The organism is Burkholderia cepacia (assembly GCF_029962485.1).
Taxonomy (GTDB): Bacteria; Pseudomonadota; Gammaproteobacteria; order Burkholderiales; family Burkholderiaceae; genus Burkholderia.
The window spans coordinates 571,116-801,801 of record NZ_CP073637.1; the positions used below are offsets into that span (position 1 = coordinate 571,116).

The following is a 230,686-nucleotide window of genomic DNA, read 5'->3' on the forward strand; positions in this document are numbered from 1 at the left end:
TCACGCGCAAGCTGCGCCAGGCCCAGGAGCAAGCGCAGGCGCGCACCGGCCGCGGCGCGGGTCACGACGGTGCGTCCGGTGCCGGCGGCGCCGGCGCTGCGCGCCCGAACGGCGACGCGCGCTCGCTGCCCGAGCCGATGGTGCGCTGCGCCGAATGCGGCGTGCATGCGCCGAAGGGCGACGCGGTCGCCGCGGGCGGCGAATACTTCTGCAGCGCCGAGCACGCGCAGCGCCACGCCGCGCGTGCAAGCGGTCACGACGCACGATGAGCGACGCGCCGATGTTGTCGGTCGACGCGAACGGCTGGGTGCGCGAAGCGCGCCATGCGCCGTCGCCGAACTTCGAGGTGCGGCCCGCGGGTGCGGTGCCGACGCTCGTGATCGTCCACAACATCAGCCTGCCGCCCGGTGAGTTCGGCGGCGACGCGATCGAGGCGCTGTTCCTGAACCGCCTCGACTGCGATGCGCACCCCTATTACCAGAGCCACCTGCGCGGCGTGCGCGTGTCCGCGCACTTCCTGATCCGTCGCGGCGGCGAGCTCGTGCAGTTCGTGTCGTGCGACGAGCGCGCGTGGCACGCGGGCTCGTCCGAGTTCTTCGGCCGGGTGCGCTGCAACGACTTCTCGATCGGCATCGAGCTCGAAGGCGCGGACGACGTGCCGTTCGACGATGCGCAATACGCGGTCCTGGCCGCGCTCTCCCGCGCGCTCGCCGAGCACTATCCGGTCGACGCATTCGCGGGGCACTCGGACGTCGCGCCGGGCCGCAAGACCGACCCGGGCCCGCACTTCGATTGGCAACGCTTCGCGAGCGATGCCGGTTTTTCCGCCGAATACTTTCCTTTCCGTCAGCACTGATCGCAGGGTTTTTGAGCCGGCGAAAATTTTTTTTCCGACCAATGCCTTGTCACGTCTGCCCCTCCGGGCGGCCGGTGTGATGTCAATACCTTCAGCGCAAATTATCCGTTTTGACCTCCTTCGAATGTCCACTATACTTGGTGCCAGTTGAGTAGTTCTGTACTAGATATAGTGTGTGTCGCAGGGGAAACCCGAGCGGCACCGGCCGGCGGGCAACGCCGGCGGACAGGGTTCTCAGGGCGGCGCGTCAGGCCGGGTGGTCCGGGCGTCGCGATCAGCGCAGCGAACATCGACGGGGCAGGGGATACATGACGAAGCACACGACCGGATCGGTTGTCGCGCATCGACCCAACCGGCTTCCCCGGCGCATCGCTCGCCTCTTACCGCTCGCGCACCACGTTGCGCAGCGTTCGTTTTAATCCGCGGTTCTCTCCGCACCATCCAACACCAGGAGCTTTGCACATGCAAACCACCGACAACGCGACGTCCCAGTACGAGAGCGCCTCGAGCCGTCCGCTCGGCGGGACCGAACAGGGCGCGAAGGCGCTCGCGCCGCAGGCCACGTTCGCCGACTACAAGGTGATCCGCCGCAACGGCAGTGTGGTGTCGTTCGAACCTTCGAAGATCGCGATCGCGGTGACCAAGGCTTTCCTGGCCGTCAACGGCGGGCAGGGCGCGGCATCGGCGCGCGTGCGCGAGCAGGTCGAACAGCTGACGCAGAACGTCGTGCGCGCACTCGTGCGCAGCCGCCCGAACGGCGGTACGTTCCATATCGAAGACATCCAGGACCAGGTCGAACTCGCGCTGATGCGCGGCGGCGAGCACAACGTCGCGCGTGCGTACGTGCTGTATCGCGAGAAGCGTCACCTCGAGCGCCAGCATGCGGGCGAGGAAGCAGCGGCAGCGGGCGGCGAGTCGAGCACCGGCATCAACGTCGTCGACAACGGCGTCACGCGTCCGCTCGACCTGAACGCGCTGCGCGCGCTGATCGTGTCGTCGTGCGAAGGCCTCGGCGCTGCGGTTAACCCTGACCCGATCGTCGCCGAAACGGTGAAGAACCTGTACGACGGCGTGCCGATGAGCCAGGTCTACGACTCGGCGATCCTCGCAGCGCGCACGATGATCGAAAAGGATCCGGCATACAGCCAGGTCACGGCCCGCATCCTGCTGCACACGATCCGTCGCGAGATCCTCGGCGAGGAAGTCGTGCAGGCCGAGATGTCGGCCCGCTACGCGGAATACTTCCCGCAGTTCCTGAAGCGCGGCGTCGACGCCGGCCTGCTCGACGACAAGCTGCTGCAGTTCGACCTGAAGCGCCTCGGTGAAGCGCTCGACGCGAACCGCGACCTGCAGTTCGGCTACCTCGGCCTGCAGACGCTGTACGACCGCTACTTCCTGCACGTCGAAGGCAGCCGCATCGAAATGCCGCAGGCATTCTTCATGCGCGTCGCGATGGGCCTGTCGCTGAACGAGATCGACCGCGAAACGCGCGCGATCGAGTTCTACAACGTGCTGTCCAGCTTCGACTTCATGAGCTCGACGCCGACGCTGTTCAACTCGGGCACGCACCGCTCGCAGCTGTCGTCGTGCTACCTGACGACGGTCGCGGACGATCTCGACGGCATCTATGAAGCGCTGAAGGAAAACGCGCTGCTGTCGAAGTTCGCCGGCGGTCTCGGCAATGACTGGACGCGCGTGCGTGCACTCGGCTCGCATATCAAGGGCACGAACGGCAAGTCGCAAGGCGTGGTCCCGTTCCTGAAGGTCGTGAACGATACGGCCGTCGCGGTGAACCAGGGCGGCAAGCGCAAGGGCGCGGTCTGCGCGTACCTCGAATCGTGGCACCTCGACATCGAGGAGTTCCTCGAGCTGCGCAAGAACACCGGTGACGACCGCCGCCGCACGCACGACATGAACACGGCGAACTGGATTCCCGACCTGTTCATGAAGCGCGTGATGGAAGGCGCCGACTGGACGCTGTTCTCGCCGTCGACCTGCCCGGACCTGCACGACAAGTTCGGCGCCGATTTCGAGAAGGCTTACACGGCTTACGAAGAGAAGGTCGCACGCGGCGAGATCAAGCTGTTCAAGAAGATCCCGGCGGCGCAGCTCTGGCGCAAGATGCTCGGCATGCTGTTCGAGACGGGCCACCCGTGGATCACGTTCAAGGATCCGTGCAACGTGCGCTCGCCGCAGCAGCACGTCGGTGTCGTCCACTCGTCGAACCTGTGCACGGAAATCACGCTGAACACGAGCGACACCGAAATCGCGGTGTGCAACCTCGGCTCGGTGAACCTCGTCGCCCACCTGGTGAAGCAGGCCGACGGCAGCTACGCGCTCGACCACGACAAGCTGAAGCGCACGATCAGCGTCGCGATGCGCATGCTCGACAACGTGATCGACATCAACTACTACGCGGTGCCGAAGGCGCGTAACTCGAACCTGAAGCACCGTCCGGTCGGCATGGGCATCATGGGCTTCCAGGACTGCCTGCACCTGCTGCGCACGCCGTACGCGTCGACCGAAGCGGTCGAGTTCGCCGATCGTTCGATGGAAGCGGTGTGCTACTACGCGTACCACGCGTCGACCGAGCTGGCCGAGGAGCGTGGCCGCTACTCGAGCTACCGCGGCTCGCTGTGGGATCGCGGCATCCTCCCGCAGGACACGCTGAAGCTGCTGGCCGAAGCGCGTGGCGGCTATGTCGAGGTCGACACGTCGGAGTCGCTCGACTGGACGACGCTGCGTTCGCGGATCGCCACGCACGGCATGCGCAACTCGAACTGCGTCGCGATCGCGCCGACGGCGACGATCTCGAACATCATCGGTGTGTCGGCCTGTATCGAACCGACCTTCCAGAACCTGTACGTGAAGTCGAACCTGTCGGGCGAATTCACGGTGGTGAACGAGTACCTGGTGCGTGACCTGAAGGAACGCGGCCTGTGGGACGAAGTGATGGTCGCCGACCTGAAGTACTTCGACGGCATGCTGTCGCGCATCGACCGTATCCCGGCCGACCTGCGCGCGATCTACGCGACCGCGTTCGAAGTCGACCCGACGTGGCTGGTCGAAGCGGCATCGCGTCGCCAGAAGTGGATCGACCAGGCGCAGTCGCTGAACATCTATATGGGCGGCGCGTCGGGCAAGAAGCTCGATGAGGTCTACAAGCTCGCATGGCTGCGCGGCCTGAAGACGACCTACTACCTCCGCACGATGGCGGCGACGCACGTCGAGAAGTCGACGGTCGCACACGGCGCGCTGAACGCGGTGCCGACGAGCGGCGGTTCGAGCAGCGGCGGCGCGCAAGGCGCAGCCGGCGGCTTCGGCGCGGCAGGCGGCGCAGCATCGTCGTCGGGCGCAGTCGACGCGGCACCGGCACTCGCACCGGTCGAGGCCGACGGTCCGGTGTGCACGATGCGTCCGGGTGATCCCGGCTTCGACGAGTGCGAAGCGTGCCAGTAACGCAACGCGCCTGACCTGAAGAAGGTTCGGGCGGCGCACACGACGACCGATCGAGGTTGAAGTGTGCGCCGCTCTCAACTAAAAAAATGATAAGGAATCTGTAACGCGGCACCTGCGTTGCAGGCAGTGACAAGCGATCGAAACATCCCCGACGACGTCGCGTTTCGATCAGCGTTCGATGCGTCGAGCGCACCTCGCGATACACACGCGACTCACGTCGCGCGCTGCATGAACGACGAAGCGTTGCTCAAAGTGTTGTATCGAGGTCGCAAGGCGAATCGAAAAAAGGATTTTTCGTGAGCGAACCCTTTTATCGCTCAGGAAAAGATGGTACAAACCGTTCTAAATTGATGGTGAGAATTTATGCTCAACTGGGATGACGAGAAGACTGCCGTAACCCCCGCGAGCGGAGCGCAGCAAAACGCGATGCGCACCTCCGCCGGGATGGCTGTCGGAATGCAGGCTGCAACGCCTGCCGCCCATCAGGTCCGTGACATTTTCGAAGGCGATCTTGCGGTGCCGCCGCAAGCATCGGCTGTTCCCGCCGGCGGTTCGGAAGCGCGGGTCAATGTCGCCGACAAGCGCATCATCAACGGCCAGACTGACGTGAATCAGCTGGTGCCGTTCAAGTACAAGTGGGCGTGGGAAAAGTATCTGGCCGGTTGCGCGAACCACTGGATGCCGCAGGAAATCAACATGTCCCGCGACATCGCACTGTGGAAGGACCCGAACGGTCTGACTGAGGACGAGCGCCGCATCGTGAAGCGCAACCTCGGTTTCTTCGTGACGGCCGATTCGCTCGCGGCGAACAACATCGTGCTCGGCACGTACCGCCACATCACGGCGCCCGAGTGCCGGCAGTTCCTGCTGCGCCAGGCGTTCGAGGAAGCGATCCACACGCACGCGTACCAATACATTGTCGAATCGCTCGGTCTCGATGAAGGCGAGATCTTCAACGCGTACCACGAGGTCACGTCGATCCGCGCGAAGGACGAATTCCTGATTCCGTTCATCCACACGCTGACGGATCCGGCCTTCAAGACCGGCACGCTCGAAGCGGACCAGAAGCTGCTGAAGTCGCTGATCGTGTTCGCCTGCATCATGGAAGGCCTGTTCTTCTATGTCGGGTTCACGCAGATCCTCGCACTCGGCCGCCAGAACAAGATGACGGGTGCTGCAGAGCAATATCAGTACATCCTGCGCGACGAGTCGATGCACTGCAACTTCGGCATCGACCTGATCAACCAGATCAAGCTCGAGAATCCGCATCTCTGGACCGCGGAATTCCGCGCCGAGATCCGCGAGCTGTTCAAGCAGGCTGTCGAACTCGAATACCGCTACGCCGAAGACACGATGCCGCGCGGCGTGCTGGGTTTGAACGCGTCGATGTTCAAGAGCTATCTGCGCTTCATCAGCAACCGCCGTTGCCAGCAGATCGGCCTCGATCCGCTGTACCCGAACGAGGAAAATCCGTTCCCGTGGATGAGCGAGATGATCGACCTGAAGAAGGAACGCAACTTCTTCGAGACGCGTGTGATCGAGTATCAGACGGGGGGCGCGCTGTCCTGGGAATAACCCGCAGCAGCGAACCCGTCACGTGATGTGAGCAGCCGGTGGCCTCTCGGCCCCGGCCCAAGGTTTAGGAGCAAGAACGCCTGATGCAAAGCATGCCCGGTGCCTCAACGGCCCAACGATACGACCGGCACTTTGCGAACCCTTCAGTGGGATGGGCAAACTTCCCTCCGGATAAAGCGGACGGCCGTGTGGCGGTCCGCTTGATCAAGCGATTAGGGGTAGCGGCGCGAGGTGCGCCGGCTACCGACTTGATTTGGCGCGCGAGGCCGAGTGGTCACGCGCGCCATACCGTATTCATTAGCGTAAGCGCGTGGTATCCGCGTACGCCGATGAATAGCCCGCTTCGAAGCGCACGTCCTGAACAGCGTCCGCGGGAAGCGGGTTTTGACGAAGGGTGTAGTTTGAACTGACTCTCATCTGAACCTGAAGGAGAACAACATGGCTACTGCCAAGAAGAAACCGGCTGCTAAGAAGGTTGCTGCCAAGAAGACCGTTGCGAAGAAGGCTGCTGCTCCGGCGAAGAAGGCCGCTGCAGTGAAGAAGGTCGCAGCGAAGAAAGTCGCAGTGAAGAAGGTTGCTGCGAAGAAGGCAGCACCGGCGAAGAAGGCCGCTGCGAAGAAGGTTGCAGCCAAGAAGGTCGCAACGAAGAAAGTCGCAGTGAAGAAGGTTGCTGCGAAGAAGGCGGCACCGGCGAAGAAGGCCGCTGCGAAGAAGGTTGCAGCCAAGAAAGTCGCAGTGAAGAAGGTTGCTGCGAAGAAGGCAGCACCGGCGAAGAAGGCTGCTGCGAAGAAGGCAGCGCCGGCGAAGAAGGCTGCAGCGAAGAAGGCTGCGCCTGCCAAGAAGGCTGCTGCCAAGAAGGCTGCGCCTGCGAAGAAGGCCGCTGCGAAGAAGGCTGCGCCTGCCAAGAAGGCTGCCCCTGCGAAGGCGGCTGCTGCTCCGGCGAAGAAGGCTGCTGCCCCGAAGAAGGCTGCTGCTCCGAAGAAGGCCGTCGTGAAGAAGGCTGCGCCGGCAACGACCGCGTCGACCGCATCGGTTGCGCCGGCATCGGGCGCGAAGACCGCGCTCAACCCGGCAGCTGCATGGCCGTTCCCGACCGGCAGCCGTCCGTAATCGCGGCTGACCAGCACCACCCGGACACTCACGTGGTGTCCGTGGGTTGAGTAGCGCTACTCAATCAGTCCCGCCATCTGGCTCAGGTGGCGGGATTTTTTTCGTCCGTGTTCGCCGAGGTGCCGGGGGGCGTACGCCGGGAGCCCGTATGCCGGTTGCCCGTACGCCGGGAGCCCGTACGCCGGCTGCGGCGAGTACGGGCGAAAAAAAACGCATGTGCAGCTTCGCACATGCGTTCGACCGCGGCTTGCGCCGCGCGCTGAGGATACCGGTTAGTGCGTGACGCGCGTGACGCCGCCGCTCGACAGCAGTCGCACACGCTCGCCGGCGCGGAACGCTTCGCCGCTTGCCGCCTGCGTGATCGAGCGCAGATCGCCGTTGTCGAGGCGCACGGTGATTTCGACACCGTTCGCCGTGCTGAGGTTTTCGCCGACCGCGTTACCCGCGACCGCGCCGACGAGGCCGCCGGCGATTGCCGTCAGGATCGAGCCTTTGCCGCCGCCGATCGCGCTGCCTGCGACCGCGCCGAGTGCGCCGCCGCCGAGCGTGCCGATCGCGCTGCCGCCGCCGTCGGACTGGATGCGTACCGCGCGGACGCTTTCGACCGTGCCCATGCGGACCGTCTGTTCGCGCTGCGCCTGGCCGACGCTATAGACATCGGCCGAACCGGGTGCCGTGAAGCAGCCGGCGAGCGTCAGCGTGGCCGTCAGCATGGCCGCGAGCGTGAGGGTTTTTTTCATCAACATCTTTGCTCTCCCACAATATTCATTTGAGACTGTAACCGAATGCAGTCTCGAAGCGCGCGTCGATTTCGGCGCGCGTCAGTACGTAAGTCTGGGGCCCCTGGTGGGCGATCTTGAGCGAGCCCATCAGGCTCGCGAGGCGCCCCGTGGTTGCCCAGTCGAGGCCATGCTCGATGCCGTACAGCAGACCGCCCCGGAAGGCATCGCCACAGCCGGTCGGATCGGCGATGCGCTCGGCCGGCACGACAGGAATCTGCTCCGTGCCTTGCTTGTGGCGGATGGTCGCGCCATGTTCGCCACGCGTAATGACGAGAGCGTCGACCCGGCTGGCGATTTCATCTTCGGACCAACCCGTCTTGTCGCTCACCAGCTTGGCCTCGTAGTCGTTGACCGCTACATAGGTCGCAAGTTCAATGCTGCGGCGCAGCGTCGCACCGTCGAACAGCGGCAGACCCTGGCCCGGGTCGAACACGAACGGCACACCGGCCTTGGCGAGCTCTTCCACGTGCTGCACCATCCCGTCGAAGCCGTCCGGACCGACGATCGCGAGCTTGATGTCCGGCGCGTCGCCCGCATGGTTCAGGTGCGACTGCATCATCGCGCCCGGGTGGAACGCCGTGATCTGGTTGTTGTCGAGATCGGTCGTGATCATCGCTTGCGCCGTATACGTATCGGGCAACACACGAACGTGGTCGCGGCGCAGGCCGAGCTGGTCGAGCCGGTCGAGATACGGCTGCGCGTCGAGCGCGCCTATCGTCCCCATCACGCGCGCATCGCCACCCAGCATGTGCAGCGCGTACGCGATGTTGCCCGCGCAGCCGCCGAATTCGCGGCGCATTGTCGGCACGAGGAAGCTCAGGTTGATGAGGTGCACCTGGTCGGGCAGGATGTGCTCGCGGAACCGCCCTTCGAAGGTCATGATGGAGTCGTAGGCGATCGAGCCGCAAATCAGCGTAGCCAAGGTGTGCGTTCCTGTAGAAATGAGGGACCCTGCGCGACAACGCCGCGCGAAGGGCGCGGCGCGGCAGGGGAAAGCGGTAGAAAGCTTACTTCAGTGCGGCGAGCGCTGCGTCGTAGTTCGGCTCGTCCTTGATTTCGCCGACGAGTTCCGCGTGGATCACCTTGTCCTGCGCGTCGAGCACGACGACCGCGCGTGCGGTCAGGCCGTTCAGCGGGCCGCTCGTCACGTCGACGCCGTATGCGTTCGCGAACGCGCGGCCGGTGCGGAACGTCGATGCCGTCACGACATTCTCGAGGCCTTCGGTCGTGCAGAAGCGCGTGGCGGCGAACGGCAGGTCGGCGGACACGACGACCACGACCGTGTTGTCGAGCGACGATGCAGCTTCGTTGAACTTGCGGGTCGACGTCGCGCAGGTCGGCGTGTCGAGGCTCGGCACGATGTTCAGCACCTTGCGCTTGCCGGCGAAGCTGGCGAGCGACAGGTCGGCGAGGTCCTTGCCGACCAGCTTGAAATCGGCGGCTTGGGCGCCGACGGCCGGGAACGTGCCGGCGAGATCGATCGGGTTGCCACCCAGCGTAACTTTGCTCATGTTCGTGCTCCGAAATAGCGCGCCGTTCGAGGCGCGCGGGTTGAGACGGGCGCGCATGCGCGCGCCGCGGCGCGTCACGGATAGAAGATCTGGACGCGGAAATTCGACGCAGGCGTGCCGTTCGTTTCGAGGCGAACGACCATCGTCTGCGTGGTGCCGGGCGGCAGCCCGGCGTCGATCGGCGTGCCCGGGCGCACGTAGTCGCGCGGCGCGAGCACGCGGCGCACGGTCACGTGATTGGTGTCGTCGAGCAACGTGAGTTCGAGCGACGGATACGCGAGCGCAACGCGGAAGCGGTTCGTCAGCGGTACCTTCAATTCGAGTTCGCGCGGCCCGTCGAGCTGGCGCAGGTCGGTTGCGTCGAGCCGCAGGCCGTCGATCGCGCGCGGCGGCGCGACCGTGCAGCCGAGCGGCGCGCAGGCCTGCCGGAACCAGCCCTGCGTGACGGGCCAGTAGATCATCAGCGTTTCACGTTGCCACCACGCGAGCTGCGCGACGAGCAGCACGGCCAGCACCGCGGCGACGAGGCCGCCGAAGAAACCGCCGAGCATCCCGCGCTGCTGCGGCGCGCGCGTCTCGCGCGTGACGGCGAAGTGCGGGCGGTCGTCGTCGGTCAGTGCGGCCGGGAACGGTGCGGCCGGCTCGCCGGCTGCGGGCGCGGTCTTGTCATGCGCGGTGAACGCACCGGGCTCGGATCCGGTTTCGGATTCAGGTTCGGTGACGGCCGGTGCCGGTGTGAACGCAAAACGCGGCTCGCGCGGCGCGCGGTCGTCGTCCGGCACGGTGAAGTGCGCGTGGCCGACGGGTTCGGCGGCATCGGGGGTTGCTTCCGGTTCCGACGGAACATGGGCGACGAAGCGGGGCTCGCGCGGATCGCGCTCGACCGGCGCGCGCGAGGCCGCGATGTCGGGTTCCGTCTGCTGCGAATGCGGTTCGGTCGTTGGCGCGACGTCAGTCGAAGATGCGTCGAGTTCGGTCGGGGACGGGAACGGCGCGGGCGTACCCGACAGGTGAACGACGCCGGCTTCCGTGGACGGGAGTGCGAGCGGCACCAAAGGCTCGGTGCGTACGGTCTCGACGCTGTGCTGCAGCGACGGATCGACGCCTGCGTCGAGCCACGGCGCCCACATGTCCCAGCCTTCCGGCTTGTAGTCGGAGTCGGACGGCGACCCGGCCGGTGCGTCGACGTTGAACAGCCGAGCGGGCGGGGCCGGATGGTGTGCGTCGTCGTCCGGCGCCGCAGCCGTTTCGGTCAGTGCCGGTTCGGGCTGCTGCGCGTGCTCGGGGACGAGCGATTCGGACGCGTTGAAGACTTCGTGGCAATGGCCGCAGCGCACGAACCCTTCATGCAGCGAGAGCTGTTCCTGCTGCAGCCGGAAGACGGTTTCGCAATGAGGGCAGCGCGTCGCAAGAAGCATGTCGAGCCGGGCGGCCTGCTGGCCAGAGTGAAGGACAGCGCTATTCTAATGGCTTTCGCGCCGGGTTCCGGCGAGGCATACCCAACCTTCGTGTTCACGCCAGACCGAGATGTCGACGTAGCGCGCGTAGACGGCCGCGACTTCGTCCGCCTGGCGCGCGAGCACGCCCGACAGCGCGATGCGCCCGCCCGGTTTGACCTTCGATGCGAGCATCGACGCCATCAGCTTCAGCGGGTTCGACAGGATGTTCGCAACCACGATGTCGAATTCTCCGTCCGGGCATGCGTCGGGCAGCCCGTACGTGACTTCCGCACGGTTGCGCTCGCTGTTCTGGCGCGCCGATTCGACGGCTTGCGGATCGATGTCGATGCCGATCACGGGGTTCGCCCCGCATTTCTTCGCGAGGATCGCGAGAATGCCCGAGCCGCAGCCGTAGTCGAGCACCGACTGGCCGGGTTTCACCGACTGTTCGAGCCACTCCATGCACAGGCGGGTAGTGGGGTGGCTGCCGGTGCCGAATGCGAGGCCCGGATCGAGTTCGAGGACGAGCGCATCGGGATCGGGCGCATCGTGCCACGACGGCACGACCCAGATTCGCTCGCCGATCGGGATCGGCTCGAACTGCGATTGCGTGAGCCGCACCCAGTCCTGTTCCTCGACTTCGCGGACGACGAACTTCGGCGTTTCGGCGATGCCGATTTCGTTTGCAGCCGCGGCGAGCAGCACGGCCGGCTCATGGTCGGCCGACAGCAGCGCGACCACGCGCGAGTGCTGCCACGCGGTGCGGTCGGGCACGAGGCCCGGCTCGCCGAAGAGCGGCTGTTCGTCGGGCGTGTCGGCGTCGGCGTCCTCGACGGACACCGACAGCGCGCCGAGGTCGAGCAGCGCGTCGGACAGCGCCTCCGCATGCTCACGGGCCAGTTCGACGACGAGTTCGCGATAGCTCATGCTTACGCTTCTTCCGGTGCGACCTGCTGCTTCTGCGCGAGCCGGTTTTCGAGGTAGTGGATGCTGGTGCCGCCTTCGACGAACTTCGAGTCGATCATCAGCTCGCGGTGCAGCGGGATGTTGGTCTGGATGCCTTCGACGACCATTTCCGACAGCGCGATGCGCATCCGGCGGATCGCCTGTTCGCGCGTCGCGCCGTAGGTGATCAGCTTGCCGATCATCGAATCATAGTTCGGCGGCACGAAATAGCCATTGTAGGCGTGCGAGTCGACGCGTACGCCGGGGCCGCCCGGCGTATGCCACGACGTGATCCGGCCCGGCGACGGCGTGAACTTGAACGGATCTTCGGCGTTGATCCGGCATTCGATCGCATGTCCGCGGAACTGGACGTCGCGCTGGCGCAGCGTGAGCTTCTCGCCGGCCGCGATGCGGATCTGTTCCTGCACGATGTCGACGCCCGTGATCAGCTCCGATACCGGGTGCTCGACCTGCACGCGCGTGTTCATCTCGATGAAGTAGAACTCACCGTTTTCGTACAGGAATTCGAACGTGCCGGCCCCGAGGTAGCCCATCTTCTTGCACGCGTCCGCGCAGCGGTCGCCGATGCGGTCGATCAGGCGGCGCGGAATACCGGGCGCCGGCGCTTCCTCGATCACCTTCTGGTGGCGGCGCTGCATCGAGCAGTCGCGCTCACCCAGCCAGATCGCGTTCTTGTACGCGTCCGACAGCACCTGGATCTCGATGTGGCGCGGGTTCTCGAGGAACTTCTCCATGTACACCTGCGGGTTGCCGAACGCACGGCCGGCTTCCTCGCGGGTCATGTTGACCGCGTTGACGAGCGCGGCCTCGGTGTGTACGACGCGCATCCCGCGCCCGCCACCGCCGCCTGCCGCCTTGATGATGACCGGATAGCCGATCGCGCGCGCAATCTTGACGATCTCCTTCGGATCGTCCGGCAACGCGCCTTCCGAGCCCGGCACGCACGGCACGCCGGTCTTGATCATCGTCTGCTTCGCGGTGACCTTGTCGCCCATCATGCGGATCGTTTCCGGGCGCGGGCCGATGAACGTGAAGCCCGACTGCTCGACGCGTTCCGCGAAATCGGCGTTCTCCGACAGGAAGCCGTAGCCGGGGTGGATCGCTTCGGCGTCGGTGACTTCCGCGGCGCTGATCAGCGCCGGCATGTTCAGGTAGCTCAGGTTCGACGGGGCCGGGCCGATACAGACGGCTTCGTCCGCGAGGCGCACGTACTTGGCTTCCTTGTCGGCTTCCGAGTAGACGACCACCGTCTTGACGCCGAGCTCGCGGCACGCGCGCTGAATGCGCAGCGCGATTTCACCGCGGTTGGCAATGAGGATTTTTTCAAACATAGCGAGTATTCGTCTCTTCGAGGGGCGCGCGAACGGCGCCTGGCGAGCATCGGCGGCGCGCGGCCGACAGGGCCGCGCGGCGGGCTTAGCCGATCACGAAAAGCGGCTGGCCGTATTCGACGGCCTGGCCGTTCTCGACGAGGATTTCCTTGATCACGCCGGCCTTGTCCGACTCGATCTCGTTGAGCAGCTTCATCGCTTCGATGATGCAGATCGTCTGGCCTTCCTTGACCGTGTCGCCGACCTGGACGAACGGGTCCGCGCCCGGCGACGGTGCGCGATAGAACGTGCCGACCATCGGCGACGTCACGATGTGGCCCTGCGGGACGGCCGGTGCGGCAGCGCCGCCCGCGGCCGGCGCGGCAGCGCCTTCGGTCGGCAGCGCGACCGACGGAGCGGGCGCGCTGACTTGCGGGGCATACCCAGCCGTCGGCTGCACGTAGATCGGCGGCGCGTTCTTGACGATGCGCACCTTGCCTTCGCCTTCCGTCACTTCCAGCTCGGAGATGCCGGATTCGGAAACGAGGTCGATCAGAGTTTTCAGCTTACGAAGATCCATCGGGAATTCCCCTTTCAATACGTGAAAGCGCCGGTTAGGGGCCGGCGCTGAATCTAGATCGCGAAATCAGCCGCGCGACGTGCCTTGCAGCTTGTCCAGCGCGTACTCGAGCGCGTACAGATAACCTTTCCAGCCAAGCCCGCAGATGACGCCTTCGGCCTGGTCGGAAAAGTAGGAGTGGTGCCTGAACGCTTCGCGGCGATGGACGTTCGACAAGTGAACCTCGACGAACGGGATGCCAACGCCGGCGATCGCGTCCCGGATCGCGACGCTCGTGTGCGTATACGCGGCCGGATTGATCAGGATGAAATCGGTCTGTTCCTCCCGCGCGGCCTGGATGCGGTCGACCAGCGCACCTTCATGGTTGCTCTGGAACGACGACAGCTCGGCACCGGCTTCCCCGGCGCGCGCGGCAAGCGCCTGATCGATCTGTGCGAGCGTGACGCGGCCGTACACCTCCGGTTCCCGGGTGCCGAGAAGGTTCAGGTTGGGGCCGTGCAGCACCAGCAATCGTGTCATGGTCGCTTCTATTTCTGCGGAATTGCGCGAACTTTAGCGCTATTTAGAGAAATTTGTCTAGTTTTGCCGAACGGCCGGGCGCGCCGGACCTGCAAGAATTACCGGCATGGATGCAAAGTATCGGCGAATTCACGCGAAATTGCGGCGATCGACGGGCAAATCGCCGCCAACTTGCGGGTCGCCGTTCGGGCCGGTTACAGCGCGTCGAGCGTCTTTTTCAGCTCGGCTGGTTGGATTTGTCCCAATTTTGTCTCGCGAATCTTGCCGGTTTCGTCGATCACGACCGTAAACGGCAGCGCGCCGGCAGTATTTCCAAAATTACGGGCCAGATCGGCACCTGCATAACCGCTGACGAAGACCGGATAGTCGACCTTCACCTTTTGCAGGAAGTTCTTCACGTTCTGCTCGGAATCGACGCCGATCCCGATGAAACGGATGCCTTTCTGCTTGTACTGGTGTGACAGCGCGACGAGCTCGGGCATCTCCTCGACGCATGGGCCGCACCACGACGCCCAGAAATTGACGACGACCTTCTGGCCCTTGAAGGTGGCCAGCGTGGCCGGCTTGCCGTCGGTGCCCGTCAGCGACGACGCCCACAACTGCTCGACCGGATTGCCCTGCGCGGCGGGCGCGGCGACGGCGACACCGTCGTCGGCGCTGCCGCGGAACCAATGGCCGGCGGTGAGCCCGCCGGCAACGGCGGCGGCCGCGACGACCGCGAGCGCCAACATGCGTTTCATCATCATCGTTGAATCATTCCGGTTCGGAAGGGGTCTTGCCTGCTTCGACGAGCGCGCGCAGCGCGGCGGCATCCGCGCGGGCGACGCGGCCGCGCGCGTCGGCCTTGACCGCGCCGCGCAGGTCGTCGCTCGCATAGAGCGCGAGGTGGATGCCGATCGCATCCACGTCGCGCCGCGGGCGCCACAGGAAGCTGAGCGTCTCGACGTCGGCGCGGCCCGCGAAGTGCCGCGTCTCGGATACGTCGTACTGGACGTTCTGGTTCAGCAGGTAGATGGCGACGTCCTTCGGGTTGTCGGTGAATGCCTGCAAATGGATATCCGAATGGGCGTTCGCGGTGCCGTTCAGCACGGCGCCCGTCACATAAGGATGGAACTCGGCGAGCCGGCGCATCCAGTCGAGCGCGATCTCGCGCAGGCGGCGCAGTTCGTCCGGCTGCGTGTCGCTCTGGAACAGCGCGAGGTACTCGCGCAGTTCTTCCTCGATCTGGTCGTTATCCGGCAGCCATTCGCCGGCAACGCGCGAATCGCCCAGCAACTGGCGCGCGGCCTTGCGTTTCGCGCCGGCGTAGTCGAGGCCGTCCTCCGCGATCAGGCGGGCGGCGGATTGGGCGATTTCCTCGCGGACACGCCACGGGTCGAGAAGGGATTTGCGAGACATGATCCGGCAATCATACTCGATCGCCGAAGCGCCCGAGCGCGGGTGCGGCGGGCTGCCGCCCGGCACGCGGCCGGCGTTCGCTTGCATCGTTCGGGCCGCCGGGCAGCGCAGGCCGTCAGTTACAATAGCCATCTTTATGTCGCGGCAAAAGTCGTTGGCCAGGCGCCGGTCGCGCGGCTCGTCCGGCGCACCGCACACACATCCTTTCCGAATCGACGGCGCCCGGCGGCGCGAAAGCATTCATCTCTATGCACATCCACATTCTTGGCATCTGCGGCACCTTCATGGGCGGTCTCGCCGTACTCGCGCGCGAGGCGGGCCACACGGTGACGGGTTGCGACGCGGGCGTCTATCCGCCGATGAGCACGCAGCTCGAGGCGCAGGGCATCACGCTGATCGAGGGCTACGGTGCCGAACAGATCGACCTGAAACCGGACTTGTTCGTGATCGGCAACGTCGTCACGCGCGGCAATCCGCTGATGGAGGCGATCCTCGATCGCGGCCTGCCGTACGTGTCGGGCCCGCAGTGGCTCGGCGAGCACGTGCTGGCCGGCAAATGGGTGCTCGCGGTCGCGGGCACGCACGGCAAGACGACCACGTCGTCGATGCTCGCGTGGCTGCTGGAAGACGCGGGCCTGAATCCGGGCTTCCTGATCGGCGGCGTGCCGCTGAACTTCGGCGTGTCGGCGCGGCTCACCGATTCGAGCTTCTTCGTGATCGAGGCCGACGAGTACGACACCGCGTTCTTCGACAAGCGCTCGAAGTTCGTCCACTACCGGCCGCGCACGGCGGTGCTGAACAACCTTGAATTCGATCACGCCGACATCTTCCCCGATCTCGCCGCGATCGAGACGCAATTCCACCATCTCGTGCGTACCGTGCCCGGCGTCGGCCGGATCGTCACGAACGGCCGCTCGGACGCGCTCGAGCGCGTGCTGGCGCGCGGCTGCTGGAGCGAGGTCGAGCGGTTCGGCGTCGACGGCGGCTGGCAGGCGCTGCCGGCCGAGGACGGCGTGCCGGTCGACGAGCGCTTCGCGGTGTACTCGAAGGCCGAGCGCGTCGGCGAAGTCGCATGGCAGGTGCAGGGCGATCACAACCGGATGAATGCGCTCGCGGCGATTGCCGCTGCGCGCCACGTCGGCGTGCCGCCCGCGCAGGCTGCCGAATCGCTCGCGTCGTTCCGCAACGTGAAGCGCCGCATGGAAGTGCGCGGCAGCGTCGACGGCGTGACCGTCTACGACGATTTCGCGCACCATCCGACTGCGATCGAAACCACGATCGCCGGCCTTCGTGCGCGCATCGGCCGCCAGAATGCCCGCATCCTCGCCGTGCTCGAGCCGCGCTCGAACACGATGAAGCTCGGCGTGATGAAGTCGCAGTTGCCGGCCAGCCTCGCCGATGCCGATCTCGTGTTCGGCTACGGCGCCCCGACGGGGCGCGATGCGCTCGGCTGGAATCTCGCCGAAGCGCTGGCGCCGCTCGGCGATCACGCGCGCGCGTTCGACGATCTTCACCTGCTGGTGAAGGCGGTGGTGGAGGCCGCGCGCCCGGGCGACCACGTGCTCGTGATGAGCAACGGCGGCTTCGGCGGCGTGCACCAGAAGCTGCTCGATGCGCTCGGGAGCCGCACGTGATCCTGTATCTGCACGGTTTCCGGTCGTCGCCGGAATCGCAGAAGTCGCGGCAGCTCGCCGCGCGCATGGCCGAACTCGGCCGCACCGACGAGTGGCGGTGCCCGTCGCTGTCGGTGTCGCCGCTCGAGGCGATCGCGGTCGCGGAAGCCGAGGTGGCCGGTGCACGCGATGTCACCGTCGTCGGCAGCTCGCTCGGCGGCTATTACGCGACGTGGCTGGCCGAAAAGCACGGCTGGAAGGCCGTGCTGCTGAATCCGGCCATCGTGCCGCAACGCGATCTCGAGCAGCATCTGGGCGAACAGCCGCTGTATCACGGCGGCGGCACGATCGTCGTCGAACGCCGTCACCTGCATGAGCTCGACGCGCTGCGCGTGCCGGCGATCACGCGCGCCGAACGCTACTATCTGTTCGCGGCGACCGGTGACGAAGTGCTCGATTACCGCGAGATGCTGGCCCATTACCCGGGCGCGAAAACCCGCGTGATCGACGGCAGCGATCACGGGATCAGCGAATTTGCCGACTATGTCGACGACGTTCTCGCCTTTTGCGACGAAAAGACGTCTTGAACCGGCCATGTGCCGATCGAATCCCCATCATCATGCGGCGCCGCCAATGTGGCGCCGGGCAGTCTGAACGAGAGTACTGAGTGAACGTTTTCTTCGAGGAATCGGGCAGTTTCAAGGCGGGCAGCGTGCTGTCGCGCCAGGGCGATGCATTTCAGGTCGAGTTGCCCGGCGGGCGGCGGGCAAAGGTACGCGCGAAAGACGTGCTGATCGAATTCGAGAAGCCGGCCGCGGGCGAGCTGATGCAGGAGGCCGACACGGCCGCGCAGCAGATCGACCTGGATTTTCTGTGGGAATGCGCGCCGGCCGACGAGTTTGCCTATACGGCGCTGGCCGCCGAGTACTTCGGCACGACCTATGGCCCGGTCGAGCGCGCGGCGCTCGTGCTGCGGCTGCATGGCTCGCCCGTCTACTTCCGCCGCAAGGGTCGCGGCCAGTACCAGCGCGCGCCGGAAGAGCAACTCAAGATGGCGCTCGCGTCGCTCGAGCGCAAGCGCCAGCAGGCGCTGGTGCAAGCGCAGTATGAAGAGGAGCTGAAGGCCGGCAAGCTGCCGGAAGCGTTCGCGGGCAAGGTGCTCGGGCTGCTGACGCGGCCGGACAAGAACGCGATCGAATACAAGGCGATGGAAGCGGCGGCCGGCGCGCGTGGCGTGTCGCCGGCGCGTCTGATGCTCGACTGCGGCGGCATCGCGTCGCCGCGTGCGCTGCACGAGGCGCGCTTCCTCGCGGAATTCTTCCCGCACGGCACGGGCTTTCCGCCCGTCACGGTCGGCGCGCTGCCGGACGACCTGCCGCGCGCGAACGTCGAGGCGTTCTCGATCGACGACGTCACGACGACGGAAATCGACGATGCGTTCTCGGTCGAGCATCTGTCGGACGGCCGGGTGCGGATCGGCGTGCACATCGCGGCGCCGGCGCTCGGCATCGTGCGCGGCGACGCGGTCGATGCGATCGCGCGCACGCGCCTGTCGACCGTCTACATGCCGGGCGACAAGATCACGATGCTGCCGGACGACGTCGTCGACGTGTTCACGCTGAAGGAAGGCGATTACCGTCCGGCGCTGTCGCTGTACATCATCGTCAACCGCGAAACGCAGGACATCGTCGCGAACGAGACGCGCGCCGAGCTGGTGTTCGTGAAGAACAACCTGCGCCACAACACGCTCGACGAGCTCGTCAACGAAGAGACGCTCGCGGCAGGCACCGGCGAGTATCCGCACAAGGACGACATCGCCGTGCTGTGGCCGCTCGCACAGGCGCTGTTCGAGAAGCGCCAGGTTGCGCGCGCAGGCTACGGCCTGAAGCGTGAGGTGCAGCGCAACACCGATTACAACTTCTACGTCGAAGGCGAGCAGGTGTCCATCACGCCGCGCCGCCGCGGGTCGCCGCTCGACCTGATCGTGTCGGAGCTTGCGATCCTCGCGAACTCGACCTGGGGCGCGTTCCTGCACGACCACACGGTGCCGGGCATCTACCGCTCGCAGCGCGGCTTCGGCGCACCGGGCCCGAAGCGCACGCGGATGCAGACGACGGCCGCGCCGCACGAAGGCCTCGGCGTGCCGCAGTACGCGTGGAGCACGTCGCCGCTGCGCCGTTACGTCGACCTCGTGAACCAGTGGCAGCTGCTCGCGTGCGTGCAGCATGGCGTCACCGCGAAGCTCGCCGCGCCGTTCAAGCCGAAGGACGCCGACCTGTACGCGGTCGTTCAGGGCTTCGACGACACCTACACGGCCTACGCCGACTACCAGCGCCGGATGGAGTACTTCTGGTGCCTGCGCTGGCTCGCGCAGGAGCAGAAGAAGCACGTCGTCGCGAGCGTCGTGAAGGGCGATCTCGTGCGCCTCGAGGAAATTCCGCTGCTGCTGCATGTGCCGGGCCTCGGCGTGCACGCGCGCGGCACGCGCGTGCTGCTTGACGTGATGTCGCTCGACGAGCTGACGATCGAAGCGTCGGTGCGGCTGCTGAACGTGCTCGACGCGCCGGCCGTGACGAGCGGCGACGCGGCCGAGGAAGAGGATGACGCCGAAGGCGCCGACGACACGCTGGTCGACGCGGAAGACGCGTCGGCGGAAACCGAGGCGGAAGCACTGGCCGAAGCCGGCAGCGCGGACGCAGGTGCCGGCGGCGAAGCCGCGGGCGGCAACGAGAGCGAAGAGGGGCGCGCATCATGAACGCGATTGCGTCGACGAGCGGCGCCGACCGCTATGTCGTGTTCGGCAACCCGGTGGCGCACAGCAAGTCGCCGTTCATCCACGCGCAGTTCGCCGCGCAGACGGGCGAGGCGATCGACTACGCGCACCGGCTCGCGCCGGTCGACGGCTTTGAAGCCGCCGTGCGCGCCTTCGTCGCCGAAGGCGGCCGCGGCGCGAACGTGACGGTACCGTTCAAGCTCGAAGCGCATGCGCTGGCCGATTCGCTGTCGCCGCGTGCGGCGGCGGCAGGCGCGGTGAATACGCTGCGCATCGATGCCGACGGCCGTATCCACGGCGACAACACCGACGGCGTCGGCCTCGTGCGCGACATCGAAGCGAATCTCGGCGTGTCGCTCGCGGGCGCACGCATCCTGCTGCTCGGCGCGGGCGGGGCGGCGCGCGGCGTCGTGCTGCCGCTGCTCGACCGTGCACCGCTGTCGATCACGATCGTGAACCGCACGGCGAGCAAGGCCGAGGCGCTCGTCGGCCAGTTCATGCAGGCCGCGCACGATGCGGGCTGCACGCTCGCGGGCGGCGGTCCCGACGTGGTGCGCGCGGAGCCGTACGACGTGGTGATCAACGCGACGGCCGGCAGCCTCGATGCCGCCCTGCCGGAATGCGACGCGGCCGCGTTCGGCGCGGGCACGCTCGCGTACGACATGATGTACGGCGCGCAGCCCACCGTGTTCATGCAGCATGCGGCGTCGCTCGGCGCGCGCACGGCCGACGGGCTCGGGATGCTCGTCGAACAGGCGGCCGAGTCGTTCTTCATCTGGCGCGGCGTGCGGCCGGACGGCGCGCCTGTGCTGGCCGCGCTGCGCCAGGCGCTCGCGGCGAGCTGACCGGAGCGCGGCACGTGGTGGCGGTGAGCGACACGCAGCGCACGCGACCGGTGAGCCTCGCTCGCTGGATCGTCTATGCGGGATCGGTGTTCGCGGGCGCGTGGCTCGCGACGCAGCTGTTCTATCTCGCGCAGATCGCGTTGTGGTCGTTCGTGAACCCGGGCTCGACCGCGTTCATGCGCACCGACGCGTGGTGGCTGTCGCGCGCCACGCCGCCCGCGCAGATCCAGCATCAGTGGGTGCCGTACGACCAGATCTCGCGCAACCTGAAGCGCGCGCTGATCGCCTCCGAAGACTCGACCTTCGCGACCAACAACGGCTACGACGTCGACGCGATCCTGCAGGCGTGGGAGAAGAACAAGGCGCGCGGCAAGATCGTCGCGGGCGGTTCGACGATCACGCAGCAGCTCGCGCGCAACCTGTTCCTGTCGCGCGAGAAGAGCTACATCCGCAAGGGCCAGGAGCTCATCATCACGTGGATGCTCGAAGCGGTGCTCGACAAGGAGCGCATCTTCGAGATCTACCTGAATTCGATCGAGTGGGGCCGCGGCGTGTACGGCGCCGAGGCGGCCGCACGCTATTACTACAAGGTCCCCGCGAGCCGGCTCGGCGCGTGGCAGTCGGCGCGTCTCGCGGTGATGCTGCCGAAGCCGCGCTGGTTCGACGCGCATCGCGGCTCGGCCTACCAGGCGCAGCGCGCGGCGGTCATCGCGCGCCGCATGGGCGCGGCCGAGTTGCCGCAATCGGAGTGAACGGCGCGAGCGCGCCGTCGCATTGTCCGTTCCGTCGCCCGTGCGCCATTGGTGCGCTGCAGCGCGTTCGTGTCGCACGCATTTCGGGCCACATCCTTTAGACGAATTCGTCTATTTCGCGTTACTGAGCAATGCCCGCGACCGTGTGGTTTTGTTTGCCGATATGGCACGAAATCCGCCTTTTTTTAGTCGCCACGGGTAAACGCGAAAGTCGCTGAAAGCAACGTGAAATGCAACGTTTCACGATTCGAAGCATTCCTGAAAGGTGTGCGCCGCACCCTCCGCCAGCCAAATATTTCAAAATTTTTCAAAGCTGACGGGCTCGCGTATATTGGCCAGCGCCTCGGCTTATCGGCCGCAATCGAGGCGGGGGGCGGCTTATCCGGCTGCTCGACACAAAAAACATCCGAGAGAAGGAAAGCAACGATGCCAGCGAGCAAAGCGAAGCTGTTGTTGGGGGTGGTGTTTTCTTCGCTGATTCTGACGGCCTGCAACGACGACGTGACATCGTCCGCTGCTGCGAGCGCCGACAATTCAGCCGATCCCGCCAGTCAGGTGGACAGGGCGTACAACGATCCCAATAGTTATTCGTCGAGCGCGAACGCGTCGCTCGACGCCTCCGCCGCGGTCGAAAAAGCGGCTGTCACGCATCACCAGATCACACTGAACGGCAAGACGATCCGGTACACGGCCACGGCCGGCCACCTCGTCGCGCGCAATCCGCAGACCGGCGCGCCCGAAGCGTCGTTCTTCTATGTCGCCTACACGGCCGACAACCAGCCGGCGGCGAAGCGGCCCGTCACGTTCCTGTACAACGGCGGCCCGGGCTCGGCATCCGTGTGGCTGCACCTCGGCTCGTTCGGCCCGCGTCGGATCCAGACGGGCGACCCGAACGCGAACACGTCGACGTTCCCGTTCGTCGACAACCAGGAAAGCCTGCTCGACACGACCGACCTCGTGTTCGTCGATGCGATCGGCACCGGCTTCTCCGAAGCGATCGCACCGAACACGAACCAGACATTCTGGGGCGTCGACCAGGACGGCGGCGCGTTCCGCGATTTCGTCACGCGCTACCTCGCCGTGAACCAGCGCAGTGCTTCGCCGAAATACCTGTTCGGCGAATCGTACGGCACGCCGCGCACCGACGTGCTCGCGAACCTGCTGGAGACGGCCGGCGTGAAGCTCGACGGCGTTGTGCTGCAGTCGTCGATCCTGAACTACAACACGAACTGCGACATGGCGAGCGACTACATCGGCAACTCGAACAACGGATCGAGCCCGGTGAGCTGCGCGGGCTTCGTGCCGTCGTACGGGACCGTCGGCGCGTACTACCAGCTCGACAATCCGAACCCGTCGAGCCTGCCGCAGTACGCGGACCAGATGCGCCTGCTGACGGCCGGCAGCTACGCGCCCGCCGTGAACGCGTACCTCGCGAGCCATACGCCGCCGCCGCCGAACCTCGTCACGACGATGGTGAATGCGACCGGCGTGAAGCAGTCGCTGTGGAATGCGAACTTCAACGTGATCCCGACCTTCTTCGACAACAGCTTCCAGCTGTCGCTGGTCCCGGGCACGCTGATCGGCCGCTACGACGCGCGCGTGAACGTGCCCGTGTCGAGCCCGCTCGCGGCGGACGGCGATCCGTCGAGTTCGTTCATCACGAAGCCGTTCACCGACACGATCGGCAGCTATTTGCCGAACGAGCTGAAGTACACCGCGCAGTCGGCCTATTCGGTGAGCAGCAATGCGATCAACACGTGGGACTGGACGCACGACGGGCTCGCGATGCCCGACACGATCCCCGACCTGGCAGCGGCGCTGACGTTGAACCCGCAACTGAAGGTGCTGTCGCTGAACGGGTATCACGACATCGCGACGCCGTTCTACCAGACCGAGCTGGACCTCGCGCGGCTCGGAACCCAACCGAACCTGACGATCAAGGACTATCAGGGCGGACACATGGTCTATCTCGACGATACGTCGCGTCCGCAGGAGAAAGCCGACCTCGTGACCTTCTACAACGCGGCCGCGCACTGATGCTGCGCCGGGCCGGCGACGGGCGCCCGCGGTGGCGCCGTTCGCCGGCCGTCGACGACCTCATTCCAGACTGGAGCCTGATATGAAGAAACGTTTCATCGTCGTTGCCGCGGCGCTCGCATGCGCCGGCGCCGCAGCATCCGTATCCGCGTTCGCGCAGGCGAGCGACGCCGCCGCACCGGCGCGTGCGCGCCAGGCGCAGCTCGGCGATCCGTACGTGCCGCCGGCCGCTCGAAAGGCGACCGCCGGCACGCAGACGACGGGCGCCGCGCTGCATGCGCAGGTGGTGCGCAAGCTCGCGAGCCAGTTCAGCGCGGCCGACACGCAGAACACGGGTGCGATCACCGAATCGCAGGCGCGCGCGGCTGGCCTCGGCTATGTCGCGAACCACTTCCGGCAGATCGACGCGGGCGGCAACGGGCGCGTGTCGTTCGCGGACGTGCAGCGCTACATGCAGGCACGCAGCACGAGCAGCCAGCAGTAAGCGCGGCGTATCGTGGGCAAACGGGGGCGGAACCTGCGACACGGCGGGTTCCGCCCCCGTGTTCATGGTGCGGCTGTTGCGTCGCACCTGCCGCCGGCATTCGCTAAATTCTCATTATCTGGACAACGCATTCAAATATTGGAGACGAGTGCGTGCGCTCCTACAATCCGAAGCACATCGACAGCTTCGGACCCACGCATCGCGCGGCGCCCGTCGCACACGGAGACACCTTCCATGAAGTTCGCCGGGCGCTTTACTCGGTGCATCGACCGCCGCCACGCCGCAGCACGGAACCCTGTTCCGGCGCCGCGCGAGCGGCTTCACCGATTCCGTTGAAGAAGCCCGTTCCATGACCAAGATGCCCGATTCCCTTACCCTCGACGCCCGGCGCGCGACGCCGGACGATGTATCGCTGACCGACAGCATCGGCGCGACCAGCACGCCGCTGGATCTCGCCGCGCAGCAGGCCGGCACGCAGACGCTGCTGCGCGGCCTCGCGATCCTCGAGGCGATCGCGAACGGCGCGCGCGACATGCGTGCGATCGGCGCGGCGCTCGGGACGACGCGCAGCACCACGCACCGTCTCGTCAGCAGCCTCGTGCAGGCGCGCTACCTGCGCCAGGTGCAGGGCGGCTACCTGCTCGGCCCGAAGCTGATCGAGCTCGGCACGATCGCGCTCGAGCAGATGCCGCTCACCGCGGTGGCGCGGCCGCATCTCGAAGCGCTCGCGGAAGCGACGCTCGACACGATCCACCTCGGCGTGCGCGACGGCGACGACGTGCTGTACATCGACAAGATTCCCGGCACGCGCGGCCTCGAGATGCGCTCGCGCGTCGGTCACCGGATGCCGCTCGCGTCGACCGGCATCGGCAAGGCGATGATGCTCGACCTCGATCCGGACCTGTGGCGCTCACTGTTCGAAGCCGCGCGGCGCGCGCTGGCCGGCGTCAATTTCAAGCCCGACAACCGGCCCGAGACGAGCGCGTTCCTGCAGCGCATGGCCCACTACGCGGCCGGCGGCTATACGTTCGACCTCGAGGAAAACGAGGCGTCGATCCGCTGCGTGGCCGCACCGATCCGCGATGCGTCGGGCACGGTCGTGGCGGCCGTGTCGGTCGCAAGCACCATTCCGTACATGCCGCACGACCGGATGGACGAACTGATTCCACTCGTGCAGCGCGAAGCGCGAGCCATTTCCGCGGAACTGGGCTGGAGCCCGCCGCAGGGTACCCGCAGGATCAAACGATGAGCAATTCGACCCGGCCCGTTCCGGATGCCAGCTCCGCCACCCCGTCGCTGATCGCGCTCGACTGGGGCACGACGTCGCTGCGCGCTTACCTGTACGACGCGCACGGTGCGTTGCTCGACACGCGCAGCCGCGCGGCGGGCGTGATGCAGGTGCCGGGCGGCGGCCCGCGTGCGTTCGACGCCGTATTCGAGGAAGCGTGCGGCGACTGGCTCGACCGCACGCCGGGCCTGCCGGTGCTCGCCGCCGGGATGGTCGGCAGCGCGCAAGGCTGGCGCGAGGCGCCGTACGTTGCGGTGCCGGCCGGTGCCGACGCGCTCGTCGCGGGCCTCATCACGGTGACGACGTCGCGTGGCGCGACGGTCTCGATCGTGCCGGGCGTGATTGCGACGGGCGAACTGCCCGACGTGATGCGCGGCGAAGAAACGCAGATATTCGGTGCACTCGCGAGCGATCCGATGCTTGGCGCCGATCGTTCAGGGGTACTGATCGGATTGCCGGGTACGCATGCGAAATGGGCGTGGGTGAAGGACGGGCTGATCGAGCGTTTCCAGACCTTCATGACGGGCGAGCTGTTCGCGGTGTTGCGCGACCACACGATCCTCGGCCGCACGATGCGCGTGGGCGCCTCACCCGACCGCGCTGCGTTCTTGCGCGGCGTGTCGGTTGCACGCGGTGCGCAGCGCACGGGGTTGCTCGCGACGATTTTCAGCACGCGCACGCTCGGGCTGACCGACCGGCTTGCGCCCGATGCGCAGGGCGATTACCTGTCGGGCCTGCTGATCGGCCATGAGCTCAACGCGCTCGATGCGATGCTCGCGGAGCGCGGCGTCGCGCTCGCGGACCAGCCGTTGCTGCTGATCGGCGCCGCCGCTTTGTGTGCGCGCTACGTCGATGCGCTCCAGGTATTCGGCCACACGCACGCGCAGGTCGTCGCGCATGCAACGGAGCGTGGCCTGTGGCGGATCGCGTCGCGCGCCGGGCTCGTGAGCGCGGACGGCGAGCCCGTCTGCGCCAACCCATGAAACGATTGCAGAGGAATCCCTGATGTCGTCCGACCTTACGTTACCCGCGCCGTACGCGCCCCATGCCGCACTGATGCGCGCGTTCGACGCGTGCCCGCTGATCGCGATCATGCGCGGGATCACGCCCGCCGAAGCGGCCGACCACGGCCATGCGCTGTACGAAGCGGGCTTCCGGATCGTCGAGGTGCCGCTCAACTCGCCGGATCCGTTCGACAGCATCGCGGCGCTGCGGCGCGCGCTGCCCGATGACGCAATCGTCGGCGCGGGCACCGTGCTGCGTGCCGAGTACGTTGACCGCGTGCAGGATGCGGGCGGCGCGCTGATCGTGATGCCGCACAGCGACGCGGCCGTGATCCGCCGCGCCCGCGAGCGCGGCCTGGCGAGCGCACCGGGCGTCGCTACGCCGACCGAAGCGTTCGCGGCACTCACGAACGGCGCCGACGTACTGAAGATGTTCCCGGCCGAACAGCTCGGCGTACCGGTCGTGAAGGCATGGCGCGCGGTGATCGACCGTGCGGTGCCGCTGATCCCGGTCGGTGGAATTTCGCCCGACAACATGGCGCCGTTCCTCGACGCCGGTGCGAACGGCTTCGGGCTCGGCTCGGCGCTGTTCCGGCCCGGCCAGTCGGCCGACACGACGGCGGCGAACGCACGCGCGTTCCAGGCCGGCTTGCGCGTCGCGCGCGGCGGAGCCGCATGATGCGCCGCCTCGCGGACAAGGTCGCGATGGTGACGGGCGCGGGCCGGGGCATCGGCGCCGCGATCGCCCGCGCATTCGTTCGCGAGGGCGCGGCCGTCGCGCTCGTCGATCTCGACTTCCCGCAGGCACAGCACACGGCCGCCGCGATTGCGCGCGAATTCGACGGCGCGCGCGTGTTGCCGCTGGAGGCCGACGTCGCGCGACAGGATGCGGTGCGCGATGCGCTCGCGCAGACCGAAGCGGCGTTCGGCCCGCTCGACGTGCTCGTGAACAACGCAGGCATCAACGTGTTCGCCGATCCGCTGACGATGACCGACGACGACTGGCGCCGCTGCTTCGCGGTCGATCTCGACGGCGTGTGGCACGGGTGCCGCGCGGCGCTGGAGGGGATGGTCGAACGCGGTCGCGGCAGCATCGTGAACATCGCGTCGACGCACGCGTTCAGGATCATCCCGGGCTGCTTTCCGTACCCGGTCGCGAAGCACGGCGTGCTCGGTCTCACGCGCGCGCTCGGCATCGAATACGCGGCGCGCAACGTGCGCGTGAACGCGATCGCACCGGGCTACATCGAGACGCAGCTCACGCGCGACTGGTGGGACGCGCAGCCCGATCCGGCTGCCGCGCGCGCCGAGACGCTCGCGCTGCAACCGATGAAGCGCATCGGCCGGCCGGAGGAAGTCGCGATGACGGCCGTGTTCCTGGCGTCCGACGAGGCGCCGTTCATCAATGCCGCATGCATCACCGTCGACGGCGGGCGTGCGGCGCTGTACCACGACTGACGCAACGATTCGAAAGACCGCACGTGCGACGGCCGCGCGCACGCTGCGTCGAAACCAACAAGCGGCTGCATCCTGTTCGATGAAGACAAGGAGACACTGGAGATGAAACGCAGAACGTTCGTAACGCTGGCCGCCGCGGCCGCGGTGGTGATGGGGAGCCCGGTCGTGCACGCGGCCGACCCGGTCAAGATCGGCTTCCTGGTGAAGCAGCCGGAAGAGCCGTGGTTCCAGGACGAGTGGAAGTTCGCCGAGATGGCCGCGAAGCAGAAGGGCTTCACGCTCGTGAAGATCGGCGCGCCGTCCGGCGAGAAAGTGATGAGCGCAATCGACAACCTGTCGGCGCAGAAGGCGCAGGGCTTCATCATCTGCACGCCCGACGTGAAGCTCGGGCCGGGCATCGTCGCGAAGGCGAAGTCGCACAACCTGAAGATGATGACGGTCGACGACCGCCTCGTCGACGGCGCGGGCAAGCCGATCGAGGCCGTGCCGCACATGGGGATCTCCGCGTACAACATCGGCAAGCAAGTCGGCGACGGCATCGCGGCCGAGATCAAGAAGCGCGGCTGGGACATGAAGGACGTCGGCGCGATCGACATCACCTACGAGCAGCTGCCGACCGCGCATGACCGCACGAGCGGCGCGACCGACGCGCTGGTGGCCGCCGGCTTCCCGAAGGCGAACGTGATCGCGGCGCCGCAGGCGAAGACCGACACGGAAAACGCATTCAACGCGGCCAACATCGCGCTCACGAAGAACCCGCAGTTCAAGCACTGGGTGGCGTACGGCCTGAACGACGAGGCCGTGCTCGGCGCGGTACGCGCGGCCGAAGGGCGCGGCTTCAAGGCCGACAACATGATCGGCATCGGCATCGGCGGTTCCGATTCGGCGCTGAACGAGTTCAAGAAGCCGCAGCCGACGGGCTTCTACGGCACCGTGATCATCAGCCCGAAGCGCCACGGCGAGGAAACCTCGGACCTGATGTACACGTGGATCACGCAGGGCAAGGCACCGCCGGCGCTGACGCTGACGACGGGCATGCTCGCGACGCGCGACAACGTGTCGAAGGTACGCGACGAGATGGGGCTCGCGTCGAAGTAAGCGGCCCGCCGGCTGCCGCGGCGAAGCGGCGGCCGGCGGTCGATCGATTCCGGAAGTGGAGAGACGACGTGTCAGCGGCACTGCGTTTTGACAATATCGGCAAGGTGTTTCCCGGCGTGCGCGCACTCGACGGCATTTCGTTCGACGTGCATGCGGGCGAAGTGCATGGCCTGATGGGCGAGAACGGCGCGGGCAAGTCGACGCTGCTGAAGATTCTCGGCGGTGAATACCAGCCCGATGCGGGCAGCGTGCTGGTCGACGGCCAGTCCGTGCAGTTCGCGAATGCGGCCGCGTCGATCGCGGCCGGCATCGCGGTGATTCACCAGGAGCTGCAGTACGTGCCCGACCTGACGGTCGCGGAGAACCTGCTGCTCGGCCGCCTGCCGAACGCGTTCGGCTGGGTGAGGAAGCGCGAGGCGAAGCGCTACGTGCGCGAGCGCCTCGCGGCGATGGGCGTCGATCTCGATCCCGACGCGAAGCTCGGGCGGCTGTCGATCGCGCAGCGGCAGATGGTCGAGATCTGCAAGGCGCTGATGCGCAATGCGCGCGTGATCGCGCTCGACGAACCGACGAGCTCGCTGTCGCATCGCGAGACCGAGGTGCTGTTCAAGCTCGTCGACGACCTGCGCGCGCAGGGCCGTGCGCTGATCTACATCTCGCACCGGATGGACGAGATCTACCGGCTCTGCAATGCGTGCACGATCTTCCGCGACGGGCGCAAGATCGCGTCGCACGAATCGCTCGCCGACGTGCCGCGCGAACGGCTCGTCGCCGAGATGGTCGGGCGCGAGATTTCGGACATCTACCATTACGCGCCGCGCGCGCTGGGCGACGTGCGGTTCTCCGCCGAAGGCGTCGACGGCCATGCCCTGCGCGAACCGGCGAGCTTCTCGGTGCGCGCGGGCGAGATCGTCGGCTTCTTCGGGCTGGTCGGCGCGGGCCGCAGCGAGCTGATGCGGCTCGTGTACGGCGCGGACCACCGGCGCGCGGGCGTGCTGACGCTCGACGGCGCGCGCATCGACGTGAAGCGCACCGGCGACGCGATCCGCCACGGCATCGTGCTGTGCCCCGAGGACCGCAAGGAAGAAGGGATCATCGCGATCGCGTCGGTCGCGGAGAACATCAACATCAGCTGTCGCCGCCATTCGCTGCGCGCGGGGTTGTTCATCAACCGCAAGGCCGAAAGCGAAACGGCCGACCGCTTCATCCAGCGGCTGAAGATCAAGACGCCGAACCGGCGCCAGAAGATCCGCTTCCTGTCGGGCGGCAACCAGCAGAAGGCGATCCTGTCGCGCTGGCTGGCGGAGCCCGACCTGAAGGTCGTGATCCTCGACGAACCGACGCGCGGGATCGACGTCGGTGCGAAGCACGAGATCTACGACGTGATCTACCGGCTCGCGGAGCGCGGCTGCGCGATCGTGATGGTGTCGTCGGAGCTGCCGGAAGTGCTCGGCGTGTCCGACCGCATCGTCGTGATGCGTGAAGGCCGGATCGCCGGCGAGCTGCCGCGCGAGCAGGCGGACGAACACGCGGTGCTGAGCCTTGCGCTGCCGCAGACGAGCGCGGTCGAGGCGGCCTGACGCGATACACGACATTCGAATCGAACACGCGCGGCGCGGGCCGCGCGATGCAGGAGCAGGAGACACCATCATGCAAGTCAACGAAAACCTTGCCAGCGCCGCCGTGAAGCCCACGGCCGACGCGCTGGTTCCGCAGCAGGGCGACCGCCAGAAGTGGTGGCAGCATCTGACCGAATACAGCCTGATCGCGATCTTCGCGGTGATGTTCATCACGATGTCGCTGACCGTCGATCACTTCTTCTCGATCGACAACATGCTCGGCCTCGCGCTGTCGATCTCGCAGATCGGCATGGTCGCGTGCACGATGATGTTCTGTCTCGCGTCGCGCGACTTCGACCTGTCGATCGGCTCGACCGTCGCGTTCTCCGGCGTGTTGTGCGCGATGGTGCTGAACGCGACCGACAACACGTTCGTCGCGATCATCGCGGCGGTCGCGGCCGGCGCCGCGATCGGCTTCGTGAACGGCGCGGTGATCGCGTACCTGCGCATCAACGCGCTGATCACGACGCTCGCGACGATGGAAATCGTGCGCGGGCTCGGCTTCATCGTGTCGAAAGGGCAGGCGGTCGGCGTGTCGTCGGACACCTTCATCGCGCTCGGCGGGTTGTCGATGTTCGGCGTGTCGCTGCCGATCTGGGTCACGCTGCTGTGCTTCATCGCGTTCGGCGTGCTGCTGAACCAGACCGTGTACGGCCGCAACACGCTCGCGATCGGCGGCAATCCCGAGGCATCGCGACTCGCGGGGATCAACGTCGAACGTACGCGCGTGTACATCTTCCTGATCCAGGGCGCGGTGACGGCGCTCGCGGGCGTGATCCTCGCATCGCGCATCACGTCGGGCCAGCCGAACGCCGCGCAGGGCTTCGAGCTGAACGTGATCTCCGCGTGCGTGCTCGGCGGCGTGTCGCTGATGGGCGGCCGCGCGACGATCTCCGGCGTCGTGATCGGCGTGCTGATCATGGGCACCGTCGAGAACGTGATGAACCTGCTGAACATCGACGCGTTCTACCAGTACCTGGTGCGCGGCGCGATCCTGCTCGCGGCCGTGCTGCTCGACCAGCTGAAGAACCGCGGCGTACGCGACTGACCCGACCTGTTTCCACGGAGACGAACCGCATGACCATCGACACTTCCGCGTCCGGCCCGCAGGCAGCGAGCCTCGCGCGCTACGCACGCTACCCGAGCCTCGAGGATCGCGCGGTGCTGATCACGGGCGGCGCGACCGGCATCGGCGCGGCGTTCGTCGAACACTTCGCCGCGCAGGGCGCACGCGTCGCGTTCGTCGACCTCGACGCGGCCGCCGGCGCCGCGCTGGCGGACAGCCTCGCGCACGTGCCGCACGTACGTCACGCGCCGCTGTTCATCCAGTGCGACCTGACCGACATCGATGCGCTGCGCCATGCGATCGACGCGATCCGTGCGCGTATCGGCGCGATCGCGGTGCTCGTGAACAACGCGGCGAACGACACGCGCCATGCGATCGGCGACGTGACGCCCGATTCGTTCGACGCGGGCATCGCGGTGAACCTGCGCCACCAGTTCTTCGCCGCGCAGGCGGTGATCGACGACATGAAGCAGCAGGGCGGCGGCGCGATCATCAATCTCGGCTCGATCAGCTGGATGCTGAAAAACGGCGGCTATCCCGTCTACGTGATGGCGAAGGCGGCCGTGCAGGGCCTGACGCGCGGCCTCGCGCGCGACCTCGGCCCGTTCGGCATCCGCGTGAATTCACTGGTGCCGGGCTGGGTGATGACCGACAAGCAGCGCCAGTTGTGGCTCGACGATGCGGGCCGTGCGGCGATCAAGGCCGGCCAGTGCATCGACGCCGAGTTGCTGCCGGCCGACCTCGCGCGCATGGCGCTGTTTCTCGCGGCCGACGACAGCCGGATGATCACCGCGCAGGACGTGATCGTCGACGGCGGCTGGGCCTGACCGTTCGCACCGAACTGCATCGTTTCTTCGACGAAGGAAAGGAGTTCACCATGACCGCCACGTCCTCGCGCGCATCGTCGTCCACCAGCCAGTCGCGCCGCGCGCGCCTGGCCGCCGCCGCGCAGCCGGTCAGCCCCGGCCCGCAGACGGCCGCGTTCGCGCAGGGCGTCGGCGCCGCGCATGCGGCCGCCGTGACACTGTCGAACGCGTCGCTGCGGCTCGACGTGCTGCCGCACCTTGGCGGCGGCATCGCGCGCTTCGACTGGCGCGGCGACAACGGCGCGCTGATGCCGGTGTTCCGCCGCTGCGAGCACCCGGAGGCGGCGACGGACCCAAACGAACTCGCGTGTTATCCGTTGCTGCCTTACTCGAACCGGATCGGCGACGGGCGTTTCGAGTGCGACGGACGCAAGGTCGCGGTGCCGCGCAATCGCCGCGACGAGCCGCTGCCGATCCACGGCGACGGCTGGCTCGAGCCGTGGCAGGTGGACGATGCGACCGACACGACGCTGCAGTTGTCGCTCGATCGCACCGGCGGTGCGCCGTATGCGTTCCGCGCGATCCAGTCGTTCGAACTCGACGACGCGACGCTGTCGATCGCGCTGACGATCGAGAACGCGGGGCGCGCACGGCTGCCGTTCGGGCTCGGCGTGCATCCGTTCCTCGTGCGCGACGCCGTGACCGAACTGGCCGCGGCGGCTGGCGGGCTGTGGCTGTCGGGCGCCGATTTCCTGCCGGTGCGGCACGTGAGCGTGCCGCCGGCCTGGCAATTTGGCGTCGCGTATCCGTTGCCGGCCGCGCTCGTCAATCACGCGTTCACCGGCTGGGGCGGCCACGCGACGGTGAGCTGGCCGCGCCGCGGGCTGTCGCTGACGGTCGCGGCCGACGCCGACGCGTACGTGCTCTACACGCCGCCGGGCGAGGATTTCTTCTGCTTCGAGCCGGTCGATCATCCGATCAATGCGGTGAACCTGCCGGGCGGCGCGACCGCGCACGGGATGACGCTGCTCGCGCCCGGCGAGCGGCTGACGCGGCGGTTCGCGTTCACCGTCGAGCGTGCCGATGCGCGCAGTAATGCCGCGACACGCGAGGGACGCCGGCGACGCGGGTAAAATACGCGGTCTACCAACGGTTTGCCGCGAGTACCCGCCATGTCTTCCCCGCTTACTTTCATTGAATCGCTGCGCGCCGCGTGGCAGCGCACGAATTCGCTGCTGTGCGTCGGCCTCGATCCCGAGCCGTCGCGTTTCCCCGTGCAGTTCGACGGCCAGCCCGACGCGATCTTCGAATTCTGCCGGCAGATCGTCGACGCGACCGCCCAATACGCGAGCGCGTTCAAGCCGCAGATCGCCTACTTCGCCGCGCATCGCGCGGAAGACCAGCTCGAGCGCCTGATCGCGCACATCCACCTCCAGCATCCGGGTCTGCCCGTGATCCTCGACGCGAAGCGCGGCGACATCGGCAGCACAGCCGAGCAGTACGCGCGCGAAGCGTTCGAGCGCTATCGCGCGGACGCCGTCACGGTGAACCCGTACATGGGCTACGACTCGGTCGAGCCGTACTTCGAGCACGATGGCAAGGGCGTGATCGTGCTGTGCCGCACGTCGAACCCGGGCGGTTCCGATCTCCAGTTCCTCGAAACGGGTGGCCGCCCGCTGTACCAGGTCGTGGCCGACCTCGCGGCGAACAAGTGGAACGCGAAGAACGGCCAGCTCGGCCTCGTGGTCGGCGCGACGTTCCCGAAGGAAATCGAGATCGTCCGCGGGATCGTCGGCGACATGCCGCTTCTGATCCCCGGCATCGGCGCGCAGGGCGGCGACGTGCAGGCGACCGTCAACGCGGGCCGCACGGCCGACGGCACCGGCATGATGGTCAACTCGTCGCGCGCGATCCTGTACGCGAGCAAGGGCGAGGATTTCGCCGAAGCCGCGGCGCTCGCCGCGCAGAAGACGCGCGATACGATCAACGCGCATCGCTGATCGCGGTTGGTGACGGCTGCCCACACGGGCGGCCGGTTCAGGCAGGCCCGCGTTCGCGGGCCGGTGCCGCTTTCTTCGCTTTACCCCCTCCGTTTCCCCGCCGTACTGACGCACACGAGCAACTTCCCGTCGCTTCCGCACTGCATGCCCGCGCGCCAATCGCGCGATGCTCCCGCTTGTCATCGATCTGTAACGAAACTGTCAAGAAAGGGAGTGACGCCATGCCCAAGCTTTCCCGACGTTTTCTGAGCGCGCTTGCCGCATCGCTGTGCATGAGCTTCGCCCATGCGGCGGACCTGTCGCACTGGCCGGCCGACAGCGCGAAGGCGCTGAACGCGATGATCGCCGCACATGCGCACCGCGGCGACTACGCGGTATTCGACGCCGACAACACGACCTACCGCTACGACCTCGAAGAGTCGCTGATGCCGTACCTCGAGAACCGCGGCGTGCTGACGCGCGACACGCTCGACCCGTCGCTGAAGCTGATCCCGTTCAAGGATTCCGCCGACTACAAGGAATCGCTGACGAGTTATTACTACCGGCTCTGCGAGATCGACGATCTCGTCTGCTACCCGTGGATCGCGCAGGCGTTCGCCGGGCAGTCGCTCGCCGACCTGAAGCGCCACGTCGACGCGATGCTCGCCGACGGCAAGCCGATCCCGATCCGCTACTGGCAAGGCGACAAGGTGGTCGACGGCACGGTGAACCCGCCGCGCTTCTTTCGCGGGATGCAGGAGCTGTACAACGCGCTGCGCGAGAACGGCATCGAGGTCTACGTGATGACGGCCGCGCACGAGGAGCTCGCGCGGCTCGTGCTGTCCGACCCGAAGTACGGCTACAACGTGAAGCCGCAGAACGTGATCGGTGTGACGACGCTGCTGCGCAACCAGGCGACCGGCGCGCTGACCACGTCGCGACTGCAGATCAAGGCCGGCAAGTACGACGAGGCGGCGAACCGCAGCCTGGTGATCACGCCGTTCCTGATGAACCCGATGACGTGGTACGAAGGCAAGCTCGGCTCGATCGTCGGCTGGATCGACCAGTGGAAGAAGCCGGTGCTCGTCGCCGGCGACACGCCGACGTCCGACGGCTACATGCTGCTGAATGCGACCGACGTCGCGCGCGGCGGCGTGCGCGTGTGGGTCAACAAGAAGGACAAGCAGATGGCGCAGATCCGCGCGTGGTCGGACGAATCGGCCGCGAAGCAGAAGTCGCTCGGCCTGCCGGTGACGGCGGACAAGAACTGGATCGTCGTGAAGCCCGACGCGATTCAGTAAGCGGGCAAGCGGGGCGCGTCACGCGCCCCGGCCCGATCAGCCTTCGCGTTCGTCGAGCAGCTTCAGCAGCCCGCGCAGCGCATGCGCGGCTGCCTGCGTGCGGATCTGCTCGCGGTCGCCCTTGAACACGAGCGTCTCGACGTCGGTATGCAGCCGGTTGCTCCAGCCGAACGACACGGTGCCGACCGGCTTCTTCTCGCTGCCGCCGGCCGGGCCCGCGATGCCCGTGACGGACAGCGCGACCTGCGCGCGGCTGTTGCGCAGCGCGCCTTCGGCCATCGCGCGCGCGACGGGCTCGCTGACGGCGCCGTACTTGTCGATCAGGTCGGGCGGCACGCCGATCATCTCGATCTTGGCCTGGTTCGAGTACGTGACGAAGCCGCGCTCGAACCACTGGCTGCTGCCGGAGATGTCGGTGATCGCCGCGGCGATCATGCCGCCGGTGCAGGATTCGGCGGTGGCGAGCGTGAGGTGCTCGTCACGCAGCTTGTTGCCTGCGCGGATCGCAAGCTGATGGACGACGGAATCGGTTGGCATGCGCGTCGGGAAACGGGAGTCGGGAAATCGGTCAGCCGACGACGGAGCGCCACAGGGCGATCACGAGCAGCGTCATGAACGCGGCGACCAGGTCGTCGACCATGATGCCGGGCCCGCCTTTCAGGCGGCGGTCGAAATAGCGGATCGGCGGCGGCTTGAGCATGTCGAAGAAGCGGAATGCGACGAACGCCCACAGCTGGCCGATGAAGGTCGCGGGCGTGACGAACAGCATCACGAGCCAGATCGCGACGATCTCGTCCCAGACCACGGCGCCCGGATCGGACGTGCCCATCTTCTTCGCGGTGAAACCGGTGATCCACGTGCCCGCCACGAAGCCGACGGCGATCAGCGCCCACCATTCGGGCACCGTCAGGTAGCGGTTGAGCAGGACGAAACTGAGCCAGCCGAACAGCGAGCCGAACGTGCCGGGCATGATCGGCGCGAGCCCGCTGCCGAAGCCGAGCGACACGATGTGCGCCGGGTGCGACAGCATGAGGCGCGCGGTCGCGCGCTGCGGCGCATCGGGTGCGGCGCCGGTCTCGGCCGCGGCGTGCGCGGGCGTCGGGTCAGTCTGCATGGAAGTGGTCGAAGCCGTGCAACGTGAGAGCGAGGGGCGCGCCGGCGGCGTCGTGCCACGTGATCGCGGGTTGCGCCGACGGCGCGGACAACGCGCGTATTGTACCGATTCGCGTGACCGGCACGCCGGCCGTCGCGCCGGCCGCTTCGACCGCCGCGCGGGCCGCGGCCGGCGCGGTGAAGCACAGTTCGTAGTCGTCGCCGCCCGCCAGCGTGCAGCGGCGCTGCACGTCGGGCGACAGCGTCGCGAGCGCGGCCGAGCGCGGCACCGCGTCGGCGTCGATCTCGGCGCGCACGTTCGAGCGCGTCAGGATGTGCTGCAGGTCGCCGGCGAGACCGTCGGAAAGGTCGAGCGCCGCGTGCGCGACGCCGGCAAGCGCCAGGCCGAGCGCGATGCGCGGTTCGGGCCGCTCGAGCGCGCGCCGGAACGCGTCCGCTTCGTCCGCGCCGGCCGCCCATTCGCCGCGCGCGACGCCGAGGCCCGCGCGTGCATCGCCGAGCGTGCCGGACACCCACACGTCGTCGCCGTCGCGCGCGGCGTCGCGCCGCAGCGCCGCGTCGGGCGCGACTTCGCCGAATACGGTCACGCACAGGTTCAGCGGGCCGCTGGTCGTGTCGCCGCCGATCAGCTCGCAGCCGTAGCGCTCGGCGAGCGCGAACAGCCCGTTGCTGAAGGCCTCGAGCCACGCCGCGTCGGCGCGCGGCAGCGCGCACGCGAGCGTGAATGCGCGCGGCTCGGCGCCCATCGCCGCGAGGTCGGACAGGTTGACCGCGAGCGTCTTGTGGCCGAGCGCGTCGGGCGCGACGTCGGGGAAGAAGTGGCGGCCCTCCACCAGCATGTCCGTCGAAATGGCCAGCAATTTCCCGGATCGGGGCGTGATCAGCGCGCAATCGTCGCCGATGCCGAGCGTCGACGCGCGGGCGCCCTGCGCGGCGCGGCGCGTGAAGAAGCGTTCGATCAGCGAAAACTCGGAAAGGGCGGCTGGCACGGCGGGTAATCCGAAACGATTGAAGGAACGGCATTGTACGAGGCAAGCGGCTGCGTTCCTGCGCCGTTCTGCCCATTTTTGTCGCGGCTGTTGCACCCGAATCGCCGGTCTGGCGGCAGATGATTGGCGCTACAATGCCGTCGAACAGTTATTCTAATCCGCCCGCCACGAGACACATGTCTACTCAAGCCTCCTCCAAAGCCAAGCTCCGCGAAGCCGCGCTCGACTATCACGAATTCCCGACCCCCGGGAAAATCGCGATCGCCCCGACCAAGCAGATGATCAACCAGCGCGACCTCGCGCTCGCGTATTCGCCCGGTGTGGCGTACGCGTGCGAGGAGATCGTCGAGAATCCGCTCAACGCGGCGCGCTTCACCGCGCGCAGCAACCTGGTCGGCGTCGTCACGAACGGCACGGCGGTGCTCGGTCTCGGCAACATCGGCCCGCTCGCGTCGAAGCCGGTGATGGAAGGCAAGGCCGTACTGTTCAAGAAGTTCGCGGGCATCGACGTGTTCGACATCGAGCTGAACGAGTCGGACCCGCACAAGCTCGTCGATGTGATCGCCGCGCTGGAGCCGACCTTCGGCGGGATCAACCTGGAAGACATCAAGGCGCCCGACTGCTTCATCGTCGAGCGCGAGTGCCGCAAGCGGATGAAGATCCCGGTGTTCCACGACGACCAGCACGGCACCGCGATCGTCGTGGCCGCGGCCGTCACGAACGGCCTGAAGGTCGTCAACAAGGACATCAAGAAGGTCAAGCTCGTCGCCTCCGGCGCGGGCGCGGCCGCGCTCGCGTGTCTCGACCTGCTGGTCGACATCGGCCTGCCGCTCGAGAACATCACGGTGACCGACCTGGCCGGCGTGGTCTACAAGGGCCGCACCGAGCTGATGGATCCGGACAAGGAGCGTTTCGCACGCGAAACCGACGCCCGGACGCTGGCCGAAGTGATCGACGGCGCGGACATCTTCCTCGGCCTGTCGGCTGCCGGCGTGCTGAAGCCGGAGATGGTGAAGGGCATGGCCGAGCGCCCGCTGATCCTCGCGCTCGCGAACCCGACGCCGGAAATCCTGCCGGAAGCGGCGCTCGAAGTGCGCCCCGACGCGATTCTCGCGACCGGCCGCACCGATTACCCGAACCAGGTCAACAACGTCCTGTGCTTCCCGTTCATCTTCCGCGGCGCGCTCGACGTTGGCGCGACGACGATCACGCGTGAAATGGAGATCGCGGCCGTCAACGCGATCGCCGAGCTCGCGCAGCACGAGCAGAGCGACATCGTCGCGACCGCATACGGCATCCAGGATCTGTCGTTCGGGCCCGAATACCTGATCCCGAAGCCGTTCGATCCGCGCCTGATCGTGAAGATCGCGCCGGCCGTCGCACAGGCGGCGATGGACGGTGGCGTCGCGACGCGCCCGATCGAGGACATGGAGGCGTACCGCGTCCACCTGCAGCAGTTCGTGTATCACAGCGGCACGACGATGAAGCCGATCTTCCAGATCGCGCGCGCCGCGCAGGAAGAGAAGAAGCGTGTTGTGTTCGCGGAAGGCGAAGAAGAGCGCGTGTTGCGTGCCGTTCAGATCATCGTCGACGAGAAACTGGCCAAGCCGATCCTGATCGGCCGCCCGTCGGTGATCGAGCACCGTATCCAGCGCTACGGCCTGCGCCTGAATCCGGGCGTCGACTTCACGGTCGTCAACACCGAGCACGACGAGCGCTACCGCGATTTCTGGCAGACGTATTACAAGCTGATGGCGCGCAAGGGCATCAGCGAGCAGCTCGCGCGCGTCGAAATGCGCCGCCGCACGACGCTGATCGGCGCGATGCTGGTGAAGAAGGGCGAAGCGGACGGGATGATCTGCGGCACGATCAGCACCACGCACCGTCACCTGCACTTCATCGACCAGGTGATCGGCAAGCGCCCGGGCTGCAGCGTGTACGCGGCGATGAACGGCCTCGTGCTGCCGGGCCGCCAGATTTTCCTCGTCGATACGCACGTGAACGTCGATCCGACCCCGGAGCAACTGGCCGAGATCACGATCATGGCGGCGGAAGAAGTGCGCCGTTTCGGCATCGAGCCGAAGGTCGCGCTGCTGTCGCACTCGAATTTCGGCACGAGCAATGCGCCTTCGGCGAAGAAGATGCGCGATACGCTCGCGATCCTGCAGGAACGCGCGCCGGAGCTGAAGGTCGACGGCGAGATGCACGGCGACGTCGCGCTCGACGCGGCGCTGCGCAAGGAAATCCTGCCGGAATCGACGCTGGAAGGCGAAGCGAACCTGCTGATCCTGCCGAACATCGACGCCGCCAACATCGCGTACAACCTGCTGAAGACGGCCGCCGGCAACAACATCGCGATCGGGCCGATCCTGCTGGGCGCCGCGCAGCCGGTGCACGTGCTGACCGAATCGGCGACCGTTCGCCGCATCGTCAACATGGCGGCGCTGCTGGTGGCCGACGTGAACGCCTCGCGCTGAGCCCAAACGAACGCGCCAGGCCGGTCGAACCGGCGTGGCGCGTCGGGAAAATTGTAAACAAAAGCAAAAAGAGGCGTGCCCGCAATGGGCACGCCGCGGGCAGGGCGCAAACGCGCTTCCCTCAAGGCAACAGCAGCATCTCTCCACTCCTGATAGCGAGCGAGGCAAGGAGGCAGGTCTTGCCATAAGAGAGATGCCGCCTTTATTTTATCCTATGTAAGATAAATGTAGTGTGATTTCGGTAAAAAATGCACAATTCCGGGTATCACGACGCTTTCGATTCCCAAACGGACATTGATTCGCGCGGCCAATAACGCTACGCTAACGCCTTTGTTGGTCGTCAACTACTTGATTTAACAGCGGGAACCCTGGTTCATGGCACGCAAGTGGCTCCGCAACGGCGCGCTCGCGTCCGTCTTCGCGATGTTCGCGATGGGTATCGTCGGCACGCCGACGGGCAGTCTGGTTTCCGCCGCTTACGCACGGGAGGCCGTTCCGGCCGACGTGGCCGCCAGCGGGCTCGATACGATTCCGACTGCCAGTCTTCCGCGCGAGGCCGTGACCACGCTGGGCCTGATCGGCGCGGGCGGCCCCTATCCGTACGAGAAAGACGGCGTCGTATTCGGCAACCGCGAGCGGATCCTGCCGAAGGCGAAGCGCGGCTACTACCATGAGTACACGGTGCCGACGCCGCGTGCCCGCAATCGTGGGGCGCGCCGGATCGTCTGTGGCGGGCCCTTGCGCCGGATCGACAACTGTTATTACACGGGCGACCACTACAACAGTTTTAAACGTATTGTTGAATGACTTCGGGACGAATGGCATGAGCGACTCCATCTACGCGCACGATACGGCGGCGGCGGAACTGTTCGCAGCCGGCGACGGCAATCTGTTTCAGCGCGTGATTCAACTGCACGCGGCGGCACAGGCTGGCGGCACGCCGGAGCAACAGGAAGCCGAGCCCGGGCTTTCATCGAACGAGGAGCCTATGAGCCTTTTCACGACCGTGCGACCCAATCTCGTGCAGTCGATCCGCGCGTTCCGCGTGCAGGATCTCGCCGACGAAGCCACCCGGCTCGGCCAGCACTTCCTGTTCGCGTATTGCGGCGCCGCGCAGTCGAAGCAGGAAGTGATGGAAACGATCGCGACGTCGTTCCTGTTTCCGAAGCATTTCGGGAAGAACTACGACGCGCTGTACGACTGCCTGACCGACCTCGTCGCGAAGGCCGGCGCGCAGCCCGGTTTCGTGATCGTCCTCGAAGGGCTGCCGATCGCGCAGAAATTCGACAAGGAAGGGCGCGAGACGCTGCTCGACGTGTTCCGCGAGGCGGCCGAGTTCTGGGCCGAGCGCAAGGTCGCGTTCCGCGTGTTCTACTCGTTCGCGTAAGCACGCATCGGCCAGCGGCCGATCCGGCAAGAAGCCCGCCTCGAGCGGGCTTTTTTGCGTCTGCGCGACGCGTCCGGGCCGGTGCGCCCGTCGCTTGCCGACATCGGCCTTTCATCTGGCGCCATTTTTCGAGACAATCGCGGTCGGCCCGGCTGCGGCAGCCGCCGCATCGGGTGCGTACAACAAACATCGAGAGAGGGCTGTCTTCCCATGAATATTTCCCGTTCCGCACGCGCCGTCGTGCTGCCCCTGCTGGTCGCGGCCGGCGCCGTGCATGCCGCACCGCTGACACCCGAGCAGACCGTCGACCTTTACATCGGCGCACTCGTCAACGGCGACGTGTCGAAAGCCCGCGAATTCAACGACGCGGTTCGCGCGAGCTACAGCGGCAAGGACGCGCTCGACATCGAGCGGCTGTCGACGATGGGCGAGTCGATGCGCAAGGACATGGCCGACGGGATACTTGAGCCGATGCCGCCGAAGGCGAGTGCCGCGTTGCGTCCGTCGGTCGAGAGCATGGCCGCCGCTTATCAGCGCGCGCTCAATCGCTCGGCATGCAAGACGACCGGGTCGTCGCAGCGACCGAACCCGTACGTCGAGGGCGCGACGATCGCGACGGTCGAATTTGCTTGCCGCGTGGCCGATGCGGGGCCGGGCGCGAAGGCACTGGAGGTGAGGCTGGGGCCGAATCGGCGTGCGAAGAGCGAGGCGGCGCGCATTGCGTCGTTCAAGACGATCTTCTCGGGCATCGCGCAGGTGCTGGACGATGCACCGGTGACGCACCCGGTGACGGGCAAGATCGACATTTACAGCCTCGAGGAAGGCGGCTGGACGACCGGTAGCCCGGGAGACGTGCTCACGCCGGTGGTCGAGGCGTTGTCCGATTCGATGCCGCACGGCGCGTCGAGCGACAAGTAACGTGCGATAAACCGCGGCGTCAGCGTCGCGTGCGAGCGGGGAAGGGCCGTGCCGCGTCGCGGCGGCACACCCTGCTCGTTACCACCCGCCCCAACGCGCGGCCAACGCCGCGAGCACGGCCGCACCGGCCGTCTCGGTGCGCAGTACGCGCGGCCCGAGCGACAACGCGGTGAATCCGCGAGCGCGCGCCGCGTTTTCCTCGTCGGGCGACAGCCCGCCTTCGGGGCCGATCAGCAGCGTCACGGTGGCCGCGGGCGGCGCGTCGGGCAGCGATGCAAACGGGATGCTTGCACGCGGCGACAGCAGCAGCCGCAGCTCGCCGTCGGCCGGCGTGGCAGGCAGCGTGTCGAGCCACGCGTGGAAGCCGGCGACGGGCGCAACCTCGGGTACACGGTTGCGTCCGCACTGTTCGCACGACGCACGCACGACGCCGCGCCAGTGTGCGACGCGCTTGTCCGCGCGTTCGCCGGACAGCTTCACGACGCCGCGCGCCGTCGACAGCGGCACGACCGCCGCGACGCCGAGCTCGACGGCTTTCTCGATCACCCAGTCCATCTTGTCGCCGCCGGCGATGCCTTGCGCGAGCGTCACGCGGTAGGGCGGTTCGGCTTCGGCCGGTTCGAACGTGTCGATCTGTGCGATCGCGCTGCGCTTGTCGATCTCGACCAGCCGCGCGCGGTACTGGCCGCCGCTGCCGTCGAACAGCGCGAGCACGTCGCCGGGCTGCAGGCGCAGCACCTGTGCGTGGCGTGCGACGTCGGCCGGCAATGCGAGCGTGGCGTCGGCGCGCAATGCGGCGTCGACGAAAAAGCGCGGCACGGCCGCGGTGGTGGTGGCTTCGTTCATGCGTGTTGCGGTGTCGGTCATGCGTGGAGACGGTGTCCAAGCGCCCATCGGTAGCCGTCGAGATCCTCGATCTGCGCGAAGCGGTCGCCCCAGAACTGGTCCTGCGGCGCACTCAGCGATTTCGCGCCCGCGTCGAGCGCGCGCTGCCAGGTGGCGTCGACGTCGTCGACATACAGATAGAACGATTGCGGTGCGGTCGTGTTCGCGCTTTTCGGCGTGAGCGCGGTCGAGCCGAACGCGCCTTCGGGTGCGAACATCACGATCAGCTGGCCGCGATAGGTCATCTCGACGTGCATGATCGCGCCGTCCTCGTCGTGCACGTCGCGCAGTTCGAAGCCGAAGGCGGTCTTGAAGAAATCGATGGCCGCGCGTGCGTTGCGCACGGCCAGGTAGGGTGTCAACCAAGGCACGTTGGCCGGACGTGGATCGGTCATGAAAATCTCCTGTGGGACCAGGTGGGCGCGGCATCCGGGTCGCTCCGGTTCCGTGCTTCGCACGGCGAACCATGCAGGACCTCGACGGAAAAACGGAACGATGCGGCCGACCGGACGTTCAGCGGCGAACGCCCAGTGTATCGCGCAGCGCGCACGGCAGGGCAAAGAGGGACGCATGCAGCCGCGCATCGTAGTAGCGCAGGCCGTGGACGCGGCGGGCCGCGAGCCGTTCGTCGATGTCGTGCGCGAACAGCGCGGCCGCGTCGAGCGTGTCGCTCGCGATCACCATCAGCCACTGCGAGCCGTACAGCGGCACGTGCGCGGACAACGGATCGACGACCGCGAAGCTCGCGCGCAGGTCGTCGAGCAGCGCGGTGATGCGCGACGCGTGGAACACCGGCGAACCGAGATGCATCGAGATCGCGCCGCACGGCGTGAGAATGCGCTTGAGCCGCGCGTAGAACGCACGCGTATAGAGGCCGGCCGCCGGCGAATCGGGCGGCGTGAGGTCGAACACGACGAGGTCGAAATGCTCGACGGTCGACTCGACGAAGTGCGCGGCGTCGCCGATCACGACCTCGACACGCGGGTCGTCGAGCGCGCCCTGGTGCACGTCGTCGAGATAGCGGCGCGCCATCCCGACCACTTCGTCGTCGAGCTCGGCGATCACGATCCGCTCGATGCACGCGTGCTTGAGCAACTGGCGTGCCGCGCCGCCGTCGCCGCCGCCGAGCACGAGCGCCTTCCTCGGCGACGGGTGCGCGAGCGCGGCCGGGTGCGTCATGCACTCGTGATAGACGTATTCGTCCCCGACCGACGTCATCGGCCGGCCGTCCAGCGTGAACAGGCGGCCAAGCTGCGGTGTTTCCCAGACTTCGATCTGCTGGTGCGGGGACGCGACGTGCGCGAGCCGCCGGGCATTCGGGAAGCCGTAGGTGGCGTGGGGCGTAGGGTGAAAGAGAAGCGTGGTGCTCACGGGCGGGCCTTTGGGGCAGGCAGTTCCGACGTCTGAATTATAGGAGGCGGGCGGTTTGACGGAAAACCGTGCCGGAACACTACGCGCCGACAAGGGAAATGTCAGCCCATCTGTTAAAATGACGAGCTTTGCAGCCCCGTCCGTAGGCTCCGTCCGCTTCGCGTCCGTCAGGCGCCGCACCGCGCGCCGGGAACGATTGACGCTCGAGCTTCCGGATGCCGCCGTGCCCCCGTTTCCTCGACTCGTTCTCCGGACTCGACATGACGACTTCGTCTCCCGCCTCCACCACCCTGATGGCCAACGCGATCCGTGCGCTCGCGATGGACGCCGTCCAGCAAGCGAACTCCGGCCACCCCGGCATGCCGATGGGCATGGCCGAAATCGGCGTCGCGCTCTGGTCGCGCCATCTGAAGCACAACCCGACGAACCCGCACTGGGCCGACCGTGACCGCTTCGTGCTGTCGAACGGCCATGGCTCGATGCTGCTGTATTCGCTGCTGCACCTGACCGGCTACGACCTGCCGATCGAAGAGCTGAAGAACTTCCGCCAGCTGCACTCGAAGACGCCGGGCCACCCGGAATACGGCATCACGCCGGGTGTCGAGACGACCACCGGCCCGCTCGGCCAGGGCCTCGCGAACGCGGTCGGCATGGCGCTCGGTGAAGCGCTGATGGCCGACGAGTTCAACCGTGACGGCGCGAAGATCGTCGATCACCACACGTACGTGTTCCTCGGCGACGGTTGCCTGATGGAAGGCATCTCGCACGAAGCCTGCTCGCTCGCGGGCACGCTGAAGCTGAACAAGCTGATCGCGCTGTACGACGACAACGGCATCTCGATCGACGGCGACGTCGTGAACTGGTTCCACGACGATACCCCGAAGCGTTTCGAAGCCTACGGCTGGAACGTGATCCCGAACGTGAACGGCCATGACGTCGACGCGGTCGATGCGGCCATCGCGAAGGCGAAGCTGTCGGACAAGCCGACGATGATCTGCTGCAAGACGGTGATCGGCCAGGGCGCGGCCACCAAGGCGGGCGGCCACGACGTGCACGGCGCGGCGCTCGGCGCGGAAGAAATCGCGAAGACGCGCGAAGCGCTCGGCTGGAAGTGGGAGCCGTTCGTGATTCCGCAGGAAGTCTACGCGGCATGGGACGCGAAGGAAGCCGGCAAGCGCGCTGAAACCGAATGGGACGCGACGTTCGCTGCCTATCGCGCCAAGTTCCCGGCAGAAGCCGCCGAATTCGAGCGCCGGATGGCGAACAAGCTGCCGGCCGACTGGGCGCAGAAGGCTGCGGCGATCATCGCCGGCGCGAACGAGCGCGGCGAGACGGTGGCGACCCGCAAGGCGTCGCAGCAGGCGATCGAAGGCCTGGCTGCCGCGCTGCCCGAACTGCTCGGCGGCTCGGCCGACCTGACCGGCTCGAACCTGACCAACTGGAAGGCGTCGAAGGCCGTTCGCGCGAATCCGGAAGGCCCGGGCGTCGTGCTGGGCAACCACATCAACTACGGCGTGCGCGAATTCGGCATGAGCGCCGCGATCAATGGCCTCGCGCTGCACGGCGGCCACAAGCCGTTCGGCGGCACGTTCCTGACGTTCTCCGACTACAGCCGCAACGCGCTGCGCGTGGCCGCGCTGATGAAGGTGCCGTCGATCTTCGTGTTCACGCACGATTCGATCGGCCTCGGCGAAGACGGCCCGACGCACCAGTCCATCGAGCACGTGTCGAGCCTGCGCCTGATCCCGAACCACGACGTGTGGCGCCCGGCCGACACGGTCGAGACGGCCGTCGCGTGGACCCACGCGATCGCAGCCGACCGTCCGTCGAGCCTGATCTTCAGCCGCCAGAACCTCGCATTCAATCCGCGTACCGACTCGCAGATCGCGAACATCGAGAAGGGCGGTTACGTGCTGAAGGACTGGGACGAAGAGATCGTCGCGCGCAAGATCATCCTGATCGCGACGGGCTCGGAAGTCGAACTCGCGATGAAGGCCGTCGAGCCGCTCGCGCAGCAGGGCATCGCGGCCCGCGTCGTGTCGATGCCGTCGACCAACGTGTTCGACCGCCAGGACGCCGAATACCGCGAACGCGTGCTGCCGCACGGCGTGCGCCGCGTCGCGATCGAAGCGGGTGTGACGGCCTTCTGGCACAAGTACGTCGGCCTCGAAGGCGGCGTCGTCGGGATCGACACGTTCGGTGAATCGGCGCCGGCCGGCGTGCTGTTCAAGTACTTTGGTTTCACCGTCGAGCACGTCGTCGAGACCGCCAAGGCCGTGCTGGCCTAAAGACATACGCGACGCGCGCCACCCCTCGCGCGCGTCGCACCGTGAAGCTGCACGAAACGAATTTTTTCAGCCATCAGGAGATAGACCATGACGATTCGCGTCGCAATCAACGGCTACGGCCGTATCGGCCGCAACACGCTGCGCGCGTTTTATGAAAACGGCAAGAAGCACGATCTCGAGATCGTCGCGATCAACGACCTGGGCGATGCGAAGACCAACGCGCACCTGACCCAGTACGACACCGCGCACGGCAAGTTCCCGGGCGAAGTGTCGGTCGACGGCGACTACCTCGTCGTGAACGGCGACAAGATCCGCGTGCTGGCGAACCGCAACCCGGCAGAACTGCCGTGGGGCGAGCTGGGCGTCGACGTCGTGATGGAATGCACGGGCTTCTTCACGACGAAGGAAAAGGCGAGCGCGCACCTGAAGGGCGGCGCGAAGAAGGTGATCATCTCGGCGCCGGGCGGCAAGGACGTCGACGCGACGATCGTCTACGGCGTGAACCACAACGTGCTGAAGGCCGAGCACACGGTCATCTCGAACGCATCGTGCACGACGAACTGCCTCGCGCCGCTCGTCAAGCCGCTGAACGACAAGATCGGCCTCGAAACCGGCCTGATGACGACGATCCACGCGTACACGAACGACCAGGTGCTGACGGACGTCTATCACGAAGACCTGCGCCGCGCGCGTTCGGCCACGCACAGCCAGATCCCGACGAAGACGGGCGCTGCTTCCGCCGTCGGCCTCGTGCTGCCGGAACTGAACGGCAAGCTCGACGGTTACGCGATCCGCGTCCCGACGATCAACGTGTCGATCGTCGACCTGTCGTTCATCGCCAAGCGCGACACGACGGTCGAGGAAGTCAACGCGATCATGAAGGAAGCATCGGAAGGCGCGCTGAAGGGCATCCTCGGCTACAACGAAGCACCGCTGGTGTCGATCGACTTCAACCACAACCCGGCTTCGTCGACGTTCGACGCAACGCTGACCAAGGTGTCGGGCCGCCTCGTGAAGGTGTCGAGCTGGTACGACAACGAGTGGGGTTTCTCGAACCGCATGCTGGATACGGCTGTCGCATTCGCGAACGCGAAGTAATCCCGCACGTTGCGCGGCCGCCGCGAGGCGGCTTGCGCAGCGAACGAGCCCGGCCCGGTTTTCCGGCCGGGCTTTTTTGTTGCCCGCCGTTATTGCATTGACGCTGCCGTCACCTGCTCGAGCGCGGCGACGAACGCGCGCTTCAACGGGCTGTCGAGGTCGGTCCACGCGAGGCCGATGCCGGTACGATGCCCGGCCAGATCGAGCTGCCGCGCGAGCACGTTCGGCGGCAGCGCGCTGGCGGCTTCCGCCGGGATCAGTCCGATCCCCATTCCCGCCGCGACGAGCGCGAGCATCGTCGTGAATTCCCCGAACTCCTGCGCAATCTCGAGCGTCGTGCCCGCGCGGCTCAGCGCGAGCAGCATGTCGTCGTGAAAGCCCGGCGCATAGCGGCGCGCGAGCACGAACGCCGGCTGACCGCGCAGCGCGGCCGGCGAGATTGCGTCGTGCGCGGCCAGCGGATGGTCGAGCGGCAGCGCGACGACGAAGCCTTCCTCGAGCACCACGCGCGTGTCGATGCCCGCATACGCGGCCGGCAGCCGGATCATCCCGAAATCGATCCGCCGGTCGCGCAGCGCGGCGATCTGGTCGGGCGTCGGCATGTCCTTCAGTTCGAGCGTGATCAGCGGATAGCGCTCGCGCATCGTGCGCAGCACGGCCGGCAGCAGTGCGGGCAGCACCGACGACACGAACGCGATCCGCAGCGTGCCGATCTCGCCGCGGCTCGACAGCCGCGCCATCTGCTCAGCGCGCGCAGCCTGCTGCAGCGTGGCGCGTGCCTCGGGCAGGAACACGCGCCCCGTGTCGCTCAGTTCGACCTTGTGCCGGTCGCGCTCGAACAGGCGCGCACCCAGTTCTTCCTCGAGCGCCTTGATCTGCATGCTCAGCGCGGGCTGCACGATGAACAGGCGCTGTGCGGCGCGCCCGAAATGCAGCTCTTCCGCGAGCGTGACGAAGGCGCGCAATTGCTTGAGTTCCATGGTCGGCGGGCACCCGTGAGCGGTAATCAGATTTCATGATAACCGGATCAAAAACAACCATTGGCGCGAGGCCCGGCAGCCGGCCGAAGATAGCGTCAACGTGAGACCGGCCGCGACGGGCAGCCGGCTCACCTGGCACGAGGAGACACGCATGACCAACGCGCTTGAACGGTTCCGCCTCGACGGCCGCCGCGCATTGATCACCGGTTCCGGACGCGGGATCGGGCTGACGCTCGCCCGCGGGCTGGCCGAAGCCGGCGCCGCGATCGTCATCAACGATCGCAATGAGGAGAAGGCCGCGACGCTCGCGCGCCACTTCCGCGAGGAAGGGTTTGCTGCCGACCATGCGGTGTTCGACGTCACCGAACACGCGCAGGTGCGCGCGGCGATCGACGATTTCGAGACGCGCGTCGGCGCGATCGACATTCTGGTGAACAACGCGGGCATCCAGCGCCGCGCGCCGCTTGACACCTTCGAACCCGACGACTGGCAGGCGCTGATGCGCGTGAACCTCGACGGCGTGTTCAACGTCGCGCAGGCCGTCGCGCGGCACATGATCGCGCGCGGCCACGGGAAGATCATCAACATCTGCTCGGTGCAGAGCGAACTCGCGCGCCCGACGATCGCCCCGTACGCGGCGACCAAGGGCGCGGTGCGGATGCTGACGAAAGGGATGTGCGCCGACTGGGCGCGCCACGGCATCCAGGCGAACGGCCTCGCGCCCGGCTATTTCGAAACCGAACTGAATCGCGCGCTGGTCGACGACGCGGCGTTCTCGGACTGGCTGTGCAAGCGCACGCCGGCGGGCCGCTGGGGGCGGGTCGACGAGCTGTGCGGCGCGGCGATCTTCCTCGCGTCGGCCGCATCCGATTTCGTGAACGGCCAGACGCTGTTCGTCGACGGCGGCCTGACCAGCGCCGTCTGAGCGGCGGCGCGAGCGCGCCGTTGCGCCGGTTCGCGCCGGCATCCGAATTTCCAAAAGAGCCCGCCGCACGAGCGGGCCGATGTCCCGGTCGCGCGAGTCGCGGCCGGGTTCCGGAACGGAAGGCAGGAGACAGGAGACAACGATGGATCGCATTTCCCCGCCGCCCGCGCGGCACGATGCAGGGTCCGGTACGCCGGGCGAAGCCGTCGAGCGCCGCGGCGTCGACACGAAGCAGCTCAACCGCGCGGCATGGACCTGCTCGCTCGGCAGCGCGCTCGAATACTACGATTTTGCGTTGTACACGCTCGCGTCGGCGCTCGTGTTCGGGCCGCTGTTCTTTCCCGCGCAGACCGCCGAGATGCGGCTGATCGCGAGCTTCGGCACCTACTTCGTCGGCTTCGCGGTGCGCCCGCTCGGCGGTGTCGTGTTCGGCGTGCTCGGCGACCGGATCGGCCGCAAGTTCGTGCTGACCGCGACGGTGCTGCTGATGGGCGTCGCGAGCACGCTGATCGGCGTGCTGCCGACCTTCGAGACCGCCGGCTACTGGGCCCCGGCGCTGCTGATCCTGCTGCGCATCCTGCAGGGCCTCGGCGCCGGCGCGGAGCAGGCCGGCGCCGCGGTGTTGATGACCGAATACGCGCCGCCGGGCAAGCGCGGCTTCTATGCGTCGCTGCCGTTTCTCGGCATCCAGCTCGGCACGGTGCTCGCGGCCGCCGTCTATTTCCTGCTGCTCGCGAACCTCGACCGCGTCACCGACGGCTGGGGCTGGCGCGTGCCGTTCCTGTTCAGCGCGGTGATCGTCGCGGTCGGGATCTACATGCGTGTGCGGCTGCACGAGTCGCCGACCTTCGTGCGGCTCGAGAAGCGCGCGCAGGTTTCCGCGAATCCGCTGAAGAGCGCCGTGCAGCATTCGAAACGCTCGCTCCTGATCGGCATCGGCCTGCGGATGGCCGAGAACGGCGGCTCGTCGATCTATCAGGCGCTCGCGGTCAGCTATCTCGCCGGCGTGATCGGGATGAAAGGGCCGATCGGCGCGCTCGCGCTGGTGTGCGCGGCGACCGTCGGCGCGTGCACGGTGCCGCTGGCCGGCCGGCTGAGCGACCGCTTCGGGCGCGTGCGCGTGTATCGCACGTTCGCATGGCTGCAACTCGCGCTCGCGTTCCCGGTGTGGTGGATCTTCAGCCAGGGGAACGTGGTCGCGAGCGTGATCGCGATCTCGGTCGCGCAAGGCTTCGCGAACTGGGGAATGCTCGGCGCGCAGGCCGCGCTGCTGCCGGAACTGTTCGGCGCGCGCCATCGCTACATGGGCGTGTCGTTCTCGCGCGAAGTGTCGGCCGTGCTCGCGGGCGGGATCGCGCCGCTCGTCGGCGCAACGATCATCGCGACCGTGATCGCGCTGCACGGCGGCGACCACGCGGCCGGCGTGCGCGCCTGGGTGCCGATCGCCGCGTATCTGGTGCTGCTGACGCTGATCACGCTGTTTACGACATCGCGGATGCCCGAAACACTGAACCGCGATCTCGACGATCCGCTCGACGCCGCACAGGCCGCACCCGCGCCGGACGCCGATGCGCTCGCGCGGCACGCATGAACGAGCCGGGCGGCCGATGCGGCCCGGCATGCTTTCGCATTCCACTTATCTCGACAGGAGCAAGCGCAGATGGCGCACGAATCGACCCAGCGGCCCGACCTGCTGATGACGGGCCCTTACCAGCCGTGGGACGACGCATGGCTGGCCGGCTATGACGTCCACCGGCTGTGGGAAGCCGCCGACCGCGCGGCGTTCCTCGCCGAACATGGCGCCGGCGTGCGCGCGATCGCGACCCGCGGCGATCTCGGCGCGAATGCCGAACTGATCGCCGCGCTGCCGACGCTCGAGATCATCGCGTGCTACGGCGTCGGTACCGACGCGATCGATCTCGCCGCCGCGCGCGAGCGCGGCATCCGCGTGACCAACACGCCGGACGTGCTGACCGGCGACGTTGCCGATCTCGGCGTCGGGCTCGCGCTCGCGATGATGCGCCGGATCGGCGCCGGCGATGCGTACGTGCGCTCCGGCGCCTGGCGCGACGGCGACATGCCGCTCGTCACGCGGCTCTACGGCAAGCGCGTCGGCGTGGTCGGCTTCGGCCGGATCGGCTCGACCATCGCGCGCCGGCTGTCCGGCTTCGACGTCGAGCTCGGCTACTTCGACGTCGCGCCGCGCGCGGACAGCCCGCACCGCTTCTTCGGCGATCTCGCCGAGCTGGCCGGCTGGTGCGACCTGCTGATCGTCACGCTCGCGGGCGGGCCGGCGACGCGTCATCTCGTCGGCGCCGCCGTGCTCGACGCACTCGGGCCGCAAGGCTATCTGGTGAACGTGTCGCGCGGCACGACCGTCGACGAACCGGCGCTGCTCGACGCGCTCGAGCGCAACGCGATCGCCGGCGCCGCGCTCGACGTGTTCTGGAACGAGCCGCGCATCGACCCGCGTTTCCTCGCGTTGCCGAACGTGCTGTTGCAGCCGCACCATGCGAGCGGAACGATCGAGACGCGCCAGGCGATGGGCTGGCTCGTGCGCGACAACCTCGCCGCGCACTTCGCCGGCGCGCCGCTGCTCACGCCGGTCGTCTGAGGAGGCTGTCATGCGTATGCGTTGCATGTGTGTCGTGATCCACGGGCCGAACGACCTGCGGGTGGAAGAGCAGGACGCGGGCGAGATCGGCCCGGGCCAGGTGCGCGTCGATGTCGCGATGGGCGGCATCTGCGGCTCCGATCTCCATTACTTCCGGCACGGCGGCTTCGGTGCGATCCGGCTGCAGCAGCCGATGGTGCTCGGCCACGAGGTGGCCGGCACGGTCGCGGAAGTCGCGCCGGACGTGACGTCGGTGAAGGTCGGCGATCGTGTCGCGGTCAATCCGAGCCGCCCGTGCGGTGCGTGCCGCTACTGCCTCGAAGGGCTGCCGAACCAGTGTCTCGACATGCGCTTCTACGGCAGCGCGATGCGGATGCCGCACGTGCAGGGCGCGTTCCGCAATGCGCTCGTGTGCGACGCGGTGCAGTGCGTGCCGGTGGCCGATCACGTGCCGCTGTCGCTCGCGGCGCTCGCCGAGCCGTTCGCGGTCGGGCTGCATGCGGTGTCGCGCGCGGGCCCGCTGATCGGCAAGCGCGTGCTCGTGTCGGGCTGCGGGCCGATCGGCGTGCTGGCCGTCGCGGCGGCGCGCGTGCACGGCGCGGCGGAGATCGTCGCGACCGACGTCGTCGAGGCGCCGCTGGAAGTGGCGAGCGCGCTCGGCGCCGACCGCACGATCAACGCGGCGGCCGATGCAGGCTGGGTCGAGCGTTACGCCGCCGACAAGGGCACGTTCGACGTGATGATCGAGTGTTCGGGCAATGCGCGCGCACTGCGCGACGGGCTCGACGTGATGCGTCCGCGCGGCGTCGTCGTGCAACTCGGGCTCGGCGGCGATGTCAGCCTGCCGCAGAACGTCGTGGTCGCGAAGGAGCTGTCGATCTGCGGATCGTTCCGCTTTCACGCGGAATTCGCGCTCGCGGTGCAATTGATCAACGCGGGGCGTGTCGACCTGCGGCCGGCCGTCACGCGCGTGTTCCCGATGCGCGACGCGAACCTCGCGTTCGAACTGGCCGGCGACCGGCAGCGCGCGATGAAGGTGCTGATCGATTTCGCGGACGCGGCCGCGTGATGGTCCGGCGCTAGCGCACGACGGAATCGACGTCGTCAAAAAAGGCACGCCCGCGAATTGCGCGACGTGCCTTTTTTCGTCGTGGCGCGCAGACGGATTACCGCATTACTGCGTGACCTGCCGCGTGCCGACGCGTTGCGACGCGAGCCACAGCGCGATCAGCACGCCCGACAGCGCTGCGCCGGCGATGCATACGCCGCGCCAGCCGTCGATGCCGTACGCGAGGCTCGCCGCGAACGACCCGAACGCGCCGCCGATGAAGTAGCTCGTCAGGTAGATGGTCGTCACGCGGCTGCGCGCGTTGCCGGCCAGCGCGTAGATCACGCTCTGGTTCGAGATGTGCATGCCCTGCACGCCGACGTCGAGCAGCAGGATGCCCGCGATCAGCGCCGCGAGCGAGTGCGCGCCGGTCGCGATCAGCGCGAACGACGCGAGCACGGCCGCCGCGAACAGCCCCGTCGCCGCATTGCCGTGGCCGCGATCGACCAGCCGGCCGGCCGACGTCGCCGCGAGCGCGCCCACCGCGCCGACGATGCCGAACAGGCCGATCTGGCCTTCGGAATAGCTGTACGGCGGCTGGCTCAGCAGGAACGTGAGGCCCGTCCACAGCAGGCTGAAGCACGCGAACACGAGCGCGCCATAGGTCGAGCGCAGCGCGATCAGCGGTTGCGCGCGCACCAGCGCGACGAGCGACTTCATCAATGCCGCATAGTCGAGGCGTGTGTCGCGGCGATCCTTCGGCAGCTTCACGGCGAGCACGCCGGTCAGCGCGAGCACCATCACCGCGGCGACGCCGTACACCGCACGCCAGCCGAACCCGTCGGCGATCGCGCCGGCCGCGACGCGCGCGAGCAGGATGCCGAGCAGCAGGCCGCTCATCACGGTGCCAACCGCGCGGCCGCGCGAGCGCGCGTCGGCGAGCGATGCCGCGAACGGCACGAGCAGCTGCGTCGAGCAGGTGACGAAGCCGACCGCGACGTTCGCGACGACGAACATCGTGAAATTCGTGCTGAACGTGACCGCGACCAGCGCGACGACGTTGAGCATCAGCAGCCGCACGATCAGCGTATGGCGGTTGACCGCGTCGCCGAGCGGGACGATCAGCAGCAGGCTCGCCGCATAGCCGAGCTGCGTCAGCGTGACGAGATAGCCGAGTTCGGTCGGCGCGCGGCCGAAGCTGTGCGCGATCGCGGCGAGCAGCGGCTGCGCGTAGTAGATGTTGCCGATGACGATGCCGCACGCGCAGGCGAACAGCAGCGTCATGCCGCGGGTCAGGGGAGGGTGGTTGTCTTGATGCGGTTCCATGGTCGCGAAAAACAGCGGCGCCGGCCGGCGGCACGGGGCCGTCGGCTGCGCGGGGTGACGGAAATCGGGGCCGGCGTCAACGGATCGGCGGTGCACCGATGCGCGCCGGGCGGATCGCGGCCGGGCCCCGGTCGGGCGGGCGGCGGATCGTCGTGCGGCGGGCGGAGGCGGGGCGGGCCCGGGCGTGCCGCTCCGGTGCGGTGACAGGCGATGCACAGGAGCGGATGTGCGTATGATGCGGAAATTGTCCCATAGCGTCCAAGACTGGATCGTTATGGCATCCATTGGTTTTGCCAATACATCGGCCGCGATGCTACTCCGCCATATCCGCTATTTCCTGGCCGTCGCCGAGCAGCGCAGCTTCACGCGCGCGGCCGACGCGCTGCACGTGTCGCAGCCGACGCTGTCGCAGCAGGTGCGCCAGCTCGAGGAAACGCTCGGCGTGCAGCTGTTCGACCGCTCGGGCCGCACGGTGCAGCTCACCGAATTCGGCGAAGTCTATGCGCGTCACGCGCGCGCCGCGCTGCACGAGCTCGATACGGGGCAGCGCGCGCTGCACGACGTCGCCGATCTCGGCAGCGGGTCGCTGCGGCTCGCGATGATGCCGACCTTCGCGGCCTACCTGAGCGGCTCGCTGATCGACGGCTTCCATACCGATTATCCGAACGTCGCGCTGACGATCGACGCGATGCCGCAGGAGCGCATCGAGGCGCTGCTCGCCGACGACCGGCTCGACGCGGGTTTCGCGTTCATGCCGCCGCGCGCGCCGGACATCGACGCGCTGCCGCTGTGGGACGAGCCGCTCGCGCTCGTGACGGGCCGCACGCACCGTCTCGCGCGGCGCCGTCGCGCGCTGACGCCGGCCGAGCTCGGCGGCGAGCCGCTGGTGCTGCTGAGCCGTGCGTTCGCGACGCGCGAGAGCATCGACCGGTACTTCATCGAGCATGGCGCGCGGCCGAAGATCGCGATCGAGACGAATACGATCAGCGCGGTGCTGGAGCTCGTGCGGTGCGGCCGGCTTGCGACGGTGCTGCCCGACGCGATCGCGCGCGAGAGCGGCGACCTGTGCGCACTGGAGCTCGATCCGCCGCTGCCGGCCCGTACGGCCGCGCTGCTCACGCGCAAGGGCGCGTATCGCAGCGTCGCGGCGCGCGCGTTCATCGAGCGCGCGCTCGCGTATCGCGATCCGTCGGGCGGGTGACCGGGACGACCGGGCGGCTTGGGCGCCGGAGGCGCGTTACGCGCCCGGTGTCGGGAAGAAGATGCCCGCGCGCTGCGCGGCGTTCGCGATGTGCGTTTCGATCGCGGTGCCCGCGGCGGCGGCATCGCGGGCGATCAGCGCGTCGAGGATCGCGCGGTGCTCGTGCCACGTCGACAGCAGCAGCTCGCGCCGGTAGAACGGCATGCGCTGGCTTTCCTTCATGATGTCGGCGCTGCTGCGCAGCACCGACTCGATCGCCGCGTTGCCGGCGAGATGAATGATCCGCATGTGGAAGTCGAAGTCGAGCTGCGACGCTTCGTCGATCGCGTTGTCGGTCAGCGCGACGTGCAGGTCGGCGAGGTTGTCCTCGAACCACGCGATGTCGGCGTCGCTGACGACGTGCGCGGCCATCCGCGCGGCAAACCCTTCGAGCGCATAGCGCATCTGGTACGTGTCGGGCGGCGACGACTGCTCGGCGAACTGCCACGGATGCGCGGCCGAGGCCTGCGCGCTTTCGACGTAGACACCCTTGCCCGCACGGATGCGCAGCATCCCGAGTGCCTCGAGCGTCGACAGCGCCTCGCGCAGCGACGCGCGGCTGATCTCCAGCTCCTCGGAGAGCTGGCGCTGGGCCGGCAGCAGGCTGCCGACCGGATAAACGCCTGCCTCGATCCGGTCGCGGATCGTCGCGATGGCGGCGTCGGTCACGGTATGCGGAACGTTTTTCATGATGTGAACTTTGGCCGGTCTGACCGGCATTGTAATCCGCACGCGGGCGGTGCATGACTGCCCTACGGGAAAGCCACGATCCGCCCCTTTTCAGTGCACCGGAACCGGGCGCGCAGGGGGCGGGAAATCCCTATTTCGTCCGTCCTTGACGCCACTATATCGGCTTCCTACTATCCACCATAACATCACTGGTCTTACCAGTATGAACAGACGAAACTGCAACCGTTGGATCGGGAGAGCGCCGTGTCGAAATTCCTTAATTCGCTGTTTGGCCGGGTAGTCGTCGCATTGATCCTGGGGGTCGCGCTGGGCGCGTTCTTCCCGCACTTCGCCGAGTCGCTGCGGCCACTCGGCGACGGCTTCCTGAAGCTCATCAAGATGGTCATCGGCCCGATCGTGTTTTGCGTCGTGGTCAGCGGGATGGCCAATGCGGGCGATCTGAAGAAGGTCGGCCGGGTCGGCCTGAAGGCCGTCGTCTACTTCGAGGTGATGACGACGCTCGCGCTCGGCATCGGGCTCGTGCTCGCGTGGCTCACGCGCCCGGGCGTCGGGATGAACATCGACCTGCGCTCGCTCGACGCGGCGTCGCTCGCGTCGTACGCGAAGAACGCCGAAAGCCTGAAGGACACGGCCGGCTACCTGATGAAGATCATCCCCGAGACCGCGATCGACGCGTTCGCGAAGGGCGACATCCTGCAGATCCTCGTGTTCGCGGTGCTGTTCGGCTCCGCGCTGTCGCTGCTCGGCGACAAGGCGCAGCGCGTCAACTCGCTGATCGAGGAACTGTCGCACGTGTTCTTCCGGATCATCGGCTTCATCATCAAGCTCGCGCCGCTCGGCGTGCTCGGCGCGATCGCGTTCACGACCGGCAAGTACGGCGTCGCATCGCTCAAGCAGCTCGGCTATCTCGTCGCGGTGTTCTACCTGAGCTGCTTCGTGTTCGTCACGGTCGTGCTCGGCACGGTGATGCGGCTCGCGGGCTTCTCGGTGTTCAAGCTGATCCGCTATCTGCGCGAGGAACTGTCGATCGTGCTCGGCACGGCGTCGTCGGACGCGGTGCTGCCGCAGGTGATGAGCAAGCTCGAATACATGGGTATCAAGGATTCGACGGTCGGTCTCGTGATCCCGACCGGCTATTCGTTCAACCTCGACGGCTTCTCGATCTACCTGACGCTCGCGGTGCTGTTCATCGCGCAGGCCACCAACACGCCGCTGTCGACGCATGACCTGATCGTCGTGTTGCTCGTATCGCTCGTCACGTCGAAGGGCGCGCACGGCATCCCCGGTTCGGCGATCGTGATCCTCGCGGCGACGCTGTCGGCGATCCCCGCGATTCCGGTGCTCGGCCTCGTGCTGATCTTGCCGGTCGACTGGTTCGTCGGCATCGCCCGCGCGCTGACCAACCTGATCGGCAACTGCGTCGCGACGGTTGTCGTCGCGGTGTGGGAGAACGACATCGACCGCGCCCGTGCGAAACGCGTGCTGAACCGCGAGCTGCGTTATGTGCCGGCCGACGAGGCAGGCAGCACGGCGCCGGTTGCCGGCGACCAGGCTCACGCGCTCTGAGCGCGATCACGCGCGAAGCGGCTTCCCCGACCGTTTCGCGCGATTGAACTTCCCACGGCCGGCCCGACGATGCGCCGGCCCCTGACAAGATAGTGGAGACGACATGGCAGCCCCCATTCTCGATCCGAACGCGCCGGCGTTTACGCGGCGTTACATGAACCTCGCCGACCCGCGCCTTGGTGCGCAGGCGCTCTTTGCCAGCGACGAATTCTTCGCGCCGAAGGAGCGCATGCTGAATCCCGAGCCGGCCGTGTTCATTCCCGGCAAGTACGACGACCACGGCAAGTGGATGGACGGCTGGGAAACGCGCCGCAAGCGTACGACCGGCCACGACTTCTGCGTGGTCCGCCTCGCTCGGCCGGGTGTGATCTACGGCGTCGACCTCGATACGAGCCACTTCACCGGCAACTTCCCGCCGGCCGCGTCGATCGAGGCGTGCGCGGTCGACGGCGACACGCCGCCCGACGACGCCGCGTGGCGCACGATCGTCCCCGCGACGACGTTGCAGGGCAATTCGCATCACTACGTGAGCGTCGACGACGCGCAGCCGGTCACGCACCTGCGCGTGAACCTGTATCCCGACGGCGGGCTCGCGCGGCTGCGCGTGTATGGCCAGCCGCAGCGCGACTGGCGCCACGTGCCGGCCGGCGAGCTCGTCGATCTCGCGGCGATCGAGAACGGCGGCTATCTGGTGGCCGCGAACAACCAGCACTTCGGGCCGGCATCGCAGATGCTGATGCCGGGGCGCGGCGCGAACATGGGCGACGGCTGGGAAACGCGGCGCCGCCGCGAGCCCGGCAATGACTGGGCGATCGTCGCGCTCGCCCGGCCGGGCATCATTCGCCGCGTCGAGGTCGATACGGCGTTCTTCAAGGGCAACTTCCCCGACCGCTGCTCGCTGCAGGCCGCGCATGTCACGGGCGGCACCGACGATTCGCTCGTCACGCAGGCGATGTTCTGGGCTGAACTGCTCGGCGAACAGAAGCTGCAGATGGATCACGTGCACACGTTCGATCAACTCGCGGCGCTCGGCCCCGTCACGCACGTGCGTTTCAACATCTTCCCGGACGGCGGCGTGTCGCGCCTGCGTCTGTGGGGCGAGCCGGCCTGAAGGAGGGCAACGTCATGACCGGATCCCGCATCCTGCGCGTCGAGCGCCTGACCCGCGAAGCGTTCGCCCCGTTTGGCGACGTGATCGCGCTCGAAGGCGCGCGGCACTTCCCGATCAACGGCGGCACGACCGAGCGCTTTCACGATCTCGCGACGATCGACGTCTGCGCGGACGGCGGCCGGCCGCTCGTCAGCGTGTTTCGCGCGCAGCCGCGCGCGCTGCCGGTCGCGGTCACGCTGATGGAGCGCCATCCGCACGGCAGCCAGGCATTCATCCCGCTCGCGGCCGTGTCGCGCTATGTCATCGTCGTCGCGCCGGCCGGCGACTTCCGGCCCGAGGCGATGCGCGCGTTCCTCGCCGTTGGCTGGCAGGGCGTGAACTATGCGAAGGGCGTCTGGCACCACCCGCTGCTCGCACTCGACGCGGTCAGCGATTTCGTGATCGTCGATCGCGGCGGCCCGCAGCCGAACTGCGACGAGATCCCGCTCGATGTCGCCTGGGCGCTGGAATTCGAGCCGGCCCTGGCGAGCGTCGAAGGGCATTCGTAAGCGTTCCGGCCCCGCGCGCGCAACACGACCCGAAAAGAAAAACGGCCCGGGCGGCGAGATGCCGGCCGGGCCGTGCTGCGTGCGAGACGCGCGAATCGGCGATCAGTGCTTGCGGTGCGGGCAGTTTTCGGTCGTGCACGAACCGTACATCGCGAGCGAGTGCTCCTGGAGGCGGAAGCCGCGCTCCTTCGCGATCGCCTGCTGGCGGCCTTCGATTTCGGCATCGAAGAATTCCTCGACGCGGCCGCAATCGAGGCACACGAGGTGGTCGTGGTGCGAGCCTTCGTTCAGCTCGAACACGGCCTTGCCGGATTCGAAGTTGCTGCGCGTGAGCAGGCCGGCCTGCTCGAACTGCGTGAGGACGCGGTAGACGGTGGCGAGCCCGATGTCGAGCTGCTCGTTGAGCAGGTTCCGGTAGACGTCTTCGGCCGTCAGGTGGCGCACCGGGCTCTGCTGGAAGATCTCGAGAATCTTGAGGCGCGGTAGGGTGGCCTTTAGCCCGATATTCTTGAGATCCGTCGGATTGGTCATGGCTAGGCATCCCTAGAGTACAATGCAGGGCTTCAATGTTACCGGCTTTTCGCCGTTCCAGAAACACGCGCGGCCTGTACGCGGGCCAGCACGGTGAAGGAAATGATCCCAGAATCGCTTTCGCACTTTCAGAGGAGTCGCATGCGGAGTGCCATCATCGCTGCCGCCGCCATCGTCGCGCTGGCGGGTTGTTCGTCGTACGACAGCGTGACGCAGCGCATTGCGCAGAGCATCACGCCCTATCGGATCACCGTCGTGCAGGGCAACTTCGTATCGCAGGAGAAAGCCGCGCAACTGCAGGTCGGCATGACGCGCGAGCAAGTCCGGGCATTGCTCGGCACACCGCTGCTGGCGGACATGTTCCATGCCGACCGCTGGGATTACCTCTTCTACTTCAAGCGCGGCTCGACGTCGATCGTCCAGCAGCGCGATCTCGTCGTGACCTTCGCGGGCGATCGCCTCGCGGGCTGGACGGGCGCCGACAACCTGCCGTCCGAGCTCGACCTGCTGGCCGACATCGACGGCGACCGCGGCGGCAAGAAGGCGAAGGCGGCCGCAGCGGCGAAGAAGGCTTCGGAAGCCGCCGCGGCGAGCGCCGCGCAGGCGCAGGCGGCGGCGAGCACGCCGGTGCCGGATGTCGTCGCCAGCCCGTCCGTCGCGCCGGCCTCCGGCGCAGCGGTCGACCAGGATGCGAACGCACAGGCTGCCCGCGCGGCGAACCGCGCGACCAACCAGGTGTCGGGGCAGGGTTCGGCCGCACGCCGCTTCACGCCGTCCGCGCAGGCTTCGGGCGGCGCGCCGGTACCGGGCGGCCAGCCGCCGGGCGCCGCGCCGGCGATCCAGCCGCAGTTCCAGTTCCATCGTCCGCCGCAGCCGAACGTGTCGAACGAGGCGTCGCCGCCGGTCGGCCCGCAAGGCTCCGACAACCTGCAGAACCAGCCGCTCACCGCGCCGGCGCAGTAAGCCCGGCTTGCGGAACCAGGGCGGCTCGCGCCGCCCGCCTTTAGACCTGTCGTGTAGAAAGCCATGAAGATTGCGATTGCCGGCGCATCGGGCCGAATGGGCCGGATGCTGATCGAAGCCGTTCTCAACGATACCGACGCGCAGCTCGTCGGCGCGCTCGATCGCGCCGATTCGCCGTTCCTCGGCCAGGACGCCGGTGCGTTCCTCGGCAAGGAAACCGGGATCAAGCTGACCGACGACCTCGACGCCGTGTTCGCGCAGGCCGACTACCTGATCGATTTCACGCGTCCGGAAGGCACGATGGCCCACATCGCGGCCGCGCTGCGCCACGACGTGAAGCTCGTGATCGGCACGACCGGCTTCACCGCCGAGCAGAAAGCCGAGCTGCAGGCCGCTGCGGCCAGGATCGGCATCGTGTTCGCGGCGAACATGAGCGTCGGCGTGAACGTCACGCTGAAGCTGCTCGAATTCGCGGCGAAGCATTTCTCGCACGGCTATGACATCGAGATCATCGAGGCGCACCACCGCCACAAGGTCGATGCGCCGTCGGGCACCGCGCTGATGATGGGCGAAGCCGTCGCCGGCGCGCTCGGCCGCTCGCTCGACGAGTGCGCCGTGTATGGCCGCCACGGCGTGACGGGCGAGCGCGACCCGTCGTCGATCGGCTTCGCGGCCGTGCGCGGCGGCGACATCGTCGGCGATCACACCGTGCTGTTCGCCGGGATCGGCGAGCGCATCGAGATCACGCACAAGTCGTCCAGCCGCGTGTCGTACGCGCAGGGCGCGTTGCGCGCGGTCCGCTTCCTGTCGGCGCGCGACGCCGGCCTGTTCGACATGCAGGACGTGCTCGGCCTGCGCTGACCCCACGGGGAAACTCCGATGGCGATACCCACCGGCGTTGTCCACTACCTCGAAAGCGGCGATGCGATCACGCATGCGGTCGCCTATGTGCTGCTGGCGATGTCCGTCGCCAGCTGGTGCTTCCTTTTCATGAAAGCCTGGCTCCTGGTCCGCGCGAAGCGGCAGGGGCCGCGCGCGCTCGCCGCGTTCTGGCGCGCATCGTCGCTCGACGCGGGCATAACCGCGCTCGCCGGCGCCGATCGCGAGCGCGTGTTCGTGCCGCTCGCCGAAGCCGCGCGCGACGCGGCCGACGACCACGACCCGACCGCGCTGGCGGCGCGCGTCGAGCGCAGCGAACGCGTGCTGCGCGCATTGCGCCATGCGATGCTGCGCTCGCAGCGGCGTCTCGAATTCGGCCAGGTGCTGCTCGCGTCGATCGGCAGCACCGCGCCGTTCGTCGGGTTGCTCGGCACCGTCTGGGGCATCTACCACGCGCTCGGCAGCATCGCCGCGAGCGGGCAGGCGCAGATCGAGAACGTCGCGGGGCCGGTCGGCGAGGCGCTGATCATGACCGCGTTCGGGCTCGTCGTCGCGATTCCCGCGGTGCTGGCCTACAACATCCTCGGGCGGCTCGTCCGGCAGCTCGCCGAGGAACTCGACGGTTTCGCGCGCGACCTGCACGTGTTCGTGTGCGCAGAGGGCGCCTGACGCGCCGGCCCGGGAGGAACGACCATGGCATTCGGCGGGCTCGAGCACCACAAGACGTCCGCGCCGATGGCGGAGATCAACATGACGCCGCTGATCGACGTGATGCTCGTGCTGCTCGTCATCTTCATCATTACCGCGCCGCTGATGACGCACGCGATCCGGCTCGACCTGCCGAAGGTCGCGGCAAGCGTCGCGCGCGACACGCCGCAATCGGTCACGCTGTCGATCGACGACGCCGGCAAGCTGTACTGGGACGACGCGCCCGTCGCGCTCGATGCGCTGCCCGCGCGCTTCCGGGCCGCCGCCGAGGGTGGCGCGCCGCCCGAACTGCGGCTGCGCGCCTCGCGCGCGACGCGCTACGACGTGATCGCGCAGGTGATGGGCGCCGCGCAGGCCGCGGGCCTCACGCGCATCGGCTTCGTGACCGACATGCCGCCGCAGGCGGGCGCCGTCGCGCCGGCCGCGGCCGCGGCGAAACCCTGACACGCCGTTGTTGCGGGCGCCGGCCCGCGAGACCGGCCGTGCGGGCCGGCGCGGGCGGTATAATCGACGTTTTTCCCGGTCCGGCAACAGCCAGCCTGTTCCTGCGCCGGGCAAGCACGCCTTTCGATCCACTTCTGCGCGCGAGCCGTCGCGCCGCTTAAAGCCTAGTCCGAACCACACCATGCACGAAAGATACGTACCCGCCGACGTCGAAGCCGCCGCCCAGGGCGACTGGCGCGCAGCCGATGCCTACAAGACGCAGGAAGATTCGCAGAAGCCGAAGTTCTACTGCGTGTCGATGCTGCCGTACCCGTCCGGCAAGCTGCACATGGGTCACGTGCGGAACTACACGATCAACGACGTGATGTACCGCTATCTGCGGATGAACGGCTACAACACGCTGATGCCGATGGGCTGGGACGCGTTCGGGATGCCGGCCGAAAACGCCGCGATGGCGAACGGCGTGCCGCCCGCGAAGTGGACCTACGACAACATCGACTACATGAAGGGCCAGATGCAGTCGATGGGCCTCGCGATCGACTGGTCGCGCGAGATCGCGACGTGCAAGCCCGACTACTACAAGTGGAACCAGTGGCTGTTCCTGAAGATGCTCGAGAAGGGCATCGCGTACAAGAAGACGGGCACCGTGAACTGGGATCCGGTCGACCAGACCGTCCTCGCGAACGAGCAGGTGATCGACGGCCGCGGCTGGCGCTCGGGCGCGCTCGTCGAGAAGCGCGAGATCCCGATGTACTACCTGCGCATCACGCAGTACGCGGATGAGCTGCTGAACGACCTCGACGGCCTCGGCTGGCCCGAGCGCGTGAAGATCATGCAGCAGAACTGGATCGGCAAGAGCTTCGGCGTGAACTTCGGCTTCCCGTACGAACTCGACGGCGAGAAGAAGCTGCTGCGCGTGTTCACGACGCGTGCCGACACGATCATGGGCGTCACGTTCTGCGCGATCGCGGCCGAGCACCCGCTCGCCACGCGTCTGGCGCAGGACAAGCCCGAGCTGCTGGCGTTCATCGACGAATGCAAGCGCGGCGGCGTCGCCGAGGCCGACGTCGCGACGATGGAGAAGAAGGGCGTCGCGACGGGCTTCTCGGTCAAGCACCCGCTGACCGGCGAGCCGGTCGAGGTGTGGATCGGCAACTACGTGCTGATGAGCTACGGCGAAGGCGCGGTGATGGGCGTGCCGGGCCACGACGAGCGCGATTTCGCGTTCGCGAAGAAGTACGACCTGCCGATCAAGCAGGTGATCTCGGCCGAAGGCCAGGCGTACTCGCTCGACGCATGGCAGGAGTGGTACGGCGACAAGGAAACCGCGGTCTGCGTGAACAGCGGCAAGTACGACGGCCTGCGCTATGTGGAAGCGGTCGACGCGGTTGCGGCCGACCTGAACGCCGGCGGCTTCGGCGACAAGCAGGTCACGTGGCGCCTGCGCGACTGGGGCGTATCGCGCCAGCGCTACTGGGGCACGCCGATCCCGATCATCCACTGCCCGTCGTGCGGCGATGTGCCGGTGCCCGAGCAGGACCTGCCGGTCGTGCTGCCGGAAGACCTCGTGCCGGACGGCTCGGGCAACCCGCTCGCGAAGTCGGAAGCGTTCCTGAACTGTTCGTGCCCGAAGTGCGGCGCGGCCGCGAAGCGTGAAACCGACACGATGGACACGTTCGTCGATTCGTCGTGGTACTTCTCGCGCTACACGGCGCCGGACGCCGAGACCATGGTCGACGCGCGCACCGATTACTGGATGCCGATGGACCAATACATCGGTGGCATCGAGCACGCGATCCTGCACCTGCTGTATTCGCGCTTCTGGACCAAGGTGATGCGCGACCTCGGCCTCGTGAAGTTCGGCGAGCCGGCGAAGAACCTGCTCACGCAGGGCATGGTGCTGAACGAGACGTTCTACCGTGAAGACGCTTCCGGCAAGAAGACGTGGTACAACCCGCTCGACGTGACGGTCACGCACGACGACAAGGGCCGCCCGATCGGCGCGACGCTGAACACGGACGGCCAGCCGGTCGTGCTCGGCGGCATCGAGAAAATGTCGAAGTCGAAGAACAACGGCGTCGATCCGCAGCTGCTGATCGACCAGTACGGTGCCGATACCGCGCGCCTGTTCACGATGTTCGCGGCGCCGCCCGAGCAGCAGCTCGAGTGGTCGGGTGCGGGCGTCGAGGGCGCGAGCCGCTTCCTGCGTCGCGTGTGGAGCTTCGGCGCGACGAACCGCGAAGCGCTCGCCGCGCGCGCGGGCTTCGACGCGGCCGCGCTCGGCGAAGCCGACAAGGCGCTGCGCCGCGAGATCTACAGCGTGCTGAAGCAGGCCGATTTCGACTACCAGCGCCTGCAGTACAACACGGTCGTGTCGGCCGCGATGAAGATGCTGAACGCGATCGACGGTGCGAAGGGCGCGACGCCGGGCGTGCTGCGCGAGACGTACGGCGTGCTGCTGCGCGTGCTGTACCCGGTCGTGCCGCACGTCACGTTCGAGCTGTGGAAGACGCTCGGTTATACGGACGAATTCGGCACGCTGCTCGATGCGCCGTGGCCGAAGGTCGACGAGGCTGCGCTCGAGCAGGCCGAGATCGAACTCGTGCTGCAGGTGAACGGCAAGGTGCGCGGCGCGCTGAAGGTTGCGAAGGATGCGAGCCGCGAGGCGATCGAAGCCGCGGCGGTGGCCGACGAAGCATTCGCGAAGTTCAGCGACGGCAAGCCGGCGAAGAAGATCGTCGTCGTGCCGGGCCGCCTCGTGAACATCGTCGTCTGACGGCCGCCGGCCGTCGGACGTACCCAGAAGGAGCGAAGGTGATCCGCAGATCGTTTTTGATGCTCGTCGTCGGCAGCGCGGTCGCGCTGTCGGCATGCGGCTTCCAGTTGCGCGGCCAGCAGGACTACGCGTTCAAGCACCTGCTGGTGGCCGGCGCGCCGGCGCCCGTCGAGGCGCGCCTCGTGCGCCTCGTCGAGGCCGGCAGCGACACGAAGATCGTCAAGTCGGCGGACGACGCCGACGCCGTGCTGCGCATGTGGGAGTCGCGTGGCCAGAACACGCTGACGCTCAACAAGTACGGCTCGGCGCAGGAATATGCACTGTTCTATACGCTGAACTACACGCTGACGAGCAAGGACGGCACCGTGCTGATCCCGCCGAGCGCGATCGCGCTGAACCGCGCGATGACGTACAGCGACCAGTACACGAACGCGAAGGCGCAGGAAGCCGACATCCTGTACGGCGACATGCAGAACGACGCGGTCGACCAGCTGATGCGGCGTCTCGCGATCGTCCACTCGCTGACGCCGGCGCCGGAGGACGTGGTGCCGGGCGTGGCGCCGCGTGCGCCGCTGCCGCCGCCTCCGCTCTGATCGACGGCGCACGTAGCGATGCAATTGCGACTTGATGCGCTGGAGCCGCACCTCGCGAAGGGGTTGGCCGGGCTCTATACCGTCTACGGCGACGAGCCGCTGCTCGCGCAGGAAGCGTGCGACCGCATTCGTGCGGCCGCGCGCGCGGCCGGCTTCACCGAGCGTTCGGTGCATACGGTCGAGCGCGGCTTCGACTGGAGCGTGCTGCTCGGCGCGACCCAGGCGATGTCGTTGTTCGGCGAGCGCCAGCTGATCGAGCTGCGCATTCCGTCGGGCAAGCCCGGCAAGGAAGGCGCCGATGCGCTGAAGACGCTCGCGGCCACGCCCAATCCCGACGCGCTGATGCTCGTCACGTTGCCGCGCCTCGATGCGGCCACGCAGAAATCCGCGTGGTTTACCGCGCTGCAGAACGGCGGCGTCGCGCTGAAGATCGATCCGGTCGACCGCGCGCAACTGCCGAACTGGATCGGCCAGCGTCTCGCGATGCAGGGCCAGCGTGCGGCGCCCGGCGACGACGGGCGGCGCGCACTGCAGTTCATCGCGGAGCGCGTCGAGGGCAACCTGCTCGCCGCACACCAGGAAATCCAGAAGCTCGGGCTGTTGTATCCGCAAGGCGCGCTGTCGTTCGAGCAGGTGCACGACGCGGTGCTGAACGTCGCGCGCTATGACGTCTTCAAGCTGAACGAGGCGATGCTCGCCGGCGATGCCGCGCGGCTCGCACGGATGATCGACGGGCTGAAGGGCGAGGGCGAGGCGATCGTGCTCGTGATGTGGGCCGTCGTCGAGGAATTGCGCACGCTGCTGCGGATCAAGCGCGGGGCGACGGCCGGCAAGCCGCTGGCGACGCTGCTGCGCGAGAACCGCGTATGGGGGCCGCGCGAGCGGCTGATCGGCCCTGCGTTGAACCGCGTGTCGGAAGGCGTGCTCGAGAAGGCGCTCGCGTTCGCCGCGAAGCTCGACCGGCAGGTCAAGGGGCTCACGGCCGTCGTGCCGGGCCGCCGCACGCAGGACGAACCGCCGCCCGATCCGTGGGACGGGCTGTTTCAGCTCGCGATGACGGTCGCGGGGGCGCGCGGCGAGCGACCGCCGACCGCGGGTCGCGTGCGACGCTAAGTCCCGTCCGGGTCTTCAGCGCGCGCTGCGCAACCCGCTTACAATATTTCGATCGCTGGCGCGGCGCTTCGTCCGCCGCCCACGCTTCCCCCACGAATTCAAGCCGCTCCGCGCGGCGCGCATCTCGAGTCACACGATGGATATCGATCAGTACATGACCGACCTGGGCCGCCGCGCCCGGCACGCTTCCCGCGCGATGGCGCGCGCCAGCACGGCCGCGAAGAACGCGGCGCTCGACGCGGTGGCTCGCGCGATCGAACGCGACGCGCAGGTGCTGAAGGACGCGAATGCGCGCGACGTCGCCCGCGCCCGTGAAAAGGGGCTCGATGCAGCGTTCGTCGATCGCCTGACGCTGTCGGACAAGGCGCTGAAGACGATGGTCGAAGGGCTGCGCCAGGTCGCGTCGCTGGCCGATCCGATCGGCGAGATCGGCAACCTCAAGTACCGCCCGAGCGGCATCCAGGTCGGCCAGATGCGTGTGCCGCTCGGCGTGATCGGCATCATCTACGAGTCGCGCCCGAACGTGACGATCGACGCGGCCGCGCTGTGCCTGAAGTCGGGTAACGCGACGATCCTGCGCGGCGGCTCGGAAGCGCTCGAATCGAATGCGGCGCTCGCGAAGCTGATCGGCGAGGGGCTCGAGGCGGCCGGCCTGCCGCAGGACGCGGTGCAGGTCGTCGCGACGGCCGATCGCGCGGCGGTCGGCAAGCTGATCACGATGACCGAATACGTCGACGTGATCGTGCCGCGCGGCGGCAAGAGCCTGATCGAGCGCCTGATCAACGAGGCACGCGTGCCGATGATCAAGCACCTCGACGGCATCTGCCACGTGTACGTCGACGATCGCGCCGATCTCGCCAAGGCGCTGACCGTCTGCGACAACGCGAAGACGCATCGCTACGGCACCTGCAACACGATGGAGACGCTGCTGGTCTCGAGCGGCATCGCGGCCGCGCTGCTGCCGCCGCTCGGCAAGCTGTATCGCGACAAGCAGGTCGAACTGCGCGTCGATGCTGCGGCGCGCGCGGTACTCGCCGATGCGGGCGTCGGCCCGCTCGTCGATGCGACCGAGGAAGACTGGCACACCGAATATCTCGCGCCGGTGCTCGCGATCAAGGTCGTCGACGGCCTCGACGCCGCGATCGAGCACATCAACCATTACGGCTCGCATCACACCGATGCGATCGTCACCGAGGATCACGACCGCGCGATGCGTTTCCTGCGCGAAGTCGATTCGGCGAGCGTGATGGTCAACGCGTCGACGCGCTTCGCGGACGGCTTCGAATTCGGCCTCGGCGCGGAAATCGGCATCTCGAACGACAAGCTGCACGCACGCGGCCCCGTCGGCCTGGAAGGGCTGACGTCGCTGAAGTACGTCGTGCTCGGACACGGCGAAGGCCGCCAGTAACCCGCGAGGCGCAACATCAATGGCAATGCTCTGGGTCAAGACGTTCCATATCGTTCTGATCGCCGCGTGGTTCGCGGGGCTCTTCTACCTGCCGCGCATCTACGTGAACCTGGCCATGGAGACCGATCCGGCCGCGGTACGCCGTCTGCTGCTGATGGCGCGCAAGCTGTTTCGCTTCATGACGATGATCGCGGTGCCGGCGCTGGCCTGCGGGCTGTGGCTCTGGCTCGTGATCGGCATCGGGCAGGGGCAGGGCTGGATCCATGCGAAGGTGACGGTCGTGCTGCTGCTCATCGTCTATCACGCCTATTGCGGGCACCTGTTGCGGGTGTTCGAGCGTGGCGAAAACAAGCGCACCGACAAGTGGTATCGCGTGTTCAACGAGCTGCCGGTGCTCGGCATGCTCGCGGCGGTCGCGCTGGTCGTGATCAAGCCGTTCTGAGCGGCGCGGCCGGCGAGGTTGCCGGCGTCGCTTGATGCGCAACGGCGCCCCGTGGGGCGCCGTTCGTCGTTTACGTGCTGCGTTTTGCGTCGAACTGCACGCCGCGCGTCGTCAATCCTTCGTGCCGTCGTCGATCCGGCGGCGCGTGATCGCTTCCTTCGCGCGCCCGACCCGTTCCATCAGCGCGGGGCCGCGCGACAGCGCGACGCCGACCGCGAGGATGTCGCCGATCGCGAGATGCGACATCCGCGACGTCATCGGCGAGAACACGTCCGTTTCCTCGGCAACGTTCGACGCGAGGCTCACGGTTGCGAGCTTCGCGAGCGGCGAATGGCTTTGCGTGATCGCGACGACTTTCGCGCCGCACGCGAGCGCGGAGCGCGCGGCGTCGACGATGTCGCGCGTGCGGCCGGTGTTCGAGATTGCGACGACGACGTCGTGGGGCCCAAGCAGCGCCGACGACATCGAGAACGTGTGCGGGTCCGAATACGCGACACTCGGCACGCCGAGCCGGAAGAACTTGTGCTGGATGTCCTGCGCGGCGATGCCCGAGCCGCCGGCGCCGTAGAACTCGATGCGCGACGCGTTCGAGAGCAGGGCGATCGCATCGGCGACACTGCCCGCGGACAGGCTGTTGCGCACCTCGATCAGTGCGCCGATCGTGCGGTCGAACACCTTGCCGATGATGCCGGGCGCCGGTTCGTCGGGCTCGACGTCGCGGTAGACCGACGACACGCCCGGCGCGACGCTCTGCGCAAGCCGGATCTTGAATTCGCGAAAGCCGCTGCAACCGAGCGCCTGGCAGAAGCGCGCGATCGTCGGCTGGCTGACGCCCGCGCGCGTCGACAGCTCGGTCATCGCGAGGTCGAGCACCTCGCGCGGTGCGGCGAGGATGTAGTCGGCGAGCTTGCGCTCGGACGGGCGCAGGTCGGCGCGGATCGCTTCAATGCGAGGCAGCATGGGACGGCACGTGAAAATCGGGTTCGGATGAGCGAGTGTATCGCAATCGAATTGTAGAAAATCTACATGAAAATACTAGCATCACCACCACGCTTTTGATGCAACTGCAGCAAGCGTGATTAGGGTTTTTACTAGGTAACGCCTTACTGGTAGCGGGTATAAGGGTTGCGCGCCGCTCGATCTACATTGCATGCATGTAGTTTTTCTACTAGACTGGCTTCGTTCTGTCGACGCACTCGACCGTCCCCACGATTCCAACCGCCGGTGTCGGCCGGCATACAGGAGCGCCCAGCATGACGTCGCTGCACCCCACTCTGGCGAAGGTCACCGAACGCGTGATCGCCCGCAGCCAATCGACCCGTTCCGCCTATCTGCAGCGCATCGACGGCGCGCAGGGCAAGTTCCCGGCGCGCGGCGCGTTGTCATGCGCGAACCTCGCGCACGGCTTCGCGGGCCTCGAGGGCAACGACAAGTTCTCGATCAAGGCGATCCGCGAGCCGAACATCGGCATCGTGTCCTCGTACAACGAGATGCTGTCCGCGCATGCGCCGTACAAGGATTTCCCCGAGATCATCAAGGCGGCCGCGCGCGAGAACGGCGGGGTCGCGCAGTTCGCGGGCGGCGTGCCGGCGATGTGCGACGGCGTCACGCAGGGCAACCCGGGGATGGAGTTGTCGCTGTTCTCGCGCGAAGCGATCGCGATGGGCACGGCGATCGCGCTCACGCACAACATGTTCGACGCGGCGCTCTGCCTCGGCATCTGCGACAAGATCGTGCCGGGCCTCCTGATCGGCGCGCTGCAGTTCGGCCACCTGCCGACGATCTTCGTGCCGGCCGGCCCGATGACGAGCGGCCTGTCGAACGACGACAAGGCGAAGATCCGCCAGCAGTTCGCGACCGGCCAGGTCGGCCGCGACGCGCTGCTCGAAGCCGAATCGGCCGCGTATCACGGCCACGGCACCTGCACGTTCTACGGCACCGCGAACAGCAACCAGATGCTGATGGAACTGATGGGGTTGCACCTGCCGGGCTCGGCATTCGTTCATCCGCACACGCCGCTGCGCACCGCGCTCACGGCCGAGGCCGCGCGCCGCGTGCTCGACCTGACCGTCGAGCGCGGCCACTACACACCGATCGGCCATGTGATCGACGAGAAGGCGATCGTCAACGGGATCGTCGCGCTGCTCGCGACGGGCGGCTCGACCAACCACACGCTGCACCTCGTCGCGATCGCGCGCGCGGCCGGCATCCTGATCGACTGGAACGACTTCGACGAGCTGTCGGCCGTCGTGCCGCTGCTCGCGAAGATCTACCCGAACGGCAAGGCCGACGTGAACCACTTCCACGCGGCCGGCGGCGTCGCGTTCCTGGTGCGCAACCTGCTCGAAGGCGGGCTGCTGCACGAGGACGTGACGACGGTCGCCGGCAAGGGTCTGTCGCACTACACGAAGGAGCCGAAGCTGATCGACGGCAAGCTGACGTGGGTCGACGGCACGGCCGAGAGCCACGACACGAAGGTGCTGCGCGGCATTCGCGACCCGTTCCAGCCGGACGGCGGCCTGCGCCTGATGCAGGGCCGGCTCGGCCGCGGCGTGATCAAGATTTCGGCGGTTGCGCCCGAGCACCGCAAGGTGACGGCGCCCGCGATCGTGTTCGATTCGCAGGAAGCCGTGCAGGAAGCGTTCGATCGCGGCGAGCTGAAGCGCGATTTCGTCGCGGTCGTGCGCTTCCAGGGCGCGCGCGCGAACGGGATGCCCGAGCTGCACCGTTTGACGCCGCTGCTCGGCGTGCTGCAGGATCAGGGCTTCCACGTCGCGCTGGTCACCGACGGCCGCATGTCGGGTGCGTCGGGCAAGGTGCCGGCCGTGATCCACGTGTCGCCGGAAGCCTTGCTGGCCGGCCCGCTCGGCAAGGTGAAGACGGGCGATACGCTCGTGATCGACGCGGAAGCCGGCGTGCTCGACATCGAGGTCGACGACGCCGAGTGGCACGCGCGCCCGGTCGCGCAGCCGCTGCATCAGGCCGAAAACGAGGTCGGTTTCGGGCGCGAATTGTTCGGCGTGTTCCGCGCGGCGGCGGCACCGGCCGAGCAGGGCGCATCGGTTTTTGGCGCGCTGGTCGGCGAAACGGCCGTCCACGTCGCCGCATGAATTTCAAGGAGCCAATTCAATGAAGACGATTGCTGAAATCGTGAAGCTGGGCCCGGTCATTCCGGTGCTCGCATTCGACTCGGTCGAGCAGGGCGAAAACGTGTCGCGTGCGTTGCACGCGGGCGGCGTGAAGGTGCTCGAGATCACGCTGCGCACGCCGGCCGGACTGGAGGCGATCCAGCGCGCGAGCCAGCTCGCGGACGACATCGTCGTCGGCGTCGGCACGATCACGAAGCCCGAGCACTGCGCGCAGGCGAAGCGCGCGGGCGCGAAGTTCGGCGTGTCGCCGGGCCTGACGAAGGAGCTGCACCTCGCGTCGCTCGACGCGGGCCTGCCGCTGCTGCCGGGCGTGATGACGCCGAGCGACATCATCCAGGCGCTCGAATTCGGCTACGAGATCGTGAAGTTCTTCCCCGCGCAGCAGGCGGGCGGCGTGCCGATGCTGCAGGCGTTCCACGGCCCGTTCCCGGCGCTGAAGTTCTGCCCGACCGGCGGCATCACGGTCGACACCGCGCCGAATTTCCTGAAACTGCCGAACGTCGTGTGCGTCGGCGGCTCGTGGCTCACGCCGAAGGCCGCGCTCGCCGCGCAGGACTGGGCCGAAGTCACGCGCCTCGCGCAAGCCGCGAGCCAGCTTCCCCGCTAATACTTGTATGAAATGAAGAATCGACCCTCGGGAGCAAGCGCTTAGTGCTTGTTTTACCGAGGGTTTTTGCTGATGGAACCGGTTCTATCCGCAGGCCGTAAAGATAAGTAAAATTCAGCGTCCTGACGGGGTGGGTACCCCCCGTGTTTCGGAGACCTGCATAGCCGGGCATACTCGCAACAACTCGCCCGGTTCGAACAATTCTAGGAGGAGTGCCACATGGGGGCTGTTCAAGGCAGCATGCTGCTCGTATTCACGCTGATCGCGATTGCCGCGCTGATCCTGATGATCGCGCGCTTCAAGATCTACCCGTTCCTGGTGCTGATCATCGTTTCGCTCGGCCTCGGTCTCGTCGTCGGCATGCCGATGGACAAGATCGTCAAGTCGTTCGAGGCGGGCACCGGCGGCACGCTCGGCCACATTGCGATCGTCGTCGGCCTCGGCACGATGCTCGGCAAGATGATGGCCGAATCGGGCGGCGCCGAACGGATCGCGACCACGCTGATCGACTGGTTCGGTGAAAAGAACATCCACTGGGCGATGATGTTCGTCGCGATCATCGTCGGCCTGCCGGTGTTCTTCGAAGTCGGCTTCGTGCTGCTGATCCCGATCGCGTTCAACGTCGCGAAGCGCACCGGCAAGTCGCTGCTCGTCGTCGGCCTGCCGATGGTGGCCGGCCTGTCCGTCGTGCACGGGCTGATCCCGCCGCACCCGGCCGCGCTGCTGGCCGTCCAGCAATACGGCGCCGATATCGGCAAGACGATCGCGTTTGGCCTGCTCGTCGGCGTGCCGACCGCGATCATCGCGGGCCCGCTGTTCGCGCTGACGATCTCGAAGTTCGTGAAGCTGCCGGAAAACAACCCGCTTGCCGCGCAATTCGTCGATTCGCGCACGGATGGCAGCAAGCGCGAACTGCCGAGCTTCGGCATCACGCTGTTCACGATCCTGCTGCCCGTCGCGCTGATGCTCGTCGGCAGCTGGGCCGACCTGCTGTTCACGCCGAAGTCGCTGCCGAACAACCTGCTGCGCTTCGCCGGCAACTCGGATGTCGCGCTGCTGATCGCCGTGCTCGTGAGCTTCTTCACGTTCGGCAAGCTGCAGGGCTTCAACCGCGACCAGATCCAGAAGTTCTGCAGCGAGTGCCTGGCACCGATCGCCGGGATCACGCTGATCGTCGGCGCGGGCGGCGGCTTCGGCGGCGTCCTGCGCGACAGCGGGATCTCGCAGCAGATCGTCGAGACCGCGAAGCACGCGCATCTGTCGCCGCTGCTGCTCGGCTGGTTCGTCGCGGCGCTGATGCGTCTCGCGACGGGTTCGGCGACGGTCGCGATGACGACGGCCTGCGGCATCGTCGCGCCGATCGCGGCGGCGGCCGGCACGACGGTCAGCCCGGAGCTGCTGGTGCTCGCCACGGGCTCGGGCTCGCTGATCTTCTCGCACGTGAACGACGGCGGCTTCTGGCTGATCAAGGAATACTTCGGGATGACGGTCGGTCAGACGTTCAAGACCTGGTCGTTGCTCGAAACCATCATCTCGGTGCTTGGCCTGGGCTTCACGCTGCTGCTGAGCATGGTTCTGTAACAAGGGGTAGGCAATGATTCTGATCGCAATGGGCGTGTCGGGCGCGGGCAAGTCGCTGATTGGCGAAATGCTGGCGGAACGCCTGTCGTGCAGCTATACCGACGGCGACGCGTTTCACAGCGCGGCGAACAAGGAGAAGATGCATCACGGCATTCCGCTGACCGACGACGACCGCTGGCCGTGGCTGCGCACGATCCGCGAGGCCATCGAGGAAAAGCAGCGCGCCGGCGAGACGGCCGTGTTCACGTGCTCGTCGCTGAAGCGGTCGTACCGCGACGTGCTGCGCGGGTCCGACACCGACGTGCGGTTCGTGTATCTGAAGGGTTCGTTCGAGGTGTTGCACGAGCGCCTGAAGAGCCGCACCGGCCATTTCTTCGATCCGTCGCTGCTGAAAAGCCAGCTTGACACGCTCGAGGAGCCGGGCCCGGACGAAGCGATCGAGGTCAGCATCGAGCTGACGCCCGAACAGATCGTCGATCAGGTCATGCTGAAGATCGGCATCGCGCAGCAGCACTGAGCGCGGTTCGCGGCAATCTTCATGGAAAAGGCGCCCTTCGGGGCGCCTTTTTCGTTGGTGGCTCGCGAGCCGGTCAGGCCGTGGGCGCCTGCTTCGCGATGCCGTCGAGCAGCACGTCGACCATCGTGTCGTGCACGGCCGCCGGATCGAGCTGCGCGTAGAGCGGGGCGGCCGACCTGACGAGCGGATGCTCGGTATCCGACAGCGCTTCCATTTCCGCGAGCTCGACATCGTTCGCTGGCCGCGTAAGGCCTCCGGCCTCTGCGGCGGCAAGCCCGATCACGCTCGCATACCAGCCGACGCATACCGCCGGCAGCGCCGCGCGCGGGATGCCGGCGTCGGCCAGCGCGCGATGCACGGCCTCGATGTGCGCGAGATCGGCCGGCCCGGTGCTCATGTGGCGCTGCAGGAGTGCGAACGCGGCCGGGTAGCGCAGCGCGAGCGCGCGGTACTGCCGCGCGAGGTCGCGCAGCCGCTCGCGCCACGGCAGCGACGGGTCGACCGGCACGAGCGAGCGCGACAGCGCGTTCGCGATCGCGCGGCTCAGGCCTTCCTTCGACTTGAAGTGGTACAGCACGCTCATCGGGTCGCAGCCGACCGACTGCGCGAGCTTGCGCACGCTGAACGCGGCTTCGCCGACGTCTTCGAGCAGCGTGAGCGCGGCCGCGACGATGGCCTCCTTGTCGAGGCCGCGCGGGCCCTGGGCGGGTTTGTCTTTCATCGATCCGGGCTGGCGTGCCGGTGCGGTACCGGCTGTAAACTTGACGAAAGCTTATTCTACACTGTAGAATTATTTCTGCGGTGTAGAAATTGGGTGTCCCGGCACCTTTCAATACGTGCTTTCGCACAGTCCGGGATTCAGGCGGCACGAGCGTGCCCGCCGTCAACACGGGCCATCGCGCCCCTTTTCTCGTTGACACCCATGTGGAACCGGCTGCCCCACCCGCGAAGCCAGAAGGCTCTTCGACAGGCGGCCTGGGGCCTGCTCACGCTAATAACGGGCTTGCGCTGGCCACCAGAAGGGCCGAGCGCAAGGACTGCGACGAAGCGAATACTCGACGTATTCGCAAGGAGCATGACGCAGCGATCGGCCCTTCTGGTGGCCAGCCCCACGAATGATTTTTTCAAACAGGGGAACGTGCCTTGCCGGCCGTATTGCGGCGTCGATCGTTGCTTGTCCCCCAAGGGGACTTCCTTCGGGGCGTTTGGCTTGACCAAACGGCGCTCCTCACTCCTTGCACTCCGGCCGGCAAGGCACGTTCGCAAGCCCGTTATTAGCGTGAGCAGGCCCCACCATGCAAGTGCAATCATGACTTTCAACAATCAACCCCTGATCCAGGGCGAATCGCGTTTCGAACAAACGCAACTGAACATCGAAAAAGACAACTGGAACTGGTGCGATCCGGCCCGCTACGACGGCGAGCGCCCGGCGAACTGGTACGAGGCGTCGTTATCGCGCCATGGAAACACCGCGCCGCTCGCGCACGATGCCGTGTGCGACGTGCTCGTGATCGGCGCGGGGCTGCTCGGCGCATCGGCCGCGCTGCATCTCGCGGAAGCGGGCGTCGACACGATCCTCGTCGACAAGCACCACGTCGGCTCGGCCGCGTCGGGCCGCAACGGCGGGCAACTGACGCCCGGCCTCGCGCGCTGGGAAGCGGCCGACATGATCGACCACCTGTCGCACGACGACGCGAAACGGCTGTGGCGCTTCGCGTCGACCGAGTCGATGGACCTGATCGATGCGATCGGCGCACGTTACGCGCTCGAACTCGACCGCAAGCGCGGCCACATCACGGCGGCGGTTCACCCGGGCCACATGAGCGCACTGCTCGACGGCGCGGATGCGCGCCGCCATCTCGGCGACGCGGGCGTGACGCTCGTCGGCCGCCACCAGTTGCATGACGACTACGTGCGCTCGGGGCTTTACCACGGCGCGGCGATCGATGCGATCGGCGGGCAGATCCATCCGCTCGCGCTGGTGCGCGGCCTCGTGCACGGTTTCCGGTTGAACGGCGGCGCGCTGTTCGAGGGCACCGAGGTGCTCGAGCTCGACGAGACGCCCGCGGGCGTCGTCGCGACGACGCCGGGCGGCACCATCACCGCGCGCAAGGGTGTCGTGCTCGCGCTGCACAACACGACGTTCCGGCTGCTCGACGACGGTGCGGCAACCACGGTGCCGTTCTTCACGTACGTGAGCGTGACGGCGCCGCTCGATGTCGATGTCGCGACGCTGATGCCGGCCGGCATGCCCGTGTACGACACGCAGTTCCAGATCGACTACTACCGGCCGGTGCGCGGCAACCGCCTGCTGTTCGGCGGGCAGGGCACCGGCACCTGCTGGGCGCAGCCCGACGTCAACGCGTATCTGCTGACCCGGCTGAACACGGTGTTTCCGCAGGTCGACGGCAGCTTCGCGCTCGACTACTGCTGGAGCGGCGTCAGCGATTTCACGCTGAACGGCGCCACCGACAGCCGCAAGACCGACGGCCGCGTGCCGATGTACATGGTGCAAGGCTGGAGCGGCCATGGCGTCGCGCAGACGGTGCGGATCGGCAAGGCGATCTGCGACGATTTCGTCGGCCGAAATGACGACTTCTCGATGCTCACGGGCATCGATCACCGTGCGATTCCGCTCGGCCGGCAGTTGTCGCCGATCGCGATTCCGGCCGCGAAGGCCGCGATGAGCGTGATGAGCGCGCTCAACCCGGGGCGGATGATTTCGTTCTGACCTTCCGGCCGCAGGCGAACCGCCAATGAAAAAAGCCCGATGCGATTGCTCGCATCGGGCTTTTTTTCGTCCGGCGACGGCGGTGCTTACGCGATTCGCTTCGCGAGTTCGACGGCCTTGCCGATGTACGACGCGGGCGTCATCGCGAGCAGAAGATCCTTCGCGTCCTGCGGGATCGCGAGCGTGCCGACGAATTCCTGCAGCGCTTCGCGCGTGATGCCCTTGCCGCGCGTCAGTTCCTTCAACTGCTCGTACGGGTTCTCGATGCCGTAGCGGCGCATCACCGTCTGCACCGGCTCGGCCAGCACTTCCCAGCAGTTGTCGAGATCGTCGTTCAGGCGCTGCGGGTTCACTTCGAGCTTGTCGAGGCCGCGGATCAGCGAGTCGTACGCGAGCAGCGAGTAGCCGAGCGCGACGCCCATGTTACGCAGCACGGTCGAGTCGGTCAGGTCGCGCTGCCAGCGCGACACCGGCAGCTTGTCGGCGAGGTGGCGCAGCGTCGCGTTCGCCAGGCCGAGGTTGCCTTCCGAGTTTTCGAAGTCGATCGGGTTGACCTTGTGCGGCATCGTCGACGAGCCGATTTCGCCGGCCTTCGTCTTCTGCTTGAAGTAGCCGACCGAGATGTAGCCCCACACGTCGCGGTCGAGGTCGAGCAGGATCGTGTTCGCGCGCGCCACGGCGTCGAACAGCTCGGCCATGTAGTCGTGCGGCTCGATCTGGATCGTGTACGGGTTGAACGTGAGCTTCAGGCGGGTTTCGATCACGTCGCGCGAGAACGCTTCCCAGTCGAATTCCGGATACGCGGACAGGTGGGCGTTGAAGTTGCCGACCGCGCCGTTCATCTTGCCGAGGATCTCGACCTTCTCGATGCGGGTGATCGCACGGGCGAGACGCGCGGCGACGTTCGCGAGTTCCTTGCCGAGCGTCGTCGGGCTGGCCGGCTGGCCGTGCGTGCGCGACAGCATCGGCTGCTCGGCGTGCGCGTGCGCGAGTGCGACGAGGCGCTGGTAGACGGTGCGCAGCGCCGGCAGGATCACGTGTTCGCGCGCGCCGGCGAGCATCATCCCGTGCGACGTGTTGTTGATGTCCTCGGACGTGCACGCGAAGTGGATGAATTCGCTGGCCTTCTCGAGTTCGGCCTGGCCCTTCACCGATTCCTTCAGCCAGTATTCGACGGCCTTCACGTCGTGGTTCGTCACGCGCTCGATTTCCTTGATGCGGGCGGCGTCGTGCGCGGTGAAGCGCTCGGCGAGCTGCAGCAGGAACTGCTCGGACGCATCGGAGAAGCGCGGGACTTCCGCGAAGCCGGCGCGCGACAGCGCGATCAGCCAGTGCACCTCGACGGTGACGCGGTGGCGCATGAAGGCGGCTTCGGAGAGCCAGTCGCGCAGCGCTTCGGTCTTGCTGGCGTAGCGGCCGTCGATGGGCGAGAGCGCGGTGAGGGCGAAAAGCGTATCGGGACGAGTGTCGGACATGATCGGGCGGGCCTTGGGGCCGGGTCGAGCGGGGGAGGAGAATCCGCCATTTTACCATTGGCGCGCGACGATCCCGGGTATGGGAGGGCGGCGGCCGCCGCCGCGTGCCGATGTCCCGCCGGCGCGGGTTCGCAGCGGGCTTGCCGGGCCGTGCGCGACGCCGCCGGCCGGGCCCGCCCGCCGGTAGAATGCAGGCTTCTTCCCGACTGCCGCCCGCCGCGCCCGCCTGCATGGAACTGAAATGGCTCGAAGACTTCGTCTCGCTCGCGGAAACGCGCAGCTTTAGCCGGTCCGCGGAACTGCGGCATGTGTCGCAGCCCGCGTTCTCGCGGCGGATTCAGGCACTGGAGGCATGGCTCGCGACCGAACTGATCGATCGTTCGGTCTATCCGACGCGGCTCACGCAGGCCGGCCAGATCTTCTACGAGCAGGCGCTGACGATGCTGTCGCAGGCGCACGAGGCGCGCACGCTGCTGCGCGGCCACGTCGGCGCGCCGGTGCCGACGATCGAGTTCGCGGTGCCGCACACGCTGTCGCTCACGTATTTCCCGCGCTGGCTGCAGCGGATCGAGGCGAAGATGGGCCAGGTCCACACGCGTCTGCGCGCGCTGAACGTGCACGACGCGGTGCTGTCGCTCGTCGAGGGCGGCTGCGATCTCGTGATGGGCTACCACCACCCGAGTCACCCGGTCGCGCTCGACCCGGCGCGCTACGACATGCTGATCCTCGGCAGCGAGCCGATCAGCCCGTTCTCGGCGCCCGGCCGCGCGGGCCGGCCGCGCTATACGCTGCCGGGTGCGGCCGACGCGCGCGTGCCGTACCTGTCGTATACGCCGAACGCGTATCTCGGCCGGATGACCGAAGTCATCGTCGCGAACGCGCCGACGCGGCTGTTCCTCGATCGCGTCTATGAAACCGACATGGCCGAAGGGCTGAAGGCGATGGCGCTCGCGGGCCATGGCGTCGCGTTCCTGCCGCACAGCGCGGTCGAGGATGCGGTCGCGGGCGGTCGCCTGATCCGGCTCGACCGGTCGGCGCGCGGCGGTGCACATCCGTTCACGCTGACGATGGAGATCCGGCTGTACTGCGACAAGCTCGCGCTGCAGGGCGACGATCCGCGCCAGAAGCTCGTGCGCGCGCTGTGGGACGTCGTGCGCGACGAGCTGCGCGATCCCACAAATTAACCGCCGGCGGTTAATTTTCCGCAGCCGGTCGGGCGTGGCCGGCTGACGGCGCGCTTGCGCTGCCTGTCGGACGGCTGTCCGGCGGCCGGCCCACGCGCATGCCATCCGATTTTTCACCGACGCGATGCACGGCCGATCGCGGGCGTTCTTGCGCAAATCGACCGCAGATTTGCGAAAAATCGCGATCATGCAAGAAACGCATAATCGAATAAGCAAACGGCATTGGATAAAAAAAACGGGTTTTTCGACAATGTGCGCACCTGTTGACCGTTGGAGCATCCATGTCTTCGCAATTGCAGTCCATCCCGTCCTACCTGCACGCCGACGATCTCGGCCCGTGGGGCAACTACCTTCAGCAAGTCGATCGCGTCGCGCCGTACCTCGGCTCGCTGTCGCGCTGGCTCGAGACGCTGAAGCGTCCGAAACGCATCCTGATCGTCGACTGCCCCATCGAGCTCGATAACGGCACCGTCGCGCACTTCGAAGGCTATCGCGTGCAGCACAACGTGTCGCGCGGCCCGGGCAAGGGCGGCGTGCGCTACCACCAGGACGTGACGCTGTCGGAAGTGATGGCGCTGTCCGCATGGATGTCGGTCAAGAACGCGGCCGTGAACGTGCCGTACGGCGGCGCGAAGGGCGGTATCCGCGTCGACCCGCGCAAGCTGTCGCGTGGTGAGCTCGAGCGCGTGACGCGCCGCTACACCAGCGAAATCGGCATCATCATCGGCCCGAACACCGACATTCCGGCGCCGGACGTCAACACCAACGAACAGGTGATGGCGTGGATGATGGACACCTACTCGATGAACCAGGGCCAGACGTCGACCGGCGTCGTGACCGGCAAGCCGATCGCGCTCGGCGGTTCGCTCGGCCGCAAGGAAGCAACGGGCCGCGGCGTGTTCGTCGTCGGTTCGGAAGCGGCGAAGAAGAAGGGCCTCGAAATCGCAGGCGCGCGCATCGCGGTGCAGGGCTTCGGCAACGTCGGCGGCATCGCGGCGAAGCTGTTCCAGGAAGCGGGCGCGAAGGTGATCGCGGTGCAGGATCACACGGGCACGATCTACCAGCCGGCCGGCCTCGATTCGAACAAGCTGCTCGACCACGTCGCACGCACGGGCGGCGTCGCGGGCTTCGAAGGCTCGGAGCCGATGCCGAACGACGAGTTCTGGACGGTCGAGACGGACATCCTGATCCCGGCGGCACTGGAAAACCAGATCACCGAGAAGAATGCAGCGAAGATCCGCACGAAGATCATCGTCGAAGGCGCGAACGGCCCGACGACGACGGCAGCGGACGACATCCTGAGCGCAAACGGCGTGCTCGTGATCCCCGACGTGATCGCGAACGCGGGTGGCGTGACCGTGTCGTACTTCGAGTGGGTGCAGGATTTCTCGAGCTTCTTCTGGACGGAAGACGAGATCAACCACCGTCTCGAGCGCGTGATGCGCGAAGCGTTCGCCGGCGTGTGGGCGGTCGCGGAAGAGCACAAGGTGACGGTGCGTACGGCGGCGTTCATCGTCGCGTGCAAGCGCATCCTGATGGCGCGCGAAATGCGTGGCCTCTACCCCTGATCGTTGACTATGATCAATTCATGACGCAATCCACCCGATTGCGGAAATGAACCCTCGCGGGCGGTGCCGGATCCGGCATCGCCCGCGCGCGCATTCGGGGCGCCCGAAGCCGGGAGGAAGGCTTCGTACAGGGCGATTCGTAGTGCGGTAAATAACCAGTACTTTCAAAAATATTACTTTGATACACTGGCGCGGGTTTTAGCCAAGGAGATGACCAAAATGAAATACCACAAGGCAGTCCTGATGGTCGCGGCGCTCTGCGCGTTCGCAAGCGGCGCGCATGCTCAGGAGACGGGCACGCTGAAGAAGATCAAGGACACGGGCGTGATCGCGCTGGGCCATCGCGAATCGTCGATTCCGTTCTCCTACTACGACCAGAACCAGCAGGTGGTTGGCTATTCGCGCGAATTCCAGCTGAAGGTGGTCGACGCGGTGAAGAAGAAGCTGAACCTGCCGAACCTGCAGGTGAAGAACATCCCGATCACGTCGCAGAACCGCATTCCGCTGGTGCAGAACGGCACGGTCGACATCGAGTGCGGCTCGACGACCAACAACGCCGAGCGCCAGCAGCAGGCGGCGTTCTCCGACACGATCTTCGTGATCGGCACGCGCCTGATGACGAAGAAGGATTCGGGCGTCAAGGATTTCGCCGACCTGAAGGGCAAGACGGTCGTGACGACCGCCGGCACGACGTCGGAGCGCCTGCTGCGCAAGATGAACAACGAGAAGCAACTGGGCATGAACATCATCAGCGCGAAGGATCACGGCGATTCCTTCAACACGCTGGAATCGGGCCGCGCGGTCGCGTTCATGATGGATGACGCGCTGCTCGCGGGCGAGCGCGCGAAGGCGAAGCAGCCGGGCGAGTGGGTGATCGTCGGCACGCCGCAATCGGAAGAAGCGTACGGCTGCATGATGCGCAAGGGCGACGCCGACTTCAAGAAGGTCGTCGACGACGCGATCTCGCAAGTCGAGAAGTCGGGCGAAGCCGCGAAGATCTACGCGAAGTGGTTCGAGAACCCGATTCCGCCGAAGGGGCTGAACCTGAACTTCCCGCTGTCCGATTCGATGAAGAAGCTGTACGCGAACCCGAACGACAAGGCGCTCGACTGACCACACGGTCGTTGATGCAGAAATGACGCTAATGAGACGGAAGAGGCCACGCTTCTTCCGTCTCTTTTTGCTGGAGTCTTGCCCATGTCTTACCACTGGAACTGGGGCATCTTCCTGAGCCCCGTGTCGACCGGCGAGCCGACGACTTATTTCGGATGGCTGATGTCCGGCTTCTGGGTGACGATCGAAGTGTCGCTCGTCGCCTGGGTCATCGCGCTGATCGTCGGATCGCTGTTCGGCGTGCTGCGCACGGTGCCGAACAAATGGCTGTCCGCGCTCGGCACCCTGTACGTGTCGATCTTCCGGAACATTCCGCTGATCGTGCAGTTCTTCGTCTGGTATCTCGTGATACCCGAGCTGCTGCCCGCATCGATCGGCACCTGGATCAAGCAGCTGCCGCCCACCACGCAGTTCTTTACCGCGTCGATCATCTGTCTCGGCCTGTTCACGGGCGCGCGCGTGTGCGAACAGGTGCGCTCGGGGATCAACGCGCTGCCGAAGGGCCAGCGCGCGGCCGGCCTCGCGATGGGCTTCACGCAATGGCAGACGTATCGCTACGTGCTGCTGCCCGTTGCGTACCGGATCATCGTGCCGCCGCTCACGTCGGAATTCCTGAACATCTTCAAGAACTCCGCCGTCGCGTCGACGATCGGCCTGCTCGACCTGTCCGCGCAGGCGCGCCAGCTCGTCGACTACACCGCGCAGACGTATGAATCGTTCATCGCGGTCACGCTTGCGTACGTGATCATCAACCTCGTCGTGATGTCGTTCATGCGCTGGATCGAAGGCCGCACGCGGCTGCCCGGCTATATCGGAGGCAAGTGATGCATCAGTTCGACTGGAGTAGTATTCCCGGCGCGCTGCCGACGCTGTGGACGGGGGCGGTCATCACGTTCCAGATCACGCTGATCGCGATCGTGGTCGGGATCGTCTGGGGCACGCTGCTGGCGCTGATGCGGCTGTCGGGCGTCAAGCCGCTCGCGTGGTTCGCGCAGGGCTACGTGACGGTGTTCCGCTCGATCCCGCTCGTGATGGTGCTGCTGTGGTTCTTCCTGATCGTGCCGCAGTTGCTGCAGGGCGTGCTCGGGCTGTCGCCGACGATCGACATCCGCCTCGCGTCGGCGATGGTCGCGTTCTCGCTGTTCGAAGCCGCGTATTATTCCGAGATCATCCGTGCCGGCATCCAGGCGGTGCCGCGCGGGCAGGTGAACGCCGCGTTCGCGCTCGGCATGAACTACGCGCAGGCGATGCGACTCGTGATCCTGCCGCAGGCGTTCCGCGCGATGGTGCCGCTGCTGCTCACGCAGGCGATCGTCCTGTTCCAGGATACGTCGCTCGTGTACGTGATCAGTCTCGCGGACTTCTTCCGCACGGCGGCCAACATCGGCGATCGCGACGGCACGACCGTCGAGATGGTCCTGTTCGCCGGCGCATGTTATTTCGTGATTTGCACGTTGGCGTCTGCTCTCGTCAAGGGTCTCCAGAAAAAGGTCACAAGATGATTTCCATCAAGAACGTTTCGAAGTGGTACGGCCAGTTTCAGGTCCTCACCGACTGCACGACCGAGGTCAAGAAAGGTGAAGTGGTCGTCGTGTGCGGCCCGTCGGGCTCGGGCAAGTCGACGCTGATCAAGACCGTGAACGGCCTCGAGCCGTTTCAGCAAGGCGAGATCCTCGTGAACGACCAGTCGGTCGGCGACAAGAAGACGAACCTGTCGAAGCTGCGCTCGAAGGTCGGGATGGTGTTCCAGCATTTCGAGCTGTTCCCGCACCTGTCGATCACCGAGAACCTGACGCTCGCACAAATCAAGGTGCTCGGCCGCGGCAAGGACGAGGCGAACGAGAAGGGCATGAAGCTGCTCGATCGCGTCGGCCTGAAGGCGCATGCGCACAAGTTCCCGGGCCAGTTGTCGGGCGGCCAGCAGCAGCGTGTCGCAATCGCGCGTGCGCTGTCGATGGATCCGATCGCGATGCTGTTCGACGAGCCGACGTCCGCGCTCGATCCCGAGATGATCAACGAAGTGCTCGACGTGATGGTCGAACTCGCGCAGGAAGGGATGACGATGATGGTCGTCACGCACGAGATGGGCTTCGCGAAGAAGGTCGCGCATCGCGTGATCTTCATGGACAAGGGCGCAATCGTCGAGGACGACCGCAAGGACGATTTCTTCTCGAATCCGAAATCGGAACGCGCGAAGGACTTCCTCGCGAAGATCCTGCACTGAGCGTTCGCGCGCTTCACGCGCGTCCATGCAAAAACCGCCCGGCCGAGCGCCGGGCGGTTTTTTTTCGTCCGTTGGCCGCGGACGTTACCAGCTGTAGCGGTAGCCGACCTGCCCGACGATGCCGCGCCGGTAATCGCCGCCGATGTTGCGCGCGATCTTTGCGTTCGCGTACAGCTCGCCCGACTTGCCGAAGCCCGCGGTCACGCCGACGCCGAGCTCGTACCAGGTGCGGCCGAGGTGCGTCGCGAACGGCGTGCCGCCGACGACGGTCTGGCCCGGCGACAGGAAGTCGTGCAGCACGTCGGCCGTGAAGTACGGCGTCGCGGCGCCGCCGCCCGCATCCGACTGGAGGTTCGGCCTGAAGATGCGCACGCCGACGCGGCCGCGCAGCGCGTTCGTCGTCGTGCCCGATACGGCCGACACGTTGTCGTTGAACCCGTTCAGCTTCAGGTACTGATACATCAGCTGCGCTTGCGGCTCGATCGCGATCGGCGTGCCGCCGATCGCGAACGGCTTGCCGACTTCCTGCGACAGCGCGATACCGAAGCCGTTCTGCGACGCCTCGTTGCCGTAGCTGTCGCGATAGCGGTTGCCGTAGTGCGTGACCTGCCCGACGCTGTCGAAGTAGGTGCCGTCCGGCAGGTAGCGCGTCCAGTAGCCGCCGACGCTCTGCGCGTGCATCTCGACCGAGCCGGTCGACGTCGACAGGTTCTGCGTGTCGGCGCGCGCCATGTCGCTGAAGCTCGCGTTCGACACGCCGATGCTGGCCGTCACGCCCGCATGCGTGCTGCCCGCGCCGTTCGGCGCCTGGTCGAGCGTCCAGTCCTTGCCGAACTGCGCGAAGAACGTGCGCTCGTCGGCCGCGAAGCGGCCCGCGTTGGCATCGAGACTCTGGCCACCGATGCGCCCCCATACGCCGTCGCGGTTGCCGGGCTGCTGCTTTTCGACGTTGTAGATGTCGCCGACGCGCTCATGCAGCTTGCCGAGCGTCGAGAAGCCGTAGTCGGCGTTCAGCAGCGGCGTGAGCGCGTAGCCGGCGACGCCCGGGCGATACGCGAGCGTGCCGCCGCCATTCCCGTTGCCGCCGTCGCCGCCGCCCGACGGGTGAATCGGGTCGCCGGGGTCGGTCTGGTCGAGCTGCGAGCGCAGGTACCAGCCGTTCGCGTCGCTCTGCCCGCCGCGATAGAGCCGGTATTCGTACGCACCGGCCTGCACGGGCCCGGCGAGATGGAACGCCGACGCGGTGGTCGTGCCGCCGTTGGCCGTGACGACCACGGGAATCCCGTCGCCGGTCGTCTGCGCACCGGTGCCGGCCGTGTTGGCGATCTTCAGACCGGTCGTGCCGCTCGCGGCGCCGCCGTTCACGATCAGCCGGTCGGTCGGCGACGTATCGGCGCCGAGATACGTGTTGAGCGCGATCGTGCCGCCGTTACCGACGTAGCTGCCGGTCGTCAGCGTCTTGTAGCTGCCCGTGAGCGTCGGCGAACCGACGGGTGCGGTGAATGCGACGAGGCCCGCGTTGTTCAGGCTGCTCAGGACCGAGCTGCCCGTCATGCGCCACGTGCTCGTGCCGTCGACGGTCAGTGCGACCGGATCGATCTTGCCGGTCAGCGTCGTGCCGTTCGCGAGGAACACGTTGCCGGTGCTCGATGCGTCTGAGACGATGTCGCCCGCGAGGTTCACGGCCGATGCGTTGAACGTCACGTTGCTGCCGCTCGCAAGGTTCAGCAGCGTGCCGTTGCCGGCCGTCACGACCGTACCGTTGCGCACCGCGATGTCGGCCGTGCCGCCTCGCGCGGAGAAGGCCGGCCCGGCGACGGACGTCACGCTGCCGCCGTCGACCAGGACCGAATTCGTCGCGCCGTTCGCGAGCGTGTCAGACGTCAGTACGCCGGCCGTCGCGCCCTTGAGCGTCGTGCCGGTCAACGCGAGCACGCCGCCGCTGTTCGCGGTTGCGCCGTTGCCGGCCGCGCTGCCGATCGACGAACCCGTATCGGCGATGCGCCCGCCGTTCTGCGCGACGACGCTGTCGGCCGCGCTGCCCGACGTGGCGAGCGTCGCGCCCGACAGCAGCGCCGTTGCGCCGCCGTCCATCACGGCCGCGTGCGCGCCGGCGCCGGTTGTCGCGACCGTCGTGCCGGTGGCGGAAAGCGTCGAATCCGCGCCCGATACGTACAGGCCGCGCGCGTTGGCGCCGGCGGTGTGGACGGACGTTGCCGCGTCGGTCGCGATGCGTGCGCCCGCGCCGGTCGACGTGAGGCCGTCGGCGCCGGTGCCGGTCGTGGTGATCTGCGTGCCGGCCAGCGCGATCGTGGTGTTCGCGCCGAGGTTGCGGATCCCGCTGCCCGATCCGCCGACCGAGATCGAGGTCGTGCCGGCCGCGATGCCGCCGCCCGTGACGGTCGAGTCGATCAGCACGCCGTCGGCGCTGCCGTTCGCGATCACGGTGCCGGCGCCCGACAGCGCGACCGATGCGCCGGCGCCCGTCAGGCGAACGCCCGCGATTCCGTTGTCGGCTTCGATCGAGCCCGCGTTGGCGAGCGTTGCCGACGCACCCTGCACGAGCGCGCCGGTGCCGTCGGACACATGGATCGTCGACGCGTTGTTCACCGTGCCTTGCGTGCCGACGACGACGCCCGTCGAGCCGGCGCCGGTCAGCAGCACGGTGTCGCGGTTCTCGAGCGTGCCGAGGTTCTGCGCGACGAAGCCCGTCACGCCGGCGGTCGACGACGTCACGGCGGCCTGGTTGGTCAGCGTCGTCGCGACCGGTGCGCCGGCGTTCGCGCCGGCGAGATCGTGCGCCTGCCCGTCGACGACGCCCGCGATCGCGCCGGCCGCGTTCAGGTTGATCGTCGCGCCCGCGTCGATCGTGCCGGTCGCGCCCCCCTCGACCGCGATCGCGATGCCGTTCGCGCCGTTGACGTTGTAGATCGCGTTGCCGGTCGACAGCGTCGTGCCGGCGTCGGTCGCGAGCACGCCACGCGCACGCTGGCCGTTGACGTCGGTCGTCAGCGCGCCGGCTGTCGACGCGCCCGTGTAGGCCGCGCCGCCCGCGACGCGGAACAGCGTCGAGTCGTCGGTGTCGACGCTGAGGTGCTGCGCGGCGACGTTGATCTTCGAGCCTGCGCCGTAGGCGTAGAAGCCGATCTGGTTCGTGCCGGACATGAAGGCCGGCACCGCGTTCGCGCCGACGTTGATCGTCGCGCCCGAGCGTGCGTGCACGCCGATCGCGCCGGTGCCCGTCAGGTTGAGCGCGCCATCGAGCGTGGCCGTGGCGCGCGGCCCTTCGGCCCACACGCCGTAGTTGCGCGTGCCCGAGGCCGGATCGAGGCTGCCGGCCACGTTGATCGTGCCGGTCGACAGGGCAGTCGTTGCCACCGACCCGGTGCCGACGACCATGATGCCGATGCCGTTCACGCCGTTCAGCGTGATGGTGCCGGAGTTGCTTACGGTCGCGGCCGTATCGGCCGCGAGCATGCCGACGTTGGCGAGCGGCGTGCCGGGTGCCGCGCCGTTGACGACGATCGTACCTTCGTTGCTCAGATAGCCGTACGACGAACCGATGCTTGCCATCGCGGCGCCGTTCTGCGTCTGCGAACCGATCACGATCGTGCCGAGGTTGCGCCCGGTGCCGGAACTGCCGAGCAGGATGCCATACGCGTGCGCGGAGAGCGCGACGTCGCTTGCCGTGCCGCCGGGTGCGTACTGTGCCGAGCGGCCGAGGTAGATCGTGCCGCCGGCCTGGTTCGTGAAGAGGCCGTCGTTGGTGACGAGGCCGCCGATCACCTGGCTGTCGAGCGTCGTCGCATTGACGCCGACGTTGATCGTACCGGCGTTCGACCCGGTCGCGCCGCCTGTCACGCCTACCGCGTAGTTCTGCAGGTTCGGCTGGTTGCCGTCGAGCGTCCACGCGCCGACGTTCATCACGCCGTTGTTGACGAACGAGGTGCCCATCCCGCTTGCATACACACCGTTGCCTTCCGTGTAGGCGTTGAAGCCGAAGTTGACGGGCGGCGCGCTGCCGCTCGTGTCGAAGTTGTCGCCGGACGCGTAGCCGGACGAGATCGTGCCGTTGTTGACGCCGCTTGCGCCGCTCAGCAGGCGCACCAGCGTGAAGTCGCCCGACAGGCGCCCGTCGTTGACGAAGTGCGCGCCGTTCTCCGCGAGGACGGCCGAGCTCGAGACGATCGTGTTGGTGCCGCGGAAGTCGATCTGGCCGTCCGTGCCGATATGCAGCGTCGCGTTCGCGCCGGTGCCGTGCATCGCCGACAGGTAATCGATCGGCAGCGTGTTCTTGTCGCCGGCGGACACGTTGTTCTGGTACTGAAAGGTTTCCTGCGAGAACGTGACCGCCTGGCTGAACGCGCTGTCGTAGGCAGCCTGCGAGCCGAGCGCGCCGCTTTGCACCGAGCGCACGAGAAAGTCGTTGTACGCGGCGAGCGACGCGGCGTCGGTGACCTTCCAGGTGCTGCCGTCGAACGCGGTGAAGGTGCCCGTGTAGGCCGGCACGTCGAGCTGGAGGTTGCCGACGGCACCGCCGCTCGCCAGATAGTCGCCGGTCGTGAACCAGATCTGGTTGCGCGAATTCCAGTTGACGGTGCTTTTTGCAGTGCCCGTGCCGTCCGCGAGGGCGAGGTCGGTCTGCTTCGCGGCCATCGAGATCGCGTTGCCGGCTGCATCGGGCGCATTCGCCGCATTGCCGATCGACACGTCGAGCGTGCCGCCGGTGCGGCCGATGGTGCCGATGCGCGTGTCCACGTACTGGTTGCCGTTCACGTCGTTGTAGACGGGTACGTTGGTCGCGCCGGCCGTCGACGCGGTGAATGCGGACGAGTCGTAGGTCGCGACCGACGTGCGGGTGCCGGTGATCGAGTCGGGCGTGCTGACGCTGTAGGTCTTGCCGCCGAGCGACAGCAGCGGCTGGCTCGGGTTGCCCGACACGATGGTGGTGCTGCCGATCGGCGTGAGCGTGTAGCCGGGGTTGCCGCCGGTGCCGGCCCATGCGCCGGTCACGCCGACCGTGTCGCCGCCCGAGACGGTCGCGGAACCGACCAGGTTGTCGTTGGCTGTCGGGTTGAAGGTGCCGACCGCGCAGGTGCCGCCGTTCGCGATTGTCGCGCCGTTGCCGCAGGTCGACGCATGCGCGGCGCCGGCCGACAGCATGGCCAGCGCCGCGCCGAGTGCGGCGACCCGCGGCGGCGGCCGGCGCATGGCTTCATGCGCGGCGCCGCGGCCCGTGCCCGATTCGCTGCCTGAGCGCTTGCCGCGCGCCCGTGCCGTTTCCGCTGCCGCGACCCAGCAGCCGGCGGCTTCGCTCCATATCGATCGAAATGAGTGATTCACGACAAGCCCCTCTTTCTTGTTTTGAAGTGGCATTCGCCGCAGCTCGGCGAATTCGCAATCCGCGGTGGCGAAATAATCCGAAGGGGGCGTGCGGCGGCTATGGCTGCGTGTCGCGCCAATCGTGTTTCGTTACACCAGCGATGGGCGGAGTCTACTGATTCGAATCGCGTTCGATGATCGAGAAATTGGGAAATGTAAGGATGCCAACCGTAATGGGTCGTATTTTTGATTTGTGTGGTTAATCGAACCGAAAGCCTTGCTGGCGAGGGATTGGAGGATTTTATGAAAATCCGGAATGATTCTCGGGGTAGGTGGGGTAACGCACGGTTTGGTGGAAGTCGATGCGCTAAAACGCGCGCCCGAGATTATATTTATTTATTGGGGTGGTGTTATTGTTTTTGATTTAATTGCTGTTTATTTTCGCTTGTGAATTAATAAAATCAAGCGAATTTCAGATGGCATCGATTCATTGCGCCGGATGGCGGTCCGAATGAAATGGCCTTGGCCGGCACGGGGCGATTTTCGTCGGTGAAGGGCGTCGCCGCCTCCGGTGCGGGGTTTGCTCAAGCAAGCAGGCAGGAAGCCGGCGCGGCGCGTGCCGCACCGGATTCAGAAATCGATCGCGTCGTCGGAATCGCCGTCGGTGGCGGTGGCGAGTGCCTCACGGGCGTCACGCGGCGCGGACGCCGATGCGTCGAGCGCCGGATTGCGCAGCTTCTCGAGCACGCGTTCCGGCACCGGAATCTGCATCCGCGCGGCGACGTCGCCGCACTGGAACATGATCAGCTCGCCCGGCTCGAACGCGGTCCAGACTTCGTCGTCGGTGAGCGGCTGCGTCGCGATCACCGCGACGCGATCTTCAGGCGTCGTGTATTTCGCGAAGTCGATCGACAGGTCTTCGTCGACGAGATGCGCGGTCGAGAACGGCCAGCGCCGCACGAGATAGTGCAGCCGCGTCGAGCAATGCGCGAAGAGCGCCTGGCCGTTCGACATCAGGAAGTTGAACACGCCGTGATCGGTGATCCCGCGCGTGAGCTCGCCGACACGCTCGAACAGCTCGGGCAGCGGCGGTTGCGCACCGGGAAAGGCCTCGCGCAGCCCCTGCATCAGCACGCAGAACGCCTGCTCGCTGTCGGTCGTGCCGACCGGGTGGTAGACGCTGCCGTCCATGTTCGGCGCGTAGTCCTGCAGGTCGCCGTTATGCGCGAAGATCCAGTGCCGGCCCCACAGCTCGCGCATGAACGGATGGCTGTTCTCGAGCAGGATGTGCCCTTGCGTCGCCTTGCGGATGTGCGCGATCGTGTTCTTGGACTTGATCGGGTAGCGCTTCACCATTTCGGCGATCGGCGACGTGGCCGATGCCTGGTGATCGATGAACAGGCGGCAGGCCTTGTCCTCGAAGAACGCGATGCCCCAGCCGTCGGCATGGTGATCGGTCAACCCGCCCCGGGCCGCGAAACCTGTGAAGGAGAATGTGACGTCCGTCGGCGCGGCGCAGTTCATTCCTAAGAGTTGGCACATTTTACTTGGGGCGGCAGGCTGAAGCGGGGGGTAACGAACCGGGCGAACCCCGGTACAATGCGGCTTCTAGCATATCACCGAGCCCTGAGCGGTAAAAAGCGGATTCCGCTGGTCAAAGGTCCCGTGTTGCGGTTTGCCGTCAGTCGGCCCGCGCACGCGTGTTCCGGCCCCGCCGACGGCAAGCACGTTCCTCACGACGCCTCCTATGACTGCCTCGAACGCTTCCTCCCCGGCGACGCTCTCGCTCGCCCGTCCCGACGACTGGCACCTGCACCTGCGAGACGGCGACATGCTGGCCGCCGTGCTGCCGCACACCGCACGCCAGTTCGGCCGCGCGATCGTCATGCCGAACCTGAAGCCGCCGGTGACGACCACCGCGCAGGCGCAGGCCTATCGCGAGCGCATCCTCGCCGCGCTGCCCGCGGGGATGACGTTCGAACCGCTGATGACGCTGTACCTGACCGACAACACGCCGCCCGACGAGATTCGCCGCGCGCGCGAAAGCGGCTTCGTGCACGGCGTGAAGCTGTATCCGGCAGGCGCTACGACGAATTCCGACCACGGCGTCACCGATCTCGCGAAATGCGCGAAGACGCTCGAGGCGATGCAGGAAACCGGCATGCCGCTGCTCGTGCACGGCGAGGTGACCGATGCGTCGATCGACCTGTTCGACCGCGAGAAAGTGTTCATCGACCGCGTGATGACGCCGTTGCGCCGTGATTTTCCGGGCCTGAAGGTCGTGTTCGAGCACATCACGACGAAGGACGCGGCCGACTACGTGCGCGACGCCGACGCGGCGCCCGGCCTGCTCGGCGCGACGATCACCGCGCATCACCTGCTGTACAACCGCAACGCGCTGTTCGTCGGCGGGATTCGCCCCCATTACTACTGCCTGCCCGTGCTGAAGCGCGAGACGCATCGCGTGGCGCTGGTCGAGGCTGCGACGTCGGGCAACCCGCGCTTCTTCCTCGGCACCGACAGCGCGCCGCATGCGCGCGACGCGAAGGAAACCGCGTGCGGCTGCGCAGGCTGCTACACGGCGCTGCACGCGCTCGAGTTGTACGCGGAAGCGTTCGACACGGCCGGCGCGCTCGACAAGCTGGAAGGGTTCGCGAGCTTCTTTGGCGCCGATTTCTACGGGCTGCCGCGCAGCGCCGAGACGGTCACGCTGCGCCGCGAGGCGTGGGAGCTGCCGCGCGAGATCTTCGCGGGCGACACGCCGGTCGTGCCGCTGCGCGGCGGCGAGACGATCGGCTGGAAACTGGCGTGACCGATGCGTCGCCGCGCGAGTCCGGCCAGGCGGCCGGCCGCGCGGCGGCGGAATTCGCGCGGATCGACTGGTCCGCGCCGTGGCTCGCGCCCTGTGCGGACCCGGGCCGGGCCGTCCAGGCGGCCGCATTGGCGGGCGACGCCGCGTTGCTCGATGCGCTGAACGGGGCGTTGCGCGACGGTGCGCGTGTCGCCGCCGAACTCGCGACGCGCGCGCTGACGAGCCGCGATTTCGCGCTGCTCCCGGTGCTCGGCGCTCCCGGCTGGTGGGCGGCGAATGCCGATGCCGCGTTCCATGACGATCCGGCGGTATTCCGCATCGGCCGCCGCTCGCGCGCTGCCGACTGCGGCGCGCAGTGCTAGAATGCGCGTCGCAAAGCAGGCCAGGCAGTCGCGGCCTCGCCGCCTTCGGGCGCGCGGGGGCGAGGAAAGTCCGGACTCCACAGGGCAGGGTGATGGCTAACGGCCATCCGTGGCGACACGCGGAACAGGGCAACAGAAAGCAAACCGCCGATGGCCCGGCGCAAGCCGGGATCAGGTAAGGGTGAAACGGTGCGGTAAGAGCGCACCGCGGCGACGGCGACGTTCGCCGGCACGGTAACCTCCACCCGGAGCAATTCCAAGTAGGCAGGCGCGCATTTTCGGATGCAGGACGGGGCCCCCGTCTCGTCTGCGGGTAGGAAGCTTGAGCGCGTCAGCAATGGCGCGCCTAGAGGAATGGCTGCCACGCGTTGCGCGCTTCGGCGCGCAGCGTGCACAGAATCCGGCTTATCGGCCTGCTTTGCGGTTCGAATGCGAAAGGGCCGGCGTCTCCTTGCGGAGCGCCGGCCCTTTTTTCATGCGTGCCGCCGTGCGTTCAGGTCGGGACGATGTCGAACGAATGCGTGAGTTCGGCCGTCTTCGCGATCATGATCGACGCGGAGCAGTACTTGTCGTGCGACAGGGTGATCGCGCGCTCGACCGTGCCCGGGTTCAGGTTGCGGCCCGTGACGGTGAAGTGGAAGTGCACCTTCGTGAATACCTTCGGATCTTCGCTCGCGCGTTCGGCCTTCAGCGTGACCGAGCAGCCGGTGACTTCCTGGCGGCTCTTCTTCAGGATCAGCACGACGTCATAGGCCGTGCAGCCACCGGTGCCGAGCAGCACCATTTCCATCGGACGCGGCGCGAGGTTGTGGCCGCCGCCCTCGGGCGCGCCATCCATCGCGACGAGATGCCCGCTGCCGGTCTCGGCGGAAAACGCCATGCCGTCCTGGCCCATCCAGCTTACTTTGCATTCCATGCTTGCGCTCCAGCGTTGCCTGATTCGGATTCGATCCGGCATTGTAGCCCGCTGCGCAACGGTCGGCTGATGCGCTGCACGACGTGCAATGCCGGCGCCGCGCGGGCAGGGCGTCTGACGGCAATTTCCCTGCTTTTTTTAGGGGTTTTGCTCTAGACGAGGGGTATTTTTGCGCATGCTCGTCAGAGTCATGTGATTGATTTTAAAGAGGAAGTTTGCTTTCTGAGTGCGCCGTCTGAAATTTCGCATTATGGTTTTGGATTTCGTAATGCAAATTTTCTTGTGCAGCCGAGGACGCGTTCGTATAATGAGCCTCATTGGTTGTCGCGCTGCGGCAACCTCCGAATGTCTCCTCCACCCTCCTCCTGAGGTGGATTAAGCCCGAACCAGCCGTTCGGGCTTTTTTTCGTCCCATGCAAACATCGGCGCACGGCTTGCGCGCACCGGCAGTGTTACGCGGGCTGCCGCGCGGCCGGCTGCGATGTCGCGTCGGGCGCCGTGCCGCGCGTGCGCGAGTCAGGCGCCGGCGCATGGGCGGCCGACGCGTGGCCGTGGCCGCGAGCGCAGAAGTGACGGACGCGTTCGCGCACCGCGCGCAGGCGGGTGACGCGATCCTCGGCATGGGCGCTCCGGGCTTCGCTGATACGCGCATCGAGCGCGTCGAGCTTGGCTTGGCAACTGGCGTGGTCGGCGACGGCGGGCGCCGCGGCGGCCAGCAGCGCGGCCGCGAAGAGGGGCGTAAGTCGTTGTTTCATCATGCTTGTTTGTTGTTTTCCGTGTTCGGCCGGTCTGGCGCGGCAAGGTCAGGTGCCGCGCGTCGATGGGTGCCGCCCCAGGCGCTCGGTTCGCCTGGCTGGTTGGGGCACGACCGGATTTTGGCCCATTTCGGGCGCCGCGGACATGGGACGTGGATTCCCTTTGACCGCGTCGCCGTATTTCCTTTATAATTCAGGGCTTTTCCGCATTCATGCCCACGGAAAAAGAACAGGGAGAGCCTGCACCGCGCCTCGAAGCGCACACAGACAAGCAGGACGAACACATCGGGCAAAGCATTTTTTTTGGATCGATCATGAAGACGTTTTCCGCAAAAGCCCATGAGGTGACGCGCGAATGGTACGTGATTGACGCGACGGATAAGGTTCTCGGCCGTGTTGCCAGCGAAGTGGCACGCCGTCTGCGCGGCAAGCACAAGCCTGAGTTCACTCCGCACGTCGATACTGGTGATTTCATCATCATCGTCAACGCGAGCAAGTTGAAGGTCACGGGCAACAAGACGCTGGACAAGAAGTACTACCGTCACTCGGGCTACCCGGGCGGTATCTATGAAACGACGTTCGGCAAGATGCAAGAACGCTTCCCGGGCCGCGCGCTCGAGAAAGCGGTCAAGGGCATGCTGCCGAAGGGCCCGCTCGGCTACGCGATGATCAAGAAGCTGAAGGTCTACGCAGAAGCGACGCATCCGCATTCGGCTCAACAGCCGAAGGCGCTCGAGATCTAAGGGGACCCACATGATCGGTAACTGGAACTACGGTACGGGCCGCCGCAAGAGCGCAGTCGCACGTGTCTTCATCAAGGCTGGCAAGGGCGACATCGTCGTCAACGGCAAGCCCATCGCTGACTACTTCTCGCGCGAAACGTCGCTGATGATCGTGCGTCAACCGCTGGAACTCACGAACCACGGCCAAACGTTCGACATCAAGGTGAACGTGAATGGTGGCGGCGAAACGGGTCAGGCAGGCGCAGTGCGCCACGGCATCACCCGTGCACTGATCGACTACGACGCGACGCTGAAGCCGTCGCTGTCGAGCGCAGGCTTCGTGACGCGCGATGCGCGTGAAGTCGAGCGTAAGAAGGTCGGTCTGCGCAAGGCACGCCGCGCCAAGCAGTTCTCGAAGCGTTAATTCCGCTTCATGGCCTCGCCGCCTTCGGGTGGCGTCCGCCGGAAAAACCGCCAGTTTTCGCGCTGGCGGTTTTTTTATGCCCGCTTGTTTGCCCGCGCCCGGGCCGCCGCCGCGGCAGCCCGCGTGGGCAGGTTTGATGAAATCGACAAGAACCTATTGATTTCATGGACTTCAGCACGATCTTCTGATCGGCCCTACAATAGCGGCTAAAGCTTTTTGGAGAGTTCGAATGAACGCTGTTACCGAATCCGCAGCAACGACGACCGATATGCCGCTGCCGTTCGTCTTCACCGACGCCGCGGCCGACAAGGTCAAGCAATTGATCGACGAAGAGGGCAATCCCGACCTGAAGCTGCGCGTGTTCGTGCAGGGTGGCGGCTGCTCCGGCTTCCAGTATGGCTTCACGTTCGACGAGGAAGTCAACGAGGACGACACCGTGATGAACAAGAACGGCGTCCAGCTCCTGATCGACTCGATGAGCTACCAGTACCTGGTCGGCGCCGAGATCGACTACAAGGACGACCTCAACGGCGCCCAGTTCGTGATCAAGAACCCAAACGCGACCACCACCTGCGGGTGCGGTTCGTCGTTCTCGGTCTGAGCGCGCGCCAGATCCGCGCCGGTTCGCCGGCATGAAAAACGGGGCTTCATGCCCCGTTTTTTTTACGTCTGTCTGCCATGCGGCGCCCGCCGCATGGCGCGCTTCGCGTCAGCGCGGATAGAGCGCGCCGAGCACGCGGTTGCCGGCGGCGCCGGTGACCGTCGCGAGATTGCCGGGCTGGCGCGCGGTGAAGCGATAGGCGAGCCACGCGAACGCGAGCGCCTCGACCTGCTGCGGCGGCACGCCGAGTGCGGCCGTCGTATCGACGGTGGCCGGCACGCCGGCCTCGTGCAGCGCGTGCCGGAGCGCGTCGAGCAGTACCGGGTTGCGTGCGCCGCCGCCGCAGACGAACACGGCCTTGCAGCCCGATGCGTGTTTGGCGATCTCGCGTGCGACCGACACGGCGGTGAGCGCGGTGAGGGTCGCCTGCACGTCCTCCGGCGCGACCTGTGCGAACGCGGCGAGCTTCGCGTCGAGCCATGCGGGATTGAACAGGTCGCGGCCGGTGCTTTTCGGCGGCGGTGCGGTGAAATACGGCTCGTCGAGCAGCGCGTCGAGCAACGACGCGTGCACGGTGCCGCGCGCGGCGAACTTGCCGCCGTCGTCGTACGGCTTGCCCAGATGGCGGGTCGCCCATTCGTCGAGCAAAGCGTTCGCGGGGCCGCAGTCGAAGCCGCGCACGTCGCCGCCTTCGCCCGGCAGGATCGTGATGTTGCTGATTCCGCCGAGATTGCAGACGACGCGCGTTTCGCCCGGCGCACCGAACACCGTTGCATGGAACGCCGGCGCGAGCGGCGCGCCGTGGCCGCCGGCGGCCACATCGCGGCTGCGGAAATCGGCGATCACGTCGACCTGGGCCAGCTCGGCGAGCAGCGCCGGATTGTTGAGCTGCCGCGTATAGCCGCGCTCGGGGCGATGACGTACCGTCTGGCCGTGCACGCCGATCGAGCGGATCTCGTCGCGCGACAGCCCGGCCGTGCGCTGCAATTCATGGCAGCACACCGCGTAGCGCGTGACGAGCGCGTTCGCCGCGAGCGATTCGCGGTCGATCTCGTTGTCGCCGGGCTGTTGCAGCGCGAACAGCGCGTCGCGCAGCGATTGTGCGAAGCCGACGAACGCTTCCGCGAGCACGACCGGCGCCTTGCCGGCCTCGAAACGCACGGCGACGCCGTCGACGCCGTCCATGCTGGTTCCCGACATCAGCCCGAAGTAGATGCCGTCGGCCGGATGGGCGTTTTGCGGCTGTCGTTGCGGCACGTTGGGTTCTCCTGGATCGTGCGGCGCGGGCCGGTGCCGCGCGCCTTGCGCCCGATTATCCGCGCAACCTGACGTGCCGTTAAGCGATGCGCGCGCAAGTTATGGGAAAATCCCTGTTTTTGCGACATTCTTCCTGGCACCGATGAGCACCGAATCCAGTTCCAAGCCTGTTTTCCCGATCACCGACGAAGTCCGGCATGCGCTCGCCGTCACGAAGCGCGGCGTCGACGAGCTGCTGATCGAGGAAGAGTTCGCGCAGAAGCTCGCGCGCAGCGCGGCCACGAACACGCCGCTTCGCATCAAGCTCGGCCTCGATCCGACCGCGCCCGACATCCACATCGGCCACACGGTCGTGCTGAACAAGATGCGTCAGCTGCAGGATCTCGGCCACACGGTGATCTTCCTGATCGGCGATTTCACGTCGCTGATCGGCGATCCGTCGGGCCGTAACGCGACGCGCCCGCCGCTCACGCGCGAGCAGATCGAATCGAATGCGAAGACCTACTTCGAGCAGGCCGCACTCGTGCTCGATCGCGACAAAACCGAGATCCGCTACAACAGCGAATGGTCGATGCCGCTCGGCGCGGACGGGATGATCAAGCTGGCGTCGCGCTACACGGTCGCGCGGATCCTCGAGCGTGAAGACTTCACGAAGCGCTTCCAGGGCGGCGTGCCGATCTCGATCCACGAATTCCTGTACCCGCTGATGCAGGGTTACGACTCGGTCGCGCTGAACGCCGATCTCGAGCTCGGCGGCACCGACCAGAAGTTCAACCTGCTGGTCGGCCGCGAATTGCAGAAGCAGTACGGCCAGGAACAGCAGTGCATTCTGACGATGCCGCTGCTCGAAGGCCTCGACGGCGTCGAGAAGATGTCGAAGTCGAAGGGTAACTACGTCGGCATCAGCGAGAAGCCGACCGACATGTTCGGCAAGCTGATGAGCATCTCGGACACGCTGATGTGGCGTTACTTCGAGCTGCTGTCGTTCCGCAGCCTCGACGAGATCGCGGGCTTCAAGCGCGAGGCTGAAGGCGGCCGCAACCCGCGCGACTTCAAGGTGCTGCTCGCGCAGGAAATCGTCGCGCGATTCCATTCGCAACCCGATGCCGAGCGTGCGCTGGAGGACTTCAACCACCGCGCGAAGGGCGGCGTGCCGGACGACATTCCGGCGGTCACGCTGGCCGGTGCGCCGCTGGCGATCGGCCAATTGTTGAAGCAGGCCGGCCTCGTGCCGTCGACGAGCGAAGCGCTGCGCAACATCGAGCAGGGCGGCGTGAAGATCGACGGCGCGACGGTGTCGGACAAGGGCCTGAAGATCGAAGCCGGCGAGTTCGTCGTGCAGGTCGGCAAGCGCCGCTTCGCGCGCGTCACGCTGACCGCATGATCGCGCTGATCCAGCGCGTGAAGCGCGCCGACGTGCGCGTCGGCGACCGTACGACCGGCGAGATCGGCGCGGGCCTGCTCGCGCTGGTCTGCGCGGAACGCGGCGACACCGACGCGGCAGCCGACAAGCTGCTCGCGAAGATGCTCGGCTACCGCGTGTTCAGCGACGCCGCCGGCAAGATGAACCTGCCGGTGTCGAACATCGACGGCGAGGGCCGCGCTGGCGGCCTGCTGCTCGTGTCGCAATTCACGCTCGCGGCCGATACCAACAGCGGGCTGCGTCCGAGCTTCACGCCGGCCGCGCCGCCCGACGAAGGTGCGCGGCTGTTCGATTATTTCGTTGCGGCTGCGCGGGCGCGCCATCCGGTCGTCGAGACGGGCGAGTTCGGCGCCGACATGCAGGTGTCGCTCGTCAACGACGGCCCCGTGACGTTCTGGCTGCAAGTGCGGCCCTGATTCTTTCCCGGAGACGCGCCGCGATGGCCACCACGCAGATTCTTTTCATTCGCCATGGCGAGACGGCCTGGAACCGCATCAAGCGCATCCAGGGCCATATCGACATTCCGCTGGCCGACACCGGGCTCGCACAGGCGAAGCGGCTGGCAGCCCGGCTCGAACGGGAGGCGCGCGACGGCGCGCGAATCGACGCGGTCTATTCGAGCGACCTGATGCGTGCGCAACAGACCGCACAACCCTTTGCCGATGCGCTTGGTCTGCCGCTGCAGCTGCGTGAAGGGTTGCGTGAACGCTCGTACGGCGCGTTCCAGGGGCACGACAGCACCGAGATCGAGACGCTGTTCCCGGACGCGTACGCGGCCTGGCAGACACGCGATCCGGGTTTTGCACCGGAAGGCGGCGAGTCGCAGCGCGAGTTCTATCACCGCGTGCTGCATGCGCTCGAACCGATCGTCGCCGCGCATCCGGGCGGCCGGATCGCCTGTGTCGCGCACGGCGGCGTGCTCGACTGCGTGTACCGCTTTGCGAACGGAATCGAGCTGTCGGCGCCGCGCAATTACCAGCTGCTCAATACGAGCATCAACGTCGTCGATTACGTGGATGGCCGCGCACAAGTCGTGCAGTGGGCCGACGTGTCGCATCTGGAAGCGGCGAGCGACGACGACGACGGGTACCGCAAGGTGCTCTGAGTCCGCGGGCCCCGCACGGCATTGCCGGCCGGGGCTTCCGTTACCGCGAGCCGCTTACTGCGGCAGCGCGTGGCGTGTCTTGTAGTCGAGCGCGTACGCAATCTTGCCCGGTTTGTCGGCCGTGATCGGCTGGCGCAGCTTGTCGAATTCCCCCTTGTTGTATTTCTTCCCGCCGTTGATCGCATCGGCGCGCCCGAGGTCGGCACCCGTCTTGCCGTCGATCACCGGGTCCGTTGCCGCGACCATTCGCGTCGACGCATTCCAGACCGCATTCAGATAGCCCGTGTCGGCCTTCGCCGGATCGGGATCGGTCGTGCCGCCGCGCGTGAGGTCGTAGCTCGGCAGCGCGAACGTGCCGGGTTGCGCGCGCAGCCAGTCGGCCCAGTAGAACTCGAGGTAATCGGTCGCTTGCGCGGGCTTGCTGTAGCCGATGTCGCGCGTGAAATAGACGAGCGACCGGTAGCGATCGTTCGTCATCCCGAGTTTCAGGCCGAGCCCGGTCGGCAGTTGCTCGGTCGTGATTGCCTTGCCGTCGCCGTTCTTCAGGCGCAGGTAGCCTCGGCTTTGCATCTGTTGCCAGAACGCGTCGCCCGAGTAGTCGCTGAGGTTGTCCTTGACGACGACGTGCACGTGCAGCGCCGCGCCGCCGTCGGGCGTCTCGTAGTAGGTCGACAGGCCATGATGGCCGTCGGTCAGGTACAGCGCATCGCCGTTCGGGCCGATCACGACCGGGTTCAGCACTGAGCGGTCGCGGGCGTTCGCGTCGGTCGTCGTGCACGTGTAGCTCGCGGGCTCGCGCAGCGACGACTTGGCCGTGTAGCCGCTCGATGCGACGCCGCCGAGCCCTTCGTCCGCGCAGAAATCGTCGAATTTCTTGTCGGGCTGCAGTTCGTAGCGGCCGAGCTTGTAATAGATCTGGTCGTAGCCAATCGCACCCTGCGTCGGATGGAGATCGCCGAGCGTCACGTCGATCAGGTCGCCCGCGCGCGCGGCCTTCCACTTGCCCGCTTGCGGCGTGACGGTGGCCGGTGGGGGCGTGGTGCCGCCGGACGGCGTTTGCGAGTCGGTACGCGCCACGGCGACGACATCGTCGCCTCCGCAGGCGGTGAGGGCGAAGACGGTGGACAGGCTGGCGGCAAGGGCGAAACGGATCGGCAGGCGGAGCATCGCGGGCATCGGGTGTCGGTCGGGTGAACGGGAGACCGCGCGGGTCACGAACAGGCGGGGGACGAGCAGGACATGCGACCGTGCGCGGGTGCAAGCCTGTCAGCTTGTCACAGGAATTTGACAGCAAATTGAAATGATCGGAAGAACCGGATCGTCAGGCGGACGGGGTGCCGTCGGGCGGGGTCGCGGTCGCGCGACGGCGTGCACGTTTCGACGCGCCGTTGACGAGCGCCCAGCGCAGCACGGGGGCGACGGCCCGTACGCCGGGCCGGACCACCGCGCGGCGCAGCGGCGCGAACGTCGATACGCCGAGCATGCGCTGCGCCCAGGGCGGCAGCAGGTCGATTCCCGCATGCATCATCAGCGACGCGGCCGGCCGCAGCACGGGTGTCGCGACCGGCGCATTCAGCAGGATGTCCATCACGTCGAAGGTGTGCGGCCCGGCCTCGAGTTCAGGCTGCATGCGCGCGAGATAGGCGGCAACCTCGGCGCGCGAACGCGGAACCCCTTGGGCGCCGAGCAGCTCGGCGATCAATGCCGTTTCGGCGTAGTAGCGGTCCTGCAACTCGCCCGACAGAGACGGATTCACGTAGCGCAGATGCGCGGCGAGGAAGCTCGATACTTCCGCGACATGCACCCAGGTCAGCAACGATGGATCGTCGGCGCGATACGGGCGGCCGTCCGGCGCGGTGCCCGAGATGCGCGCGTGGATCGATTTCACGCGCTCGATCAGCGCGAGGGCGTCCGCGCGGCTGCCGAACGTCGTGCCCGTGATGAACGTGGCGGTACGGCGCAAGCGGCCGAGGATGTCGGTGCGGAACGACGAGTGATCCCAGACGCCCGCGAGCGCGAGCGGGTGGAGCGCCTGCAGCAGCAGCGCGGCGATGCCGCCCGTCATCATCGACGTGAAGTCGGCGTGCACGCGCCAGCAGACGGCATCGGGGCCGAACAGCCCAGGGTCGCCGGGCGGTGAAGAGAGATCGAGCGACGGGCCGCCACCGCCCGCCGTCAGGTGCGTGATGCCGGCCACCAGCCGCTTGCGGATCGGCTCGGCCCAGCGCGGGCCCGGTGCGGGCGCGGCGGGGTGGCGGCTGGGCGGTGTGGTCATGGCGGGCGCGGCTCGGGCGACGGGTTACTTCCCGTCGGGCGTATTCCATTCGCCGCGTTCGGCGCGGCCGGTGTCGGGCGCCGAGAGCCCGAAGTGACGATACGTGAGCAGCGTCGCGACGCGCCCGCGCGGCGTGCGTTGCAGGAAGCCCTGCTGGATCAGGTACGGCTCGAGCACGTCCTCAATGGTGTCGCGCTCCTCGCCGATCGCCGCCGCGAGGTTGTCGATGCCGACCGGGCCGCCGTCGAACTTGTACAGGATCGCTTCAAGCAGCTTGCGGTCCATCAGGTCGAAGCCGACCGGATCGACGTCGAGCATCGCGAGCGCGGCATCGGCCACCGCTGCCGTGATCTGGCCGTCGGCCTTCACTTCCGCGAAGTCGCGCACGCGGCGCAGCAGCCGGTTCGCGATCCGCGGCGTGCCGCGCGAACGCTTCGCGATTTCCAGCGCGCCGTGCGGATCGATCTGCGCGTTCAGCAGCGACGCCGAGCGCCGCACGATGCGCGACAGCTGATCGGCGTCGTAGAACTCGAGCCGCGCGACGATCCCGAAACGGTCGCGCAGCGGGTTGGTCAGCATCCCCGCGCGGGTGGTCGCGCCGACCAGCGTGAACGGTTGCAGATCGAGCTTCACGCTGCGCGCGGCCGGACCTTCGCCGATCATGATGTCGATCTGGTAATCCTCGAGCGCCGGATACAGGATTTCCTCGACGACCGGCGACAGCCGGTGGATCTCGTCGATGAACAGCACATCGTTGGCTTCGAGGTTCGTCAGCAGCGCGGCGAGATCGCCCGCGCGCTCGAGCACGGGGCCCGACGTCTGGCGGAGGTTCACGCCCATTTCGCGCGCGATGATGTGCGCGAGCGTCGTCTTGCCGAGACCCGGCGGCCCGAACAGCAGCACGTGATCGAGCGGCTCGGAGCGGCGCTTCGCCGCTTCGATGAAGATCTCGAGCTGGCCGCGCACCTTTTCCTGGCCGACGTAGTCGTCGAGCTGGCGCGGCCGCAGCGCACGTTCGAACACCTCCTCGTGCGACGAGGTGGGCGTGGCGGCGATGATCCGCTGCTCGGTGGCGAGTTTGTCGGTTTCAATCATGCGGCCATTGTACCGCGCGACGCGTTCCGGCCCACCTGGCCGAACGGCCGACTGGCGCGCGGTGCGGCGCCGCGCGACACTGGTTTCAACGGCCGGATTGACCGTGCGTTACACCTTCGACAACGCCTTCAGTGCGAGCTTGATGCCTTCGGACACGCCGGTGCCGGCCGGCACGTTCTTGATCGCGGCCAGGCCTTCCTTCTCGGAATAGCCGAGCGCGAGCAGCGCGTTGAGGATGTCGGTCGCGTGGTCGGACGGCGACGCCGCGCCGGCGAGCGCACCGAGGTCGGCGCCGAGCTTGCCCTTCAGCTCGAGCAGCAGGCGTTCGGCCGTCTTCTTGCCGATGCCGGGCAGGCGCGTGAGGCGCGCGGCGTCCTGCATCGTCACGGCCTGCGCGAGCTCCTGCACGCTCATGCCGGACAGCACGGCGAGCGCCATGCGGGCACCGATGCCGGTGATCTTCAGCAGCTCGCGGAAGGTCGTGCGCTCCTGCGGCGTCAGGAAGCCGTACAGCAGGTGCGCGTCCTCGCGGACGATCTGCTGCGTGAGCAGCACGACGCGTTCGCCCGTTTGCGGCAGGTTGTAGAAGGTGCTCATCGGCACGTCGATTTCGTAGCCGACGCCGTTGCAGTCGACGAGCAGATGAGGCGGGTTCTTTTCGAGCAGGATGCCGGCGATGCGACCGATCATGGAGGGCGGGACGAGAGGAATAAAGCGCGAGTGTAGCGCACGCGTGGCGCAATGCCGATGGGCCTGGCCGTCAGGCCGAAGCGATGCGTGTCGTGGGGGGGCGCCGCGCGCGGTCGAAACGGTCACGGCGTCCGCTCCGGGGAGTCGGGCGACCGCGTGCGCTGGCGTCAGCCGACCAGCCGCCCGCGCCGCACGCGCAGCCCTTTCTTCGCGAGCGCCGGTGCGAGGCCGCTGATCGTGCCGAGCGTATTGCCGCTGTGTGCGTGGCAGATCGCCATCCCGAGTGCATCGGCCGCGTCGCTGCCGGGCTGGCCGGACAGGTTGAGCAGCCGGGTGACCATTTCCTGCATCTGCGACTTGGTCGCGCGGCCGTAGCCCACGACGGCCTGCTTCAGTTGCAGTGCGGTGTATTCGGCCACCGGCAGGCCGCCGGCGACGAGCCCGCAGATCGCGGCGCCGCGCGCCTGGCCGAGCAGCAGCGTCGACTGCGGGTTCACGTTGACGAACACCTGTTCGATCGCGGCCTGATCAGGCGCATGTTCGCGCACGAGCGTCGATACGCCCTGGAAGATCGTGCCGAGCCGCGTGGCCAGGTCGGCCGTCGGCGTGCGGATCACGCCGCTCGCGACATACGCGAGCCGATGGCCGCTGACGTCGATGACGCCGAAGCCGGTGACGCGCAGGCCAGGGTCGATGCCGAGAATTCGCATGAGTGAGGAGAGAAACCTGATGCAGCGATACTACAACGAATGGTGCAGCGCACCGGTCGCACGCTTGCGTGCGCGGGCGTCGCGCAATAAAAAACCCGGCGGGTGCGACGCCGCCGGGCTCTCATGTTGCAGCCACGCGGGCCGCATGCGATCAGTGACGGAAGTGACGCACGCCGGTCAGGACCATCGCGATGCCGTGCTCGTCGGCTGCCGCGATCACTTCGTCGTCGCGCATCGAGCCGCCCGGCTGGATCACGCAGGTCGCGCCGGCTGCCACGACGACGTCGAGGCCGTCGCGGAACGGGAAGAACGCATCCGACGCGACAGCCGAGCCGGCCAGCGTCAGGCCCGCGTTCTGCGCCTTGATGCTCGCGATGCGGGCGGAATCGACGCGGCTCATCTGGCCGGCGCCGACGCCGAGCGTCATGCCGTTGCCGCAGAACACGATCGCGTTCGACTTCACGTACTTCGCGACACGCCATGCGAACAGCAGGTCGTCCATTTCCTTCGCGGTCGGCTGGCGCTTCGTGACGACGCGCAGCTCGCTCGGCAGCACGTTGCGCGAGTCGAGCGACTGCACGAGCAGGCCGCCGCCCACGCGCTTCAGGTCGAACGCGTTGTGACCGTCGCCGAGCGCGATTTCGAGCAGGCGCACGTTCTGCTTCGCGGCGAACACCTGCTTTGCGGCGTCCGAGAACGACGGTGCGATCAGCACTTCGACGAACTGCTTCGCGACAGCCTGCGCGGCCGCTTCGTCGACTTCGCGGTTGAACGCGATGATGCCGCCGAATGCGGAAGTCGGATCCGTCTGGAACGCCTTCGCGTAAGCATCGGCCGAGTCGTTGCCGACCGCGACGCCGCACGGGTTCGCGTGCTTGATGATCACGCAGGCCGGCGCGTCGAACGTCTTCACGCATTCCCACGCCGCGTCCGAATCCGCGATGTTGTTGTACGACAGTTCCTTGCCCTGCAACTGGCGGTAGTTCGCCAGTGCGCCGGCCGGCGTCGCGAGATCGCGGTAGAACGCCGCGCTCTGGTGTGGGTTCTCGCCGTAGCGCAGGTCCTGCACCTTGTCGAACGCCATGTTCAGCGTGGCCGGGTACGCGCTGCGCGACGCGTGCTGCAGCTCGTCGGTCAGGCTCGTCAGGTAGTTCGTGATCGCGCCGTCGTATTGCGCGGTGTGCGCGAACACCTTCGTCGCGAGGCGGAAGTTGGTCGGGTAGCCCACCGCATTGCCGTTCGCCTTCATTTCATCGAGCACGACCGCGTAGTCGGCCGGATCGACGACGACCGTCACGTCGCGGTGGTTCTTCGCGGCCGAGCGCAGCATCGTCGGGCCGCCGATGTCGATGTTCTCGATCGCGTCGGCGAGCGTGCAGTCGTCCTTCGCGATCGTCGCGACGAACGGGTACAGGTTCACGACGAGCAGGTCGATCGTCGGGATGCCGTGCTGTTCCAGCGCCTGCATGTGCTCGGGCAGGTCGCGGCGGGCGAGGATGCCGCCGTGCACCTTCGGGTGGAGCGTCTTCACGCGCCCATCGAGCATTTCCGGGAAGCCCGTGTAGTCGGCCACTTCGGTAACGGGCAGGCCGGCGTCGGCGAGGAGTTTCGCGGTGCCGCCCGTTGACAGCAGCTTGACGCCGAGGTCGGACAGCGACTTCGCGAAGTCGACGATGCCGGTCTTGTCGGAAACGGAAATGAGCGCTTGCTTGATCATGATGGAACCACCAATAGCCAGGGAAACGGGGACGGGGCGGCCGACTACAGCAGGCCGTGCTGCTGCAGCTTCTTGCGCAGCGTATTGCGGTTGATGCCGAGGTACTCCGCGGCGAGCGACTGGTTGCCGCCTGCCTGTACGAGCACGACCTCGAGCATCGGCTTTTCGACGCAGGACATCACCATTTCATAGACGTCGTGCGGATTGGAGCCGTCTAGATCCCGGAAATACACGTCCAGGCTCTCGCGGACACATTGTTCGATGTTGTGCTTGCTCATGCTGCTAACTGGTTATGGTCGTCCGACTCGCCCTGGCCGTTTTCCTCTTCGTCATCGACGTAGACGAGGTGGTCCGACAGCGCCTTTTGCGCCTCGAAGAATGCATTGACGGCGGCGAGTTGCTCGCGGGAGGAATCGAGCGTGTTCATCCTGTGCCGGAACCCGTTGGCACCGGAAAGGCCGCGAGTGTACCAGCCGATGTGCTTGCGCGCAGTACGGACTCCCGTGAATTCACCATAGAAAGCGTAGTGGTCTTCCAGGTGTTCGTTCATCACGTGCTGGATCTCGTCGATCAGCGGCGGGGGCAGCAGTTCACCGGTTTGCAGGAAATGATCGATTTCGCGGAACAGCCACGGCCGGCCTTGCGCGGCACGACCGATCATCAGCGCGTCGGCGCCGGTTGCATCGAGCACGGCCTTCGCCTTCGCGGGCGACGTGATGTCGCCGTTTGCAACGACCGGAATCCGCACGGCCGCCTTCACGGCCGCGATGGTGTCGTATTCAGCGTCGCCGCGGTACAGGTCGGCGCGCGTGCGGCCGTGCACGGTGAGCATCGAGATGCCGGCCGCTTCGGCGAGGCGCGCGACCGTGATCGCGTTCTTGTGCTCGCGGTCCCAGCCGGTGCGGATCTTCAGCGTGACGGGCACCGCATCGGGCCCCGTGCCGACCGCCGCGACGACGGCCTCGACGATCCGCTGCACGAGCGGCTCGTTCTGCAGCAGCGCGGAACCGGCCGCGACGTTACAGACCTTTTTCGCCGGGCAGCCCATGTTGATGTCGATGATCTGCGCGCCGTTGTCGACGTTGTAGCGGGCCGCTTCGGCCATCATCGCCGGATCGGCGCCGGCGATCTGGACCGCGATCGGCTCGACTTCGCCGTCGTGGTTCGCACGGCGCATCGTCTTCGCGCTTTTCCACAGCTGCGCGTTGGACGCGACCATCTCGGACACGGCGTAACCGGCCCCCAGCCGCTTGCACAGCTGACGGAACGGACGATCCGTCACGCCGGCCATCGGGGCGACGAACAGGTTGTTACGCAATACGTGAGGGCCGATAACGGGCATCGCAATGGCACCGCCCGCGACTGGCGCGGGCAGGGGAAGGGAAGACGGAAAACGAGCATTTTACCGTATTCCCATGCCCCGCCGATTTGACCCGGTTTGAGTGGCGCGACTGTGCGCGCCGCGCGTCAGTTGCGCTGGCCGAACATCATCTGGCGCGCGATCACCTTCTTGAGCGGCGGCACGAATTCGAGCGCGGTCAGCGCGGCGCCGCGCAGCAGCGGAAGCGGGCCCGAGTCGATCGTAAACAACCGCGCCAGCGTGTCGGTCGCGCCGATCGTGAAGCGCCGGTCGAGCGCGCGGCGCGCGTTGAAGGTCGCGAGCGCGGTTGCTTCGAAGCCTTGCGCGGACAGCGTGTCGACGAGCGTATGCGCATCGCGCAGCCCGAGGTTGAGCCCCTGGCCCGCGACGGGGTGCAGGGTTTGCGCGGCATTGCCGACGATCGCGACGCGGCCGCTCACGAGCGTTTGCGCGGCGTTCAGGCCGAGCGGGAACGACGCGCGGCCGGCGATGGCGACGAAGTCGCCCATGCGTGCGCCGAACGCGCTGCCGAGCTCGCGCAGGAACGCGTCGTCGGGCAGCGCGGCGCGTCGTGCCGCTTCGTCGGGCGCGCAGCACCAGACGAGCGAGTAGTCGGCCTGGCGCGGCCCGCCGAGCGGCAGCAGGGCGAGCGGGCCTTCATGCGTGAAGCGCTCCCACGCGACGTTCGGGCGCGGCGCCGATACCGTGACCGTGCCGACGAGCGCGGTCTGCCCGTAGTCGCGCCGATGCTTGGCCGTGTCGGCCTGCTGTTCGTGGAACAACCCGCCTTCGGCGTTGATGACGATGCGCGCGCGCAGCGTACGTTCGCCCTGCGGGCCGTCGAGCGTCAGCGTGACGCCGTCGGCATCCTGCCGCGGCGCGCGTGCGGTGGTCGACGTGAGCCAGTCGACGCGCGTGCCGCGCACGGCGCCCGCGAGCGCCTGCACGATCGAGCCGTAGCGCACGACGTAGCCGAGCGCGGCGAGGTCGTGCTCGTCGCGGTCGATCAGCGTGCGGCCGAAATGGCCGCGCTGCGACACATGGATATGTTCGATCGGCGTCGCATCGGCGGGCCACGCGAGCGTGTCGAGCAGCACGCGGCTGCCGTGCGACACCGCGATCGCGCGCGGGTCGTTCGCGCTCGCGGCCGGTTCGCGCGCATCGATCAGCGCGATCGATGCGTGCTGCGTCGCGCTGCGGCGTGCGAGCCAGCCGGCGAGCGCGAGCCCGACGGGGCCCGCGCCGACGATGGCGAGGTCGTAGTCCGGCGTGGCCGGGGAGGAAGCGGTCGTCATCTTGATTCGTGAAACGGTGGTAACGGTCGGCGGCCGGTCATGCGCCCGCGCGCATCAGCGCTTCGATCTCGTCGGCGTCGACGGGCACGCCGCGCGTGATCAATTCGCAGCCCTGCTCGCGCACGATCGCGTCGTCCTCGATGCGGATGCCGATGTTCCAGTACTCGGGCGGCACGTCGTCGGCGGCACGCACGTACAGGCCGGGTTCGACCGTCAGCGTCATGCCGGGCTTCAGCGTGCGCCACGGCAGCGCGCCGTTGCCGTCGCGCTCGGCGAGCCGCTCGCGGTAGTCGCCGCAGTCGTGCACGTCCATCCCGAGCCAGTGGCCCGTGCGGTGCATGTAGAAGCGCGTGTACGCGCGCTCGGCGATCACGTCGTCGACCGTCGAGAAGCGTGACTTCGGGATGATGCCGGTGTCGAGCAGCCCCTGCGCGAGCACGCGCACGGCCGCATCGTGCGGCGCTTCGAACGGCACGCCCGCGCGCGTCGCATCGATCGCGGCCTGCTGCGCAGCGAGCACGATGTCGTACAGCGTGCGTTGCGCGGGCGAGAAGCGCCCGTTGGCCGGGAACGTGCGCGTGATGTCCGACGCGTAGCCGTCGAGTTCGCACGCGGCATCGATCAGGATCAGGTCGCCGTCCCGCGCGGCCGCGTTGCCGGCCGGGTAGTGCAGCACGCATGCGTTCGCGCCGGCCGCGACGATCGAGCCGTACGCGGGCGACTGCGCGCCATGCTTGCGGAACAGGTACAGCAGCTCGGCCTCGAGTTCGTATTCGCGGATGCCGGGGCGGCACACCTGCATCGCGCGGCGGTGCGCGAGCGCGGAGATGTGCGCGGCGCGCATCATCGTCGCGAGTTCGTGTTCGTCCTTCACGAGCCGCATGTCGTCGAGCAGCGGCGTGAGATCGAGCAGTGCGTCCGGCGCGGCGACGCCCGTGCGCGCCTGCGCGCGCACCGCATCGATCCAGCCTGCAAGCTGGCGGTCGAAGTCGGCCGACGCGCCGAACCGGTAGTGCACGGTGCCGGCATCGGCGAGCAGGCGCGGCATTTCGGTGTCGATCACGTCGACCGCGAATGCCGCGTCGAAACCGAACGCGTCGCGCGCGGCGTCGGGTCCGTAGTGAAAGCCTTCCCAGATCTCGCGGTCGACATTCTTGCCGCGGCAGAACAGGATCGACTCCGGCGCGCCGTGCGGTGCAGCCGCGTTCAGCACGAGCACGGCATCCGGCTCGGTGAAGCCCGTCAGGTAATGGAAGTAGCTGTCGAACCGGTACGGGTACGTCGTATCGCGGTTGCGCAGCAGTTCCGGCGCGGTGGGAACGATGGCGACGCCGCCGCCCGCGGCACGCAGTGCGGCAAGCACGCGTTCACGGCGCTGGCGGTAGACGTCGACGGCGATGGCGGTATCGAGGGGCGCATTCATCGTGCGATTGTAGCGCCGCGGGACGCCGCGCGTGAAAGAGGGGCGGCGAGTCGCGCCGGACGGCCCGCGCGGCGGTTGTTGCAAACCATCCACAGGCCCGACGGCCGATTTTCTGTCGTGCGACGCTGGCCGGTTATGATCGGCGACAACGTATACTCTCGGCGGTTCCCAAAAAGAAGGCAGATGATGAAATTAATCGGTTCGCTCGGCAGCCCGTACGTCCGCAAGGCGCGGATCGTGCTTGCTGAAAAGAAGATCGACTACAAGCTGGAGCTCGAGAACGTGTGGGCGCCGGAGACGAATATTCATGCATCGAATCCGCTCGGCAAGGTCCCGTGCCTCGTGATGGAGGATGGTGCCGCGGTGTTCGATTCCCGCGTGATCTGCGAATACGTCGATACGCTGTCGCCGGTCGGCAAACTGATTCCGCCGTCGGGCCGCGAGCGTGTCGAGGTCCGTTGCTGGGAAGCGCTGGGCGACGGCGTCCTCGACGCCGCGGTCGCGATTCGCATCGAACACACGATGCGCGACGAGGCGCAGCGCAGCGCGAGCTGGATCGCGCGCCAGCAGCGCAAGATCGACGACGGTCTCGTCGCGATGTCGCAGGGCCTCGGCGGCAAGACATGGTGCGTCGGTAATCATTACACGCTCGCCGACATCGCCCTCGGCTGCGCGCTCGGCTACCTCGACTTCCGGATGCCCGAGCTCAACTGGCGCGACCGCCACCCGAACCTCGACAAGTATTTCGTGAAGCTCCAGCAGCGGCAATCGTTCGCCGATACGCTGCCGCAGAACTGAGCCGCCGGCCACGCATTCGCGCATTCGGCAGACAAAAGAAAAGCGCCCCGCGGGGCGCTTTTCTTTTTGCCGCGCGGGCCGCCGCGTGAGCGGGGCGGCCCGCGTGCGTCACTCGATCGACGCGTACACGGCTTCGCCGAGCGTGAACGAATCGCTGCGCGCGATGGGCCACCACTTGTCGTACAGCGTGAAGCCGCAGGTCTGGCCGTCGAGCAGCGCGCCGGGCTTCAGGTACTTCAGCAACTGCGACATCAGCCGCACCTCGTGCGGCGCAACCCGCTGCACGATGTGATGCGCGCGCAGCTCGGACGGATGTCCGAGGCCCGCCGCCTGCACGAGCTCCTGCAGCGCATGCAGCGTATTGCGGTGGAAGTTGTACACGCGCTCGGCCTTGTCGGGCACGACGAGCGCGCGCTGGCGTACCGGGTCCTGCGTCGCGACGCCGGTCGGGCAGCGGTCGGTGTGGCAATGCTGCGCCTGGATGCAGCCGACCGCGAACATGAAGCCGCGCGCCGAGTTCACCCAGTCCGCGCCGATCGCGAGCGTGCGGGCGATGTCGAACGCGGTGATGATCTTGCCGCTCGCGCCGATCTTCACGCGATCGCGCACGCCGATCCCGACGAGCGTGTTGTGCACGAGCAGCAATCCTTCCTGCAGCGGCACGCCGACGTGGTCGGTGAATTCGAGCGGCGCGGCGCCGGTGCCGCCTTCCGCGCCGTCGACGACGATGAAGTCGGGCACGATGCCGGTCTCGATCATCGCTTTCGCAATGCCGAAGAATTCCCACGGATGGCCGATGCACAGCTTGAAGCCGGTCGGCTTGCCGCCCGACAGCGTGCGCAGCCGGTCGACGAATTCGAGCAGCCCGCGCGGCGTCGAGAATTCCGAGTGCGTCGCGGGCGAGATGCAGTCCTTGCCCATGGGCACGCCGCGCGTCTCGGCGATTTCCGGCGTGATCTTCGCGGCCGGCAGCACGCCGCCGTGGCCGGGTTTCGCGCCCTGCGACAGCTTCACCTCGATCATCTTGACCTGCGGATCGGCGGCCTGCTTCGCGAACTTGTCGGGGTTGAACGTGCCGTCGTCGTTGCGGCAGCCGAAGTAGCCCGACGCGATTTCCCAGATGATGTCGCCGCCGTTCTCGCGGTGGTACTTCGACAGCGAGCCTTCGCCGGTGTCGTGCGCGAACCCGCCTTTCTTCGCGCCGAGGTTCAGCGAGCGGATGGCGTTCGCGGACAGCGAGCCGAAGCTCATCGCCGAGATGTTGAAGATCGAAATATCGTACGGTTGCGCGCGATTCGCGCCGACCCGGATGCGGAAATCGTGGTTCGGCAGCTTCGTCGGCGCGAGCGAGTGGCTGATCCATTCGTGCGCGACGGCCTTCACGTTCAGCTCGGTGCCGTACGGGCGGTTGTCGGCGACGTTCTTCGCGCGCTGGTACACGAGGCTGCGCTGCGCACGCGAGAACGGTTTCTCGTCGGTGTCGTCCTCGACGAAGTACTGGCGGATTTCAGGTCGGATGAATTCGAACAGGAAGCGGAAGTGGCCCCAGAGCGGGTAATTGCGAAGGATCGCGTGACGGTCCTGGTTCAGGTCGTACACGCCGAGCGCGACGAGGGCGACGGGGATGATGATCCACAGCCAGGAAAGCATGTGGGCCGACGCGAGCGCGGCCGCTGCGACGAGCAGCAGGACGGCACACCACATCGCCAGATAGCGTCGTGAAAGCATGGGGACTCCGTAAGAATCTTGAAATACCGCCATGCGTACGCTGCGCGGCGGCGCGCCGGCCGCGGCGGAATCGTGTCCCGCCGGGCGCGGCGTGGCGCAAGTCTAAACCGAATATGTGTCAGCGTGCGTCGGCGAGTGCCGGCGCGTGGCCTTCCGCCGGCGCGGCCTGACCGGGCTGGCCGGCTGCCGCAAGCTCGATGATGCCGCCGCCGAGACAGATCTCGCCGTCGTACAGCACGGCCGACTGGCCGGGCGTGACGGCCCACTGCGCGTCGTTGAACGCGAGCGAGAAGCGGGCTTCGCCTGCCGGGCCGGGGGCGGCGGCGCCGATCGCGGCCCGGCCGAACGCGCATGCCGCATCGGCCTGCCGGTAGCGCGTCTTCGCACCGCACGCGAAGCCGTCTGCCGGCGGCTCGCCGGCGACCCAGCTCACGTTGCCGGCGACGAGCTCGCGCGACAGCAGCCACGGATGATCGTGGCCCTGCACGACGTACAGCGTGTTCGACGCGATGTCCTTCGCTGCGACGAACCACGGTTCGCCGCTGCCGCTCTTGCTGCCGCCGAGGCCGATGCCCTTGCGCTGGCCGAACGTGTAGAACGCGAGGCCGATGTGCTCACCGACCACCTTGCCGTCGGGCGTCTTCATCGGGCCGGGCTTCGTCGGCAGGTAGCGGTTCAGGAAATCGCGGAACGGCCGTTCGCCGATGAAGCAGATGCCGGTCGAATCCTTCTTCTTCGCGTTCGGCAGCCCGATCTGGGCGGCGATCTCGCGCACCTTCGTCTTCGGGATCTCGCCGAGCGGGAACATCGTTTTCGACAGTTGCGCCTGGTTCAGCCGGTGCAGGAAGTACGACTGGTCTTTCGTATGATCGAAGGCCTTCAGCAGTTCGAAGCGTCCGTCGCGCTCGCGCACGCGCGCATAGTGGCCGGTCGCGATCATTTCCGCGTCGAGCGACATCGCGTGGTCGAGGAACGCCTTGAACTTGATCTCGGCGTTGCACAGCACGTCGGGGTTCGGCGTGCGGCCGGCCGAGTATTCGCGCAGGAACTCGGCGAACACGCGGTCCTTGTATTCGGCGGCGAAGTTGACGGCTTCCACGTCGATGCCGATCAGGTCGGCCACCGACACGACGTCGATCCAGTCCTGGCGCGTCGAGCAGTATTCGCCGTCGTCGTCGTCTTCCCAGTTCTTCATGAACAGGCCGACCACGTCGTAGCCCTGTTCCTTCAACAGCCACGCGGTCACCGACGAATCGACGCCGCCCGACATGCCCACTACTACGCGGCGCTTGCTCATTTGTTGACCGCCTGACGTTCGAATGCTTCGGGGCGCGGCGCGACCGAATGCGTGTGCAGGAAATCGAGCGGAATGCGCCGCCCGGCGAGATAGTCGTCGACGCAGCGCATGACCGCGGGCGAGCGATGCCGCTCGCTGCACGCGCGCAGTTCGTCGGCCGTCATCCACAGCGTGCGGACGATGCCTTCGTCGAGCACGTGGCCCGCGACCGGCTCGCCGGCCGTGCCGCAGAACGTGAAACGCAGGTAGGTCGCGCCGGCGGTGCCGGGGCGGTCGTAATGCGCGAGGTAGACGCCGACGAGTGCGTCGGGCGTGAACGGGTGCGCGGTTTCCTCGAGCGTTTCGCGGATCACGGCGTCGGCCAGCGTTTCGCCGGCCTCGAGATGGCCGGCCGGCTGGTTGAAGCGCAGGCCCGTCGAGGTTTCCTCCTCGATCACGAGAAAGCGGCCGGCATGCTCGACGAGCGCGGCGACCGTTACATGCGGGGTCCAGATTTCGGGTTTCATGGTTCGGCATTTTACCGGTTGCGCCTGAACGCTGCCGGCCGCTCTCGTTAAGTGAATCCGACCCCGTAAGCCTCGCGTCCTGCCGATGGGCTGCGACGCGGGCCCGGTTGGCGCGGCATCCGTGCACGATCGATCGTGCGGAACGTGGCGGCACGGCCGCCGCCCAGGGTGAAAAGCGGCGTCAACGCGGGGTCCTGCGTGCGCGGCACGCGCCGTCGGCGCGCTGGCGACGCCACGGCGCCTTCGTTCATGGCTCGACGAGGCGCGCGACGCACGCGGCGATCGTGTCGCGGACGCGCACGATTGCCGGGTCGCGCTGCGTGCTCGTGCGCCAGCCGATTTCCACCGGATAGCGCGGCAGGTCGACCGGGCAGGCGAGCGCGCGCAGCGGCGTCGATTGCGCGATCGTGCGCGCCGCGTGCGCGGGAATCGTCGCGACCGCGTCGGAACCGGCGAGCAGGTACGGCAGCGCGGCGAAATGCGTGGTCGACGCCGCGACGCGCCGCTTGTGGCCGAGCGCGGCCAGCGCCTCGTCGACGATCCCGATCACGCCGCCCGACGATACGAGCAGGTGATCGCGCTGCAGAAAATCGGCAAGCGTCAGCGTGCGCGGTGGCCGCGTGCGGGCGGCCGGATCGATCAGGCACGCATAGCCGCCCGCCGCGACCGCGCGCCGGCTGAGCCCGCTCGCCGAGAACCCGCCCGACGCGATCGCCAGATCGACGCCGTGCCGCAGCAGCGCGTCGCCGGCGATGCCGCTGTGGGTCTGCCGGAAGATCAGCCGGATACCTGCGGCTTCCCGCGCGACCGCGTCGATCAGCGCGCGGCCGAGCGCGATCTCGAAGTCGTCCGACAGCCCGACCGAGATCGTGCGGCCGACGCGATCGCCGCTGTCGGCCGCGATCGCGAGGCTTTCGCGGCAGCGGTCGAGTGCATCGGACAGGATCGGCTTCAGTTCGTCCGCGCGCGGCGTCGGCGCGAGCCCGCGGCCGGTGCGCACGAACAGCGGATCGGCGTAGATCACGCGCAGCCGCGCCAGCGCCGCGCTGACGGCCGACTGCGTGAGGTCGAGCCGCAGTGCCGCCCGGCTCGCGCCGCCTTCCTCGTACAGCGCCTCGAACACCTTCAGCAGGTTCAGGTCGAGACCGGCGATATCATCCGCATTCATGACACATATCTTTCTATCGATTTGATCGATGACATCTTATCGATAAAGATGGCGGCACCCCATTCACCGGAGTCGCCACCATGTCCACGTCAGTCATCGCCGCATTGCAGATCGGCGCATCGCCCGCCGGCACGCGCGCCACGCTCGACACGATCCTCGGCTACGAAACCGCGATCCGCGACAGCGGTGCGTCGCTCGTCGTGCTGCCCGAGGCCGTGCTCGGCGGCTATCCGAAAGGCGAGATCTTCGGTACGCGGCTCGGCTACCGGCTGCCCGAAGGCCGCGACGCGTTTGCGCGTTACGCCGCGCAGGCGATCGACGTGCCGGGGCCGGAAACCGACGAGCTGGCCGCGCTGTCGCAGCGCACGGGCGCGAGCCTCGTGGTCGGCGTGATCGAGCGCGGCGGCAGCACGCTGTACTGCACGGCGCTGTTCTTCGATCCGCGCGACGGGCTCGTCGCGAAGCACCGCAAGCTGATGCCGACCGGCACCGAGCGGCTGATCTGGGGGCAGGGCGACGGCTCGACGTTGCCCGTCGTCGAAACGGCCGCCGGCCGCGCGGGCGCCGCGATCTGCTGGGAGAACCACATGCCGCTGCTGCGCTGCGCTATGTACGCGAAAGGCGTGCAGATCTGGTGCGCGCCGACCGTCGACGAGCGCGAGCTGTGGCAGAGCTCGATGCGGCACATCGCGCATGAAGGGCGCTGCTTCGTCGTGAGCGCGTGCCAGGTGCAGCCGTCGCCGCGCGCGCTCGGCATCGACGTGCCGGGCTGGGATCCCGAGCGGCCGCTGATCCGCGGCGGCAGCGTGATCGTCGGGCCGCTCGGCGACCTGCTGACGGAGCCGCTGATCGGCGAGGCCGGGCTCGTGACCGCGCGCATCGATACCGATGAACTCGTGCGGGCGCGATACGACTTCGACGTCGTCGGCCACTACGCGCGGGCGGACGTGTTTTCGCTGCACGTCGACGAGCGGCCGAAGCGGCCGGTGGTGTTCGGCGGGTAAGGCAGGAAGGGCCGGGCGCCGCACGACGGCCCTGGGGAACGAACGGCGGCGGCGCGCAGCCTCGCGCCCGCCACCGTGCTTGGTCAGCGCATCGGTGCTTCCGCGATCCGCATGTAGTCGGCGATCCGCCGTCCCTCCATGTCCGGAAACTGCTCGTGCACGGTGATGTCGCCCATCCGCGCGATGTCGAAGGTGCGGAAATCGTCGCGCAGCTCGCACCACGCGCCGATCGTCCAGCGCCCGCCCCAGTAGACGAGCCCGAGCGGCCATACGCGGCGTTGCGAATGCGCGCCGAGCCGGTCGCGATAACCGAAGCTGACGATGTGGCGCGTGTCGATGGCCTGGTGGATCGCGTCGACCTTCGCACAAAACGTCTCGTCGATGTGGAACGACGGCGCGAATACGGGCAGGCGGTCGAGTGCCGTGCGCTTGTCAGCCGGCATCGCCGACGCGATCTTCGCGAGCGCCGAGCGCGCGCCGCTCGCGAAGCGTGCACCGCCCCAGGTTTCGAGCATCCGCGCGCCGGTGGCGAGCGCTGCAAGCTCCTCGGCCGTGAACGTGAGCGGCGGCAGGCTCGCATTGCGGTTCAGCCGGTAGCCGATGCCGGCTTCGCCTTCGATCGGCACCCCTGACAGTTGCAGGTCGCGCACGTCGCGATAGACCGTGCGCGGCGACACCGACAGCCAGTCGGCCAGCTGCTGAGCGGTCGTGAGACGACGCCCGCGCAACAGCTCGGCGATCTGGAACAGGCGGTCGGCACGGCGGGTCATGACAGCACCTCGATTCCTCTGGCTACGGGGACTTCGCGATGATAGCGCCGCGCCGGCCCGCTGACCGGCGCGCTCAGTGGCATTTCGGCGCGTGCAGGCCGACGCGGTTGCCTTCGGTGTCGATCAGGTAGCCGACGTAGCCGTAGTTGTTCGGCAGCTCGACGACCGTGCCCTGCACGACGCCGCCCGCGCGCTTCACGCGTTCGAGCGCCGCGACGACCGATTCGCCGGCGTTCAGGTAGACGAGCACGCCGTTCGCGCTCGGCTTCATCTGCTGCGGATCGAACACGATGCTGCCGCCGGTGCTCGACGCATCGCGATCGAACGTGGCCATCGGCACGCCGCCGATGATTTCCCGCTGCAACGTGGTTTGCAGCACGGTTTCGTAGAAGCGGATTGCCCGTTCGAAATCGAGGGACGGGATGTCGAACCACGCGATCGCGCGTTCCAGGGTTGCGGTGGCCGTTGCGGACGTCATGACGAGCTCCTTGTTGCGTTGTTATTCGGGTTCGGTGTGGAAACCAGCCTGCATTGCGCCGGGATTGCAGTGTGATCGCCGGCTGCTGACACCGTATTGTCAGTAGAGTTGTCATCCTTGACATGCAACCATTTGGTTGCATAATAAAGCCATTGACCTGGGAGCGGCATGGATCTCGTTTTCAAGGCGCTGGCCGATGCCACGCGCCGTCGGTTGCTGGACCTGCTGCACGCAAAAAACGGCCAGGCACTGTCCGAGCTGTGCGACGGGCTCGCGATGAGCCGGCAGGCCGTGAGCAAACATCTCGCGCTGCTCGAGGCCGCGAACCTCGTCGCGACGACGTGGCGCGGCCGGGAGAAGCTGCATTACCTGAATCCGGTGCCGATTCACGACATCGCGGAACGCTGGATCGGCAAGTTCGAGCGTCAGCGCCTGCAAGCGCTGGCGGATCTCAAGCGCGGGCTGGAAGCGGCCCGCGAGTCAGGAGACGACGATGGGTAATCCCGCCTTTGTGTACGTGACCTTCATCGCAGCCACGCCCGAGCGTGTGTTCGATGCGCTGACCAATGCCGAGCTGACGAAGGACTACTGGGTGCGGCATCGCAACGCGTCGCCCGACTGGCAGCCGGGTTCGCGCTGGGAACATCAGGATTACGACGATCCCGCGCGGGTCGATATCGTCGGCGAAGTGGTCGAGAACGATCCGCCGCACAGGCTGGTCGTCACGTGGCGGACGCCGTCGGGGGAGAGCGGGGAGTCGCGCGTGACCTACGTCGTCGAGCCGCACGAAGGCGTCGTGAAGCTGACCGTCACGCACGACGGGCTTGTGCCCGGTTCGGAGATGGATCGCGGGATTCGCGGCGGGTGGCCGGTCGTGCTGTCGAGCCTCAAGACACTGCTCGAGACAGGGCAGGCGCTGCCGTTCACGATGGGGCGCTGGGAGTGCTCGAAGCACTGAAACGAAACGCCGCCGTTGCCGCGGATGCGGTCACGGCGGCGTTTCAGGTGCCGCTGCGGGGCCGCGCCGGCGGCCCCATCGCGGTCATGATGCGGGTTACGCGTCGCCTTCCGGCGCGGCCGGGCGCGCCTTCACGCTGCCGGCGATCAGGTCGAAACGGAACAGCCGGCATTCGAGCGCGCCGTTGAACAGCGGCGTCTTCGCCGATTCGCGCAGGCGCAGCTGGCCCGGCAGCGAACGGTCGGACGTCAGCAGGAACGCCTGCCAGCCCGTGAAGCGCTGCTTAAGCGCATCGCCGAGCACGTTGAAGAACTCGCTGTCCGGCGCGTCGGTGTGCGTGCGGCGGAACGCGTCGTCGTTGCCGCGGTTGCGGCCGGTCTCGCGCACTTCGCCGCGCGCGCTGCGGCCGCGCACTTCGATCCGTTCGCCGTACGGCGGGTTCGCGAGGATGATGCCCGGCGCGTCGCACGGCGGCGTCATCCCGCGCGCGTCGACCTGCTTGAGCCACACCGACGGCACGCCCGCGCGCTCGAGGTTGGCGCGCGCTTTCTCGAGCATGTCGCCGGAGATGTCGCTGCCGTACACGCCGAGCGTTTCGTTGCGCTTGCCGCGCGCCGCGCGCTTCGCGTCCAGCGCCGGGACCTTCAGGCCCTGCCACGCGGTGATGTCGTATTGCTTGAGTTTTTCGAAGCCGAACCGGCGTTCGACGCCGGGCGCCACGCCGAGCGCGATCTGCGCGGCTTCCGCGAGGAACGTGCCGCTGCCGCACATCGGGTCGTACAGCGCGGTGCCGGGCGTCCAGCCCGTCAGGCGCAGGATGCCGGCCGCGAGGTTCTCGCGCAGCGGCGCCGCGCCCTTGTCGAGGCGCCAGCCGCGCTTGAACAGCGGCTCGCCCGACGTGTCGAGGTACAGCGTGCACTCGTTGGCGGTCAGGAACGCGAACACACGCACGTCCGGCGCGCCGGTGTCGATGCTCGGGCGCGCGCCGGTCTTGTCGCGCATCCGGTCGCAGATTGCGTCCTTCACGCGCAGCGTCGCGAATTCGAGGCTCTTCAGCGGCGACTTGATCGCGGTGATGTCGATGCGCAGCGTCTGCGTGGCCGCGAACCAGCGTTCCCACGGCTGCTCGAGCGCGAGCGCGTAGACGTCCTGCTCGTTGCGGTACGCGCGGTGCGCGATCTTCAGCAGGACCCGGCTCGCGATCCGCGAATGGAGGTTCGCGGCCATGCCGGCAGCCCAGCCGCCGCTGAAATGGACGCCGCCCGGCACCTGCGCGCCCGCGGTGAACGGCGCGCCGTTCAGGTGGCGGCCGGCGATTTCGACTAGCTCGGCGGCAAGCGCCGCTTCGAGGCCGCGCGGGCAGGGGGCGAAGAATTCGTACAGGGTGGGCGAGGACATAAGGCGGGTGAGGACGTGCAAAAGTCCACCATTGTACGCGGCGCGGGCGGCCGGGGCCGGCGTTTCGGCGCGGCGACGCCGCTGCAACGACCGATTTCGCGCGCCGGGCGGCGATGCGGCGGCGCCCGGCCGGGCACCGCCACGCCGCCGCGGGCTCAGTGCGAGCCCGGCTGACCGGCGCGCGCGGCCTGGCCGCCAGCCGGCCAGAACAGCGCGAGCGGATTCGACAGCACCGTGCGGACGATCGCGGCGACGAGCGCGCGCACCTTGGTCCGGCGCAGGCTGCGCGAGCGCACGGCCATCGTGAACGCGAGCGCGAAGCTCACCAGCACGTTGAGGATCGCCATGCTGAGCACGCCGGCGCCGGCCCACCACAGTTCGGGCGTACTCAGCGCATCCTTGCCCAGCACGCCGAGCGCGATCCCGATCGAGCCGGCCGACAGCGTCACGTGACGCACCTCGAACGGGAACATGAACACGCTGACGATCGCCGGGATGAGGCCGAGCATCAAACCGAGGCCGACGTTCGCGACCACGCCGGCGACGTTCGAGCGGCAGAAGTGCGCGAGCTTCGCGGCGCCGGCCGCACCGAGCGTGAGGCGCAGGCGGCGGTTGTAGGTGAGCGCGTCGCCGACCCGGTGCAGCACGAACCAGTTGTCGGCCCAGCCCGCGAGCAGGCTCGACCCCCACAGCAGCACGCCCGTCAGCGCCGCGTAGAACGGCGTCGGGCCGAGCAGCGAGAACGAGTGCAGCGTCGCATGCGCCTTCTCCGGCGAGATCAGGTTCGCATGCAGCACGTTGCCCGCGAACAGCTGTACGAGCAGGCACACGGGCAGCACGACGAGCACGTTGCCGGAAATCGCGGCGGCCTGCGTGCGGATCAGCGCGATCACCGACGACACGAACGCCTTCACGCCTTCCTCGTGGCCGGTGTCGTCGAGCTCGCGCGCGAGCGTCGGCGCGGTCATCGCGGGCTGCTTGGTCGCAAGCGTGAAGTGCAGGAAGTGCATCAGCATGAAGCTGGCCGCGTAGTTGACGCCCGCGAGCAGCCCTTCGAGCATCGATTGCAGATGCGCGCCCGTGATCGCGAACTTCACGCACACGGTCACGACGGTGACGAGGCCGCCGCCCGCAGCCATCCGCAGCATCTTCAGGTACTCGGCGCGGCCGCGCGAGATGTAGTGCTCGCCGGTGTCCGCGTTGGTTTCGACGAGCTTGCGCGCGAACAGCGAAAAGTTGCTGCGCACCAGGTGCGTGACGCTCTGGCTGTTCTGGTTCGCATCGACGAGCTCGGCCGTCAGGCGCGCCATCCCGTGCAGGTCGTCGCGGGCCATCCACGCGTTCAGCAGCGTCTCGGCGCGCAGGATGCGCATGCGCATCCGCTCGACCTGGAACACGATGTCGACCGACACGCCGTTGCGGTACAGGTGCGAGAACACGTCGTCGACGGCGATCCGGCATTCGTCGAGCAGCACGCGCAGGTAGTTCACCTCGTGCAGCAGCTTGCTCGGGTCGCCGCCGTCCTCGACGGCCGCGTGCGCGGTCTCGACCGCGAGCATCGCGCGCGTGAGGCGGTAGAACGGCTGCGATTCGAGCGGCTTGCGTGCATCGTCGTCGGACAGCCGGCTGCGCACCGTCTGCGACAGGCCGGTCGAACTGATCTGGCAGGTCAGGTTATGCAGCGCGGCCAGCAGGTCGCGCGAGAACGAACCGGGTTCGTGGCGCTCTTCGTCGGTGACGTCGAACGAGATCAGCTCGGCGAGGCGCGCGAGCAGGTCGTCGGGCAGCGCGTCGATCCATTTGGCGTCTTCCGGCGTCGGGAACATCAGCGTGAACAGTGCTGACAGCTCCCGGCGGTTCGGCGCGGGCGGGATCAGCGACGAGTCGATCCGCTCGAACAGCGCGCCGAAGAAACCCGAGTGCACGGGCATGCCGGCATCGCACAGCAGCGAAATGCCGTCGCACTCGCGCAGGATGCCGCGCAGGATGCGCGCGGCGTGCGCTTTCCAGGCGGGGTTGCGGTCGAGCACGTGGAACAGGTAGCGCAGCCGCGCATGGGCCGGATACGCGCGCGTGTCGGCGTCGTGATCGGCAGGGGTGTCCTGCGCGGCCTGCATCGTGCCGGTGCGGCGCAGCCAGTGCGCGAGCTCGATCAGCCATTCGCTGCGCTCGGCGTACGACGCGTCGGCGTCGGCGTGCGCGAGCAGAGCATCGAGCTGGTGACCGGCATTGCGCGACGCGCGCCACTTCTTGATCAGGGTCGTCAGGGAACGAAACATAAACGGAATAGCGAAAGCCCTGGACGGGCGGGTTCGGGATGCCGGCCGGGGAAAACGGCACGGCGTCGGGGAGAACGGGTGAGACGGGGCGGTGGCCGGACGATGCGCGGCGACCCGCGATGCGGCTGCCCCGCTGCGCTGCACGCCGATCGCGTGCGGGCGCCGGGAGGCACGGCGGTCGGGCCGAACGCGGCCCGGCGCCGCTGGCTGGCGCGCACGACGAACGGCGCGAGCCGGAAAGTGCGTAGGATCGTCAATCGGGCCGGAAAACGCAAGCCGACCGCGTTGCGCGAAGCCGGTTCCGGCCGACTTTGACAAACAATGCAAACTCGCCGTTCGGCCGATGGAGGCGATATGCGGGGCCGGTCGTGGCGGCGCGATGCCGCCGGTATCGGCCGCCGATCGCAATCGGATGGGCCACGCAGGGGCGCGCTGCTTCGAACGCCTGCCTGCGCGCCGCCCGCTTACGCGCCGGACTTGCCCGTCGCGCCGGCGTCGCCACCCGACGTCGGGTTGGCCGGGCACGGCACGACCGGCGCAGCGGCCGTCTTGCTGCCGGACGCGGGCGTCGTCGTGGCCGCCGCGCCGCGGCGTGCGGCCATCGCGCGCACGCCGGCTGCCGCCTGCGTCGCAATCACGTCGAGGGCACGCCGATGGCCGGCGACGAGCGCGTCGTAGCCGTCGGCGACCGGTTCCGCGACGCTCGTGCGGCACGTCATCACGGCCTGCGTGGCGAGCGAGCGCACGCTCCACACGGCATCGACCGCCGCACGCTTGCCCGGCCACGACTCGAAGCGCTGCACGTTCACGCTGATGCGATACACGGGCACGCCGGGCGGATACGCGGAATTCGCGACGTCGATCGTGCCGAGCTGCGCGGCGAGATCCTCCGACAGTGCGCGGCGGATCTCGTCGGCGGGCGGCGACGCCCAGCGCTCCTGCTCGAGCACGTCGACCTGCGCTGCGTTCTTCTGCACGACCAGCTGATTCTTCGCGACCTGCTCGGGCACGCCGACGGAGGGCACCTCGATCAGGAACGCCGGGTTGGCCGGCGCGGTGCGCAGCGGCGTCGCGGCGTCGGCCGGGCTGAGCGTGTAGAACCGCGCGGGCGGCGAGCTGCACGCGGCGAGCGCGAGTGCGGCGAAGGCCGCCGCCGCGCCGCTCGCAAAACCCGTTCACGCGGGTCGTCATTGCTTGTCTCCTGGCTTGCCCTTGAGCAGCGATTCGGGGTGACGCTCGAGGTAGTCGGCGAGCGCGTTCAGCGATTGCAGCGTGCGCGTGAGTTCCTTCAGCGCGCCACGCACGTCGGACTGCAGCGGCGAATCCTGCTGCAGCGTCGCCTCGGCGGTCGAGAAGGTCTGCTTCGCGGCCGACAGCGTGTCGCGCGCTTCCGGCGCGACCTGCGTGTCGAGCTGCTTGAACAGCTTGTCGGCGTTCGACAGCGCGCTGTTCAGGTTCGCGCCGATCTGGTCGAACGGCACCTTGTCGAGCTTCTTCGCGATGTCGGCGACCTGCAGCTGCAGTTCGTCGAGCGTGTTCGGCACGGTCGGCAGCTCGAGCGGCTGGCGCGTCGTGTCGATCTTCGCGGCCGGGGCCTTCGGGAAGAAGTCGAGCGCGACGTACAGCTGGCTCGTCAGCAGGTTGCCGGTGCGCAGCTGGCCGCGCAGGCCGTGCTGGACGAGCCGCTCGACGATCTCGCGGCGGGCCGGTTCGCCCTTGCTCTCGATCGTTTCGCGGAAGCGCCGGCCGAGGCGTTCCGGGTACACGTTCATGGTCACCGGCATCAGGAAGTTCTTCGTCTTCGGATCGAAGTCGATGCCGATGTTCGTCACTTCGCCGAGCACGATGCCGCGGAAGTCGACCGTCGCGCCGACGGCAAGCCCGCGCAGCGACTGGTTGAAGTTCATCACGACCTGCAGCGGCTGGCCGTCCGGGTCGCGCATCGCGTCGCCTTCGTCGGAGCCGAGGCGGAACGTCGTGTTGTTCGGCGCCGTCGCGCCGCTGCCCTGGTTCGGCGGCGTCTGGAACGCGATGCCGCCGAGGATCACCGTCGCGAGCGACTGCGTGTTCAGCTTCAGGCCGCTCGAATCGAGCCGCAGGTCGACGCCGCTCGCCTGCCACCAGCGCGAGTTGACGCCGACGTACTGGTCGTACGGCGCATTGACGAATACGTTGAACGTGACGCCCGTGCCGTCCTTGTCGAGCGAGAAGCCGACCACCTGGCCGACCTGCACGCGGCGGTAGTAGACCGGCGAGCCGATGTCGACCGAGCCGAGCGAATCGCCGCGCAGCACGTATTGCGTGCCTTTCTGGTCGCCCGTGACCGCCGGCGGCGTCTCGAGGCCCGTGAAGTCGGTCAGCGTATCCTGCCCGCGGCCGGCGTCGACGCCGATGTACGCGCCGGACAGCAGCGTGCCGAGCCCCGACACGCCGGTCGCGCCGACGCGCGGTCGCACGATCCAGAAGCGCGAGCCCTTGACCGCGAAGTCCTCGGCTTCCTTCTTCAGCTGCACCTGGACGAGCACGCGCGACAGGTCCTTCGACAGCTTGATCGTCTTGACCATGCCGATCTCGACGTCCTTGTACTTGACCTGCGTCTTGCCGGGCTCGAGCCCTTCGGCGCTGTGGAAGCTGATCGTGATTTCCGGGCCGCGCTCGCGCACGGACTTGATCACGAGGCCGATGCCGATCAGCGCGGCGATCAGCGGCACGAGCCAGACGAGCGACGGCAGCCAGCCGCTTTTCGTCGAGATCGTCGGATCGGGCGGCCGGGGCGCGTCGTGCTGCGGGCCTTGTGGACTATTCATGGTGATTCCCTGAGGTTTCGACTGGATCCCAGATCAGGCGGGGATCGAACTGCATCGACGCGAGCATCGTCAGGATCACGACCGAACCGAACGCGAGTGCGCCGGGGCCGGCCGTGATGACGGCGAGCGAACGGAAATGGACGAGCGCGACGGTGAGCGTCACGACGAAGATGTCGAGCATCGACCAGCGGCCGATGCGCTCGACGATCCGGAACAATCGCGTGCGCTGCTGCGGCCGCCACGCGGTGCGGCGCTGCGCGCTGATCACGAGGATCAGCAGCACGCCGAGCTTGAGCATCGGCACGAGGATGCTCGCGACGAACACGACGACGGCGAGCGGCCAGTCGCCCGACACCCAGAAATAAATGACGCCGCTCATGATCGTGTCTTCCTGCGAGCCGACGATCGACGCGGTGCGCATGATCGGCAGCAGGTTCGCGGGAATGTAGAGGATCGCGGCCGCGAGCAGCAGCGCCCAGGTGCGCATGATGCTGTTCGGGGTGCGGAAGTGCAGCGCGGCGCCGCAGCGCGCGCAGTGCGCGTGCGGATGGTCGAGCGTCTGCACGAGCCCGCACGTGTGGCAGCTGGCATAGCCCTCGCGGGCGGCGGTCTGGATCGTCATCGGCGGGCGGCTTCCGCCAGCGGCGCGGCCGGATCGGGCTGCCCGGGCGAGCGCCCGGCGCGCAGGTCGTCGGCGATGTCCCACAGCGTGCGCGGATCGAACATCAGCACGACGGCGATCATCAGCGTGAGCGCGGCGAACGCGAACAGCGCGGCGTCGGGAACGACTCTTGCGAGACTCACCATCTTCACGATCGTGACCAGAATGCCGAGCATGAACACCTCGATCATGCCCCACGGCCGCACGAGCTCGATCGCACGCAGGACCAGGTTGAAACCGGGCGGCACGACGCCGCGACGGATGGGCAGCAGCAGGTACAGCAGCGCGGCCATCTCGACGAGCGGGAACAGCACGGTCGAGCAGAACACCATCACGCCGACGATCGCCATGTCCTGGTGCCACAGCGAATCGATCGCGCCGATCAGCGTCGTCTGCACGCGGTTGCCGTTCACGTCCATTTCGAGGATCGGGAACGCCTGCGCAATCGTGAACGTGATCAGCGCCGCGAGCGCGAGCGCGCAGATCCGCTCGATCTGGGCGGCGCTGTTGCGATACAGCAGCGCGTCGCAGCGCGGACAGCGCGCGATTTCGCGGCCGCTGAGGCGCGGTTTGTGCAACAGTGCGTCGCACTCGTGACAGGCAATCAGGTCGTTTCGTTGCATGGAAAAGGCAGTTGTGCGACGGCTGGGGGAACGCGTCGACGGGGCCGGAACCCGCGCCAATCTTACCAAAAGGCCTTTTTCAGTGCGTCAAGGATCGCGTGTTTTGTGACCGGCCAGTAACATGACAGGAAACCGTCAGCCGGCTGGCATGCCTGTTCTCAGAGTCCGCGCACGTCAAAAGGTTGCGGTAGCATGGCGCCCTTGACAAGCGTCGGATGAACTGCCGGCGCGGCTGTTCGCTGAACTGAGGAATCCAAGATGGTATCGAAATCGCCGCCGGCCGCGCCGGCACGCTATGCGCATACCGCGATCGCGCTGCACTGGCTGATCGCGCTGCTGATCGTCTGCGGCTTCGCGCTCGGCTGGGTGATGACCGACATCCCCGGCTTCACGCCGACGAAGCTGAAGTACTTCTCGTGGCACAAGTGGATCGGCGTGACGGTGTTCGCGCTGGCCGTCATCCGCGTGCTGTGGCGGGCGACGCACGTGCCGCCGCCGCTGCCTGACAATACGCCGGCATGGCAGCGCGCGGTATCGCACGGCGTGCACATGCTGCTGTACGCGCTGATGATCGTGATCCCCGTGACGGGCTACCTGTACAGCTCGGCGTCGAACATCCCGGTCGTCTACCTCGGCATCGTGCCGCTGCCGCGGCTGATCGACCCCGATCCGGCGCTCAAGGAAACCTTCAAGACGCTCCACGTGTCTTTGAATTACATTCTGCTTGCACTTGTCGCGATGCACGTGCTCGCGGCGCTCAAGCACCAGTTGTTGGACCGTGACGGCCTGCTGTCGCGGATGCTTCCCTTTGCCAAATGAAGGATCCCATGAAAGTGTCTTTCTCCCGCTCCATGCTGGCCGCGCTCGCCGCGGTGTCGTTTGTCGCGTCGGGCGCGGCGCACGCCGATGTCGATCTCGCGAAGAGCAAGGTGTCTGCCGTGTCGAAGCAGATGAACGTGCCGACCGAAGGCGCGTTCAAGAAGTTTGCCGCGCAGGTGAAGTTCGACCCGGCGAAGGCCGCGCAGGGCACCGCGCAAATGACCATCGACATCGCGAGCTTCGACCTCGGCGACAAGATGTACAACGACCAGGTCGCCGGCAAGGACTGGTTCGACGCCAAGGCGTATCCGCAGGCGACGTTCGTGTCGACGGCGATCGCGCCGGCCGGCGGCAACAAGTACAACGTGACCGGCAAGCTGACGATCAAGGGCAAGTCCGAGACCGTCACGGTGCCCGTCACGGTCGCGCAAAGCGGCGCGACGCAGACGTTCGACGGCGTGCTGCCGATCAAGCGTTCGGCCTTCAACGTCGGCACCGGCGAATGGAAGGACACGTCGATCGTCGCTGACGAAGTGCAGATCAAGTTCCATCTCGTCGCCACCAAGTAAGCGGCGGGCTGTCGCCTCACCTGAATGCCGCGCGATGGCGCGGCGCCGTTCCAAGGAGAAAGAGTTTGAAAAAACAACTGATCATCGCCGCGGGCGCGCTGGCAGCATCGCTGTCGTTCTCGGCCTTCGCCGAAAGCGTCACGTACCAGTTCGACCCGAGCCACACGTACCCGAGCTTCGAGGCTGACCACATGGGTGGCCTGTCGGTCTGGCGCGGCAAGTTCGACAAGTCGAGCGGCACCGTGACGCTCGACCGCGCGGCGAAGACGGGTACGGTCGACGTGACGACCGACATCGCGTCGATCCACACCGGCAGCGCGAAGCTCGACGAGCACCTGCAGACGGCGGAATTCTTCGACGTGGCGAAGTTCCCGCAAGCGAACTACAAGGGCGCGATCAAGTTCGACGGCGACAAGCCGGTTTCGGTGGTCGGCAACCTGACGCTGCATGGCGTCACGAAGCCGGTGACGCTGAAGATCGACGGCTTCAAGTGCATGCCGCACCCGATGCTCAAGCGTGAAGTGTGCGGCGTCGACGCCGTCGGCGAATTCGACCGCAGCGATTTCGGCCTCGACTACGGCAAGCAGTACGGCTTCAAGATGAAGACGAAGCTGCTGATCACGGCAGAAGCGCTGAAGCAGCAGTAATGCTTACGGTGAGGCCGGCCATCGCGCCGGCCCGCCGCGGGCACACCGCCGCGTTCCCGTCAGGGGGCGCGGCGGTTTTTTTTGCGCGCCTATAATCGCCCGAGCGCCGCGTGCGGCGCCGGGCAGGCCGACGGCGCGACAGCGGCTGCCTCGAACAGAACGTACAACGACAAGGAGATCGCCGATGCATGCCGCCGCCCAGTCCCGTTCCATTGCCTCATCGCCGCGCGTGTGGCGCGCGGTGGTCGCCGCGTCGATCGGCAATGCGCTCGAGTGGTTCGATCTCGTCGTCTACGGCTTCTTCGCGGTCACGATCGCGAAGCTGTTCTTCCCGGCCGGCAACGACACCGTGTCGCTGCTGCTCACGCTCGGCACGTTCGGCGTGTCGTTCTTCATGCGCCCGCTCGGCGCAATCGTGCTTGGCGCCTATGCCGATCGCGAGGGCCGCAAGGCCGCGCTCACGCTGTCGATCCTGCTGATGATGGCCGGCACGCTGATCATCGCGGTGCTGCCGACCTACGAGACGATCGGTGTCGCCGCGCCGGTGATCCTCGTCGCCGCGCGGTTGATGCAGGGCTTCTCGGCCGGCGGCGAGTTCGGCAGCGCGACCGCGTTCCTCGCCGAACACGTGCCGGGCCGGCGCGGTTTCTTCGCGAGCTGGCAGGTCGCGAGCCAGGGGCTCACGACGCTGCTCGCCGCCGGCTTCGGCACCGTGCTGAACGCGCAGCTTTCGGCCGCGCAGATGGCATCGTGGGGCTGGCGCGTGCCGTTCTTCTTCGGGCTGCTGCTCGGGCCTGTCGCGTACTACATTCGCACGAAGGTCGACGAGACGCCCGAATTCCTCGCGGCCGAAGGCACCGCGAACCCGCTGCGCGACACGTTCGCGTCGCACAAGGCACGCCTGGTTGCCGCGATGGGCGTGGTCGTGCTCGGCACCGTCGCCACCTATCTCGTCCTGTTCATGCCGACCTACGGCGTGAAGCAGCTCGGCCTCGCGCCGTCCGCCGCGTTCGCGGCGATCCTCGTCGTCGGCGTGATCCAGATGGCGTTCGCGCCGCTCGTCGGCCACTGGTCGGATCGATACGGCCGCGTGCGCGTGATGATCGCGCCGGCCATCGGCATTCTCGTGCTGATCTACCCGGCGTTCGCGTACCTCGTGGCGCATCCGGGCTTCGGCACGCTGATCGCGCTGCAGGTGCTGCTCGCGTTCCTGATGACCGGCTATTTCGCGGCGCTGCCGGGGCTGTTGTCCGAAGTGTTCCCGGTGCAGACGCGCACGACCGGGATGTCGCTCGCGTATAACGTCGCGGTGACGATCTTCGGCGGGTTCGGGCCGTTCATCATCGCGTGGCTGATCCGCGCGACCGGGATGAAGACCGCGCCGAGCTTCTACCTGATGTTCGCGGCCGTGCTGAGCCTCGCGGCGCTGGTCGTGCTGCGCAAGCGCTTCGGTTTCCGATAGAAACGCGGCACGTCAGTTCTCGGCGCGCTCGCATACCGGCTGCGCCGGCATCAGGTGCGCCGGCGCGTCGATGGTTCGAACCGGGCGCCCTGCGAGCGCGGCGAGCGCCTGCTGAAGCTGCCAGTCTCCGGCCGTGCCGAACGCGCGCTGCGGCAGCGCCATGCTCCTCGCCGTATCGACCTTCGCGCGCACGCGCTGCTCGCGCAGCTTCTGCCGGGCCTTGCGCACCTGCGCGAACGGATCGGGCGCCAGCCGGTCCGCATACGGCGCACGCGCGAGATCGGCTTCCCGGTACCACAGCAGCACGCCGTCGACGTCCGAGTCGCGGCGCGGCGGCACGAGCCAGTCCGGCACGACGCCGTAGCCATCCATCGGGCAGCCGTTCGGCCGCAGATTGCGCGCGTACGTGAAATTCAGGCGCGTGCCGTCGATCAGGTCGACGCCCGTCTGCGCGAGCCCCTTTCCGTAGGTCGGCATGCCGAGCAGTTTCGCGCGGCCGAGATCCTTCAGCGCGGCCGCGGTCGCTTCGGCGGCCGACGCGCTCTGTCCGTCGACGAGCACGACGAGCGGCACGGTGCGCCACCAGTCGTCGGCCTGCAGCGGTGCGAGCGGATCCTGTCCGTGCATCACGGGCAGTTCGTAGTCGGGCCAGTTGGTCGTATAGCGGCGGCGATGCGTGTCGCCGCGCTCGACCGTCACCATCGCGGTGCGGTCGCGTCCCGCGAACAGCGCGGTGATGCCGATCGCCGCATTGAGCGCGCCGCCGCCGTTGATGCGCAGGTCGAGGATCGTCCCTTTCACGGGCGGGCCCGCGCGGCGTGCGGCCTGCACCGCGTCGATATAGTCGCCGACCGCCGGCTCCGGAAAGCTCGACAGCCGCGTGTACAGGATGTCGCCGTCGAGCCGCTTCGCGATCGCCGGATGCGGCTTGACGATCGCGCGCACCGGCGCGAAGGTCAGCACCGCATGCCGCGGGCCGCGCTGCACCGTGAGTTTCAGCGGAACACCCGCATCGCCCTTTGCCAGTTTCAAGAGTTCGCTGCTGTCGATGCCGACGACGCTCCTGTCGTTCATCGCGACGACGAGATCGTCCGGCCGCACGCCGGCTTTCTCGGCCGGTGCGTCTGGAATCACGTCGATGATGTGCAGTCCGTCGGGCCGCGTCTCGAACACGATCCCGATACCCGGCGTGCCGTCGCGCGAGCGCCGCTCGTCGTCGCGCCGTTCCTGCTCCTCCTTCGCGTTGAAGAAGCGCGCGTACGGCAGCGTCTTGATGCCGTCGTGGGTTGCGGCGTCGAGCAGCGCGCCGATGTCGACGTCGGTCAGATGCTGCTTCTTCAGCACTTCGACGGCCGCCTTCAGTTCGCAGAGCTGCGGTTCCCAGTCGGGCGGGCAGGGCGAGGGCGTCGGGGTGGCGGGCGGTGAAGCGGCGGGCGGCGCAGATGCCGGCTGCGCACCGGCGCGAGACGCACACGGCAGCAGCACGGCCGCGACGGTTGCGCAGACGGCAAGGCGACGAACGACACGCATGGGAGGCATCATCGGGACTGCACGTTCGGACGGGTGGCGACGGTGCCTGCCCGCCGGCGCGCGGCCGGCATGGAGCGGGGCAGGGCGGTGACGATTGTAGCCGACGCCCGGGACGACGCACGCCGGGCGGCTCGCGCATGAAAAAAGCCGGCCCGAGTGGGCCGGCTTTTTTGCGATGCCGAAACGGCGGGGCGCTTAAACCTGCGCGCCTGCGTTGGGATCGTCCGGATCGTGCGCGGTCTTCTTGTCCTTGATCAGGTCTTCGCGCTTGATGCCGAGCCACATCGCGAGCGAGCCCGCGACGAACACCGACGAGTAGATGCCGAACATGATGCCGACCGTCAGCGCGAGTGCGAAGTAGTGCAGCGTCGGGCCGCCGAAGAAGAACATCGACAGCACCATCATTTCCGTCGACGTGTGCGTGATGATCGTACGCGACATCGTGGTCGTGATTGCGTGGTTGATCACTTCCTGCACGCTCATCTTGCGTTCGCGGCGGAACGTTTCGCGGATCCGGTCGAAGATGACGACCGACTCGTTGACCGAGTAGCCGAGCACCGCGAGGATTGCCGCGAGCACCGCCAGCGAGAACTCCCACTGGAAGAACGCGAAGAAGCCGAGAATGATCACGACGTCGTGCAGGTTGGCGATGATGCCCGCCACTGCGTACTTCCATTCGAAGCGGAACGACAGGTAGATCACGATGCCGATCACCACGCACGCGAGCGCGAGCAGGCCGTCGGTCGCGAGCTCCCGGCCGACCTGCGGGCCGACGAACTCCACGCGTTGCAGCGTGACGTCCGGGTTCTGCGCCTTCAGCGCGCCCATCACCTGGTCGCTCTGCTGCGCGGACGTGAGGCCTTCCTTCAGCTGCAGGCGGATCAGCACGTTGCGCGAGGTGCCGAAGTTCTGCACCTGCGCGTCGGCGTAGCCGAGCTTGCCGAGCGTCGCGCGCACGGGTTCGAGCTCCGCGGCCTGCTGGTACTGCACCTCGATCACCGTACCGCCGGTGAATTCGACGGACAGGTGCAGCCCGCGGTGGAACAGGAAGAACACGGCGGCGAGGAACGTGACCAGCGAGATCACGTTGAACACCAGCGCGTGCCGCATGAACGGAATGTCTTTACGGATGCGGAAAAATTCCATGGTCTCGTCTCCGGGGCCTTATTGGGTCGAGCCCGGTTTCTTCGGCGACACGCCTTGCTGCGCGCGGTTGCGCAGCTGCGGCTTGCCGGCGCGCGGCGCGTTGCCCTTCGCCGGGGCGGCGAGTTTCGCGGCGCGCGCGGTGTCGGTCGATTCGTCCGTGTCGGTGAACGATGCGGCGGCAGCGGCGCCTTCCGGCTTCCACACCTGGCCGATCGCGAGCGACTTCAGTTTCTTGCGGCCGCCGTACCAGAGGTTGACGATCCCGCGCGAGAAGAACACCGCGGAGAACATCGACGTCAGGATGCCGAGGCAGTGCACGATCGCGAACGCGCGAACCGGGCCCGAGCCGAACGCGAGCAGCGCGAGGCCGGCGATCAGCGTCGTGACGTTCGAGTCGAGAATCGTCGCCCACGCATGCGCGTAGCCGGACTGGATCGCGAGCTGCGGCGGCTGGCCGGCGCGCAGTTCTTCACGCACGCGCTCGTTGATCAGCACGTTCGAGTCGATCGCCATACCGAGCGCGAGTGCGATAGCGGCGATACCGGGCAGCGTCAGCGTGGCCTGCATCAGCGACAGCACGGCGACGAGCAGCAACAGGTTCACCGACAGGCCGATCACCGACACCACACCGAACAGCATGTAGTACGCGATCATGAACACGGCGATCGCGCAGAAGCCCCAGATCACCGAGTGGACGCCCATCTTGATGTTGTCGGCGCCGAGGCTCGGGCCGATCGTGCGTTCCTCGATGATGTCCATCGGCGCGGCGAGCGAACCGGCGCGCAGCAGCAGCGCGAGGTCGGCCGCGGCCTGCGGCGTCGGCTGGCCCGTGATCTGGAAGCGGTCGCCGAGTTCGGACTGGATCGTCGCGACCGTCAGCACTTCGCCCTTGCCCTTCTCGAACAGCACCATCGCCATCGGCTTGCCAATGTTGTCGCGCGACACCGTGCGCACCGCGCGGCCACCGGCCGAGTCGAGGCGGATGTTGACCGACGGACGCTGGTGTTCGTCGAAGCCGGCCGATGCATCGATGATGCGATCGCCGGTGAAGATCACGTCCTTCTTCAGCAGCACGGGCGCCTGGATGCCCTGCGTGAACAGCTCCTCGCCCGGCGGAACGGGGTCGTTCGGGTTCGGGTGCGTGTTGAGCGGATCGGCGAGGCGCGCCTCGAGCGTCGCGGTGCGGCCGATGATGTCCTTCGCCTTCGCGGTGTCCTGCACGCCCGGCAGTTCGACGACGATACGGTCGCTGCCTTGCTGCTGGAGGATCGGCTCGGACACGCCGAGTTCGTTCACGCGGTTGTGGAGCGTCGTCAGGTTCTGCTTGAGCGCAGCGTCCTCGACGGCCTTCTGCACCGCCGGCGTGAACGTGCCGACGACCTGCGTGCCGCCGCCGCCGGGCTGGGTCGCCCATTGCAGTTCGGTGATCGACGCGGCGAGCACCTTGCGGGCGTCTTCCGCCGTCTGCGCATCGCTGAAGTTGACGACCACGGACTGGTCGACGCGGCTCACGCCGCCGTCACGGATGTTCTTGTCGCGCAGCAGCGAGCGTGCGTCGGACGCGTCGGAGTCGAGCTTCTTCGTGAGCGCGCCCGTCATGTCGACCTGGAGCAGGAAGTGGACACCGCCGCGCAGGTCGAGGCCGAGATACATCGGCAGCGCGTGCAGGGCCGTCAGCCAGCGCGGCGACGCGCTCTGCAGGTTCAGTGCGACGACGTACTGCGGATCGTTCGGGTCGGCGTTCAGCGACTTCTGCAGCAGGTCCTTGACGCGCAGCTGCGTATCGGTGTCCTTCAGGCGCACGCGGATGTTCGCGTTGGTCGCCGTGTTCTCGAAGGTGACGTCGTCCGGCGTGATCTGCGCGGACGCGAGCGCCGATTCGACCTGGGTCAGCGTGGTCGAGTCGAGCTTGACCGTGGCCTTGCCGCTCGACACCTGCACCGCCGGCGCTTCGCCGAAGAAGTTGGGCAATGTGTACAGAAGGCCGATGGCGAGCGCCACGACCATCACGACATATTTCCAGAGTGGATAACGATTCATGAGGGGGCCGAACGGGTGGTTGGCGTGAAAGCGTCGCGTCCGGCGCCGCGGCGGCCCGCTCTCTCAGGCGGGCACGGCGCGGGGAGCCGGACGCTCGGTGAAGGGCTTACAGCGACTTGATCGTGCCCTTCGGCAGAATGGTCGTGACCGCAGCCTTCTGCACGGTGATTTCAGTGCCTTCGGCGATTTCGACGCCGATGTAGCCTTCGGTGACCTTCGTCACCTTGCCGACGAGGCCACCGCTCGTGACGACTTCGTCGCCCTTGGCCATGGCCGAGAGCATGTTGCGGTGTTCCTTCTGGCGCTTCATCTGCGGACGGATCATGATGAAGTAGAGCACCGCGAACATCAGGATGAGCGGCAGGAAGCTCATCAGGCTCGATTCGGCGCCACCGGCGCCTTGCGCGAAGGCATTGGAAATGAACGGCACGTTGGTCTCTCCGTAGGGGAAGATCGAAAAATAAGCCGGTTATTCTACCACCGGCCCCATGTGCAAACGGATCGGCAAATGCGCTTTTGGATCAAGCTGTTAAAGCGCGAACCGATACCGTTGCGACTTGTTTGGAAAGGCAATTGTAATATTTCGCGATCGCGACTGGCCATCGAATCGCGTCAATTAGTACACGTCCTATGTGACTGGCGCGGTGCGGGCCGCCGGGCGGCCCGCCGGCCGGTCAGTCGACTCCTCTTGCACGATCCTCCGCGAAGCGCTGACGGAACGCGTCGAACGTATGCGTTTCGATCGCCTCGCGGATCTCGCTCATCAGCTGCAGGTAGTAGTGCAGGTTGTGGATCGTGTTGAGCTGCGCGCCGAGGATCTCGCCGACGCGGTGCAGGTGATGCAGGTAGCCGCGCGAGAAGTTCTGGCACGTGTAGCACGTGCAGCTCGCGTCGAGCGGCTTCAGCGAGTTCTTGTGCGTCGCGTTGCGGATCTTCACGTCGCCGAAGCGCGTGAACAGCCAGCCGTTGCGCGCGTTGCGGGTCGGCATCACGCAGTCGAACATGTCGACGCCGTTGGCGACGCCCTCGACCAGGTCTTCCGGCGTGCCGACGCCCATCAGGTAGTGCGGCTTGTTGGCCGGCAACTTCGGGCCCACGTGGCGCAGCACGCGCATCATGTCTTCCTTCGGCTCGCCCACCGACAGCCCGCCGATCGCGAGGCCGTGGAAGCCGAGTTCCGCGAGGCCCGCGAGCGATTCGTCGCGCAGGTCCTCGAACATCCCGCCCTGAACGATCCCGAACAGGGCGTTCGGGTTGCCGAGCCGGTTGAACTCGTCGAGCGAGCGCTTCGCCCAGCGCAGCGACATACGCATCGAGTCGGCCGCTTCCTTGTGCGTGGTCGGCACGCCGTCGGTTGCGTACGGCGTGCATTCGTCGAACTGCATCACGACGTCGGAGTTCAGCACCTTCTGGATCTGCATCGACACTTCCGGCGACAGGAACAGCTTGTCGCCGTTGATCGGTGACGCGAACGTGACGCCGTCCTCGGTGATCTTGCGCAGGTCGCCGAGCGAGAACACCTGGAAGCCGCCCGAGTCGGTCAGGATCGGCTTGTTCCAGCCCATGAAGGCGTGCAGGCCGCCGTGCGCGTCGATCGTGTCGAGGCCCGGGCGCAGCCACAGGTGGAACGTGTTGCCGAGGATGATCTGGGCCTTGATCTCGTGCAGCTCGCGCGGCTGGATCGCCTTCACGGTGCCGTACGTGCCGACCGGCATGAAGATCGGCGTCTCGACCACGCCGTGGTTGAGCTTCACGCGGCCGCGGCGTGCGTGGCCGTCGGTCGTCAGCAGTTCGAATTCGAGCCCGTTGGCCGGGCGGTCCTGCACGGGGGCGTGCGTATCGTGCGTATCGTGGGATGAACCTTCGGTCATCGCTTTATTCTCCTTGCCACCGGAGAACAGTCCGGCGCATGTTGGAAACGCCGCCGGCAGGCCGGCGGCGAGGAAAAGGGTGCGCGCCATCGTAGCGCGCGCAGCGGGAAAACGGGGCGGCGGCCGCGCGGGCGGCCGCGCTTACGCGCCCGGCGTCTCCGGCGTGTCGCGCCGCGTGAGCAGCATCGCGTCGCCGTAGCTGAAGAAGCGGTAGCGTTGCTCGATCGCGTGCCGGTACGCGGCGCGGATCGTCTCGACGCCCGCGAACGCGGACACCAGCATCAGCAGCGTCGACTTCGGCAGGTGGAAATTCGTGACGAGCCGGTCGACCACGCGGAACCGGTAGCCGGGCGTGATGAAGATGTCGGTCTCGGCCTGCGTCGCCGCGAGCGGGCGGCCCGCTTCGTCGGCCGAGCGCGCGGCGGCTTCGAGCGCGCGCATCGACGTCGTGCCGACCGCGATCACGTTGCCGCCGCGCGCGCGGGTCGCGGCGATCTTGTCGACCAGCGACTGCGGCAGGTCGTACCACTCGCTGTGCATCTTGTGCTCGGCGATGTTGTCGACGCGCACCGGCTGGAACGTGCCGGCGCCGACGTGCAGCGTCAGCGTCGCGCGTTCGACGCCCATCGCGTCGAGCCGGTCGAGCATCGGCTGGTCGAAGTGCAGCCCGGCCGTTGGCGCGGCGACGGCGCCCGGATTGCTCGCATAGACGGTCTGGTAGCGCGTCTCGTCGGTCGAATCGGGATCGTGCTCGATATACGGCGGCAGCGGCAGGCGGCCGAACTGCTCGATCAGGTCGAGGCATGGCTCGGGGAAGATCAGCGTGAAGAACGGCTCGACGCGCTCGCCGACGGTCACGTCGAACGCATCGGCGAGACGTAGCTTCGTGCCGGCGCCCGGCGACTTGCTCGCGCGGATTTGCGCGAGCGCCGTGTGCGTGCCGGTCACGCGCTCGATCAGCACCTCGATCTTGCCGCCGCTGGCCTTTTGGCCGAAGAACCGCGCCTTCAGTACCTTGGTATCGTTGAAGACGAGCAGGTCGCCGGGCGCGATGCACGACGGCAGCTCGGCGAAATGGCGGTCGACGAGGCGCGCGGGCTCGACGGTGCCGTCGACCTCGAGCAGGCGGCTCGCGGTGCGATCGGGCAGCGCGGTTTGAGCAATCAGCTCGGGCGGCAGATTGAAATCGAAATCGGAAAGCGTGAACATGCGGGCTGGTTCGAAGCGGCCGGCGGGCGTCGCCGGCAGGGCGGAAACGCGTAAATGGGGCGCGCGAGCCGCTATGATGGCGGGATGCGCGGCCTGGCCGGCGTCGTTCGTTCGGACGACGTGAAAGCCGCTATTGTACTTGCCTTGCGAAGCACCCAGACGATCCGATGCCTGTGTCACCACGCCGTTCCCCCGCTGCCGTTGCCGATTCCGCCGACCCGTTCGACGCGGAGGCGGCCGCGTTACCCGCTCAAGACGCGGCGGAGCGTGCGGTATCGCGCCGCACCGGCCCGAAGCGTGGCGCCGACGGGCGGCTCGCGCAGCCGGCCGCCGCCGCGCCCGATGCCGAAGGCGCCGCCAGCGACGAAGCGGGCGCGTCCGGCACGAAGCGCAAGAAGAAGGCGGCCGCCGATAAACCCGTCAAGACCGTCGACAAGCTCGCGAAGCTCGGCCTTACGCGTTCGATCGATCTCGTGCTGCATCTGCCAATGCGCTACGAGGACGAAACCACGCTCACGCCGATCGGCGAGCTGTTGCCGGGCGGCATCGCGCAGACCGAAGGCGTCGTGTTCGACAACGAGGTCGCGTTCCGGCCGCGCCGCCAGCTCGTCGTGAAGATCCAGGACGACGACGGCGAGCATCTCGTGCTGCGCTTCCTGAATTTCTACGGGTCGCAGGTCAAGCAGATGGCCGTCGGCCAGCGGCTGCGCGTGCGCGGCGACGTGCGCGGCGGCTTCTTCGGGATGGAGATGGTGCATCCGGCCGTGCGTGTCGTCGAAGCCGACGCGCCGCTGCCGCAGGTGCTCACGCCCGTCTACCCGAGTACGGCCGGCGTGTCGCAGGCCTACCTGCGCAAGGCGATCGAGAATGCCGTCGAGCGCACGCCGCTGCCCGAGCTGCTGCCGCCCGAGATCCAGCGCGACTACCTGAAGCCGCTCGACGTGCCGACGCTCGAGCAGGCCGTGCGCATCTTGCACCACCCGCGCGTCGACTCCGACGAAGCCGCGCTGATGGACGGCTCGCATCCGGCGTGGACGCGCATCAAGTTCGAGGAACTGCTCGCGCAGCAGTTGTCGCTCAAGCGCGCACACGAGGAGCGCCGCACGCGCGCGGCGCCGGCGATGCCGCGCCTCGCCGCGAGCGATGGCGATGCGTTGACGACGCGGCTGTACGCGGCGCTGCCGTTCACGCTGACGGGCGCGCAGGCGCGCGTCGTCGACGAGATCGCGCACGACCTCACGCTCGCGCATCCGATGCAACGCCTGCTGCAGGGCGACGTCGGCAGCGGCAAGACCGTCGTCGCGGCGCTGGCCGCCACGCAGGCGATCGACGCCGGCTACCAGGCCGCGCTGATGGCGCCGACCGAAATCCTCGCGGAGCAGCACGCGCGCAAGCTGCGCGCGTGGCTCGAGCCGCTCGGCGTCACGGTCGCGTGGCTCGCGGGCAGCCTGAAGGCGAAGGAGAAGCGCGCGGCGATCGAGGCGGCCGCGCTCGGCACCGCGCAGCTCGTGATCGGCACGCACGCGATCATCCAGGACACGGTCGAATTCGCGCGGCTCGGCCTCGTGATCGTCGACGAACAGCACCGTTTCGGCGTCGAGCAGCGTCTCGCGCTGCGCGCGAAGGCCGCGAACGCGGCCAACGGCGCGCGCGACTTCCAGCCGCACCAGCTGATGATGTCTGCCACGCCGATCCCGCGCACGCTCGCGATGACGTACTACGCGGATCTCGAGGTCTCGACGATCGACGAGTTGCCGCCGGGCCGCACGCCCGTGCTGACGCGCCTCGTCGGCGACGCGCGGCGCGAGGAGGTGATTGCCCGCGTGCGCGAGGCCGCGCTGACCGGGCGCCAGGTGTACTGGGTGTGCCCGCTGATCGAGGAGAGCGAGACGCTGCAACTGCAGACGGCCGTCGAGACCTACGAGACGCTGGCCACCGCGCTGCCCGAACTGAAGGTCGGGCTCGTGCACGGCCGGCTGTCGCCGGCTGACAAGGCCGCCGTGATGGAGGCGTTCACGCGCAACGACGTGCAGCTGCTCGTCGCGACGACCGTGATCGAAGTCGGCGTCGACGTGCCGAACGCGTCGCTGATGGTGATCGAGCACGCGGAGCGTTTCGGCCTCGCGCAGTTGCACCAGCTGCGCGGCCGGGTCGGGCGCGGCACCGCGGCATCGGTGTGCGTGCTGCTGTACACGGGGCCGCTGTCGCTGACCGGTCGCGAACGGCTGAAGACGATGCGCGAGACGACCGACGGCTTCGAAATCGCGCGGCGCGACCTCGAGATCCGCGGCCCCGGCGAATTCCTCGGCGCGCGTCAGTCGGGCGCGGCGATGCTGCGCTTTGCGAACCTCGAGACCGACGGCTGGCTGATCGACCCGGCCCGCGACGCCGCCACGCGGCTGATCGACGCGTATCCCGACATCGTCACGCAGCATCTCGCACGCTGGCTCGGCGCGCGGGAGCAGTACCTGAAGGCCTGATTTACCTGCCTGGGGCCGGATCAAAAAGCCGTCGATCGATGCATCGCGATGCTGAGAAACTTGGCGAACCGGTGCCAGAGGGTGTATAAATTAAACCTATCGCCTGTATATCTCTGATTGACCCACAATGACGCTGACTGAATTGAAATACATCGTCGCGGTCGCGCGCGAACGGCATTTCGGCCGTGCGGCCGAAGCCTGCTTCGTGAGCCAGCCGACGCTGTCGGTGGCGATCAAGAAGCTCGAGGACGAGCTCAACGTGCAGATTTTCGAGCGCGGCGCGAGCGAAGTGAGCGTGACGCCGATCGGTGACCAGATCGTCACGCAGGCGCAGCGCGTGCTCGAGCAGACTTTCGCGATCAAGGAGATCGCGAAGCAGGGCAAGGACCCGCTGGTCGGCCCGTTCCGCCTCGGCGTGATCTACACGATCGGGCCGTACCTGCTGCCGACGCTCGTCAAGCAAATGATCCAGCGTGTCCCGCAGATGCCGTTGATGCTGCAGGAGAACTACACGCTGAAGCTGCTCGAACTGCTGAAGCAGGGCGAGATCGACGCCGCGATCATGGCGCTGCCGTTCCCGGAAACCGGCCTGATGGTGCGTCCGCTGTACGACGAGCCGTTCGTCGTCGCGCTGCCGGCCGGCCATCCGTGGGAGAAGCGCGAGGAAATCGACGCCGAGGACCTGAAGCAGGAAACCATGCTGCTGCTCGGCAACGGCCATTGCTTCCGCGATCACGTGCTCGGCGTGTGCCCGGAGCTGATGCGCTTCTCGCAGACGGCCGACGGCATCCAGAAGACCTTCGAGGGCTCGTCGCTCGAAACCATTCGCCACATGGTCGCGAGCGGCGTCGGCATCACGGTGCTGCCGCGGATGTCGGTGGCCGAGGTCGGCCCGCGTGCGAACGGTCCCGATGCCGAGTTGCTGTCGTACGTGCCGTTCAACGAACCGGTGCCCGACCGCCGCGTGGTGCTCGTGTGGCGCAAGAGCTTCACGCGGATGCCGGCGATCGACGCGATCAGCGACGCGATTTCCGCATGCGACCTGCCGGGCGTCGCGAAGCTCGACATGCCGGCCACGATGAACTGAGCGCGTGCTGCACGCACGTGTGGCAGCATGATGAACGGGGTCTTGCGACCCCGTTTATTTTTCTCTATCGCATAGATGAAATTTATTAAATTCAAGTAATTGATAGATATAGATACAATCTTCTACATGGATCGGCGTCATGTCGGCGTCCGATTTGCACGTGGAATGCAAGCGTCAAAGGAGGATGTCATGATGCGGTCGGTATTGCAGCACGCGCAGCGGAACATCCCGTCGCGCGACGCGGTCGTACATCGCGCCAGGGCGGCGGTTCGCAGCCTGCGTCCGATTGCGTTCGCGTATCTGGCGGACCGTGTGTATGGTGGGTGAGCGCCGCCGCACGCCGGTTTCCTGTTCCCCCGATTCATCTGCCGTCAAGCCATGAGGGAGCATCGCATGTCCGAAGACTGGAACACCACGCACCTCACCGGCATGACACTTGCCGGCAGCCGCTTCCCCGAGCGCCCCGCCTGCGGCGCGTCGCGGCGGGAACGCGAGCCGATCGCCACGCACGACATCCCGTAGTACGACAGGAGGACCAACCTGTTCCGTTTCTTATCCCCGCAATGACACTTCACCAACCGCGCCCGGCATGCCGTCGGAGCGAACCGGTGGAGTCATACGAGCAAGCCAAGGAGAAATCGCATGTCGAACGAAACGAAGTGCCCGTTCAACCACACCGCTGGTGGCGGCACGACGAACAAGGACTGGTGGCCGAATCAGCTGAACCTGAACATCCTGCATCGGCATTCGGCGCTGTCCGATCCGATGGACAAGGATTTCGACTATGCCGAAGCATTCAACAAGCTGGACCTCGCGGCAGTGAAGAAGGACCTGCACGCGCTGATGACGACGTCGCAGGACTGGTGGCCGGCTGACTTCGGTCACTACGGCGGCCTGTTCATCCGCATGGCCTGGCACAGCGCCGGCACGTACCGCACGGCCGACGGCCGCGGCGGCGCGGGCGGCGGGCAGCAGCGCTTCGCGCCGCTCAACAGCTGGCCGGACAACGTGAGCCTCGACAAGGCACGCCGGCTCGTGTGGCCGATCAAGCAGAAATACGGCCGCAGCATCTCGTGGGCCGACCTGCTGATCCTGACCGGCAACGTCGCGCTCGAATCGATGGGCTTCAAGACCTTCGGCTTCGCCGGCGGCCGCGTCGACACGTGGGAACCGGACGACGTGTACTGGGGCTCGGAAAAGATCTGGCTGGAACTGAGCGGCGGCCCGAACAGCCGTTACTCGGGCAAGCGTGACCTCGAAAGCCCGCTTGCCGCGGTGCAGATGGGCCTCATCTACGTGAACCCGGAAGGCCCGGACGGCAACCCCGACCCGGTCGCCGCCGCGCACGACATCCGCGAGACGTTCGCGCGGATGGCGATGAACGACGAGGAAACGGTTGCGCTGATCGCGGGCGGCCACACGTTCGGCAAGACGCACGGCGCCGGTCCGGCGTCGAACGTCGGCGCCGAGCCGGAAGCCGCGGGCCTCGAAGAGCAGGGTCTCGGCTGGAAGAGCACGTTCGGCACGGGCAAGGGCAAGGACGCGATCACGAGCGGTCTCGAGGTCACGTGGACGTCGACGCCGACCAAGTGGAGCAACGACTTCTTCAAGCACCTGTTCAGCTACGAGTGGGAGCTGACGAAGAGCCCGGCCGGCGCGCACCAGTGGGTCGCGAAGGATGCCGGCGACGTGATCCCGGATGCGTTCGACGCGTCGAAGAAGCATCGCCCGACGATGCTGACGACCGACCTGTCGCTGCGTTTCGACCCGGCCTACGAAAAGATCTCGCGCCGCTTCTACGAGAACCCGGCCGAGTTTGCCGACGCGTTCGCGCGTGCATGGTTCAAGCTCACGCACCGCGACATGGGGCCGCGCGCCCGTTATCTCGGCCCGGAAGTGCCGGCCGAGCATCTGCTGTGGCAGGACCCGATCCCGGCCGTCGACCACAAGCTGATCGACGATGCCGACGTCGCCGCGCTGAAGGCGAAGGTGCTGGCATCGGGCCTGTCGGTGTCGCAGCTCGTGTCGACCGCATGGGCGTCGGCTGCAACGTTCCGCGGCTCGGACAAGCGCGGTGGCGCGAACGGCGCCCGTATCCGCCTGGCCCCGCAGAAGGACTGGGAAGTGAACCGTCCGGCTGAACTCGCGAAGGTGCTCGCGACGCTCGAAGGCGTACAGAAGGCGTTCAACGACGCGCAGACGGGCGGCAAGAAGGTGTCGCTCGCCGACCTGATCGTGCTGGCCGGTGCGGCCGGCGTCGAGCAGGCAGCGAAGAACGCGGGCGTCGCGGTGACGGTGCCGTTTGCACCGGGCCGCGCGGATGCGACGCAGGAAGAGACCGACATCGAAGCGATGGCCGTGCTCGAACCGGTCGCGGATGGCTTCCGCAACTTCCTGAAGCACGCGTACAAGACGCCGGCCGAGGCGCTGCTGGTCGACAAGGCGCAACTGCTGACGTTGAGCGCGCCGGAAATGACGGTGCTGGTCGGTGGCCTGCGTGTGCTCGGAGCGAATGCGGGCGACACGAAGCACGGCGTGTTCACCGATCGTCCGGAAGCGCTGACGAACGACTTCTTCGTGAACCTGCTCGACATGGGCACGGAGTGGAAGCCGGTGTCGGCCGCGAACGACGTGTTCGAAGGGCGCGATCGCGCGACGGGCAAGGTCAAGTGGACGGGCACGCGTGTCGACCTGATCTTCGGCTCGCATGCGCAACTGCGTGCGCTGGCCGAGGTGTACGGCAGCGGCGACGCGAAGGAGAAGTTCGCACGCGACTTCGTCGCGGCCTGGAACAAGGTGATGAACCTCGACCGCTTCGACCTCGCATGAACGTCGCCGTGCAGTAGCGCGGTGAGGCAGTAACGGGAAACGGCCGGTCGTCCGACCGGCCGTTTCTACTGGACCACGGATTTCGTTGAAGGAGTGACGATCATGACGCAAATGATATTGAACATGCGCGCCGCACTGGCGGCGCCGAAGGTGCGGGCGCCGGCCGAGATCGCGCGGTATGTAGTGGGATTCGCGATCGTGATCGGCGGTGTGGCCGAACTGGTGTCGCAAGCGCTGCGCGCGATCGCGGCCGCCTGAACGCGGCGCGGGGTCGGCAGGAAGGTAACCCGATTCGCTTTCATTGCCTTGGCTCATTGAATAAGGAGTCCGTATCATGAACAGGAAGACTCGCGCCACGCCGATCAACATCGGCATCGGCGACAAGGATCGCAAGAAGATCGCGGACGGCCTGTCGCGCCTGCTCGCCGATACGTTTTCGCTGTACCTGAAGACCCACAACTTCCACTGGAACGTCACGGGTCCGATGTTCAACACGCTGCACCTGATGTTCGAGGCGCAGTACAACGAACTGTGGCTCGCGGTCGATTCGGTCGCCGAGCGCATTCGTACGCTCGGCGTCGTCGCGCCCGGCACGTTCGCGGATTTCGCGAAACTGTCGTCGGTGCCGGAAGCGAAGGGTGTGCCGGCCGCCGAGGAGATGATCCGCCAGCTCGTCGAAGGGCACGAGACGGTCGTGCGCACCGCGCGCGACATCTTTCCGATCGCCGATGCGGCGAGCGACGAACCGACTGCCGACCTGCTGACGCAGCGCCTGCAGACGCATGAAAAGACCGCGTGGATGCTGCGGTCGCTGCTCGCGTAGGCGCGGCACGGCCGGGGAGGCGCCCTTCGATCCGGTCTGCCGAGGTGTCGAATCTGTCCCTTGATTGATGCGCGTCGTTGCCCAGCCGCGTGCAGCGGGCCCGGGCGGTGTATGCGCGCCCGCCGCCAGTCGGCTGCGGGCCGTCCCGACATGACGCGAAGGGCCGCTCGGCTCTAAAATGCCGGGGTTATCTTCCCGGTGCTTCGCCATGCTTGCCCGCTTTCCCCTGTATTTGCGGCTCGTCCGGATGGACAAGCCGATCGGCAGCCTGCTGCTGCTATGGCCGACGCTCAACGCGCTGTGGATCGCGTCGGATGGCCACCCGCGCTGGCCGTTGCTCGTGATCTTCACGCTCGGCACGCTGCTGATGCGCTCGGCCGGCTGCGCGATGAACGATTACGCCGATCGCGATTTCGACCGCCACGTGAAGCGCACGGCCGACCGGCCGCTGACGTCGGGCAAGATCCAGGCATGGGAGGCCGTCGCGATCGCGGTCGGGCTGTCGTTCATCGCGTTCCTGCTGATCCTGCCGCTGAACACGCTGACGAAGGAGCTGTCCGTCGTCGCGCTGTTCGTCGCGGGCTCGTATCCGTTCATGAAGCGCTTCTTCGCGATTCCGCAGGCCTATCTGGGCATTGCGTTCGGCTTCGGCATTCCGATGGCGTTCGCGGCCGTGCAGGACACGGTGCCGACGATCGCGTGGGTGATGCTGGTCGCGAACATCTTCTGGTCGGTTGCATACGACACCGAGTACGCGATGGTCGACCGCGACGACGACATCAAGATCGGCATCCGCACGTCCGCGCTGACGTTCGGCCGCTTCGACGTCGCGGCCGTGATGGCGTGCTATGCGGCGACGCTCGGCATCTACGTGTGGGTCGGCGTGACGCTCGGCTTCGGTCTCGTGTACTGGGCCGGCTGGGCGGCCGCGGTCGGCTGCGCGCTGTATCACTACACGCTGATCAAGGATCGCGAACGGATGCCGTGCTTCGCGGCATTCCGGCACAACAACTGGCTCGGCGGCGTGCTGTTTGCGGGGATCGCCGCGCATTACCTGCTGGCGGGTCCGGCGGGCAACTGAAGCGGTCGCGCGCCGACGCGCGATGCCAACAAAAAAGCGGCCTCGGCCGCTTTTTTGTTGCCGGTGCCGGAAGGGAAGCCCGGGCGGTCGCGGCGCTTACGCGCGGCCGAGTTCGTCGCCCATTTCCTTCGCTCGCGCTTCGGCCGCGAGCGCGCCGCGCACGATCGCTTCCTTCACGCCCTGCGCGTCGAATGCCGCGAGCGCGGCGGCCGTCGTGCCGCCCTTCGACGTCACGCGCTCGCGCAGCACGCTCGCCGGCTCGCCCGATTGCGCGGCCAGTTGCGCGGCGCCCGTGAACGTCGCGACCGCGAGCGCGCGGCCCTGTTCGTCGTTCATGCCGAGGCGGCGCGCGGCTTCCTGCAGCGCTTCGATGAAATAGAACACGTAAGCGGGGCCGCTGCCCGAAATGGCCGTGACGGCGTCGAGCTGCGATTCGTCGTCGAACCACACGATCTCGCCGACCGCGCCGAGCACGTTCGATGCGAGTTCGCGGCCCGCCGCGTCGACGCCCGGCAGCGCGGCGAGACCCGTCACGCCCATGCCGACCAGCGCGGGCGTGTTCGGCATCGTGCGCACCACGCGTGCGTAGTCGCCGAGCCAGCGCGCGAGATCCGTGCCGCGGATGCCGGCCGCGATGCTGATCACGAGCTGCGACGTCAGGTGCGGCGCGAGCGCCTGCGCGACGTCCTTCAGTACCTGCGGCTTCACCGCGAGCACGACCGCGTCGTAACCGGCGAGCGTCGCGTCGATGGCCGCGCCGGTGCGGATGCCGAATTGCTGCGCGGCGCGCGCGCGAACGTCTTCGTTGACGTCGATGGCATACAGGCCGTCGGCGGCGACGCCGCGCTTGATCAGGCCGCCGATCAGGGCCGCGGCCATGTTGCCGCCGCCGATGAATGCGATTTTCATGATGTCCGAATGAGCAAGTGAGTGAACGGAAAGGCGGAAAAGGGCGCGGCGTTCAGTGCGAATAATCGCGCGCGCCGAAGATCGCGGTGCCGACGCGCACGATCGTCGCACCTTCGAGCACGGCCGCGTCGAGATCGGCGGACATGCCCATCGACAGCGTGTCGAGCGACAGGCCGTCGGCGCGCAACGTGTCGAACAGCGCGCGCAGTGCGCGGTGCGGTGCGCGTTGCGCTTCGGTGTCGCCGGCCGGTTCGGGAATCGCCATCAGGCCGCGCAGCCGCAGCGACGGCAGCGCGGTGACCGCGCGTGCGACCTCGGCCACGTCGGCCGGCGCGACGCCGCTCTTCGACGCCTCGCCGCTGATGTTCACCTGCACGCACACGTTGAGCGGCGGCAGGTGCGCGGGGCGTTGTTCCGACAGGCGCTGCGCGATCTTCAGCCGGTCGACGGAATGAACCCAGTCGAAGCGCTCGGCGACCGGGCGCGTCTTGTTCGATTGCAGCGGCCCGATGAAATGCCATTCGAGGCTCGTGCGCAGGTCGGCGAGCGCGTCGATCTTGTCGATCGACTCCTGCACGTAGTTTTCGCCGAATGCGTGTTGCCCGGCCGCGTGCGCGGCGCGCACGTCGTCGGCGGGGAATGTCTTCGAGACGGCGAGCAACGACACGGTGGCGGGATCGCGGCCGGCCGCGCGGGCGGCGTCGGCAATGCGGCGATGAACGGATTCGAGACGGGCGGCGAGATCGGACATGACGGGCACGAAAGCAGGCACGGAAGCGGGCATGAAGCCGATGCGCCGCGACACGCGGCGCATCGATCCGCTCATTATACGGACGCCGCGCGCGAGATCCGGCTGCGGCGGCCGGTCGCGCTAGCCGTACAGCAAATGCTCGACGAGCTGGACCCAGTGGGCGACCGGAATCTGCGTGCCGCTCTGCAGGTGCGCGATGCAGCCGATGTTTCCCGACACGATCATCTGCGGTTCGAGTGCCTGCAGCTTCAGCAGCTTCTGCTTGCGCAACCGGTACGACAGCGACGGCTGCGTCAGTGAATAGGTGCCGGCCGAACCGCAGCACAGATGGCTGTCGGCCGGCAGCCGCACGTCGATGCCGAGCGTCTCGAGCAGCCGCTCGACCTTGCCGCGCGACTGCTGGCCGTGCTGTAGCGTGCACGGCGGGTGGTACGCGACCGTATGGATCGCGCGGCGCCGCGCGAGCGTCGCGAGTTCGGCCTCGAACGCGAGCAGCACGTCGGAGATGTCGCGCGTCAGCGACACGATGCGCTGCGCCTTCTCTGCGTAAGCCGGATCGTCGCGCAGCAGGTGCGCGTATTCGAGCACCGTCGCGCCGCAGCCCGATGCGTTCATCACGATCGCCTCGGCGCCCTGTTCGACGTGGGGCCACCATGCGTCGATGTTGCGGCGTGCGTCGTCGAGCGCTTCGTCGTGATAGTTCAGGTGCAGGCGGATCGCGCCGCAGCAGCCCGCGTCGGGCGCGACGACCGTCTCGATGCCGAGCGCGTCGAGCACGCGCGCGGTCGCGATGTTGATGTTCGGCAGCATCGACGGCTGCACGCAGCCGCCGAGCATCAGCATCTTGCGCGGATGCGTGCGGTGCGGCCATTCGAGCAGCCGCGTGCGCGGCGGCACCTTGTCGCGCAGCCGCTTCGGCAGCAGCGGCCGGACATGCTGGCCGAGCCGCATCACGGGCGAGAACAGCGCGGCGTTCGGCACGAGGCTCGCGAGTACGCGGCGCATGAGCCGCTGCTGCGCGGGGCGCTGCACCTGTGCTTCGACGTGCTTGCGGCCGATCTCGACGAGCCGGCCGTACTGGACGCCGGACGGGCAGGTCGTCTCGCAGCTGCGGCACGTGAGGCAGCGGTCGAGGTGCTGCTGCGTGCTGCGCGTGACGGGCGCGCCTTCGACCATCTGCTTGATCAGGTAGATGCGCCCGCGCGGGCCGTCGAGTTCGTCGCCGAGGAGCTGGTAGGTCGGGCAGGTCGCGGTGCAGAACCCGCAGTGCACGCACTTGCGCAGGATCGCGTCGGCCTCGTCGCCGTCGGGCGTGTTGCGGATGAAATCGGCGAGGTTCGTTTGCATCGATCCCTCAAAGATCAGGGTAGAGCCGGCCGCGGTTGAAGATGCGCGCGGGATCGAACGCGGCCTTCAGCCCGCGGTGGATTTTCATCATCGGGGCGGGAAGCGGCGTGAACACGCCCGCGCTGCGGTCGTACGCGTCGCCCGCGCGGAACAGCGTCGCGTGGCCACCGGCCTGCTTCGCGCTCATGCGTACGGTCTGCGCATCGGCGTCGGTGATCCACCAGCGCTGCGCGCCGCCCCATTCCATCAGCTGGGTGCCGGGCAGGTGCATCGGTTCGGTGATCGACGGCAGCGCGAGGCGCCATAGTGCGTAACCGGGCGGGACGCCGTTGAAGAACGGGTCGGTATGCTCGCGCAGGCCGGCCCAGAAGCGCTCGGCTTCGACCGCGTCGACGACTTCGCCGCCGAGCAGCGTCTTCGCGGATTTCACGGCCGCCTCGGCGCCCGACAGGCGCAGCACGAGCGTGCCGTTGCGCCAGGCGCTCGCGCTGACGGGCAGCGGATGGCCGCCCCATTCGTTGAGCTTGCGTACCGCATCGGTCGCGGTCATCTCGAACTTCAGCGTGACCTCGGCGACGGGCATCGGCAGCACCTTGATCGACAGGTCGAGCATCAGCCCGAGCGTGCCAAGCGCGCCGGCCATCAGTCGCGACACGTCGTAGCCGGCGACGTTCTTCACGACCTGCCCGCCGAAGCGCAGCATTTCGCCGCGGCCGTTCATCAGCGTGACGCCGAGCACGAAATCGCGCGGTGCGCCGCAGGTGGCGCGACGCGGGCCCGCGAGACCGGCCGCGACGCAGCCGCCGACCGTGGCCGCGCGGCCGAAGTGCGGCGGCTCGAACGGCAGCATCTGGCCGCACTCGGCGAGGACGGTTTCAAGCTGCGCGAGCGGCGTGCCCGCGCGGACCGTGACGACGAGTTCGGCCGGGTCGTACGACACGATGCCCTGAAACGCGCGCGTGTCGAGTATTTCGCCCTCGAGCGCCTGGCCGTACCAGTCCTTGGTGCCGCCGCCGCGAATCCGCAGCGGCCGGCCGTCGGCACTGGCTGCGCGAATGCGCTCGGCCCATCCGGCGACGATGTCGTCCTCTTCCATGTTCTGTTGCTGCCTCGACTTGTTGTTCGGTCGATTGTACCGGGGTGGCGCGATTCCACATCGCGACTATCCCTAAGCCCCGTATCGCGGATCGTATGCTCGCGTCACCGCGCGAACGGGCCGCGCGGGCACGGCCGACCGCCGCGGCCAGGCCGCGGGCACGGGCCGCGACCCGCGCACCGCTCAGAAGCGCGGCAGGTCGGGGTGCGGCAGCAGCCCGCCGCGCACGTGCTGGCGGCCGTACTCGGCGCAGCGCGCGCGGGTCGGGATACCCTTGTCCGGGTTCAGCAGGCCGGCCGGATCGAATGCGCGCTTGACCGCGAAGAACGCGTCGCGCTCCTGCGGCGAGAACTGTACGCACATCGAATTGAGCTTCTCGATGCCGACGCCGTGCTCGCCCGTCACGCTGCCGCCGAATTCCACGCAGCATTCGAGGATTTCCGCGCCGAACTGCTCGGCGCGGTGCAACTCGTCCGGATCGTTCGCGTTGTACAGGATCAGCGGGTGCATGTTGCCGTCGCCCGCATGGAACACGTTGATGCAGCGCAGCCCGTAGCGCGTCTCGAGTTGTTCGATGCGCGCGAGCAGCGGGCCGATCGCGCGGCGCGGCACGGTGCCGTCCATGCAGTAATAGTCCGCGGAAATGCGGCCGGCGGCCGGAAATGCATTCTTGCGGCCCGACCAGTAGCGCAGCCGCTCCTGTTCGTTGCGCGATATCTGGATGCGCGTCGCGCCGTGTTCGCGCAGCACGGCCGTCATCCGCACGATCTCCTCGGCGACTTCTTCTGGCGTGCCGTCAGATTCGCACAGCAGGATCGCTTTCGCATCGAGGTCGTAGCCCGCGTGCGTGAACGCCTCGACGGCCTGCGTGGCCGGCTTGTCCATCATCTCGAGCCCGGCCGGGATGATGCCCGACGCGATGATCGCCGCGACGGCCTCGCCGCCCTTGACGACGTCATCGAAGCTCGCCATCACGAGCTGGGCCGTTTGCGGCTTCGGGATCAGCTTCACCGTGACCTCGGTGACGATCGCGAACATCCCCTCGCTGCCGATCATCACGGCGAGCAGGTCGAGGCCCGGCATGTCGAGCGCGAGCGAGCCGAATTCGACGATCTCGCCGTCGATCGTCACCGCGCGCACGCGCATCACGTTGTGCACGGTCAGCCCGTATTTCAGGCAATGGACGCCGCCGGAGTTTTCCGCGACGTTGCCACCGATCGTGCAGGCGATCTGCGACGAAGGATCGGGCGCGTAATAGAGGCCGTACGGCGCGGCGGCTTCCGAGATCGCGAGGTTGCGCACGCCGGGCTGCACGGTCGCCGTGCGCGCGTACGGATCGACTTCGACGATGCGCGTGAAGCGCGCGAGCGACAGCACGACGCCGAGCGCGATCGGCAGCGCGCCGCCCGACAGGCTCGTGCCCGCGCCGCGCGGCACGATCGGCACTTCCATGCGACGGCAGATCTGCACGATCCGCTGGACCTGCGATTCCGTTTCCGGCAGCGCGACCGCGAGCGGCAGGCGGCGGTACGCCGACAGGCCGTCGCATTCGTACGGTGCCGTGTCTTCGTCGCGGTACAGCAGGCAATGCGTCGGCAGCACGGCCATCAGCGCCTGCACGACTTCGCGCTGACGCTGCGCGCGGGCGGCGCTCGACAGTTCGACGGGAGCGTTCATTGGGTCTCCTGCAGCAGGCGGCGCGGCGTCGCGCCGCCGTCTCAGCACGTGAAAATCTTGCCTGGATTCATCAGGTTGCGCGGATCGAGCGCGAGCTTGATCGCCCGCATCGTGTCGATCGCGTTGTCGCCGTGCTCCTTCGGCAGAAAGCGCATCTTGTGCAGCCCGACGCCGTGCTCGCCCGTGCAGGTGCCGCCGAGGCGCAGCGCGCGCTCGACGATCCGGTCGTTGATGTGTTCGGCTTCGGCGAGTTCCTCGGGCTTGTCGGGATCGATCAGGATCGCGACGTGGAAATTGCCGTCGCCGACGTGGCCGACGATCGGGCAGGGCAGCGACGACGCGCGCAGGTCGACTTCGGTTTCCTCGACGCACGCGGCGAGCTGCGAGATCGGTACGCACACGTCGGTCGTCACCGCGCGGCAGCCCGGTTTCAGCTGCAGCATCGCGAAGTACGCGTTGTGGCGCGCGGCCCAGAGCCGGGTACGGTCTTCGGGGCGTGTCGCCCATTCGAAGCCCTGGCCGTTGTTCTGGCCGGCGAGCGCCTGCACGAGTTCGGCCTGCTCCTTCACGCCGGCCTCGGTGCCGTGGAATTCGAAGAACAGCGTCGGCGCTTCGGTGAGCGTCAGGTTCGAATGGCGGTTGATCGAGCGCACGGCGAGCGCATCGACGAACTCGACGCGCGCAATCGGCACGCCGATCTGGATCGTCTCGATCACGGTGCGCACCGCGTCGCCCATCGTCGGGAACGTGCAGATCGCGGCCGACACGGCTTCCGGCAGCGGGTGCAGGCGCAGCGTGATTTCGGTGATCACGCCGAGCGTGCCTTCGGAGCCGACGAACAGGCGCGTGAGGTCGTAGCCTGCCGATGACTTGCGCGCGCGCGAGCCGGTTTTCACGACGCGGCCGTCGGCGAGTACCGCGGTCAGGCCGAGCACGTTCTCGCGCATCGTGCCGTAGCGCACGGCGTTGGTACCCGATGCGCGGGTCGCGGTCATTCCGCCGATGCTGGCGTCGGCGCCCGGATCGATCGGGAAGAACAGGCCGGTGTCGCGCAGCGCTTCGTTGAGCGCCTTGCGTGTGATGCCCGGCTCGACCGTTACGGTCAGGTCTTCGGCGTTGATCGACAGCACGCGATTCATTTCCGACAGGTCGAGCGACACGCCGCCGCGCACCGCGAGCAGATGGCCTTCGAGCGACGAGCCGGCGCCGTACGGAATCAGCGGCACGCTGTAGAGCGCGCACAGCGACACGACTTCGCGCACGTCGTCCGCGCTGTGCGCGAACACGACGGCATCGGGCAGTTGCGGATCGAACGGCGATTCGTCGCGGCCGTGGTGCGCGCGGACCGCGTCGGCGGTCGACACGCGCTCGCCGAAGGCGGCGCGCAGCGCATCGAGCATGGCGGGAGGCAGCGGACGGCGCGTGGTGGCCGGCGGGGCAGGGTGATTCACGAATGTCTCCTGACGGCTTGTCGAACTTTCGGCCCATTCTACGCTGTAACGTCCGCTGCGCCCGCCGCCGCGGGCTGCGATAATCGCGTTCCAGCCAACCGGGCCGCATCACGGCCGCGCACGAGAGGACATTCGCATGGGCAACCGCTTGAGCAAGATCGCCACGCGCACCGGCGACGACGGCACCACCGGCCTCGGCGACGGACGGCGCATCGGCAAGGACGACGCGCGGATCGCGGCGATCGGCGACGTCGACGAACTGAATTCGAACCTCGGCGTGCTGCTTGCCGAGACGCTGCCGGACGACGTGCGCACGGCGCTCGTCACGATCCAGCACGACCTGTTCGATCTCGGCGGCGAGTTGTGCATTCCCGGCCACACGGTGCTCGACGACACGCATCTCGCGCGCCTCGACCAGTGGCTTGCCGACTACAACGCGACGTTGCCGCCGCTGAAGGAATTCATCCTGCCGGCCGGCTCGCGCGCGGCGTCGCTCGCGCACGTGTGCCGGACGGTGTGCCGCCGTGCGGAGCGCTCGATCGTCGCGCTCGGGCGCACCGAAACGCTCAATGATGCACCGCGGCGCTACGTGAACCGGCTGTCCGACCTGTTGTTCGTGCTGGCGCGCGTGATGAACCGTGCCGGCGGCGGGGCGGACGTGCTGTGGGAGCGCGGCCGCGTCCGCTAATCCGTCGCGGTACGTTTGCGCACTGCGACAATTTGCCCGAGTGAAGTTGATTTTTTAAACATGTATTGTGTGTGCATGTTTAACGGAGAACGAACATGACCCACATCACCGCTGACCAGATGGCTCGCGTGAAGGCCACTGCCCCTGTTCTCGCCGTTCACGGCGCGACGATCACGAAGCACTTCTACCAGCGCATGTTCGCGCGCCATCCGGAACTGAAGAACCTGTTCAACCAGACGCACCAGAAGACCGGCAGCCAGCCGGAAACGCTTGCGAAGGCCGTTTATGCGTATGCGGCGAACATCGACAATCTCGGTGCGCTGGGCGGGGCGGTGTCGCACATCGCGCACAAGCACGCGAGCCTGAACATCCGCCCCGAGCATTACCCGATCGTCGGCGAGAACCTGCTCGCATCGATCGTCGAAGTGCTCGGCGACGCGGTCGACGCCGAGACGCTCGAGGCATGGCGCGTCGCGTACGGCCAGCTCGCGCAGATCCTGATCGGCGCCGAGGCCGACCTGTACGCGGGCGCCGCGTGGAGCGGCTTCCGCCCGTTCAAGGTCGCCCGCAAGGTGCGCGAGAGCGACGAGATCACGTCGTTCTACCTGACGCCAGCCGACGGTGGCGCTGCGCCGACCTTCGAGCCGGGCCAGTACCTCACGGTGAAGCGTTTCGTCGGCGATCTCGGCGTCGACCAGCCGCGCCAGTACAGCCTGTCTGACGCGCCGCACGGCAAGTGGCTGCGCATTTCGGTGAAGCGCGAGGGCGGCCAGCCGGAAGCGATCCCGGCCGGCAAGGTGTCGACGCTGATGCACGACGGTGTGGAAGAGGGCGCGATCGTCGAGGTCACTGCGCCGATGGGTGAATTCTCGCTGAAGCGTGGCGTCGAGACGCCGGTCGTGCTGATCTCCGGCGGCGTCGGCCTGACGCCGATGGTGTCGATGGCGTCGACGCTGGTCGAGGAGGGCAGCAAGCGCGACGTGCGGTTCGTCCATGCGTGCCGTTCGGGTGCGGTGCATGCGTTCCGCGACTGGCTGAACGACACGGTGCGCACGCATGCGAACGTCAAGCGGACGGTGCTGTACGAGCTGGTCGGCCCGAACGATCGCGTCGGTATCGACCATGACCTGGAAGGGCGCCTCACGCCAGAACGTGTGCAGCACTACGCGCTGGTGCCGGACGCCGACTACTACGTCTGCGGCCCGATCGCGTTCATGAAGGCACAACGCGATGCGCTGGTCGCGCTGGGCGTCGCGCCGGAACGCATCAACACCGAGATCTTCGGTTCGGGCGCGCTCGAGTGATGGGCCGACGGACGATTTCCGGCCAATAAAAAAAGCCCGGCGCGAGCCGGGCTTTTTTCGTTGCGACGCCGCGATCAGTTGCCGCTGCCGCGCGTGACGCGGCGTGCCTTGACCGATTCCGCGAGGCCTTCGAGCACCTTCACGCTGTCATCCCACGCGATGCACGCGTCGGTGATGCTCTGGCCGTAGGTCAGTTCGCAGCCTTCCTTCAGGTCCTGGCGGCCCTCGACGAGGTGCGACTCGATCATCACGCCGACGATGCGGGCGTCGCCGGCCGCGATCTGGCGGCCGATGTCCGCACAAACGGGGATCTGGTTCTCGTGCTTCTTCGAGCTGTTCGCGTGGCTCGCGTCGATCATCAGGCGCGCGGCGAGGCCGGCCTTGCCGATGTCCGCGCAGGCGGCGTTCACGCTGTCCGCGTCGTAGTTCGGCGCCTTGCCGCCCCGCAGGATCACATGGCAGTCCTCGTTGCCGGCCGTCGACACGATCGCCGAGTGGCCACCCTTCGTCACCGACAGGAAATGGTGCGGCTGCGATGCGGCCTTGATCGCGTCGACCGCGATCTTCACGTTGCCGTCGGTGCCGTTCTTGAAGCCGACCGGGCACGACAGCCCCGACGCGAGCTCGCGGTGTACCTGCGACTCGGTCGTGCGCGCGCCGATCGCGCCCCACGAGATCAGGTCGGCGATGTATTGCGGGCTGATCATGTCGAGGTATTCGGTCGCGGCCGGCAGCCCCATCTCGTTGATCTGCAACAGCAGCTCGCGCGCGGTGCGCAGCCCTTCGTTGATCTTGAAGCTGTTGTCGAGATGCGGATCGTTGATGAGCCCCTTCCAGCCGACCGTCGTGCGCGGTTTCTCGAAGTACACACGCATCACGATTTCCAGTTCGCCCTTGAAGCGCTCGCGCTCCTTCACGAGCCGGCCCGCGTATTCGATCGCCGCCTTCGTGTCATGGATCGAGCACGGCCCGACGACCACGATCAACCGGTCGTCCATCCCGTGCAGGATGCGGTGCATCGACTGGCGCGAGTTGTAGATCAGTTCGGACGCGGCTTCGGAGCACGCGAATTCGCGGATCAGGTGGGCGGGCGGCGTCAGTTCCTTGAGTTCGCGAATGCGGACGTCGTCGGTGTTGTGCGGGGGCATGCTGTTTCTCCTTGGTTCCGGGCGCCATTCGATCAGTGGGCGTGCGGCAGATTCATCAATTCAAGCGATTCAGTGGTTTCGGTCGGGGCCGCGGGACCGCTGCGGCGGCAACCGGGTGGCGAAGGGCGAAAAAAAACCGCCGGGTTCGCCGGCGGTTTTTTCGGGAATTTCGGTTGCGCTTTACGCGCCATCAACCCTCTCGATCCGCCAGCGGTCTGAGATGCCAAAAAAAGTAAAAGTAAAACTTGGCGGACATGACGGGGATTCGGTTCGTCAAAAAAGTTGATTCGGAATTTATACCGCGTCGCCGGGCGGCTGGCAACCGGGGACGGTCGAAAATGCGGACAATCCGCGCGTTTTCTTCAAAATGCGCGGATTGTCTGCGTCGCGATGCGGTTATGCCGTACCGCCGACCGTCATCCGGTCGATCCGCAGGGTCGGCTGGCCGACGCCGACCGGCACGCTCTGGCCTTCCTTGCCGCACACGCCGACACCCGAGTCGAGCGACATGTCGTTGCCGATCATGCTCACGTCCTTCAGCGATTCGGGGCCGCTGCCGATCAGCGTGGCGCCCTTCACCGGGTAGGTGATCTTGCCGTTTTCGATCATGTACGCCTCGGACGCCGAGAACACGAACTTGCCGTTCGTGATGTCGACCTGGCCACCGCCGAAGTTCACCGCGTACAGGCCGTTCTTCACCGACGCGATGATTTCCTGCGGATCCTTGTCGCCGTTCAGCATGTACGTGTTCGTCATGCGCGGCATCGGCAGCGCCGCGTACGACTCGCGCCGCGCGTTGCCCGTGACCGGCATCTTCATCAGGCGCGCGTTCAGCGTGTCCTGGATGTAACCCTTCAGGATGCCGTCCTCGATCAGCGTCGTGCACTGCGTCGGGTTGCCTTCGTCGTCGATGTTCAGCGAACCGCGGCGGTTCGGCAGCGTGCCGTCGTCGACGACGGTCACGCCCTTGGCTGCAACCCGCTCGCCGATCCGGCCCGCGAACGCGGACGAACCCTTGCGGTTGAAGTCGCCTTCGAGACCGTGGCCGATCGCCTCGTGCAGCAGCACGCCCGGCCAGCCCGGCCCGAGCACGACCGTCATCGCGCCGGCCGGTGCGGGGCGGGCGTCGAGGTTGACGAGTGCGGCGTGCACGGCGTCGTCGACGTAGCGCGACAGGACATCGTCGGTGAAGTAGCCGTAGTCGAAGCGGCCGCCGCCGCCACCGGAGCCGATCTCGCGGCGGCCGTTCTGCTCGGCGATCACGGTGACCGACACGCGCACGAGCGGACGGATGTCGGCCGCGAGCGCGCCGTCGCTGCGTGCGACCAGCACGACGTCGTATTCGCCGGCGAGGCCGGCCATCACCTGCGTGATGCGCGGGTCGCGCCCGCGCGCCATCTGCTCGATGCGCTCGAGCAGCTTGACCTTGGCCGTCGCGTCGAGCGACGCGAGCGGATCGGACGGCAGGTACAGGTCGCGGCCCGAGATGCCCTTCAGCGACGTCGCGGCCTTGATCTTCTGGCGGCCGCCGCCGGCTGCCGCGATCGCCTTGGTGGCCGCGGCGGCTTGCGCGATCGCTTCCGGCGACAGGTCGTCCGAGTACGCGAACGCGGTGCGGTCGCCCGCGACCGCGCGCACGCCGACCCCCTGGTCGATGCTGAAGCTGCCCGATTTGACGATGCCTTCCTCGAGGCTCCACGCTTCGCTGCGGGTCGCCTGGAAGTACAGGTCCGCGTAGTCGACGCGGTGCGTGAAGATATCGGCGATCGTGCGCGTGAGCAGGCTTTCGTCGAGGCCGTACGGCGTGAGCAGGATGTCCTTCGCCAGCGCGAGGTTGCGGATGCCGGGTTCGATGATGTTCATGCGGATATCGGGGTTTCTCAAAAAGTTGTCGGGTGCTGCTGGGCAGATGGGTTGGCCGCGCGGCGTTTCAAGCGGCGCGGCGAATTCAGGTCAGTACGCGGTGCCGCCACGCGGGCAGGCTCTGGCGCACGTCGGCAATGCGTTGCGGATCGATCGCGCCGAGCACGACGCTGGCGCCGACATCGCGGACCGCGACGATCTCGCCCCACGGGTCGATCAGCATGCTGTGGCCCCAGGTGCGCCGGCCGTTCTCGTGCTTGCCGCCCTGCGCGGCCGCGAGCACGTAGCACTGGTTCTCGACGGCCCGCGCGCGCAGCAGCGTTTCCCAGTGCGCGCGGCCGGTCGTGTACGTAAATGCCGACGGGACGACGATCAGCGCGCAGTCGCCCATCCGGCGATACAGCTCCGGAAAGCGAAGATCGTAACAGACCGACAGGCCGACCCGCCCGAACGGCGCGTCGAACGCGACGACCGTGTCGCCCGCGCGGATCGTGCGGGCCTCGTCGAACGATTCGTCGCCTTTCTCGAAGTTGAACAGGTGGATCTTGTCGTAGCGCGCGGCCTCGTTGCCGGACGGATCGAACACGAGCGTCGTGTTCAGCACGCGATCGGGCTCGGGCGCCTTCAGCGGCAGCGTGCCGCCGATCACCCAGATGCCGTGGCGGCGCGCGGCGTCCGCGAGGAAGCGCTGGATCGGGCCGTCCTGATACGGCTCGGCGAGCGCGAGCTTGTCGGTGTCGCGATGGCCCATGAAGCAGAAATACTCGGGCAGCAGCACGAGCTGTGCGCCTTCGCCGGCGGCTTCCGCGATCAGGCGGCGCGCTTCGGCGAGATTGCGTGTGACGTCCGGCGTGCTCACCATCTGCAGCGCGGCAACCCGGAAGGGTGTGGCGGAACGGGTGTGGTCGGTCATCGCGGGATCGGTTGCATCATAAATGGGGTGCGGCCCGGCGCCATGCGCGGCTCAATGACTTGGGTTCGCTGCATCGGCCGGACCGTGATTCATCTTACCCTGATCGCCCCGCACCCGCTCGATATGCGGATGCGCCCACGAGCCGGTGATCGCGTAGTCGAGCGCGAACGCGTGCGACAGCGTTTCCGACAGCGCGTAGTTCGCGGCCAGCACGCCGATGCCGAGCAGCGGATTGATGATGGCCGCCCCGATCGCGGCTGCCCCCGCACTGATTTTCGGCGCGACGTGCGCATGCAGGTCCTGCGTCTCGGTGCCGAGATCGACCGCGCCGCGCACCGTGACGTTCGCGGGCCCCGTCATCATCGAGAAATCGTCGGTGCGCGCGATTCCGTTCGAGATCCGGCCGGTACCGGTGATCTTGTCGAACGGCAGCCCCTTGCCGACCACGTCGCGGAAATTCAGCGTCAGGAAGCGCGCGAGGCTCTGCAGGCTCAGCACGCCGAGGAGTTTCGCCGCGCCCGGATCGACCTTCAGGATCTGCCCGTGCTCGAGGTCGAGCGCGACCTGGCCGCCGAGCGACGGGAAATCGAGCGCGGTCGGGCCGCCGCGCCAGCCGACCTTGCCCGTCACCGTGCCGTGGCCGTCCGCGAGCGTGCGCGGCAGGCCGACGCGATCGAGCAGTGCGCCCGCGTTGTCGATGTCGAGCTTGAAGTCGAACACGGTGCGGCGCGGCGCGTCGTTCTCGTCAGCGCCGCGGGCGAGCGCGCGGCGCGACGTGCGCCAGTTGCCGGTCGCCGTCAGCTTCGCGGCCGGGTTCGACAGCTCCAGCTTGTCGAGCTGCCACACAGGCGTGCCGTCTTCGTCGATGTTGCGTGCGTTGACGACGAGCCGGCCGATGTCGTGGTCGCGCGCGACGACCTGGTCGACGATCAGGTCGATCGACGGCATCGGGCGATCGGTCGGCGTCGGCAGGTTCATCGCACGGCCGACGAGGTCGTGCTGCGCGCTCTGCGGCACCACCAGCTTCGCGAGCCGCGCGTTCAGCACGCCCGCGCCGTTGTGGCCGCCGCCCGGCGCCCACGACAGGTAACCCGACACCTGGTTCGACGCAATGTTCGCCTGCCAGAGATCGTCGACGTGCGACGCGCCGACGATCACGTTTTCCCAGTTGCGCTTGAGCAGCTTCAGCGTGCCGAAATGGAGCGCGAAACGCTTCGGCGCGAAGCTCGCGAAATCGACGCGCGGCGCGGACTGCGGCTCCGGCGCGCGCGGCGTGTCGGGTTTCAGTGTATGGGCGAGCGCGAGCCACGCGTCGGCGTCCAGCTCGCTGACGTCCACGGCCGCGCTCACGCCGTCTTGCGGCAGGTCGGGCATTCGGTGGATGCCCATCGCACCGCGCACCGCGCGCAGCGGCTGGCCGCGCGTCGCATCGAGCAGGTAGGTGGCCGACACGGGGCCGAGCGTCAGGTCGGCATGCTCGAGGCGCTTGCCGTCCGCTTGCGGCGCCGGCTGCAGCGTGAAGCTGAACGGCATCGGCGTGCCGGCCGGTTTCGCGAACGGCGCGGGGAAATTCAGTGCCACGCCGGTCAGGTCGGAATGCGCGCTGATGTCGGGCAGGCGGCCCGGCGCGCCGCGCACGGCGACCTTGTACGGCGCGTCGCCGACCACGTGTTCGAGCAGCGCGGCCGCCGGGCCGTGCAGGTTCAGGCCGCGCGCGGCGTCGAGCGCGAGCCGGCCGTCGACGTCCACGGTGTACGGGCCATGCGACTGGAAGTTGCCGTTCGCGCGCACCGGGCCGCCGAGGAAGCGCCCCGACAGGTCGTGCAGCGACGCGCCGGCCTCGGTGAAGCGGACGCTGCCGCGCAGCGCCGACAGCGGCGGCACGCCGCTGGTCGACAGCGTGTTGCCGCCGAACGCGAGCGCGCCTTCGATGTGCGTATGCGGATGCGCGACGTGCTGCGGAATCGTGATCTTGAGCGCGAGCGACGCGGGCCCCTGCGCGTCGATCCGCTGGCCGATATGGCCGCTCATCGTGCCGAGCGAGCTGTTGTCCGCGTAATCGATCAGGTCGGCGAGCGGGCCCTGCGCATGGCCGTCGATGATCAGCGGCGAGTGCGACGGATTGCCGAGATCGTCGATGCGGCCCGCGACCTTCGTCAGCGCGACGCGCTTGTAGTGTGCGCGATCGATGTCGAAGCGCAGCTTGTTCTGCGTGAGCTCAAAGACGCCGTCGATCCCGTCGAGCGCCGGCCAGACGCTCGGCGTGCCGTTCGCGAGCTTGCGCGGCGGGTAGGGCGTCGGCTCGAAGCGGCCGCCGGTGAACGGCGCGACGATATGGAACACGCCGGCGTCGGGCTCGTGTTCGAACGGGAATTTCTCGAGCGGGCCGCGCGCGACGATCGACGCGCCCTTGGTCACCTTGCCGTCCTGCAGCGCGTGGCCGAGATAGTCGCGCAGATGCTCGGACATCCCGGTCGGCAGGTAGCGCGGAATGCGTGCCACCGACGCGCGCGCGAAATCGGCGCGCAGGTCGAGCGTGCCGCGGCCGTGGCCGGGGTTCGTGTACGAGCCCGATACCGCGATTTCGGCATCGGGGTTCGACACGAGCAGGTCGGGCAGCGACACGTCGACGCGCGCGTGCTTCTCGCCGGGCGCGGGCGTGATGACCCACTTGGCGTTGCCGCGCAGCCGGTCGAACGTCAGGCGCGGTTCGTCGAATTCGCCGGGCACGGTGACGGCTGCATTGACCGTGTCGAAATGCGCGTTGCCGCCCGTTTCGTTTGCGTCGACGCGGCCCCACAGGTTCTCGATGCCCGGCCAGCCGGCGCGCGGGTGGCCGCGCGGCGAGAGCCCAGGCGGCGGCTCCTGGGCGGCGAAGCTGATGCCCTGCAGGTCGCCGAGGAACCGGTAGCGAACGATCGGCGCGGCGCCCGTGCGCCGCTCTTCTTCGGCGAGGTCGGCCCGCGCGGGTTTCGCGCGCTCGACCTCGATTTGATAGTTCTGCATCATCCCGCGCGGGTCGATCTTGATCAGCTCGTTGCGCAGGCGCGCCGGCAGCGGCAGCCCGCGGATGAACTCGCTGAGGATGCCGAGATCGACGCGGTCGCCGACGACGCTGATCAATTGCCCCTGCGTCGCGGTCGGTACGCGGTAGCGCGCCGTCAGCGTCGACAGTGCGAGCGAACGCGCGAGCGGCGTGCCGTCCGGTAGCGGCAGCTGGCCGAGCTCCGCGTTGAAGCGCGTCAGGTGCAGCGTGTAGTCGTGTCCGGCGTCGAGCACCATGTCCCAACCGAAGCCGACCGTCGGCACGTCGAGCCGCGGCTGCGTCGGGCGCACGCGCAGCACGACGTCGGCGCCCTGCAGGTCGCCGCCCGCCGAGCGCAGGTGGCCATCGCTGAAGGTCGCCCAGATCGCGTTGTCGATCCGGCCCGCATGGATCGTCAGTGGCACGTCGAGGTAGCGCGTCAGCGTCTGCAGGTCGACGGGCCCCGTCGACAGGTACGCGTCGCCGGTCCAGTTCGACGGCTTGCCGATCGGGGCGAGCGGCTTGTGCCTGAAGCGTGCGCGGAAATCGAGCGGGCCGAGCAGCAGGGTGCCGTTCGCGGGCGCCTGCAGCGCGACCTTGTGCACGCGGCCGTTGTTGAGCACCGCGAGCCGGATGCCCGACAGCACGAGTTCGGGTGCGTCGTGTTGCGCGTCGCGCCAGCGCAGCGTGCCGCCGCGCAGCACGATCGCCTCCTGCTTCAGCAGCCAGGTGCCGAACGTGTCGTTGCCGCCGTGGGTGGTTGCCACGCCGACGCCTGCGACGCTCAGCGAGCCGTCGGCGGCGCGCGCGACGACGAGGTCGGGCTGGTCGACGATCAGGCTCGACAGCGCGGGCGACAGCCGCAGCAGCGACATCCACGACAGCGCGGCCGTCGCGTGCGGCACCGACAGCGCAATCTTGCCGTCGCGGCCGCGGATCGTCAGGTTCGTGAGTTCGACGCCCGGCTGCATGCCGGACCAGTTCGGGGAAAGCTTGCCGATCGAAAGCTGCGCGTGGAGCTTGTCGGACACCGCGCGCTCGATGCGCGGGCGGAATTCGTCGATGCGGGGCAGCAGGACATAGCGCAGCCCGAGGAATGCGCCGGACGCGACGAAGTAGGTGCCGATCCCGACTGCCAGCGTCACCCTGAACACGCGACGCAGGACCGGATGATCGTGCTTCGGAGGTCCCGCTTCGGGCGCAGCTACGGCGGATTCCTGACGGTCGGACATGCGGCGGACGGGCGGCGATATGGTAGTTTTGCAGACTGACGTTGAAATGTATCACACGGGTTCGTGCCGGCGGCCGTTGCGGCAGCGCGGCACGGGCTTTCCGGCGCGCGGTTTCGCGACGGACGCACGTGCGTCCCGCGATGCCGCGCCGAGTTCATGAGGCCGGTCGGCAGCGGGGCGCGCACGCGCCGGCCCGTGCCGGCCGGCCTTTCCGCCAGGCCCGCTTCTCGATGACCGACGCTTCCGCCCTGATCAGCACGTCCTATTCCCGATACCTTGCCCGCGCGGCTGCCGCGCGGCCCGCGCTCGCCGAGCAGGTGGCCGCGTGGGCGGCCGCGCCGCTCGGCCGCGCGCAGCTCGACGCGCGCCTCACCGAATTGCTCGCGATGCCGGCCGGCACGGCCGCGCCGAACGAGGAGCAACTGAAGCGCGCACTGCGGCAACTGCGCGCCGAGGCGTTCGGCGCGGTCGCGGAGCGCGACCTGCGCGGGCTGGCCGACGTCGCCGAGGTGACGGGCGCGATGACCGATCTCGCCGAAGTGGCCGTGCAGCGCTCGCTCGCGCTGTTGTCGGCCGAACTCGAGGCGATGTACGGCGAGCCGCGCGGCGCCGACGGCCAGCGCGTCGTGCTCGGCGTGGTCGGGATGGGCAAGCTCGGTGGCCGCGAGCTGAACGTGTCGTCGGACATCGACCTGATCTTCGTCTACGAGGACGACGGCGAGACGACCGGCGGCACGCGTTCGCCGCTGTCCACGCAGGAATACTTCACGCGGCTCGGCCGGCGCCTGATCGGCGTGCTGTCCGAGGTCACGGCCGACGGCTACGTGTTTCGCGTCGACATGCGGCTGCGCCCGAACGGCGATTCGGGGCCGCTCGTGTGCAGCCTCGGGATGCTCGAGGAGTATTTCTACGTGCAGGGGCGCGAGTGGGAGCGCTATGCGTGGATCAAGGGGCGGCTCGTGTCGCAAGGCGACAGCGACGCCGCGCAGCGGCTCGAGTCGCAGCTCGAGTCGATCGTCAAGCCGTTCGTCTACCGCCGCTATCTTGATTTCGGCGTGATCGGCGCGATCCGGTCGCTGCACCAGCAGATCCGGCAGGAAGCCGCGCGTCGCGCGTCGATGCGGCCCGACAAGGCCGACGACATCAAGCTCGGGCGCGGCGGGATCCGCGAGATCGAGTTCAGCGCGCAGGTGTTCCAGCTGATCCGCGGCGGCCAGGATGCCGAATTCCGCGTGCGGCCGACGCTCGCGGTGCTGCGTCATGCGCAGGCGCGCGGGCTGATCGGCGAGGACGTGCGTGCGCGCCTGTCCGATGCTTACAACTTCCTGCGCACGCTCGAGCACCGGCTGCAGTACCGCAACGACGCGCAGACGCACGCGATGCCGGTCGAACCGGATGAACGCGCGGCGCTGGCTGCGTCGCTCGGGTTTGCCGACTATGCGGCGCTGATGACGGTGCTGGACGGCCACCGGACCTTCGTCGAGGCGCAGTTCCACCAGATTTTCGCCGACAAGGTGAGCGGTGCCCCGTGTGCGGCCGGCGACGACACGGCAGCCGCGTGGATCTGGAGCGGCGCGCTGGCCGACGATGGCGAGGACGACGCGCTGGTCGCGCGCCTCGACAGCCTGGGCTTTGCCGATCCGGCCACCGTGCTCGCACGGCTGCGCGCGATCTGGCAATCGTCGCGCTATACGGGATTGCCGGAAAAGAGCCGGCAGCGCTTCGACAGCGTCGCGCAGCGGGCGCTCGACGCCGCGCCGAAGATCGATGCCGCGCGCCGCGACGACACGATCGTGCGCCTGTTCGACCTGCTCGAGACGGTCAGCCGGCGCGGCGTCTATCTCGCGCTGCTGACCGAATATCCGGCTGCGCTCGACCGCGTGCTGTCGGTGCTCGGCGCGACGCGCTGGGGCGGCGGCTACCTGATCCGTCACCCGCAGCTGCTCGACGAACTGCTCGACGACGAGGCGATCGCGAGCCCGTTCGACTGGCCCGTGTTCAAGGACGCGCTGCGCGCGCGCCTCGCGGCGGCCGACGGCCCCGAGCAGCAGATGGACCTGCTGCGCCATGCACAGCACGCGGAAGTGTTCCGGATCCTGCTGATCGACCTGGCCGGGCAGTTGTCGGTCGAGCATGTGAGCGACCGGTTGTCCGAGCTGGCCGACGCGGTGCTCGACGTGACGATCGAAGTCGTCTGGTCGCAGCTTGCGAAGCGCCATCGCGACGTGCCGAAGTTCGCGGTGATCGCATACGGCAAGCTGGGCGGCAAGGAGCTCGGCTACGCATCGGATCTCGACCTGATCTTCCTGTACGACGACCCCGACGAGCGCTCGGCGGATGTCTACACGACCTTCACGCGGCGGCTTATCACCTGGCTCACGACCGCGACCGGTGCCGGCGCGCTGTTCGACATCGACCTGCGGCTGCGGCCGAACGGCGAGGCCGGGCTGCTTGTCACCGATCTCGATGCGTTCCGCCGCTACCAGCTGCGCGAGGGCGACGCCGCGAACACGGCGTGGGTGTGGGAGCACCAGGCGCTGACGCGCGCCCGCTACAGCGCGGGCGATGCGCAGATCGGCGAGGATTTCGAGGCGATCCGCCAGCAGGTGCTGACGACGCCGCGCGACGGCAGTGTGCTCGCGAAGGAGATCGTCGACATGCGCGGCAAGGTGTTTGCCGGCCATCCGAACCAGACCGAGCTGTTCGACCTGAAGCACGATCGCGGCGGGATGGTCGACATCGAGTTCATCGTCCAGTACTGGGTGCTGCTGCATGCGTCGAGCGACGCCGAGCTGATCCGTAACACGGGCAACATCGCGCTGCTGCGCGAGGTCGCGCGCTTCGGGCTGATGGGGGAGGACGAGGCCGAGCGCGTCGGCGCCGCGTACCGCAAGTACCGGAAGCTGCAGCACAAGCTGCGGCTCGACGGGATGGAGAAGGCGCGCGTCGAGCCGGCCGTGGTGGCCGACGAGCGGGCGGCGGTGACGGCGCTGTGGGAGCGGGTGTTCGGCGCGATTGAAACGGGCGTTTGAGTCAGGCGTTCGAATCGGATGTCCGAATCCGCGGGGCAGGGCGGGCGCGATCGAGCGGCTGTTCGGCAAATAAAGACCGGCGCATGCGCCGGTCTTTTTGCATTCGGCCAACAACGCGGTGCGCGCGTCAGGCCGCCAGCATTTCCTTCGCGTGCTTGCGCGTCGTGGCCGTGATCTCGAGCCCGCCGAGCATCCGCGCGACTTCCTCGATCCGGTTGGCGCGGTCGAGCGCGACGACCGTCGACACCGTGCCGCCGCGATCGTCGCTGCCCTTCGCGACCTGGAAGTGATGGTCGCCGCGTGCGGCGACCTGCGGCAGGTGCGTCACGCACAGCACCTGGCGGTCGCGCCCGAGCTGGTGCAGCAGGCGGCCGACCACTTCGGCGACGCCGCCGCCGATCCCCGTATCGACTTCGTCGAAGATCAACGTCGGCGTCGGGCTTGCCGCGCTGGCAATGACCGCGAGCGCGAGGCTGATCCGCGCGAGTTCGCCGCCCGACGCAACCTTCGCAAGCGGTCGCAGCGGCACGCCCGGGTGCCCGGCGACGCGGAATTCGACCTGTTCGAGCCCGTGCGGACCGCCGTCGGCGAGCGGCGCGAGCGCGACTTCGAAGCTGCCGCCCGCCATCGACAATTCCTGCATGCCGGCCGTGACGGCCGTGCCGAGCACCTTCGCGGCCTGCGCGCGCGCCTTGGACAGGTGCCGGGCGTCGGCGAGATAGGCTTCGCGCGCCTTGGCCTGCGTCGCCTCGAGCGCGCCGAGATCGGCGGCCGCGTCGAGCGCGGCGAGCTGCGCGCGGCGCGCCGCATGTTCCTCGTGCAGCGTGTCGGGCGGCAGCCGGAACTTGCGGGCGGTCGAGTGCAGCGCATCGAGGCGCGTCTCGACCTGCGCGAGCCGCTCGGGATCGAGATCGACGCGCTGCGCGTAGTGCGACAGCGAATAGACGGCTTCCTGCAGCTGGATCTCGGCCGGTTCGAGCGACGCGAGCGCGTCGCCGAGCGTGGTGTCGTAGTCGGCCAGGCTGCGCAGTTTCGACACGATCGCGCCGAGTTGCGCGAGCATCGCGTCGTCGGACTCGGACAGCGCGTTGAGCGCGCTGCGCACGCCTTCGATCAGGTTCGCCGAATGCGACAGCCGCTTGTGCTCGTTGCTGACTTCGTCCCATTCGCCGGGTTGTGGCGCGAGCTTGTCGAGCTCGGCGAGCTGCCACGCGAGCTTTTCGCGTTCGAGTTGCAGCTCGCGCTCGTGCGCCTTCGCGGCGTCGATCGCCTGCGTCGCGTCGCGCCACACGCGCCAGGCACGTGCGACGTTCGCCGCATCGGCGACGAGCCCCGCGTGCGTGTCGAACAGCTCGCGCTGCGCGTCGGGACGCATCAGCAGCTGGTGTGCGTGCTGGCCATGGATGTCGACGAGCATCTCGCCGAGTTCGCGCAGCTGCGCGAGCGTCGCGCTGGTGCCGTTGATGAACGCGCGCGAACGGCCGTTTGCGTCGATCACCCGGCGCAGCATCACGGTGTCCTCGGTGTCGAACGCGTGTTCGTCGAGCCAGCGCGCGACGCGGTCGTGCGGCGTGAATTCGGCCGTGATGTCGGCGCGGCCGCAGCCGGTGCGCACGACGCTCGCGTCGGCGCGTTCGCCGAGCGCGAGGGCAAGGGCGTCGATCAGGATCGATTTTCCGGCGCCGGTTTCGCCGGAAAAGACGGAAAAGCCGCTGTCGAATTCGAGATCGAGCGCGGCGACGATGACGAAGTCGCGGATCGAGAGGTGGCGGAGCATGATGTGGGGCGGGGTGGCGTCAGGACGCCTTGTCGTCTTCGTTCGAGGCGTGTTCGTTCCAGTGCAGCTTCTTGCGCAGCGTCGCGTAGTAGCTGTAGCCGATCGGGTGCAGGAACGGCACCGTGTGCTTCGAGCGGCGCACCTCGATCGTATCGTTCAGTTCGAGTGACGTGAACGACTGCATGTCGAAGTTTACGTTGACGTCACGCCCGCCAACGATCTGGATCGCGATTTTCGAATCGTCGGGCAGCACGATCGGCCGGTTCGACAGCGCGTGCGGCGCGATCGGCACGAGCACGATGCCCGCCAGCTGCGGATGGAGGATCGGGCCGGCCGACGACAGCGCGTAGGCGGTCGAGCCGGTCGGCGTCGCGACGATCAGGCCGTCCGAACGCTGGTTGTACATGTACCGGCCATCGACCGACGCGCGCAGCTCGACCATCCCGGAGAAGCCGCTGCGGTTCACGACGACGTCGTTGAACGCGAGTGCGTGGTAGATCGGTTCGCCGTCGCGCATGATCCGCGCCTCGAGCAGCGCGCGCTCCTCGCGCTCGAACTTGCCGGACAGCAGCACCGGGACGAGCGTGTGCATGTCGGCGGCCGCGATGTCCGTGATGAAGCCGAGCCGCCCGTGGTTGATCCCGATCAGCGGTGTCCGGTACGGCGCCAGCTGGCGGCCGATGCCGAGCATCGTGCCGTCGCCGCCGAGCACGACCGCCACGTCCGCACGCGCCCCGATTTCGGCCGGGGTGAGCGCCGGGTAGCCGGTGATGCCGATCTCGCGCGCGGTATCGCCTTCGAACACGACCTCGAAGCCGAGCTTCGCGAGGCTGGCAGCCAGCGTGGCGAGCGGCTCGGCGATCACGGGCGTGTTGCTCCGGCCGACGAGCGCGACAGTATTGAACTGATTACCGGTTTTCATGCCGGCATTACACCATAGCTCGTTGACGAAAAGAACCGGCTGCGCGCCGACGGGGCCGGATCGGGCCGGCCCACGCAACGGTGGGCGACGCCACTCGCCGCGGTCGCGCGGTTGCGCTAAAATTTTCCACCATGCTAGATCCTCGCGCACGAACCCTCCTGAAAACCCTGATCGAACGGTATATCGCCGACGGTCAGCCAGTCGGATCGCGCACGTTGTCCCGTTACTCCGGGCTCGAGCTGAGCCCGGCGACGATCCGCAACGTGATGTCCGACCTGGAGGAGCTCGGCCTCGTGTCGAGCCCGCACACGTCGGCCGGCCGCGTGCCGACGCCGCGCGGCTACCGGCTGTTCGTCGACACGATGCTGACGGTCGAGACGCCGATCGACGCCGAGGCCGTCGCGCGGCAGGTACAGAACACGCTGCAGGCCGGCGAGCCACAGCAGAGGGTGGTCGCGGCCGCCGCGAGCGTGCTGTCCAACCTGTCGCAGTTCGCGGGCGTCGTGCTGACGCCGCGCCGCAGCCACGTGTTCAAGCAGATCGAGTTCATGCGCCTTTCCGACAAGCGCATCCTGCTGATCATCGTCACGCCCGAGGGCGACGTGCAGAACCGGATGCTCGCCACGCCGCGCGACTATTCGCCGTCGCAGCTGACCGAGGCGTCCAACTACATCAACGCGCATTTCGCCGGCTTGTCGTTCGACGAGGTGCGCCGCCGCCTGCGCGACGAGATCGACCAGTTGCGCGGCGACATGACCACGCTGATGCACGCGGCCGTGACGGCCAGTACCGAGGTGCCCGACACCGAGGACACCGTGCTGATTTCCGGTGAGCGCAACCTGCTCGAAGTGGCGGATCTTTCGTCCGACATGGCGCGGCTGCGCAAGCTGTTCGACGTGTTCGACCAAAAGACGGGCCTCCTGCAACTGCTCGACGTGTCGAGCCACGCCCAGGGCGTGCAGATCTTCATCGGCGGAGAATCGACGCTCGTGCCGATCGAGGAAATGAGCGTCGTCACCGCGCCGTACGAGGTAAACGGGCAGATCGTCGGCACGCTCGGCGTGATCGGCCCGACCCGCATGGCGTACAACCGCGTGATACCGATCGTCGACATCACCGCGCGCCTACTGTCGCTCACGCTGAGCCAGCAATAGCCGGCGATCGGCAACCTGATCCCGCCCCGTCATCGTGTCGCAATGCCGCACGCGCCGACAGTCGGCCGAACGGTACGGGGTGGCCCGCTATAATTGAGAGCCGTCCGGTCCCGTGCCCCGAGCACGTTCTTGCCCATGCGTTTCGATCTTGAGCCGCCTTCGAGCATCGCGGCCGCCCATCGCATCGGTGTGCTGCTGATCAATCTCGGCACGCCCGACGCACCCACGCCGCGCGCGGTGCGGCGCTATCTGGCCGAATTCCTGTCGGATCCGCGAGTTGTCGAGATTCCGCAGGCCGTCTGGCAGGTGCTGCTGCGCACGCTGATCCTGCCGCTGCGCGGCCGCGCGTCCGCGAAGAAATACGCGGCCGTCTGGATGCCCGAAGGCTCGCCGCTGCGCGTCTACACCGAGCGCCAGACCGACAGCGTGCGGCACCTGCTCACGTCGAACGGCTATCACGTGATGGTCGACTACGCGATGCGCTACGGCAGCCCGAACATTTCGCACGCGCTTGCGCAGTTCAAGCGCGCGGGCGTCGAGCGCGTGCTGCTGATGCCGATGTATCCGCAATATTCGGCGTCGACCACGGCCACCGCCTTCGATGCTGCCTTCGACGCGCTTGCGCGCATGCGCAACCAGCCGGAAGTGCGCACCGTGCGGCATTACGCCGACCACCCGGCCTATATCCACGCGCTGGCCGAACAGGTGCGCCAGTACTGGGCGCAGCACGGCCGGCCCGACTTCGCGGCCGGCGACAAGCTCGTGCTGAGTTTCCACGGCGTGCCGAAGCGCACGCTCGACCTCGGCGACCCGTATCACGACCAGTGCCAGCAGACGGGCGCGTTGCTGATGGCCGCGCTCGGACTGTCGACGACCGAATGCCGTGTCACGTTCCAGTCGCGCTTCGGCAAGGCCGAATGGCTTCAGCCGTACACCGCGCCGACGCTGCGCGAGTTCGGCGAGGCCGGCGTGCGGCGCGCCGACGTGTTCTGTCCCGGTTTCACGGCCGATTGCCTGGAGACGATCGAGGAGATCGGCATGGAAGTGCGCGACGAGTTCCTGGCCGGCGGCGGCAAGGCGTTCCACCGCATTCCGTGCCTGAACGGCGCGCCCGCATGGATCGGCGCACTCGGCGAGATCGTCGCCGAGAATCTGCAGGGCTGGCCCGTCAGGGCCGCGCAGCCCGAAACGGTGAGTGAAGTGCGATGAATTACAAGATTTCGACTGAACCGGGCGCGAAGCTGCGCATCGACAAATGGCTATGGGCGGCCCGTTTCTTCAAGACGCGCTCGCTCGCGACCGATGCGGTCGACAAGGGGCACGTGAAGATCGGCGGCGCGGCGGTCAAGCCGGCCAAGGAAGTGCGCGTCGGCGACGAGGTCGAGATTGCGATGGACGGCATCGTCTGGCACATTGCCGTGCTCGGCGTGTGCGACGTGCGCGGGCCGGCGAGCGTTGCCCAGACGCTTTACGCGGAAACGGAAGCGGGGCGGGCCGCGCGGCTCGCCGAACTGGAGCGGCGTCGCACGTATCGCGAGCCGGCGGCGGAACTGCACGGCCGGCCGACGAAGCGCGACCGGCGCATCATCGACAGATTTTCTGGTGGGAGCTGAACATCTGGTCGAACGTCGCCCGCGCGCTCCCGTATTCGGTCGTGCGGTCGGTGACGGCTCCCGACAGGCAGATGGTGGTGGTGCCGGCAATGAGTACCAGCGCGACCACCGAAATCGCAAAGGTCAGTTTCACGGTACTCCCCTCGAGAAGAAGGGTGAAAACGGCGCCAGGTGGTGGTTGTAAGGCGTCGGTCAGCTAAGGGTAAACACGCTTTTTCGACGCTTGAGTGGAGTGTAGTGCAGCGGGCCTGTGCCAAGCTAGTACTTGCCAGGTAAGCGTTGTTACAGCCGGTTTCGCCCGATCTGGCGGACTATGCGGGCCACGCACCGCCGGGCAGCGCGGTTGTTTCGCGGCATTGGAGAATGCCGGCGAATAACCCTCTTGAAATCGCAGTTTTCACCCTTATTTGCACCAACAATGTGCGGTGCCGCCGGGTATACGGTCTGGCGGTTGCCGATTTGGCTTCAACCTCTAATCGACTTTCAGCGACATGGAAAACACGCAAGAGAACCCGGCTACCCAATCGGCCGAAGACATCGGTAGCGAGAAGCAGGCGGCGCAAGGCGCTGCTCCCGCCGCCGAAGCAGCCGACGCGGCGCTCGCGGAGGCTCAAGCCAAGGTCGCCGAGCTGCAGGAGAGCTACCTGCGGGCGAAGGCCGAGACCGAGAACGTCCGCCGCCGCGCGCAGGACGACGTCTCGAAGGCGCACAAGTTCGCGATCGAGAGCTTCGCGGAACACCTGCTGCCGGTGCTGGACAGCCTGGAAGCGGCCGTCAACGATACGTCCGGCGATATCGCGAAGGTGCGTGAAGGCGTCGAGCTGACGCTGCGCCAGCTGACGAGCGCGCTCGAGAAGGGCCGCGTCGTCGCGCTCAACCCGGTCGGCGAGAAGTTCGATCCGCACCAGCACCAGGCGATTTCGATGGTACCGGCCGACCAGGAGCCGAACACCGTCGTCACCGTGCTGCAAAAGGGCTATACCATCGCCGACCGCGTGCTGCGTCCGGCGCTCGTCACCGTCGCCCAGCCGAAGTAAGGCCGCCGGGATGATGCCCGCCGGCGTCGATCCGGCCGCGTTTGATGCGTTCGACATGCAGGCGCTCGACGCCGGCACGTTCGACGCGGCCATCGACGGCGCGGGCGACGCGCTCGCGGTGGTGTTCTTCTGGGGCGTCGACTGCTTCAACTGCGAGATCGCGAAGAAGGCGATGCTCGCCCAGTCGGACGCCATCCGCGCACTGGACCTGAAGTGGTTCCATTGCAACGTGTACGAACACCATCAGCTGGGGCGCCGCTTCGGGCTGCACGGCGTGCCGACGTGGTTCTTCTTCCACCGCGGCAAGCGGCTGGGCCGCGCGACGGGCTGGCATGGCCTCGCGCAGTTCCAGGCGGCCGTGTCGGCGGCGCGGGCGAAGGTCGCGGCGGCGGCGATCCGCTAGCCGGCGGCGATTGAAAAAATTTAATATCCGCATCGCCTGTCGGGTCTTGAAAACGGACCGGACGGACGCATTTCGGGAACAGAGTTGAATTCTGGCGTGCGAAACCACCCAAAAACGCGGGGTTTCGTGCAGCAAACAGGCATTTCTGGAGATTAGGAAAAAATGGGAAAGATCATCGGTATTGACCTCGGCACCACGAACTCGTGCGTCGCCATCATGGAAGGCAACCAGGTCAAGGTCATCGAGAACTCGGAAGGCACGCGCACCACGCCGTCGATCATCGCCTACATGGACGACAACGAAGTGCTCGTCGGCGCGCCGGCCAAGCGTCAGTCGGTGACCAACCCGAAGAACACGCTGTTCGCGGTGAAGCGCCTGATCGGCCGCCGCTTCGAAGAGAAGGAAGTCCAGAAGGACATCGGCCTGATGCCTTACAGCATCGTCAAGGCCGACAACGGCGATGCATGGGTCGAAGCGCACGGCGAAAAGCTCGCACCGCCGCAGGTTTCGGCGGAAGTGCTGCGCAAGATGAAGAAGACGGCCGAAGACTACCTCGGCGAGCCGGTCACGGAAGCCGTGATCACGGTGCCGGCGTACTTCAACGACAGCCAGCGCCAGGCGACCAAGGACGCCGGCCGCATCGCGGGCCTCGAAGTCAAGCGGATCATCAACGAGCCGACCGCAGCCGCGCTCGCGTTCGGCCTCGACAAGGCAGAGAAGGGCGACCGCAAGATCGCCGTGTATGACCTCGGCGGCGGTACGTTCGACGTGTCGATCATCGAAATCGCGGACGTCGACGGCGAAATGCAGTTCGAAGTGCTGTCGACCAACGGCGACACGTTCCTCGGCGGCGAAGACTTCGACCAGCGCATCATCGATTACATCATCGGCGAGTTCAAGAAGGAGCAGGGCGTCGACCTGTCGAAGGACGTGCTCGCGCTGCAGCGCCTGAAGGAAGCCGCTGAAAAGGCGAAGATCGAGCTGTCGTCGAGCCAGCAGACCGAAATCAACCTGCCGTACATCACGGCAGACGCGTCGGGCCCGAAGCACTTGAACCTGAAGATCACCCGCGCGAAGCTGGAAGCGCTGGTGGAAGACCTCGTCGAGCGCACGATCGAACCGTGCCGCATCGCGATCAAGGACGCAGGCGTCAAGGTGTCGGACATCGACGACGTGATCCTGGTCGGCGGCCAGACGCGCATGCCGAAGGTGCTGGAAAAGGTGAAGGAGTTCTTCGGCAAGGATCCGCGCCGTGACGTGAACCCGGACGAAGCCGTCGCAGTCGGCGCGGCGATCCAGGGCCAGGTCCTGTCGGGTGACCGCAAGGACGTGCTGCTGCTCGACGTGACCCCGCTGTCGCTCGGTATCGAGACGCTCGGCGGCGTGATGACGAAGATGATCAGCAAGAACACGACGATCCCGACGAAGCACGCCCAGGTGTACTCGACGGCGGACGACAACCAGGGCGCCGTGACGATCAAGGTGTTCCAGGGCGAACGCGAAATGGCAGCGGGCAACAAGCTGCTCGGCGAGTTCAACCTCGAAGGCATCCCGCCCGCACCGCGCGGCGTGCCGCAGATCGAAGTGAGCTTCGACATCGACGCGAACGGCATCCTGCACGTCGGCGCGAAGGACAAGGCGACCGGCAAGGAAAACCGGATCACGATCAAGGCCAACTCGGGTCTGTCCGAGGCTGAAATCGACCAGATGATCAAGGACGCGGAAGCGAACGCAGCGGAAGACCACAAGCTGCGCGAGCTGGCCGATTCGCGCAACCAGGGCGACGCACTCGTCCACAGCACGAAGAAGGCGCTCACCGAGTACGGCGACAAGCTGGACGCGGGCGAGAAGGAAGCGATCGAAGCGTCGCTGAAGTCGCTCGAGGAAGTGCTGAAGGACACGTCGGCCGACAAGGCTGCGATCGACGCGAAGGTCGAGGAACTCGGCAAGGTGTCGCAGAAGCTCGGCGAAAAGATGTACGCCGACATGCAGGCCCAGCAGGCAGGTGCAGCCGGCGCGGCCGGTGCAGCTGAAGGCGCGGCGCACGCAGGTGGCGCGCAGCAGGCTGCCGACGACGTCGTCGACGCCGAGTTCAAGGAAGTGAAGAAGGACTAAGCCGGGTTGCAATGGCACCGCACGCCGCGCGTGGAAACGCGCGCGGCGCGACTGACCAGCGGCTGAAAAGCGGTCTGTCTTTCCTTCCGGATGGCCGGATCGACTCCACGCCTGGCGGGCTTCGCGGCCCTCCGGGCACATTTGTTTTTTGGCGGGTGCTGCGCGAGCCGTCCGCGGACGGTGCAGCGCCAGACGAGTCGAGAGACTTTACTGCAGGCGAAAGGAGCCGCCGCGTGCGCGATGCGTGGCGGCACAGTGAATCGATATGGCGAAACGGGATTACTACGAGGTTCTGGGCGTCGCGAAGAATGCGGGCGACGACGAAATCAAGAAGGCATATCGCAAGCTTGCGATGAAGTATCACCCTGACCGCAATCCGGACAGCAAGGATGCGGAAGAGCATTTCAAAGAGGTGAAGGAAGCCTATGAAATGCTGTCGGATGGCCAGAAGCGGGCCGCGTACGACCAGTACGGCCACGCGGGCGTCGATCCGAACATGGGCGGTGCGGGTGCACAGGGCTTCGGCGGCTTCGCGGATGCGTTCGGCGATATCTTCGGCGACATCTTCGGCCAGGCCGCGGGCGGCGCCGCACGCGGTGGCCGTGGCGGCCCGCAGGTGTATCGCGGTGCCGACCTGCGCTACAGCATGGAAATCACGCTCGAGCAGGCCGCACACGGCTACGACACGCAGATTCGCGTGCCGAGCTGGGTGTCGTGCGAGGTCTGCCATGGGTCGGGCGCGAAGCCCGGCACGAAGCCGGAAACCTGCCCGACCTGCCATGGCCAGGGCACGGTGCGCATGTCGCAGGGCTTCTTCAGCATCCAGCAGACCTGCCCGAAGTGCCACGGCACGGGCACCTACATCCCGGAGCCGTGCGTGCATTGCCACGGGTCGGGCAAGGTGAAGGAAACCAAGACGCTCGAAGTGAAGATCCCGGCCGGGATCGACGACGGGATGCGGATCCGCTCGGCCGGCAACGGCGAGCCGGGCATCAACGGCGGGCCGCCGGGCGACCTGTACGTCGAGATCCACATCAAGCCGCACTCGGTGTTCGAGCGCGACGGCGACGATCTCCACTGCCAGATGCCGATCCCGTTCACGACCGCCGCGCTCGGCGGCGAGATCGAGGTGCCGACGCTGGCCGGCCGTGCGTCGTTCCCGGTGCCGGAAGGCACGCAGTCGGGCAAGACGTTCCGCCTGCGCGGCAAGGGCATCAAGGGGCTGCGTTCGAGCATCGCGGGCGATCTGTACGTGCACGTGCAGGTCGAGACGCCCGTGAAGCTGACCGACAACCAGCGCGACCTGCTCAAGCAGTTCGAGAAGTCGCTGGCCGAGGGCGGTGCGCGTCACAGCCCGCAGAGCAAGAGCTGGTTCGACCGTGTGAAGAGTTTCTTCGAGTAAAGCATGACTGAAGGCAACGAGAGCGCGTCGTTCGCGCTCTTGGACGATTGCGACTCGACCGCGTCCGCGCGGTCGAGTCGTTTGTATTCGGGATTCGTGCGCGAACGCGTGTGCACGGATCCGGCGCGGCTCGACGAAATCGATGCGGCGGTCGCGCAGGACCTGCGCGACGGGCTGCATGCGGTCGTCGTCGGCGATTACGAATTCGGACGCAACCTGCAACGAGCGCAGCCGGGCCATGCCCCGCTGCGCTTTTTGCTGTATGCGCATTGCGAGCGCCTGTCGCGCGACGAAGTCGACGCATGGCTCGCGCAGCGCGACGGCGGTAGTGCGCCGTCGATCGCGGGCGTCGCGCATGTCGCGAAGAGCGTGTCGCGAGACGCGTTCGACGCGGCGATCGGCGCGGTGCACGATGCATTGCGCGCGGGCGATTCGTATCAGGTCAACTACACGTACCGGCTGAATTTCGACGTATTCGGCACGCCGCTCGCGCTGTACCGGCGGCTGCGCGCGCGCCAGCCCGTGCGGTACGGCGCGCTGATCGCGCTGCCCGGCGGCGCGTGGGTCGTATCGTGCTCGCCCGAGCTGTTCGTCGAGAAGCACGGCGACGTGCTGCGCGCGCGGCCGATGAAGGGCACCGCGCCGCGTTCGGCCGATCCGCGCGACGATGCGGCGGCTGCCGCGTTCCTCGCGAACGATCCGAAGAACCGCGCGGAAAACGTGATGATCGTCGACCTGTTGCGCAACGACGTGTCGCGGATCGCGCGCACGGGCACCGTCAAGGTGCCGGCGCTGTTCTCCGTCGAACCGTATGCGTCGGTGTGGCAGATGACGTCGACGGTCGAGGCCGGCTGGCGCGACGGCACGACGTTCGCGCAGATGCTGCGCGCGCTGTTTCCGTGCGGGTCGATCACGGGCGCGCCGAAGTACAAGACGATGCAGTTGATCGACACGATCGAATCGACGCCGCGCGGCCTTTATACGGGCGCAATCGGCTGGCTCGACGCGCCTGGCGACCACGCGGCCGGTTGCGGCGATTTCTGCCTGTCGGTTGCGATCCGTACGCTGACGCTCGACGGGGCTGACGCCGATGTCGACACCTCCGGTTCGGCAACGCGGCACCACGGCACGATGGGTGTCGGCGCGGGTATCGTGCTCGACAGCGTCGCGGCCGACGAATATGCGGAGTGCGAATTGAAAGCGCGATTCCTGACGGATGCCGATCCCGGCTTCCAGTTGTTCGAAACGACCGCGGCCACGCGTGCGGACGGCATCCGGCATCTCGACCGCCATCTCGCACGGCTGCAGCGCAGCGCGGACGCGTTCGGCTTCCGCTTCGACGCCGACGCGTTGCGCGGCGAGATCGATGCGCGCTGCGCGGCGCTCGACAGCGACGATGCTTACCGGATGAAGCTCGCGCTCGCGAAGGACGGCACGATCGAGATTATCGCGGCGCCGCTCAAGCCGTTGCCGGCGGGGCCCGTCGGCGTGATGCTGGCGTCCGCGCACGGTTTCGCGCCGACCCGCGCGAGCGACGCGCTGCTGCTGCACAAGACCACGCGCCGCGCCGAATATGACCGCGCGTGGCAGGCGGCGGAGGCGCTCGGCGGTTTCGACATGTTGTTCGTCAACGAACGCGGCGAGGTGACGGAAGGCGGGCGCTCGAACCTGTTCGTGAAGCTCGACGGCCAGTGGGTGACGCCGCCGCTGGCGTCCGGCGTGCTGCCGGGCGTGATGCGCGGCGTGCTGCTAGATGACCGTGCGTTCGGTGCGGTGGAGCGCGTCGTGACCCAGGACGATCTTGCACGCGCGCAAGGGCTGCTGCTGACCAATGCATTGCGCGGTGCGCTCGACGCGGTTTTGAAATGACGATGTGACGGAGCCGGCACGGCGCTCGCGCCGGCATCCGAACTTTCAGCGCACAAACAAAAAAGCGCGGCGCCCCGCAAAGGGCGCCGCGCTTTTTTTTTATCCTGCCCTCTGCCTCAGAACGAGTGCTCGGGACCGGGGAACGACTGGTCCTTCACCGCGCTCACGTACGCTTCGACGGCCGCCTGAATATTCGGCTGGCCCTGCATGAAATCCTTCACGAAACGCGGCCGCTTGCCGGGGAACACACCGAGCATGTCGTGCAGCACGAGCACCTGCCCCGAGCAGTCGACGCCCGCGCCGATGCCGATCGTCGGAATCTTCAGCATGTGCGTGACTTCGGACGCGACGAGCGTCGGCACCGCTTCGAGCACGACGAGCTGCGCGCCCGCATCCTCGATCGCGCGTGCGTCGCGCAGCAGCTGCGCGGCGCCGGCTTCGGTCTTGCCCTGGACCTTGAAGCCGCCGAACGCATGCACCGATTGCGGCGTGAGGCCGACGTGCGCGCACACGGGCACTGAGCGTTCGACGAGGAAGCGGATCGTATCGGCCAGCCATTCGCCGCCTTCGAGCTTGACCATCTGCGCGCCCGCGCGCATCAGCTTGACCGAGTTCGCGAATGCCTCGGCCGGCGTGCCGTACGTGCCGAACGGCAGATCGGCGACGACGAGCGCACGCGGCTGCGCGCGTGCGACACAGGCCGTGTGATACGCGATGTCGTCGAGCGACACGGGCAGCGTGGTCGAGTGGCCCTGCAGCACGTTGCCGAGCGAATCGCCGATCAGCAGCACGTCGGTGCCCGCGCGATCGAGCAGCGCGGAGAAGCTCGCGTCGTAGCAGGTGAGCATCGCGATCTTCTCGCCGGCGTCGCGCATTGCCTGCAGCTTGGGTACCGTCACGGCAGGTCGGCTCGATTCCTGGAGATAGGTCATGGGAAATCCGGGTCGATGGGTGAAGAACGACAGGCGGGACGCGTCAGCGCGTCGTCTCGCCCTTGACGAAGAATTCCTTGCGGCCGCGCATCGTCTCGATGCGCTCGACCAGCAGGGCGAGATCTTCGGGGGAATCCAGCGGGTTCAGATGTTCCGCGGCGACCGTCAGCACCGGCGTGCGGTCGTAGTGGTAGAAGAATTCGTTGTACGCGTCGACGAGCGAGCGCAGGTACGCATCGCTGATCTGCAGCTCCATCGGCAGCCCGCGCTTCTGGATGCGCGAGAACAGCACTTCGGGGCTCGCCTGCAGATAGACGACGAGGTCGGGCGACGGCGCCTGCGGCACGTCGACGTGCGTCGCAACCGAGCGATACAGCTGCCATTCGTCTTCCGGCAGGTTCAGCCGCGCAAAGATGTCGTTCTTCTGCGGCATGAAATCGGCGATGACGGGGCGGCCCGTTTCGAGCGCGCCGATCAGCTCGCGTGCCTGCTGCGCGCGCTGCAGCGCGAACGACAGCTGCGCGGGCAGCGCGTAGCGCGCGGTGTCGCGGTAAAAGCGTTCGAGGAACGGGTTGTCCTGTGGGCGTTCGAGCAACGTCTGCATCGACCAGCGCTCGGCGAGCAGGCGCGCGAGCGTCGTCTTGCCGACGCCGATCGGGCCTTCAATGACGAGATAGCGGTGCGGGGCGCGCAGGTCGGGCGCGGTGACGGTCAGCGGAGTCGAGTTCATCGGCAGCGGGTCTTGTCGGCGTCTTCGCCGGCGGCGAGTGCCTTCTGCATCAGGCACTGGCAAGTTTGCACCTTTTCGACGCGCTGTTCTGCCACGGCGGCGAGGAAGGCGTCGGCACGACCGCGCGCGGGGATGTCGAGCGCCGGGTCGATCTCGACGAGCGGCACAAGCGCGAACGCACGGTCGGTGAGGCGCGGGTGCGGGACGATCAGGTCGGGTTCGTCGATCGAATCGGCGCCGAACAACAGGATGTCGAGGTCGAGCGTGCGCGGCGCATTGCGATACGGGCGCTCGCGCCCGAAGTGATGTTCGATCTTCTGGCAAAGCGCGAGCAGCTCGCGCGCCGACAGCGTCGTGTCGAGCTTGACGACGCAGTTGTAGTAGTCGTCGCCGCCCGCTTCGAAGGGCGCCGTGCGATACAGGCTCGATTTGCCGAGGATCGAGATGGTGCGCTGCTGCGCGAGGCACACCACCGCGTCCTTCAGGGTCTGGCGCGCATCGCCGAGATTCGCCCCCAGTCCGATATATGCAACCGTCATGGCATCACTTCCTACGTCGTTCGCCGGCGAGCGCGTCAGTCGTCGGACCCGCCCGAGGTATCCGGTGCCTGCTCGGCGGCACCTTCACCCGGATTGCGGTTTCGCGCACCGCCGCGGCGCCGCCGCTTGCGGGGCGATTTTTCCTTCGAGCCGCCCTGCGTGAGCAATGCCTCGCGAGCAGCCGCGTCGCCTTCGATGAAATCCGTCCACCACTGTCCGACTTCCGCATCGAGCTCGCCGGATTCGCAGCGTAACAGGAGGAAATCATACCCCGCTCTAAACCTTTGGTGTTCCAGCAGCCGCATCGCGCTGCGGCCCGAGCGTTTCTCGAGGCGCAGCTGCAAGCCCCAGATCTCGCGCATGTCGGCCGAATAACGCTTGTGGATCGCCAGTTTCTCGGTCTGCATGTCGAGCACGTCGTCCATCGCGCGATGGAGTGCCGGCACCGGAATTTCGCCGTCGGCCGTGTATTGCTCGAAGCGCTGGCGCATGTCGTGCCACAGCAGCGTCGCGAACAGGAAGCCCGGCGACACCGGCTTGCCGGCCCGCACGCGTGCGTCGGTGTTGTTCAGCGCGAGCGTGATGAACTTCTCGCCCTGCGGCTGTTCGAGCACGACGTCGAGGAGCGGCAGCAGCCCGTGGTGCAGGCCTTCCTTGCGCAGCCGCGTCAGGCACGCGAGCGCGTGGCCCGACAGCAGCAGCTTCAGCATTTCGTCGAACAGGCGCGCGGCCGGCACGTTGTTGATCAGGTCGGCGAGCGCGTTGATCGGCTCGCGCGTATGCGGCTCGATCTCGAAACCGAGCTTCGCCGCGAAACGCACGACGCGCAGCATCCGCACCGGATCCTCGCGGAAGCGCGTGGCCGGATCGCCGATCATCCGCAACAGGCGGGCGCGCATGTCGGCCATCCCGTCGTGGTAGTCGAGCACCGTCTGCGTCGACGGGTCGTAGTACATCGCGTTGATCGTGAAGTCGCGGCGCGCGGCATCTTCATGCTGCTCGCCCCACACGTTGTCGCGCAGCACGCGGCCGCTCGCGTCGACCGCGTGCGTGCGGCGATCGAGTTCGTCGCGCTTCAGGCGCTTCGGCGGCTCGGCGGCGGCCGCCTCGGGCGGCGCATCGACCAGCGCGCGGAACGTCGACACCTCGATCAGTTCCTGGCCGAACTGCACGTGGACGATCTGGAAGCGGCGACCGATCAGGCGCGCGCGGCGGAACAGGCGCTGGACTTCGGTCGGCGTCGCGTCGGTCGCGACGTCGAAGTCCTTCGGTGCGATGCCGAGCAGCAGGTCGCGTACCGCGCCGCCGACGATGAATGCACGAAAGCCCGCCTGCTGCAGCGTGTCGGTCACGCGCACGGCGTTCTTCGAGATCAGCGCCGGATTGATGCCGTGCACGCTGGCCGGCACGACGGTCGGCTCGTGGTTGCTGCGCGGCTTTTTCGCGCCGCCGCCGCGAGTGCCCTTCGGCGCGCGCGGGGCAGCAGGGGCCGCTTCGTCGGCCGGGGCCGCTGCGGGTGACGTTTGCTCGGTTTCGTCCTGGCCGAGCAGCTTGCGGATGAATTTTTTGATCACGACGTTCAGAAGAGATCGAGGATACGCCAGCCGCGGGTGCTTGCATGCGCACGCAGCGTGTCGTCAGGGTTGGTCGCGATCGGGTCGGTGACTTTCTCGAGCAGCGGGATGTCGTTGTGCGAGTCGCTGTAGAAATAGCTGTGCGCGAAGTCGTCCCAGTGCTTGCCGAGCGACGCGAGCCACGCTTCGGTCCGCACGATCTTGCCTTCGCGGTAGCTCGGCGTGCCGGTCGGCCGGCCCGTGTACGGTGAGTCGGGATGTCCGTCGGTCGTCTCGACCTCGCACGCGATCAGCGTATCGACGCCGAACGCGGTCGCGATCGGGCGCGTGATGAATTCGTTGGTCGCCGTCACGACGCAGCACAGGTCGCCCGCATCGAGGTGCTTGCGCACGAGTTCGAGCGCAGCGGGCGTCATCGCGGGCCGGATCACCTCGTGCATGTACTGCTCGTGCCATTCGGCGAGCTGCGCGCGCGAATACTTCGCGAGCGGCGTGAGCATCGCCGTCAGGTACGCGTGGATGTCGAGCTTGCCGGCCTTGTAGTCGGCGAAGAACTGATCGTTCTGGCGCGAGAAGCTTTCCGCGTCGACGATGCCGAGCTTTACCATGAAGCGACCCCATTCGTGGTCGCTATCGGTCGGGATCAGCGTGTGATCGAGGTCAAAGAGTGCCAGATTAGTCATGGGAGCGCATTTTACTCGAAGCGGTTCGGGCCCGTGCCCGATGGTGTGATGTCGTCGCCCGGACGCGCGAGCATCCGGCGCAGCAGCGGCAGCGTGACCGCGCGTTTTTGCTCGAGCGAGAAGCGGTCGAGCGCGTCGAGCAGCGCCATCAGGCTCGGCATGTCGCGGCGGAAATGGGTCAGCAGGTAGGCGGCGATGTCGTCGGTGAGCGCGATCCCGCGCTCCTTCGCGGCGAGCTTGAGCACCGCGATCTTGCCGGCGTCGGACGGCGGCGACAGGTGGAACACGAGCCCCCAGCCGAGGCGCGTGCGGAGATCCTCGCGCACGTCGAGCGCGAGCGGCGCCGCGGGGCCCGCCGCGACGAATGCGCTCGACGGGTGCGCGCGCACTTCGTTGAACAGGTTGAACAGCGCGACCTGCTGCGTGTCGCTCATCCGGTCGCAGTCGTCGATCGCGTAGATGCCGATGCGCGGGTCGAACGTGAACGCGCCGAGCGGGCTTTGCGGTGTGAGATAGCGCGCATAGCCGTACGACGCGTCGCTCACGAGCGCCTGCAGCAGGTGGGTGCGGCCGCAGCCGGGCTCGCCCCAGATGTAGAACGACCGGTCCGGCACGGGGCCCGCCGCGAGCGCGAGGTCGAGCTTCTGCAGGCGCGAGATGAGCTCGTCGTTCTCCTCGTTCATGATGAAGTTGTCGAACGTGGCGGGCGGCGGCGTGCCGAGATCGAGCGTCAGTTGACGGGACACAACAGTCACAATGCGGGTCGGTTGAAAATACGCGCGCCGTACGCCGGGCACGCGCCGGGGGCTGCGGATCCGTGGGCTTCACGCGCGGCCGCACGCACGGCGCCGCGCGGGTTTCGGCGCGGTTTGCTCGGCGATGAAAACGGGGACGTGTTGACCAAGATGCAATCCCTGACGATTCGGTGCTGGGAATTCCGGCCAACGGGCCGGCTTCGGGTAAAATCGCATTTTACCGACCTTCTCGCATTCCCCCATGAATCCTCCGAAATCCGCTCCTGACGCTCAGGGTCTGTCCTATCGCGACGCAGGTGTCGACATCGACGCGGGCGACGCGCTCATCGACAAGATCAAGCCTTTTGCGAAGAAAACCCTGCGCGACGGCGTGCTCGGCGGCATCGGCGGGTTCGGCGCGCTGTTCGAAGTGCCGAAGAAGTACAACGAGCCCGTGCTCGTGTCGGGCACCGACGGCGTGGGCACCAAGCTCAAGCTGGCGTTTCATCTGAACAAACACGACACGGTCGGCCAGGATCTGGTCGCGATGAGCGTGAACGACATCCTCGTGCAGGGCGCCGAGCCGCTGTTCTTCCTCGACTACTTCGCGTGCGGCAAGCTCGACGTCGACACGGCCGCCACGGTCGTCAAGGGCATCGCTCAGGGTTGCGAGCTGTCGGGCTGCGCGCTGATCGGCGGCGAAACGGCTGAAATGCCGGGCATGTACCCGGACGGCGAATACGACCTGGCCGGCTTCGCGGTCGGTGCGGTCGAGAAGAGCAAGATCATCGACGGCAGCACGATCGCCGAAGGCGACGTGGTGCTGGGCATCGCATCGAGCGGCATCCACTCGAACGGTTTCTCGCTCGTGCGCAAGATCATCGAGCGCGCGAACCCCGACCTGTCGGCCGATTTCCATGGCCGCTCGCTCGCCGATACGCTGATGGCGCCGACCCGCATCTACGTGAAGCCGCTGCTCGCGCTGATGCAGAAGCTGTCGGTGAAGGGCATGGCGCACATCACGGGCGGCGGTCTCGTCGAGAACATCCCGCGCGTGCTGCGCGAAGGCCTCACCGCCGAGCTCGACCAGAACGCATGGCCGCTGCCGCCGCTGTTCAAGTGGCTGCAGGAGCACGGCGGCGTCGCCGATGCGGAAATGCACCGCGTGTTCAACTGCGGCATCGGCATGGCCGTGATCGTCTCGGCGGCCGATGCCGACGCAGCGATCGCCGACCTGACCGCTGCCGGCGAACAGGTGTGGAAGATCGGCACCGTGCGTGCGACCCGCGAAGGCGAGGCGCAGACGGTCGTGGTCTGACCGCAGCAGCAGATGCAGCAAGGAAAGCCGCCCGGAATCGATCCGGGCGGCTTTTTTTTCGGGCACCGCGTGGCATGCGGACGCGCGACGATGAAGGAGGGACGACGATGACCGAAGACGAACATGCGATTCGCACGCTCGTGGAAAACTGGTTCGTGTCGAGCCGGCGTGGCGATCTGGCCACCGTGCTCGACCTGATCTCCGACGACGCGATCTTCATGGTGGCCGGCAAGCCGCCGTTCGACAAGGCGGCATTCGCGGCTGCGTCGCGCGACGCGAACGTGGGCGCCGAGCACGCGCCGAAGGTCGACGGCCGCTACCGGATCGACGAACTGCGCGTGATCGGCGACTGGGCGTACATGCGCAATTTCATCGAAATCGAGGCGACGCCGCCGGGCGGCGACACCATCCGTCGTTCGGGCCATACGCTGACGATCTTTCGCAAGACCGACGGCCGCTGGCAGCTCGTGCGCGACGCGAATCTCGTGACGCTCGTGCACTGAGCGCGGTGGCACGGGCGCCGTCGCCCCGCTCGCAGATGCTCATGCAGACTGCCGCGCGCTAGCCGGACGCGCGCCGGCCAGCAACGGTGGCACGAGCAGGTAGAGCAGGGCAGCCATGGCCCACACGAGCCCAGGCCATGTCGCGCGCGTCGCCGCATAGGTTGCGGTGACGACCAGCGGCCCCGCGACGCCGATCAGGCTGGCCACGCTCGCGAGCGTGCCCTGCAGTTCGCCCTGGCGCGCATCGTCGACCTGCCGCGCGAGCATCGCCTGCAACGCCGGGAGCGTCATGCCGCCGGCCGCGAACAGCGGCAGCAGTGCAAACGGCACCCATGCGGCGGTCGCGAACGCGATCACCGCGAGCCCGAGCGCGTCGCCCGCGAGGCCCAGCGCGAGCGCACGCCGCTCGCCGAGCCGCGCGATCAGCGGCCCGATCGCGAACGCCTGCGCAAGCGCGTGGCACGCGCCGTAGCCGGCGAGCGACAGCCCCGCGACCGGCGTCGACCAGCCGAAATGTTCCTGGCCGTACAGGATCCACAGCGTCGCGGGCGCCTGCGACACGAGCGCCACGATCACGTAGATGCCGATCAGCGGCACGAGCGCGGGCGCGCCGCTCAGCCGGCGCAGGCTCGCGAACGGATTGTGCGCGCCGACCGTCCGGCCTTCGCGGGCCGAACGCGGCCGCGATTCCTGCAGCACGCGCCAGACGAGCACGAGATTCAGCGCATTGAGCAGCGCGGCCGCGACGAACGGCGCGCGCACGTGCAGCGCGCCGAGCAGCCCGCCGATCAGCGGGCCGGCGATGAAGCCGATACCCATCATCGCGCCGAGCTGGCCGAAGCGCCGGGCGCGGTCGGGTTCGGCCGTCACGTCGGTCACATAGGCGGTCGCAACCGCGACGTTCGCGCCGGTGATGCCCGCGACCAGCCGCCCGACGTAAAGCCACGCGAGCGTCGGCGCGAGCGCCATCAGCAGGTAGTCGAGCGCGGCGCCCGCGAGCGACGCGAGCAGCACGGGGCGGCGGCCGAAGCGGTCGCTCAGCGCGCCGAGCAGCGGCGCGCACAGGAACTGCGCGAACGCGTACAGCGCGAGCAGGATCCCGTAATGGGTGTCGATGCTGCCTGCGCCGGCGAGCGAGCGCAGCAGCCCGGGCAGGATCGGCATCACGATCCCGACGCCGATCGCGTCGAGCAGGACCGTGGCCAGGATGGCAATCAGGGACGGATTCAAGAGGTGACTCTATCGGTGATAGAGTGATGATTATTCCATAGTTTCCCTATCGGTGATAGAGATGAAGGACACAGGGGCGCGACTGACGCGCGACACGGTATTGCGCGCGGCGCTCAACCTGCTGGATGAAGTGGGGATCGATGGATTGTCGACGCGGCGGCTCGCCGAGCGGCTCGGCGTGCAGTCGCCGACGCTGTACTGGCATTTCAGGAACAAGGCCGAGCTGCTCGATGCGATGGCCGAGGCGATCATGCTCGAGCGGCACGATGCGTCGCTACCGCGGCCGGGCGACGTGTGGGATGGGTGGCTGGCGGAGAATGCGCGCAGCTTCCGTCGTGCGCTGCTGGCTTACCGCGACGGCGCGCGCCTGCATGCCGGGACGCGGCCGCGCGCGCTGCATTTCAGTTCGATCGAGCGCAAGGTCGCGCTGTTGGGTGAAGCGGGCTTTACGCCGGACGAAGCGGTCGACGTGATGGTTGCGATAGGCCGCTTCGTGGTCGGCTGGGTGCTGGAGGAGCAGGCGGAACCGGACGCCGATACCGACGCGTCGCTGCCGGATGCGGCCGAGTATCCGCTGCTCGCGAAGGGCTGGGCCGCGCTGCGCGAGCGCAGCGGCGACGACGCGTTCGAGCACGGCATCGCGTGGATCGTCGACGGCGCGCGTGCACGCCTTGCGGCGCGTCACGCGGGCTGACGTGGTCAGCCTTCCGGCGTGCTGCCGTCGAGCGCGCGTTCGAGCGCGTCGAGCGCGCGGGCCGTCGAGTCCGGCGCGATGCAGTCGACGACGATCCGCTCGGGCATGGCGCGCAGCCACGTGATCTGGCGCTTGCAGAGCTGACGCGTCGCGAAGATGCCCTTGTCACGCATCGTCCGGTAATCGGTGTCGCCGTCGAGGAATTCCCACGCCTGCCGGTAGCCGACGCAGCGCATCGACGGCAGGTCGGGATGGAGATCCTCGCGGCGGCGCAGCCGTTCGACTTCGTCGATGAAGCCCGCATCGAGCATCGCGTCGAAGCGCTGCGCGATCCGTGCGTGCAGCACCGCGCGATCCGACGGTTCGAGCGCGACCGGCACGAAGCGGAACGCCGCGGCCGCATCGTCGGTGCGGCGCGGTGCGGCGAGCAGCACCGACATCGGCTGCCCGCTCAGCATGAAGATCTCGAGCGCACGCTGGATCCGCTGCGAATCGTTCGGTGCGAGCCGCGCGGCCGTGTCGGGATCGACCTGCGCGAGCCGCGCATGAAGCGCGGGCCAGCCATCGCGCTCGGCTTCGGCATCGAGCGTCGCGCGCACGTCCGGATCGGCGCCGGGCAGGTCGTTGAGCCCCTGCGTCAGCGCCTTGTAGTACAGCATCGTGCCGCCTGCGAGCAATGGCGTGCGGCCGCGCGCGACGATCTCGCCGATCAGGCGCAGCGTGTCCGTGCGGAATTCCGCGGCCGAATACGCGTCGGCCGGGTCGATGATGTCGATCAGGTGGTGCGGCACGCTCGCGCGCTCTTCGCGCGACGGTTTCGCGGTGCCGATATCCATGTCGCGGTAGACGAGCGCCGAATCGACGCTGACGATCTCGATCGGGCGGCGCGCGGCGAGCGCCAGCGCCGCGGCTGTCTTGCCCGAAGCAGTGGGGCCGAGCAGGCAGGCGATCGTCGTCGGAGAGGATTGCGGTGAAGCGCTCATTGGCCGCGCATGAACAGGCGGTCGAGATCGTTCAGCGTGAGCTGATACCAGGTCGGCCGGCCGTGATTGCACTGGTCGGCGCGCTCGGTCGCCTCCATCTGGCGCAGCAGCGCGTTCATCTCGTCGAGCGTCAGGCGCCGGTTCGCGCGCACCGCGTGATGGCACGCGAGTGTGCCGAGCAGTTCGTGCTGGCGCTCGGTGAGCACGCGCGAGCCGCCGAACGCGTGCAGGTCGGCGAGCACCGCGCGCGCGAGCGACTGCAGGTCGGCATCCTTCAGCAGCGCCGGCACCGCGCGGATCGCGAGCGTCGTCGGCGACAGCACCGCGAGGTCGAAGCCGAGCGACTCGAGCGTGTCACGTTCCTCCTCCACCGTGCCGATTTCGACCGGCGTGGCCGTCATCGAGATCGGCAGCAGCAGCGCCTGCACGGCCACCGTGCGGTCGGCGAGCGCGTTCTTGAACTGTTCGTAGAGGATCCGTTCGTGCGCCGCGTGCATGTCGACGATCACGAGGCCGTACGCGTTCTGCGCGAGCACGTAGATGCCGTGGATCTGGCCGAGCGCGAAGCCGAGCGGCTGCTCGTCGTGCGTGGTGGCGGCGATCGGCGACGCGGTGAAGGCCGGAAAGGGCGCGACGGGTGCGCCGGCCGAATCGCTTGCAATGGTCGTCGTGCCGTCCGGCGTGCCGGCGCCGCTATCCTTGCGGCCGAACATGGCGTCGTAGAGCGCGAGCGGCTGCGCGACGGGCAGCGTGCCCTGCGTCATCCGTGCCTGGCGCATCCAGGTGTTGCCTGACGACGAGGACGACGGCGACGAGAAGCCGCTACCACCGATGCCGGCGCTGCCGCCGGTCGCGTGGCCCTGGCTCTGTCCGAGCGGCGTGTCGAGAAACGACGACGGCCCGCGCGGCGTGGGTTCGATATGCGCGGCGTGGCCGCCCGCCGTGGTTTCCGGCGACGCGCCCGCGTGGCGCGCGAGCGCGCGCTGGACCGCATGGAACACGTACTGGTGGATCGAGCGCGAATCGCGGAAGCGTACCTCGATCTTCGACGGATGCACGTTCACGTCGACGGCTTCGGGCGGCAGGTCGAGGAACAGCACGTACGACGGGTAGCGGTCGCCGTGCAGTACGTCCTCGTAGGCCGCGCGCACCGCGTGCGTCAGCAGTTTGTCGCGCACGAAGCGGCCGTTGACGAAGAAATATTGCTGGTCGGCGCGCCCGCGGCTTGCGGTCGGCAGCCCGGCGCAGCCGTAGACGGCCAGCGGGCCGGCCTGTTCGTCGAGCGGCAGGTGCGCGGTCGCGAAGCTGTCACCGAGGATCTTCGCGACGCGCTGCGCGGGCTCGGTCGCATTCCAGTGCTCGACGGCCTTGCCGTTGTGCAGCACCGAGATCGCGACGTCCGGCCGCGCCAGCGCCGCGCGGCGGATCATTTCCAGGCAGTGGCCGAATTCGGTCTGCTCGCTTTTCAGGAACTTGCGCCGCGCGGGCGTGTTGAAGTACAGCTCGCGCACCTCGATCGTCGTGCCGGTCGAGCCGGCGGCGGGCGACAGCACGCCCGTCTGCGCATCGATCTTCATCGCGTGCGCGGCATCGGCCGTGCGGCTCGTGATCGACATCTCGGCGACCGACGCGATCGACGCGAGCGCTTCGCCGCGGAACCCGAGCGTCGCGACGGCTTCGAGCTCCTCGAGCGAGCGGATCTTGCTGGTCGCATGGCGCATCAGCGCGAGCGCCAGCTCGTCGGGCGGGATCCCGCAGCCGTCGTCGGTGATCGAGATGCGCTTCACGCCGCCTTCTTCCAGCACGATGCGCAGCGACGTCGCGCCGGCGTCCATTGCGTTCTCGAGCAGCTCCTTGACGACCGACGCCGGGCGTTCGACGACCTCGCCGGCGGCGATCTGGCTGATCAGCTGGTCGGGCAGGGGCTGGATCGCGCGCAGCGGGCGCGGAGCGGGGGCGGGCGTGTCGCCCGCGGCCGTTTCGGTGATTTCGGACATGGCCGAATTATAGCGAGGCCGCGCAGGCATGCCGGGGCGGCGAACCGTTACGTTTTTTCACGGAGCCTTAAGGTAGTTTCGGTATCATGACTCCGTTGCGCGCGCCGCCTTGGCTGGCGGGCGCCTCCGCCATTTCTGGCCTTTTCCGGCCGTTCCGGCCCTATCGCCTTCGAGGAATCGCATTTGGATACGCTGCTTCATTTCGTCAACCTTGTCCTGCATATCGACGCCTTCCTCGGCGACTTCATCCGGCAGTACGGCGCGTGGGTCTATCTCGTGCTGTTCCTGATCGTGTTCTGCGAGACGGGGCTCGTCGTGTTCCCGTTCCTGCCGGGTGATTCGCTGCTGTTCATCGGCGGCGCGTTCGCGGCGACGGGCGAAATGAACGTCGGCGCGCTGATCGTGCTGCTGCTTGTCGCGGCGATCTCCGGCAATACCGTGAACTACCTGATCGGTCGCTGGGTCGGCCCGAAGGTGTTCAATACGCATATCCCGGTGCTCGAGCGCTTCCTCGACCGCGCCGCGCTGCAGAAGACTCACTCGTTCTACGACAAGCACGGCGGCAAGACGATCGTGCTCGCACGCTTCATCCCGGTCGTGCGCACGTTCGCGCCGTTCGTCGCGGGCGCGTCGACGATGAGTGCCGCGCGCTTCCAGCTCTTCAACGTGATCGGTGCGCTGGTCTGGGTGCTGCTGCTCGTGCTGCTCGGCTATTTCTTCGGCAACATCCCGTTCATCCGCCAGTACCTGAACGTGATCGTGCTGGTCGGTATCGGTGCGGCCATCGTGCCGGTCGCGCTCGGCGCGGTGTGGAAGCTGGTACGCGGAAAGCAGTCGGATAATGTGCCGAAGGCGGGTGGGCGCTGAGCGCGCGCGTTTCTCTTCCTTTTCGCTGCAATAAAAAAGCGTGGCAATTCCAATTGCCACGCTTTTTTTTCGTCCGGTGAGGCCGTTACGCGTTGCGATGCGAGACCGGCGTTTCGGGCGTCGGGTATTGCGCGTCGCGGAACGTCTCGAGGATCACGCGGTTGGTGTCGCAGTACACCTGCCAGTAGTTCTCGGGCGCCGTGGACGGGCGCACGAACAGCAACGGGCCTTCCGGCGTGAACTGGAACACGCCGACGTCCGGTGCCGGGTTGGTCAGCACGTTCGGGATCTGCTGGATCGACGTCTTCAGGCGGTTGATCGCGTCAACCGCATCGACGCCGTTCGCGATCTTCGCGGTCAGGTCGACACGACGGTACGACGTCGCGCTGTAGTTGGCGATGTTGTCCGAGAAGATCTTGTTGTTGCCGACGATCGTGACGATGTTGTCGGGGGTGACGATCGTCGTGCCGAACAGGCCGAGCTCCTTCACCGTGCCGGTGACGCCGCCCGCGTTGATCACGTCGCCGATCTTGAACGGGCGCAGCACCTGCATGAATACGCCCGCGGCGAAGTGCGCGAGCAGGCCGCCCCAGGCCGTGCCGATCGCGAGGCCGAGGCCGGCGAGCAGCGCGGCGAATGAGGTGGTCTGCACGCCGAAGATCTGCAGGATCGCGAGGATCAGCAGGATCGTCAGCAGCACGCCGACGACGGAGGTCAGGTAGTCGGTGAGCGTCGGGTCGACCTTGCCGCTGCGGCGGACGACCTTGCCGAGCAGGCGGGTACCGATGCGGATCGCCCAGCGGCCGACGAACCACAATACGATCGCGGCGAGGAGGTTGAGGCCGAAGTCGAGGCCGCGGGTCATCAGGAATTGCTGGGCGGTGGCGAGATCGATCATGCGTTCTCCGAAGTCAAGGGTGAAAAGGGCGGCGCATGCACCGGGGTGGGTGGCGCTTTTATAACCTGAGCTGGGAGGGGTGGGCAACCTGTCTTACGTTGCTTGACGAAATGAAAGACGGGCAGGACGCGTGTGCGTGCTGCCCGTCTGGTGCATCGGATCGACGCCGGTTGCGGCGTGTGACCCGGAAGTTGCCGTGTTTACTTCGCTGCGCGGCCGTAGGTGTCTTCGAAACGGACGATGTCGTCTTCGCCGAGATACGCGCCAGACTGGACTTCGATCAGTTCGAGCGGGATCTTGCCGGGGTTCGTCAGCCGGTGGGTTGCGCCGAGCGGGATGTAGGTCGACTGGTTCTCGGTCAGCATGATTTCCTTGTCGCCGTTCGTGACCATGGCCGTGCCCTTCACGACGATCCAGTGTTCGGCGCGGTGGTGATGCATCTGGAGACTCAACTGTGCGCCCGGATTCACGATGATGCGCTTGACCTGGAAGCGGTCGCCCTGGTCGATGCCTTCGTACGAACCCCACGGGCGGACGACGCGACGGTGCGTGACCGATTCGTGGCGGCCGGAGGCGTTCAGCCATTCGACGATCTTCTTGACGTCCTGGGCCTTGTCGCGATGCGCGACCAGCACGGCATCGGCGGTTTCCACGATCACGATGTTGTCGAGACCGATTGCGGCAACCATCCGGTGTTCCGCGCGGATATACGAGTTCTTTACCGAGTCGGTGAAGATGTCGCCGATGAGCGCGTTGCCTTGATCGTCTGCGTCCGCGATGTCCGCAAGCGCGCTCCACGATCCGATATCGTTCCAGCCGAGGTCGGCCGCCGCGACGACGGCTGCGCGCTCGGTCTTTTCCATCACCGCGTAGTCGATCGAGACGTTCGGGCAGGCCGCGAACACGTCAGCGTCGAGGCGGACGAAGTCGTTGTCCCGCTTGGCGGATTCGAACGCGAGTTCTGCCTGGCGGGCGATTTCCGGTGCATGGCGATGCAACTCCTCCATGTACGTGGACGCCTTCAGCATGAACATGCCGCTGTTCCAGTAGTAGTTGCCGTCGCGGAGGAAGCGCTCGGCTGTCGGTGCGTCGGGCTTTTCGACGAACGCGTCGACCTTGTAGACCTGCTTGCCGTCCGCGACGGCCGGGCCGCGACGGATATAGCCGAAACCGGTGTGCGCTTCCGTCGGCGTGATGCCGAACGTGACGAGGTGCTGGTCTGCTGCGATGGCGGCTGCCTCGCTGGCTGCCGCGATGAATGCCGGCTCGTTGAAGATGACGTGGTCGGACGGCAGCACCAACAGCAGTGCGTCGGGCGATTCGTGCAGGGCGAGCAGCGCCGCGATCGCGATCGCGGGCGCGGTGTTGCGGCCTACCGGCTCGAGGACGATCGACGACGGCGTGATGTTGACCTGGCGGAGCTGTTCCGCGACGAGGAAGCGTTGTTCGTTGTTGGTGACGACGATGGGGGTTGCGGCGCCGGGAATGTGCTGAAGGCGGGACGCCGTCTGCTGGACGAGCGTCTGATCGCCCGTCAGCTTCAGGTATTGCTTCGGGTAGCCGCCTCGCGACATCGGCCAAAGGCGCGTACCGCTGCCGCCGCACAGGATTACAGGGTAAATGTTCATAGTTAGATGTCAGGCAGTGCAAGATCGAACAAATTGGTTCGCATTTTGCCATGCTGGGCTGAGCGAACGTTTTGTGGGCAACGACTTTTTACGTAATTTTTCTTTCAGGTCCTTCATTCTCATGGCGCGCTGCGCGACGTTGGATCGGATATACGCGCTTTCAACGAGACAATATTTCCACATACGGAGCCGCTCGCTTCTGTGCTGGTCGAGTCGATTTGCCATTTCGGCAACGCGCCTGCGAGCACTGTTGCTTTGCAGCGGCTATGGGCTGACCTGGAAAACTCACGTGACATCTCCAGCCTAAGTGGTTGACACGTAAGGGGTATGCACTGTGTGCGGCCTGACGGTTGTTATCCGGAGATTTTTCGATGATCGACTGAGTCATTCAGGCCGTATTTTTCAGACGAAACGAGCATTGAATGATTCGGTATTCAAGTCCCTCTCGGCTCGAGCTTGATTGTTCTACTTGCCATGAAGCGAGCGATATGTCCGTTGAGGCGTTGTGTTCGGTTGCGTTCGCAACTGGAAACTTTTTCGGCATTGCCACACGAGGTGCCACAGACCGTTTCGGCTCCAGCGGAATGCTTTACGCAACAGTCGTAGACGATTACCTTCTATTTTTTCCAGAGGCCGAGACGCCGTATTAGCAAGCTGTCGGACGATTGCTTCTGGCGTGGTGAACAGGCCGAGCGACCAGTCCCAATAAAGCGGATATCGAATCAGCACCCCCGCCGTCAGCATATCAAGCGTCAGCTCGCGGGCGCGCCACGGTTGCTCGAGCACGTCGTGTGTCAACCCCCAGCCGGAGTAGAAAGGAAGTCCATATGTATGGACGCGCTTTCCGCGAATAAGCGCCTCAAAGCCGGATAGCGACGATAACGTGTGCACTTCGTCAGCGATCTCGATAAGGGATATGAGGTCCGAGTCGCGATCTACGGCATTGGCGAGCGACGCTGCGTCGATCAGGCCGCGTCGATTGCCCGAGAGGACATCGGGATGCGGCTTGTAGACGATGAACGCGTCCGGGCAGCGCAGGCGTACTTCGTGCAGCAGATCCTCGGCAGTCGCGATGTGCTGCGTGCCAAGGCGGACAGCCGCGTCGTCGGCGACCTGGCCGGGCACCAGCACGATGCGTCGGTCGCGCGGGGCGCTCCACGTGGGGCGACGACGACCGAGGTTGTATTTGGTGACGCCCAGGTTGGCGATGTCGTGACGCAACTGGCGCGCGCGGGACAGTTCGGCGTCGGTGAAGTGCGCAGTGTTGAGTATGGCGGTCAGATCGCTCGGACGGGTCGCGTCGAAGTAGATGCCGCGCCGGTCGATGATCTGGCTGCACGGCGCAATGTGATCGGAGCCGAGGCCTGTCGAGTGAAGAAAACCGTCTTCGAGCCGGATCATGGGCGTGTCTTTCGGCAGCCCGGTTGCGCTACGTCCGCCCCATAAAACCGCGTGTTCATCCTTGCGCATCTGCTCCGGCCTGTCGATCCAGCGCAGGGAGGCGCCACCGGCTGTCAGGTATGGCGTGGCGTAGGGGCGCTTCCACCATTGGAATCGGATGCCGGCGAGGCGAGGGAAGTCGGCGAGGCGCAGTATCGCCGCACGATGAGCTTCGATCGTGGCGAGAAGCGCGTCGAGCGTGCCTGGATTGCGCGTGACCGGATCGACGTGGCGCGCGAGGCGCAGGAATATGGTGGCGAAGAGCGTGTCCAGCGACGCCTGCGTGTTTCTCACCGGTTGTGGGGCATGGTCGTGCGTCAGGCCCCACCCCGCGTAGTACGGGTTTCCGAACACATGCAACGGAATGCCGTGAAGCAACGCCTGCAGGCCTTCCCCGGCGGAAACCGTGTAGACGTGATCGAAGTGTGCGATGGATGCGCAGAGGGACCCGCTTGCGTCGAGTTGCCGAAGCCGCTTTGCCGGCAGGGAAACATGCGAAGAGAGGTATTCGCCAGCACGTCGGACGCCGCTACGGGCGAGCCAGATTTCCGAGTCGGGATGTTCGCGATGAACGGCGTCCACCATATCGGCGAACTGCCTGATTCGCCCGGATTTCGAGCGGCTCAAGCTGTCCGGCAGCGGCTCGTCGATCAGGAGCACTCGCGTGGTACGGGTGTGTTCGAGCAGATCGGGGTGAACGCGCGGCGCAAGATCGGGCGGATCGAATACGCACGCACCGCGGAAGCGCTCCATCAACGTGTGTACGTCCTGGGGGGCGTGCGGTGCACGGCGTTCGGCCAGAGCGGCGTCGATGCAGGCGATCCAGGCCTGCGCGGTTTGCTCGGCAAGCGGTGCGGCGAACCAGGACAAATCGGGGCCGGCGCGACGAGGCATGATGCCGTTCGACCAGAGATGCAGGCGCGAGCGGGTGGGGCCGCACGTTGCGACGTTCATTGGGAAAACGTTTCCAGAAAACGATCCACCTGCTCGAAATGCTGATGCCACGTCGGTGCCTGGAAGTGAGCGATGCGAGCCAGCTGAGCTGTGCGCTCGGCACTGTCGCTTTGCGAATAGGCGCGAATCCGTGCAATCCAGCCCGGACCGTCGAGCGGGTCCAGATAATCCGGGGTGTCGTCCGCGATCTCGTGAAATACGCCGATATCGCTGGCCAATACCGGAACGCCCAACGTAAGCGCCTCGACAAGCGGCATGCCATAACCCTCGACGAACGACGGGAAAACCAGCGCACGCGCGTGTTGCAACCAGGCGCGCAGACGTGTGTCGCTGCAACTCGATTCTTCGATGACGACACTTTTGATCGCATCGCAGCGCTCGAGCATGTCCACGACGTTCTCGCATTCCCAGCCGCGGCGCCCGATGACGACGAGCTTGGGTGCACGTTCACCGAGCGTTTCGACGAGCCGGCGCCAGACGTGCAGCATGAACCAGTGATTCTTGCGTGGTTCGATCGTACCGAGCATCACGAAGTACGGACCATCGAGCGGAGGCGGCGCGTCGTCGCGGGAGGTAATGCCTGGTGCGAGCCGGGCCACGACGCTGGGCGGCAATGGAAGATCGGCGCGATTGGCCTCGGTTTCGAGTGCGCCCAGCGTGTCCTGGGAGTTCGCGATCAGACCGTCGGCGTGACGTAGTGCAGTATGGATACGTTGGCGATGCGCCGAGTCGATGCCGGGGCGGCAGTATTCCGCGTGAGTGAGCGGGATCAGGTCATGCACCATGAAGACCGACCGGATATTGCGCTGTCGCATTGCGCGGTGGTAGCGGACGCGCTCCATGCCGCTGTGACTCGTATGCAACAGAACCGCATCGTCGAGTCGCTCGCGACGCGGCGCCAGGATGCCACGCATGACGAGCGTTCGAATCGTGGTGCGGGTCGGTGTCGGACCGAGCAGCAGATCGAAAGCGCGTTCAGAGTCTGCTCGGGAGAGCACTTTCGAATAGCCGAGTTCACTCAAAATCGCGCGGGCACGAGGTCGATAATGCTCGACATATGCGAGGCCGACGCGATCGACGCCAGTTGGCAACAAGCCGTCAGCAAGGCGCGACAGCAATCTGGATATATCTAGACAGATATTCAACACGGCGGAGTGTAATGTCTTTGTGAGCGACCTGATTGCAGGCCGGGCCGTTCGAATCCCGCCATTCTACGAATTCTGACTAAGAAACGCAAAATTAATCTACCTCGTGAGACAATCCGGGTCGCAATTTGAATGACGTGAACGGACCTCCAAAAATATGTCAAGTGTATATCGCAGTGCGTGGGCGACGCTTATTGCCGGTGGTGTGATAGGACTAAGTGCCTGTTCGAGTATCCCGACTTCGGGGCCGAGCCGCTCGCAGATCAGCGATGCCGGTGCGCAGAATAGTCCCCAGGGAATCCAGATCGTTGACTTGACGGAGGACGTCGCCCGCCGACTCTACGCTGACCGTAACAACGCAGATTTTGCGTCTGTATTGGGTGACGATACGTCATTTCAGCAGCAACTTGGCGTAGGTGACGTCGTGGAGGTGTCGATCTGGGAGGCACCTCCGGCGACGCTGTTCGGGGGCAGCACGACTGACCTGGCCACCGGGAGTGCGCCAACCGGCGCGCGCGTGACCAAGTTGCCGGTTCAGGTCATCGATGGTGACGGGAACATCAACATCCCGTTCGTCGGAGCGGTTAAGGCGCGAGGTCGATCGCCGAGTGAATTGCAGGCTTATATCGCCGGTCGTCTGAAACCCATTGCGCACGACCCGCAAGTTCTGGTTCAACTGGCTCGCAACGAAACATCCTATGTCACGGTTGTGGGGGATGTGGTCAGCAGTACCCGTATGCAGCTCAGCGCGCGGCGGGAGCGTGTGCTTGATGCGCTTGCATCTGCGGGCGGGGCCAAGCAGCCTGTCGACAAGGTGTTGATCCAGGTCACGCGCGGTCAGGCGGTGGCGTCGGAGCCCTTGCAATCGATCATCCGCAATCCCCGTCAGAACGTGCATCTCCGCGCTGGGGATGTCGTGACTGCGCTCTACGAGCCTTACAGTCTCACGGCCTTTGGGGCAACCGGCAAGAATGCGGAAATCAACTTTGAGGGTCAGGGCATAACCCTGGCACAGGCAATGGCGCGGGCGGGCGGTTTGCAAGATTCTCGTGCCGACGTCCAGGGTGTATTCGTTTTCCGGCTGGAGGATAAGCGGGCGCTCAACTGGCCGACCGAGCCGGTTCGGACGACTGTTGATGGAAAGGTTCCTGTCATTTATCGCGTTAACTTGAGGGATCCGAATTCCTTCTTTGTGGCGCAAAGCTTCATGATGAACAACAAGGATCTTCTCTACGTCTCGAATGCACCGATCACGGAGCTTCAAAAGGTGCTGAATCTGGTGTTCTCTGTCGCGTATCCGATTGTGTCCGGCGTTCAAACGTTCAAGTAAGCAGGTGTGGTAGGTTGCCGGGAATTGGCTGAAAAGCGGAAAGTATTTATCAAAGATCTATCGCGGACTGTTTATGAATTTTTTGCAGCGTATTAATCGGTTGTTTCTCTTTACGGTAGTGGTGCCTACCGGAATTGCGTTGATCTACTTCGGACTGGTTGCAAGCGACCAGTACACATCGGTCAGTAGCTTCCTGATCCGTAGCCCGTCGACCTCGAGCGTACCGATGCTCGGGGGATTGCTGAAAAGTGTTGGAGGCGCTTCTCGGTCGGCCGAAGATTCGTATACGGTACAGAATTACATTCTGTCGCGTGATGCGATGGCACTGCTGAATCAGGAGCAGCACATCAAATCGGCATTTCAGAACAAGTCGATCGATTTTTTCAATCGCTTCGCTGGATTGAGCTGGAATGATAGCGTCGAAGAATTCTATCGATACTATACCGAGAAAATTGTCGATGTTCAGGTTGATGCAAATGCTTCCATTGTGACACTCAATACTCATGCCTTTGATGCGAAGCTGGCTTGGAATATGAATAAGCGTTTGCTAGATCTGAGTGAGCAAATTGTCAATCAGATGAATGAGCGAGCTCGCCTTGATTTGATTAGCTCGGCGCAACGCGATGTAGACGCCGCGAAAGAAAAAGATCGTATTGCTGCACTCGCATTGGCAAATTACCGGAATACAGCTGGCGTGATTGATCCGGAACGTCAATCGTCGATTCCATTGCAGCAGGTAGGCAAGCTCCAGGATCAGTTGATCACGACCCGTGTGCAAATTGCCGAAATGGAACGGTTATCGCCAGCCAACCCCGGTCTGCCTAATTTGCGGGAACGCGCAGTTCTGTTGCAAAAGGCCATTGATCAAGTGAGCCAACATGTCACCAGTGAGTCCGGACATTCACTCGCCAGTAAGGCAGCAGAGTTCCAACGACTGACGCTGGAGAAAGAGTTTGCTGATAAAATCCTCGCGAGCGCAATCAGTTCGCTCGAGCAGGCGCGAACCGAGGCCGAACGTAAGCAACTCTACCTCGAACGGATCGCCTCTCCCAACTTGCCCGATTACGCGATGTCGCCACGCCGTGGCCGAAGTATTCTCGCGACCTTCCTGCTTGGTGTGGTCTTGTGGGGTGTGCTGACCATTGTGATTGGTGGGGTGAAAGAGCATTATGACCGCTGAATACCGCCCGCCTACGTTCTGGGCTCAATTACAGATCCAGCGCCGTGTAATCTGGGCGCTGGTTATGCGCGAAATGATTACTCGCTTCGGACGAGAGGGCCTAGGAGTATTGTGGCTGATGGCTGAGCCTGCGATGTTTATCGTCGGGGTGATGCTTATTTTCAGTCATACAGAGAAAATGACTGGGTACTCGGTGGCCGAGTATTTGGCTGTGAGCTATCCAACAATTTTATTTTGGAGAAACACGACGGCTCGCCTGCTAAAGGCCATCGAATTCAATCGCGCGCTCTTGCATCACAAGCCGATCCGTCCTATGGACATTCTTTATTCGCGCATTGTTCTCGAATTTGCAGGTGGGACAGCATCATTTCTTGTTCTGTATACAGTGTTGGTGATAATCGGTATTTGTCACCTCCCTGCAGATTTGTTGGCGATGCTCGTTGGATACTTTCTCGTGATGTGGTTCTCGTTTTGTTTTGTCATAACGATGGCGGCGTTGTCGGAATTGAGCGAAAGCATCGAACGAGTGTCACACGTGATCTTGTATCTGATGCTGCCGTTTACCGGGGTGTTTGTGCCGACATATCTCCTTCCGCCGCATATCGGAGAGATGATGATCTATTTTCCCTTGGTTGACGCGGTGGAATATTTTCATCATGGATATTACGGGGCGCGTATGCCTACGATGTATAACTTGGGATACACATTCTTCGTACTATCGTTTTTCACGCTATTTGCTTTGTCGATAGCACATGTCGCAATTCGGCGTGTGCAGTTGCACTAGGAGTGGCCCTTGATCGAATTGCGTAATGTCAGCAAGCGCTATCCCATACATCATGGTCGCGCGGAGCGAGAGGTGCTAAAAGGCATCAATTTTCGCGTTCAATCTGGAGAGAAATGGGGAATTCTCGGGCGCAATGGAGCAGGGAAGTCCACATTGATTCGGATCATTAGCGGTTCAGATCGACCGCACGCGGGTGAGATCACCAAATCGATGTCGGTCTCATGGCCTTTGGCCTTTGGGGGGACATTTCAGGGGAGTTTGACGGGCAAGGACAATGTCCGCCTGATTTCGCGTGTCTACGATGTCGATTATCGAAAAACGCTTGACCTGGTCGAAGATTTTGCTGAGTTGGGCGGATATCTCAACGAACCAGTCAAGTCGTACTCGTCGGGTATGGCTTCGCGCCTAGCGTTTGCCATTTCGATGTCGATTGAGTTCGATTGTTTTTTGATCGACGAGGGCATGTCCGTCGGGGATCATCGCTTCCATCAGAAATGTAATGTCGAGCTGTTTGAGAAGCGAGCTGATCGCGCCATGATCATCGTCGCACACCAAACCGATTTGATCCGGAATCACTGTGATAGGGCCGCAGTTTTGGATAACGGTGTGCTGAAGATTTGCGATTCGGTAGACGAAGCAATCCAGATTTACGAAGCATTATAATTTTACTGGAGAGGGTTTTGATGGCTGGCAGTTATATTTATCCGCCGATTCCGCATGCCGTGGAAAAGAAGGCGAGACATGCACTAATAATATTGCCGTTTTTCGGCCATGATGCAGCGAGCCTCATTTTCAGTGAATTATCTCGTACTTTGTATAATCTTGGGTACGTCGTTCACGCGTTGACATATAACGATGCAAGTTATCGCCCGGGAAATCATTACTGGCATCACGTATATTGCCTGAAGAATCAATCCGTCGAATTCGGGAAAATGCCGGATGGTGTTACTCCCGATTTTTCGAATGGCATTGATGATTGGGCCGGAGAGGAGTTGCCGCTGTTCGTCGAGCAACTTGATGCGTGGTTCAATTTCGATATTTGCGTTTGTAATTACATTTTCTTGTCTCGTGCTTTTTTGGGTTTGACGGAGCGCACGAAGAAGATTTTGTGTACGCACGACGTATTTACTCATAGAAACAAGAAGCTTGTTGATCGTGGCGTGACTCGCCTTGATTTCTCCGTTACGCCGGAGGAAGAGGCAAAGGCGCTGAATCGGGCAGATTATATCATTGCGCTGCAACCGGACGAGGCTAAGTTCTTCGGTAGCTTGGTGCAGCCGGAAAAGAAGGTCGATACGGTTTATTATTTGCCGCCAAAGCGCTACCTGAATTCGAGGCCGGCGGATAAAAAGCTCGTCGTTGGATATATTGGGTCGAGTCATGCTCCGAACGTCGTCGCAATATTGGAGCTGATTTCGCATATTGATTTTTCGCTGCCAGTCCAACTGAGGATTGCGGGGTCGATATGTGCATCACTCAAAAAAGAAGCCTTACCTCCGGGTGTTGAAATCGTCGGTCGCGTTGAGAATCTTGCCGATTTTTATCGAGATTGTGATCTGTTTGTCAATCCGGATACTCTTGTTTCGGGGATAAAGGTCAAGTGTATCGAAGCATTCTCGTTCGGGGTGCCATTTGTATGTACGAAGCACGCAAGCACTGGTGTGCCAGTGACGGCGCCGTATCACCAAGCTGACTCCATAAAAAGCGTGGCGATTCAAATCGGCATGGTGATCAAGAACAGATCCATGCTCGATGGCATGCGAAAAGAAAGCCGAGTCGTATTTGATAATTTGCTTCAAAAGTTGACGATTGCGAAATATATCGATCAGATCGCAGATTTGCGCCCTACGATTTCAGTCGTGATGCCAACTTTCAAGGTTGAAAAATACTTCGAACAGTGTCTCGCGAGTGTAACTAACCAGACGCTTCGGAACATCGAGATTATTCCTGTTGATGACGGGAGTCCGGATCGATGCGGCGAAATCATGGACAGATTTGCATCCGAGGATTTCCGTGTCAAGCCCATCCATCAACCGAATAAAGGTTATGGGGCGGCGGTGAATGCCGGGTTGATGAAGGCGCGCGGAGAATACATCGCGATCGTCGAAACCGACGACTGGATCGAGCCTGACATGCTCGAAACTCTTTACGATACGGCAAAGACGTCTGATGCCAATATCGTTAAAGGTAGTTTTGCGAAGCATCATGATGGCAAGGCGCCTGCAGCACATAATTTCCGGCATCTCGTGCAGCCAGGTCAGAGTTCGGTGAAACCTACTGAATCTCTCGAATTGATGATCTATGAGTCATCGATTTGGTCGGCGATATACAAGAAAAGATTTCTAGACAAGCATGATATAAAGATGCTTGAGACCAGTGGTGCCGCATTTCAGGACGTTGTCTGGAAATTTGTTACGTATGCCAGCACTGATGAGGTGATTCTGGTTGATCGGCCTTTTTATAATTATCGAGTATTTGCCACGGGATCATCCAGTGCGGCAAATGGAAAAGAGAAGGCGCATTTTGTAAATTACGCGAAAATCAAGAGCGAACTCGAGCGCATGGGTTTGTTCGATAAGTTCTCGCACTTCTATTACGTCCATCAATTTTTCGATTTCGTTTTTCATTCGAATCGTCTGAAGGGTGAGGCGCTGCTTAGTTTTTATGCGAGCGCCAAGGAGACGATCGATGAAGCAATTTCAAAGGGATGCAATCCAGATTCATTGAACTTGCATCCGGATTTGAACGACTACTACCAGAAATCAGTTTTACCGATCATTCGCGTCATAACAAGCCCGTCGCTGACGGAGATTTTGACCGCTGTTGCGGTAAATGACTCAAAGTCAGCTGAGAACGGGCCCGGTACTTCCGGCACTGTGTGTGTCGATGAGGGAGGGGCTCCGCTGTATCGTGGTGGCGCGGATGCATCCGCTTTAAGCGTCAAGTTTACGGAATTTCTCAATTTGGATCCGAATTTTCTCGTCGAAGTCGAGTATCTTTCGGGGAGGCGCGAGCTTATCCCGGTGGTGAAGCCGGCCTATGATGATGGAGATTTGCGTAATTTGATGAAACTCCATGATGCTGATTTTGTGCGAGCTGCATACTGGATGTTGCTACGCCGGACAGTAGATTCAGAAGGATTGAGGCATTACACGGATTTGATACGGACTGGCATTGCCAAGCTTGAAGTTCTTGATAGGTTGCGCTTGTCGAGCGAAGCGAAGACGAATCAAATTTCATTTGATGCACTGGATCGGTGTCTGCATAGCTACAGAATCTGGCGTATGCCCTTGCTACGCTTGGTTGCCAAATTTCTTCCTGCTCAGAAAGGAATCGGCGAAAAGGCACACGTCAGAGTTATTGAAAATTCTATGTATCTGATTAATAAGGGGCTGTATTCCTGATCTGTTGTCGGTCGTCGACAAAGTCGGTGGGCCGATTTTTTGGGTTTCGGATGTGGCTCATAAAAAGGAATTAAAGATGAAAAAAATCTGTATCGTTGGCGCGGGGTTTTCCGGTGCGGTCATTGCCCGGGAACTCGCTCTTGCCGGGATGGACGTCGATATCTTTGAAAGTCGTGATCACCTTGCGGGGAACTGTCATTCGGAGCGGGACCCGGAAACCGGGGTGATGCTCCACGTCTATGGTCCGCATATTTTTCACACCAGCAACAAAAAGGTGTGGAACTATATTCGTCAATTTGACGAGTTCATGCCATTTACAAATCGGGTAAAGGCGATTACTGGCGACAAGGTTTATTCGTTGCCAATCAATCTGTTCACGATTAATAATTTCTTCGGTAAGATTTTTTCTCCTGACGAGGCTAAGGAATTTATTGCTGAACTCGGGGATAAAAATATTACAGAGCCGGAAACCTTTGAAGAGCAGGCGTTAAGATTCGTTGGTAAGGATCTTTATGAGGCGTTTTTTAAGGGCTATACCAAGAAGCAGTGGGGGCTGCATCCATCTGCGCTTCCCGCAAGCATCCTGAAGCGATTGCCAATTCGTTTTAATTACGACGATAATTACTACGCAAGCAAATTTCAGGGGATGCCGAAGAATGGGTACACATATATCGTCGAGCGAATGATTGATCATCCGCGAATTAAGGTGCACCTCGGGACGAAAATTGAAAAAGATGCAATTGCAAAGTACGACCACGTGTTTTATAGTGGCCCGCTAGACGCATGGTACGATTTCGAGCATGGACGCTTGGGTTATCGAACACTGGATTTTGTGACCGAGAGGCATGTTGGCGACTATCAGGGTAATGCAGTGATAAATTACTGCGAAGAAAATGTGCCTTGGACTCGGATTTCGGAGCATAAGCATTTTTCTCCGTGGGAAGAGCACGAAAATACAGTGATCTATAAGGAACACAGCCGCGCCTGTGGGCCGGATGACATTCCTTATTATCCGGTTCGTCTCGTCGATGACAAGGAACTGCTTGGGCGATACGTTGCGCTGGCGCGTGAAGAGCAAAATATAACCTTCGTCGGCCGACTCGGAACTTATCGTTATCTAGACATGCACGTCACGATTGCTGAGGCATTGGATGTTGCAGAACAGTATCTCTCGACCGCTGAATCTGGTGCGCGTATGTCGTCTTTCGTCGTAGATCCGTTGGCGTAATTCAAAAAATACTGTCTCAGTAAAGCCCATCCCCGCAAATTGTTGCGACACTGATTTGCGGGGTGTCGGTTGATGTGATGGATCGAGAAACTCTATTTTGTAATGTTATTCGTCTTGGGATATTCCACTGTCGGTCGAAAAAATATACTTGCCAGTGATGCGTGAGTGTTGGTAAGAACGGCGGCGAGTCGTGAGTCTTTCCGGCGCAGTGCAATTTTAATATTGTCGATAAATAATCGCTCTGCGAGACTCAGAAAAAATGAGGGGAGTCCATTTTTTATTCTTATTCGAAATAAATTGTTTCTGATCCCGTAGCGATGTTTTAGAAATGTTTTTCGGTCCGCGTCGAAAAAGTCATCATTCTCGTTTTTCTCTGTATGGTGCTCGACTATGCTCTTGAATGCATAGATGCCTAGCATTCCCCCGGTCGTAATTCGCTCGGTGTATTCGAGGTCGTCACCCCAGATGAACATTTCCTTGATCGGGAGACCGAAATTCAGTGCCGCATCTTTTGAGATGAGTACTGAAACGAACGAGCAGGATCGTATCAGTAGGCAGCTGTGCTCGAGATGCTTGTTAAATGGCTCCCCCGAGGCGTGAAGTCGAACCCCCGGGAGGTTCATTTCGTGCGGAGTGCCGTCTTTCCAGATTACATGGCTGCAGACGAATCCTATATTATCAAGCGGGGCGCGTGAGACTGTAATTAGTTCGGCGAGTGCTGTTGGCCGCGCCACACAATCGTCGTCCAGAAGCCATAGCCAATCGTAACCGTCTTCAATTGCTTGCCGAATCCCTCGATGAAATCCACCAGCCCCCCCTTCATTAACGGGCAGGTTCAGTATTTTGAAATTTGAATTCAAATCAAACTTGGCTTCATTGAGGTACCGTGAAGTATCGTCGGTACTGGCATTGTTGATGATATTAAAAAGCATCTGGCAGAATGGTTTGCTTTAAAAGAGAATCGATGGCTTTTTTTAGATAATCGCATCTATTATACGTAACCAAAATTGCGGCAGTTTTTGGTTTAGGGGCAGGTGCATTCTCGTGGATTACTGTACGCATCTTTGATTTTTCGATAGAGTCCAACTTTTCCATGCCACCATTTACGATAAATATAGATGTTGCTGTTGAGTGTTTCGAATTTTTCTTGTGCGACTTGGTACGAGCGAATTATAGATAATAGAGGGTCGGTTGCTTCGAACGATGGGAGATGCCTGGAAAATGTCTCTGGGCGTTTGAAATCGAATCCGCTGAAATGCATGAATATCAATTCTTCTCCATTGGCCTTGAGTTCGCCGTCCTCCTGGTGAATTTGACGCTCGTGTAAGTTCCAGTAACCTATATTCATTCCAGGGTGCCGCGAAATCTTGCAACCCGAATACAGTGCTGGCACGAGGTCTAACCATCGCTGATCACCGCACATGCCGTTGTCGGGATCGTTTCTTCCATGCACTGCTACGTGGTCAGCCCACCAATCCAGAAATGAGATTCCTTGTGAGTTTCCCTGAACTCCAAGGAAACCAGCGTTGAAGACGCCGCCGCGGAGAAGGCTTAGGGCTTTGACGCCAAATGATGTTTTGCAACCGAAGGGTTCGAGATAATGCGGGGTGAGTAGTATGTCGGCTGAATCAAGTTCTCCGAAAATTCCTCCGACTTTTCCCGTGAACCATATATCAGTATCAAAATAAAGCACCGAGCTATGCGCTTGAAGTAGATACTTAAATATTAAAGGCTTCAGTGCCCAGCAAAGCTCGGCGGGAGTGTACCGAGCCGCGATTTTTTGCAGCTTTGTCGCTTCTACGACCGTTTCAACACGGATGACCCTAGCATTGAGAGATTCGGTCATTGGAAGGTCGAATGATGCGCCGACGACAAAAAGATACTTATCGACGTTTTGCGAATTTTCGGCAGACGCGCTAATAAAGCTGCTGAAGAAGGCGGCGGCCTGGCCAATATAATTTGGCGTGCAGATTGAAAAAATTGCATTGTCGGCCACGTGCTGATTTTCCTTCATGAGACGTTCTTGCAAGATGATCAATTGCTTCCGAGTGAGCATTTTTTCGCTCGATGGTCAAAATGCATTCAGCCAAAATTTCAACAAACGACCGTTCGACGAGAAGTTTGAAATTTGAAAGGGGAAAAAACGACTTTCCCCATCTGAGACTCTCCGGTTCGAACGCCATTCTTTCTGCAATTGGCAATGCTGGCACCCTTGCGGTTACGTCGCTCGGGTTCGTCATTCGGTATGTCGCGATCGCAAACTTCGAACTTCTTCAGAATCGACGATAAGTGTCGCGGAATCACGGCGTTGCGTCCAGTGCCTATGCCTTGCGGCCGGCTGTCAATTCAGTCCTCGCCAGACATGGCCTTCGGGCGGAACGCCGACGGTACAGGTCGTCGTTCGGTTGCTTCCATCTCGGCGTCGGGCATCAGCAAGGGCACATCTTCTGGTGTTGGGCAATGGATCCTTCGCCCCGCACTACTTCAGGTGGCCTGCTGCGCGAGTATAGATCATCTTGGTTGCTACATTGCCCAAGTACCGGAGGGGGTGGAGCTGCCGGAGAGCGAGGGAGGATTTCTTGGCGACGTGGTAGCTTGGTCTCTCCGATCGATGATGGATGTCGCGGGAGGGGGGCGGAGCAGGCCGTCTCGCGAGCCAGGTACGAGAATAACCTGTTCTGCTCGGAAAACTACGCGAAGGGCATTCGTTTAGATCAAAACTGAATTACTATGATGCATGTAAATTGATAGCTGTCGAAGATTGATCGTGCATCTGACGATACATCCAGAATTCGCTGCGCGGCCCGGTGGGCTACCATGCCGTGACGAGAAAGGTTCACGGCTTGTCAGTCTCAGTGGAGGAGCAAAGGTGAGGCCGATTGTATGGGATTGTTGAGGTGCTACATTTAATTTATAGTCGGATTATTGTTTTTTGTGATTCAAGTGAGCTGTGTTGAAGGTCGATTGCTTCAACATAAGGGTTGCTGGGAATTACCGGGTTTAAAAAGGATATGCGTTAATGATAATCGATTTTTCTGACCAAAACCTGCCGATTGGTGTTAGCGGTGTTTCTTTTACTGAGTCATTTGGGCGTTGGACTGATGGGCCGCAGGTCAGAATGACGGTGCCTATCAGGGCGCTGCCTCTGGATGCCCAGATTTTAAAATTTGATATTACTCTGTCCGCGTTTGTTCCGCCGGCAGTCGGGGTTCAAATCGTCGACGTATTGGCAAATGGATCTCGAATTGCGTCATGGACATTTCAAAAACATGCGGAATGGAGTACGAAACACTTCTACCTCGAAAGAAAGCGATATGAAAATGAATTTGAGCTGAAGCTAGAGCTCTTGATTCACTATCCTACGCGTCCAGCTGACCTGGGTGCCAATGATGATCCGCGGATGCTTGGTGTTGCAGTCAAGTCTCTGATGATTAACGGTGTGGAGTCTTTTGATAATGTGAACGGCCGGGCCGCAAGCCAGTCGGATTTTTCGATTTTGCCTGGAGGGGATGAGTCCGATGCCGAAAAAGCCAGGCGCGACGATCAGAAATGGTTCTTCCCAAACCAACTGACGGTCGGAGGACGGAGCGGAGGGAAGTTTGCGATTTTAGGTACTTGCGTGGCCGAGGCAATGGTCAACGATGTACGGATGTTTACGGGTAACGCGGCTGATCATTATCTTGTCGGCTCATCTTTAAATGACGTGATGCCGGATATTTCGGGGCGAGGTTACAACGCAGCTGTTGTGCATCTCACGTTGCGTCACGTTTGGCATTACATCATTCCTCGACCTTATGATGATTTGATGCATGCAAGAATGTCGGAGGATGAGCAGCGCTCATTGATTGATTCGGCGAGGGAGTTTCTTCATAAATTGGTCGCTAAGTTTATGGCGGAACTCCCTGCAGGTATGCCTGTGTTCTTTATGTCGTTCATAGAGCCGCCGGCAACGCTCAGAGGATTGTTTTGGAACAATAGAAGGACGTCGCTATATTATCTCGTGCGATCGATGAACGATGTCTTGGCCGAAATTCTAGATAATATTTCGAGTGGATTTTATTTGGAAGTTAATGATATTCGCCAGTATTACGGGGATATGTCTAGCTATGATGGCTATGAGTCGTACTTTGTGCATGGCGCGAATTTTAGTGGGGAATTTTCCGCGGCGCTCGGCAGTAGAATTGAGCAGGCGCTCCGGGTTTTGAATCCAAATCAGCCTATCAAATTAATTGTTACAGATCTCGATAATACCTTGTGGAAGGGTGTTCTTGCGGAAGAGGAGGAAATTATTCCGAGTGAGCTGGTGGACGGTTGGCCGCTTGGATACGCAGAAGCTTTGCTTGAATGTAAGCGAAGAGGAATTTTGCTGGCGATTTCAAGCAAAAACGATGAGAAGTTCATTCGTGAAAATTTCGCCAAGGTCTATGGCGAAAGGCTCGTGCTGGACGATTTCTGCTCTATAAAGGTGAGTTGGAATCCAAAGTCGGAAGGCATTCGTGAAATTTTGAGCGAAGTAAATCTTTTGCCGCAGAATGTGCTTTTTATTGACGACAATCCGCTTGAAATCGCTGAGGTGAAGCAGGCGCTTCCGGATATTAGGGTTTTGACGGGTGAGCAGCGTTTGTGGAAAATGATTCTACACTACTCGCCTGAAACGCAAGTATCGGTCGTAACTGAGGAGTCTGCCAAGCGTACCGAATTGATTCGCGCGAAAATTGACCGTGAGCATGAGTCAAAGGGAACGGATCGATTGACGTACCTGAATTCACTTGGGATAAATGTAAAAGTATCGATTGTGAATTCGCGGGCTGATGCTCGATTTGCTCGATCATTCGAATTGATCAATAAAACAAACCAATTTAACACTACTGGGAAGCGATGGAGTGAACAGGAGTGTGAAGAATTGTTTGCTGACGGTGGAGAGCTCGTTTCAATAAATGCCTCGGATAAACATGCTCAGCATGGGTTAATCGCAGTTGCAATTGTTCGGCATAATCATATCGAGCAGGTTGTGATGTCGTGCAGAGTTTTCGGTCTGGGTATAGAGACTGCCTTGTTGAATATTTTGATGAAAAGGATGCTGACGATGTATTCGGAATCCTTCGGTCGCTTTCAGTCCACGGGGCGGAATTCGACTTGTGAAAATTATTTTCCCAATGCCGGATTTGAGCTAGTTGACGGAGTATATCGGGGCAACAAGACCCCTGAGTTCCCCGCGTGGATTGCAGTTGAGGAAATGGCTGGTAGCTGAAGATGTTGGTTTTTGTTTTTTTTGAATTTCTGCCTGTCTAGGGATAGGTGTGGCCTCGTAAGGGTATATCTTACGACGGAAGCCGGGAAGTCGCATGTGCAGATTTCCCGGCGATGCATGCAGCTTGTGTGCGCGACGGCAGCGTGTCGAAAGTCCAAGGACTCGTGATCCAACAGAGTCGGTATTGGAATATTGCTCCTGTTATTGATGCTGTGCGCCAAGCACCCATCAGACAGTTTGGTTGGTTATCCGGATACGTCCGGGAATATTTCATTTCGTTGCAGTGGTATTTGGAGCAACTGCCCGAGAGGTTGCCACAAGCAACGGATTTCCGAGATGCTTGGCGCGGTGCCGAGTACTGAGCTACAACTGTCGACGAGTAACCGACCGGTCGGGAGCGGTAAAATGCGGCGTGATACGGGAAATGCCCGTCTGGCTTAGCGAAAGGTTTTGAGATGAGCGGAGGCCGACGGCGACTCAATAAGTTGACAATAAAAGACAGGCGCAAGTGATATATAAGTGGCCTCAGCGTGCAATGGACATTGTTCCGACGCGGAGGGTTGTAATTTCATCAAATTAAGCATATCTGGCATATTAACTGACCATGCGATTGCGGCGTATTTTGGAAAGACTGAAGGAAAGTCGGGCGAGGAAGGAGATGGTGAAAGTTCTGACAATAGATTTTTCTGACGAAATATTGCCGATCGCGAATAGTGGTATATGGTTTGCAGAGGCTTTCGGTCGATGGACCGATGGGCCTACCGCCAGAATTGATTTGCCTGGCAGTGCGATCTCCTCCCACGCTGTTATGCGGGTAGATATAAACGTTTCGGCGTTTATACCGCCGAGTATCGGATGGCAAAAAGCAGATGTTTTGCTCAATGGTGTTCGGGCAACAACATGGTTGTTCTCACGAGGCGACAAGCCAACGACTCGAAGTGTTTATTTCAAGGTTTCGGCGAGTGGTGCGGATCTAGGTATCTCGCTTGAGTTGGTGATCCATTGTCCGACCAGGCCAATAGATGTTGATAATGCACTTAGTGATTGTCGCTCATTAGGTCTCGCACTCAAATCGCTTGATGTATATCAGGTTAAATCAGAGGGAAGAGTTGAGCATAATATTCTCGATCTTGGATTGTTTGAGGGGGAGAAGATTTCGCCAAGAAGCGAGTTGAGGCGAGCTGATCCAAAATGGATGTGTCCAACGGATTTGAGATTGGAGGAAGACGGCGCATACAGGTATTTTGCCGTTATCGGAACGTGCACCGCCGAGACGTTGGTCGATATTGCCCATCGGACTTCGCACAAAGCGGATCATTTTTTGATGAATTCGTGGTTGCCTAACGAGATACCAAATATATCGAGAGAGAAATACGATTCGATAGTGGTTCAGTTGACGCTGCGATTTGTTCTTTATCAGATAATTTCTCGTCATGAAGATGACCTGATGCACGTGAAAATGTCGGAGAGCGAACAGGCGGCTGTACTGAGGGATGCGAAGGAGCTCTTAAGGCAGTTGGTAGAAAAATTTATGTCGGCTTTGCCTTTTGGTACCCCCGTTTTTTTTACATCATTCATTGAACCGCTGGCCACTCATCGAGGGCTACTTTGGAATAATCGAAAGACATCTTTGTACTCCTTGGTTCGTTCGATGAATGATTTTTTGGCTGAGATTCTAGAAAATACACCGAGCGGCTACTACATCGAGGTAAACGATCTTCGTCAGTATTATGGAGATATGATTAGCTACGATGGGTATCATAATCACTTTACACACGCGGCCAATGATGATGTCCAATTTTATTTGGCGCTTATTGAGCGTTTCGATCAGGTATTGAGGATTCTTGATTCGAAGCACCCGATCAAGTTGATTGTCACTGATTTGGACAATACGATGTGGAAAGGGGTGTTGGCCGAAGAGGATGAGATTGTCGCGACGTCGCTCGTTGAAGGCTGGCCGATGGGATACGTTGAGGCGCTTATGGAGTGCAAGCGACGTGGTATTTTGCTTGCAATATCAAGTAAAAACGATGAGCAATTCATATTGAAGAATTTCTCGAAGGTTTGGGGTTCGCGAATTACGCTTGATGATTTTTGCTCAATTAAGGTTAACTGGAATCCAAAATCTGATGCCATCGAAGAAATTCTACGTGAAGTGAATTTACTTCCGCAGAATGTGTTGTTTATTGACGACAATCAGCGCGAAGTCGATGAGGTCAAGCAAGCTTTTCCTGAGATTCGGACGCTTTCAGGTGACCAGCGACTCTGGAAGATGATCCTTCATTATTCACCCGAAACTCAGGTTCGTGTCGTAACGGACGAATCCGCTCGTCGGACGGAATTGATTCGTGCAAAAATCGTTCGAGAGCGAAAATCGGAGGGCGTCGATCGCCTTGCTTATCTCCAGTCGTTGAATATCAAGGTGAAACCCAGCATAATTGCTAACCGTCATGACGCAAAATTCACTCGCTCTTTGGAATTGATAAACAAAACGAATCAATTCAATACTACGGGAAAGAGGTGGACTGAGCAGGCTTGTGAGGAGCTGTTCGAGGGCGGTGGCGAGTTTGTAGTCTTCGATGTGACGGATAGGCACGCGGGACACGGAATAGTGTCGGTTGGAATTATCAGAGATAGTATAATCGAGCAAGTGGTGATGTCATGCCGTGTCTTCGGCTTAGGTGTCGAAACGGCAGTGCTGAACTTTGTCATGACCAAGCTGTTGAGCGAGCATGCCGAGGTGAAAGCAATATATAATGAGACCGAAAGAAACGCGGCGTGCAGAAATTACTTCGCTGGCAGCGGTTTCCATGTCTGTGACGGCGGCTATCGCGGAAGCGCCGCCCCGGAGCTTCCTGTATGGATTGCTCTCGCACTATTGAAATAATGTTGAGTTTTGCTTAGCTCCGGGATTTCTTCATCGGATGAGGTGGTGTTGCGTGGTATGGTTAAAAATTATTGTAAGTAAGTCCATCGGTTTTGTGATCGACATGCCGATGCCGCATGAGGAGTTTAAATAAATTGACAGTTGTTGACGGTGCCTCCGAAGTTGAGGAATGCTGAAGTCGAGTTTATTTTTTGTGCTTGTTGGTTTGTTAAATTGTAATTTTGGCTGAGAGAGGAGCGCGTTATGCAGTCCGATGTTTTTCCGGGGAAAATACGGCAGACAATGGTTGTGGATTTTTCGAAAGATCCAGTGGCAATCGCCAACGAGGGTTTGTCATTTCCCGAGCCGTTTGGTCGTTGGTCTAGAGAGGCGGTGGTGCGATTCGTCATCCCTGGACACGTAGTTGCGCCACGGACCTTGATGAGAATCGATATCAATATGTCTGCATTTGTGCCGCCGAATGCGAAAGAGCAAAAGATTGATCTATTTGCGAATGGTGTTCGAGCCGCCGGATTCACATTTGTCGAGAAAGATGTGTGGGTCCAGGAGCAAATATTCTTCAAGCCCGCCGAGACGGACGCGACGAGCGGAATCACGCTTGAATTTCTGATCCATCATGCAACACGTCCCTCGGATATTGGTAAGAGTGATGATGAGCGCGCACTTGGATTGGCGTTTAAATCCCTGGAGGTCTATCAGGTCGAATCGCTCGGAAACAGGAAGGTTGACGTTCTTGATTTCCATCTCCTGAAGAAATTGGGTGCGTCCGTAAAGCGTCCTTTCGATTGATTGAGAGTGCTGATAATCGCTTGGCAATCGCTGGAATAATAAGATAATTGAAGCGGGAAGCGCGGATAAGTAGGCTGATATCTAGCGGGCAATGGAGGTACGTGCGCAGTTTGCCGAACTGGTCAAAATTTACGGTGAGCTCGATTTACTTCCTTTGCTTTTTTTGCGCCTCGTGAGACCACAAGATTGGTTACATCTTGCCAGTTCAAGATATTTCTGGATTCGGTAGAATTTGAATCCGTCGAGGCATGCCGTAACAGTTCATCTGTTTTCACGGCGCGCCACGACCTGTTTCGAGCAAGGTATTAGAAAAATCGACGCGCTGGCTTTGACGACGTCGAACAGTCTCGAATCGATTCCGCGTTTACTGATGTGGTTTCCCGGGTACGGATTGCAATCGTACCCTTGCAGCCATCCAGTCGGTGCTTGCGCAAATGCTACCCGGAGTGAGCTCTCAATCTCGACTCCGTGTGAATATGTTTTCATCTCGCGTGGGCATGCCTGCAACGTTTTCTCCGGTGTTTGAGAGAGTTTATATTTAATGAAATGTGACGAGCGGCGACAACTCGTAACTCCGTTAATTGTCTAGCTTCGATAGCACTTCTCATTGATGGACGCCCAAATCCATCCCTCGAGCAGGCAGAAAATTTTTTGCCGATGAGCGGTACTTCCAAAAATTCATAGGTGAATCGCAAACCGGATCGCGAGCATTGCAAGCGGCTAGTTTGGCCGCCCTTGTGATTGCCTTTTAGATCGCGTGTGTCGGGGAAATTCGGCGGTTGACCCCCGGGGTTTGGCAGATACCTGGATTAAATCTGACAAATCAAGAACGCACAGGGTTAACCCGAAATGGGTTGCGCGATTCCTTGGTGAGATTGATTTCAGTATGTCAAGAATCGTGACGTGTCTTTCGCCTTGGCGTGGCTGAATTGCAACATCTCTGTGACATTTTGTTTCGTTTTCTTTCCTGTCTGTCGAGAAATCTCTATTTGCTATGTCAATATATGCAAATTGTAAGATTTTGCGCTTGAAAGCATAAGCCTGTAGAAAGCCTGGTTTGTCGAGCGGCCGGGTTACTACGGTCTACGGTAGCCGAACGGGAACGACCACGCAGCTGGCTGCCTGAGCCGGCGCGATCGTGGCAGTCGAGAGATCATGAGCATCAGTGAAATTTTCCGAGTGGTCAGAACCGACCTCACCGGGGGCGAGCAGGCTCCAGTGTCTGCTTTGCGGAAACCTAAAATATTGAGCATCGGTGGATGTGTGACCGAAGTGCTCGCCGGGAGGATGAGTCTGCTCGCAAATGCCACGCATTTGTGGCGCGTCAGCGTACCTGGCTTGATGTCGAAGAAGGTGGATGGGCGAACTTACTTTGAATCACAAGATCACCGACTGTCTGAGCGCATAAATTTCGAGTTAACAAAGCAGGCGCTGCGAAAACTCAAATCGGGTGGATACGAATTTTTGCTTTTCGATCCAACCAGTGATTTTACTAACGATTTTTTCGAGAAAGACGGCTGCATTATTTCCGACATGGAGTCGGAGGCGCTAGGGCCGAATTGGAAGTGGCCTGATGGGTTTATGGATGATGGGTGGGTCAGAATTTCTCCGAAAAGTCATCAATACTTGGAAATTTATTTTCATTATCTCAAAGAATTGATTGAATTATCTGATGAAATTGGTGTTCCGCTTATTATTATGCGGCGGAGAACTTGCGTCAACAAAATCACTGTCGATGGTGTGACTGGATTGGGGGATCCGGAGTCATCCGAAATCAATTGGTGGGTTGATCTGCTTTGGAAAAAAATTGATAGCTTACTGGCGAAATTGAACGTTCTCGATTTGAACGGGCGTTTTTCAGTCACATCCTTTGATGCTCCGTATGGTGAGGCGAAATTTCATCCAATTGATGAATTTTACGATTACGCGGCCTATAAATTGATGGGACTGATGAGGTTTAGCGATGATCTAATTTCAGAAGTTACGTTCAATAGATATAGGGAAAGAGCGAGCCGCCGTTTGGCTATTCATTCAGAACGAGATAGGCTGGTTCACGAGCGGGATGGGCTGGTTCACGAGCGGGATGGGCTGGTTCACGAGCGGGATGGGCTGGTTCACGAGCGGGATGGGCTGGTTCACGAGCGGGATGGGCTGGTTCACGAGCGGGATGGGCTGGTTCACGAGCGGGATGGGCTGGTTCACGAGCGGGATGGGCTGGTTCACGAGCGGGACGGGCTGGTTCACGAGCGGGACGGGCTGGTTCACGAGCGGGACGGGCTGGTTCACGAGCGGGATGGGCTGGTTCACGAGCGGGATGGGCTGGTTCACGAGCGGGATGGGCTGGTTCACGAGCGGGACGGGCTGGTTCACGAGCGGGACGGGCTGGTTCACGAGCGGGACGGGCTGGTTCACGAGCGGGACGGGCTGGTTCACGAGCGGGATGGGCTGGTTCACGAGCGGGACGGGCTGGTTCACGAGCGGGACGGGCTGGTGCACGAGCGAAGTGGGCTGACCCACGAGCGAGACGGGCTGATTCATGAACGGAATGCGCTGATCCACGAGCGAGACGGGCTGATTCAAGAGCGCCATAGCTTGGTGCATGATCGGGACGCCCTTCATTCGTCTCTCGATAATCTTGTGACCGAGCGGGAATCCATATCGGCTCGCGAGATCGAAAATGCGCGTATTGCAAGCGAATGTCACAGGCAGGAACTGGCGACGATCTCGGAAGCTCGAGACAACGCGCTTGCTGAAAATGCTGCGACCATCTTGGCGCTAGAAGAATTACAAAAATCTTACATTGATCTCTCGCGCAGGCATGATGAATTGAGTTCTCAACGGGACCGTCTTTTTAACGAATTGCGGTTGGACGAAGGGCCCATGGCCTTGCGCGATGTGCTTCCGCTGGCCAGGGCATGGCGGCCTGTTATCAAGGGAATCGGGAAGGCCAAACGATTCTGGCGGCGATTGATCGCGGTGTAGCGGTAGAAAGGCGAGCGTCCCGGCGAGCTTTGTGCATCGGGATTTCATGAGCCTGTCAGGGCGTTGTACTGCGATCACTAGCCGATGGGCAGTGCGACTTCAAATGTCATGCGCGATTTCGATCTCGTTGTCGACCACGCCAACTAAATAAGCGCTTGCGGCGGGGCGAGGGTGTGCGTCACCACGCCGAAGCCGCATCGCATGGTGTGGCGTTCACGAGACGACCGCGCGCAACGCCCGCATCGTGCCGGGCGATGTGGCCAGCGTGTCGCGTCGACGCTGGAATCTTGCCGCTACCGGGTATTTCGAGAGGCCGTTCGCGTTCCCCTTGGCTGGCGCGGCTCAATGGCTTGCAATCGTCAAATGAACGAGCGCGGAAGCCAATCGGCGAGGGTGTCGATACCCGGGGCGGCAACTTCACTGCCGCCCAAGCCTGAAGCTGGCCGGTCCTCTGTCATGCACCTGATAAGTCCCTCGCCACTCCGTTTGGGAGTCGGTGCGCAGTAATGCATTTGTCAGGGTGTGACGCAAATGAGACAAAGATATCTATCTGCCCGACTGCAGGGCGCTCTGCCACGCCCGATGGCTTGTTGCGGCGAGCGAGATAGTTCGTGCAGCCCTAACGGCTCAGTGGCGGAATAAGGCATACTTCAGGGCGCTGCTTTCCGTCACATCCACTGCCTGGCAGTGATGCTCCACTTACAGATCCACAACAAGTGTCCGAATAAAAATAGCCATCTTTCAATGTGACAATCGATGAACAGCGGCAAGTTGAAAGGTGAGACACGTCAACTCACTGATCTCCACCAAGATCCACACGACTCGGTGAGAGGCCGGTTCACCGAACGCACCCATTGATATTGTCTGGATGGCGATGTTTGCCGGTTTTCCCATTACTGCATCGTTGATCTATGAGTCGTTCTTTCCTTGCCTTGCAAGGCACGGCGTCCCCGTTTTTCAGCCAGCTCGCGCATGTTCTTGGCAGCCGCGGCCACCGTGTGACCCGCGTTAATTTTTGTGGCGGCGACTTGGCCTACGCCGGTGGGGGCGCGGCTTGGAATTATCGTGACAAGGCGGAAGGCTTGTCGGCCTGGTACCGTCAGATCGTCGAAGCCAACGACTTTACCGATGTCTTCCTGTTTGGCGATTGCCGTGAAATCCATCGACCGATACATGCTGTCGTTCAGGATCTCGGCCTGCGCGTACATGTGTTCGAAGAGGGCTATGTTCGTCCCCACTGGATCACGATGGAGCATCACGGCGTCAATGGCCGCTCGTTGCTGCCGCGCGACCCCGATTGGTATCGCGACCAACGCAAGCATGTCCCGCCCGCGGCCTTTGGTCATCCGACCGGCTATAACCTGAAGGTACGCGTGTACCACGATATCGCCTACCGTCTGGCGAACGCGCTGCACGCCCGCCGGTTTCCGTACTACAGGAGCCATCGCCCCAAAAATGGTTTCCAGGAATACGCTGGCCTGGCCTATCGCGCCGCCCAGTCGCGCGTTCATGCCTGGGAGGCCGATCGGATAGCACGGGAATTGCTGGACGAGAAGCGAGAGTATTACCTGTTTCCGCTTCAATTGAACTCCGACGCGCAGATCGTCGCGCATTCTCCATTCGACGGCATTTGCGCTGCCATTTCGGCAGTATTGCGTTCATTTGCTCGCCACGCCCCGTCTCACGCGTGGCTTGTTATCAAGAACCATCCGCTGGACACGGGCCTGATTGCCTACAAGCAATTTGCAGCGACACTTGCTCGGGAGCTTGGCATCGACCAGCGCATGCTTTTTATCGATGCTGGTCATCTTCCCACCTTGCTTGACAATTCCCGTGGGGTAGTCGTCGTCAATAGCACTGTGGGTTTGTCTGCCTTGCACCACGAGCGGCCCTTGATCGCGCTTGGCACGGCGATTTACGCTATACCCGGCCTGACTTGGCAAGGTAGTCTCGACGATTTTTGGACGCAGGCGGATATCCCGGACATGCATCTCTATCGTGCCTTTCTTGATTACGTGATGCACCACACGCAAATCAACGGTGATTTCTACACAAAGTCCGGTATCGAGATGGCCGTGGCGGGCGTCGTCGCCCGTGTGGAGGAGGTGCATGGGTAGCGTTGTCGAACCGCGCCATGTCGTTATCACCGGCGCAAGCGCCGGTATCGGCCGTGCGCTTGCGCTGACTTACGCTCGACCGGGTGTCGTGCTCGGTCTCGTCGGCCGCGACATCGAGCGGCTCGACGCGAGTGCCTCGGAATGTCGTACACGCGGGGCTGTCGTTATTACGGGGCAGTTTGACGTGCGTGATGCCGACAGCGCAAAAGCGTGGCTCGACGGCTTCGACGAGGTCCATCCGATTGATCTGCTGATCGCGAACGCGGGTGTTGCGAGTACGCTTGCCACGACGAACGACTGGGAGGGGCTGGAGCGCACGGCGCGGGTGGTCGATACGAATTTTTATGGCGCCCTGCATGCCGTGCTGCCTGTCGTCGACCGGATGCGCGAGCGAGAGCAGGGCCATGTCGTTATGGTCGCGTCGCTGGCCGCGCTGCGCGGGATGGCGATCTCGCCGGCTTATTGTGCGAGCAAGTCTGCGATCAAGGCGTATGCCGATTCCGTCAGGCCGTTGCTCAAGCGCAATGGCATCCGGATGTCAGTGGTCTTACCCGGATTCGTTGAAACGTCAATGAGCGACGTATTTCCCGGCGACAAGCCATTTCTCTGGACAGCGAACAAGGCAGCGTCATATATCCGTCGCAAACTCGAGGCCGGACGCACCGAAGTTGCGTTTCCCGGTCTGCTGGCGTTCGGAATGCGCTTGTTGCCGCTGTTGCCGCCGTCACTCGCCGACGCAATTCTCGACAAGTTGTCTTATTTTCCCAGGGAGGAAGACGTCAAGTGACTGCGATGCCCTGGCTGACATGTATTGCTGCCGCTGTCCTGTCGTTCGCGCCCGATCGCATCGCAGTGCCCCGTTTCCCGCAGCGTCGTTCGCTTGCTGGCGCATGCGTCCGTGCGCTCGCAGTTCTGTTCATCGCGTCGCTGCTCCTCTTCGTCACCGCCCGTCCGATTTTTTCCGCGTTCGTCGCGATCGCACTCGTTGGCTTGGTCGAGATAGTCAGCAACGCGAAATACGAATCCTTGCGCGAACCCTTTGTCTTTACCGATCTAAGCCTGTTCAGCCAGTTGTTTTCGCACCCGCGGCTCTACTTGCCGTTCCTGAGTCTCGACAAGGTGATTGCGATCGTGGCGGGCGTGCTGATCGTGCTGATTGGTTACCTGTCCGAGCCCGCTATCTCTCCACGCCCATGGCTGGCTTTCGCGATTGCCCCCGGAGTCATATTTTTACTGTGCCGAGGGCTTGCTGCCCGCCTGCCGCTGACGCTTGATCCGATAGCAGATCAGCAGCGCCACGGTTTTTTTGCGGTGTTCGTGGCCTATCTGCTCAATGGTCTGCGTCACACGACGTTCGACTCGTTCGCGCGTGCCAACGAATCCAGTCCGTTTGCGACCGGCGAGCCTGCGAGGTGTCCCGACGTTATCGTGATCCAGAGCGAGTCGTACTTTGACGTGCGCCATGTCAGCGGAGCGGTGGAGTCAGCGGTGTACGCGCGCTTCGATGAGGCGCGGCGCGAGTCAGTGTGTCACGGCAAGTTGACCGTGCCAGCCTGGGGTGCAAACACGATGCGCACAGAATTTGCGGTGTTGACGGGCGTGCCCCAGGCGGCGTTGGGGTATGCGCGTTTCTATCCTTACACTTTTGTGCGCAGTGTCTGCGCATCTCTTGCCCGCTGGTTCGGGCGTGGAGATTACGAAACGCTTGCGATTCACCCCTACTATGCGGACTTCTTCGGGCGCAATCGCGTATTCCCCATGCTTGGATTCGAGCAATTCCTCGATATCGAACATTTTGTGGCGGCGTCCCGCTCCGGGCCATACGTATCCGATGACGCGGTGACAGATGCGATTATTGCTGCGCTCGATGCGCCTCGTGGCCGCCCGCGCTTCATTTTCGCGATGACGATGGAGAACCACGGCCCACTGCATTTGGAGCAGGTATTACCCGGAGAATCGCGTTCAAGGCATACTCTCGGCGAAGATGCCTCTTGGCACGACCTTACAGCATACTTGCGACACATTGAAAATGCGGATGCAATGATCGGACGATTGCTCGATCATTTGCGTACCTGCAATCGTGAAACGGTCGTTTGCTTCTACGGCGATCACGTTCCCGCGTTGCCTCATGTTTTTCATAAACTGGACGTCAATCCGCAACGCAGCGATTATTTCATCTGGCGGAATTACGGCGCAGTTGCTTCCGAATGCCGAAATTTGCCGGCGGAGGAATTAGGGGCAGTACTGCTGCACGTGACACAAGACGACGGAAATCGCACGGGACAGCCGCGCGCATCCGAGAAAGCGACATAAAAGATGAACAGTAAGATTGCAATAATTGGGGTGGCTTGTCGGTTTCCCGGGAGCGCTAACAACCTAGGCGACTTCTGGCAACTGCTGCGCGACGAACGCGACGCAGTGACCGAAATCCCCGCCGACCGCTTCGGCACCGATTTCTACCAGCACCCGTCCAAGCGCGAGCCGGGCAAGAGCTACACGTTCTCGGCCGGCGTCGTCGACAACGTCGCCGGCTTCGACGCCGCGTTCTTCGGCATTTCCCCGCGCGAAGCGGCCCAGATGGATCCGCAGCAGCGCCTGCTGCTCGAACTCGCATGGGAGGCATTCGAGGACGCAGGTGTGCGCCCGGCCGACATGCGCGGCAGCAACTGTGGCGTCTTCGTCGGTGCCGCCAGCATGGATTACGGCAACCGCAACATGGACGATCTGAACGTGATCGATCCGTATTCGGCGACCGGCAACACACTGAGCATCGCGTCGAACCGCGTGTCCTACCTGTTCGACCTGCGCGGCCCGAGCATGTCCGTCGACACGGCGTGCTCGTCGTCGCTCGTCGCACTCCACCAGGCCGTCAAGGCGCTGCAATCCGGCGAAGCCGACATGGCGCTCGCGGGCGGCGTCAACCTGCTGCTGCACCCGTTCGGCTTCGTCAGCTTCTCCAAGGCGTCGATGTTGTCGCCGCGCGGCCGTTGCCGCGCGTTCGATGCGACCGGCGACGGCTATGTCCGCTCCGAAGGCGGCGCATTCGTGCTGCTCAAGCCGCTCGATCGCGCACTCGCCGACGGCGACACGATCCATGCGGTCATCGCCGGCTCCGGCGTGAACTCCGTGGGCCACTCGCCGGGCGGCATCAGCGTGCCGGGCGCGGCCGCGCAAGCGTCGCTGCTGCGCAGCGTGTACGCACGCGCAGGCATCGATCCGCAGTCGCTCGCATACCTCGAGGCGCACGGCACCGGCACGGCGGTCGGCGACCCGATCGAGGCGCGTGCGTTGATCGACGTCGTGTCGGGTGAGCGTCCGGCGGACCGTCCGCTGCTCATCGGTTCGGTGAAGACCAACATCGGTCACCTTGAAACGGCCTCCGGCATGGCCGGCCTGCTGAAGGCCGTGCTGTGCCTGAAGCATCGCGCGGTGCCGCGCTCGCTGCATTTCGTCACGCCCAATCCCGGCATCGATTTCGACGGCGGGCGCCTGCGCGTCGTCGATCGCTACATGCCGCTCGAAACGGGTACCGCGCCGCTGACGGTCGGTGTCAATTCGTTCGGCTTCGGCGGCACCAACGCACACGTCGTCCTGATGGAAGCGCCGGCTGCAAGCGACACGTCGACGACTACGCCGGAACCGGCCGATGCGCCGTCTCCGCTCGTGCTGACCGCGCGCAGCGCGACTGCGCTCGGCGCGCTCGCGGGCCGCTATCTGGCGATGCTCGACAAAGGCAGCGACTGGCAGGCGCTTGCCGCTGCGGCCGCCCGTCGTCGCCAGTGGCTGGAACATCGCGCAATCGTTGCACCGGACGACGCGGCCGAGGGCCGCGTGGCGCTTGCAGCACTGGCCCAGCCGGCGCAGGAAGGCCTGCCAGCCTGCGTGGCAACCGGCCAGGCGCCCGCCGACACGCTGCGCACCGCGCTCGTGTTCTCGGGCAACGGTTGCCAGTGGGTCGGGATGGGCAACGAACTCTATGCGGAGAACGCCATCTTCCGTGCGGCGCTCGACGAAGTCGACGCACTGTGGTGTGCGGACGGCAGCCCGTCGCTCGTCGACGTGATGCGCGGCGGCCCGAGCGCGGAATGGCTGGCCGGCGCGGGCGCCGAGTGGCTCGCCGCGACGGAGAATGCGCAGCCGCTGCTGTTCGCGATCCAGGTCGGCATGATCCGCGTGATCGATGCGCGCGGGATGCGTTACGACGCGGTGATCGGCCATAGCGTCGGCGAAATTGCTGCAGCGTGGGTGACGGGCGCGCTGTCGCTCGGCGACGCGGTGCGCGTGATCAAGATCCGCAGCCGCGCGCAGGCGATGACGCGCGGCAGCGGCCGGATGGCGGCCGTCGGCATCGGCGACGCGGCGGCACGCGAACTGATCGCGCGCCACGGGCTCGCGCGTCGTGTCGAGATCGCCGGCATCAACAGTCCCGATGCAGTCACGCTCGCAGGCGAACTGCAGGGCTTGCAGGCACTGGAGGCGGCGCTGCGCGGCAGCGGCAAGTTCTTCCAGATGCTCGATCTCGACTACGCGTTCCACAGCAGCCACATGGATCGCATCGAGCCGGTCGTGCTGGCCGAACTGGCCAGCCTGCAACCACAACCGGGCAACGGCGCGTTCGTGTCGACCGTGACCGGCGGCGCGCTTTCTGGCACCGAGCTCGACGCGCGCTACTGGTGGCGCAATATCCGCGAGCCCGTGCGCTTCGGCGACGGCATCGCGCACCTGATCGAGCAGGGCGTCCGGCTGTTCGTCGAAGTGTCGCCGCATTCGATCCTGCGCACGTACGTGAAGCAGGCGTTCACGGCTGCCGGCGCGACCGGCACGGTGCTGCCGACGCTCAAGCGCGATCACGGCAGCGCGGCGACGCTGCGGCAGGCGATTCTCGCGGCGATCGCGCACGGCGCGAGCGTCGATCCCGACCGCTTTGCACCGGGCACGTCGCATGCGGCATTGCCGTCCTATCCGTGGCAGCGCGACCGCTTCTGGCTGACGCCGACCGTCGAAGGCTACGGCCTCGTCAATCGCCGCCGCGAGCATCCGCTGCTCGGCTATCGGCTGCACGAACACGCGTTCGGTTGGGAAAACCAGCTCGATCCGGCGAAGCTGCCGATGCTGGCCGATCACGTCGTCGACGGCGGTGTGGCGTTCCCGGGCGCCGGATACGTGGAAATGGCGCTCGCCGCGGCGCGTACGTTCTTCGATACGCCGGATGCGGCACTCGAGAACGTCGAGATCCGCACGCCGGTCGTGTTCCAGCCGCAGCAGGCGAAGCTGTTCCGGCTCGTGATCGAGCCGCGTACCGCGACCTTCACGATCGAGACGCGCGACCGGATGTCCGGCGGCGCCTGGACGCTGAACGTGACGGGGCGGATGCTGGAAAGCGGCAGCGCGCTCGGCGCGTCGCGCGTCGTGCCGTCCGGCACGCTCGAGCGCCTGCTCGCGCTGCCGGCCGCCGACGGCGACACGCTGTATGCGAACACCGCAGCCATCGGCCTCGCGTACGGGCCGGCGTTCCGCTGGGTGCGCACCGTGCGGGTCGCCGCAGGCGACGATGCGGCGCTGGCCGATGTCTCGGCGCCCGCCGCATGCGGCGATGCACGCGCGCTGTCGGCCTATCTGCTGCATCCGGCGCTGATGGACAGCGGGTTTCATCCGCTGTTCGCGTTGCTTGCCGCGCACGCGCGTGACGGCGAGCATCCGGCGTACGTGCCGGTGCAGATCGGCCGCGTCGACTATCTGCGCGGCGACACGGTCGCGCGCGTACTCGCGCGGATCGACCGGCGCAGCCCGCATTCGGTCGTCGCGCATTTCGAATTCCTTGACGCACAGGGCGCGATCGTCGCGCGGCTCGGCGCTTGCCGGTTCCGGCGCGTCGATCTCGTCGGCCGCCGGCAGAACCTGCCTGCGCGCTTCGTGTACCGCCTCGAAGAGGTGCCGCTGCCGGGCGACGTCGATGCAGCCGGCCTGCCGGCGCCCGACGCGCTGCTCACGCAAGCGGTCGCCCGACTCGATACGACCGAGGACGACGGCCGCCGCACGCAGCATCTGACCGAAATCCTGCCGTTGCTCGACGTGCTCGCGAGCCTTTACGTGCTTCGCGCATTCGATGCGCTCGGCGCATTCTCCGGCACGTGGCAGCCGGCGGCCGGGCATGCGGCGCTGGCCGCGCGTCTTGGCGACATGCTCGTCGAGGACGGCCTGGCCCATCGCGACGGCGAGCGCCTCGTGCGCGACGACGCGGCGTGCGCGGCGTTGCCGCCGCTCGACGAGCTGTGGCGCGGGCTGCTGGCCGAATCGCCGGGGCACGTGGCCGAGCTGACGCTGCTTGCGCATTGCGGCGCGGCGTTGGCCGACGTGCTGAGCGGTGCGAAGGATGGCGCACGCTGGCTGTCGCCGACCGGGCACAGCCTGGTCGAGCAACTCCTTGCCGCGTCGCCGACCTGGCGGCACGTGCACGCACTGCTGACGGCCGGCGTCGAACAGGCGGTCGACGCATGGCAGCCGGCGCGCCGGCTGCGCGTGCTCGAACTGGGCGCGACGGACGGTGACGTGCTGCAGACGCTCGGCATGCATCTCGCGGCCGCGCGCTGCGATCACACGATCGCCGCGACAGCCGGCCAACTGGCCGGGTTCGACACGGACGCGGAAGCGGCGGTGCGCACGGTGGCCCTGCAGTCGGGCGAGCGGCTGTCGCTGTCGGCCGATGATGCCGGTCCTTACGACCTGATCGTCGCGAATCGCGCGTTGAGCGGCCGTCGCGATGTGGCCGATGCGCTGAATGCGATGCGGTCGTGGCTGGCGCCGGGCGGATTGCTGCTGCTGGCCGAGTCGCGCCGCGGCCGCTTCTCCGACATCGTGTTCGCCCCGCAGGTGGCGTCGACGGAAGCCGATGCACCCGTGCCGCTGGCGCCGGCGGATCTCGAGGCGGCGCTCGCGCGCGCGGGCTACGTCGACGTCGTGCGGCACGTCGAGCAGTCGCTCGATCTGGACGGCACGCCGACGTTCGTCGTCGCGCGCAACCCCGCGAGCACGGTTGCTGCACAACGTGGCGACGACGCGAGCGATCTCGATACGCTCGCACGCCACGAACACTGGCTCGTGATGCACGCGCCGGATGCGGTCGGCGGTTTCGGCGGGCAACTGGCCGATGCGCTGGCGCAGGCGGGCTATCCGGCCGATATCGTGGACATCACGCACGCGGCCGACGCGATTGCGTCGCTGCCGGCCGGGCAGCCGGCGCACGTCGTGTTCTGCGCACCGGAAGCGCCGCTCGCCGAAGCGGCGACGGGTGACAGCCTGATGGCCGCGCAGCGTCACGGTGCGATCGCGCTGGCGGCACTCGTTCGCGCGCTCGGCGCGCAGCCGAGCGCGGCCACGCGATTGACCGTCGTCACGCGCGGCGGCGCGCCGTTTGCCGGCGCCGAGAATGCGCACCCGGAACAGGCGACGTTGTGGGGCCTCGGTCGCGTACTCGCGAACGAGCATCCCGAACTCGCATGCCGCCTGATCGACGTCGATCGCGCGGCGCACGGGATTCCCGATGCGCTGATTCGCGAGCTGACGGGCTCGGCGGTCGAGGAAGAAGTCGTCCTGGGCGCACACGGGCGGCTGGTGCCGCGCATGCTGACCGCCGTACAGGCCGCGGCCCGCAACGATGGCGCGATCGCGCGCGCATCGGTGCTCGCGTTCGATGCACCGGGCTCGTTGCGCAATCTCGAATGGTTTGCGTTGCCCGAAAGCGCGCTGGGCGAGGACGAGGTGGAGATCGAGCCGGTCGCCACCGGCCTGAATTTCCGCGACGTGATGTATGCGATGGGGCTCCTGTCCGATGAAGCGGTCGAGACCGGCTTTGCGGGCGCGACGATCGGCATGGAGCTGTCCGGGCGCGTGGTCCGGGTCGGCCCCGCCGTGACGGCATTTGCGCCGGGCGATGCGATTCTCGGCTTCGCGCCGGCGTCGTTCGCGACACGCGTCAGGACGCGCGCACAGGCAATCGCGCTGAAGCCCGAACGCCTGTCGTTCGAGGAAGCGGCGACCGTGCCGACGACGTTCTTCACCGCCTATTACGCGCTCGTCGAACTCGCGCGGCTGCGCCGCGGCGAACGCGTGCTCGTGCACGGCGGCGCGGGCGGCGTCGGGATCGCCGCGATCCAGCTCGCGCGTCACTTCGGCGCGGAAGTGTTCGCGACAGCCGGCAGTGACGAGAAGCGCGAGTTCGTGCGCCTGCTCGGCGCCGACCACGTGCTCGATTCGCGCAGTCTCGCGTTCGCGGACGAGATCCGGGCGATGACGGGCGGGCAGGGCATCGACATCGTGCTGAATTCGCTGGCTGGCGAAGCGATGGTGCGCAGCATCGACACGCTGCGTCCGTTCGGTCGTTTCCTCGAACTCGGCAAGCGCGACTTCTACGAAAACAGCCATATCGGGCTGCGGCCGTTCCGCAACAACATCAGCTATTTCGGCATCGATGCCGACCAGTTGATGGGCGCGTTGCCGGAGCTGACCGAACGCCTGTTCGGCGAAGTGATGGCGCTGTTCGCGGCGGGCGTGCTGCATCCGCTGCCGTATCGCGCGTTCCCTGCCGAACGGGCCGAGGATGCGTTCCGCTACATGCAGC

196 protein-coding genes, 1 other RNA gene and 1 pseudogene (2 of these 198 only partly in view) are annotated in these 230,686 nt (G+C 65.6%); 114 read left to right on the forward strand and 84 right to left on the reverse strand.

Annotation, left to right across the window (positions count from 1 at the left end; translation table 11 throughout):
- From KEC55_RS02650 to KEC55_RS02675, 6 genes are all read left to right on the forward strand, one after another.
- Window positions 1–269, forward strand: partial view of a PP0621 family protein gene (locus KEC55_RS02650; protein WP_282506625.1) — the 3' portion only. 49 nt of this gene lie to the left of the window's left edge; only the last 269 of its 318 coding nucleotides appear in the window; its start codon lies beyond the left edge, outside the window; the stop codon is at window positions 267–269.
- Complete coding sequence (gene ampD, locus KEC55_RS02655; RefSeq protein ID WP_282506626.1) at window positions 266–856, forward strand: 1,6-anhydro-N-acetylmuramyl-L-alanine amidase AmpD; 591 nt, start codon at window positions 266–268, stop codon at window positions 854–856. The genes KEC55_RS02650 and ampD overlap by 4 nt, the downstream gene beginning before the upstream one ends.
- Window positions 857–1,318: 462 nt before the next feature.
- Complete coding sequence (locus KEC55_RS02660) at window positions 1,319–4,315, forward strand: ribonucleoside-diphosphate reductase subunit alpha (protein ID WP_282506627.1); 2,997 nt, start codon at window positions 1,319–1,321, stop codon at window positions 4,313–4,315.
- A gap of 363 nt (window positions 4,316–4,678) precedes the next feature.
- Entirely contained in the window at window positions 4,679–5,890 is a 1,212-nt protein-coding gene (locus KEC55_RS02665; RefSeq protein ID WP_014898151.1) for a ribonucleotide-diphosphate reductase subunit beta, read from the forward strand.
- 83 nt (window positions 5,891–5,973) lie between these two features.
- Window positions 5,974–6,300: a hypothetical protein gene (locus KEC55_RS02670; protein ID WP_282506628.1), complete on the forward strand. Its 327-nt coding sequence runs from the start codon at window positions 5,974–5,976 to the stop codon at window positions 6,298–6,300.
- A gap of 28 nt (window positions 6,301–6,328) precedes the next feature.
- On the forward strand, window positions 6,329–7,000 hold the full coding sequence (locus tag KEC55_RS02675) for a histone H1-like DNA-binding protein (RefSeq protein WP_282506629.1): 672 nt from the start codon (window positions 6,329–6,331) through the stop codon (window positions 6,998–7,000).
- Between the two features lie 272 nt (window positions 7,001–7,272).
- Here KEC55_RS02675 and KEC55_RS02680 read toward each other — a convergent pair whose 3' ends face one another.
- The 10 genes from KEC55_RS02680 to KEC55_RS02725 form a co-directional block, all read right to left on the reverse strand.
- A complete protein-coding gene (locus tag KEC55_RS02680) occupies window positions 7,273–7,746 on the reverse strand; it encodes a glycine zipper 2TM domain-containing protein (RefSeq protein ID WP_282506630.1) in 474 nt (157 codons plus the stop codon).
- Window positions 7,747–7,765: 19 nt separating this feature from the next.
- Entirely contained in the window at window positions 7,766–8,704 is a 939-nt protein-coding gene (locus KEC55_RS02685) for a carbohydrate kinase family protein (protein WP_282506631.1), read from the reverse strand.
- Window positions 8,705–8,789: 85 nt separating this feature from the next.
- A complete protein-coding gene (tpx, locus tag KEC55_RS02690) occupies window positions 8,790–9,293 on the reverse strand; it encodes a thiol peroxidase (RefSeq protein ID WP_027783488.1) in 504 nt (167 codons plus the stop codon).
- A 74-nt stretch (window positions 9,294–9,367) separates the two neighbouring features.
- The gene (locus tag KEC55_RS02695; protein WP_282506632.1) at window positions 9,368–10,711 is read right to left on the reverse strand and encodes a zinc-ribbon and DUF3426 domain-containing protein; all 1,344 of its coding nucleotides are present in this window, start codon (window positions 10,709–10,711) and stop codon (window positions 9,368–9,370) included.
- 45 nt (window positions 10,712–10,756) lie between these two features.
- Window positions 10,757–11,659, reverse strand: coding sequence for a 50S ribosomal protein L11 methyltransferase (gene prmA, locus KEC55_RS02700; RefSeq protein ID WP_034186386.1), 903 nt, complete (start codon window positions 11,657–11,659; stop codon window positions 10,757–10,759).
- 2 nt (window positions 11,660–11,661) lie between these two features.
- Window positions 11,662–13,029: an acetyl-CoA carboxylase biotin carboxylase subunit gene (gene accC, locus KEC55_RS02705; RefSeq protein ID WP_176050911.1), complete on the reverse strand. Its 1,368-nt coding sequence runs from the start codon at window positions 13,027–13,029 to the stop codon at window positions 11,662–11,664.
- Between the two features lie 85 nt (window positions 13,030–13,114).
- Window positions 13,115–13,588 carry an acetyl-CoA carboxylase biotin carboxyl carrier protein gene (gene accB / locus KEC55_RS02710; RefSeq protein WP_176050910.1) on the reverse strand — a complete coding sequence of 158 codons (474 nt, stop codon included), beginning with the start codon at window positions 13,586–13,588 and terminating at the stop codon, window positions 13,115–13,117.
- 66 nt (window positions 13,589–13,654) lie between these two features.
- Entirely contained in the window at window positions 13,655–14,107 is a 453-nt protein-coding gene (gene aroQ / locus KEC55_RS02715) for a type II 3-dehydroquinate dehydratase (RefSeq protein WP_282506633.1), read from the reverse strand.
- Window positions 14,108–14,301: 194 nt separating this feature from the next.
- Entirely contained in the window at window positions 14,302–14,853 is a 552-nt protein-coding gene (locus KEC55_RS02720; protein WP_282506634.1) for a TlpA family protein disulfide reductase, read from the reverse strand.
- Between the two features lie 7 nt (window positions 14,854–14,860).
- A complete protein-coding gene (locus tag KEC55_RS02725; RefSeq protein WP_282506635.1) occupies window positions 14,861–15,505 on the reverse strand; it encodes a UDP-N-acetylmuramate--alanine ligase in 645 nt (214 codons plus the stop codon).
- A 248-nt stretch (window positions 15,506–15,753) separates the two neighbouring features.
- On the opposite strand from KEC55_RS02725, the gene mpl reads away from it, so the two are divergent.
- The 18 genes from mpl (at window position 15,754) to KEC55_RS02815 (ending at window position 35,628) form a co-directional block, all read left to right on the forward strand.
- Entirely contained in the window at window positions 15,754–17,139 is a 1,386-nt protein-coding gene (mpl, locus tag KEC55_RS02730; RefSeq protein ID WP_176050907.1) for a UDP-N-acetylmuramate:L-alanyl-gamma-D-glutamyl-meso-diaminopimelate ligase, read from the forward strand.
- Window positions 17,136–17,705 carry a YqiA/YcfP family alpha/beta fold hydrolase gene (locus tag KEC55_RS02735; RefSeq protein ID WP_282506637.1) on the forward strand — a complete coding sequence of 190 codons (570 nt, stop codon included), beginning with the start codon at window positions 17,136–17,138 and terminating at the stop codon, window positions 17,703–17,705. Before mpl ends, KEC55_RS02735 begins: the two co-directional genes overlap by 4 nt.
- A gap of 80 nt (window positions 17,706–17,785) precedes the next feature.
- Window positions 17,786–19,873: an RNB domain-containing ribonuclease gene (locus tag KEC55_RS02740; protein ID WP_282506639.1), complete on the forward strand. Its 2,088-nt coding sequence runs from the start codon at window positions 17,786–17,788 to the stop codon at window positions 19,871–19,873.
- Window positions 19,870–20,736, forward strand: coding sequence for a shikimate dehydrogenase (aroE, locus tag KEC55_RS02745; protein WP_282506642.1), 867 nt, complete (start codon window positions 19,870–19,872; stop codon window positions 20,734–20,736). The genes KEC55_RS02740 and aroE overlap by 4 nt, the downstream gene beginning before the upstream one ends.
- Before the next feature lie 14 nt (window positions 20,737–20,750).
- Window positions 20,751–21,488 carry a monofunctional biosynthetic peptidoglycan transglycosylase gene (gene mtgA, locus KEC55_RS02750; protein ID WP_282506643.1) on the forward strand — a complete coding sequence of 246 codons (738 nt, stop codon included), beginning with the start codon at window positions 20,751–20,753 and terminating at the stop codon, window positions 21,486–21,488.
- Window positions 21,489–21,914: 426 nt separating this feature from the next.
- The gene (locus KEC55_RS02755; protein WP_282506644.1) at window positions 21,915–23,525 is read left to right on the forward strand and encodes a S10 family peptidase; all 1,611 of its coding nucleotides are present in this window, start codon (window positions 21,915–21,917) and stop codon (window positions 23,523–23,525) included.
- A gap of 82 nt (window positions 23,526–23,607) precedes the next feature.
- Window positions 23,608–24,009, forward strand: a complete 402-nt coding sequence (locus tag KEC55_RS02760) for an EF-hand domain-containing protein (protein WP_282506646.1) — start codon at window positions 23,608–23,610, stop codon at window positions 24,007–24,009.
- Between the two features lie 349 nt (window positions 24,010–24,358).
- Window positions 24,359–25,258 carry an IclR family transcriptional regulator gene (locus KEC55_RS02765; protein ID WP_282506648.1) on the forward strand — a complete coding sequence of 300 codons (900 nt, stop codon included), beginning with the start codon at window positions 24,359–24,361 and terminating at the stop codon, window positions 25,256–25,258.
- Window positions 25,255–26,280, forward strand: a complete 1,026-nt coding sequence (locus tag KEC55_RS02770) for a 2-dehydro-3-deoxygalactonokinase (protein ID WP_282506649.1) — start codon at window positions 25,255–25,257, stop codon at window positions 26,278–26,280. The genes KEC55_RS02765 and KEC55_RS02770 overlap by 4 nt, the downstream gene beginning before the upstream one ends.
- A gap of 22 nt (window positions 26,281–26,302) precedes the next feature.
- A complete protein-coding gene (locus KEC55_RS02775) occupies window positions 26,303–26,980 on the forward strand; it encodes a 2-dehydro-3-deoxy-6-phosphogalactonate aldolase (RefSeq protein ID WP_282506651.1) in 678 nt (225 codons plus the stop codon).
- A complete protein-coding gene (locus tag KEC55_RS02780) occupies window positions 26,980–27,759 on the forward strand; it encodes an SDR family oxidoreductase (RefSeq protein ID WP_282507477.1) in 780 nt (259 codons plus the stop codon). Before KEC55_RS02775 ends, KEC55_RS02780 begins: the two co-directional genes overlap by 1 nt.
- A 102-nt stretch (window positions 27,760–27,861) precedes the next feature.
- Window positions 27,862–28,857 (forward strand): arabinose ABC transporter substrate-binding protein, encoded by a 996-nt coding sequence (locus tag KEC55_RS02785; RefSeq protein ID WP_176050898.1) that lies wholly within the window; start codon window positions 27,862–27,864, stop codon window positions 28,855–28,857.
- A gap of 68 nt (window positions 28,858–28,925) precedes the next feature.
- Window positions 28,926–30,437, forward strand: coding sequence for an L-arabinose ABC transporter ATP-binding protein AraG (araG, locus tag KEC55_RS02790; protein WP_282506652.1), 1,512 nt, complete (start codon window positions 28,926–28,928; stop codon window positions 30,435–30,437).
- 70 nt (window positions 30,438–30,507) lie between these two features.
- Window positions 30,508–31,524 carry an L-arabinose ABC transporter permease AraH gene (gene araH / locus KEC55_RS02795; RefSeq protein WP_176050896.1) on the forward strand — a complete coding sequence of 339 codons (1,017 nt, stop codon included), beginning with the start codon at window positions 30,508–30,510 and terminating at the stop codon, window positions 31,522–31,524.
- A gap of 29 nt (window positions 31,525–31,553) precedes the next feature.
- Complete coding sequence (locus KEC55_RS02800; protein ID WP_282506653.1) at window positions 31,554–32,369, forward strand: SDR family NAD(P)-dependent oxidoreductase; 816 nt, start codon at window positions 31,554–31,556, stop codon at window positions 32,367–32,369.
- Window positions 32,370–32,419: 50 nt separating this feature from the next.
- A complete protein-coding gene (locus KEC55_RS02805) occupies window positions 32,420–33,481 on the forward strand; it encodes an aldose 1-epimerase (RefSeq protein WP_282506654.1) in 1,062 nt (353 codons plus the stop codon).
- Between the two features lie 39 nt (window positions 33,482–33,520).
- Entirely contained in the window at window positions 33,521–34,348 is an 828-nt protein-coding gene (pyrF, locus tag KEC55_RS02810) for an orotidine-5'-phosphate decarboxylase (RefSeq protein ID WP_282506655.1), read from the forward strand.
- Between the two features lie 221 nt (window positions 34,349–34,569).
- Window positions 34,570–35,628 (forward strand): haloacid dehalogenase-like hydrolase, encoded by a 1,059-nt coding sequence (locus KEC55_RS02815; protein WP_282506656.1) that lies wholly within the window; start codon window positions 34,570–34,572, stop codon window positions 35,626–35,628.
- Between the two features lie 36 nt (window positions 35,629–35,664).
- Here KEC55_RS02815 and KEC55_RS02820 read toward each other — a convergent pair whose 3' ends face one another.
- From KEC55_RS02820 to thiL, 3 genes are read right to left on the reverse strand one after another with little or no spacing between them, the layout of a single operon-like run.
- A complete protein-coding gene (locus KEC55_RS02820) occupies window positions 35,665–36,165 on the reverse strand; it encodes a CinA family protein (protein WP_069245538.1) in 501 nt (166 codons plus the stop codon).
- Window positions 36,166–36,196: 31 nt separating this feature from the next.
- Window positions 36,197–36,742, reverse strand: coding sequence for a phosphatidylglycerophosphatase A family protein (locus tag KEC55_RS02825; protein WP_282506657.1), 546 nt, complete (start codon window positions 36,740–36,742; stop codon window positions 36,197–36,199).
- On the reverse strand, window positions 36,732–37,730 hold the full coding sequence (gene thiL / locus KEC55_RS02830; protein WP_282506658.1) for a thiamine-phosphate kinase: 999 nt from the start codon (window positions 37,728–37,730) through the stop codon (window positions 36,732–36,734). Before thiL ends, KEC55_RS02825 begins: the two co-directional genes overlap by 11 nt.
- A 134-nt stretch (window positions 37,731–37,864) precedes the next feature.
- Between thiL and KEC55_RS02835 the strand changes: the two genes are divergently transcribed.
- The 4 genes from KEC55_RS02835 (at window position 37,865) to KEC55_RS02850 (ending at window position 42,512) form a co-directional block, all read left to right on the forward strand.
- Window positions 37,865–40,207 (forward strand): NADP-dependent malic enzyme, encoded by a 2,343-nt coding sequence (locus KEC55_RS02835; protein ID WP_282506659.1) that lies wholly within the window; start codon window positions 37,865–37,867, stop codon window positions 40,205–40,207.
- 375 nt (window positions 40,208–40,582) lie between these two features.
- Window positions 40,583–41,014 carry a ribonuclease domain-containing protein gene (locus tag KEC55_RS02840; RefSeq protein ID WP_006476946.1) on the forward strand — a complete coding sequence of 144 codons (432 nt, stop codon included), beginning with the start codon at window positions 40,583–40,585 and terminating at the stop codon, window positions 41,012–41,014.
- 16 nt (window positions 41,015–41,030) lie between these two features.
- Complete coding sequence (locus KEC55_RS02845; protein ID WP_175846490.1) at window positions 41,031–41,594, forward strand: barstar family protein; 564 nt, start codon at window positions 41,031–41,033, stop codon at window positions 41,592–41,594.
- A 210-nt stretch (window positions 41,595–41,804) separates the two neighbouring features.
- The gene (locus KEC55_RS02850; RefSeq protein ID WP_282506660.1) at window positions 41,805–42,512 is read left to right on the forward strand and encodes a hypothetical protein; all 708 of its coding nucleotides are present in this window, start codon (window positions 41,805–41,807) and stop codon (window positions 42,510–42,512) included.
- Between the two features lie 78 nt (window positions 42,513–42,590).
- Here KEC55_RS02850 and KEC55_RS02855 read toward each other — a convergent pair whose 3' ends face one another.
- The 3 genes from KEC55_RS02855 to speE all read right to left on the reverse strand — a co-directional run bounded on the left by KEC55_RS02855 (window position 42,591) and on the right by speE (window position 44,768).
- Window positions 42,591–43,358, reverse strand: coding sequence for a 16S rRNA (uracil(1498)-N(3))-methyltransferase (locus KEC55_RS02855; protein WP_282506661.1), 768 nt, complete (start codon window positions 43,356–43,358; stop codon window positions 42,591–42,593).
- Window positions 43,359–43,375: 17 nt separating this feature from the next.
- Complete coding sequence (locus KEC55_RS02860) at window positions 43,376–43,792, reverse strand: VOC family protein (protein ID WP_129513689.1); 417 nt, start codon at window positions 43,790–43,792, stop codon at window positions 43,376–43,378.
- A 118-nt stretch (window positions 43,793–43,910) separates the two neighbouring features.
- Window positions 43,911–44,768 carry a polyamine aminopropyltransferase gene (gene speE, locus KEC55_RS02865; RefSeq protein ID WP_282506662.1) on the reverse strand — a complete coding sequence of 286 codons (858 nt, stop codon included), beginning with the start codon at window positions 44,766–44,768 and terminating at the stop codon, window positions 43,911–43,913.
- Window positions 44,769–44,983: 215 nt separating this feature from the next.
- Here speE and tkt point away from each other — a divergent pair, with 215 nt between their 5' ends.
- Both tkt and gap read left to right on the forward strand, forming a co-directional pair.
- Window positions 44,984–47,056: a transketolase gene (gene tkt, locus KEC55_RS02870; RefSeq protein WP_282506663.1), complete on the forward strand. Its 2,073-nt coding sequence runs from the start codon at window positions 44,984–44,986 to the stop codon at window positions 47,054–47,056.
- 87 nt (window positions 47,057–47,143) lie between these two features.
- A complete protein-coding gene (gene gap / locus KEC55_RS02875; RefSeq protein WP_166964849.1) occupies window positions 47,144–48,154 on the forward strand; it encodes a type I glyceraldehyde-3-phosphate dehydrogenase in 1,011 nt (336 codons plus the stop codon).
- An 89-nt stretch (window positions 48,155–48,243) separates the two neighbouring features.
- On the opposite strand, the gene KEC55_RS02880 is transcribed toward gap, so the two are convergent.
- A complete protein-coding gene (locus KEC55_RS02880) occupies window positions 48,244–49,134 on the reverse strand; it encodes a LysR family transcriptional regulator (RefSeq protein WP_282506664.1) in 891 nt (296 codons plus the stop codon).
- Window positions 49,135–49,285: 151 nt separating this feature from the next.
- On the opposite strand from KEC55_RS02880, the gene KEC55_RS02885 reads away from it, so the two are divergent.
- The 4 genes from KEC55_RS02885 (at window position 49,286) to KEC55_RS02900 (ending at window position 53,742) form a co-directional block, all read left to right on the forward strand.
- Window positions 49,286–50,059 carry an SDR family NAD(P)-dependent oxidoreductase gene (locus KEC55_RS02885; RefSeq protein WP_282506665.1) on the forward strand — a complete coding sequence of 258 codons (774 nt, stop codon included), beginning with the start codon at window positions 49,286–49,288 and terminating at the stop codon, window positions 50,057–50,059.
- Window positions 50,060–50,201: 142 nt separating this feature from the next.
- Complete coding sequence (locus KEC55_RS02890) at window positions 50,202–51,650, forward strand: MFS transporter (protein ID WP_282506666.1); 1,449 nt, start codon at window positions 50,202–50,204, stop codon at window positions 51,648–51,650.
- Window positions 51,651–51,719: 69 nt separating this feature from the next.
- Window positions 51,720–52,673: a 2-hydroxyacid dehydrogenase gene (locus tag KEC55_RS02895; protein WP_282506667.1), complete on the forward strand. Its 954-nt coding sequence runs from the start codon at window positions 51,720–51,722 to the stop codon at window positions 52,671–52,673.
- A 10-nt stretch (window positions 52,674–52,683) separates the two neighbouring features.
- Entirely contained in the window at window positions 52,684–53,742 is a 1,059-nt protein-coding gene (locus KEC55_RS02900) for an L-idonate 5-dehydrogenase (protein ID WP_282506668.1), read from the forward strand.
- A 105-nt stretch (window positions 53,743–53,847) separates the two neighbouring features.
- Here the strand turns inward: KEC55_RS02900 and KEC55_RS02905 are convergent, their stop codons facing one another.
- Window positions 53,848–55,047: an MFS transporter gene (locus tag KEC55_RS02905; RefSeq protein ID WP_282506669.1), complete on the reverse strand. Its 1,200-nt coding sequence runs from the start codon at window positions 55,045–55,047 to the stop codon at window positions 53,848–53,850.
- A 310-nt stretch (window positions 55,048–55,357) separates the two neighbouring features.
- Between KEC55_RS02905 and cynR the strand changes: the two genes are divergently transcribed.
- The gene (gene cynR / locus KEC55_RS02910; RefSeq protein WP_282506670.1) at window positions 55,358–56,248 is read left to right on the forward strand and encodes a transcriptional regulator CynR; all 891 of its coding nucleotides are present in this window, start codon (window positions 55,358–55,360) and stop codon (window positions 56,246–56,248) included.
- A 36-nt stretch (window positions 56,249–56,284) separates the two neighbouring features.
- On the opposite strand, the gene KEC55_RS02915 is transcribed toward cynR, so the two are convergent.
- The gene (locus KEC55_RS02915; RefSeq protein ID WP_282506671.1) at window positions 56,285–57,007 is read right to left on the reverse strand and encodes a FadR/GntR family transcriptional regulator; all 723 of its coding nucleotides are present in this window, start codon (window positions 57,005–57,007) and stop codon (window positions 56,285–56,287) included.
- Between the two features lie 213 nt (window positions 57,008–57,220).
- On the opposite strand from KEC55_RS02915, the gene KEC55_RS02920 reads away from it, so the two are divergent.
- The 3 genes from KEC55_RS02920 to KEC55_RS02930 all read left to right on the forward strand — a co-directional run bounded on the left by KEC55_RS02920 (window position 57,221) and on the right by KEC55_RS02930 (window position 60,202).
- A complete protein-coding gene (locus tag KEC55_RS02920; protein WP_282506672.1) occupies window positions 57,221–58,543 on the forward strand; it encodes a C4-dicarboxylate transporter DctA in 1,323 nt (440 codons plus the stop codon).
- Window positions 58,544–58,646: 103 nt separating this feature from the next.
- Window positions 58,647–59,654, forward strand: a complete 1,008-nt coding sequence (gene alc, locus KEC55_RS02925; RefSeq protein WP_282506673.1) for an allantoicase — start codon at window positions 58,647–58,649, stop codon at window positions 59,652–59,654.
- A 14-nt stretch (window positions 59,655–59,668) separates the two neighbouring features.
- Complete coding sequence (locus KEC55_RS02930; protein WP_282506674.1) at window positions 59,669–60,202, forward strand: ureidoglycolate lyase; 534 nt, start codon at window positions 59,669–59,671, stop codon at window positions 60,200–60,202.
- A gap of 102 nt (window positions 60,203–60,304) precedes the next feature.
- Here KEC55_RS02930 and fur read toward each other — a convergent pair whose 3' ends face one another.
- Complete coding sequence (gene fur, locus KEC55_RS02935; protein WP_011350926.1) at window positions 60,305–60,733, reverse strand: ferric iron uptake transcriptional regulator; 429 nt, start codon at window positions 60,731–60,733, stop codon at window positions 60,305–60,307.
- Window positions 60,734–60,874: 141 nt separating this feature from the next.
- Between fur and bamE the strand changes: the two genes are divergently transcribed.
- From bamE to KEC55_RS02980, 9 genes are all read left to right on the forward strand, one after another.
- Window positions 60,875–61,696 (forward strand): outer membrane protein assembly factor BamE, encoded by an 822-nt coding sequence (bamE, locus tag KEC55_RS02940; RefSeq protein ID WP_282506675.1) that lies wholly within the window; start codon window positions 60,875–60,877, stop codon window positions 61,694–61,696.
- 63 nt (window positions 61,697–61,759) lie between these two features.
- On the forward strand, window positions 61,760–62,557 hold the full coding sequence (gene dapB, locus KEC55_RS02945) for a 4-hydroxy-tetrahydrodipicolinate reductase (protein WP_282506676.1): 798 nt from the start codon (window positions 61,760–61,762) through the stop codon (window positions 62,555–62,557).
- An 18-nt stretch (window positions 62,558–62,575) separates the two neighbouring features.
- A complete protein-coding gene (locus KEC55_RS02950) occupies window positions 62,576–63,244 on the forward strand; it encodes a MotA/TolQ/ExbB proton channel family protein (protein WP_282506677.1) in 669 nt (222 codons plus the stop codon).
- A 24-nt stretch (window positions 63,245–63,268) separates the two neighbouring features.
- Window positions 63,269–63,727 (forward strand): ExbD/TolR family protein, encoded by a 459-nt coding sequence (locus tag KEC55_RS02955; protein WP_282506678.1) that lies wholly within the window; start codon window positions 63,269–63,271, stop codon window positions 63,725–63,727.
- A gap of 181 nt (window positions 63,728–63,908) precedes the next feature.
- Entirely contained in the window at window positions 63,909–66,503 is a 2,595-nt protein-coding gene (leuS, locus tag KEC55_RS02960; protein ID WP_282506679.1) for a leucine--tRNA ligase, read from the forward strand.
- Window positions 66,504–66,541: 38 nt separating this feature from the next.
- Window positions 66,542–67,096, forward strand: a complete 555-nt coding sequence (gene lptE, locus KEC55_RS02965) for an LPS assembly lipoprotein LptE (RefSeq protein ID WP_176050866.1) — start codon at window positions 66,542–66,544, stop codon at window positions 67,094–67,096.
- Between the two features lie 18 nt (window positions 67,097–67,114).
- Complete coding sequence (gene holA, locus KEC55_RS02970) at window positions 67,115–68,209, forward strand: DNA polymerase III subunit delta (protein WP_176050865.1); 1,095 nt, start codon at window positions 67,115–67,117, stop codon at window positions 68,207–68,209.
- 136 nt (window positions 68,210–68,345) lie between these two features.
- A complete protein-coding gene (locus KEC55_RS02975) occupies window positions 68,346–69,617 on the forward strand; it encodes a glutamate-5-semialdehyde dehydrogenase (RefSeq protein WP_282506680.1) in 1,272 nt (423 codons plus the stop codon).
- 19 nt (window positions 69,618–69,636) lie between these two features.
- Complete coding sequence (locus tag KEC55_RS02980; RefSeq protein WP_282506681.1) at window positions 69,637–70,059, forward strand: CopD family protein; 423 nt, start codon at window positions 69,637–69,639, stop codon at window positions 70,057–70,059.
- A gap of 111 nt (window positions 70,060–70,170) precedes the next feature.
- Here KEC55_RS02980 and KEC55_RS02985 read toward each other — a convergent pair whose 3' ends face one another.
- On the reverse strand, window positions 70,171–71,019 hold the full coding sequence (locus tag KEC55_RS02985) for a MurR/RpiR family transcriptional regulator (RefSeq protein ID WP_059236154.1): 849 nt from the start codon (window positions 71,017–71,019) through the stop codon (window positions 70,171–70,173).
- 293 nt (window positions 71,020–71,312) lie between these two features.
- On the opposite strand from KEC55_RS02985, the gene edd reads away from it, so the two are divergent.
- From edd to KEC55_RS03005, 4 genes are all read left to right on the forward strand, one after another.
- The gene (gene edd, locus KEC55_RS02990; RefSeq protein WP_282506683.1) at window positions 71,313–73,169 is read left to right on the forward strand and encodes a phosphogluconate dehydratase; all 1,857 of its coding nucleotides are present in this window, start codon (window positions 71,313–71,315) and stop codon (window positions 73,167–73,169) included.
- Window positions 73,170–73,188: 19 nt separating this feature from the next.
- Window positions 73,189–73,815 carry a bifunctional 4-hydroxy-2-oxoglutarate aldolase/2-dehydro-3-deoxy-phosphogluconate aldolase gene (eda, locus tag KEC55_RS02995; RefSeq protein WP_069232184.1) on the forward strand — a complete coding sequence of 209 codons (627 nt, stop codon included), beginning with the start codon at window positions 73,189–73,191 and terminating at the stop codon, window positions 73,813–73,815.
- 219 nt (window positions 73,816–74,034) lie between these two features.
- Entirely contained in the window at window positions 74,035–75,396 is a 1,362-nt protein-coding gene (locus KEC55_RS03000) for a GntP family permease (RefSeq protein ID WP_282506684.1), read from the forward strand.
- A 13-nt stretch (window positions 75,397–75,409) separates the two neighbouring features.
- Entirely contained in the window at window positions 75,410–75,913 is a 504-nt protein-coding gene (locus tag KEC55_RS03005) for a gluconokinase (RefSeq protein WP_282506685.1), read from the forward strand.
- 73 nt (window positions 75,914–75,986) lie between these two features.
- Here KEC55_RS03005 and KEC55_RS03010 read toward each other — a convergent pair whose 3' ends face one another.
- Window positions 75,987–76,634: a TetR/AcrR family transcriptional regulator gene (locus tag KEC55_RS03010; RefSeq protein WP_282506686.1), complete on the reverse strand. Its 648-nt coding sequence runs from the start codon at window positions 76,632–76,634 to the stop codon at window positions 75,987–75,989.
- 588 nt (window positions 76,635–77,222) lie between these two features.
- Between KEC55_RS03010 and KEC55_RS03015 the strand changes: the two genes are divergently transcribed.
- A complete protein-coding gene (locus KEC55_RS03015; protein ID WP_282506687.1) occupies window positions 77,223–78,644 on the forward strand; it encodes an NAD(P)/FAD-dependent oxidoreductase in 1,422 nt (473 codons plus the stop codon).
- 86 nt (window positions 78,645–78,730) lie between these two features.
- Here the strand turns inward: KEC55_RS03015 and purB are convergent, their stop codons facing one another.
- Window positions 78,731–80,119 (reverse strand): adenylosuccinate lyase, encoded by a 1,389-nt coding sequence (gene purB / locus KEC55_RS03020; RefSeq protein WP_282506688.1) that lies wholly within the window; start codon window positions 80,117–80,119, stop codon window positions 78,731–78,733.
- A gap of 230 nt (window positions 80,120–80,349) precedes the next feature.
- Here purB and KEC55_RS03025 point away from each other — a divergent pair, with 230 nt between their 5' ends.
- The 6 genes from KEC55_RS03025 (at window position 80,350) to KEC55_RS03050 (ending at window position 86,208) form a co-directional block, all read left to right on the forward strand.
- Complete coding sequence (locus KEC55_RS03025) at window positions 80,350–81,303, forward strand: LysR substrate-binding domain-containing protein (RefSeq protein ID WP_282506689.1); 954 nt, start codon at window positions 80,350–80,352, stop codon at window positions 81,301–81,303.
- A 281-nt stretch (window positions 81,304–81,584) separates the two neighbouring features.
- Entirely contained in the window at window positions 81,585–82,871 is a 1,287-nt protein-coding gene (locus KEC55_RS03030) for a Glu/Leu/Phe/Val family dehydrogenase (RefSeq protein ID WP_176050856.1), read from the forward strand.
- Window positions 82,872–83,090: 219 nt separating this feature from the next.
- The gene (locus KEC55_RS03035) at window positions 83,091–83,984 is read left to right on the forward strand and encodes a glutamate/aspartate ABC transporter substrate-binding protein (protein ID WP_282506690.1); all 894 of its coding nucleotides are present in this window, start codon (window positions 83,091–83,093) and stop codon (window positions 83,982–83,984) included.
- An 84-nt stretch (window positions 83,985–84,068) separates the two neighbouring features.
- The gene (locus KEC55_RS03040; protein WP_059236131.1) at window positions 84,069–84,809 is read left to right on the forward strand and encodes an amino acid ABC transporter permease; all 741 of its coding nucleotides are present in this window, start codon (window positions 84,069–84,071) and stop codon (window positions 84,807–84,809) included.
- On the forward strand, window positions 84,809–85,486 hold the full coding sequence (gene gltK, locus KEC55_RS03045; protein WP_282506691.1) for a glutamate/aspartate ABC transporter permease GltK: 678 nt from the start codon (window positions 84,809–84,811) through the stop codon (window positions 85,484–85,486). The genes KEC55_RS03040 and gltK overlap by 1 nt, the downstream gene beginning before the upstream one ends.
- The gene (locus KEC55_RS03050) at window positions 85,483–86,208 is read left to right on the forward strand and encodes an amino acid ABC transporter ATP-binding protein (protein ID WP_282506692.1); all 726 of its coding nucleotides are present in this window, start codon (window positions 85,483–85,485) and stop codon (window positions 86,206–86,208) included. Before gltK ends, KEC55_RS03050 begins: the two co-directional genes overlap by 4 nt.
- 84 nt (window positions 86,209–86,292) lie before the next feature.
- On the opposite strand, the gene KEC55_RS03055 is transcribed toward KEC55_RS03050, so the two are convergent.
- Complete coding sequence (locus KEC55_RS03055) at window positions 86,293–91,551, reverse strand: autotransporter outer membrane beta-barrel domain-containing protein (RefSeq protein ID WP_282506693.1); 5,259 nt, start codon at window positions 91,549–91,551, stop codon at window positions 86,293–86,295.
- 295 nt (window positions 91,552–91,846) lie between these two features.
- Here KEC55_RS03055 and KEC55_RS03060 point away from each other — a divergent pair, with 295 nt between their 5' ends.
- Window positions 91,847–91,981, forward strand: a complete 135-nt coding sequence (locus KEC55_RS03060; protein WP_282506695.1) for a hypothetical protein — start codon at window positions 91,847–91,849, stop codon at window positions 91,979–91,981.
- Between the two features lie 179 nt (window positions 91,982–92,160).
- Here the strand turns inward: KEC55_RS03060 and KEC55_RS03065 are convergent, their stop codons facing one another.
- Window positions 92,161–93,072, reverse strand: a complete 912-nt coding sequence (locus KEC55_RS03065; protein WP_176050491.1) for a class II glutamine amidotransferase — start codon at window positions 93,070–93,072, stop codon at window positions 92,161–92,163.
- A 205-nt stretch (window positions 93,073–93,277) separates the two neighbouring features.
- Between KEC55_RS03065 and pyrC the strand changes: the two genes are divergently transcribed.
- From pyrC to rnpB, 3 genes are all read left to right on the forward strand, one after another.
- The gene (gene pyrC / locus KEC55_RS03070; protein WP_011350953.1) at window positions 93,278–94,342 is read left to right on the forward strand and encodes a dihydroorotase; all 1,065 of its coding nucleotides are present in this window, start codon (window positions 93,278–93,280) and stop codon (window positions 94,340–94,342) included.
- Window positions 94,339–94,704 carry a DUF3025 domain-containing protein gene (locus tag KEC55_RS03075; protein WP_282506696.1) on the forward strand — a complete coding sequence of 122 codons (366 nt, stop codon included), beginning with the start codon at window positions 94,339–94,341 and terminating at the stop codon, window positions 94,702–94,704. Before pyrC ends, KEC55_RS03075 begins: the two co-directional genes overlap by 4 nt.
- A gap of 12 nt (window positions 94,705–94,716) precedes the next feature.
- Window positions 94,717–95,128: RNase P RNA component class A (rnpB, locus tag KEC55_RS03080), an RNA gene on the forward strand.
- A gap of 69 nt (window positions 95,129–95,197) precedes the next feature.
- Here rnpB and KEC55_RS03085 read toward each other — a convergent pair.
- The gene (locus KEC55_RS03085; RefSeq protein ID WP_282506697.1) at window positions 95,198–95,662 is read right to left on the reverse strand and encodes an OsmC family protein; all 465 of its coding nucleotides are present in this window, start codon (window positions 95,660–95,662) and stop codon (window positions 95,198–95,200) included.
- A 410-nt stretch (window positions 95,663–96,072) separates the two neighbouring features.
- Window positions 96,073–96,378 carry a DUF1090 family protein gene (locus KEC55_RS03090; RefSeq protein ID WP_282506698.1) on the reverse strand — a complete coding sequence of 102 codons (306 nt, stop codon included), beginning with the start codon at window positions 96,376–96,378 and terminating at the stop codon, window positions 96,073–96,075.
- 311 nt (window positions 96,379–96,689) lie between these two features.
- Between KEC55_RS03090 and rplM the strand changes: the two genes are divergently transcribed.
- The 3 genes from rplM (at window position 96,690) to erpA (ending at window position 98,122) form a co-directional block, all read left to right on the forward strand.
- Window positions 96,690–97,118, forward strand: a complete 429-nt coding sequence (gene rplM / locus KEC55_RS03095) for a 50S ribosomal protein L13 (RefSeq protein WP_041490553.1) — start codon at window positions 96,690–96,692, stop codon at window positions 97,116–97,118.
- Window positions 97,119–97,128: 10 nt separating this feature from the next.
- Window positions 97,129–97,521 (forward strand): 30S ribosomal protein S9, encoded by a 393-nt coding sequence (gene rpsI / locus KEC55_RS03100; protein WP_048251223.1) that lies wholly within the window; start codon window positions 97,129–97,131, stop codon window positions 97,519–97,521.
- A 229-nt stretch (window positions 97,522–97,750) separates the two neighbouring features.
- The gene (gene erpA, locus KEC55_RS03105; protein ID WP_006759918.1) at window positions 97,751–98,122 is read left to right on the forward strand and encodes an iron-sulfur cluster insertion protein ErpA; all 372 of its coding nucleotides are present in this window, start codon (window positions 97,751–97,753) and stop codon (window positions 98,120–98,122) included.
- A gap of 108 nt (window positions 98,123–98,230) precedes the next feature.
- Here the strand turns inward: erpA and KEC55_RS03110 are convergent, their stop codons facing one another.
- Window positions 98,231–99,379 (reverse strand): anhydro-N-acetylmuramic acid kinase, encoded by a 1,149-nt coding sequence (locus tag KEC55_RS03110; protein ID WP_282506699.1) that lies wholly within the window; start codon window positions 99,377–99,379, stop codon window positions 98,231–98,233.
- A gap of 142 nt (window positions 99,380–99,521) precedes the next feature.
- Between KEC55_RS03110 and tyrS the strand changes: the two genes are divergently transcribed.
- Genes tyrS through KEC55_RS03125 form a run of 3 tightly spaced genes read left to right on the forward strand, consistent with a single transcriptional unit; the run spans window position 99,522 to window position 101,907 of the window.
- A complete protein-coding gene (tyrS, locus tag KEC55_RS03115) occupies window positions 99,522–100,763 on the forward strand; it encodes a tyrosine--tRNA ligase (protein WP_176050495.1) in 1,242 nt (413 codons plus the stop codon).
- Window positions 100,760–101,218, forward strand: coding sequence for a D-aminoacyl-tRNA deacylase (gene dtd, locus KEC55_RS03120; RefSeq protein ID WP_011350959.1), 459 nt, complete (start codon window positions 100,760–100,762; stop codon window positions 101,216–101,218). Before tyrS ends, dtd begins: the two co-directional genes overlap by 4 nt.
- A 23-nt stretch (window positions 101,219–101,241) precedes the next feature.
- On the forward strand, window positions 101,242–101,907 hold the full coding sequence (locus KEC55_RS03125) for a histidine phosphatase family protein (RefSeq protein WP_282506700.1): 666 nt from the start codon (window positions 101,242–101,244) through the stop codon (window positions 101,905–101,907).
- A 54-nt stretch (window positions 101,908–101,961) separates the two neighbouring features.
- On the opposite strand, the gene KEC55_RS03130 is transcribed toward KEC55_RS03125, so the two are convergent.
- From KEC55_RS03130 to KEC55_RS03175, 10 genes are all read right to left on the reverse strand, one after another.
- Window positions 101,962–103,074, reverse strand: coding sequence for a ParB/Srx family N-terminal domain-containing protein (locus KEC55_RS03130; RefSeq protein WP_282507478.1), 1,113 nt, complete (start codon window positions 103,072–103,074; stop codon window positions 101,962–101,964).
- Window positions 103,075–103,228: 154 nt separating this feature from the next.
- Window positions 103,229–104,182, reverse strand: a complete 954-nt coding sequence (locus KEC55_RS03135) for an oxygenase MpaB family protein (protein WP_282506701.1) — start codon at window positions 104,180–104,182, stop codon at window positions 103,229–103,231.
- 24 nt (window positions 104,183–104,206) lie between these two features.
- Window positions 104,207–105,277 carry a Holliday junction branch migration DNA helicase RuvB gene (gene ruvB / locus KEC55_RS03140; protein WP_176050498.1) on the reverse strand — a complete coding sequence of 357 codons (1,071 nt, stop codon included), beginning with the start codon at window positions 105,275–105,277 and terminating at the stop codon, window positions 104,207–104,209.
- Between the two features lie 108 nt (window positions 105,278–105,385).
- Window positions 105,386–105,967: a Holliday junction branch migration protein RuvA gene (ruvA, locus tag KEC55_RS03145; RefSeq protein ID WP_014898064.1), complete on the reverse strand. Its 582-nt coding sequence runs from the start codon at window positions 105,965–105,967 to the stop codon at window positions 105,386–105,388.
- A gap of 167 nt (window positions 105,968–106,134) precedes the next feature.
- Window positions 106,135–106,677: a crossover junction endodeoxyribonuclease RuvC gene (gene ruvC / locus KEC55_RS03150; RefSeq protein WP_096506379.1), complete on the reverse strand. Its 543-nt coding sequence runs from the start codon at window positions 106,675–106,677 to the stop codon at window positions 106,135–106,137.
- A gap of 151 nt (window positions 106,678–106,828) precedes the next feature.
- Entirely contained in the window at window positions 106,829–108,394 is a 1,566-nt protein-coding gene (gene purH, locus KEC55_RS03155; RefSeq protein WP_282506702.1) for a bifunctional phosphoribosylaminoimidazolecarboxamide formyltransferase/IMP cyclohydrolase, read from the reverse strand.
- 44 nt (window positions 108,395–108,438) lie between these two features.
- Window positions 108,439–108,672: a Fis family transcriptional regulator gene (locus tag KEC55_RS03160; RefSeq protein WP_006476892.1), complete on the reverse strand. Its 234-nt coding sequence runs from the start codon at window positions 108,670–108,672 to the stop codon at window positions 108,439–108,441.
- Window positions 108,669–109,736, reverse strand: a complete 1,068-nt coding sequence (gene dusB, locus KEC55_RS03165) for a tRNA dihydrouridine synthase DusB (RefSeq protein ID WP_282506703.1) — start codon at window positions 109,734–109,736, stop codon at window positions 108,669–108,671. Before dusB ends, KEC55_RS03160 begins: the two co-directional genes overlap by 4 nt.
- Window positions 109,737–109,861: 125 nt before the next feature.
- Window positions 109,862–111,049: a UbiH/UbiF/VisC/COQ6 family ubiquinone biosynthesis hydroxylase gene (locus KEC55_RS03170; protein ID WP_282506704.1), complete on the reverse strand. Its 1,188-nt coding sequence runs from the start codon at window positions 111,047–111,049 to the stop codon at window positions 109,862–109,864.
- 37 nt (window positions 111,050–111,086) lie between these two features.
- Window positions 111,087–112,472: an aminopeptidase P N-terminal domain-containing protein gene (locus KEC55_RS03175; RefSeq protein ID WP_282506705.1), complete on the reverse strand. Its 1,386-nt coding sequence runs from the start codon at window positions 112,470–112,472 to the stop codon at window positions 111,087–111,089.
- Between the two features lie 183 nt (window positions 112,473–112,655).
- On the opposite strand from KEC55_RS03175, the gene KEC55_RS03180 reads away from it, so the two are divergent.
- Window positions 112,656–113,270, forward strand: coding sequence for a glutathione S-transferase family protein (locus KEC55_RS03180; protein WP_282506706.1), 615 nt, complete (start codon window positions 112,656–112,658; stop codon window positions 113,268–113,270).
- 108 nt (window positions 113,271–113,378) lie between these two features.
- On the opposite strand, the gene KEC55_RS03185 is transcribed toward KEC55_RS03180, so the two are convergent.
- The 4 genes from KEC55_RS03185 to KEC55_RS03200 form a co-directional block, all read right to left on the reverse strand.
- Complete coding sequence (locus tag KEC55_RS03185; RefSeq protein ID WP_282506707.1) at window positions 113,379–114,998, reverse strand: FMN-binding glutamate synthase family protein; 1,620 nt, start codon at window positions 114,996–114,998, stop codon at window positions 113,379–113,381.
- 118 nt (window positions 114,999–115,116) lie between these two features.
- Window positions 115,117–116,295: a tRNA 2-thiouridine(34) synthase MnmA gene (gene mnmA / locus KEC55_RS03190; protein ID WP_282506708.1), complete on the reverse strand. Its 1,179-nt coding sequence runs from the start codon at window positions 116,293–116,295 to the stop codon at window positions 115,117–115,119.
- Window positions 116,292–116,801, reverse strand: coding sequence for an NUDIX hydrolase (locus KEC55_RS03195; protein ID WP_282506709.1), 510 nt, complete (start codon window positions 116,799–116,801; stop codon window positions 116,292–116,294). Before KEC55_RS03195 ends, mnmA begins: the two co-directional genes overlap by 4 nt.
- 247 nt (window positions 116,802–117,048) lie before the next feature.
- Window positions 117,049–117,969 (reverse strand): LysR family transcriptional regulator, encoded by a 921-nt coding sequence (locus tag KEC55_RS03200; protein ID WP_282506710.1) that lies wholly within the window; start codon window positions 117,967–117,969, stop codon window positions 117,049–117,051.
- Between the two features lie 80 nt (window positions 117,970–118,049).
- Here KEC55_RS03200 and KEC55_RS03205 point away from each other — a divergent pair, with 80 nt between their 5' ends.
- Complete coding sequence (locus KEC55_RS03205) at window positions 118,050–118,973, forward strand: carbon-nitrogen hydrolase family protein (protein ID WP_282506711.1); 924 nt, start codon at window positions 118,050–118,052, stop codon at window positions 118,971–118,973.
- Window positions 118,974–119,056: 83 nt separating this feature from the next.
- Here KEC55_RS03205 and KEC55_RS03210 read toward each other — a convergent pair whose 3' ends face one another.
- Both KEC55_RS03210 and KEC55_RS03215 read right to left on the reverse strand, forming a co-directional pair.
- Complete coding sequence (locus KEC55_RS03210; RefSeq protein ID WP_034182756.1) at window positions 119,057–119,743, reverse strand: helix-turn-helix transcriptional regulator; 687 nt, start codon at window positions 119,741–119,743, stop codon at window positions 119,057–119,059.
- Between the two features lie 73 nt (window positions 119,744–119,816).
- Window positions 119,817–120,221 (reverse strand): VOC family protein, encoded by a 405-nt coding sequence (locus KEC55_RS03215; protein ID WP_282506712.1) that lies wholly within the window; start codon window positions 120,219–120,221, stop codon window positions 119,817–119,819.
- 168 nt (window positions 120,222–120,389) lie between these two features.
- On the opposite strand from KEC55_RS03215, the gene KEC55_RS03220 reads away from it, so the two are divergent.
- A complete protein-coding gene (locus tag KEC55_RS03220; protein WP_282506713.1) occupies window positions 120,390–120,722 on the forward strand; it encodes an ArsR/SmtB family transcription factor in 333 nt (110 codons plus the stop codon).
- Window positions 120,715–121,179 carry an SRPBCC family protein gene (locus KEC55_RS03225; protein WP_282506714.1) on the forward strand — a complete coding sequence of 155 codons (465 nt, stop codon included), beginning with the start codon at window positions 120,715–120,717 and terminating at the stop codon, window positions 121,177–121,179. Before KEC55_RS03220 ends, KEC55_RS03225 begins: the two co-directional genes overlap by 8 nt.
- A gap of 96 nt (window positions 121,180–121,275) precedes the next feature.
- Here the strand turns inward: KEC55_RS03225 and KEC55_RS03230 are convergent, their stop codons facing one another.
- The 6 genes and pseudogenes from KEC55_RS03230 to KEC55_RS03255 all read right to left on the reverse strand — a co-directional run bounded on the left by KEC55_RS03230 (window position 121,276) and on the right by KEC55_RS03255 (window position 128,947).
- Complete coding sequence (locus KEC55_RS03230) at window positions 121,276–122,577, reverse strand: THUMP domain-containing class I SAM-dependent RNA methyltransferase (RefSeq protein ID WP_282506715.1); 1,302 nt, start codon at window positions 122,575–122,577, stop codon at window positions 121,276–121,278.
- Window positions 122,578–122,732: 155 nt separating this feature from the next.
- Entirely contained in the window at window positions 122,733–124,856 is a 2,124-nt protein-coding gene (locus tag KEC55_RS03235; protein WP_282506716.1) for a site-specific recombinase, read from the reverse strand.
- Window positions 124,857–125,320: 464 nt separating this feature from the next.
- Window positions 125,321–126,047 (reverse strand): annotated as a pseudogene (locus KEC55_RS03240) (PqiC family protein).
- Window positions 126,044–127,663 carry an intermembrane transport protein PqiB gene (locus KEC55_RS03245; RefSeq protein ID WP_282506717.1) on the reverse strand — a complete coding sequence of 540 codons (1,620 nt, stop codon included), beginning with the start codon at window positions 127,661–127,663 and terminating at the stop codon, window positions 126,044–126,046. Before KEC55_RS03245 ends, KEC55_RS03240 begins: the two are co-directional and overlap by 4 nt.
- The gene (locus tag KEC55_RS03250; protein ID WP_282506718.1) at window positions 127,656–128,285 is read right to left on the reverse strand and encodes a paraquat-inducible protein A; all 630 of its coding nucleotides are present in this window, start codon (window positions 128,283–128,285) and stop codon (window positions 127,656–127,658) included. Before KEC55_RS03250 ends, KEC55_RS03245 begins: the two co-directional genes overlap by 8 nt.
- A complete protein-coding gene (locus KEC55_RS03255) occupies window positions 128,282–128,947 on the reverse strand; it encodes a paraquat-inducible protein A (protein WP_282506719.1) in 666 nt (221 codons plus the stop codon). The genes KEC55_RS03250 and KEC55_RS03255 overlap by 4 nt, the downstream gene beginning before the upstream one ends.
- Before the next feature lie 258 nt (window positions 128,948–129,205).
- Here KEC55_RS03255 and KEC55_RS03260 point away from each other — a divergent pair, with 258 nt between their 5' ends.
- The 4 genes from KEC55_RS03260 (at window position 129,206) to KEC55_RS03275 (ending at window position 132,444) form a co-directional block, all read left to right on the forward strand.
- Complete coding sequence (locus KEC55_RS03260) at window positions 129,206–129,766, forward strand: cytochrome b (RefSeq protein WP_282506720.1); 561 nt, start codon at window positions 129,206–129,208, stop codon at window positions 129,764–129,766.
- A gap of 8 nt (window positions 129,767–129,774) precedes the next feature.
- Window positions 129,775–130,335, forward strand: a complete 561-nt coding sequence (locus tag KEC55_RS03265; RefSeq protein WP_282506721.1) for a YceI family protein — start codon at window positions 129,775–129,777, stop codon at window positions 130,333–130,335.
- A 65-nt stretch (window positions 130,336–130,400) separates the two neighbouring features.
- On the forward strand, window positions 130,401–130,982 hold the full coding sequence (locus KEC55_RS03270; RefSeq protein ID WP_176050518.1) for a YceI family protein: 582 nt from the start codon (window positions 130,401–130,403) through the stop codon (window positions 130,980–130,982).
- A gap of 184 nt (window positions 130,983–131,166) precedes the next feature.
- On the forward strand, window positions 131,167–132,444 hold the full coding sequence (locus tag KEC55_RS03275; RefSeq protein ID WP_282506722.1) for an MFS transporter: 1,278 nt from the start codon (window positions 131,167–131,169) through the stop codon (window positions 132,442–132,444).
- A gap of 12 nt (window positions 132,445–132,456) precedes the next feature.
- On the opposite strand, the gene KEC55_RS03280 is transcribed toward KEC55_RS03275, so the two are convergent.
- The 6 genes from KEC55_RS03280 to queA form a co-directional block, all read right to left on the reverse strand.
- A complete protein-coding gene (locus KEC55_RS03280; protein ID WP_282506723.1) occupies window positions 132,457–133,974 on the reverse strand; it encodes a S41 family peptidase in 1,518 nt (505 codons plus the stop codon).
- Window positions 133,975–134,169: 195 nt separating this feature from the next.
- Window positions 134,170–135,120, reverse strand: a complete 951-nt coding sequence (secF, locus tag KEC55_RS03285) for a protein translocase subunit SecF (RefSeq protein WP_059236052.1) — start codon at window positions 135,118–135,120, stop codon at window positions 134,170–134,172.
- An 18-nt stretch (window positions 135,121–135,138) separates the two neighbouring features.
- Entirely contained in the window at window positions 135,139–137,160 is a 2,022-nt protein-coding gene (gene secD, locus KEC55_RS03290; RefSeq protein WP_282506724.1) for a protein translocase subunit SecD, read from the reverse strand.
- Window positions 137,161–137,266: 106 nt separating this feature from the next.
- Window positions 137,267–137,590, reverse strand: a complete 324-nt coding sequence (gene yajC / locus KEC55_RS03295; RefSeq protein ID WP_048250795.1) for a preprotein translocase subunit YajC — start codon at window positions 137,588–137,590, stop codon at window positions 137,267–137,269.
- 244 nt (window positions 137,591–137,834) lie between these two features.
- Window positions 137,835–139,031, reverse strand: coding sequence for a tRNA guanosine(34) transglycosylase Tgt (gene tgt, locus KEC55_RS03300; RefSeq protein WP_166956810.1), 1,197 nt, complete (start codon window positions 139,029–139,031; stop codon window positions 137,835–137,837).
- 141 nt (window positions 139,032–139,172) lie between these two features.
- Entirely contained in the window at window positions 139,173–140,240 is a 1,068-nt protein-coding gene (gene queA, locus KEC55_RS03305) for a tRNA preQ1(34) S-adenosylmethionine ribosyltransferase-isomerase QueA (RefSeq protein WP_282506725.1), read from the reverse strand.
- 167 nt (window positions 140,241–140,407) lie between these two features.
- On the opposite strand from queA, the gene recG reads away from it, so the two are divergent.
- The 7 genes from recG (at window position 140,408) to ubiA (ending at window position 148,540) form a co-directional block, all read left to right on the forward strand.
- Window positions 140,408–142,720: an ATP-dependent DNA helicase RecG gene (gene recG, locus KEC55_RS03310; RefSeq protein ID WP_282506726.1), complete on the forward strand. Its 2,313-nt coding sequence runs from the start codon at window positions 140,408–140,410 to the stop codon at window positions 142,718–142,720.
- 127 nt (window positions 142,721–142,847) lie between these two features.
- Window positions 142,848–143,807: a hydrogen peroxide-inducible genes activator gene (locus KEC55_RS03315; RefSeq protein WP_122944516.1), complete on the forward strand. Its 960-nt coding sequence runs from the start codon at window positions 142,848–142,850 to the stop codon at window positions 143,805–143,807.
- Window positions 143,808–144,200: 393 nt separating this feature from the next.
- Window positions 144,201–144,329, forward strand: a complete 129-nt coding sequence (locus KEC55_RS03320) for a hypothetical protein (protein ID WP_282506727.1) — start codon at window positions 144,201–144,203, stop codon at window positions 144,327–144,329.
- 120 nt (window positions 144,330–144,449) lie between these two features.
- Window positions 144,450–146,636 (forward strand): catalase/peroxidase HPI, encoded by a 2,187-nt coding sequence (gene katG, locus KEC55_RS03325; protein WP_282506728.1) that lies wholly within the window; start codon window positions 144,450–144,452, stop codon window positions 146,634–146,636.
- 102 nt (window positions 146,637–146,738) lie between these two features.
- On the forward strand, window positions 146,739–146,894 hold the full coding sequence (locus KEC55_RS03330; RefSeq protein ID WP_176050526.1) for a hypothetical protein: 156 nt from the start codon (window positions 146,739–146,741) through the stop codon (window positions 146,892–146,894).
- 76 nt (window positions 146,895–146,970) lie between these two features.
- Window positions 146,971–147,459 (forward strand): Dps family protein, encoded by a 489-nt coding sequence (locus tag KEC55_RS03335; RefSeq protein WP_282506729.1) that lies wholly within the window; start codon window positions 146,971–146,973, stop codon window positions 147,457–147,459.
- Between the two features lie 208 nt (window positions 147,460–147,667).
- Window positions 147,668–148,540, forward strand: coding sequence for a 4-hydroxybenzoate octaprenyltransferase (gene ubiA / locus KEC55_RS03340; RefSeq protein ID WP_282506730.1), 873 nt, complete (start codon window positions 147,668–147,670; stop codon window positions 148,538–148,540).
- A 96-nt stretch (window positions 148,541–148,636) separates the two neighbouring features.
- Here the strand turns inward: ubiA and proC are convergent, their stop codons facing one another.
- The 6 genes from proC to KEC55_RS03370 all read right to left on the reverse strand — a co-directional run bounded on the left by proC (window position 148,637) and on the right by KEC55_RS03370 (window position 155,771).
- Complete coding sequence (gene proC, locus KEC55_RS03345; protein ID WP_282506731.1) at window positions 148,637–149,449, reverse strand: pyrroline-5-carboxylate reductase; 813 nt, start codon at window positions 149,447–149,449, stop codon at window positions 148,637–148,639.
- A 52-nt stretch (window positions 149,450–149,501) separates the two neighbouring features.
- Window positions 149,502–150,200, reverse strand: coding sequence for a YggS family pyridoxal phosphate-dependent enzyme (locus tag KEC55_RS03350; RefSeq protein ID WP_282507479.1), 699 nt, complete (start codon window positions 150,198–150,200; stop codon window positions 149,502–149,504).
- A 120-nt stretch (window positions 150,201–150,320) separates the two neighbouring features.
- Window positions 150,321–151,547 (reverse strand): glycolate oxidase subunit GlcF, encoded by a 1,227-nt coding sequence (glcF, locus tag KEC55_RS03355; RefSeq protein ID WP_176050531.1) that lies wholly within the window; start codon window positions 151,545–151,547, stop codon window positions 150,321–150,323.
- Window positions 151,548–151,554: 7 nt separating this feature from the next.
- On the reverse strand, window positions 151,555–152,643 hold the full coding sequence (gene glcE, locus KEC55_RS03360; RefSeq protein ID WP_282506732.1) for a glycolate oxidase subunit GlcE: 1,089 nt from the start codon (window positions 152,641–152,643) through the stop codon (window positions 151,555–151,557).
- Window positions 152,644–152,826: 183 nt separating this feature from the next.
- Window positions 152,827–154,320, reverse strand: coding sequence for an FAD-linked oxidase C-terminal domain-containing protein (locus tag KEC55_RS03365; RefSeq protein ID WP_282506733.1), 1,494 nt, complete (start codon window positions 154,318–154,320; stop codon window positions 152,827–152,829).
- 41 nt (window positions 154,321–154,361) lie between these two features.
- Window positions 154,362–155,771 (reverse strand): FAD-binding oxidoreductase, encoded by a 1,410-nt coding sequence (locus tag KEC55_RS03370; RefSeq protein ID WP_282506734.1) that lies wholly within the window; start codon window positions 155,769–155,771, stop codon window positions 154,362–154,364.
- Between the two features lie 136 nt (window positions 155,772–155,907).
- On the opposite strand from KEC55_RS03370, the gene KEC55_RS03375 reads away from it, so the two are divergent.
- Both KEC55_RS03375 and hmpA read left to right on the forward strand, forming a co-directional pair.
- Entirely contained in the window at window positions 155,908–156,459 is a 552-nt protein-coding gene (locus tag KEC55_RS03375; protein ID WP_282506735.1) for a cob(I)yrinic acid a,c-diamide adenosyltransferase, read from the forward strand.
- A gap of 95 nt (window positions 156,460–156,554) precedes the next feature.
- Window positions 156,555–157,763, forward strand: a complete 1,209-nt coding sequence (hmpA, locus tag KEC55_RS03380; protein WP_282506737.1) for an NO-inducible flavohemoprotein — start codon at window positions 156,555–156,557, stop codon at window positions 157,761–157,763.
- 74 nt (window positions 157,764–157,837) lie between these two features.
- On the opposite strand, the gene aroG is transcribed toward hmpA, so the two are convergent.
- Window positions 157,838–158,911: a 3-deoxy-7-phosphoheptulonate synthase AroG gene (gene aroG / locus KEC55_RS03385; protein WP_046544980.1), complete on the reverse strand. Its 1,074-nt coding sequence runs from the start codon at window positions 158,909–158,911 to the stop codon at window positions 157,838–157,840.
- On the opposite strand from aroG, the gene KEC55_RS03390 reads away from it, so the two are divergent.
- Window positions 158,910–159,197, forward strand: a complete 288-nt coding sequence (locus KEC55_RS03390; protein ID WP_282506739.1) for a hypothetical protein — start codon at window positions 158,910–158,912, stop codon at window positions 159,195–159,197. The two genes, aroG and KEC55_RS03390, sit on opposite strands and share 2 nt — an antisense overlap.
- A gap of 110 nt (window positions 159,198–159,307) precedes the next feature.
- On the opposite strand, the gene tldD is transcribed toward KEC55_RS03390, so the two are convergent.
- The 3 genes from tldD to KEC55_RS03405 form a co-directional block, all read right to left on the reverse strand.
- The gene (gene tldD, locus KEC55_RS03395) at window positions 159,308–160,774 is read right to left on the reverse strand and encodes a metalloprotease TldD (protein WP_174913396.1); all 1,467 of its coding nucleotides are present in this window, start codon (window positions 160,772–160,774) and stop codon (window positions 159,308–159,310) included.
- Between the two features lie 85 nt (window positions 160,775–160,859).
- A complete protein-coding gene (locus KEC55_RS03400; RefSeq protein ID WP_176050538.1) occupies window positions 160,860–161,687 on the reverse strand; it encodes a carbon-nitrogen hydrolase family protein in 828 nt (275 codons plus the stop codon).
- 51 nt (window positions 161,688–161,738) lie between these two features.
- Window positions 161,739–165,944 (reverse strand): YhdP family protein, encoded by a 4,206-nt coding sequence (locus KEC55_RS03405; protein ID WP_282506740.1) that lies wholly within the window; start codon window positions 165,942–165,944, stop codon window positions 161,739–161,741.
- Window positions 165,945–166,174: 230 nt separating this feature from the next.
- Between KEC55_RS03405 and glnE the strand changes: the two genes are divergently transcribed.
- Entirely contained in the window at window positions 166,175–168,976 is a 2,802-nt protein-coding gene (glnE, locus tag KEC55_RS03410; RefSeq protein ID WP_282506741.1) for a bifunctional [glutamate--ammonia ligase]-adenylyl-L-tyrosine phosphorylase/[glutamate--ammonia-ligase] adenylyltransferase, read from the forward strand.
- 127 nt (window positions 168,977–169,103) lie between these two features.
- On the opposite strand, the gene recN is transcribed toward glnE, so the two are convergent.
- Window positions 169,104–170,753, reverse strand: coding sequence for a DNA repair protein RecN (gene recN, locus KEC55_RS03415; RefSeq protein WP_282506742.1), 1,650 nt, complete (start codon window positions 170,751–170,753; stop codon window positions 169,104–169,106).
- 19 nt (window positions 170,754–170,772) lie between these two features.
- Window positions 170,773–171,675 (reverse strand): NAD kinase, encoded by a 903-nt coding sequence (locus tag KEC55_RS03420; RefSeq protein WP_176050543.1) that lies wholly within the window; start codon window positions 171,673–171,675, stop codon window positions 170,773–170,775.
- A 131-nt stretch (window positions 171,676–171,806) separates the two neighbouring features.
- Between KEC55_RS03420 and hrcA the strand changes: the two genes are divergently transcribed.
- From hrcA to KEC55_RS03435, 3 genes are all read left to right on the forward strand, one after another.
- Window positions 171,807–172,829 (forward strand): heat-inducible transcriptional repressor HrcA, encoded by a 1,023-nt coding sequence (gene hrcA / locus KEC55_RS03425; protein WP_176050544.1) that lies wholly within the window; start codon window positions 171,807–171,809, stop codon window positions 172,827–172,829.
- 135 nt (window positions 172,830–172,964) lie between these two features.
- A complete protein-coding gene (gene hemH, locus KEC55_RS03430; RefSeq protein ID WP_282506743.1) occupies window positions 172,965–174,038 on the forward strand; it encodes a ferrochelatase in 1,074 nt (357 codons plus the stop codon).
- Window positions 174,035–174,442, forward strand: coding sequence for an RNA-binding S4 domain-containing protein (locus KEC55_RS03435; RefSeq protein ID WP_176050546.1), 408 nt, complete (start codon window positions 174,035–174,037; stop codon window positions 174,440–174,442). The genes hemH and KEC55_RS03435 overlap by 4 nt, the downstream gene beginning before the upstream one ends.
- Here KEC55_RS03435 and KEC55_RS03440 read toward each other — a convergent pair.
- A complete protein-coding gene (locus KEC55_RS03440) occupies window positions 174,414–174,575 on the reverse strand; it encodes a hypothetical protein (protein WP_006476841.1) in 162 nt (53 codons plus the stop codon). The two genes, KEC55_RS03435 and KEC55_RS03440, sit on opposite strands and share 29 nt — an antisense overlap.
- Window positions 174,576–174,933: 358 nt before the next feature.
- On the opposite strand from KEC55_RS03440, the gene grpE reads away from it, so the two are divergent.
- The 5 genes from grpE (at window position 174,934) to pabB (ending at window position 181,268) form a co-directional block, all read left to right on the forward strand.
- On the forward strand, window positions 174,934–175,479 hold the full coding sequence (gene grpE / locus KEC55_RS03445; protein ID WP_176050547.1) for a nucleotide exchange factor GrpE: 546 nt from the start codon (window positions 174,934–174,936) through the stop codon (window positions 175,477–175,479).
- Window positions 175,480–175,489: 10 nt separating this feature from the next.
- On the forward strand, window positions 175,490–175,882 hold the full coding sequence (locus KEC55_RS03450) for a thioredoxin family protein (protein WP_282506744.1): 393 nt from the start codon (window positions 175,490–175,492) through the stop codon (window positions 175,880–175,882).
- A gap of 162 nt (window positions 175,883–176,044) precedes the next feature.
- Window positions 176,045–177,997, forward strand: a complete 1,953-nt coding sequence (dnaK, locus tag KEC55_RS03455; RefSeq protein ID WP_282506745.1) for a molecular chaperone DnaK — start codon at window positions 176,045–176,047, stop codon at window positions 177,995–177,997.
- 265 nt (window positions 177,998–178,262) lie between these two features.
- Complete coding sequence (dnaJ, locus tag KEC55_RS03460; RefSeq protein ID WP_166956860.1) at window positions 178,263–179,399, forward strand: molecular chaperone DnaJ; 1,137 nt, start codon at window positions 178,263–178,265, stop codon at window positions 179,397–179,399.
- Window positions 179,400–179,402: 3 nt separating this feature from the next.
- Complete coding sequence (gene pabB / locus KEC55_RS03465) at window positions 179,403–181,268, forward strand: aminodeoxychorismate synthase component I (RefSeq protein ID WP_282506746.1); 1,866 nt, start codon at window positions 179,403–179,405, stop codon at window positions 181,266–181,268.
- 116 nt (window positions 181,269–181,384) lie between these two features.
- On the opposite strand, the gene panB is transcribed toward pabB, so the two are convergent.
- Genes panB through hda form a run of 6 tightly spaced genes read right to left on the reverse strand, consistent with a single transcriptional unit; the run spans window position 181,385 to window position 186,472 of the window.
- Window positions 181,385–182,200, reverse strand: coding sequence for a 3-methyl-2-oxobutanoate hydroxymethyltransferase (gene panB / locus KEC55_RS03470; protein ID WP_282506747.1), 816 nt, complete (start codon window positions 182,198–182,200; stop codon window positions 181,385–181,387).
- Between the two features lie 43 nt (window positions 182,201–182,243).
- Window positions 182,244–182,930, reverse strand: coding sequence for a deoxynucleoside kinase (locus KEC55_RS03475; RefSeq protein WP_282506748.1), 687 nt, complete (start codon window positions 182,928–182,930; stop codon window positions 182,244–182,246).
- Window positions 182,927–183,469: a 2-amino-4-hydroxy-6-hydroxymethyldihydropteridine diphosphokinase gene (folK, locus tag KEC55_RS03480; RefSeq protein WP_282506749.1), complete on the reverse strand. Its 543-nt coding sequence runs from the start codon at window positions 183,467–183,469 to the stop codon at window positions 182,927–182,929. Before folK ends, KEC55_RS03475 begins: the two co-directional genes overlap by 4 nt.
- A gap of 35 nt (window positions 183,470–183,504) precedes the next feature.
- Window positions 183,505–185,043: a polynucleotide adenylyltransferase PcnB gene (gene pcnB, locus KEC55_RS03485; RefSeq protein WP_282506751.1), complete on the reverse strand. Its 1,539-nt coding sequence runs from the start codon at window positions 185,041–185,043 to the stop codon at window positions 183,505–183,507.
- A 5-nt stretch (window positions 185,044–185,048) separates the two neighbouring features.
- A complete protein-coding gene (locus KEC55_RS03490; RefSeq protein WP_034182802.1) occupies window positions 185,049–185,726 on the reverse strand; it encodes an HAD family hydrolase in 678 nt (225 codons plus the stop codon).
- Window positions 185,727–185,737: 11 nt separating this feature from the next.
- Entirely contained in the window at window positions 185,738–186,472 is a 735-nt protein-coding gene (gene hda / locus KEC55_RS03495) for a DnaA regulatory inactivator Hda (protein ID WP_244137788.1), read from the reverse strand.
- A gap of 250 nt (window positions 186,473–186,722) precedes the next feature.
- On the opposite strand from hda, the gene purM reads away from it, so the two are divergent.
- Window positions 186,723–187,778 carry a phosphoribosylformylglycinamidine cyclo-ligase gene (gene purM, locus KEC55_RS03500; RefSeq protein WP_282506752.1) on the forward strand — a complete coding sequence of 352 codons (1,056 nt, stop codon included), beginning with the start codon at window positions 186,723–186,725 and terminating at the stop codon, window positions 187,776–187,778.
- A 107-nt stretch (window positions 187,779–187,885) separates the two neighbouring features.
- A complete protein-coding gene (locus KEC55_RS03505) occupies window positions 187,886–188,281 on the forward strand; it encodes a YybH family protein (RefSeq protein ID WP_282506753.1) in 396 nt (131 codons plus the stop codon).
- Between the two features lie 39 nt (window positions 188,282–188,320).
- Here the strand turns inward: KEC55_RS03505 and tet are convergent, their stop codons facing one another.
- Entirely contained in the window at window positions 188,321–189,511 is a 1,191-nt protein-coding gene (tet, locus tag KEC55_RS03510; protein ID WP_282506754.1) for a Tet(A)/Tet(B)/Tet(C) family tetracycline efflux MFS transporter, read from the reverse strand.
- Between the two features lie 61 nt (window positions 189,512–189,572).
- On the opposite strand from tet, the gene tetR reads away from it, so the two are divergent.
- Window positions 189,573–190,205: a tetracycline resistance transcriptional repressor TetR gene (tetR, locus tag KEC55_RS03515; protein ID WP_282506755.1), complete on the forward strand. Its 633-nt coding sequence runs from the start codon at window positions 189,573–189,575 to the stop codon at window positions 190,203–190,205.
- A gap of 5 nt (window positions 190,206–190,210) precedes the next feature.
- Here tetR and miaA read toward each other — a convergent pair whose 3' ends face one another.
- Together miaA and mutL are read right to left on the reverse strand one after the other, a co-directional pair.
- Window positions 190,211–191,188 carry a tRNA (adenosine(37)-N6)-dimethylallyltransferase MiaA gene (miaA, locus tag KEC55_RS03520; protein ID WP_282506756.1) on the reverse strand — a complete coding sequence of 326 codons (978 nt, stop codon included), beginning with the start codon at window positions 191,186–191,188 and terminating at the stop codon, window positions 190,211–190,213.
- On the reverse strand, window positions 191,185–193,185 hold the full coding sequence (gene mutL / locus KEC55_RS03525; protein ID WP_282506757.1) for a DNA mismatch repair endonuclease MutL: 2,001 nt from the start codon (window positions 193,183–193,185) through the stop codon (window positions 191,185–191,187). The genes miaA and mutL overlap by 4 nt, the downstream gene beginning before the upstream one ends.
- Before the next feature lie 183 nt (window positions 193,186–193,368).
- On the opposite strand from mutL, the gene KEC55_RS03530 reads away from it, so the two are divergent.
- On the forward strand, window positions 193,369–194,052 hold the full coding sequence (locus tag KEC55_RS03530) for a DedA family protein (protein WP_282506759.1): 684 nt from the start codon (window positions 193,369–193,371) through the stop codon (window positions 194,050–194,052).
- Between the two features lie 85 nt (window positions 194,053–194,137).
- Here the strand turns inward: KEC55_RS03530 and KEC55_RS03535 are convergent, their stop codons facing one another.
- The 4 genes from KEC55_RS03535 to KEC55_RS03550 form a co-directional block, all read right to left on the reverse strand.
- Window positions 194,138–194,950 (reverse strand): mechanosensitive ion channel family protein, encoded by an 813-nt coding sequence (locus KEC55_RS03535; protein ID WP_282506760.1) that lies wholly within the window; start codon window positions 194,948–194,950, stop codon window positions 194,138–194,140.
- 200 nt (window positions 194,951–195,150) lie between these two features.
- Window positions 195,151–196,578: a mannose-1-phosphate guanylyltransferase/mannose-6-phosphate isomerase gene (locus KEC55_RS03540; protein WP_282506761.1), complete on the reverse strand. Its 1,428-nt coding sequence runs from the start codon at window positions 196,576–196,578 to the stop codon at window positions 195,151–195,153.
- 465 nt (window positions 196,579–197,043) lie between these two features.
- The gene (locus tag KEC55_RS03545; RefSeq protein ID WP_282506762.1) at window positions 197,044–198,972 is read right to left on the reverse strand and encodes a capsular biosynthesis protein; all 1,929 of its coding nucleotides are present in this window, start codon (window positions 198,970–198,972) and stop codon (window positions 197,044–197,046) included.
- The gene (locus tag KEC55_RS03550; protein ID WP_282506763.1) at window positions 198,969–200,120 is read right to left on the reverse strand and encodes a glycosyltransferase family 4 protein; all 1,152 of its coding nucleotides are present in this window, start codon (window positions 200,118–200,120) and stop codon (window positions 198,969–198,971) included. Before KEC55_RS03550 ends, KEC55_RS03545 begins: the two co-directional genes overlap by 4 nt.
- A 154-nt stretch (window positions 200,121–200,274) precedes the next feature.
- Between KEC55_RS03550 and KEC55_RS03555 the strand changes: the two genes are divergently transcribed.
- The 6 genes from KEC55_RS03555 to glf all read left to right on the forward strand — a co-directional run bounded on the left by KEC55_RS03555 (window position 200,275) and on the right by glf (window position 208,043).
- A complete protein-coding gene (locus KEC55_RS03555) occupies window positions 200,275–201,447 on the forward strand; it encodes a polysaccharide biosynthesis/export family protein (protein WP_282506764.1) in 1,173 nt (390 codons plus the stop codon).
- Between the two features lie 73 nt (window positions 201,448–201,520).
- Window positions 201,521–202,627 (forward strand): hypothetical protein, encoded by a 1,107-nt coding sequence (locus KEC55_RS03560; protein ID WP_282506765.1) that lies wholly within the window; start codon window positions 201,521–201,523, stop codon window positions 202,625–202,627.
- Window positions 202,617–203,411, forward strand: coding sequence for an ABC transporter permease (locus KEC55_RS03565; RefSeq protein WP_124680602.1), 795 nt, complete (start codon window positions 202,617–202,619; stop codon window positions 203,409–203,411). The genes KEC55_RS03560 and KEC55_RS03565 overlap by 11 nt, the downstream gene beginning before the upstream one ends.
- 9 nt (window positions 203,412–203,420) lie before the next feature.
- A complete protein-coding gene (locus KEC55_RS03570) occupies window positions 203,421–204,074 on the forward strand; it encodes an ABC transporter ATP-binding protein (protein WP_282506766.1) in 654 nt (217 codons plus the stop codon).
- A 20-nt stretch (window positions 204,075–204,094) separates the two neighbouring features.
- Window positions 204,095–206,815: a glycosyltransferase gene (locus tag KEC55_RS03575; RefSeq protein ID WP_282506768.1), complete on the forward strand. Its 2,721-nt coding sequence runs from the start codon at window positions 204,095–204,097 to the stop codon at window positions 206,813–206,815.
- A 76-nt stretch (window positions 206,816–206,891) separates the two neighbouring features.
- Window positions 206,892–208,043 carry a UDP-galactopyranose mutase gene (gene glf, locus KEC55_RS03580; RefSeq protein WP_282506769.1) on the forward strand — a complete coding sequence of 384 codons (1,152 nt, stop codon included), beginning with the start codon at window positions 206,892–206,894 and terminating at the stop codon, window positions 208,041–208,043.
- A gap of 92 nt (window positions 208,044–208,135) precedes the next feature.
- Here the strand turns inward: glf and KEC55_RS03585 are convergent, their stop codons facing one another.
- Together KEC55_RS03585 and KEC55_RS03590 are read right to left on the reverse strand one after the other, a co-directional pair.
- The gene (locus tag KEC55_RS03585) at window positions 208,136–208,975 is read right to left on the reverse strand and encodes a glycosyltransferase (protein WP_282506770.1); all 840 of its coding nucleotides are present in this window, start codon (window positions 208,973–208,975) and stop codon (window positions 208,136–208,138) included.
- Between the two features lie 92 nt (window positions 208,976–209,067).
- Window positions 209,068–210,057: a hypothetical protein gene (locus KEC55_RS03590; RefSeq protein ID WP_282506771.1), complete on the reverse strand. Its 990-nt coding sequence runs from the start codon at window positions 210,055–210,057 to the stop codon at window positions 209,068–209,070.
- 1,005 nt (window positions 210,058–211,062) lie between these two features.
- Here KEC55_RS03590 and KEC55_RS03595 point away from each other — a divergent pair.
- The 9 genes from KEC55_RS03595 to KEC55_RS03635 form a co-directional block, all read left to right on the forward strand.
- Window positions 211,063–213,294, forward strand: a complete 2,232-nt coding sequence (locus tag KEC55_RS03595) for an HAD-IIIC family phosphatase (protein ID WP_282506772.1) — start codon at window positions 211,063–211,065, stop codon at window positions 213,292–213,294.
- Between the two features lie 658 nt (window positions 213,295–213,952).
- On the forward strand, window positions 213,953–216,181 hold the full coding sequence (locus tag KEC55_RS03600; RefSeq protein ID WP_282506773.1) for an HAD-IIIC family phosphatase: 2,229 nt from the start codon (window positions 213,953–213,955) through the stop codon (window positions 216,179–216,181).
- A gap of 243 nt (window positions 216,182–216,424) precedes the next feature.
- On the forward strand, window positions 216,425–216,970 hold the full coding sequence (locus tag KEC55_RS03605; protein ID WP_282506775.1) for a hypothetical protein: 546 nt from the start codon (window positions 216,425–216,427) through the stop codon (window positions 216,968–216,970).
- A gap of 2,062 nt (window positions 216,971–219,032) precedes the next feature.
- Window positions 219,033–219,482: a hypothetical protein gene (locus KEC55_RS03610; RefSeq protein ID WP_282506776.1), complete on the forward strand. Its 450-nt coding sequence runs from the start codon at window positions 219,033–219,035 to the stop codon at window positions 219,480–219,482.
- Window positions 219,461–219,952 (forward strand): hypothetical protein, encoded by a 492-nt coding sequence (locus KEC55_RS03615; protein WP_282506777.1) that lies wholly within the window; start codon window positions 219,461–219,463, stop codon window positions 219,950–219,952. Before KEC55_RS03610 ends, KEC55_RS03615 begins: the two co-directional genes overlap by 22 nt.
- A gap of 911 nt (window positions 219,953–220,863) precedes the next feature.
- Window positions 220,864–222,069, forward strand: coding sequence for a capsule biosynthesis protein (locus KEC55_RS03620; RefSeq protein ID WP_282506778.1), 1,206 nt, complete (start codon window positions 220,864–220,866; stop codon window positions 222,067–222,069).
- Window positions 222,062–222,856, forward strand: coding sequence for an SDR family NAD(P)-dependent oxidoreductase (locus KEC55_RS03625; RefSeq protein ID WP_282506779.1), 795 nt, complete (start codon window positions 222,062–222,064; stop codon window positions 222,854–222,856). The genes KEC55_RS03620 and KEC55_RS03625 overlap by 8 nt, the downstream gene beginning before the upstream one ends.
- A gap of 5 nt (window positions 222,857–222,861) precedes the next feature.
- The gene (locus KEC55_RS03630; RefSeq protein ID WP_282507480.1) at window positions 222,862–224,382 is read left to right on the forward strand and encodes an LTA synthase family protein; all 1,521 of its coding nucleotides are present in this window, start codon (window positions 222,862–222,864) and stop codon (window positions 224,380–224,382) included.
- Window positions 224,383–224,385: 3 nt separating this feature from the next.
- On the forward strand, window positions 224,386–230,686 hold the 5' portion of the coding sequence (locus tag KEC55_RS03635; protein ID WP_282506780.1) for a type I polyketide synthase. The gene runs 1,328 nt beyond the window's last position; only the first 6,301 of its 7,629 coding nucleotides appear in the window; it begins with the start codon at window positions 224,386–224,388; its stop codon lies beyond the right edge, outside the window.

What these genes read in the sequence shown, in the direction of transcription:
- ampD (WP_282506626.1), top strand. Translation starts at nt 266, where the DNA reads ATGAGCGACGCGCCGATGTTGTCGGTCGACGCGAACGGCTGGGTGCGC.
- KEC55_RS02660 (WP_282506627.1), top strand. Translation starts at nt 1,319, where the DNA reads ATGCAAACCACCGACAACGCGACGTCCCAGTACGAGAGCGCCTCGAGC.
- KEC55_RS02665 (WP_014898151.1), top strand. Translation starts at nt 4,679, where the DNA reads ATGCTCAACTGGGATGACGAGAAGACTGCCGTAACCCCCGCGAGCGGA.
- KEC55_RS02670 (WP_282506628.1), top strand. Translation starts at nt 5,974, where the DNA reads ATGCAAAGCATGCCCGGTGCCTCAACGGCCCAACGATACGACCGGCAC.
- KEC55_RS02675 (WP_282506629.1), top strand. Translation starts at nt 6,329, where the DNA reads ATGGCTACTGCCAAGAAGAAACCGGCTGCTAAGAAGGTTGCTGCCAAG.
- KEC55_RS02680 (WP_282506630.1), bottom strand. Translation starts at nt 7,746, where the DNA reads ATGTTGATGAAAAAAACCCTCACGCTCGCGGCCATGCTGACGGCCACG.
- tpx (WP_027783488.1), bottom strand. Translation starts at nt 9,293, where the DNA reads ATGAGCAAAGTTACGCTGGGTGGCAACCCGATCGATCTCGCCGGCACG.
- KEC55_RS02695 (WP_282506632.1), bottom strand. Translation starts at nt 10,711, where the DNA reads ATGCTTCTTGCGACGCGCTGCCCTCATTGCGAAACCGTCTTCCGGCTG.
- prmA (WP_034186386.1), bottom strand. Translation starts at nt 11,659, where the DNA reads ATGAGCTATCGCGAACTCGTCGTCGAACTGGCCCGTGAGCATGCGGAG.
- accC (WP_176050911.1), bottom strand. Translation starts at nt 13,029, where the DNA reads ATGTTTGAAAAAATCCTCATTGCCAACCGCGGTGAAATCGCGCTGCGC.
- accB (WP_176050910.1), bottom strand. Translation starts at nt 13,588, where the DNA reads ATGGATCTTCGTAAGCTGAAAACTCTGATCGACCTCGTTTCCGAATCC.
- aroQ (WP_282506633.1), bottom strand. Translation starts at nt 14,107, where the DNA reads ATGACACGATTGCTGGTGCTGCACGGCCCCAACCTGAACCTTCTCGGC.
- KEC55_RS02720 (WP_282506634.1), bottom strand. Translation starts at nt 14,853, where the DNA reads ATGATGATGAAACGCATGTTGGCGCTCGCGGTCGTCGCGGCCGCCGCC.
- KEC55_RS02725 (WP_282506635.1), bottom strand. Translation starts at nt 15,505, where the DNA reads ATGTCTCGCAAATCCCTTCTCGACCCGTGGCGTGTCCGCGAGGAAATC.
- mpl (WP_176050907.1), top strand. Translation starts at nt 15,754, where the DNA reads ATGCACATCCACATTCTTGGCATCTGCGGCACCTTCATGGGCGGTCTC.
- aroE (WP_282506642.1), top strand. Translation starts at nt 19,870, where the DNA reads ATGAACGCGATTGCGTCGACGAGCGGCGCCGACCGCTATGTCGTGTTC.
- KEC55_RS02755 (WP_282506644.1), top strand. Translation starts at nt 21,915, where the DNA reads ATGCCAGCGAGCAAAGCGAAGCTGTTGTTGGGGGTGGTGTTTTCTTCG.
- KEC55_RS02760 (WP_282506646.1), top strand. Translation starts at nt 23,608, where the DNA reads ATGAAGAAACGTTTCATCGTCGTTGCCGCGGCGCTCGCATGCGCCGGC.
- KEC55_RS02765 (WP_282506648.1), top strand. Translation starts at nt 24,359, where the DNA reads ATGACCAAGATGCCCGATTCCCTTACCCTCGACGCCCGGCGCGCGACG.
- KEC55_RS02770 (WP_282506649.1), top strand. Translation starts at nt 25,255, where the DNA reads ATGAGCAATTCGACCCGGCCCGTTCCGGATGCCAGCTCCGCCACCCCG.
- KEC55_RS02775 (WP_282506651.1), top strand. Translation starts at nt 26,303, where the DNA reads ATGTCGTCCGACCTTACGTTACCCGCGCCGTACGCGCCCCATGCCGCA.
- KEC55_RS02780 (WP_282507477.1), top strand. Translation starts at nt 26,980, where the DNA reads ATGCGCCGCCTCGCGGACAAGGTCGCGATGGTGACGGGCGCGGGCCGG.
- KEC55_RS02785 (WP_176050898.1), top strand. Translation starts at nt 27,862, where the DNA reads ATGAAACGCAGAACGTTCGTAACGCTGGCCGCCGCGGCCGCGGTGGTG.
- araH (WP_176050896.1), top strand. Translation starts at nt 30,508, where the DNA reads ATGCAAGTCAACGAAAACCTTGCCAGCGCCGCCGTGAAGCCCACGGCC.
- KEC55_RS02800 (WP_282506653.1), top strand. Translation starts at nt 31,554, where the DNA reads ATGACCATCGACACTTCCGCGTCCGGCCCGCAGGCAGCGAGCCTCGCG.
- KEC55_RS02805 (WP_282506654.1), top strand. Translation starts at nt 32,420, where the DNA reads ATGACCGCCACGTCCTCGCGCGCATCGTCGTCCACCAGCCAGTCGCGC.
- pyrF (WP_282506655.1), top strand. Translation starts at nt 33,521, where the DNA reads ATGTCTTCCCCGCTTACTTTCATTGAATCGCTGCGCGCCGCGTGGCAG.
- KEC55_RS02815 (WP_282506656.1), top strand. Translation starts at nt 34,570, where the DNA reads ATGCCCAAGCTTTCCCGACGTTTTCTGAGCGCGCTTGCCGCATCGCTG.
- KEC55_RS02820 (WP_069245538.1), bottom strand. Translation starts at nt 36,165, where the DNA reads ATGCCAACCGATTCCGTCGTCCATCAGCTTGCGATCCGCGCAGGCAAC.
- KEC55_RS02825 (WP_282506657.1), bottom strand. Translation starts at nt 36,742, where the DNA reads ATGCAGACTGACCCGACGCCCGCGCACGCCGCGGCCGAGACCGGCGCC.
- KEC55_RS02835 (WP_282506659.1), top strand. Translation starts at nt 37,865, where the DNA reads ATGCCGTCGAACAGTTATTCTAATCCGCCCGCCACGAGACACATGTCT.
- KEC55_RS02840 (WP_006476946.1), top strand. Translation starts at nt 40,583, where the DNA reads ATGGCACGCAAGTGGCTCCGCAACGGCGCGCTCGCGTCCGTCTTCGCG.
- KEC55_RS02845 (WP_175846490.1), top strand. Translation starts at nt 41,031, where the DNA reads ATGAGCGACTCCATCTACGCGCACGATACGGCGGCGGCGGAACTGTTC.
- KEC55_RS02850 (WP_282506660.1), top strand. Translation starts at nt 41,805, where the DNA reads ATGAATATTTCCCGTTCCGCACGCGCCGTCGTGCTGCCCCTGCTGGTC.
- KEC55_RS02855 (WP_282506661.1), bottom strand. Translation starts at nt 43,358, where the DNA reads ATGAACGAAGCCACCACCACCGCGGCCGTGCCGCGCTTTTTCGTCGAC.
- KEC55_RS02860 (WP_129513689.1), bottom strand. Translation starts at nt 43,792, where the DNA reads ATGACCGATCCACGTCCGGCCAACGTGCCTTGGTTGACACCCTACCTG.
- tkt (WP_282506663.1), top strand. Translation starts at nt 44,984, where the DNA reads ATGCCGCCGTGCCCCCGTTTCCTCGACTCGTTCTCCGGACTCGACATG.
- gap (WP_166964849.1), top strand. Translation starts at nt 47,144, where the DNA reads ATGACGATTCGCGTCGCAATCAACGGCTACGGCCGTATCGGCCGCAAC.
- KEC55_RS02880 (WP_282506664.1), bottom strand. Translation starts at nt 49,134, where the DNA reads ATGGAACTCAAGCAATTGCGCGCCTTCGTCACGCTCGCGGAAGAGCTG.
- KEC55_RS02885 (WP_282506665.1), top strand. Translation starts at nt 49,286, where the DNA reads ATGACCAACGCGCTTGAACGGTTCCGCCTCGACGGCCGCCGCGCATTG.
- KEC55_RS02890 (WP_282506666.1), top strand. Translation starts at nt 50,202, where the DNA reads ATGGATCGCATTTCCCCGCCGCCCGCGCGGCACGATGCAGGGTCCGGT.
- KEC55_RS02895 (WP_282506667.1), top strand. Translation starts at nt 51,720, where the DNA reads ATGGCGCACGAATCGACCCAGCGGCCCGACCTGCTGATGACGGGCCCT.
- KEC55_RS02900 (WP_282506668.1), top strand. Translation starts at nt 52,684, where the DNA reads ATGCGTATGCGTTGCATGTGTGTCGTGATCCACGGGCCGAACGACCTG.
- KEC55_RS02905 (WP_282506669.1), bottom strand. Translation starts at nt 55,047, where the DNA reads ATGGAACCGCATCAAGACAACCACCCTCCCCTGACCCGCGGCATGACG.
- cynR (WP_282506670.1), top strand. Translation starts at nt 55,358, where the DNA reads ATGCTACTCCGCCATATCCGCTATTTCCTGGCCGTCGCCGAGCAGCGC.
- KEC55_RS02915 (WP_282506671.1), bottom strand. Translation starts at nt 57,007, where the DNA reads ATGCCGGTCAGACCGGCCAAAGTTCACATCATGAAAAACGTTCCGCAT.
- alc (WP_282506673.1), top strand. Translation starts at nt 58,647, where the DNA reads ATGGCAGCCCCCATTCTCGATCCGAACGCGCCGGCGTTTACGCGGCGT.
- KEC55_RS02930 (WP_282506674.1), top strand. Translation starts at nt 59,669, where the DNA reads ATGACCGGATCCCGCATCCTGCGCGTCGAGCGCCTGACCCGCGAAGCG.
- fur (WP_011350926.1), bottom strand. Translation starts at nt 60,733, where the DNA reads ATGACCAATCCGACGGATCTCAAGAATATCGGGCTAAAGGCCACCCTA.
- bamE (WP_282506675.1), top strand. Translation starts at nt 60,875, where the DNA reads ATGCGGAGTGCCATCATCGCTGCCGCCGCCATCGTCGCGCTGGCGGGT.
- dapB (WP_282506676.1), top strand. Translation starts at nt 61,760, where the DNA reads ATGAAGATTGCGATTGCCGGCGCATCGGGCCGAATGGGCCGGATGCTG.
- KEC55_RS02950 (WP_282506677.1), top strand. Translation starts at nt 62,576, where the DNA reads ATGGCGATACCCACCGGCGTTGTCCACTACCTCGAAAGCGGCGATGCG.
- KEC55_RS02955 (WP_282506678.1), top strand. Translation starts at nt 63,269, where the DNA reads ATGGCATTCGGCGGGCTCGAGCACCACAAGACGTCCGCGCCGATGGCG.
- leuS (WP_282506679.1), top strand. Translation starts at nt 63,909, where the DNA reads ATGCACGAAAGATACGTACCCGCCGACGTCGAAGCCGCCGCCCAGGGC.
- holA (WP_176050865.1), top strand. Translation starts at nt 67,115, where the DNA reads ATGCAATTGCGACTTGATGCGCTGGAGCCGCACCTCGCGAAGGGGTTG.
- KEC55_RS02975 (WP_282506680.1), top strand. Translation starts at nt 68,346, where the DNA reads ATGGATATCGATCAGTACATGACCGACCTGGGCCGCCGCGCCCGGCAC.
- KEC55_RS02980 (WP_282506681.1), top strand. Translation starts at nt 69,637, where the DNA reads ATGGCAATGCTCTGGGTCAAGACGTTCCATATCGTTCTGATCGCCGCG.
- KEC55_RS02985 (WP_059236154.1), bottom strand. Translation starts at nt 71,019, where the DNA reads ATGCTGCCTCGCATTGAAGCGATCCGCGCCGACCTGCGCCCGTCCGAG.
- edd (WP_282506683.1), top strand. Translation starts at nt 71,313, where the DNA reads ATGACGTCGCTGCACCCCACTCTGGCGAAGGTCACCGAACGCGTGATC.
- eda (WP_069232184.1), top strand. Translation starts at nt 73,189, where the DNA reads ATGAAGACGATTGCTGAAATCGTGAAGCTGGGCCCGGTCATTCCGGTG.
- KEC55_RS03000 (WP_282506684.1), top strand. Translation starts at nt 74,035, where the DNA reads ATGGGGGCTGTTCAAGGCAGCATGCTGCTCGTATTCACGCTGATCGCG.
- KEC55_RS03005 (WP_282506685.1), top strand. Translation starts at nt 75,410, where the DNA reads ATGATTCTGATCGCAATGGGCGTGTCGGGCGCGGGCAAGTCGCTGATT.
- KEC55_RS03010 (WP_282506686.1), bottom strand. Translation starts at nt 76,634, where the DNA reads ATGAAAGACAAACCCGCCCAGGGCCCGCGCGGCCTCGACAAGGAGGCC.
- KEC55_RS03015 (WP_282506687.1), top strand. Translation starts at nt 77,223, where the DNA reads ATGACTTTCAACAATCAACCCCTGATCCAGGGCGAATCGCGTTTCGAA.
- purB (WP_282506688.1), bottom strand. Translation starts at nt 80,119, where the DNA reads ATGTCCGACACTCGTCCCGATACGCTTTTCGCCCTCACCGCGCTCTCG.
- KEC55_RS03025 (WP_282506689.1), top strand. Translation starts at nt 80,350, where the DNA reads ATGGAACTGAAATGGCTCGAAGACTTCGTCTCGCTCGCGGAAACGCGC.
- KEC55_RS03030 (WP_176050856.1), top strand. Translation starts at nt 81,585, where the DNA reads ATGTCTTCGCAATTGCAGTCCATCCCGTCCTACCTGCACGCCGACGAT.
- KEC55_RS03035 (WP_282506690.1), top strand. Translation starts at nt 83,091, where the DNA reads ATGAAATACCACAAGGCAGTCCTGATGGTCGCGGCGCTCTGCGCGTTC.
- KEC55_RS03040 (WP_059236131.1), top strand. Translation starts at nt 84,069, where the DNA reads ATGTCTTACCACTGGAACTGGGGCATCTTCCTGAGCCCCGTGTCGACC.
- gltK (WP_282506691.1), top strand. Translation starts at nt 84,809, where the DNA reads ATGCATCAGTTCGACTGGAGTAGTATTCCCGGCGCGCTGCCGACGCTG.
- KEC55_RS03050 (WP_282506692.1), top strand. Translation starts at nt 85,483, where the DNA reads ATGATTTCCATCAAGAACGTTTCGAAGTGGTACGGCCAGTTTCAGGTC.
- KEC55_RS03060 (WP_282506695.1), top strand. Translation starts at nt 91,847, where the DNA reads ATGATTCTCGGGGTAGGTGGGGTAACGCACGGTTTGGTGGAAGTCGAT.
- KEC55_RS03065 (WP_176050491.1), bottom strand. Translation starts at nt 93,072, where the DNA reads ATGTGCCAACTCTTAGGAATGAACTGCGCCGCGCCGACGGACGTCACA.
- pyrC (WP_011350953.1), top strand. Translation starts at nt 93,278, where the DNA reads ATGACTGCCTCGAACGCTTCCTCCCCGGCGACGCTCTCGCTCGCCCGT.
- KEC55_RS03085 (WP_282506697.1), bottom strand. Translation starts at nt 95,662, where the DNA reads ATGCCGGATCGAATCCGAATCAGGCAACGCTGGAGCGCAAGCATGGAA.
- KEC55_RS03090 (WP_282506698.1), bottom strand. Translation starts at nt 96,378, where the DNA reads ATGATGAAACAACGACTTACGCCCCTCTTCGCGGCCGCGCTGCTGGCC.
- rplM (WP_041490553.1), top strand. Translation starts at nt 96,690, where the DNA reads ATGAAGACGTTTTCCGCAAAAGCCCATGAGGTGACGCGCGAATGGTAC.
- rpsI (WP_048251223.1), top strand. Translation starts at nt 97,129, where the DNA reads ATGATCGGTAACTGGAACTACGGTACGGGCCGCCGCAAGAGCGCAGTC.
- erpA (WP_006759918.1), top strand. Translation starts at nt 97,751, where the DNA reads ATGAACGCTGTTACCGAATCCGCAGCAACGACGACCGATATGCCGCTG.
- tyrS (WP_176050495.1), top strand. Translation starts at nt 99,522, where the DNA reads ATGAGCACCGAATCCAGTTCCAAGCCTGTTTTCCCGATCACCGACGAA.
- dtd (WP_011350959.1), top strand. Translation starts at nt 100,760, where the DNA reads ATGATCGCGCTGATCCAGCGCGTGAAGCGCGCCGACGTGCGCGTCGGC.
- KEC55_RS03125 (WP_282506700.1), top strand. Translation starts at nt 101,242, where the DNA reads ATGGCCACCACGCAGATTCTTTTCATTCGCCATGGCGAGACGGCCTGG.
- KEC55_RS03130 (WP_282507478.1), bottom strand. Translation starts at nt 103,074, where the DNA reads ATGCTCCGCCTGCCGATCCGTTTCGCCCTTGCCGCCAGCCTGTCCACC.
- KEC55_RS03135 (WP_282506701.1), bottom strand. Translation starts at nt 104,182, where the DNA reads ATGACCACACCGCCCAGCCGCCACCCCGCCGCGCCCGCACCGGGCCCG.
- ruvB (WP_176050498.1), bottom strand. Translation starts at nt 105,277, where the DNA reads ATGATTGAAACCGACAAACTCGCCACCGAGCAGCGGATCATCGCCGCC.
- ruvA (WP_014898064.1), bottom strand. Translation starts at nt 105,967, where the DNA reads ATGATCGGTCGCATCGCCGGCATCCTGCTCGAAAAGAACCCGCCTCAT.
- ruvC (WP_096506379.1), bottom strand. Translation starts at nt 106,677, where the DNA reads ATGCGAATTCTCGGCATCGACCCTGGCCTGCGCGTCACCGGCTTCGGC.
- purH (WP_282506702.1), bottom strand. Translation starts at nt 108,394, where the DNA reads ATGATCAAGCAAGCGCTCATTTCCGTTTCCGACAAGACCGGCATCGTC.
- KEC55_RS03160 (WP_006476892.1), bottom strand. Translation starts at nt 108,672, where the DNA reads ATGAGCAAGCACAACATCGAACAATGTGTCCGCGAGAGCCTGGACGTG.
- dusB (WP_282506703.1), bottom strand. Translation starts at nt 109,736, where the DNA reads ATGCCCGTTATCGGCCCTCACGTATTGCGTAACAACCTGTTCGTCGCC.
- KEC55_RS03170 (WP_282506704.1), bottom strand. Translation starts at nt 111,049, where the DNA reads ATGACGACCGCTTCCTCCCCGGCCACGCCGGACTACGACCTCGCCATC.
- KEC55_RS03175 (WP_282506705.1), bottom strand. Translation starts at nt 112,472, where the DNA reads ATGAATGCGCCCCTCGATACCGCCATCGCCGTCGACGTCTACCGCCAG.
- KEC55_RS03180 (WP_282506706.1), top strand. Translation starts at nt 112,656, where the DNA reads ATGATGAAATTAATCGGTTCGCTCGGCAGCCCGTACGTCCGCAAGGCG.
- KEC55_RS03185 (WP_282506707.1), bottom strand. Translation starts at nt 114,998, where the DNA reads ATGCTTTCACGACGCTATCTGGCGATGTGGTGTGCCGTCCTGCTGCTC.
- mnmA (WP_282506708.1), bottom strand. Translation starts at nt 116,295, where the DNA reads ATGAGCAAGCGCCGCGTAGTAGTGGGCATGTCGGGCGGCGTCGATTCG.
- KEC55_RS03195 (WP_282506709.1), bottom strand. Translation starts at nt 116,801, where the DNA reads ATGAAACCCGAAATCTGGACCCCGCATGTAACGGTCGCCGCGCTCGTC.
- KEC55_RS03200 (WP_282506710.1), bottom strand. Translation starts at nt 117,969, where the DNA reads ATGAATGCGGATGATATCGCCGGTCTCGACCTGAACCTGCTGAAGGTG.
- KEC55_RS03205 (WP_282506711.1), top strand. Translation starts at nt 118,050, where the DNA reads ATGTCCACGTCAGTCATCGCCGCATTGCAGATCGGCGCATCGCCCGCC.
- KEC55_RS03210 (WP_034182756.1), bottom strand. Translation starts at nt 119,743, where the DNA reads ATGACCCGCCGTGCCGACCGCCTGTTCCAGATCGCCGAGCTGTTGCGC.
- KEC55_RS03215 (WP_282506712.1), bottom strand. Translation starts at nt 120,221, where the DNA reads ATGACGTCCGCAACGGCCACCGCAACCCTGGAACGCGCGATCGCGTGG.
- KEC55_RS03220 (WP_282506713.1), top strand. Translation starts at nt 120,390, where the DNA reads ATGGATCTCGTTTTCAAGGCGCTGGCCGATGCCACGCGCCGTCGGTTG.
- KEC55_RS03225 (WP_282506714.1), top strand. Translation starts at nt 120,715, where the DNA reads ATGGGTAATCCCGCCTTTGTGTACGTGACCTTCATCGCAGCCACGCCC.
- KEC55_RS03230 (WP_282506715.1), bottom strand. Translation starts at nt 122,577, where the DNA reads ATGTCCTCGCCCACCCTGTACGAATTCTTCGCCCCCTGCCCGCGCGGC.
- KEC55_RS03235 (WP_282506716.1), bottom strand. Translation starts at nt 124,856, where the DNA reads ATGTTTCGTTCCCTGACGACCCTGATCAAGAAGTGGCGCGCGTCGCGC.
- KEC55_RS03245 (WP_282506717.1), bottom strand. Translation starts at nt 127,663, where the DNA reads ATGAATAGTCCACAAGGCCCGCAGCACGACGCGCCCCGGCCGCCCGAT.
- KEC55_RS03250 (WP_282506718.1), bottom strand. Translation starts at nt 128,285, where the DNA reads ATGACGATCCAGACCGCCGCCCGCGAGGGCTATGCCAGCTGCCACACG.
- KEC55_RS03255 (WP_282506719.1), bottom strand. Translation starts at nt 128,947, where the DNA reads ATGCAACGAAACGACCTGATTGCCTGTCACGAGTGCGACGCACTGTTG.
- KEC55_RS03260 (WP_282506720.1), top strand. Translation starts at nt 129,206, where the DNA reads ATGGTATCGAAATCGCCGCCGGCCGCGCCGGCACGCTATGCGCATACC.
- KEC55_RS03265 (WP_282506721.1), top strand. Translation starts at nt 129,775, where the DNA reads ATGAAAGTGTCTTTCTCCCGCTCCATGCTGGCCGCGCTCGCCGCGGTG.
- KEC55_RS03275 (WP_282506722.1), top strand. Translation starts at nt 131,167, where the DNA reads ATGCATGCCGCCGCCCAGTCCCGTTCCATTGCCTCATCGCCGCGCGTG.
- KEC55_RS03280 (WP_282506723.1), bottom strand. Translation starts at nt 133,974, where the DNA reads ATGCGTGTCGTTCGTCGCCTTGCCGTCTGCGCAACCGTCGCGGCCGTG.
- secF (WP_059236052.1), bottom strand. Translation starts at nt 135,120, where the DNA reads ATGGAATTTTTCCGCATCCGTAAAGACATTCCGTTCATGCGGCACGCG.
- secD (WP_282506724.1), bottom strand. Translation starts at nt 137,160, where the DNA reads ATGAATCGTTATCCACTCTGGAAATATGTCGTGATGGTCGTGGCGCTC.
- tgt (WP_166956810.1), bottom strand. Translation starts at nt 139,031, where the DNA reads ATGACCGAAGGTTCATCCCACGATACGCACGATACGCACGCCCCCGTG.
- queA (WP_282506725.1), bottom strand. Translation starts at nt 140,240, where the DNA reads ATGTTCACGCTTTCCGATTTCGATTTCAATCTGCCGCCCGAGCTGATT.
- recG (WP_282506726.1), top strand. Translation starts at nt 140,408, where the DNA reads ATGCCTGTGTCACCACGCCGTTCCCCCGCTGCCGTTGCCGATTCCGCC.
- KEC55_RS03315 (WP_122944516.1), top strand. Translation starts at nt 142,848, where the DNA reads ATGACGCTGACTGAATTGAAATACATCGTCGCGGTCGCGCGCGAACGG.
- KEC55_RS03320 (WP_282506727.1), top strand. Translation starts at nt 144,201, where the DNA reads ATGTCCGAAGACTGGAACACCACGCACCTCACCGGCATGACACTTGCC.
- katG (WP_282506728.1), top strand. Translation starts at nt 144,450, where the DNA reads ATGTCGAACGAAACGAAGTGCCCGTTCAACCACACCGCTGGTGGCGGC.
- KEC55_RS03330 (WP_176050526.1), top strand. Translation starts at nt 146,739, where the DNA reads ATGACGCAAATGATATTGAACATGCGCGCCGCACTGGCGGCGCCGAAG.
- KEC55_RS03335 (WP_282506729.1), top strand. Translation starts at nt 146,971, where the DNA reads ATGAACAGGAAGACTCGCGCCACGCCGATCAACATCGGCATCGGCGAC.
- ubiA (WP_282506730.1), top strand. Translation starts at nt 147,668, where the DNA reads ATGCTTGCCCGCTTTCCCCTGTATTTGCGGCTCGTCCGGATGGACAAG.
- proC (WP_282506731.1), bottom strand. Translation starts at nt 149,449, where the DNA reads ATGAAAATCGCATTCATCGGCGGCGGCAACATGGCCGCGGCCCTGATC.
- KEC55_RS03350 (WP_282507479.1), bottom strand. Translation starts at nt 150,200, where the DNA reads ATGTCCGATCTCGCCGCCCGTCTCGAATCCGTTCATCGCCGCATTGCC.
- glcF (WP_176050531.1), bottom strand. Translation starts at nt 151,547, where the DNA reads ATGCAAACGAACCTCGCCGATTTCATCCGCAACACGCCCGACGGCGAC.
- glcE (WP_282506732.1), bottom strand. Translation starts at nt 152,643, where the DNA reads ATGGAAGAGGACGACATCGTCGCCGGATGGGCCGAGCGCATTCGCGCA.
- KEC55_RS03365 (WP_282506733.1), bottom strand. Translation starts at nt 154,320, where the DNA reads ATGAACGCTCCCGTCGAACTGTCGAGCGCCGCCCGCGCGCAGCGTCAG.
- KEC55_RS03375 (WP_282506735.1), top strand. Translation starts at nt 155,908, where the DNA reads ATGGGCAACCGCTTGAGCAAGATCGCCACGCGCACCGGCGACGACGGC.
- hmpA (WP_282506737.1), top strand. Translation starts at nt 156,555, where the DNA reads ATGACCCACATCACCGCTGACCAGATGGCTCGCGTGAAGGCCACTGCC.
- KEC55_RS03390 (WP_282506739.1), top strand. Translation starts at nt 158,910, where the DNA reads ATGCTGTTTCTCCTTGGTTCCGGGCGCCATTCGATCAGTGGGCGTGCG.
- aroG (WP_046544980.1), bottom strand. Translation starts at nt 158,911, where the DNA reads ATGCCCCCGCACAACACCGACGACGTCCGCATTCGCGAACTCAAGGAA.
- tldD (WP_174913396.1), bottom strand. Translation starts at nt 160,774, where the DNA reads ATGAACATCATCGAACCCGGCATCCGCAACCTCGCGCTGGCGAAGGAC.
- KEC55_RS03400 (WP_176050538.1), bottom strand. Translation starts at nt 161,687, where the DNA reads ATGACCGACCACACCCGTTCCGCCACACCCTTCCGGGTTGCCGCGCTG.
- KEC55_RS03405 (WP_282506740.1), bottom strand. Translation starts at nt 165,944, where the DNA reads ATGTCCGACCGTCAGGAATCCGCCGTAGCTGCGCCCGAAGCGGGACCT.
- glnE (WP_282506741.1), top strand. Translation starts at nt 166,175, where the DNA reads ATGACCGACGCTTCCGCCCTGATCAGCACGTCCTATTCCCGATACCTT.
- recN (WP_282506742.1), bottom strand. Translation starts at nt 170,753, where the DNA reads ATGCTCCGCCACCTCTCGATCCGCGACTTCGTCATCGTCGCCGCGCTC.
- KEC55_RS03420 (WP_176050543.1), bottom strand. Translation starts at nt 171,675, where the DNA reads ATGAAAACCGGTAATCAGTTCAATACTGTCGCGCTCGTCGGCCGGAGC.
- hrcA (WP_176050544.1), top strand. Translation starts at nt 171,807, where the DNA reads ATGCTAGATCCTCGCGCACGAACCCTCCTGAAAACCCTGATCGAACGG.
- hemH (WP_282506743.1), top strand. Translation starts at nt 172,965, where the DNA reads ATGCGTTTCGATCTTGAGCCGCCTTCGAGCATCGCGGCCGCCCATCGC.
- KEC55_RS03435 (WP_176050546.1), top strand. Translation starts at nt 174,035, where the DNA reads ATGAATTACAAGATTTCGACTGAACCGGGCGCGAAGCTGCGCATCGAC.
- grpE (WP_176050547.1), top strand. Translation starts at nt 174,934, where the DNA reads ATGGAAAACACGCAAGAGAACCCGGCTACCCAATCGGCCGAAGACATC.
- KEC55_RS03450 (WP_282506744.1), top strand. Translation starts at nt 175,490, where the DNA reads ATGATGCCCGCCGGCGTCGATCCGGCCGCGTTTGATGCGTTCGACATG.
- dnaK (WP_282506745.1), top strand. Translation starts at nt 176,045, where the DNA reads ATGGGAAAGATCATCGGTATTGACCTCGGCACCACGAACTCGTGCGTC.
- dnaJ (WP_166956860.1), top strand. Translation starts at nt 178,263, where the DNA reads ATGGCGAAACGGGATTACTACGAGGTTCTGGGCGTCGCGAAGAATGCG.
- pabB (WP_282506746.1), top strand. Translation starts at nt 179,403, where the DNA reads ATGACTGAAGGCAACGAGAGCGCGTCGTTCGCGCTCTTGGACGATTGC.
- panB (WP_282506747.1), bottom strand. Translation starts at nt 182,200, where the DNA reads ATGACCTATCTCCAGGAATCGAGCCGACCTGCCGTGACGGTACCCAAG.
- KEC55_RS03475 (WP_282506748.1), bottom strand. Translation starts at nt 182,930, where the DNA reads ATGAACTCGACTCCGCTGACCGTCACCGCGCCCGACCTGCGCGCCCCG.
- folK (WP_282506749.1), bottom strand. Translation starts at nt 183,469, where the DNA reads ATGACGGTTGCATATATCGGACTGGGGGCGAATCTCGGCGATGCGCGC.
- KEC55_RS03490 (WP_034182802.1), bottom strand. Translation starts at nt 185,726, where the DNA reads ATGACTAATCTGGCACTCTTTGACCTCGATCACACGCTGATCCCGACC.
- purM (WP_282506752.1), top strand. Translation starts at nt 186,723, where the DNA reads ATGAATCCTCCGAAATCCGCTCCTGACGCTCAGGGTCTGTCCTATCGC.
- KEC55_RS03505 (WP_282506753.1), top strand. Translation starts at nt 187,886, where the DNA reads ATGACCGAAGACGAACATGCGATTCGCACGCTCGTGGAAAACTGGTTC.
- tetR (WP_282506755.1), top strand. Translation starts at nt 189,573, where the DNA reads ATGAAGGACACAGGGGCGCGACTGACGCGCGACACGGTATTGCGCGCG.
- miaA (WP_282506756.1), bottom strand. Translation starts at nt 191,188, where the DNA reads ATGAGCGCTTCACCGCAATCCTCTCCGACGACGATCGCCTGCCTGCTC.
- mutL (WP_282506757.1), bottom strand. Translation starts at nt 193,185, where the DNA reads ATGTCCGAAATCACCGAAACGGCCGCGGGCGACACGCCCGCCCCCGCT.
- KEC55_RS03535 (WP_282506760.1), bottom strand. Translation starts at nt 194,950, where the DNA reads ATGATCGATCTCGCCACCGCCCAGCAATTCCTGATGACCCGCGGCCTC.
- KEC55_RS03540 (WP_282506761.1), bottom strand. Translation starts at nt 196,578, where the DNA reads ATGAACATTTACCCTGTAATCCTGTGCGGCGGCAGCGGTACGCGCCTT.
- KEC55_RS03545 (WP_282506762.1), bottom strand. Translation starts at nt 198,972, where the DNA reads ATGAACGTCGCAACGTGCGGCCCCACCCGCTCGCGCCTGCATCTCTGG.
- KEC55_RS03555 (WP_282506764.1), top strand. Translation starts at nt 200,275, where the DNA reads ATGTCAAGTGTATATCGCAGTGCGTGGGCGACGCTTATTGCCGGTGGT.
- KEC55_RS03560 (WP_282506765.1), top strand. Translation starts at nt 201,521, where the DNA reads ATGAATTTTTTGCAGCGTATTAATCGGTTGTTTCTCTTTACGGTAGTG.
- KEC55_RS03565 (WP_124680602.1), top strand. Translation starts at nt 202,617, where the DNA reads ATGACCGCTGAATACCGCCCGCCTACGTTCTGGGCTCAATTACAGATC.
- KEC55_RS03575 (WP_282506768.1), top strand. Translation starts at nt 204,095, where the DNA reads ATGGCTGGCAGTTATATTTATCCGCCGATTCCGCATGCCGTGGAAAAG.
- glf (WP_282506769.1), top strand. Translation starts at nt 206,892, where the DNA reads ATGAAAAAAATCTGTATCGTTGGCGCGGGGTTTTCCGGTGCGGTCATT.
- KEC55_RS03585 (WP_282506770.1), bottom strand. Translation starts at nt 208,975, where the DNA reads ATGCTTTTTAATATCATCAACAATGCCAGTACCGACGATACTTCACGG.
- KEC55_RS03590 (WP_282506771.1), bottom strand. Translation starts at nt 210,057, where the DNA reads ATGAAGGAAAATCAGCACGTGGCCGACAATGCAATTTTTTCAATCTGC.
- KEC55_RS03595 (WP_282506772.1), top strand. Translation starts at nt 211,063, where the DNA reads ATGATAATCGATTTTTCTGACCAAAACCTGCCGATTGGTGTTAGCGGT.
- KEC55_RS03600 (WP_282506773.1), top strand. Translation starts at nt 213,953, where the DNA reads ATGGTGAAAGTTCTGACAATAGATTTTTCTGACGAAATATTGCCGATC.
- KEC55_RS03605 (WP_282506775.1), top strand. Translation starts at nt 216,425, where the DNA reads ATGCAGTCCGATGTTTTTCCGGGGAAAATACGGCAGACAATGGTTGTG.
- KEC55_RS03610 (WP_282506776.1), top strand. Translation starts at nt 219,033, where the DNA reads ATGGGCTGGTTCACGAGCGGGATGGGCTGGTTCACGAGCGGGATGGGC.
- KEC55_RS03620 (WP_282506778.1), top strand. Translation starts at nt 220,864, where the DNA reads ATGAGTCGTTCTTTCCTTGCCTTGCAAGGCACGGCGTCCCCGTTTTTC.
- KEC55_RS03625 (WP_282506779.1), top strand. Translation starts at nt 222,062, where the DNA reads ATGGGTAGCGTTGTCGAACCGCGCCATGTCGTTATCACCGGCGCAAGC.
- KEC55_RS03630 (WP_282507480.1), top strand. Translation starts at nt 222,862, where the DNA reads ATGCCCTGGCTGACATGTATTGCTGCCGCTGTCCTGTCGTTCGCGCCC.